Below are 227,614 nucleotides of genomic sequence, written 5' to 3'. Positions count from 1 at the left end.
GAGCCTGCGCACGACAGCCGAGTGTCGCTCATTCGCCTACTGGCACGCTGCTTGCCCCAGCTGCCAGACTCGATGAACTAAAAGGCGTCGCTCATCTTGGGCGAACTGTCATTGCGGGCAGCCGCTCATTGAACGTTCTTTTGCTTGGCATACCGCAGCGGCGGCATGCCGAAGCGTCTCTTGAAGAGCTCGCGAAAAGCGCGCTCCGACTGGTAGCCAACCTTCTCCGCGACGAGCGCTATGGGCATTCCGCCTCGGAGCGGCTTACAAAGTGCACCTGATTTCTCCAGCAATTCAGCCCATGTTGTACGGACATTTCATCCAACCAAATCGCTGATTTATGAGTGACTGAAGCACGGGAATTTGCCTAATAGGTCTTCAAGGCAATTCGTCGTTTTCTCAGACCGTCAACCCATAGCATCAGTGACGGTTGGATGACCATTTGCGCTTAAAGTCGAGCTGCTCGAAGTGCTGAACCAGAAAATCAATGAACACCCTCACCTTCATAGGCAGATGGAGGCGGCTTTGGTAAGCGATGTTGATGGTCAGCGACGGCAATTCCCAGTCATCAAGTATCGGGACTAAACGGCCTGCAACCACATCATCGAAAACAATGTACATCGGCAGGATCAAAATTCCGTGCCCAGCTAGCGCTGCCATACGCAGTACTTGGCCGTCATCGCTATCAAAAATGCTCGTCAGCGTGACAGATTGGCGCTCCTCTGCACATTCAAGATGCAGCTCGTACGGGTTGTTCGCCAAGGTGTAAACCAGGGTGTCATGCTGACTCAACTGCTCCGGAGTCGTCGGCCTGCCACGCCGCGCCAAGTAACCAGGTGAGGCACAGAAGATCCGCCTGGTAACGGCCAACGGCCGCATTGCAATGCCCGAGGCAGGTTCATGCTCGCGGGTACGAATGGCCACATCAATTCCTGCCTCAATAAAGTCAGGGTAACGATTGGCAACCACCACCTCAACTTTGAGCCTCGGAAAACGCTGCCTGAACAAGGGCATCATGGGCGCCAGATGCTGAACGGCGAATGACAGCGACGCGGTAACTCTCAACAACCCAGTAGGCGTGGCAGACACTTCGTTCACGGCGGCTTCGGCGTCGTGAAAGGCCGAAAGCATCGTCTGAGCGCCGCTCAAAAAATTCGCCCCCGCCTCGGTAATCCACAGTCGCCTAGTGGTCCGCTCAATCAGGCGCGCGCCAAGGTTTTCTTCCAGCGCAGCTAAATGGCGAGTCGCTGCAGCGTTGGACATACCCAGCCGGGTAGCAGCATGCGAAACGCTGCCTAACTCAGCGATCAGCGTAAACAACTCAATCTGCCTCAATCGATCCATGCTGCTGATTCTTCCACTAAACGGAAAAGTGATTTAGCAACTATACCCTTGCATCGCTGTGTCGACGAGATATTGTACGTACATATTTCGAAGGAGCTCGACAATGCGTCATATAGACGAAGAAACCATTACACAGGCTGTTGTCGAGTCGTTTTCGTCCTGTTCAAACGAACGCTTGCGCTTGGTAGTCACCAGCCTGGTTCAGCACTTACACGCCTTTGCGCGGGATGTGAGGCTTACAGAAAACGAGTGGGTCGCAGCCATTCAATTTCTGACCGAAGCCGGCCACATCACGGACAACAAGCGGCAAGAGTTCATCCTGCTTTCCGACACCCTTGGGCTGTCGATGCTGGTAACCGCACTTAACAATCGCAAACCCAAAGCGTGCACAGAGACAACGGTCCTGGGACCCTTCTACGTCGAAAATGCGCCCCTTTATGACAACGGCGCTGATATCAGCCAAGGGGCGAAGGGACATCCATGCTGGGTCAGAGGTCAGGTCCGCGATGTAGATGGAAATCCCATTGCCGGCGCCACCATGGACATCTGGCAATCGGATGAAGATGGTTTCTATGACGTGCAGTACGCGGAGGTTCACGGTTCACAAGCACGTGCACGCCTTCAAACCGAGCCTGACGGACACTTTCACTTCCGCTCGGTTCTTGCCACTGCCTACCCCATCCCACACAACGGCCCGGTAGGCAAGATGCTTAAAGCAACGGGGCGACATCCTTGGAGACCGGCGCACCTGCACTTTCTGATTGAGGCTGAAGGCTTCGAGCGCCTCATCACCCAAGTATTCCGCAGTGACGATCAATACCTGGATTCCGACGCCGTGTTCGGCGTGCGCCAAACACTGTTAGCCGACTGGGTCCACCACCCGCCAGGCATTGCCCCCGACGGCACCGAATGCAGCACTCCCTTTTATTCGCTCGACTACGACTTCGTACTCCACCGTACCCAATGAGGCCAGCGTGATCAGACATATTGTGATGTGGAAACTGAAGGGAGATACGCCCGAAGAAAGGCAAACAGCTCGGCTGCGCGTCAAGTCCGCCTTTGAGGGGCTAATAGGGCAAATTCCAGGGCTGCTTTCCCTTGAGGTAGGAAGCGATCAAAGCGGTGCCGACTATGCCTGTGATGTGGTGATGGTCTCGGAATTCAGTGACGCAGCAGCACTGGCCGCTTATGCCACCCATAAGGATCATTTACGGGTCAGGGATCAGTTGGGAGACCTGCGCACCCACCGCTATCAGGTGGACTACGCGGTTACAACATCCTCTTGCTCTCAACAACTCACCCAACGGGTCGACCGATGAAACTGATCCTTACGCTCTCCTGCCAAGATCGTCCTGGCATCGTGCATGCCGTCAGCGGCTTCCTGTTCTCCGAACGCGCCAACATCGTCGAAGCGTCTCAATTGAACGACGCTTCCACTGGCCTGTTCTTTATGCGAGTGAAGTTCGAAGGCCCGGCGGACACCCAACTCCATGAGGTCGAAGAACGCTTCGCCAGCATTGCCCATGACTTCACAATGCAAGCCAAATTCGCCATCGCGGATCGCGCTATGCCCACGGTGATTATGGTTTCTCAGATCGGGCACTGCCTGAACGATCTGCTGTTCCGCCATCGCTCTGGGCTTCTGCCAATCGACATCCGCGCCATCGTGTCCAACCACCGGGAGTTTTATCAGCTCGCGGCCAGCTACGACCTGCCCTTTCACTACATACCCGTGAACGCAACCAACAAACCAGAAGCCGAACAGAAGCTGCTGGACATCTTCCAGGCCGAAGGCGCCGAACTGTTGGTGCTTGCCCGCTACATGCAGGTACTTTCGGATGGGTTATGTCAGCGCCTGTCGGGCCAAGTGATCAATATCCATCACTCTTTCCTACCCAGCTTCAAGGGCGCGCGCCCCTACCAGCAGGCCTTTGATCGCGGTGTAAAACTGATTGGTGCCACCGCTCACTACGTTACCGCTGACTTGGACGAAGGGCCGATCATCGAACAGGGCGTCGAGCGCGCGGACCATGCAATGGACCCGTCCACCTTAACGGCTACCGGTCGCGACACCGAGAGCGTAGTGCTGGCCCGAGCAGTTAAATGGCATGCCGAACACCGCATCCTGCTTAACGGTTACAAAACAGTAGTATTCCAGTAATCCGCTTATTTATTTCCTTCGTATCAGGAGTCACGACCATGCAAAACAATAATCACACCCTTGCGTTGACACCTGCGGTTCCAGTCACTCAGGAAACCTTCACTTACACCCGCTTCGGTAGCTCATTCGAAGCCGCGGAGTTCACCGATTGGATCGACGAAAGCATGTCTTGGAAAAAGACCTGCTACATCGGTGATTGGTCGCCATTGGGCAAATTACGCGTCAAGGGTAAAGACGCTCTCAAATTCTTTTCCGACCTCAGCATCAATAGCTTTGCCAAGTTCGATATCGGCCAGGCCAAGCATGCCGTTTTCTGTAGCGAGGAAGGCAAGGTAATTGGGGACGGTATCCTGATGAAAGAGACCGAGGACGCGTTTATCTATACCAGCGGTCCGGGCATCCTCTGGGCGCTCTACAGGTTCCAACTGGGCAATTACGACGCCAGTCTGGAGAACCTCACCGAGGAACGCTTTATCCTCCAAGTCCAAGGCCCCAACGCCCTGTTTCTGATGGAAAAGGTCACCGGCGAAAGCCTTCGCGACATCGGTTTCATGCGCTTTCGCCCCACCCAAATTGGCAGCCGTGAATTTCTTGCACTTCGCCAGGGCATGGCGGGTGAAATTGGCTATGAATTACACGGCAACATTGAAGACGCAGAGGGTATTTACCAGGCGATTCTGGAAGCTGGGGAAGAGTTTGGCATTCGTCGCCTAGGCGGTCGCACGAAGATGGTCAACCATGTAGAAGCCTGCTTCCCCACACCCACTGTCGACTACATCCCCGCGGTATTCGGCGAAGCAGAACAAGGCTTTCTCGACTTTATGAAGCAGGCCGCTCCGGCCATTCTCAATTTACTGCGTCACTCGGGTACTTATCCCGCCGAAAACTTGAGCGTACTGCAACGTAGCCCCGTCGATCTGGGCTGGGGCAAGAGCATTAAGTTTGACCATGAGTTTGTCGGTCGCAACGCGCTCGAGGCAGAGCTGGTCGCGCCGAAACGCAAGATCGTCACGCTTGTTTGGAACAGTGAGGACGTCATCGACATTTACGCCTCGTTGTTTCGCGACGGTACGCCGCATGACTACATGGAACTGCCGCGGCAGGTTCTGGGCTGTATGGAGGCGGACCGCGTGGAGCATCAAGGCCGCCTGGTCGGAGCGACCTCATCACGATGCTACAGCTACTACTTCCGCGAAATGCTCTCTCTGTGTGTCATTGATATCGAGTTAGCCGAGCCCGGAACCGAGGTCACCGTGGTCTACGGTGGCGCGCGCGGTAGCGAGAAGCGCATTCGAGCGAAAGTAGCCCCAGCCCCGTACAAAACCGACAACCGCCGGGCTGACGTCAACTCCCTGCAACCTACGAGTGCGCTATGACGGCCCGAATAATTGATGGCAAAGTACACGCGGCCAAACTGTGTGCAGAAGTCCGGCGTCAAGCAGCTCAATTACACCAGGACTATGGGCTGCAGCCGAGCTTGGCCATCGTATTGGTAGGTAATGACCCTGCCAGCGATGTCTATGTCCGCAATAAAGTACGCCAGGCAATCGAGGCCGGTCTTTCAAGCCTTGAACATCGCCTGCCTGAAGAAACCACTGAGGCCGAGCTGCTCGCGCTAATCGAGCGGCTCAATGCGGATCCGGCGGTGCACGGCATCTTGGTGCAGCTCCCGCTGCCGGCGCACATTGATGAAGGCAAGGTGATTCACGCCATTGCGCCGAGCAAGGACGTTGACGGTTTTCATCCCGTCAACGTCGGTCAGCTGTCGGCCGGACAGGAGACGTTAATACCCTGCACGCCCTATGGCGTCTTGATGCTGTTGCGCCACAGTTTGCCCAGCCTTGAGGGACTACACGCCGTGATCATCGGACGCTCCAACATAGTCGGCAAACCGATGGCGCAATTGCTCCTTGCGGAACACTGCACCGTGACCCTTGCCCATTCGCGCACGCGAAACCTTGCCGACCTGGTACGTGGCGCCGATATCGTCATTGCGGCAGTTGGCAAGCCTCATTTGGTTCGAGGCGATTGGATCAAACCTGGTGCGTGTGTGATTGATGTGGGCATCAACCGGGTCGTTGAGAATGGTGAGAAGAGGCTGGTCGGCGACGTAGCATTCAGCGAGGCCGTTGAGATCGCTGGCGCTATTACCCCGGTGCCCGGCGGCGTCGGCCCAATGACAATTGCCTGCCTTCTGCGCAATACGCTTATTGCCGCTTGCGGCGCTCGTGGAATTGCTCTGCCCGATGCTCTTTAGCCCCACTTATGCGAAACCCAATAAAATGCCCAGATCTTTCGATCTGGGCATTTTTTACATCGCTGGAAAAGTCAAACTTATATCGCACCAGCAGCTTAATCGTACAGCGCGATAAAGCGACATTCCACACTGCCTCGCGGAATCGCCCCAACAGCAGACACATCTTCAAAAGCCGTGTGCATCGCATTCATCGCATCAGGTATTTCTGAGTCGAAGCCTTTAAATATCATCACTTCATCAGGGGTCATATTAGGAAAATAGTACCACTCATGACGCGAACTGAAACGGCAGCCACGAGAATGAAGCAACTCGTTGCGACTTCCCTTCGGACCGATGAAATCGAGTTGAATCATATCGTCGTTAGAGACACTCCGACCATCGCAGATGGCCAGTGGCACATCCTGAGGAGGAGGTGTAAGTACGCGCCACGCCTGCATCATTACATAACGTCGATAAGGCGCAACCTGGCGACCCGTTAATTCCAGCGTGTCACGCAACAATCGATCAATATCTGTCTTAGCAAAGTCCAAATGAGCAAACTGTGCAGTCGTCATCCAGCTTCGTTGCGCGGCGCGCTTGCTGAAGCGAACAGTCATCGTACCATACTGCGCGAAGACTTCACGCGCACCGCTCAACTCCAACATAAGCGCTTCCAGCTCAGCCAAATACGCGAGGTTGACCGGCCCCATCACTTCACTCGGCGCACTATTTTCCGCGACCAGCTCATCCAAACGCTCGCGCACGACATTGCTCGGCCAATTAACCAGTTGAAATCCCTGCTGATCAACGGATAAAGGCTCTTTCGCCACGCGGGCATTATTCATACGCACGCGGTGTTGTTCGACAACAAAACCGTCTAATGCTCGGTCTTCATATGAAATGACGACGCGTTCACGGCTGGTATTTACATAAGGCACATCGGCATACGTAAAATTATCGCTAGCTGATACTTGATCGCTCATCAAACACCTCGTCTATTGTTACTTATAATAAAAACCCGATTTCCTCCCAAACGAGGCCATGCTTCTGGACGCGTTAGAGCATCAGGCAATATTGATATCAATTTTTGCAAGTTATAGTTGCCGCACTGACATGCATAACTATTTCGGCTTCTCGCCGGGCGCTCATTTAGCCTTCAATGAACGCCCGGCTAGAGGAACGCCGACATACTCTGAGCCGTTCACGTAACCGCAGAGAGCCTGTTTTTATCTTGCTCAAGCGCTGTAACGGCGTGAGTACCCCGAGGGGACTTATCTCCGAATAAGAAACAAGCTAGTGCAGGCAGAAGAATCAGGGCACCCAACATGTTCCAAAGAAACATAAAGGAGAGCAGGATTCCCATATCCGCCTGAAACTTAATGGGCGAGAAACTCCACGTTGCCACACCCACTGAAAGCGTCACCCCGGATAGAAGCACTACACGACCAACTGACAAGAGTGACAAGTAGTACGCACGGGACAAGCTCGCCCCCTTGCGAAGTTCAGCCAACAGTACGCTGAGCAGATAAAGGGCATAGTCGACGCCAATTCCAACCCCCAACGCGATGACCGGAAGTGTCGCCACCTTGAAGCCGATACCCAACGCGGTCATCAATGCCTCGGCCAGCAGCGAGGTGAGCATGAGCGGCACCACCGCACAGATAACTGCGCGCCAGGAGCGAAAGGCGATCAAACAAATCACTACAACCGCGCTATACACCAACAACAGCATGGAAACACGCGCACCTTGAACAACTTGGTTGGTGGCTGTTTCGATGCCGGCGTTGCCGGCAGCCAGCTTGAAGGCACCCAACTCGCTATCGTTCTGCGCGGCAAACTGCTCAACTAGCTCGCTCACTTGGCGCAACGTCGCTGCCTTGTGGTCGGTCAGATAAACCTTCACCAACGATAGGCTGCAGGGCTGATTGACCAAGCTGCGTGGCGCGTATTTAACCTGGCTGTTGAGAAGCACTTGATTCGGTACCAAAGCGATCCAGCGCGGATTGCCCTCAGTAAATTGACTGGTGACCAGCGAAGTCATTGAGGCAAATGAGCTTGTCGCTACGACCGTTGGCAGCTGCCGTAACTGCCACTCAAGCATGCCGACCTTTTCTAACAACTGGTAATTCATGCACTGCCCCACTGGAGACTCAACCATCACCATGAAGAGGTCACTGCTATTGCTGTAATGCGAGGTGATGTAGGCATTGTCCTGGTTGTAAAGCGAGTCCTTACGTAGCTCCGGTGCGCCTGGGTCAAGGTCACCCACTTGCAGGTGATGACTACCTAGCAGCCCTAAGACACCAAATGCCAAACCAGCCAGGAGCGCAACACTGGCCCAACGACGTTTAGTGAAGAGGTCGAAAAAGCTCCATAAAGGATGCGGGTGCTCACTTCTGAGATCTTGCTCCTCAATCTGTAGCGCACGACCTGCCGCCTTGCGCCCGACCCCCACATAGCTCAATAGAATCGGCAGCAGTACGAGGTTAGTCAAAATTAGAAACGCGACACCCAAACTCGCGATGAGCGCCAATTGCTGAATGACACCTATGTCGATGATGAGCAGTACCGCGAAACCTATGGCATCAGCAACCAACGCCACAAAGCCGGCGAGAAACAGTCGGCGGAAGGTTTGCCGGGCAGCGAGCAATGGGGAACACCCCCTGCCGACGTCCTGCAAGATGCCGTTCATCTTTTGCGCGCCATGGGACACACCAATAGCAAAGACTAAGAAAGGCACCAGTACAGTGTACGGGTCCAGCTCCAAGCCCAGCAGAGGCAGACAGCCCATCAGCCAGAGCACCCCTACCAGTGAGCAGAGCAGAACATTGACGGTACTAATCACGCAGCGCGAGTACCAATAGACCAACGCGGCGACGATGCAGATAGAGATCAAGAAGAAGCTCAGAACCTTCGCAACACCATCGATCAAATCGCCGACCACCTTGGCAAATCCGACGATATGAATGTCGACCAAATCGCCTTGGTACTTTGCTCTCACTAACTCCAATTGCTGAGAGAACCTGCCGTAGTCCAGCGACTCCCCAGTCTCATTGTCAAAATCCATCAAAGGCACGAGCAAAATACTTGACTGGTAGTCCGGGGCAACAATCCGCCCTACCTCTCCCGAGCGTTCAATATTCAAACGCAGCTGATTCAATGCTGCCGGTGAACCGTCGTAGGTCGAGTCAATCACCGGCCCCCCATCAATGCCGGCCTCAGTAATTCCAAGCCAGCGCATGGTCGGCGTCCAGAGCGATACCATCCAAGGCCGGTCGACCCCATTGATCAGATAAACCTCGTCGCTAATTTGCTTCAACGTCTGAAGGTATTGATCATCGAGGATGTTGCCGCGCTTGCTAGTGACCGCGATCGCTACCAGATTGCTTTGGCCGGCAACATCCGCGCGATGCTTGAGGTAGTTCTCGATGTACGGATGAGCCGATGGAATCATCCGCTGGAAGTTGGCGTTGAAACGTAAATTCGGGAGCTGCAGTGCCGTCCCAACGGTTAGCACAAGACAGATCAACAAAATCAAAAGCCGATTGTTGAAGATCAATTGCTCCAGCCACGAACTTCTCCCAGCAACGCCGTCACTGGGCGGGAGATCTCGGTAAGAAGTCATTGGTTCATTCCCACATTCTGCACAAGCGGCGAGGTGAGCTCGCTCGCTGGAAGTCTGACGATGCCGCCCAAGCTGCTAAACACCAGGTCGCCGTTACTTGCCTGCACTGCACCAGTCAACGGGGCATGGGCTTGCCATTTGATCTTCTCGAACGAAGCACCCTCCCCTCGACTGACAAATACCTGACCTGCTTGATTCCCCAGCAACAACGCCCCGCTGCGAAGTTGAATGCCGCAGAAGAACGCTGCGTCCCCAGCTTGCTGGGACTGCCAATGCTCTCCCGCATCGGGACTTACGATGAGATGGCCTCTCAGCCCGTAGGCGATAACACGAGATGAACCGTCAGCGATAACACCAAATAAGCTGCCCTCATAGGGCGAAGCCAGTGCCCTGTTGCCATCCAGTAACAGGCCTTGCTCACCCACGACCAGGGTCTTCCCCGCAGTGCGCGCCACGCCATAAAGGTGCAAGCGCCCCTCGTTCTCCAAGGCCCCAAGCGGAGCCCAGCTCTTGCCCGCATCGTTTGATTGAAACGCCAGACCAAACGCACCCGCGACAACCAGCTGTTTGTCGTCGATGACGGACAACGTCAGCAATGGCTTCTCGGGGCCATCCGCCAGCACGTTCAGGGCATTCTCCAGCAAGGCCTCAGCATCCTTATTTCCTTCGGCCGCTTGTTGTGTCCAATAGTCCACAGCCTGCTGCGCAAGGGTAATTCCGTCGGCCTGCTTCACCCAATTTTCGCCCGCATCATCGGTGCGAAGTACCACCCCCTGATGCCCAATAGCCCAGCCAATTCCGGAAGAAGCAAACGCTATGTTTGTCAGGGTTACGCTCACCGGCACATGCTTAGCGCTGCGCCAGGTTAGGCCGTCATCGTCCGACAAGGCGACGGTACCGCTCTCACCCACGCTCACGAGTCGATCACCGGCGTAAGCGATTGCCATCAACATGACCCGATCGGGATGGGAAGGAGGCAGGGCCGCTGTTGTGAGCGCCAACGTGGGGGAAGGTTGAGCGGGCGCGGCAGCGTTTGCCTCCCCTCGCCCACCCAACGAGAGCACAACTGCCAACAGCGCGGCTGACACGTGATGCCAATTCATCTACATAACCTCTGAGAAAGCCGAGCAAGTCAAATCAGACGACTTGCTCGATACCACCCAAAACGGGTCCGAATACAATCGTTTACTCCGCAAGCTATCGGACGCCCGATGCCTCGAGATTCCTTGGAGAAAAAATCGTGGCAGGAACCTGCTGGTACGTGTAGCCGTCTTTCTCATCGCTCAAAACGTTGAACGCGGCGTAGGATTTCGACTGAAGGTTGTAGACGAAGTTGGTAGAAAGGATCATCCCGGGAAGGGTGGGATTCACGTAGGTCAGAACCTGTGTTGCCTTCCAAAAGGCCCCTTTTGCGTCCCACTCATCTGCCAACAGAATCTGCCAGCTGTCCTCATCCGCATAAACTCTGCGCTTGGGAACCACATGACGCTGTCCCGACTTAACAGTCCCCTCCAGCACCCAAGTGCGATGCAGTTCCCATCGCATCAGGGCGGTATTTGCCGACTGCTGTTTAAGTACCTGATCGAGGCCTACCGCATTGAGGAAATTGTTGTTGTTGTAAGGAACGTATAACTCCTTCTTGCCAACAATTTTCCAGTCGTAACGATCAATGGAACCCTGAAAGCCATTCTGCTCGTCATAGTTGGTGACTCCAGAGGTAAACGGCGAAGGCACGTCGTACTGAACATTTGGAGTACGACGAAGGCGGCGTTGTCCTGGAAGGTAAGTCCATGCCTGAGCTACCGCATTAAGCTGCTTGTCGATTAGGCCAAGGATCTTTTCGCCCGACTGATAGGCAGGCGCCTTGGTTTCAACAAGCACTCCATACCGCACCTGACCTTTGAATGGATCCTCACGCCCTGGCTGATAATCTCCCGGGTTGGTTTCCAGGACAAAGGTAGACGACGCCAATACGGGAGCAGCATTGCTGACTACATAAACGGACGAAGTGGTCTGTACATCAATGCCTCGGAAAGCGAACTGCGTATTGGCCATCGCTTCCGCACCAGACTTCGGAATCGGGAAAGGAATGCTTCCACCCCAATCACTGATCAACTGCTGATCTACCATTTTGGTAGTGGTAGCGTTCTTGAACACACGCTCATAGGTGTGCTCTGGCGCCAATGCCGACCGATAAGTCGGGTACACACTGATGGAATAACCCTGAACGTTCTTCAGCAGAGCTTGCTCACCTTCAGTAAGTTGCTCTTTGTGCTGATCGACGTTGCTGGCGTCAATCTTCAGAATTAGCTTTTCGTCAGGTTTGAACAACGGCGGTCGATTCGGTTTACCCGCAGGTAAAGCGGCTTTCTGACCGCCGTTCCATGCCGGGATACTGCCTGTGGCATTACCTGCTCGCTCGCCGCCTACAGGGGTTAGCTCTGATTTTAATTTTTGCGCTTCTTCAGGGGACACAGCGGCCTGCACAGCCGAGCACGATAAAACTCCGAAGGCCATTAAGAAGAGCAATTTGGATTTGTTGTTATTCATCTTTTACTCCAACCAGTTAGAACGACCGGGAAACCGTGAACATGAGGTTGTCGCGATCCGCGAACACATTGTTCGAATCGGCACCAGTGAACATTGTGTAAGTCACGCCACCACGCCAGGTGCGCTGGTAGTTGAAGCTCAATCCCGCGGACACGCTCCCGCCATTGCCAATCCATGTGGGGTCAATAGGTGAGTTGTCAGTGAAGTTGTGAGCCAGGGTGATCGGCATGCTCAGATCGAGACTAGGTCGTACTCCCAACCAGCTCGGCTCGAATACGGCTGTAACGCCATAGGCAGTCTTGTCGGTGTCAGCGGAGACGTTAAACGGGTCATCCTTGCTGTACAGGTGATGGATAGCCGCCTCCGCGAGGACCGAGGCGCTATCCCAAAAGCCGGTTCGCGGTGCCACCCAGATCATGGATACCTGAGCATGCGCGGTATCCCCGGTGGCATATTTGGTACGGCTGTCCGGGCTATAAAAGCCGGCTGAGACCAAAGGCATATTGTGCCGCACAGAAACTTCTGCACCCACGTTCGCGTCCAGCACAGTGGTCGAGAAGCTCATACCAACGATATCAATATTGGTCGGCGTGACGAATCGGTAGTCACCAATCTGGAACGGATCAGCAGCCGCGCCCGGAGCAATACGGGTCACAACCTGAGGAATCCGATCAGCGAACTTCACATAATAGAAACCAACATCCCAACCGGCCTCGAGATCGTAGTACTTAAGAGCCAGCCCCCAGTTCTCGCCAGAGGAATCTGCCTCGTCAGAACCGGAATACCTGAGATAAGTCCCACCACCAGTCAACAGACGCTCTCCCCCTCTGTAAGCCATATCAGCAGGAGACCAGTAGGTTCCAGGGACAGGAATGCGCGATTCCCGGGATTCAAACTGGTAGTACGCCTCAACGTTCCACTGATCATTTAGCGCAAATGAAGTGGACAGCTGATTGACGGGAAGGAAGAGCTCTTTGGCCTGGGTTCCGGGAACGGAAGCCGCCTTGATTATGTCGATGGGTGCCTGCCCGTAAGCGATGCCGTTACCTGCACGGAACAAGCTTTGGCCCCATAACAACGTGTGGCGCCCAAGCCGGAAGTTCAGGTCGTGACCCGCTACATCAAGGCCGCTGTGGACGAACGCATCAAGGATCTCTGCATCTTGTCCATGCAAACGCCTAGCTCGATCAACGTACTCGTTCGACTTGACGCTATCAGGGTTGTAGTTCTCGCTTACGTTTTTCGCGCCGCCGGCGTACACGTCGTCGTACCAGGCTGCGGCACTGACACGGAACCCGCTTTTGTACGCATCCTTCAAGGAGAAATCGAACTCAGACAGAAGGTCAAGGCGATTGGTGATCAAACTGCCGCTGTCAAACCGTGAGTCGCCATCATTCCCATTGGGATTATCCAGAAAAGTGTGCGACGGGCTTTCTGTGCGCACCCCGAGACTGTACTTAACAGTGTTATCGAACCGAACTGAATAGCTATCCGTATCAGCTAACGGCATGGCTTGGGCGGCTGGAGCGCCAAAAACCAGCAAGGAGCAAAAAGCCAATCCCCGCGCGGCGACTTGTTGGTTCTCAAAAAGAAACGGAGCAGCAGGGCGGAATGCCCCTTTGCGCTCATGATTAATCATCGTGACCCTCGCATCTTGTTTTTATTGGCGATCCGACGAAGACCTCGGGGTGGAGGCCGAAGCCCGAGCTGCAACGCTCATCACATGCTCGGTGACGCAAATCTAGCTTGCACTCGAACAACAGGTCAACACTTGTACGTACAAAAACACGACAAAAACAAAAAAACCATAACGATAAAAAAAAAAAACAGAATAAATAAACTTATCTACTTGTTTATATTGGATTTTTTAAAAGAACGTCTTTTTTCAAGCTTGACAGCACCAAAGGCCAAGGATAATTGTGCAAACAATTTCACAAGAAAAACACCGAAGATGGAGAACAAAAAATGAGTGAATTTCGTGAACTGCACGGCAAAGTGGTAGTGGTTACTGGGGGCGCCTCAGGCATCGGTAAGGGAATCGCCAAACGCTTCGTAGCACTTGGCGCACACGTGGTGATCGCGGACATTGAGGAGTCCAGTCTGCAAGCTACGGCGCGGGAAATTGGTGCGCACCCGGTTAAAACCGATGTGAGTGATAGCGCGAGTGTTGAGGCTCTCGCACAAGCGACCCTTAAGGAGTTCGGGCGCGTAGACATTGTCTGCAACAACGCTGGCGTCGGGCCGATGGCTCACATCAGCGAGATGTCACTCGACGACTGGCGCTGGCTAATCAATGTCAACCTTTGGGGCGTCATCCACGGCGTACACAGCTTTCTCCCCCTTCTCCAGGGCAATGCTGATGGGGGCCATATCGTTAACACCGCGTCTATTGGCGGTCTCGCGACCATGCCGAGTTTAGGTGGCTACTCGGCAACCAAATACGGGGTTGTCGCACTGACTGAAACCCTCGCCCAAGAGCTGCGAATGGCTGGCAGCAAGGTCGGGTGCACGCTATTGCTTCCCGGACCGGTGCACACAAACATTCAGAACAGCTCTCGAAATCGCCCGAGCGTCTTCCAGGATGCGCAACTTCAAGACGTCGATCTTACCGATATTCCAGCTATGGCACAGATGCGCTGGCTGGAACCAGAGGATGTCGGGGATCTCGTAATAGCGGCCATTCGGCGCCAGGATCTTTATTGCTTCACGCATCCAGAAATGTTCAGCCCGATTGAGGCCCGATTTGCACAGATCACAGAGGCCAATATCGCCTCGAAAACCTTGATCAGCTAACCCCCCTCCATTGCGGCACAGGCGGCCGCAACCCAAACAATATGTACGAACATATTATTGAGAATATCTACTCAAGGACTATATTCGCTCTAAAACACACATAAAACCGCGAAATTACACTTGACAAGATGTCAACTCAAAAATAATTTGTACGTACATTTAAAACAAAAGGCAGAACAATGCATAACTCACCCCGCCACCAGACACTAACATCTGCCGATGAAAAGCAGCTCCTGGACGCCATTGATCGCTGGGTGGAGCGGGAGGTACGACCGAAAGTCAAAGACTTCGACCATGCCGATCGCTACCCCCACGAACTGGTCGAACAGATGAAGGAGCTGGGTCTATTTGGCGCCACCATCAGTCAGCAGTACGGCGGACTGGGTCTTCCAGCGTCCACCTACGCGCAAATCGTCATGCGTATTTCCTCTGACTGGATGGCCCTGACAGGCATTTTTAACTCACACCTCATGCTGGCGCTGGCCATCGAGAAGTTCGGCACCGTGGAGCAAAAACAGCAATGGCTGCCACGCCTGGCCACCGGCGAGATACGAGGCGGGCTGGCCCTCACCGAACCGGATGCTGGAACCGACCTGCAGGGCATTCGCATGACGGCCCGTCGTGAGGGCAATGAATACGTGATCAACGGCAGCAAAACCTGGATCACCAACGGCATTGAAGGCAACTGCTTCGCACTGCTGGTCAAGACCGACCCGCAGGCACAGCCTCGCCACAAGGGCATGAGCCTGTTTATCGCCACCAAGGGCAACGGCTTCAGTGCGGGCCGCAAGCTCGACAAGCTGGGCTACAAAGCCATCGAAACCAGCGAACTGATCTTTGATGACTATCGAGTGTCGGCAGACAACCTAATCGGCGAAATCGAAGGTCAAGGCTTCTACCAAGCAACCGGGGGCCTCGAGCTGGGGCGCATCAATGTGGCAGCCCGGGGCGTGGGTATCGCCGAAGGAGCACTAAAACTCGCCATCAGCTATGCAGCCACCCGTAAGACCTTCGGCAAACCAATTTCTGAACACCAGGCGATCCAACTCAAACTGGGCGAAATGGCCACTCGTGCACGAGCTGCTCGCCTGTTGACCTTGGATGCAGCGCAAACTTTTGACCGCGGCGACCGCTGTGACATGGAAGCAGGGATGGCGAAGTACTTTTCATCCGAAGCCGCACTTGAAAACTCGATCGAGTCCATGCGGATTCACGGGGCATACGGCTACTCGAAAGAGTACGACATTGAGCGTCTTTACCGAGACGCCCCGCTCACTTGCATCGGCGAAGGCACCAACGAGATGCAGAGAATCATCATTGCCAAGCAGCTGATGAAACGGAGCGCAGGAGCATGACACCTGCCGATAAGCCGCTCCAAGGCTTGCGCATCCTCTCAGTGGAACAATTTGGTGCCGGCCCCTACGGCACCATGTTCCTTGCCGACCTAGGCGCGGAGGTCATCAAAATTGAAAACGCGTCTATTGGTGGTGACCCTGCAAGACATACAGGCCCTCACCTGCTTGGCGACGGAGACAGTCAGTACTTCCAGACGTGGAATATGAATAAACGCAGCATCACGCTGGACCTCAAGTCCGACTCGGGGAGAGCGCAGCTTCATAAACTCCTCATTGGCGCTGATGCGCTGGTCAACAACCTACGAGGTGACCTACCCGCCAAGCTTGGACTCGACTACAAGAGTCTCTCCTCCGAATATCCAGCCTTGGTCTGCTTACATATTTCCGCCTATGGTCGAGACAACGACCGAGCATCCTGGCCAGGCTATGACTACCTGATGCAGGCAGAAGCGGGGTTGATGGATCTGACCGGGGAGCCAGAAGGTCCACCCTCGCGATTCGGTGCTCCGTCGCTAGTGGATCATATGACCGGCATCACTGCCTCCATCGGGCTATTAGCTGCCCTTCATCGCGCCAAAAAAGCCGGGCAAGGCTGCGACGTAGATACCTCTCTGTTCGACGTAGCGCTGCATCAACTGGGTTACTCCGCTATTTGGTTCCTCAACGAACAGCATCAAGTCTCCCGCCAGACCCGCAGCGCACACCTATCACTTGCCCCCGTTCAGACGTTCCGCACTGCGGATGGCTGGATCTTCATCATGTGTATGACGGAGAAGTTTTGGCTGGCTTTAATCAGCATTCTTAAGTTAGACGAACTCAGGTCAGACGTGCGCTTCGCCAGCGCGGAACTGCGTAAGCAGAACCAACAAGCGCTTACCGAGCTACTGGACCGCACTTTTAGCCAAGCAACAACTGGCCACTGGCTAAGCAAGCTCACCGGACATTTACCAGTAGCTCCGGTGCTCACATTGAGTGAGGCAATGAATAATCCCTTCCTGACCACCAACTCGATGATTAACCAGGTGCCACACCCGCACGCACCGCAAGGGCTTAAGGTCCTGGCCAACCCCATCAAGATCAATGGTCAACGCCTGGCTCAGAAAGCCTGCTCAGCATTAGGTGCCGACAACGAACGGGTCTTGTCGAGCCCAGCAATAGCAGAAGCGGGAACTGCCAAATGAAGCTGGAGGGAGTGACAGTCCTGGATCTATCGACATTTCTTCCCGGGCCCTACCTGACCCTCGCCATGGCCGACCATGGCGCAACCGTCATCAAGGTGGAAAACCCCGATGGCGGTGATCCAGGTCGTTACATCGGCCCCTCCGAGTTCGGGCATACCGTTTTCTTTCGAAACCTAAATCGCGGCAAGCAAAGTGTCGCTCTGGACCTGAAGACGACAGAGGGGCGCGAAGCGCTATTAAAACTCTGCGGGTCTGCTGACGTTTTTGTCGAGTCGTTCAGGCCTGGTGTTATGGATCGCCTCGGGCTTGGTTATGAGCAGGTCAAGCAACGAAACCCAGCCATTATTTATTGCTCCATAAGCGCCTACGGCCAGGACGGCCCTTATCGAGACCGCCCCGCCCATGACTTGGGTGTCGAGGCGCAAGCCGGCTTACTTAGCATGACGCTCGGCGAGGACGACCGCCCAGCACTGCCTGGAGTGCCAATCGCCGACCTTCTCGCCGGGCTTCAGGGGCTGGCAGGCGTCTTGATGGCCCTGTACCGACGGCAAGCAACCGGACTAGGCGATTACCTGGATATCGGTATGCACGATGCAGCGTTGGCGGGCTGCTTGAACATTCTCGGCCCGGCAATTTCGGCGGAACGCCAGCCCAACCCCAAGCATGAACGAACGACTGGAGGCAGCGCGTTCTATCGCACCTATGAAACGCGCGACGGGAGGTTCATTGCCCTTGCCGGACAAGAGCCCAAGTTTGTCAGCGCTCTGCTCGAAGCCCTTGACCGCAAAGACCTGATACCGCTCTGCGCGCTCGGTCCAGGGCCTCATCAGCAACCGGTGATCAATGCACTGAGCGAGCGCTTCAAGCAGCTCGACCTAGCGTATTGGGATGAGTTTCTGCAGAAGCTGAACATTTGCTACGGCGTGGTGAAAAGCCTACCGGAAGCACTGATCGACCCCAATGTCATCGCACGTCGAATGGTCTGGCGCGATAGCTCAGGCATTCGCCACATCGGCAACCCCATCCGATTCCACAACGAGCCAGCCCAACTGCAGCCAGAAGCACCACGCCTGGGTGCGGACAACGAACGACTGGTTAAGTAGCTGTACCACCCAAAAAAATAAAGGAACAGAAATGGTAGGCATCGCAAAAGAAATAGCCCCACACAGATATCGCGAAAGCTATGGCCGCTACTTCGAGGACTTCGTAATCGGAGATTACTATGAGCACCGGCCAGGTCGCACCGTCACTGAGACCGATAATATTTGGTTCACCCTCCTCACCATGAACACCCACCCACTACATTTCGACAATGCTTTCGCTGAGAAATCTGAGTTCAAGAAGCCTCTGGTGAACAGCTGTCTCACGCTCTCGATCGTGGTGGGCATGAGCGTCAGCGACATTAGCCAGAAAGCCATTGGCAACCTGGGCTGGGACAAGATCAAGCTGATATCGCCTGTTTATGTTGGCGACACGCTTTACGCCGAATCCGAAGTGCTCGAAAAAAGAGAATCCGGCAGTCGCCCCACCCAAGGGATTGTGACGGTACGGACAACCGGCAAGAAAGCAGATGGCACCGTCTTCGTTACATTTGAACGGACGGTACTGGTTCCTAAACAAGGCCATGCGATCGACGATTAACAATGCTGCCCTAGGGAGGTATAACGCCTCCCAATGCGGCCTTCGCAGAGGCAGAGTGTTTTTCGCACACCCAAAAGTCCGTATCAATCACGAGCACTACCTCATTCGTGACGGATCCGAAACTCACGATAAAAACTATTCGGAACCCTCCACAGATATGCGTACAATTTCAATCGATACCTTCTTTTTAATAGGGCAAGAGAAACATGAGCTCATCCGCGGAAACCGACATCAAGTCATCCAACGGTCCGCTTTATAAGCAACTGGTGCAGAAGCTCAAGGGCGAGATCCTCTCCGGTACATATCCCGTCGGAACCCAGCTACCGACCGAGACCGAGCTGAGCGAACGCTTTGATGTCAGCCGCCACACGGTCAGAGCAGCACTACGCCAACTCCGCGATGACGGACTCGTCTCCTCCCGACAGGGAGCAGGGACCACGGTCGTTCGCCCTGGCTCCTCGCAAACGTATGTCCATGAGATCAACGCCATTAGCGACCTGATCAACTATGCCGCCGGCATGCGGTTTGAGATCGAAACGTTAGGCATGATCGAGTGCACTGAGGAACAAGCGGAGCGACTAGCCTGCCCAGAAGGTCAGCGCTGGCTCCATGTTGCAGGCTTCCGCTTCATGGAAGGAAACCCCTCTCCTATCTGCTGGACGGAGGTATTTATCCACGCCGATTACGCGGGCGTTTCCCGCCTTCTTGAGCGCAATCGAAGCCCCATTTATGAGCTTGTAGAGGATCTGTATGGCGAGCGCGTTGAAGAGGTGGAACAGATCGTTCAATCCGGTCATGCGTCCGCCAAAATAGCCCCGACCCTGCAAGTCGAATCCGGCATAACGGTAATGGAAGTTCAGCGTCGGTACCGACTTACATCAGGGAAACTCGCCATCATCGCATTCACCCTCCATAAACCGGATATGTTCCGCCTTTCCTTCACCCTGCGACGTAGTAAATCTTAAAGTAGTACGTACAATATAGCGAAAGAAGCCGACAACACTCTATACAGACCATTGCCAAACCAGCCTAACCTACAGCAAACCAAAATATTTGTACGAACAAATATTGACAATGTTCGCTCTGTTATCGAAAATCGGGTGAACGCGATGCCAGAAAGACAGAGCTGACGTGGAAGAGCATTCCAACTCAGAGCCAGTCTTGGCCGCTGCTCGACCAGGTGCCGCTTGCTAGCAACGGCACTTACTCCCCCCACAGCAGAGTGACAACACAATGAATAAGAAAAATGTCGTGATCGTTGGAGCGGGTCCTAGCGGGCTGCTCTGCGCACTGGGACTCGCCAAATCGGGTATCGAAGTTTGCGTAGTAGAGCGCGCCGACGCCATTCAGCACTCGCCGAGGGCGATGGTTTACCACTGGGCAGTCCTTGATGGATTAGAAAAACTGGGCGTACTGGATGATGCAAAAGCCGCCGGCTTCCTGAGCTCCGCCTTGCAGTTCTATGTTTTCAAAACAGGGGAGCGTATTCACATGGATACGCGCGAGCCTCTAAAAAACCTGAGCAAAACCCCATACAACCTTCATCTTGGTCAGAATAAGCTGGCTGAGATTGCCCTCAACCACCTTCTAAAACTGCCCAACTTCAGTATCCGCTGGGGCGTAGAAGTAACCGGCCTAGACCAGACTGACGATGAGGTGACGCTGCATTGCCAGCAGCAAGATCAGCAGGAAGAAATAAATGCCGCTTGGGTGATCGGGGCCGATGGCGCCAACAGCATAATTCGACGATCGCTTAACCTAAGCTTCGACGGGATTACATGGCCAGAGCGCTTTGTAGCAACAAACGTGCGCGGCGATTTTTCCAAGCTGGGCTTTTCAAATGCCACCATGATGCTTGATCCCGAAGTAGGTGCAATTGTTGCTCGGATCGACAATGAAAACCTTTGGCGTGTCACTTACTGTGAAAGCCTGGATCTTCCAGAAGAACAAGTCGCTGAGCGTATTCCAGCCTACTTCGCGAGGATTCTTCCAGAGGGCACCAAGTACGAAGTTGTCCAGCACTCTCCCTATCGAATGCACCAGCGAGCAGCCGAGAGTATGCGGGTTGGGCGCGTACTGCTGGCCGGGGACGCGGCGCATGTCACAAACCCGACCGGAGGCCTGGGACTGACATCCGGGCTTTTTGACATATTCGTCCTCTACGAGGCCTTAACCGCGGTAATTGAAGATAGGGCTGACTCTGAGGTCCTCGACCGATATTCGGAGTCGCGCCGCGCAGCCTTCCTCGAACACGCATCTCCCGCTGCCTCAGAGTTCAAGAAGCTGGTCTACCACTGCGCTGATAAAGAAGCCTTGGAGCATACCCTGACGGGACTTCGCCACTTGCAAGCCAACCCTGAGCTACAAGTGGCAATGTTTGGGGCTGCCAAGAGCGTTGAAACACCCTCACTAATTTCTCGGTAAACACGGCACCGAGCCACCACCTCTTGAGCGTCCTGCCAGGAGGTGGCGTAGGGGGGATGTAAGCGCTCTCAAGGTGCCCAACCGCCAATCACGCTTCAAGCCAGGACGGCCTGGAGCGACTAGGTAGAGGTAACTCAAATGAGCACAAAGCCCCCATGACGACGCCTGCCTCGACCACCGAAAAATTGAATCCAAATTAATCAACATCTGAACGGCAATAGTCGTCCGTCGACCGTAAGCTCTTATTTTTTCCCACGGGGTGAGCTATGAATCACACAGACAAGGTTGACGGGCAGTATGCAGAGAGACTGACGAAGATGAGCAAGTCCCATGGCCCCGACATCCAGAAGGCCTATTACCGTCCTATAGAAGCCGCGATTCGCTGGAGCGATCTATTAAAGTTCGAGACAAAGATTGTCCGAACGCTTGGAGATCGGAACCTACCCGGCCCGACTGAGCTCCCTCGGTGGCCAATGCTGAGGCTCAACTGTGAGCGCCTCCTCGACTCGCTTGTGAATGGAGATCTCCCTTATGTAATGGTCTATGACACCGGACACCCTTTTAGGCGGGAATGCTCGCAAGGTAGAGGCCTCTGATGACCAAACAACACCATTCCTTTTCCGATGAGTTCAAATAGGAAGTCGATTTGCCAACACATTGAACCGTTTTATGGAACAGTCACCGCATGGAAGCTCAGACCAGTACAAGCCTCTAAAACGTACCTAGCGGATCTGTTCCCTCAGACATGAGGCCGTTCCTATGTACACACCTCACAGCTGCAATCCGCTGGCAAAAGTGTTTTATCGTCCCATCGATGCCGCCATACGTTGGTGTAATCTTATGGCTCATGAATCTCAGATTCTTGAGTCCGCCAGGGATTGCCCCGCAATTCTGTCCACGACCTTCCCTCAATGGCCATGCCTCCACGCCAACACCGAAAAAATCTTCGATGCAGTGCGCAACCATGAGCTTCCATTTGGCTTTTTCGGCGTGACGGTCGCACCAGGAACACCCATCGACTGCCGGTTGCTCACGGTCAGGCATACAGACCTCAAATGGTGGATGTTTCATCATTATCCCGATCAGCGTCCGGCGTTCCTATTTGGGAAATTGTCCACTGAAAATGAGCAAATCAGCTTTGGTACTTACCTGACGTTGCGAGCTAACCGAGATGCGCTTGAGGTAGACCTCAAAGCGAGTGAGGCCGCCCTTCGTGAGCTCCTTGAAGAACTCAAGGCCATCGGTTTGGAACGGGAAAGTTTACGCGCTCTCGTTAAGACACAAGGCAAGCTCAGCGAGCGCAGCGAAACCGGATATCAGCATGTAATCGGCGCCTTACTCGAAACCCTGCTCGGTTCCTCACCGGCCGGAAAACCCAACTCCGTATTTGAAAGCCAAGCCGCTATAGTTGACTCAATAACTGCGCACTATGAAGGCACCCCAGGTTTAAGCAAACGCTCTCTCGATGAGAAATTCGCCGCCGCTCGGCGCAGCCTTTCCCGTGCTTAAGTCGGTGCATTGCACTGCAATAGGTACGATTGCAGTGCAATAGGTACGATTGCAGTGCAATAGGTACGATTGCAGTGCAATGACTGTCGGATTTTTCTGGTTTTGAATCCAGGTCACTTCCCACCATGCGCTAATCGACGCCAGGAGTGACCATCATGCCCAGCCAATCCTCACCTATCGTTGAAGCACCTCAACCGCAGGTCGAACGTCACATCATGCGGCGTGACGAGGTGGAGCGAAAAACCGGCTTCAAGCGTGCGCACATCTACAACCTGATGAAGGAAGGTCAATTCCCTCAGGCTAAGCGCATTGGACTGCGTGCAGTGGGCTGGGACTCGTTGGAGATCGAGCGGTGGGTCACCGAGCGCTTGGCGCAGCAGGGCTGACGTCATGCGTGTGGTATCGGTGGTTTCCACCAAAGGTGGAGTAGGCAAAACCACAGTAGCTGCCAATCTCGGCGGGCTGCTGGCGGACACTGGCCTACGCGTCCTGCTGCTCGATCTGGATAGCCAACCCACCCTCTCCAGCTATTACACCTTGAACCAGAAAGCTATTGCTGGGGCGTACGAGCTCATTGCACTCAATCTTATAACTCCTGCACAGATTGTTTCCAAGACAGTGATAGCAGGGCTCGACCTGATCCTCTCCAACGACGATCAAGGCCGACTCAGCACCTTGCTGTTGCATGCCCCTGACGGGCGATTACGGCTGCGCAATGTACTCGACAATTTCCGCCCCCGTTATGACCTGCTTTTAATCGACACCCAAGGCGCACGTAGCGTGCTGCTGGAGATGGCCATCCTCGCCTGCGATCTCGTTCTCTCGCCCATCACACCGGAAATGCTCGCCGCCCGCGAACTACGCCGCGGCACCTTGAAGCTGCTCAGTGAACTCGAACCGTTCCGCCACCTGGGCATTCCACCACCCCCCTTGCGATTGCTACTGAACCAGGTGAACGCCATTCGGATGGACACGCGGATGATCATCCGAGGCCTGCGCGAAACTTTCGTCGAGGCTACCAATGTCTCGGTTCTAGAAACCGTAGTTCCAGACCGAGTGGCTTATCTCAATGCCGCCTCCCTTGGCCTACCGGTCCACCGAATCGAAACGCGCCGGTCACGTCAACAACGCTCGCCCTCACCTTTGGAAACCATGCAGGCGTTGGCCATCGAGTTGTTTCCGGAATGGCGCGAAGCGATCTCTAGGGTGAGCAGATACGCGGAGGTTCAATGAGACGATTCGCCAAGCCAGCATTTCTCGTCAAGTCATGTTGTTTGATCGACCTTGAGGCCAACAGCGTTTGGCAGGGAGTCTTTTGATGTTGGATCAGCTTCCCATCATCGTTCAGCCACCCATTCGACCACATTATCCACCTTGCGAGGAGTACTGCACCGTGGTCTTTCGCCTGCAGGGCGGGCGCTCGGCCATGCGGTGGTTCCTAGCAGAACTTTCCCGACACTTCGAAGGTTCGGGCACTGCCGAGATCATCAAGTTCGAGGTCGGTGACCATTTGCACAACCGGCGTTAATTGAGGTTGTTCCGATGAAGAAGCTCAGTCAGGAGGAAATCACCGACAAGCTGCACCAGGACCACTTCCCTCGGGGTCCAGAGCTGGAGCGGCTGTCCGACCCACTCACTGATACGCCGATGCTGGTCACTCTGGAACAGTTGCGGCCTTACGAACACAACCCGCGCTTCATCCGTAATCCGCTGTATGACGATATCAAGGCCTCGATCCGTGAACGCGGGCTGGATCAACCACCGCCGATAACCCGCCGCCCGGGAGAAACCTATTTCATCATCCGCAACGGCGGTAATACGCGCTTGGCGATTCTCGGCGAGCTGTGGCAGGAAACCCGCGACGAGCGCTTCTTCCGAATTCATTGCCTGTTCCGACCTTGGAGCAATGAACTCACCGCCCTACTCGGCCATCTGGCCGAAAGCGATCTGCACGGCCAACTCACCTTCATCGAACGTGCGCTGGCGGTAGCCAAACTCAAAACCATGCTCGAACCAGATGGCGCTGTGCTCTCGCAACGTGAGTTGGCACGACGTCTTGCCGCTGGAGGCTACCCGATTTCGCAGTCGCACATCAGCCGGATGCTCGACACCCTTGAACACTTACTGCCCGCCATTCCACAAACCCTGTATGCCGGATTGGGTAAGCCCCAGATCGAACGCCTGATCAGTCTGCGTAGTCAAGCTGAACGAACCTGGAATCGTTATCCAACCGCCACCATTGCGTTCACCGAGTTTTGGCTCGACACCCTGGGCTCCTTCGATACCGACCCTGAATCCTTCGATCTTGAGCAGATCCAGGATGAACTGCTCGAGCGCATGAGCCGCTTACTCGGACAGTCCTACCGTATGCTGGCCCTGGAGCTGAGCGATACCCAACGGGTCATCTCGACGCCTGGCGATGTCGTCACCACGCCCTCGGAGAACAGCCCTCTGCCGAGCGTTGATGGAGCCGCGCCTGGACCTCCCTCCTCCGAGTCCCGTCTCCAATCAACTGAGACCAGGACCCAGATCGAAACAGCGCGAGAGGAACCGCTCACACCGCCTGAGACCAATGCCGTATTAGCGGTCAGCCCTCCGTCACGCGTTCAACAGATTCGCGAACAAATCGAGCGCGACACTGCCACTGAAGCCGCACCGACAGTCGAGGCCTGCGCGATCGACGACATCTGGACCATCGCACCCACACTGGATAGCCCCGAACAACTGCGTTCAACCATCGCCGGACTGGCGCGGGAAATGGAGGCCGATGCCGGACATCCCGAGAGCATCATCGATCAGTCGCATGGATTGGGTTTTGCCCTAGATATGGAGCGGGTAGATCTTGCGACACCTCGCTCGACCGGCGTTCACCTTCTGCTCCTGGCCCTGCTGCGCGCTCAAGACGAGGTGAACTGGGAGGATCGCAAGCAACTGCCCTCCGCCTTGTTCGGCCAGCTATTGCTAGGTGTCTACCAACTCCCACTGACAGATCGTCCTGCCGTGGACGTAGGACTGGAGCGACTGCCCGACGGTCTGTTACTCAAACTGTATCGCCTCATTCGCCTGGCCCGTCGCCTGATCGACTTAACGCTTACCCCTGAAGACAACTCACCGAAGGAGCTGCCATGAGCCTGTCCTTCAATGTGCTCAACCAAGCCATGCTGACCCAGGTGCTGCATGAGCTGCGCCTGGGTAATCTACAACGCTGTAAGGCACTCGGACTGAGTGAGGACGATATCTACCTATTGCAATCCTTACCACCCACCACGCTGTCACGCCTGGCCCATGCCACCGTCCCCTGGGTTGAGGTCAAGATTGACTCGCCGGTGCTGCATCGGTTGATCGAGCAAGCCGAACGCGACGAGCAGATCGAACGCTTGATCAACCGGGCGCTCAAGCTCGGTGCCAGCAGCACCATCATGTACCAATGCTTCGGCTTGGCGCATTCGGAAACCGCTCTGCGCCGACGTCTGCTCAAGATAGAAACCCGAAAGGGTCGCCCTCAGCATTTGAGCGAAGCGCAGGAACATGCGCTCTGGCAGCGATGGTGCCAGCTACGTACGCAGGACGGTACCGAGGATCAGCTCGATGCCATGATGATGCTGGCGGAGGAGCAACAGATCAGCTTGACCATCGTCTGGCAGCAGATTGACCAGTACAGCAACGGAACATGAACACTGCCCCTTCCAGCCGCTGGCAGCGTGTCCTGCAGCAATGCACCCAGCAGCTGAGTGAACGTTGGCCCGCACGCCCTACCACCGAACCACCCTCCAACCAGGCCCTACAGGCTGGCTTTCTGTTCAGTGGCCAATCACTCGAAGTCGTACCGCGTCGCCTGCTGTTGGATAGTCGGCTGACGCCGTTGGAACGGAATGCCTGGCAAGTGTTTCGGCTCATGCTGCAAGGCCAGGGTGTGGTCACGCCGCGCTATGAGGATCTGCAGCCTTACCTGTCGAGTGTGCCTTACGGTGCGTCAGCCTCCCGTGAAACCATCGCTCGCGTCTTGACCATGCTCAGACTGACGCGCTGGCTCAGTTTGGTGAGTCGCGGACGCGATTCACTCAGCGGACGTCTTCAAGGCTCTCTGTACGTCCTACACGATGAGCCGTTAACTCCCGCCGAAGCCATGGAGCTGGATCAGACTTACCTGGAACTGGTCGGACATACCCTCGGTCATGCGACCAAAGCTGTGCGGATTGTCGCCCAGCACGTTTTGGAAGAAATTCGCCAAGACACCCATATCGATCAGGGTCAGTTACCGACACGGTTCGACAGCTGGGGCGAACACTGGACGCAGCAGGGATTGGATCTGGCCACCGATGCCTCCGTGCACGATTCCGAACTGGGCAAAAATCACCGCGTTCGGAATCGTGTGGAACTTCGTTCGGATTCCGAACCGGGCTTGAACGCCCCTATTTCCGGCACCGTTCGGAATCCGAACGCCGCCTGTACTGTATTAAAAGAAAGTACTTGTACTGTACCGCGCGCGACCCCAGCGGTGGATAACCTGCACTGGCCCGATCCGCTGCACCTGAGCCCAAGCGAGCGTCAGGCCGTCGCCGTGGCGCTGAACAAGCTCAAACCCGCGGATCGTCAGGCGGTGCTCAACGAAGCGGGTGCACGCTGTACGGCAGGAGGTATCCGAAAACCCGCGGCCTATCTGATGGGCCTGATCCAGCGCGCACTGAACGGTGATTTTCGTCCTTGGGCAGGTCAGACAGAACACTCCCCCATTGCAGACCCGCCCCCAACAGCACCCGCACGCCCGTCCCGACAACAGGGCGAACCCGCCTCCGCCCTCGCCCAAGCGTGCCTGAATGAGCTGCGCCAACTGCGCGGCAAACGCCCTGGACGTCAGTAGATTTGATGCCAGTGGCATCAAATCTACTGAGTTCTACAGTGAGACCGCAAAGGGCCGAACCTGCGCAGTCCGACCGGTACGGCCAACGCCATCCCTGGAAATGATGCCACTGGCGTCACTCACGAACGTCTCCGAAATTAACCCTCTCAAACCAAACCGAACAGACCGCATTCAGCTTTTTGGCTGCCCTTGACCCTCATCTGTCGCAACGTTCCCGTCCAAGCCGATGCGAGGACAACACCGTGGCCGATCACTATCAACTCAACCTGGGTTCATTGCGCAGCAGCATCACCCTGACCCTGCACACTCACCACGCCGCCCGTATCTGGCAAGGTCGAACCGCGCGCGAAGGTGTCCACTCGATCATGGGCATGGCCGGTTACATCAGTGTCACCAACCTGATCAAACAAACAGCCGCCCAGGACGATCCCTATGCCGACTGGGCCATCGTGCAACTCGAAGAAAAACTGATGCAGGCCAAAGCTGGGATGCTGGAACTGACCCAGCAGCTGGATCGGATCAGACAGGACCTGCCGACACAGATTGACATGAGCGACAACCTCAACATCCACCCTGTCACTTTGCCGTTGTACATCGGCAGCCAGCTGGGTTTTCTGGCGGTCTACCTGTTGACCGACTACGACACCCTGGTGCGCCGAACACTGTTGGCCCATCACACCGCCTTGATCGGTCGCATCGACATGGAAGCCTGGATCGACGACGGCGCCCACCTACTGCGCAGCCTGTTCGGCCAGGCGCAACGCTATCGGCATGCCGGCGTCACCCGCGACGACATGGCGGCGAACAACGCCCGTGCCCTGGCGGCCATCGATAAATGGGGATTGCCCCCGATAGACATCCTTGAGGGTCATCGCCGCTCCCAGTTCGCACCGCCAATCATTCGTCGTGGTGCTGTGGCAGTGGATAACGCTGACGCGTTGGCAGAGGACGCGGGAGAGCTATCTACGACAGTGGATGAGCCGGAGGACGAAGCATGAATCCCATGATCCCGGCTCCACCAATGCCCGTCGAAGCATTGACACTCGATGCCTATCGACAGCTCGAACACGCTGCCTCCCTAAAAGGCCTTTTAAAACCTTTTAAGGGTAAGGGGGAGTTGGAGCACCTGGCGCAGGTGGCGAGGGAAATCGAAGCGCAATTATGCCACCTGATGGAGGCCGTGGTGCAGCAGGCCGGACAGCCCCCTTACTCACTGCTGGATATTCGATTGGTGCTGCAGAACACCAGCGCGGGCAGCACTTTTTTGCGTTGGCGCACCCGCGATTTTGCCCGTATGGGGGTTGCGGTCTGGGAGCGCCAGATCCGCAACAAAGCCCTGCCGCAGGTCGCACGCGAGGGATTGCACCTTTTCGAATGCGAGCGCATTGCACTGAACCTGCAGATGAGCGTGGTGCATTCGCTCTACCGCCAGGCCTCGACCTGCGCGATCAAAATGGCCAGTGCCGAACGGCTTCTGCGCCAGTTCACACCAGCAGTGGAGATATCTCGATGAGTACTTTTTTCGTCGGCGAAGGCAACATCGGCAGTGCGCCAGAGTTCCAGGAATTCCCATCAGGCAATGACGAGCCACGGCGTTTGCTACGGCTGAATGTGTACTTCGACAACCCTGTGCCACGCGATGGCAGCTATGAAGACCGAGGCGGCTATTGGGCGCCGGTTGAGCTCTGGCACCGCGAGGCTGAACACTGGAGCACGCTGTACCAGAAAGGTATGCGTGTGTTGGTCGAAGGCCGCACAGTGCGCGATGAGTGGGAGGACAGCGAAGATAACGCGCGGGTGACCTTCAAGATCGAGGCCCGTCGAGTCGGCATCCTGCCTCACCGGGTGCACGGCGTGCTCATGCGGGAGCGCTCCAGTGAACCGACGGCATCTCAAAATACAGAGCAGGCCGGTTCACCTGCGTCGAAACCCAAGAAACGCAGAGGGCAACCACCTATGGCCTGACAGACTTCAGGCATAAAAATTGCCCCTTTGCGCGAAGTTGCTGGCCAATTATTACTCGCTGCTCGTGAAGTCCCACCCTATTGCCCACGCTACAAAAAGGTAGTGGCCTCGGCCCATTCAAGGCTGCCCTCACCGACTAATATGAGGAACCTGCCATTCAGGTTTCTCATATCTCGCCACTGCTGTTTCCAACCACGCTGCTCCGAACTCAATCCGGAGCAGGTCTATGCGCCTCTTCCTCTGCGAGAAACCGTCCCAGGGTCGGGACATCGCCAAGGTACTTGGGGTCACTCGGCGTGGTGATGGTTGCCTGATCGGCACCGACTCAATCGTCACCTGGTGTATCGGCCATCTGCTGGAGACAGCACCGCCTGAAGCTTATGGTGAACTATTCAAGAGTTGGTCGTTGGATCATCTACCGATCATTCCCGCGCAGTGGCAGGTCGAGGTCAAACCCAAGACCGCGGCACAATTCAACGTCATCAAGCGCCTGCTCAATGAAGCCACCACCGTCGTCATTGCCACCGACGCCGACCGCGAAGGTGAAATGATTGCCCGCGAGTTACTGGAGCTTTGCCAGTATCGAGGCCCTGTTCAGCGCCTCTGGTTGTCCGCACTCAACGAGGCGTCGATTCGCAAAGCACTGTCCTCGCTGAAGCCCGGCCAGGAGACCTTCCCGCTCTACCACTCAGCCCTCGCCCGCAGCCGCGCCGACTGGCTGATCGGCATGAACCTGAGTCGCTTGTTTACCCTCCTCGGTCGGCGGGCGGGCTACGATGGCGTACTGTCGGTTGGACGCGTCCAGACACCCACTTTACGTCTGGTGGTCGATCGGGATCGTGCGATTGCCAGCTTCGTCTCGGTGCCCTACTGGGACGTGGAGGTGCACCTGTCCTCAATGGGACAACCATTCATCGCGTCGTGGCAACCATCACGCTCAGGACAAGATGAAGCCGGTCGTTGTCTGCAACAGGCGCTTGCCCGTCAGGTGGTCCAAACAATCACGGGCAGTAAGACCGCCACAGTACTCTCGCTGCAGACGGAGCATTTCCGAGAAGCGCCGCCCCTGCCCTTCGACCTGAGCACATTGCAGGAAGTCTGCTCGCGCAAGCTGGGGCTTGGCGCTCAGGAAGTCCTGAACATCGCCCAAGCCCTGTATGAAACTTACAAAGCCACCACCTACCCGCGCAGCGATTGCCGCTATTTGCCAGCGAGTATGTTCGATGAGGTACCCGCGGTACTCGATGCCCTGCTCAAAACGGATCCCGCGCTACAGCCCGAATTTGAAAAACTCGATCGGTCATTACGTTCCCGTGCATGGAACGATGCCAAGGTCACCGCGCACCACGCCATCATCCCCACCACCGAGCCAGCGAACCTTGTGCGAATGTCTGAGCAAGAGCGCCAAGTCTACGAACTGATTCGCAGCCATTACCTCGCGCAATTTCTGCCGCATCATGAGTTTGATCGGACCCAGGTTGAACTGCAGTGTGGTGAAGAGCGATTGACCGCTGTTGGCAAACAGATCCTGGTCCAAGGTTGGAAAGGCTTGCTCTACGAAAACACCGAGGACGATGAGCCCAGTCAAAAATCCCAAGTCTTACCCGTCTTACAACAGGGCACGCGATGCGCAGTGGACGACGTCGAACTCAAGTCCATGCGCACCGCCGCTCCCAAACCGCTCACCGAGGGCGATCTGATCAAGGCGATGAAAAACGTGGCCAAACTGGTCAACGACCCCCGCCTGAAACAGAAACTTCGGGACACCACCGGTATCGGTACCGAAGCCACGCGAGCCGGCATCATCAAGGGATTGATTGATCGCGGTTATTTGCTGAAGAAAAAACGCGCCTTGATGGCCTCCGCGGCGGCCCATACCCTGATCGAGGCGGTACCCGCTGCAATCGCAGATCCGGGTATGACCGCGATCTGGGAGCAGGCCCTGGACGAAATCGAAGCAGGACGTCTGACTCTGGATGAATTCGTCGCCAAGCAGGCGAGTTGGATTGCGCAATTAGTCGAACACTGCGGAACGCTCACCTTGGCGTTACCGGTCGAAACCGGTCCGACCTGCCCCATTTGCAACGCCTCAATGCTCAGGCGAAAGGGAAAATCAGGGCCATTCTGGTCGTGCTCTCACTACCCGGACTGCAAGGGCACTGTGCCGATCAGCAAAGGTACGCGTCGCCCCTGACACGCCATTGGAGATCAACATGAGTATGGGGGCGATGTACGGGTCAGTGCATCATCAGCGGCGGCTGATCCCTCTCCAAGTCGCTTAGCGGTTGTCCGATTTCACGAGCCAGGGCGATGCCTGTCGAAATCCATATCTGCCCCAGTTCGTTGAACGCTTTCAGGTGAGCAGGATTTTCGTTGAGCCAATGGACAAGGCTGTCGAAGTGCTCGGGGTTATCAGGGCAATCATGAATCCTGATAAACAGTTCCAGTGTTCGATCCCAGACCAGATCCATGACGTTCTTGCTCTCCTCTTCCATGCTCAACCTTTCCTCAGCTTGGCCCTATCAGACCGTACATTCACACTGGCCACCCTGGACTCTGATTCCAGGAGGAATAAAACCCACGTCGCGATACTTAGCGATTTCAGTCAATGTATCAACCTAACAAGGCGATACTCGACCGTTAAGGATGTTCATGTCAATGGGTCTTTGCTCAACCATTCGGGTTGAACTGGAGAACTCATCACTTGGCACATAAACATCCAACCCAAGCCCAAATCGGGCGCATGATCTCGAAGCACCGGACCGAGCGTAATCTGACCCAGGAAGAGGTGGCTGAACGCCTGGGGATCGGTAGCGAAGCCATCTCGCGCCTGGAACGCGGTGTGGTGGAGCTTTCCGTGGTCAAGCTGATGCAACTGGCGGACATTTTCGACTGTCGGATGGATGAACTGCTGACGGCGTCGAGCAATCGCCCCCATGACCAGGGTCAGATGATCGCGGGTCTGCTGAGTGGACTGAAAGAAAGCGACCGCGCCTTTATCCTGGCTACCGTCGAACAATTGGCCGCTCATCTCGCCAACAAGTAAGCTCATTCGCTCGCATTTGATATAAGGCCGCGGAGGGGGGCGCTCTCTGCCTTGACGCCGCCCCACCCGCTCTGCTGTAGTGCCTCAAGATCATCGCCAACGGCGACCCAAGACCGATTCGCTCCGGGCAGTTCGGTCGGACTCTTAGAGTTCGGAGCCTTCTCTTCTGCGGGATTTCGTTCCCGTTTTGTGCTCGACCAGATCGTGGTGGCGGATGACCACTGTTGCCTCTGCCAGGCAATAGCGGTCATCCGCTCCGGCGATCGTATTCAGCCCCGGAGCCCACCGGGGAAACATTGGGCACCCTTTGTGCGCGGATGCGTGCCAGCATGTTCCGACCCAGGCCACGACAAGGGTCGGTTGGCGAATCATGGCGCAGTTAAACCAAGTTTTGCGAGGAGCTTGTCGACTGCGTAAGACCGCCAAAGGTGGCTTTTCTCTTCCTCGCCTGGCACCCCGCCAGGCCCACTCTTCATGTTCTTCAGTCCAGTGACTGCCACTGTATTCCGGCCATAAAAAATCGGGTGGCAGCGCCTTGACGCCCCCCTGTGACAGGCTTATACAAAGGGCGTGGTTCGCTGTCGTTGACAGCCCAGGTAGCCAGAACCTTCAAGGCTACGCCACGTTCGTGGTGGTTCACCCAAGTGCGATCAGCGTTCGGAAGCTCGCACGGTTACCGCTTCAGCGGTGATGAATGCCCACTACCCCATGTTTGCGGACCACTCCCGCAGACGTTCCTCTGCTACACCGCTATTCCTCCAGACGCATCGTTCTACTCGTCATCGGCTTGCCGGTGGCGAGTCGTTCATCACTCGCCTTCACCTTACCCACCCTGACGGGGGCTCACTTCCCCGTCAGGGACTGTGCGTCGCCGTTTTTCCTTGAAACAGGAGAACTACCATGGCCCACGCCAACCACTCCCAAGAAGCGACCACTTACTTCAATCTGCACACCGTCGGTATCGGCTACCTCAACCGTGTTCGTGAAGTCCAAGTCCGCCGCGGCCAGCCGTTCATGGCCTGCGATATCGCCGCCCTGCACGGTGCCACCGATGCGGTCGAGTACACCCGCTTCGACTGCAAAGTCGCTGGGGGCGAAGCTGAACGTTTGATTCGTCTCTATATGGACGCCGTCAACGCCGAGAAAAAAGTCTTGCTGTCGTTCCGTATCGGCGACCTGTGGATCGATCCGTTTCTCTACGAGAAAGGTGATAAACAAGGTCAACCAGGCGCCAGTCTGAAAGGTCGTTTGCTGTTCATCGACTGGATCAAGGTCAACGGCACGTTCGAGTACAAAGCGCCCGCCAGGCAGGAAGCAACAGCACCTGTTGAGCAAGCGCCCACCAGTGAGCCATCCCCACCATCGGCTGATGCCGAAGCTGAGGAGACCGACAACCCAATAGAGACTCGGGTCGAACCTGAATCTCCACCCGCTCCTCGCACGGCCCGCCGTGATGCCACCCGTACCGTTCAGTCCGCCTGAACAGTCCACGATGTTCCACATCAAGGCGCTCCATCGAGCGCCTTTTCTTCAATCCGCACAGGAGAACCGACATGGAGTCCTTCTGGCTTTGCGACGACTGCCTGTTCGCTGCGGCTTATGAGGACCACAGCACGTTATCGCTCTACTACACGACGGATGAAATCGAGAAACGCATCGCCGGTATTCATCTTGCGCTGGTGCGGTTGATGCCCATCAGTGCCGACTTCGATCCCGAAGCCGGTTGGGGAATAAGAGCCTTTTCCCCATTGCCCTGCGACGGCTGTGGTTCCCCCCTGCACGGTCAGCGCCATCGATTCACTCGGCTGTAACGGTGCGCCATCTGATAACGCCCGCGACTTCACACCCACCTCGGGGACACCACTCCCCTCGGGCGTGTACCCCTGTTTGTTCCCTTCGGAGGTACCGCCATGAGCACCCAGCTCACACTGATCGAAACCTCGGATTTCGAGGCTGATCGCATTGTCCAAGAAAACCAGCTGATCGACGAAGCGCTGCAAATTCTAGATCGTCGGCTGTTCACCCGCGGCCCTATCCTGACCGCCCCTGACACCGTAGCGGTTTATCTAAAACTGCATCTTGCACAACAAGAGCATGAAGTTTTCGGTGTGATTTTTCTCGATACCAAGCACCGGGTGCTGGCGTTCGAAGTCCTCTTTCACGGCAGCATTGATGGCGCCAGCGTTTACCCCCGACAGGTCATTAAGAGATCCATGGCTCATAACGCGGGCGCTGTCATTTTGGTTCACAACCACCCCTCAGGGTGTACGGAACCCAGCCAGGCAGATCGCCTCTTGACCGCACGGTTAAAGGAGGCCTTGGCCTTGATCGAAGTGCGCGTACTGGACCACTTCATCGTCGGTGAAGGTCGTCCGCTTTCCCTGGCCGAACATGGCTGGCTTTAACCCTCACAGGCGTCTTCGGGCGCCTTGTTCATTTTCATTCTGGAGAACCCTCATGAACCCCACCACCCGCGCCCCAGCACTGCTGGCGGCATTCAACCCATTTGTTCGCGGCTACGACAACCTGCATATCGAACGACTGCTACTGATCACCTACGAAGACGACTGCCCTCCCTGCTTTCGCCCCGTACACGACTCACAGGCCCATCTGCCCGACGATGAGCTGCAGCTGTTCCCCTGCCTGTTCAATGACGATTTCGCCTTGATCAGCGAAGGCCAATTCATTCCGGATGATTTGGATGAACGCTGCCACTCCACCGGCCTGGTGCGCCAAGTGATTTACGCCGTGATGGGCGAAGTGCTCAACGAGCGGCATCACGTCGGCGACCTGCACTCCCTAGAAGAAGCCCAAGCCATGGTCCATAGTTTGAGCTTCGAAACGGGACACTACAGTCGAGCCTGGGAAATCAGTACCGCACACCTTCCTGAAGAAACGATGCTGTGTCTGGAGGAGTGGGTCAGTGACTCCGCGCTGAGGCAAACCGGCCTCTTGTTCGAGCTGTTCGCGTTGCCGGATTACAACGGGATCGGTTGCAAACTGATCGGCACGCCATGGACGGACGAGAACTTGCTGAACATTGAGGGCAATCGTTATTCGAACTTGAGACAAGAACAACTCGACGCAGGCACACCGGAAGCCTTGGTCAACGTACTGTATTTGGCGGCATTGGCGGATGTGCGATTGTTGATCTTCGACCCCGACGCTACCATCTTGGATGGGCTCGCCATTTTCGATGAATAGCAACGTGTTCAGCGTTAACACGACCCACCTTGAATCAACTTTCTCACTGAATCGCTCCTTCACCTCATGTCAGGTTCTGCACTGAATCTGACATGAGGTATTCTCCATGGAGCGTTTTTTCACGCCTGTCTGCCTGCTGGGTTTGTTGAACGCCTGCACCGCGCAAATCCCCAATACATTGCCGCCCCATCCAGCGATCGACAGTGGCTCCAATCGGGTCCAACGCTCGAGAAGCACAGTCGAAGGAAGCCATCCGGCAGAACTCCGCTATGGCCGTTATACGCTGGTCAGCACCGAACCCACCACGGAACAACGCGATCTTCTCGCCCAAATCATTGACGTGAGCATCCCGTCCAGCGTGAGTCCTTCGGTGCAGGATGCGTTGCACTACGTGCTGCTGCGCTCGGGCTATACGCTTTGCCCCGTTACCGCGTCAGTAAAGGTGCTCTTTACCCGGCCCCTGCCCGCAGCCCATTACCGGCTTGGCCCAATCCCTTTACACAGCGCACTACAACTGCTGGCTGGCCCCGCGTGGCAACTCACGACCGATGAAGTCAGCCGTTCGGTCTGCTTCGAACAGCAGAAAACGGATGCCGGCGTCGCGCTTATCACACCCGTCTCGCCCATTCAGTCGGAGGCACGCCCATGAAAGCCTCGACGTTTCAAACCCTCATTATCGGCTTACTTTTCCTAGCGGTCTCCGGGCTGAGCGGTGGTTTGTATAACCAGTATCAACGCATGGCTGAGCTACAGAGCACGAACACGCAATACCGACAAACCCTGGACACCCTGCAACGTGATTCAAGCGCCCTCAAGGATGCACAGGAAAAACTGCAGTACGCGCTGAAAGACCTGAAGCAGATGGTCGATTCCGGTGAGCAACAGGCCAATACCCTCGATCCGATGTTGGATCAATGGGCGCAAGAGATACAGGAACTGCGCGATGGTCTGGCAGCCCGTGCCACCGAGGTAGACATGACAGCGCTGCGCGCACGCCTTGAGCACGTCGAGCAGCAGCTCCTGGACCTCAAGACCAAGCCATCACCCCCACCGCCGACTTCATCCGCGACCAAGCCGAAAAAGACGGCTCGCCCAAAACCCGCCCCGATCTCGCCACCGTTCTCAGTGTTGAGTATCGAATCCCGCGGTGGTGAGCGCTTTCTGGCGGTCGCACCTCATGACAGTCGCTCCCTCATGGATGTTCGGCTGTTACATAGCGGCGAGCAGCTCGGAGCCTGGAGCCTGAAAGTGCTGGAGCCGAACTCAGCCATCTTCGCGGTGGCCGCTCAGCCAGACCAGACCGTGCAACTCCCTTGAGAAGCGATCATGAACAGAGCGCTACTGCCCGCCGTCGTCTGTCTCGTTTCGCTACTGACCACGGGCGCGGCGATTGGCACCCCCGTCACGACACAGTCACGGATCCAGGACACGCAATCCATTCCCCTGGGGCGCTCTGACTCTGAACAGGCTGCGATCTGGGGTCTGACTGAGCAGGAGTGGAGGCGCTTCGAACAGATCCAAGCCGGCCCGCGCGGTTTCTGGAGCCCGAACCTCGATCCGTTGACCGCACTCGGGGTCGAGGCCCAGACCGACCAGGAACGCCAGCGCTATGCCGAATTACAAGTAGCGCTGGAAGCCAAACGCGCCGAGCGCGAGTTGGCCTACCAAAACGCTTACACCGCGGCCTGGGCCAAGCTGTTTCCCGGGCTGCTGCCGATCCAGGGCATGACATCCCCGTCCCCCGTCAGCTCATCGGTCGTGCCGCGCCAAGCCCTGTTTGTGGAGGACCACTGCCCAGCGTGCACCGCCGAAGCACAGCGTCTGCAAAGCAGTGACACGGCGTTCGATATCTACCTGGTGGGCAGCCAAGGCGAGGATGAACGCGTCCGTAGCTGGGCTCGGCAAGCGGACATCGATCCGGTCATGGTTCAACGCCGGAAGATCACGCTGAACCATGACCGTGGCCGCTGGTTCAGTCTGGGGGCCCCGGCACCATTGCCCGCCACGTTCCAGCAGGTGAATGGACAATGGCAGCGCCAAGACTGAGCGGTATTGCGCTCCTGCTGACGGTGCTCGCCGTCCAGGCTGACGAACTTTCGCCTCCGGCCTACCAACTGGCGGCGCATGACGCCGACATCCCTTCTACAGTGCTGTTCGCGATTGCCCTGCAGGAGAGTGGTATCCGCGTCCGTGGTCGACTGCTGCCCTGGCCGTGGACCCTGAACATCGCCGGAACACCCTACCGCTTCGCCACTCGCCAGGCCGCCTGTCACGCCTTGCTTCAGGCCCTCGCCCGACATGACGCCAAGCGGGTCGATGCCGGACTCGGCCAAACCAACCTGGGTTATCACGGACAACGTTTTTCCAGCCCCTGCGAAGCCCTCGACCCCTACCGAAACCTCGCCGTGACCGCCACGCTGTTGCAGGAGCATCACGCCGCCACCGGTGATTGGGTGTCAGCTGCCGGACGCTATCACCGCCCGGCAGGAGGAACGCCGGCCGCGCGTTATCGCGCCGGTTTTTCCCGGCAACTCGAGCGGTTGCTGGTCTCCTTCGAACAGGGCACACCGCCATGAAACGAATACCCCTTACCTGCTATTTCATCCTGCTCTTGGCACCTTTCGCCCAGCCGAAACTGACCGAAGCCGGGGATCCGGCCGGCGACGTCACCCAACCCTGTTTCCAAGCCACGTGCCTGCCCATAAATAACAGAGTTCAGGCTGACCGGGCCGTGCCCGCTGACCTGTCCACGTTTGCCGATGAAACCTGGATACTGCCCGTCCGCAGCTCTCACTTAAGCCCCGGCCAGATCACGTCTCGCTCCCTGAGCATGCCGGGCTTGCGGCCATTTTTCCTGGTCGGTGAGGATCCCCAATCACTGGCTTGGCTGCGTCAACGTGCGGCTGAACTGGAGGAAATGGGCGCGGCTGGCCTCGCCGTCGAAGTGACCGATACTGAAGCCCTGGCCCGGATTCGAGCAGCCGTTCCGGGCATCACCATTTTGCCGGTCAACGGCAACGACATCGCCACCCGTCTGCAGATTGAGCACTACCCCGTCTTGATCACCGCCACCTCACTGGAACAGTGAGTCCAGGTCATGGCCGAGCATGCGATGGAATCCAAGCTCCGGCCAGCGGTGGAGCTGTACACCGTAGCGATCTGCATCGCGGCCGCGGTGCTGTGCGTGTACTCACCCTGGGCGGTGGCCCTGTCACCCGAGATCGGTCTGGTTGCCGCGCTGGCCTATTCCTTGTTCGGCCTGATCCGGCTGCGACAAGCCTGGGAGGTGCTGCGCTATCGGCGCAATATCCGTCGGCTGCCCCGCTACGAACTGACCAGCCGACAGATTCCGGTCAGCCGCAAACGTCTGTTCATGGGTCGCGGCTTTCGCTGGACCCGCCTGCACACCCAGCGCTTGGTCGAGGCTCAGGATCCGGCGGTCGCTCACTATGTCGACCAACCGACCCGTTACCGCCTGGCCCGTGGACTCGAACGGCGCTTGGAGCATGCACCGTTTCCGCTCTCTACATTGGCCCGTATCACCGCCTGGGACAGTGCCTTCAATCCGTTGCGCCCTTTGCCCCCGGTCGGTGGCTCGCCGCTGTTGCATGGGGTCGAGCCCGACGAAACGGAAGTCAGTCTGCCGCTGGGCGAACGGGTCGGACACACCCTGGTGCTCGGCACGACCCGTGTCGGCAAGACGCGACTTGCCGAGGTGTACATCACCCAGGACATTCACCGCGTCGAACATGAGGTGGTCATCGTCTTCGATCCGAAGGGCGATGCCGACTTGCTCAAACGGATGTACGTTGAAGCCAAACGCGCTGGTCGAGAAAAGGAGTTCTATGTTTTCCATCTGGGCTGGCCGGAGATCTCCGCTCGCTACAACGCCGTGGGACGTTTCGGACGTATTTCGGAAGTGGCGTCGCGCATCGCCGGACAGCTCAGTGGTGAAGGTAATTCTGCGGCCTTTCGTGAGTTCGCCTGGCGCTTCGTCAATATCATTGCCCGGGCTTTGATCGAGTTGGGCCGGCGCCCAGACTACCTGCAGATCCAGCGACATGTGGTCAACATCGACGCACTGTTTATCGAATACGCCCAGCAGTTTTTCGCCAAGACCGACCCGAAGGCGTGGGAAGTGATCGTCCAGCTTGAAGGCAAGCTCACCGAGAAGAACATTCCCCGGCATATGATCGGGCGCGAAAAGCGTGTGGTGGCCATCGAGCAGTACCTAGCGGTGAAGCGGGTATTTGATCCGGTAATGGACGGACTGCGTTCGGCGGTACGATATGACCGTACTTACTTCGACAAAATCGTTGCCTCGCTACTGCCGCTGCTGGAGAAACTCACCACCGGCAAGACCGCCCAACTGCTGGCCCCCAACTACACCGACCTGAATGACCCGCGGCCGATCTTCGACTGGATGCAGATCATCCGAAAACGCGGCATCGTCTACATCGGCCTGGATGCACTGACCGACGCCGAGGTGGCCGCCGCTGTGGGCAACTCCATGTTCGCCGATTTGGTCTCGGTCGCGGGGCACATCTACAAACATGGCATCGACCATGGCCTGCCCGCATCGGGCAGGAGCAGTGTCAAGTTACCGATCAACCTGCACGCCGACGAGTTCAACGAGTTGATGGGCGATGAATTCATCCCGCTGATCAATAAGGGGGGCGGTGCCGGTATCCAGGTAACCGCCTACACCCAGACCCTCAGCGATATCGAAGCACGTATCGGCAACCGCGCCAAAGCTGGCCAGGTTATTGGTAACTTCAACACCCTGCAGATGCTGCGGGTGCGCGAAACTGCGACCGCAGAACTGCTCACCCAGCAGTTGCCCAAGGTTAACGTGCTGACCAAAACCCTGGTCTCGGGCGCCACCGACACCTCCGATCCGGAGGCCAACACGGACTTCACGTCCTCCTCGCAGGACCGCATCAGTAGCACCAGCGTGCCGTTGATCGAACCGGCTCACATCGTCAGTTTGCCCAAGGGGCAAATGTTCTCCTTCCAGGCGGGGGGGCAGCTCTGGAAAGTTCGTATGCCTTTGCCAAAACCCTCCAATGACGATGCCATGCCCAAAGACCTGCAGGAGCTCACCGAGCGAATGCGGGCGGCCTATAACGCGCAGGCGGGGCAATGGTGGACTGCCAGCGGTGGCGGGCCAACAACTAACTTCGATCTGGATCAGGTCGGGTAGCCCGCCCCGCCACAGGTTTCGATTCAGTAAAAACCGATCCAGAAGGCGTCGTGCCCACATCAGCTCTGCAGCACGCAATGGAGTGAACTATGGCGACTACCGCCCAGAACACGCCGCCACAACCCATCCAGCGCCCAGGGCTGATCATCTCGGCGATCAGCCTGGTCCTGCGCATCATCGGTTTGCTGATTGCCTCGTTGTTGTTCTCGATCCTCATCGAGTTCGTCGGCCTGCTGCTGTTCTGGGGTGATCAGGGCTGGCGACATAGTCAGGCCATGCTAACCAAGGAGTTAGGCTGGCTCGGCGAGCACTTCAAATCTTCACTTCTCATCCAACAGCCTAGGCCAACGATTGTCCAGTGGCTGGATGTCCTCAATCAGTGGCTGCTGGTCAAGACTGGCTTTGCAGATTTTGCCCAGCAGTCGCGAGTGCCGAGCCAGCGCAACGGCTTCTGGAGCTGGACCAATCAGCTCTACGTGAGTATTGAGGATTTCATGCTGGCGGCGGTGTTTGTGACTTTTACCTTTGTGGTGCGCCTAACCGTTCTGATCCTGTCCACACCACTATTTTTGTTGGCTTCGTTCACCGGTTTTGTCGATGGCTTGATGCGCCGCGACCTACGCAAGTTTGGCGCTGGACGGGAAAGCAGCTTTGTTTATCACCGCGTCAAGCGAGCAGTGGTGCCACTGTTAGTCGTGCCCTGGATCATTTACTTATCTATCCCCTTTTCGCTTAACCCTATGGCTGTGTTTTTGCCTTGCGCCGTGTTACTTGGAGTGACAATGGCGATCACCGCAGCAACATTCAAAAAATATCTTTGACGGCTTCTAATCGGCATTCCAACGTATCGGTACTACGCAGTTTTTTACAAACTATCCGGGATTTTCCTGGCTATCTCTGCGCTCGAATAAAAGCTATGCCGATCACAAATCGTTGAGCTTAATCAGAGGAAGATTCTCGAAGGCTAATGGAGGGGCATAAAAAAACCGGAACCCTTATCAGATTCCGGCCTTCCCCGATGCGCAGGGATTAGTCAAATTTTCTAGCTAGACCACATAACGGACATTCATCGGGATTGAGTTTTCAAGTGGACAACTCATCGTTCAAGAAGATTTCCGCGCAACAACTCACCACGCTCAAGGCAAGGGATCGAACTTCAAGTCGCTAAGGCTCTGCACTTTGTCCTCACGCACCATTTTGTAGGCGGTGTTCGGGCCAATCCAGCGGTCCCAGATCGCATCGATCTCCCCGGCTTTTTCCATCGACGCCAGCGATTCGTTGACCTTGGCCAGAAACGCTGGCTCATCCCGGCGCATGCCCGCGCCAATCGGTTCCAGCGCCATCGGCTCCTTGGCCAGTGCCAGTTCGACACCACTTTCCTTGGCCTGACCGACCAGTTTCAACGCGGTCATGGTGTTGGTCACCAGGCCCACGACCTTGTTTTGCTGCAAGGCCATGTAGGCCGAGCCGGTGTCCTGGAATGTTACCGGCGTGGCCCCGGCGATACGGATCGACTGCTCGGACGTCGAGCCTTTGGTGGAGCTGATGCGTTTGTCCTTGAAGAAGCTTTTCGGTTGATCGGCGTTGACCGCGCGCACCACCAGGGTTTCCTTGGCGATGTAGTACGGATCGCTGAACTGGATCTGTTCGGCGCGGGTCTTGGTGTAGGCCAGGTTGGCGAAGATCACATCGACGCGCCCCATTTTCACCTCAGGAATCCGTGCTTCCACCGACAGCGGCTTGAGCTCCAGTTCAACGCCCATGGTCTTGGCCAGGGCCTTGCACAAATCGACGTCCATGCCCACCAGTTCGCGGGTTTTCGGATCAGGCGCCGAGAACGGCGGCACGTCGGCGTAGACACCGCAGCTCAATGACTTCTTGGCCATGATGTCGCTCAATTGATCGGCCTGGGCGACCGCAACAGCCAAAGGACCTAACGCCAGCGTGACTAACAGATGCTTCATACGCATGGAAAAACTCCGGGGATGGGAAAGTCGAATGGCAGAGCAAGCAAAACCGCTGCGGCTCAATGAGCCCGCAGGTCGGCGATAAAGCGTTGCGCGCGCGGGTGCGCGGGCTGATTGAAGAAGCTCTCGGGCGTGCTCTTTTCCAGAATCTGACCCGCGTCCATAAACCAGATGGTGTCGGCGACTTCACGGGCAAAGTTCATCTCGTGGGTCACGCACATCATGGTCATGCCCTCCTTGGCCAAGCCTTTCATCACACTCAGCACTTCGCCGACCATTTCCGGGTCCAGCGCACTGGTGGGTTCATCGAACAACATCACTGGCGGCTCCATCGCCAGCGCCCGGGCGATTGCCACCCGCTGCTGTTGACCGCCGGACAACTGCGCCGGATAGGCCCCGGCCTTGTGGGCCAGGCCGACCCGATCCAGCAATTGCATGGCCTGTTGTTTGGCAGCCGAACCTTTCAGGTTGCGGATTTTGCTCGGCGCCAGGGTGATGTTTTCCAGCACTGACAGGTGCGGAAACAGGTTGAAACTCTGGAACACAAAACCCACCCGGCTGCGCAGTCGGTTGATATGAGCATCGGTGCCGTGGACGTCCTGGCCGTCGAACAGGATCTGGCCTTTCTGAATGTCTTCCAGGCGATTGACCGTGCGGATCAACGTCGACTTGCCGGACCCTGACGGGCCGCACAACACCACCACTTCACCGGGTTTCACCTCGGCGGTGATGTCGGTCAGTGCGTGGTACTCGCCGTACCATTTGTTGATGTTAGAAAACATGATCATTGGATGCATGGACGCAACCCTCTTCAATTATCGATGGCCAGCAAGGGGTCGGCAGCCACGGCCGGACCGCCGTTGCCCAGACGCTTGCGAGCGATACGGCGCTCCACCCAGCCGGCCAGATGGGTCAGGCCAAAACAGAGCAGGTAGTAGATGATCGCCAGGATAAAAAACACCTGAAACGGCTTGGTCAGTAACTGGTTATTGACCTGGTTGGCAGCGAAGGTCACTTCCTGGACATTGATCACATAGCCCAGCGAGGTTTCCTTGATGATCGAGATGAACTGGCTGATCAGGCTGGGCATCGCGTTGTAGAGCGCTTGCGGCAAGATCACCCAGATCGTCGTGCGCAGGTAACCGAGGCCGAGTGCGCGGGACGCTTCGTACTGACCCGGCGGTAACGCCTGGATGCCGCCACGAATGATTTCGCACAGGTAGGCGCTCTGGTAGATCACCAATGTGCAGAGCATGGTGACGAACCCGGTGATGTTGTGGCCGATCAGCAATGGCACCAAGAAGTAGGTCCAGAAAATCACCATCAGCAGCGGAATACCCCGCAGCACGTACACCCAGACCGTGGCCGCCCAACGCAGGCCCTTCCACGGCGAAACCCGAGCCAGCGCCAGCAGCAAACCAAACGGGAATGCCAACAACAGCGACAGCGCCGCCAGAATCAAGGTGCTGGCCAAACCACCCAGCGGGCCGTGCGGGTACTGGCCGATCAGAAACAGCGTCCAGTTGTTTTGCACAATCGAGAAGAGATCGAACATGCTCGTCTACCTCGCCAGCGCTTTGTTGAAGCGTCGCGCCAACAGCGCGCCGAGCCCCATCAACAGCAGTGAAAAGACCAGGTAGAACACCGTGGCGACCAGGTAGGACTCGAACGTGCGGAAGGTGTAGTTCTCGACTTCGCGGGTGACGTAGGTCAGTTCCACCACCCCGATGGCCATGGCCAGGCTGGTGTTCTTGAACAACAGCACCGTGTGGTTAATCAGCGATGGCAGGCAATTACGCACGCCTTGCGGCAGGATCACGTAGCGCATCGAACGCACATAACCCAGCCCCAGCGCTCGGGACGCTTCGGTCTGCCCAGCCGGTATGGCGCGCAGGCCACTGCGGATGTCTTCACAAAAATACGCCGCCTGACACAAACCCAAGGCAATCACCGAGAACAGGTATTCAGTGCTGTAGTTCGCCAGCCACAGCTGAGTGGATTCGCTCAGCAGCGTCGGCACACCGAAGTACCAAAGCATCAATTGCACCAGCGTCGGCACGTTGCGGTGATAGGACACGTAACCCGCCACCAGACGATCGGCGAGCTTGTTGCCCGTCAGGCGCACGGTCACCAGCAACAGCGCGAGGGCCATCGCCAACAGCCAGGCGAACAGCGCCAGCTGCAGAGTTGTTTCGATGCCCTTGACGATCAGCTCGGCATATTCGCCTTGCAGAACCGCGGCCAAATCGAAGTCATGCTTCATGGTCAATCCCTACGGGCATTGGGCTAGGGCAGAAATAAAATGCGTCTGGCGAGCCATGACGTGGGTACCGCATGACGGATTGATCCGTTCTTCTGGGGGCGTCCGTTGCAGGGAAAATCTCAGCCCTGATAATCCTGCGGGCGAGCCGTGGAAAGACCGCCGGGCACTTGCAGGGTCGGGGTGATTTCCATGTGCCCGACGTTGACCGCAATCGGCGCGGCGATGGCAAACGCGATGGCGTCGGCGATGTCCTTGGCCTGTGGCAGCTCGAAACCTTCGACGAAGCGCTTGTAGGTCTCTTCGGAGTCGCCGTGAACGTGGGCGAAAATGTCGGTGGCGACGCGCCCCGGACAGATCTCGGTGACCCGAACCCGCTTGCCGAAGGCATCGATGCGCAATTGCCGAGACAGCATGCTCACGGCGGCTTTCGTCGCGTGGTACGTGGAGTTGCCGCCGAAGTTGTACGCGGCAGCAATCGAACTGATGTTGATGATGTGGCCGCAGTCGCGTTCAACCATCCCCGGCAACGCCAGGCGCGCCAGGTGCAGGACCGCCCGCAGGTTGACGTCGATCAGCAAGTCGATGCCTTCGGCGTCCGCCTTGAGAATCGAACCCGGTTTATCGACCCCGGCGTTGTTTACCAGAATGTCGAACTGCTGGGTTTCGAACAGACGGGTCAACCCGGCCAGGTCGGTGACATCGATGGCATGTGCGATACAGCCGGTTTTAGCCGCCAGTTCTTGCAGCTTGTCGGCGCTGCGAGCCAAGGCATGGACCTGCACGCCTTCCTGACACAGGCGCTCGACGACGGCGGCGCCAATCCCGGAAGAAGCGCCGGTCACCAGCGCGGTTTTGTAATCTGAAAATGGCATGGATCTGTCCTCGTATTACGTGTGCGGATCACTCGGTGATCGCGATGACTTCGACTCTATCCAGCCCTGAAGCCGTGGACCAAGACGGAATGACTGTGTGGCAATAAGCCCTGCTTATGACCGTGCAACCGTTACGCCAACAGCTGCGAAATTGGCGTGATACAGCCGCCCGCCAGCTCGATTTCTCGACGGATGGTGCGGGCCAGCTCCACCGCGCCAGGGGTATCGCCGTGCAACAGGATCGAATGCGCCGGCACCGCGATGTGCTTGCCGTTGAGAGTGGTCACGGTGCCCTCCTCCAGCAACTGTCGAACCCGTTGCAACACGGCCGCCGGTTCCTTGATCACCGAGCCCGGCACCTTGCGCGGCACCAGCAGGCAGTCGTCGTCGTAGGCGCGGTCGGCCAGAAACGTCGTGGCGACCCGCAACCCACATTTGTCAGCGGCGTTTTCGATGGCCCGACTGCTCGATGAGCTGATAATCAGCGTCGAATCGAACGCCGCCACCGCACAGACCAAGGGTTCGGCCAGCGCCGCGTCGGCTGCGACCATGTTGCCCAGCGCCCCGTGAAAACTCATGTGGGTCATGCGATGGCCATTGACCGCCGCCATACCGGCCAGCGCACCGAGCTGATACACCACGTAGGTCGCCAGTTCCTTGAGCTCGATGTTCATCTGTCGCCGGCCAAAACCCATCAAATCGGGGAAGCCCACATGGGCGCCCAGATCGATGCCGCCGGCCTTGGCCAGGCGCACGGTGTTATCCATGATCAGCGGATCACCGGCATGGAAACCGCACGCCACGTTGGCCGATGAGATCAGGCTCATCAACGCTTCATCTTCACCCATGCGCCAGGGACCGAAGCCCTCGCCCAGATCAGCGTTCAAATCAATCTTCATCACTTGCCCTCACTCGTCATGCCGCGTCCAGGCGCATGAACGCCTCGCCAAATCCCACCGTCGTGCCACACGCCGTCAACACCGCCGCCAGCCGTCCGGCCTTCTGGCTGCGAATCGGCAACAGCAGATCGCCGACTTGCAGCAACGCGACCAGTTGCCCTGGCTCCACCCGACTGCCGACCGATACCAGCACCTCGCTCTGTTGCGGGTGCGTCAGCAGCAATCGGCCCAGACCGGGGGTCTTCAACAGCTGTTCATCGGGCGCCTTCAAAGCCTCTGGCGCCGTGATCTGAACCGGTGCCGCGACCTCGTCGACACAGCGCTTGAGCACCAAATGCAGCCCCGGACGACGGATTTCCGCGCCAGCCAGGTGGGTCTCCTTGAGCCACACCGCCAACTGGCGGATTTCCTGATTTGTCATGTCTGAATGTCCTTAGCGCGAGGCTAGCCCGTGAAGGTTGACCAAGCGGCTGACCTCCGCGAGATAGCGCGAATTGTCTTCCCGGGCCGCGACGGCTTCGGCATAGCTGCATTCGATAAACCGCACTTTGCTGCCAATCGGCGCCTGGCCCAGACGCCACAGGTCGGCCTCGATCACGGTGCCGAATTTCGGATAACCGCCACTCGGTTGCGCGTCGCGCATCTGGATGATCGGCTGGCCACCGTGGGGCACCTGAATCACGCCGGGGACGATGCCGTGGGAACGGACTTCCATCGGCGCCTTGGGCAAGATCGGCGCGCCTTCGAGCCGGTAGCCGTAGCGGTTGCTCTGGGTCGTGACCTTCCACTCGCCAGCCCAGAACGCGGCACGGGATTCGTCCAGAAAGCACTCGTATTCAGCCGCAGGCAGTACGCGCATCGCCGGCAATCCATCGCGTTGCAACGACAGCGCCTGACTCGGGGACACGACCCCAAAATCCGTTGGCAGCGCACTCATGCCGGGACGCAACGCCGAGATCCGGTCGCCCTGCTGCAAGGCCCGCCCCTGCAAACCACCGAACTCACCGCGCAACTGAGTGCTGCGTGAGCCGAGCACCTGCGGCACGTCGACACCGCCGGCCAGACACAAGTAGGCGCGACTGCCGGAGGTGGGATAGCCGAGGCTCAGCACCTGGCCTTCCCGAGCCTGCGCCACCCAGAATGGCAACAATGGCTGACCGTCGAGGGTGGCTTCGCAAGCCGCACCGGTGAACGCGAACGCACAGTCCTGCGTAAACCGTACTTCGAATGGAAACAGCGGGATTTCGATCGCCGCCGCGTCCTCAGGATTACCCAGCAGCAGATTGCCCAACGCCAGCGCCAAATGGTCCATCGCGCCGGAAGTCCCGACGCCGTAACCGAGGCTGCCAAAGCGGCCGAAGTCCTGCACCGTGGCCAAAGCGGTGGCCGATAAAATCTCGATCATCGAATGATCCTCTCGATGCGCAAACGCAACATGTCGCCCGGCCTGAGCATCGCCGGAGGGTTTTGGGTCGGGTCAAAAAAAGACATTTCAGTGCGGCCGATGGTGTTCCAGCCGCTGGGGCCGGCCGAGGCGGAGACGCCGGTCTGCACCCCGCCAATCGACACCGAGCCGGCGGCAATGCTGATCACCGGCACTTGGCGTCGTGGCGTGGCCAGGCGCGAATCCATGCCACCGAGGTAGCAATAACCCGGGTGGCTGCCCAAGGCGTACACCGGGTACAACGGCTCGCAATGCAGGTTGGCGATGGTCTCGATGTCCAGCCCGGTGTGCGCCACCACATCATTGATGTGCGGGCCGAACTCGCCGCCGTAGACCACCGGCAATTCAACAATCCGACCTTCCAGTGGCAATGGCTGACTGACCTCCCACGCTTCCAGCAATCGCTCGCACAACCCATTGAGGTCACGCGGCGGCTTGATGAACGTCAGCATCAGGTTGTTCATGCCCGGGACCGCTTCGTGGATCTCGGCCCACTCCCCGGCCTGCAAGGCCAGGCTCCAAATGCGTTGTTGCGGTGCCAGATCGAGCTCGCCCGGCGCTTCGAATAACAAAGCCGTGGACCCCAGCAAGCTGATGTGCGGACGCGGCGAAACAGATGCTGTGTTCATGTCGGACTCCGTTGTTGCAGCCAGCGCTCCAGGTGATGAATGTCCACGCCACCGGCACAGAACGCCGGGTCTTCGAGAATGTCGCGGTGCAAGGGGATATTGGTCGAGATGCCTTCCACGACCAGCTCACTCAGGGCGAGGCGCATCCGCGCCATCGCCTCATCGCGCGTCGCGCCGTGGGTGATGACCTTGGCCACCATTGAGTCGTAGTAAGGCGGCACTCGGTAACCGGTGGTGACGTGGGAATCGACCCGCACACCAAAACCACCGGGGACTTCCCAGCGTTGAATCAGCCCCGGCGTCGGCATAAAGGTGATCGGGTCTTCGGCGTTGATCCGGCATTCCAGCGAGTGGCCATTGAGCTGCACGTCCTGCTGACGCAGCTCCAGCACTTCGCCGCGGGCCATGCGCAATTGCTGTTGGACGATATCGATGCCGGTGGTCATCTCCGTCACCGGGTGTTCGACTTGCAGGCGGGTGTTCATTTCGATGAAGAAAAACTCACCGTCCTCGTACAAAAATTCGAAGGTGCCGACGCCGCGATAGCCGATCTGCCGGCACGCGGCGGCACAGCGTTCACCGACCTTGGCGATCAGTTCCGGATCAATGCCCGGCGCCGGCGCTTCCTCGAGGACTTTCTGGTGCCGACGCTGCAACGAGCAATCGCGGCAACCCAGCCAGATCGCGTGGCCATGGGCATCGCATAACACCTGGATTTCGACATGCCGTGGATGGCCGAGAAACTTCTCGATGTAGAGTTCCGGATTGCCGAAAGCCAACCGCGCTTCTTCACGGGTCAGGGCGATGGCGTCGAGCAATTCGCTCTCTTCCTTCACCACGCGCATGCCACGACCACCACCGCCGCCGGCGGCTTTGACGATCACCGGGTAACCGATTTCACGGGCAATCGCCTGGATGCTGGCATCGTCAGTCGGCATTACCGAATCCGGCCCTGGCACGCAGGGCACGCCGGCTTCGCGCATCGCCCGTTTGGCCGCGACCTTGTCGCCCATGGTGCGAATACAGGCCGCGCTCGGCCCGATGAAGGTCAGCCCCGCATTTTCGATACGTTCAGCAAACCCGGCGTTCTCCGACAGAAAACCGTAACCCGGATGAATCGCTTGCGCGCCACTGACCTTGGCCGCGAACAGCAGCGCTGCCTGGTTCAAGTAACTCTGGCTGGGTGACGCCGGCCCGATGCACAGGGCCTGATCGGCGTTTTGCACATACTGTGCGTGGCGATCGGCCTCGGAGTGCACGACCACGGTTTGTATCCCAAGGCCGCGGCAGGCACGCTGAATGCGCAGGGCGATTTCGCCACGGTTGGCGATCAGCACTTTGTCGAACATTGAATTCACCTGAAAGAGGATGGGCTTTGGATCAGCCGAGACGGAACAGCGACTGTCCGGCTTCGACTTCGGCGCCACTCTGGGCAAGGATCGCGGTGACCTGACCGGCGATTTTGGCCTTGACCGGGTGGAACATTTTCATCGCCTCGAGGACCGCCAGGGTTTGCCCTGCTTCGACCTGATCGCCGACAGCAACAAACGGTGCTTCCCCTGCGGCGGGCGTCAGATGCAGGACGCCATACAGGCTGGCCTTTATCTCGGTAGCGGCCATCGCCGGGGTGCCTGACGTGGGCAAATCCGCGGTCGGTGTCGGCGAAGGCTCAGCCATCGACTCGGTCGTCACGACCTTCCCGGCCTGCTTGAAAAGGCGAATCGTACTGTCGCCTTCGGTCAGACTCAGTTCGAGCAGATCGGATTCGGCGAGCAAATCGATCAACCCCTTGATGCGTTCTGAATCCATGCGTGGGCCCCTGCCTGTCGAGCGTGTCTGAGTGGATAGGGTCAATGTAGCGACCCCGTCCAACGGCTACCAAGACGCTTTGGCTTTGGGGTGATAAGCCGTCCTTATGACCGTTCAGATCAAGCTGCCGCGCATCTCCGCGACCAGTTCCAGCAGGATCGCCTTGACCGCTTGAGCCGGCACCGACAACGGCAGGTGACCGGACAGACACAGTGCCAGGGGCGCCTCGATTTCGGGCTCGACAATTCGGCACATGTGCACCGAAGTGCCGGCGACCATCACCCGCGCCGAGGATTCGGGCAGGATCGTCGAGCCAAAGTGCTCGGCGACGGCGGCGGTCAGGGTGATCGACGATTCGATTTCCGCCACCACCCGCGCGCTCATGCCAATGCGCTGGAAGGCTTCATCCGCCAGCCGCCGCATGACGTTGTAGGGGCGCGGCAGGAGCATGTCCATGTCGGCGAGTTCAGCCAGGGGGATCTCGTCGAGCGCACTGACTGAAGGGTCGGCACTCACCAGGTACAGGTTCTCTCGCAGCAGCGAAACGAAGCTCAAGCCATGCACTTCGCGCCCTCCATACAGCACCGCCATGTCCATCCGGCCGTTCATGATCAACTCGCTCAATGTGGTGCCGAAGTTTTCATTGAGGTACAGCAAAATACCCGGATGACGCTCGCGCACCCTGCGCAACAGCGGCAAGGACAGCGTCGATGCGGCGGTGCCCGGCGCCAAGCCGACCGACACCTGCCCGGACAAGGCATGCCCCGTGGCATTGATGTCGCTCTGAGCCTGCTCACACTGGCGCAAAATGATCTGCGCATGACCGTAGAGCACCTTCCCAGCCTCAGTCGGGGTGACGCCGCGTTTGGTCCGAATCAGTAACTGCTGTTGCAACTCAGCTTCCAGCGTGGCCAGTTGCTGACTGAGTGCCGGTTGCGCGACATGCAGCACATCGGCGGCCTGGGTCATGCTGCCGATATCGACGAGTTTCACGAAATACTTCAAACGGCGCAGATTCACGTTGGCGGTGCTCTTGCTCGAAAAAGGGAGACAGCCCTCAGGCTTTAGCAAGAGCCAGGCCAGCCCGAAACCTCGCGCGCGTGGTTAATGCCAAGGCTCAACCATAAGCCTTTGCTATGGCTGGATCGTAGTTACGTTGATCGACACCCGCCACGGGCACACAGGGCTGAACGCACCGTCTTGGTGCGATGACTGTTCAGTTCCAGCCATAAGCGATTCCTATCCGACCAGAACGATCTCATCTTATGGCTGCCTGGTTAGCGGCTCGTACTGTAGGACCTCGTCAACGTCATCAACGAGGAACGACACGTGACCGCCTCCCGCATCGCCGCCCGTGTGCAACGCATCAAGCCGTCCCCAAGCAGCGCCGCTTCCGACCGTGCGAACGAACTTCGCCGGCAGGGCAAATCCATCATCAATCTGGTCGTCGGCGAGCCGGACTTCGATACCCCGGTGCACATTCGGCAAGCGGCCAACGCCGCCATCGAACGTGGCGAGACGCGTTACACGCAAAATGCCGGCACCCCGGAATTACGTCAGGCGATTATCGACAAGCTGGCACGGGAAAATAGCCTGACTTATGGTGCGAATCAGATCCTGGTCACCAGCGGCGCGAAGAGTGCGATTTTCAATGCCTTCGCTGCCACGCTCGGCGCGGGCGATGAAGTCCTGATTCCGGCGCCGTACTGGGTGTCGTACCCCGACATGGTGCTGGCTTGTGAAGGGGAACCCGTCACCCTCGCCTGCCCGGAAGAAAACGCTTTCAAGCTGACCCCGGATCAGCTGCGCGGCGCGATCACCAAACGCACTCGCTGGCTGCTGCTCAATTCCCCCAGCAACCCGACCGGCGCCAGCTACAGCGCTGCCGAACTGCGCGCCCTGGCCGATGTGCTGCTCGACCATCCGCACGTATTGCTGATGACTGACGACATCTACGAACACATCCGCTATGAAGGCCTGGACAACCCGCACATCCTAGCCATCGAACCGGCGCTGACCGCGCGCACCGTGGTGGTCAACGGGGTGTCCAAGACTTACGCCATGACCGGCTGGCGAATCGGTTATGCCGCCGGCCCAACCGATTTGATCGGGGCGATGGCGACCCTGCAATCCCAATCAACCAGCAATGCCTGCTCGGTCAGCCAGGCCGCAGCGGTCGAAGCGCTCAACGGTGACCAGACTTTCGTCAAGGACAGCGTGGCGGTTTACCAGCAACGTCGGGATCGCTGCCTGGACTTGCTCAATGCCATCGATGGCTTGAGTTGCCGCAAACCCGATGGGGCGTTCTATCTCTATGTGAACTGCTCGGGCTTGTTGGGCAAATCGACCACTCATGGCAAGCGCCTGGACACCGATTACGACGTGGTCATGTACCTGCTGGAAAACCAGGGTGTGGCCGTGGTAGCCGGGACCGCGTATGGATTGGCGCCGTTCTTCCGGATGTCGATCGCCACCGACATCAAGACCCTCGACGAAGGTTGTTCGCGGATTGCCGCTGCCGTTGCGGCGCTGGGCTGAGGACCGATAATGACCGCGGCCCCCCACTCTCCCCTGAGCTTCAAGCAGGCTCTGCTGGCAATGCTCGGCATCTCGCTGGTGCTGATGCTTTCGGCGCTTGATCAGACAGTGATCGGCAACGCCTTGCCGAGCATCGTCGCCGAGCTAAAGGGTTTTGAGCTCTACGCCTGGGTGGCCACGGGGTACATGCTGGCGTCGATTGTCACCATCCCGATCTTCGGCCGACTGGGCGACTACTACGGGCGCAAGCCCTTCGTGATCGCCGCCACATTGATCTTCACCCTGGCTTCGCTGGCCTGCGCCGTGGCCAACGACATGCTGTGGCTGGTGATCGGCCGCACCTTGCAGGGCGTCGGCGGCGGTATGTTGATCGGCACGGCGTTCGCCTGCATCCCGGAACTGTTTCCCGACACCCGCCAACGCCTGCGCTGGCAGATGTTGCTCAGTGCCCTGTTCAGCGTGGTCAACGCCATTGGACCTGGGTTGGGCGGCTATTTGACGGGGGCCTATGGTTGGCGCTCGGTGTTCTACATCAATCTGCCGCTGGGCTGCCTGGCGTTGTTTTTTGCCTGGCGCTACCTGCCTTATTACCACCCGCAGCAACGGGCAAAAATTAGCCTCGACTGGCCGGGCGCATTACTGATCGCCTTGGTGCTGGGTAGCTTGCAATTGTTCGTTGAATGGTTGGGCCATTCCAGTCTGATACTGAGCGCGGCGCTGGGACTGAGCTGCATCGCGGCGACCCTTGCCCTATGGCACTGGGAACGACGCTGCCAGCACGCGCTGCTGCCGGCGGCGTTACTCGGATTACCGAGCATGCGCCTGTTGTTTCTGCTGTCGGTGGCCGCCGGGGCGATCATGTTTTCGTTGTTGTTCTATCTGCCGCTGTTACTGCAAGGCAGCTACGGCTACTCGCCGCAGGATGCCGGCCTGCTGATTACGCCACTGGCCCTGAGCATCACCCTGGGCGCCATCGTCAACAGCCGCATCGTCACCCGTTTGCGCAATCCAAACCTGTTGCCGCTGGGTGGTTTTGTCGCGCTACTGCTGGCATGCCTCGGGCTGGCCATCGCCGGACGCAGTGCTTCGTTTAATGCGCTACTCGGCTTGATCCTGCTGGCGGGGCTTGGCCTGGGCTTCATCCTGCTGAACCTGACGGTCTTCACCCAGACCCTCGCCGATCGCCAGTTCCTCGGCATCGCTACCGCGCTGACCCAATCGCTGCGCCTGGTCGGTGGCTTGCTGGGAACAGCCGGAATGGGTGTGTTGGTCAACCTGCTGTACAGCGCCAACCTGCAACGACTTTTTATCGCCCAAGCGCACATGGACGGATTGGCCTTGTACGCAGACCCGCAGGTACTTCTGCGTCCCGATGCCGCCCAGCTCGAACACCCGCAATGGCTGAACCTGGCCCGCGATGCCCTGGCCCAGTCGGTGGGCGTCGGCCTGCTGCTGTGCGCCGGGCTCGGCGTGTTGGCGCTGTTCATCCTGTACCGCTTGCCGCCCGTAAGACTGAACGTCTTGCCGGCCACCGTTGCTCCTGAAAAACAATAAAAACCTTACTGCCGCTTTTGACTGCCTCTCACAACACTCAACAACTCATGGGGATGACTCCGATGGAGCTTTTCAATCGCGCACCTAAAGTAATGGCCGGCATTTGCGGCTTGATCATCGCTCAACAGGGTTACGCCGCAGGCCTGGTAGAAGACAGCAAGCTCAGCGTGCTGGCCCGCAACTTTTTCAGTAATGCCGACAACCGCAGCGGTGCGGCCGCCCCCAACTACACCCAGGAGTGGGGCCAGGGTTTCATCGCCAACTTTCAGTCCGGTTTTACTCAAGGCACCGTCGGTTTCGGCGTGGATGCCATCGGCATGTTCGGGGTGCGGCTGGACTCCGGCAAAGGTCGGCACTACAACCCTGAAAGCAAGGCCTTCAACGGCAACATCTTCCCGACCGACAGTGATGGGCGTGCCGTGGATGAGTTCGGCAGCCTGGGCCTGACCGCCAAGGCGAAGTTCTCCAACACCGAACTGAAATACGGCACGCTGGTGCCGATGTTGCCGGTGGTGATGTCCACCGACCGCATGCTGCAACAGACTTTCAATGGCGGGCAGATTCAGTCCAAGGACCTGGAGAATTTCACCTTCACCCTCGGCCAGTTGGAGCATGTCAAAGGTCGCGGTTCGAGCAACCAGATGGGCATGTCGATTCCCGGCGCGAACAACGCGCAGACCGGCGAGTTCGTGAACAAGTTCTACTACGGCGGCGTGGATTACAAAGCGACCAAAGACCTGACATTGCAGTACTACTACGGCAACCTGCAGGACTTCTACAAACAGAACTTCCTCGGGCTCAAATACGATATGCAGGTCGGCCCGGGCACCCTGCGTACCGATTTGCGTCACTTCGACAACCGCTCTGATGGCGCCAACGGCCATGACCCCGCGTTCTACACCTTCGGTTACTACGGCAACGGCGTCACCAAGGGCAAGGTCGACAGTCGCCTGGACAGCGCGCAATTCACTTACCTGGTGAACGGCCACACCTTCGCCGCCGGCCTGCAACAAGTCAGCGGCGACAGCGATGCGGTCTGGTTGAATCAGGGTGACGGTTCCACCGCCTATTTCATGACGGAGTCGATGATCGGCAAGTTCCAGCGCGCCGGGGAAACCACTTGGCAGGTTCGCTACGGTTATGATTTCGCCAGGGTCGGGGTTCCGGGTTTGAGTTTCCTAGGCATGTACGAAAGCGGTTCGAACATCCGTACCCCGACAGGCGACAAAAGCGAGTGGGAACGCAACCTGACGGTGAGCTATGTCATTCAGCAAGGGCCGCTGAAGGACCTGAGCATTGCACTGCGCCATGCGTCATTGCGCACTGAAGTGTCGACACAACGCGATAGCGACGAGCATCGGGTGATCGTCAGCTACCCGCTGAACATTCTGTAAGGCAATGAAACCCGGCGTAAACGCCGGGTTTCGGCTCCTTCTTTATGCTCATCGCTCCGACAAACTCTCATTTGAGGAACACCTGAGCATCATCGTCAACCCGTATTTATCTGGTTCAATTCAACTGAGCACGAATAGAGGTTGCCCAAAAACACAATGCCAGATAACAACAATTTTCAACTCCTGCAGTGAACTGACCGAAGAAAAGCGATTCCTCACGTCTCGCTTTTCTTACTGCTATCCCCACCCTTTAACTTGATTCTGACTCCATATCACTATGGGCCAGCATCATGCCGACTTCCGCCTTTCGCTGCTCGTTGCTACTTTCGCTAGCTATCGTCCATGGCAGTAGCTATGCCGCATCGGCTGATGAGCAAGTACAGCTAAGCCTGGTCCAACAGCAACTCGACACTATCGAACGCCTTACGACGCGAGCCGAGTTAGCCAGTACCCCTGAATCAAACGAACGCTATCGCTTCGACTACCCCCAATTGCTCCAAGACATCCAACGTATCCGTCACGGTGTGCAGAGCTACCTGTCCCCCTCCCGCGCTCAACCCCGCGATCCCAGTGAACTGTTAGGCGATTACAGCCTCGACACTCCGTCCGCGGAGCCCTCGCCATGAGCATGACCGACGCCCAGACCGCTGCCTTCCAAAACGCCTCCGGCTTTTCGGCGCAGAGCAGTTCAACTTTGTGGCTTTCCCTGGTCCTCGTACTGACCTTGCTCTGGTGTACCTGGGTGATGTGGACGGCTTACCGAGGGTGGGCAGCCGGTAGCGTGCGCTTCGGTGCCTTCGGTGGCAGCGCCGCTCGCGTGCTGCTCGCCCTACTCGTTCTGATGTTCTTCACCCTGTCCTAATCCAGGAGATCGCCGTCATGCTCAAGTGCCTAGTCCCCCTTAAAAACAACCTGCGTGATCGTGCGAGCCAGCGCTTGATCGGTCTGCTACTGGTGCTCGGTCCAAGCTTGGCTTTTGCCGAATTACCGACCATGGAAGCACCCTCCCGTGGCGAAGGATCCGGCTTGATCGAGACGATCAAAAACTACGCCTACGACGGCGGCATCCTGCTTGGTCTACTGATCGCCCTGCTCGCTTTTCTCGGTGTGGCTTGGCATTCCCTGACTGTCTATGCCGACGTACAGAACCAACGCAAGACCTGGAAAGACTTGGGTGCGGTGGTCGGTATCGGTGCTCTGTTGGTGGTGATCATCATCTGGTTCCTGACCAAGGCCGCCGCGATTCTGTGAGGTCGACATGAACGACACGATTGAACGCCTTCCTGACGGCACCCTTGTCTTTCTGCCGGAGCGACTCAATCGCGATCCTGCCGTACTGCGAGGTTTGACCAATGATGAGATGTGGGTGGCGCTCGGTGTCGGCGCACTCGTCGGCCTGTTGATGGGTGTTCCTCTGGCGCTCGCCACCGCCTCCATTGCCATGGCGCCGACCGGCATGATCGCAGGCATGGCGCTGGTGTTATTTGCCGGTGGCACACTACTGCGTCGGGCAAAACGGGCCCGCCCCGAGACCTGGTTGTACCGCAAGCTCGAATGGGTACTGGCCAGTCGTTGGCACCTGGGTCGCGGAAGTTTGATCCTCCACTCCGGCGCCTGGACCGTTCGCCGCTCGCGTCGACTGCGCCCTGCCCTGTCTCGGTGGCAACCATGAGCCGTTTTCGAAACAAGGTGGATGCCCAACAGGCGCATATCTTCAGCCTGCGTCTGGCGGTAATGATCCTCGCCCTGGTCTGTGCCGGTCTCTGGTATGGCTGGCGCTCGGCACCGACCGATCTGACCGTGCATGTCCCCCCGGATCTGCGCTCGGGCAGCACTCGCAAATGGTGGGATATTCCCTCAGAGAATGTCTATGCCTTTGCCCTGTACATCTTTGGCCAACTCAACCGCTGGCCCTCGGATGGCGAGCAGGATTATCGCCGCGCCATCCATGGCTTGCAGTCCTACCTGACCCCCGCCTGCAAGGCCTTCCTCGACGGCGACTACGAGTACCGCAAGGCCGCCGGCGAACTACGCCAGCGGGTGCGTGGTGTCTACGAAATTCTGGGCCGAGGCTACAGCGAAGATCCGGAACTCAGGGTCAAGCAACTCGACCGCGACAGTTGGCTGGTCAAGCTCGACCTCAATGCCGATGAGTATTACGCCGCTGAACCGGTGAAACGGGTGGTCGTGCGCTATCCATTGCGCGTGGTGCGTTTTGACCTGGATCCCGAGCGCAATAAGTGGGGGCTGGCATTGGATTGTTATCAGGGCACTCCGCAAAAAATCTCCCTGCCTGGAGGTGAGCCATGAAGTGGATTGCTACCCTGGGACTCACCGTCGCACTGATGCTATGGGGAGTTGCGGCGCAGGCCGTCGAGCTGATGCGCTGGGAACGCCTACCCCTCGCGATCCCACTGGTGATCAATCAGGAGCGGGTGGTCTTTGTCGATGAAGATGTTCGAGTCGGCGTGCCCTCGACCCTAACGGACAAGCTACGCGTGCAATCAACTGGCGGCACGCTGTACCTGCGCGCGTCGGAAGCCATTGCCCCAACCCGACTGCAACTGCAATCGGTCGCGACGGGCGAGATCATCCTGCTGGATATCGCGGCCACGCCTGGTGATCAACCGCTGGAGCCCGTGCGTATCCTCAAGAACGCTCAGGCGCAGTCTGCCGAGGCTGAATCTAGCACTGTCCCTGTTCCAGCACGCACGCCGATCCCGGTCGCTTTAACGCGCTATGCCGCACAGAGCCTGTACGCGCCGCTGCGCACCGTAGAATCCCTACCCGGCGTACGCCGCGTACCGCTCAAGCTGCGCACCGAACTGCCGACCCTGCTGCCGACCGAAAACGTCTCCAGCACGCCCATTGCCACCTGGCGACTCGGTGATTACTGGGTGACGGCGGTGAAGTTGCGCAATCGTGGTTCAGAGACGGTGCAACTCGATCCACGTCGGCTTCAGGCCACGCTGTTCGCCGCGACCTTCCAGCATGCTTTCCTAGGACCTGTCGGCAGTGCTGAAGACACCACGATCGCTTACCTCGTCACTCGCGGTGCTGGCCTCGAACACGCCGTGCTGCTTCCGCCCGTTGCGCGAGGTGCTGACGATGAAAGCTAACGCCTTGCTCAAATGGCTGGTGCCGGCTGCGCTACTGGCCGTGGTGTTGATCATCCTGAAAAGCTGGGTCGCGGGTAGTAGCACCTCCTCTCCAGAGCACCCTGTTGATCAGGGTAATATTCAGTTATCCGCCGAGCAAGCCAAGTCGCTCGGCATTGCTGGCGATACCCCCCGCGACACGGTCGCCACTCTGGTCGGCCAGGTGAAGGCCATGCGCAGCGACATGCTCGGGTTGAAGAAACACAACGATTCGCTGCAGACGGAGAACAACCGCCTGCGCGAGCGGGAAAACAGTGTCGACTCGCGTATCCAGACGGCGCTTGGAAGCGTGACCCAGCAGGTCGACGAAGGCCGCCGACAAGCCAACGAAGCCCGACTCAAGGCGGAACAAGACAGTCGTCAGGCTCGCGGCCTGCTGACGCAATTGCAGGAACAGTTGTCGGGGCTGACCGGCAAAGGCAAGGACATGCCGATCGGATTGGGGCTAGAGCCGGGCGATGGGGCTCAGTTCGAAGGGCGACACTCTGCCACTGATACGCTGCTGTGGATTGAACCCTCGGATGCTTCGTCCACCAACGCCAGAGGCAAAACCACGACTTCCTCCGCACTGAGCCTGCCTACCGCTTTCAACTCTCTGGAAGGCTTGAAAGACAACGCGATTGATCGCAGCCAGAAACAGCTACGTGCAGTTACCCAGGGTGAGCGCGACCTGACGCGATCCGTTGATCGTACCGAAGGCGCGAAGCCGGTCTACACGATCCCCGAAAACGCCACGCTGATGGGCTCGGTCGCCATGACCGCGCTGATCGGCCGAGTCCCGGTGGACGGCACCGTGAATGACCCCTATCCCTTCAAGGTGCTGGTCGGTCCGGAGAACCTGACCGCCAACGGCATCGACCTGCCGGACGTCGCAGGTGCCGTGATGAGTGGCACGGCGTCCGGGGACTGGACCCTGTCCTGCGTACGCGGACAGGTCGAGTCAATCACCTTTGTGTTTACCGATGGCACCATCCGCACGGTGCCTCAGCCGAAGGCGGTAGCCAGCCGCACTGCCTCCACCACCCAGAGCTCGAACACCGACAAGATCCGTGGCGGGCTCGGTTACCTGTCCGATCCGTATGGCATTCCTTGCATCGCTGGCGAGCGCCGCTCGAACGCCCAGCAGTACCTCGGTAGCCAGAGCCTGATCACGGCGGCCGGTGCCGGTGTCGCCGCCTTACTCGGGGATGAGCGGAACAACAGCAGTGTGATCAGTTCGGGCGGCAGTACGCTCGGAGTCACCAGCAGCAGTGGCAATAGCGCACTGAATTCAATTCTCAGTGGTGGGGTCAGCGATATCCGCGAGTGGGTCAACAAGCTCTATGGCGAGGCCTTTGCTGTCGTGTACGTGCCACCGGCCGCACAGGTCGCGCTGCACCTCGACCATGAGATCACCATCGACTACGAGCCCAAGGGCCGGAGCGTTCGCCATGAAAAAGACCATGCCTCTCTGCCTGACCTGGATTAGCGTGCTCTGCTGGGTTCTGGCGGGGTGTTCCACCGACAAGGACACGCTGCTGCCCCATGGCGAGCAAACCATGCTGGACATCTGGAACGGCGCCGGTTCGCAAGGCACTCAGCAGCAACTGCTGGAGGCTCGACAGCAGTTACGCCGCCCGTTGGCTCAAGCAGATTTCTCCGTTGGTCTCCAGGAACCGTACACGCGCACAGCGGCGAACGAGATCCGCAACCTGTTCCCTCGTTTGCCCAATCCCGATCTGGTGCTGTATGTATATCCGCATTTGAGTGGTACCGAGCAGGCACCGGTCCCGGGCTACTCGACCGTCTTTCCGTTCTACCAACGGGTGCAGTACGCATTACCCGGTGAACGTCAGGAGGACTTGTAGTGCGTACCGGCGATTCAGGCAACCGCACTCCCGCGTGGAAAGCTTGGCGCAACCCATTACGCCCGCGCGCCACAGTGGCCGATGAAGCCGCAATGTACGCGCGCAACCCCAGCTTCACCGATCACCTGCCGTGGGTCGAGTACCTCGACACCGAGCAGTGTTTTCTGCTCGATGACAATCGCTCGGTGGGCGCGGTGTTCGAGTTACTGCCCGTCGGCACTGAAGGGCGCGAACCCGATTGGCTGATGGCGGCCCGCGATGCCCTTGAAGATGCCCTGCAGGATAGCTTTGACGAGCTTGATCAAGCGCCTTGGGTGGCACAGTTTTTCTGCCAGGATGACAACGACTTCTCCCCCTACCTGAACCGGCTCACTGGCTATATTCAGGACAGCGCGCGAGGCACCATCTTCACCGAGGCGTATTTGGAACTTAGCCGCCGTCATCTGAAGGTCATCGCCAAGCCCGGTGGTTTGTTTGAGGATAAGGTGGTGACGCGCCTGCCCTGGCGTGGCAATAACCGACGGGTGCGCCTGGTGGTCTATCGCTGGCTTGAGTCTGACGCTGAGGAGACGGGACTCACCCCAGTGCAATCCCTGCAACAGACTTGCGAACGTATCGCGGCTTCGTTGCAGGCGTGCGGGGTGCGATCGGCGCGAGTCGATGGCCGAGGTCTGTATGCCTGGTTAGTGCCCTGGTTCAATCCAGCCCCCAAGCTCACCGATGAATCGCCCGAGGCGTTCTACCGCCGCGTGGCCTACCCGGAGTCGGGCAACGGTGAGTCCCTGGAACTGCCCTTCGATCATGACTTTGCCGAGCGATTGTTCTTCAATGAGCCGCGTTCGGATGTGCAGCACGGGCTCTGGTACTTCGACGGCCAACCGCATCGGGTCATGGTGGTGGACAAGCTACGGCGGGCGCCACTGATTGGCCAACTCACTGGCGAAACCCGCAAGGGTGACGCGGTGAATGCCCTGTTCGACCAGTTACCCGAAGGTACGGTGATGAGCCTGACCTTGGTGGTCAAACCCCAGGATGTACTTGAGGATCAGTTGAACCGCCTGGCTCGCAAAGCCATCGGTGAAAACCTGGCCTCGACCCAGACCCGCCAGGATGTCGAAGAGGCTCGCGCAATCATCGGGCGCCAGCACAAGCTGTACCACGGCACGCTGGCGTTCTACGTGCGCGGTCACGATGAGCAGCAGTTGCACCAGCGCTCGGTCAGCCTTGCCAACGCGCTGCTGGGTGCGGGCCTACAACCAGTGCGGGAAGGCGATGAAGTCGCCGCCTGCAACAGCTACCTGCGTTGGTTACCGATGGCTTACAACCCATCCCGCGACACACGTAACTGGTACACCCGTCTGATGTTCGCCCAGCACCTGGCGAACCTCGTTCCAGTCTGGGGCCGCAGCACGGGCACCGGCCATCCGGGTATCACTCTGTTCAATCGTGGTGGCTCGCCGTTGAGCTTTGATCCGTTGTCACGACTAGACCGGGCCATGAACGGCCATCTGCTATTGTTCGGCCCAACAGGCGCCGGCAAGTCGGCCACCCTAGTCACCCTGCTGATGCAGGTCATGGCCGTGTATCGTCCACGGCTGGTTATTGTCGAGGCCGGCAATTCGTTTGGTTTGCAGGGCGACTACTTCGCGACACAGGGCCTGTCGGTCAACAAGGTCCAGTTAAAACCTGGCGCCTCGGTTAGTCTTGCGCCCTTCGCCGATGCCTGGCGCCTGGTCGAGCAACCGGATCAGGTGGCAAATGTATCGATCGATGAGTGGGATGATGAAGCCGTAGCGAGTCGCGAAGACCAGCGCGATATTCTCGGCGAACTGGAAATCACCGCCCGCCTGATGATCACTGGCGGCGAGGCCAAGGAAGAAGCACGCCTGAGCCGGGCCGATCGCAGTCTGATTCGCGAATGTATTCTGGATGCGGCGCAGGCGTGTGTCGCAGCGTGCCGCCAGGTACTGACCCGCGACGTGCGCGACGCTTTACTGCGCGTCGCCGCCGATACGCACTTACCGGAGAAGCGTCGTGAGCGTGCCCAGGAAATGGGCGAGTCCATCGACCTGTTTTGCCAGGGTTTCGAGGGCGAACTATTCGATCGCGAGGGCACGCCTTGGCCCGAGAACGATGTGACCATTGTCGATCTGGCCACTTACGCTCGCGAAGGCTATGAGGCACAGATGTCCATTAGCTACATCAGCCTGATGAACACCGTGAACAACCTTGCCGAGCGCGACCAGTACCTGGGCCGACCGATCATCATGGTCACCGACGAGGGCCATATCATCACTAAAAACCCGCTACTGGCGCCATTCGTGGTCAAGGGGACGAAGATGTGGCGCAAGCTCGGCGCTTGGTTCTGGATGGCGACGCAAAATCTTGCTGACTTTCCGACTGTCGCACAGACCATGCTCAATATGATCGAATGGTGGATTTGTTTGAACATGCCGCCGGCGGAAATCGAAGAGATCGCCCGCTTCAAGAAGCTCACACCAGCGCAAAAAAACCTGTTGCTGTCCGCCAGCAAGGAACCAGGTAAATACACCGAAGGGGTCGTACTGTCGAAGAAGCTCGAGACGCTGTTTCGGGCCGTGCCACCCAGCCTCTATCTCGCCCTGGCTATGACGGAGCCCGAGGAAAAAGCCGAGCGCTGGACACTGATGCAGGAGAATAGTTGCTCAGAGTTGGAAGCGGCTTACCGGGTAGCTGAACGGATCGATAGAGTGCGAGGAATAGAACCTGCATAGGGAAATCTATTCAGGTATCGCGCTCTAAAGCGAGCGACGGGTTACTGTGATACGCCTCGAAGCCGCTGCTGGATTCTCAACAGGAATCCGGCTTCAAAAGCATCTTGGCAGTTACCAACAGGAAAGGTCTTGCGTGTTTGCGCCAGCTCCCACCACAGTGGAATCTCGCCGGGCGTATCAAGCCAAGCCTGAGCGCATTGCACCCCACGTTCGATCATCGGCGCAAACTCGCTGCCCCAAGGTGTCAGAAGACTTGAGCAACCATCCGCCGCAGGTATTGAAATGTAGTTTTCGTTCATACACATCCTAAAACACCCTAGATTTCTGATTTATTGTCGGACGCGGAATCCAGCCTCGAAAATCGTAACGAAACCAAATGAACGCTCGATAACAGGCATGAACACAAAATGGCCTAGTTCAACGCAAATGTAGACTATATCCCGTGGATTGAGAGTCCCTCAAGGCGCAATTTGCGCGCATGACTCAAGACTACGAACAGCTTCGTCTGCATCTGGCGGAAAACATCCGCTTGATGCGACGCGTGAAAAACCTTACCCAAGAGCAACTGGCGCTCATGGCCGAGGTGGATCGCACCTACGTCAGTCAAATCGAACGATGTACGGGTAATCCGTCGCTGTTGGTCCTGTGTAAGCTCGCCAATATTTTCGAAATTACCGCAGATCAACTACTTACAGAGCCAGACATCCTGCGCAGCTCCCTTCACGTCAAATAATAGTCTCACGTCTCGCAAATCCGATACATCCACCTTCATTTTTTCCACTGACAGTCTTCAGTCCGTAACCGAACCTGCCCAGGCCATACACCAAGAGCCTGGATCATGCCTGTTGCCTGCTCGTCAATCCCGCCCACAAAGCTACGGCCTTTGGCGCTATGCATCCTGCTAGCGTGCGGCCCAAGCATGGCGCTGGACACGGGCAGTATCACGTCCTCCGTGCTTTCTCCAAACTGTCTCGAATACAGGGTCGTCGGCATTTGTTTCTGGCTCCTCTGCACGCCCTTCGGCTGCAAGGTCAAAACCTCGACCAAGGTTCGTCATTTCATTCCTGAACTGGTGGTCTCGAGCTACGCCACCACCGGCAACAATCCCTGGGCCGAGATGGCCACCCTCTCTTTCCCCATCAGCGGTGCGGAAGGTGGCGGCCACCTGATCACACCGAACACCCGCCGCGACAACCTGCCCCGCTTCAAGAACGTCGACGGTATCGGCCACCCCGGTGGCTGGGCCGCAACGCAACTGGCTTCTCAAGCCGGCTATGCCTGCGCCAGCGGTGCAACTGCGTTCATTCCCTACTACTTGAGCACCCTGGACTCACTGGCCTGGCGTCATGGCATTCCGGAAAGTCTCTATCCCGAGTCGCTCATGCCGGGGATCCGTGAAATTGGTCGTCAGGCTTCGGGAAATATGTGGGGCAACGTCTATCCCCGGCAGGGCTTTCTAGTACAGCCCGACGACTTCAAAGCCGCCGCAGTCATGGCGCAACGGGCCGGTGATGTGATTACCCGCAGCTGGCAACCGCATGTGTACTTACCGCTCACGCCCGCCAAACGCGACGGCTACTGGCCGCCTGGTCCTATCGTTGAAAACGATGCATCAACCCACAAATGGCAATTGCTCTACCCCCAGGTTCAACCGACGTGCGCCGTCTTCCCCAGCGATCCGGTACAGAGCGCGGATGGCGGCTACGCCTGGTCGTTGTGGCGGCCCTATAGCTGTTGCAAGCGTGAGGGGCAGACCTTTCTGTTCAGCATCGACTTCGAAGGCGGTGCGTCATGAGCCGGCCTCGCGCGCGACCATGGTTGGGCATGGTGAGTCTGTTGCTCTACGGACTGCTCGCCATTGTCACGCATGCCCACGCCGCCGAAGGCGATTACCGCCTGGGCACTCAAGGCGAAGTGCTCGACGACCGGGTGATGTACACCATCGGTGGCGGCTCGGCAGCGGGCTCGCCGAGCTCACTCTACCGACCCAGCGGTCTCGGCGTCGGCGGGTCCTGGCGAGCAAACATGATGTGCGGAAACATGAGCCTTACCAATACCCTGCAAAACCAGCTGAACGGTGTCACCGAAGGTTTCCAGCAGATCATGGGCAGCATCGTGCAGAACGCGACCCAAGCGGTGATGTCGTTGCCGGCGTTGATCATCCAGCGCGCCAATCCCGGCCTCTATGAGTTGTTGAGCAACGGGGTGATGCAGGGTCGTATCGACTTCGATCGCTCCAAGCTGACCTGCCAAGCCATGGCCGAGAAAATGGCGGACAAAGTCGGTCAAGCCGGCTGGGGTGCGCTGGCCAAGAACCAGGAGATGCAGGGCAATCTGGAGCAAACCGGCGGTGATGCGGTGGCCGCGGTGAAAAACACCGAGGCCCATAACGGCAACAATGGGGTGTCCTGGGTCGGTGGCTCGAAGGCTGGTGGTAATGGGCAGACGCCCATTCGGGTGACCTCCGACGTAGTGCGCGCGGGCTACAACCTGCTGCATAACCGTCCGGTGGATGACAGTACCTCAGTCAGTAGCAGCGACTGTTTGGGTGGAGCCATTTGCCAAACATGGGCCTCGCCCCAGGAGGAGTCCGAATGGGCCGTTCGCGTGTTGGGCGAGAGCGAAGTCTCGACCTGCGATACCTGCGAAACCCTGCGTGCTACCGCTGGCAGCGGATTGACGCCGCTGATTCAGGAGGCCTACAGCGAACGCCTCAAGGCCCTGCAAGGGCTGCTGTCGGGTTCATTGCCGCCTACCCCTGACAACCTGGCTAAAGCCTCCAGTTCAATGCTGCCGGTGACCCGTGGCGTGATCGAAGCCCTGCGCGACGATCCCGACCAGGATCTGCTGGCGCGACGCCTGGCCAGCGAGACAGCCTTGTCCAGCGTGTTAGACAAGGCGCTCCTGCTACTGCATACCCTACTGGCGGGCAGTCACGAACCGAACATCGCCTCAGCCGAGCCGGCTCAGGCCGCCTTGACAAAAAACATCGACGCCTTGGAGCGCGAAATACGCCTGCTGCAGACCGAGCTGCAGGTCCGGCAGACGCTCGCCACCAATACCGCCAGCCTGGTGCTCGATCGGCATGCCGGTGGTGCTGATGCTTCGCGTACCGTCGAGCAAGGCGACCCCGAGCCCGGCCGACTCAATGATGCTGACGCCAGGCGTAAGTGAGCCATGAAACACTCACGGCTATTCACTTTGCTTTCGAGTCTGGGGATTGCCGCGGTGATGATCCTGACCGCCGCACTGGCCGCCTGGATCGGCCGCGCTGCGTTGGGAAGTTTCGAGGCCTTGCAGCAGGCATTCGAATCCGTACGACCCTATCTGCGGTGGTGGCGTGCCCTGCTCTACGGCGCCCTCTTTGCGCTCTGGTGGGATCTGCTTCGGCGCAACCGACATCGACCACAGGATCGACTGCGCGTGAAACGCATCGGGACTTTAGGCCTCGTGCTCTTTACCTGCATCGAACTCACACGACTGTGAGGTCACCACCATGCTCATGAGCACCAACAGCTACCTGGAGTTTTACCTCTCCCTGCTGGCCTGGATCATCAACAACGGCCTCTGGAGTGTACTGTCCGATACCGGGCTGTTTGCCGCGCCCTTTGGCGCGATCATCTTGCAAGAATGGTTATCGGCCCGTCAGCAAGGCGCAGATGAAGGTAACAAGGGACTGCTCTCGGTACCGCGGATCGAGAACCGTTTATGGCTGGCCTACATCGTTGTGTTGTTCGGCTGCGCGCCCGTCTTTCCGCTGAGCCTCGCATCAATGGCGTTCGATGATGCGTCGAGCCAGCGCTGCGGCGTTAGTGTGGCCAAGCCAGCAGAAACAGCCTGGGGAACCACCTTCAACACCATTGGCGAGCAATCTGCCAACGTGCCGATCTGGTGGTTTCTGGTGCATGCCTTGAGCAAAGGTGTGACCGCGGCGGCCACCGCCTCCATCCCCTGCGCGCCGGATATCCGGCAGATGCGCATGGAGATCGACAGCTCGCGCATCGACAGCCAGGTACTGCTGCAGGAGATCGCCGATTTCACCCGCGACTGCTACGGCTATTCCCGTTCTCGGCTGTTTACCAACCGCCCGCAGTTGGACAAGTCTCAAAGTCACGACGCGTCCTGGATTGGCTCAAGCTATTTTCTCGACACGCCCGGCTACTACGACACCGATCGCTCACGTACACCGCGAGTCAGTTGGCCGTATGACGACAACCGCGATGTTTCCTTGCCGCGGCTGGAAAATGGCGCGGGCTACCCCACCTGCAAGCAGTGGTGGAGCGATAGCGATGTCGGGTTACGCGAGCGCTTGATCCAGCAGGTCGACCCTTCGCTGCTGACTCAGCTGAAAGGTTGGTTGACTGGCCGCTCGAGCAACGAGATCGAGGATGCCACACTGCGTGAGCTGGTCAGCCCGCGCCAGCAATCGATGTCCATGTCGCCCGGGCAGGTGTACCAGGACTATGGCTCCAGCGCCCGTGGTGGGTCGATCAATCAGGGTCTCAACAACCTGGCCACCAATACCGGGCTGGCCCTCGGTTCCTTTAGCAACTTCCCGGCGATGAACGCGCTACGCGCCGCCCTACCGATGGTGCAGGCCTTTCTGATCATGGGCATCATCATCAGCTTGCCGCTGATTCTGTTTGTCAGTACCTACCAGTTGAAGACCGTCATGACGGTCACGTTCGCACTATTCACCTTGCACATCCTGACCTTCTGGTGGGAGCTGGCCCGCTGGGTCGACTCCAGCATGCTCGATACCCTGTACAAACAGGTTTCGGCTTCCAATCAGGTTCTGTTGTCGCTGCCCACATCCGGACTTATGGATGGGACGGTCACCGCGCAGGTAATTGAGTATGTGATGGGGGCGATGTTCATCGTGCTGCCGATGGTCTTTCTAGCCGCAATGAGTTGGGCTGGGTATAGCGTAGGTTCAGGTGTAGAAGGAATGCTCGGCCGGGGAACCCAGGCTGCGCAGACAGCGAGCTCTAGCGGGACCTCTCAGTTGATAAGCGGAGCAAGAATTATTTCAGGTAAATCGGGCTCAAAATAACCATAAGGTTACTTCAGTGAACCCCATTTATCGTACCGCTCAGGCCAAGACGTCCTATGTATTGGATCATCGAGATCATCAATATCTGGAGTGTCTGAATCTTGAACTGGGATAGCTGCTAATGCGACGAATGTGCACATCAGAACAAACAACCAGAAGCTAACAAAAAGAAATGCGCCGAGCAGGGCCAACTGGGCAATCCAAAAACTCCCGCGAACAAGTAATTTACCTGCGGGCATACCTGCCGTCACAGCACGCTCAGCTACGCGGGACTCAAACATTTTCAACTTACGGTAACCACGCTTTACCGACATGCCACATACGTACGCCCAGCGGTGGGCACGTGAATTCTGAACAGGTTGCTGAGTCGGCATGGTCTCGCCCTCTTCTGAGCGTTTTCATGGTTGAGACAGGAATAACAGCCTACTACTGAAAACGGTCCGTGCCTGACCGTTTATCAGTTTACCCAGCCGAATAATCTTCACTGGAAGACAGAAGACTAGCCGCGTGAAACAGCTTCTCTACAGCGATTGACCCATATAAATCGTCCGGCTAAATACAAGGTACGGATCGCTGTTATCGACAGCATCTTCCCAGGTAGCCAGAGCCTTCAAGACTACGTCACTTCGGTGATGGTTCTCCCCAAGTGCGATTAGCGTTCGGTAGCTCGCACGGTCACCGTTTCTACGGTGATGAACGCCTACTGCTCTCCTGAGCGCCTTTCGAGCTCTGCTCGCCAGGCAAATCCTCTTGTTTTTCTTCAACCCACCGCGGGGAGATCCTTTCCCCCAACGGGACAGGTTTCTTCGCGTCTTCAACGGAGGCACACCATGTCCGACTCACTTACACCGGAAATACTGAACACCCTTCGGTTGCCCATTGTGTTCACTCCTGGCGCGTGGCAACGCGCAGTACTGCTCGAGCGCTCAGGTCATCCTGAGAGGCTGCAGGTCGATCGGCTGAGCAACGTATTGCGCGCAGCCTTCGAGGCTCACCTGGCCTATCCACACGAACCCTATGTGGTGTTCGAGGTAGCCCACATCGCGCCAATGGGTCATCCACACGATGACCCGTTGCTGCAACTGAGCCTTAGCCTGCTCCTTGAGCCAAACCAACCTGGCGCCTTGCTGATAGCTCTCGCAGGAGAACACCAACGCTAAACGCATACGACCGTACTCGGCATCCAGATCCACACTCAGATGGCATGCAGGTCCTGCATCAATCCAACCCATCACCCACCGGGGAACCCTCCCCGACGGGTAAGGCGTTCCTCCGTTTTCTCTCGAGGAAAATGCCATGCGCGATATCTACCAAGATGTGACTGACAAGATCGTTACCGCTTTGGACCAAGGCGTTACCCCCTGGATTAAACCCTGGTCTCCAAGTGGCTCAGCTTACGTCAATCATCACCAACCCTACCCCATCAACGCAATCACGCGTCGCCCCTACTCGGGCATCAATTTACCTTTGCTCTGGGCCGAGGCCAGGTTGCAGGGATTCACTCAAGATCGTTGGCTGACCTTCAACCAAGCCAAAAAAGCCGGTGGGCACATCCGTAAGGGTGAGCAAAGTGCCCTAGCTGTGCTCTACAAGCCGATGGAGCGCGAGGAACAGACCGAGTCAGGCCAACCCGTACTCGATGAAAACGGTCAGCCCAAGGTCGCTCACTTCGGTATTCTCAGGACGCATTTTCTGTTCAACATCGAGCAAACGGAGGGGCTCGAAATGCTCAATGAAACCCTGCTCGAGACGGAACCGAGTGATCCCTTCCAGCCCAACAGCGTTGCGGAAAACCTGCTGTTAAGTTCGGGTGCACACATCGTTCATCGATCTGCCGACGAAGCCTTTTACCACCCGATCAGGGATCTCATCCAACTACCGAAAAAAGGACAATTTCACGATGAAGGTGGGTACTACGCCACCGCACTTCACGAGCTGACGCACTGGACTGGGCATCACTCTCGGTTGCAGCGCGAAGGGGTGACTTCATCCTGTCCGTTCGGCTCGCCAGGCTACGCTTTTGAGGAGTTGATCGCCGAAATGGGCGCTGCGTTTTTATGTGCCTACACCGGTATACAGGGAGAGTTGCGGCACGAGGGCTACATCGATTCCTGGCTCAGTCTGCTCAAGGCTGACAAGCGTGCGATTTTTCGCGCCAGTGGTCACGCCCGCAGTGCCTCGGAGTATGTGCTCAACCTGGAGCAGCAACCGAAGCAAGTGGCCCTAGTCGACTCGCCATGCATGAACAATGGAGCTTAATCGTTACCTCACCGCTGCAAACGCTTCATAGGGCCCAACGCGAGTTGGGCCCTTTTTTCTGTGTCCAGAAAACAAACGGCATCACGCTGCGGGCCCCTCACGTAAATGACAATAGATGCCCACACGCCAACGGCGAGTTGTCACTCATCCAGGTTCTGCGCCAGAAAATCCACCAGCTCGAGTGGACTCCGGCTATCGATCACCTTGTAGATCAGATCGCGTTTACTGCGCGGTAACTTCTTGACTACGCTCTTCGCCGAGGCCCTGACGGCTTCGTCTGTCTCATGGATACGTGCCGCGAGCAGCAGCACCAGCGTGGCGTCAGTAAGATTCATGGCAAGACCCGAGAAAATTCGCACCGCAGTGTACCGACTCTCCCCTTTTCCGTACTAGCACGCGCCTCAAACAAAACGGCATCAGGAGAAATCGATATTCCGATTGCCGCACAAAGGGACACGCGCCAAAAGGACGGGTAAGGGTTGGAAGGGAATGGGGACTCAAAGGTAAGAGCTCTATCCGAAAAGGCTAAAAGGCCACTGACCCAGCCACTTCCCGGAGGTCACGATGCTCAGTCTGTTTCGCCACAAAAGGCAAAAGCTTCCTCCGCCCCCGACCGTGAGCGTCGCCGAAGGTTACCTGCCCATCGAGTCAGCCCATAGCTTGCTAGCAGCGGAGCACCGCCGCCAGTTGCTCGATCGCATCTGGCAGTACACCGCCCTCTCTCACGCACAGTTCATCCAGCTCTATTTAAATCCAATCCATCGCTACGCTGAACAGGTCCAGCAACTCCCGGCCAGTGAGTCGCACCACCATGCGTATCTCGGCGGCATGCTCGACCATGGACTGGAACTGATCGCTTGCAGTTTGAAACTGCGTCAGTCGTATCTGCTGCCCACCGGCGCTGCGCCCGAAGACCAAGCCGCCCAGACTGACGCTTGGTCGGCCGGCATCGCCTACGGCGCCCTGCTGCATGACATCGGTAAGATTGCGGTGGACCTGGTGATCGAACGCCAGGATGGCCGCCTTTGGCATCCGTGGCAGGGGCCGCTGGATCAGCCCTACCGTTTTCGCTACCTCAAAGGTCGCGACTACCACCTGCACGGCGCCGCCGCTGGCTTGCTCTACACCCAGATTCTCGATCGCCCGATCTTCGATTGGCTCAGTGGATTTCCGTCGCTGTGGGCCAGCCTGCTGTATGTCCTGGCCGGTCAGTACGAACGTGCCGGCGTGCTGGGTGAGTTGGTGATTCAAGCCGACCGCGTCTCCACAGCACAGAACATTGGCGGTAACCCAAGTAAGGCGCTGCAAGCGCCGATTCATTCGCTGCAACACCACTTGATCAGTGGAATACGTCATCTGGTTCAACACGAGCTGAAACTCAACCAGCCAGGTGCCGCGGGTTGGTTGACTCAAGACGCACTTTGGTTGGTCAGCAAGGCGGTCACCGACAAGCTGCGAGCCTATCTGCTGTCCCAGTCGATTGAAGGAATCCCCTCGTCCAATATCGCCATGTTCGACGAGCTCCAGTCCCATGGGTTGGTTGAGTCCACCCCGGAAGGCAAAGCCATCTGGACCGCACTCGTGGCACAGGGAAACTGGCAGCAGAGCTTTACCTTTCTGCGCCTTCAACCGGCGTTGATCTGGGGGAACGAAGACCGACCTGAGGCTTTCAGCGGAACGGTGAGCGTTACAGCCGATGGCCACTCGAATGACGCTTCGGCATCACCACCAGCGCCAAAAACTGTCAGTACAGGATCGCGTCAGAGCTCTTCGCAGCCAGATACCATGGCGATGGAGGATGCTGACTACCTCGGCACTCTGCTGGATATGTTCGAGCTGGAAGAGTCTGAGGTCAGTGACGCATCGTCACCAAGCACTTCCGAAAGCTCAAATCCCTCGTCGGAAGACCCTGGTCAGGCATTTCTGAATTGGGTCAAGGAAGGTATCCAGAGTCACAAGCTAATCATCAATGACAGCAAGGCCAAAATCCACACGGTGAGTGGCAGCGTATTTCTGGTCACGCCTGGTATTTTTCAGCGCTATGCCCAGGAGTTTCCGAGCATCTCAATGGGTGCCGATCACGAAGGTGAAGAATGGCGATGGGTGCAGAAACAGTTCGAGAGGCTGAAAACCCACAAAAAGCGCGACGATGGTTTGAATATCTGGCTCTGTCAGGTGGAAGGCCCCCGGAAGAAGGCAAAACTCAAAGGCTATCTGCTAGAAAACCCAGCATTATTTTTCGAAGCTGGGTCCATGCCTGCCGACAACCCGTTTCTAAAACTCGAAAAATAGTAGATTTCCATAGCTTCGAGTCGATGCTCCGGTGGCGGGAAGCCAGCTCCATCTGCAGCACAATGGCATACTCTGGCCTGCAACGTATTGCACTCCAAAATGACAACTACCCACACTAGGGCAACCATAAATTTACTGAAAACAGCCCTCGCTCATCTCATTCGGCACACTCACTCTGAAATGCCCCACGGAATAGGCCCTTTCTCCCAGGCCAATTGCGAACTCTGCCCGCCCCAACCGGTGAGCAAACCATTCGCAGCTTCGATTGCCTTTCATCCAGCCCAACTTCCAAAAGCCAGGCCAGCAGTGATCACCGCTCCTAACATGGTGAAAGACCACGTCGGTCTGCGCACAATATCATTTTGCTTTTAGTCTCCCTATCGCCCGCATCAAGCCAAACGATATGATGAGACGTGGGTGTGTCCAAGCCAGGAGCCTGGTTCAGCACTCGGAACGATGGACTGTCAGAGGTGCTGATGAAGATCACCAGAAACCTGAACACCTATGATATCGAAGACATGTACCCCCTTTGCCACACGGATGCTTTCCTCCGCCTTCCCGTGAGCATGAGTCATGGGGGGCTACTCGGAGTTGATGCCTCGCTCGCCCAACTGGTAATCAGTTGGGCTCGCGCGCAAGAGCAAAGCGTATTGCATCTTTTCGCAGACGCGGACAACGCAACCGAGCAAATTTCACAATTGGGCAGGACGGCCGCAGGGCTCGCCGCGCTGATCATGTGCTCCAGCATTGAAACGGAAGCACATGAGCCAATCGACAAACGAGCGGCACTCACCGTCATAAAGCCGCTCATTGAAGCGATGTATGACGGTGATCTGAAGAACACCTCGAATGAGCGAGGTGCACGCCCCAAAACGATCAATCTCTTCAGCATCAATTTCGCCAAGATGGAGTACATCAAGCCGTTCTATTACGGCGAACGGAACCCGCAGATCCATCCCCGGGCTTCGTTCTCGAGCCTCATCGAGACGTCGTCCGCATTGATGCACACGAAGCACGAGAAGAATGCGCTGAATCGAGGCGGGTTGCCGGCATTAGGAAGCGTGCTGGCCGAACTCATTTCAAACGCTGATCAGCATTCCGTTACGGATGTGCACGGCGTCAAGTACAAGAAGGGCCTGCGAGGCACCTCCGTGAAGGCCAGCCGGATCAAGAAGCAGGATGTTCACCTTCATTCGGACAGGGAACCAGAATTCGCCAGATTCATCGTCAAGAACATGGTCAAGGGCGAAGATTACCTCGACTTTCTCGAAATCTCTGTGATCGATAGCGGGCCTGGGCTCGCACGGCGGTGGCTTTCCGCAAGGCAAGGTGTGCCGATTGAAGACTTGGGAAATCTCCCCATGGATGAGGAGCTACAAGCCACCCTGGACTGCTTCAAAAAGCATGTTACGACCAAAGATTCTGTCACATCAGGCATGGGGCTGCACAATGCCGTCCAGGCGCTCAACAAGCTCAAGGCATTTGTACGTCTACGCACAGGAAGACTCTGTCTCTATCAGACATTCCAAGGCCATGAGCAAGTCGTTGAGTACAACCCCAAAAACTGGAGCGGTGACCGTGAGCTGGCGGCAGCTGAAGGCACTGTATTCACCATCTGCATTCCGGTGAATTGACATGCCTGATTTGTTCGATTTCGAGGTTTCTCTCACCCCCTCCCCTGACGCCGAACCGGCTCATGTTGTCGTGTTCTTCACCGGCCCTGAAAGGATCGATGACGCTCATATCACCGAGGCGCTGCAGAAACGGCTGAACGAGTACATTCTTCCTGACCATGTCACGTTCCTGGTACCTGAGTGCTATCAAGATTGGATCAAGGATCAGTGCACTGACAAAAAAACATCTATCGCAATCGCGCTCCAGCGTCGCGGCGCCGGCACTGCTCCATCCTATGGCTTCTCCTTCTTCAACGAGCATGGCGACATTACCAAGCATGTGATCGTCGCAGGCGCTGCCAAAGGGGTTGGTCGGCTCATCACCGGTGGGTCAGACAAAATCATCCAGGCTGGGATGAAAAAGCTGGTGAAGTGCACCTCTGTCCTCACCAAGGCTCCTGCAGGCTTCCTGTTCTCGAAGCCATCGTCCAGGTCATCCAATTATTTTATTCGAGCCGAGAATTTGCTGTCCGAAACCCTTCACTCTCACTTTCTGGCATTTTCGTGCCTGCGGGTCCTTAAGGAGGCGTCCAAGGATGGCATGCGTGAGCCCGATACCATCTATCTCGATACGATGGCTTTCCTGCCCATCGCGCTTTCGATCCAGCTATTCCAAGCCAAGTTCGATAAGCAAACGATCCTAAGCATCAAGTCATTCCACTCCCACGATGGTTTGAAAGATGGGCCACTCCCAAACGGAGCATCCTCGCTCTGTTTGATCTCCGCCTCGACCAATTGCGGACTCGCCAAGGAGTGGGTGAAGGTCAATGGAGCGCCGCCGAACCGCGTGGCGACCTTCCTCTCGTTCTTGTCTGAATCCGAATGGTGCACCGTTCTTCACACCATCGAAAAACCAGAAGATTTCGAATCACTAGTCGAAGCAGAGTCCAGCGAAGCCAAGCAGATGATTCGCATCCATGGGGAACGCTTTGCCGCGCAGCACACCGAGACGAGGTTGCTTAACATCAGCATGGATCACTTGCCAGGTGACCTACAGACCAAGTTTTACTCGTTCATGGGCAAGGGGCTCTTCAAGTGCTTCAGCCAGGTTCCCCAGCGGGAGAGGCAGCGTACCGTCCACATCGATAAGGAAAAGCTTGTCGCCACCGACGATTTCAAGATTTGGTTCAACAAAGCCCTGCTTGAAGAATCCCCAGCATCAACATCACTCATCATCCACGACGATGATGCAGCCAGCCAGAAAATGGCTAACGATGCCCTGGACTTCCTCAAGGCCAGAGGACTGAATTGCGATGTAGTCAGCGCGTCAAAATTCGATCCACAGGAGAAGTTCGATGGCTCGGTGATCATCGTTGCAGCTGCAGCCGAGCGAGGTTCTCTTCTCCTAAGCATTAGTCGCCGGCTCCGCTCAGCTCAAAACTCAGGCACGCGTGTATACATGGTGGGTGCGCTGTTCGGCCGTTCCTACGAACTGATGAAGGAGCTGACTGCCAACCTTACTCAGCCGCCTAAAGGCAGTCGAAGATATGTGTTCAAGACGTACCTCGAAATCCCAGCTGCCAGCCTGGCTTGCAACAGCCATTGGCATCAGGAACACCAGCTGTTGAGCAGGCTGATCACCTTCGATGGCAACGACGTATCGTCCTTGGTACAGACTCGCGTCGACGCTTTTGACAATGCAGGTGCCAACGGCCTCACCGATCACGCCTTCTGGCAGAGTAGTTATCAAGAAGGAGAAATGCGGCTGACAAAGGGTTTTGCCTTCGTAAGCGGTACTAAAGATGTCACGGTTGCTACCTGTGTAGACATTTTCCTAACCATCTTGTGGATCCTTCAGAACGCCCGGGAAAACGCCAAGATCAAGGATGCGAAACGACTTGAATCTGGCGAGCTCCAGCAGGTGCTGCTGACGCCTGAAGTCTTCTCTCGTTACGACGACGGCATCATACAAGGTGCATTCCTCAGAGCTGCCTTACCTACAGAGCTCGACTATAGCGCCCATGAAACATACAGCGCGTCCATGGCAGATATCATCTTGCGTGTCGTCCAGGGCTACGGGTTCGAACGCGGTGACGCTGCTATGGAATTCATCACTTCACTGGCGATTGGAAAGATTCGTTTGCACAAGGAGGTCGACGAAAAACTTCGAGCTAGCATCAAGCTAGCCCTTGAAAACAAGGTCGGCGACATAAGGCTTCTGCTGGGCGAGGAAGCTGCGCCGTTCTAGTTCAGCCCCTATACGTGACACCGACCGCCTTGTTGATAGCTATTCGGTCAGAAACACGCCTCGCATAGCTGCCAGAGCCGCGGTACAGGAACATCCATGGAGGAAGCATGCAGATCAAATTACAAGGTGAGGACGACCTGGAACAGGCGCTTCGCGAGATTCATCGACGAGCCTGCGCGTATGAGGGGCCATTGATGCACCAGTTCGTGGAGCTGGCCAAGCTCAGCGCACCAGTCGAGCCTGATGAGCACCTTGGAGAGGAGCTCCAGGATAATAGGTTAGGCAGTGGCAACGCGGAACCCGCGAGGCGCAGCGAGACCAAAGAGCGATTTGAAGAAGCCCTGTCGTTGCTGATGGTGCTCGCTTTTCCGGTGAACAGCGGAACCGAGCAAGCAGTTCGCCGCGAACTCAACGAGGTGCTCGCGCGCGATCAGCAGGTCGAGTCAATGCAGATGCGCGTCGGCAACCGAAAAACCAGCCTGCGACGTAACCTTGGACGGCGCCCGACGAAGCAGCAAATTGCGTTGCGGGGAGCGTTGCTCAAATTTCTCCCACGTGAGACCAAGGAGGATTTATGAGTACGACTCCATCCATCGCGGCAGGCGTCAAGAAGAAAAAGAAGAACCAACCGGCACCACCGGACTTGGTCAAAGCTGTGGGCGCGCTCTTCGACATTGCCGCGAAAGCACCTCCCCCCCTTCAACTACAAGCGATGGCTCGCGACAAGCTGTACGAAATGCTGGTTCTTGCTCGTTTGCTGCGGGTATTTCGGCGAGCGCACCCTAAAGGGTCGATCATTCATCGACCACCATCCAAGGGAGGTAAGGCGTCAGAGGTCGTCGTGGCGAGTAAACCAGCTCTGGCCGATCGCAAAAGGTTCTCGCACTTTGATCTGCTCGATGCCGCTGGACAGCCAGTGGGGGAAGCTTGGACCTCGGTCGAGTTTGAGTCGCTAAGCTGGGCGCATAACGGCGGAGCTCCGGGCAAGGCCCCCCGCCAGGCCCGACACGAGCTTGACGTCTGTGTACTTGAGCCAGGCGCAGGTGAGCGTCCGTCCCACTCGCAGATCTTTGCGGGCATCAGTTGCAAAGACGTGCGCAGTTCCTCGAAGGAGAACGTACGTGAGGCACTGGGGCTGCGGCGCGAGACGGCGTTCCTGCAACCGCCTTTGCAAAGCCTCGCTCCTTGGTTGGTCACTGAGGTCCCCGCGGAACCGAGTGCACCGATCCTTCTCATCAGCTCCGATGTCGGTGTAAGGAAATACTCGTCACCAGTTGACGCCCTGGGCGTCTATGTCCGATTCGTGCGCCGACCGTGGGAAGCAGAGGTTTAAGTCTGGATTGATCAAGCCGCTAAGCCTGGAAATTTCAGCGGCATGCTCCCACTTTCGCCGCCACCAACTTTACGGTGGCGAGTAGCCGCCCCTTTCAACCCCCGGTACCTGCATGGTTTGCTCAGGGCCAACATAAACCCTGAACAGCTGCATTGGGCTATTGCTCCTCAAGGAGAGGATTTTCAGCCTGCATCTGCTGGTCTTCTGGGACTTGATTCCGTTGAGCCACGCTTGCAAGGCAACGGTCGATAAATTCAAGCTCTTGGACAAGGTCGGCTGCACGCTTTTCGAGCGCGCTCAATCTCGTCTGTTGTTCCTGCTGGATATGGTCCGGCGCCCGAGCAAGCGACGCCATTTTTCTCTTGCCCCACTCGATTTTTCCATTGATGTCCGCAAGGAATTTTTCTCCGGAATCTTTTTTCCTCGCGGTGAATAACTGACACTCCAGCAAGCGGATTGCATCATAAATCCTGACGACCTCCTTGCTGGTTTTGGAGTGCACGAAATTCAGACTACCTTCATCGAAAGCATGATGTTCCTGGTTCTGCCCACCCCAATTCACGAGATCATTCTTGATAACGTTAAAATTCGTAAGATCGTAATCAATATAGGGCTCAACGAGTGAAAACGTCGCTTCAAGACTGACTTGAAGATACATACTCTTTTTAAGCTGAGACTTATTAAAGTGAGCAGTGACACTTACGCCCTTTTCAATGCAGTACTCCAGCACCATTGACTCAAACCAGATGCGACAATATATTAAGGCCTGTCTGATATCGTAGACAGCTAACGCACGGTACACCTTCTCTTGAAAGCCTCCCGCGTGATCAATGACCACGATGCCCTTATTCGTATAGATCAACACGTTGCTGGTGTGTTGATCGCATTGGGTATGACGCTCCGCAATGATGCAAAACCTTTCCCAGAAAAGTCGATCGTGCGTGGTAACCACCATTTGGATTTGGCGGAGATAGGGGTCAGAGAATAAAAGATCGATGATATTCGAGCGGTGATCGCTATCGATGGCATTGACCACGTCGTCGAAGACTATCAAGGGAAACTTATTCTTTTGAGCCATCGCGAGCAATAATGACAACCCGAGCGTTCTTAGATGCCCTTCGCTCAGTATTGAGAACGCATCTAACGAAGATCCGTCTGCATTTGATATCTTAATCCTGTAGCTATCAGCTACCTTGTCAAAGCTCAACGAATCGATTTGCTCATGCTCATCGTCGTGATTATTGATGGCTCGATAGTACTCTGCCGCTTTAGCTTCGATCCCGGAGATGCGGGACTTTTCCAATGTCAGTTTGTAAGCCAGCAAATCGCGATAAAGGTTGCCGTACTCAATCTCAAGATTTTGTAGCAGCAGGTTAAAGTGACTATTGTCAGTTGCATCATTCATCAGCTCAGCTTTTTGCGCTGATATATCGGCCATCTTATTGCTAACGATCTTTAATTCGCTCTCGGCGGTTCTTTTCTCGTCAAATAGCCGCCGTAGCGACTCGCCAAGCTGACTCAGTTCCTTGGCCTGACGTTCGAGACGTACTGCCTGAGCTTCAGCCTGAGCCACTTCATTGCGCTTGCGTTGGCAGGCTTGGAGATACGCTTCAAGCTCGCTGGTGTGTTCAGAGTGGAGCTTCAGGAACAGGCGGAGAACGCTCGACGCTACTTCAGCACGATCCGTCGCTGCATGAAAGTCAGAAAGTGCCGCTTGAAGATCATCTGTAGGCAGAATGCATGGAGCGCCAGCTTGCTCATTGGCTTTCACGATGGTCAACCCTGTAGCAACCCTAGACGCCAAGAGCACGATTCGTTCGTCATTTCGTCGTTTCGAATGCTTCAATTGCTCTAAAGCACTTAACGCCTGAAGCTCATGTCGTGCCCTGTCGAAAGGGTTCACAACAACTCTATTCAATGGTGTCAAACAAGCCGGGCAAATGTTGCCTGTTTCCGAATTTTCGATTGCCTCAAGGGCTTGGTAAATCGCGCGGTAGTTCACGTCCGAGGCTCGTCGAAGAAATTCTGCTTCGATTGATGCCTTGCGCCGGAGCAGGCGATTGGCGATGGCGCATGCGCGACTCACTTGCTTCGGGGGGATGACGCTCGGGCCTTGCGCTACTCGTAGGCGCTCTGCTTTACGAATCCTCAGCTCGATTAATTTAGGCAGCCTCTGGTATCTGAGACGAACCTCGTAATCTTGATCATCTCGCAGCCCCAGAAGCTCACAGACTTTTGAAATAGAGGCTCCCACTACAGCAGCATGAGTTCGCCGCGTCTTCCCGAAAGCAACCCGATCGAGCTCCAAAGCTGCCAGGGCATCAGCCTGGTCAGGGCGCATGAAGGGCTTGAGGACAAAACTCTCAGGCCTGACAAATCGAGAAATGACTTCCTGAAACTCTTCCAATCCAAACAAGGTTGCCAAGACGTCGCCCTCGGCGCTTCCCGTGTCCTTCGAGCCCAGCAGCGAAAATTCTTGAAGACGGTTGCGGTCGATAAAGCAACTCGACCAACTGAGGCTCTGCGTCACCGGCGCCTTGTTTGTGTCGATCAGGCTGAGCTGAGGTCTGGATGCTCCACGGGCAACGTATTGTTTGACCTTGGTCTTGCGGCGGCCGGCCTCCTTAATGCTCCCGGTAGTGCCGATTTCCAATGCCTCACACAGTGATGATTTGCCGCCACCATTAGGAGCGTAGAAGATGTTCTTTAGAGGGCTGAAGTGAAGGAGAGTGCCTTTATCATCGGAGCCAAACTCTCCGAACCCTCGAAAATTCTTTACTCGCAGATGAGCCAGCGGATTCAGACCTGATGGTGCCACCCAATCCAATTCAGGTCTGCTATCGAGAACCTTTTTGAAGCGTGCAGCAGCCCGCTGGTAGTTACGGCCCAGCAGCTCATCAGCCGTTGTGGTGATGTGCGACTTGATGTGGTCGGAGTAGCGCCCTTTGCTCTGATTGGCCTTGTACATACACCAGAGGAGCATGAGGTAAGCATCAGACCTTCCTTCAAGGTTCTGCCTTGCGAAACTCAAAAGGTACTGGCTCATTACACCTCCTTATTGGTGTGCACCAGCCTAGCCGTGCCGAAATCAGAAAGCCATCACTGCTACTCCTTTGTACGCTTCAACTGGGTTCGATGTCAGGCAATACTAAGTCTGGCTATCCGCTGGCGCGGTTCGCGTCCGAAGAATTGGCGCCCATTACACGCTATCGACTACAGGGTAGTTTTACAGAAGGGGGGCATGCTCTCGGACTGAATCTGCCACCAAGCTGATTGATGACCGAAGGCTGGTTTACCCGCAACCGCGAGTGCCGTCTACACCTGCGAGCCCACAGAACCACCCGTTGTTCCTAGGCAGGATGGCTAGCTACTGAGGGAAGTTTTCGGCTGTACGTAACAGGCAGAAATCGGCCAGAAGCGGTCGTTCAACGTTGCATGAAGTTGACCGTCAGACCTTCAGATTGCAGGCAGTACCTCCTTCGCGATAAAGCCGAACTGTGTCATGTTGGCCTCATATCGGTGAAGGATCTGCAACATGACACTGCAACAACTCCACTACTTTCTCGCTGCAATCGAACACGGTACGTTTTCCAAGGCCGCGGAGAGCCTGCACATTTCACAACCCTCTCTCTCCGAACAGATCCTGCGCCTGGAAGAGCACCTGGGTACGCATGTATTCATCCGCACAAACCGCAGGCTGATGCTCACCGAGGCGGGACGACGTTTGCAGCCGTTTGCGCAAGGGATGGTGACGTCGGCACGCCAGGGTTATGAAGCAGTACAGGCTGTGCGGGAACTGTCCGGGGGCGTGGCCAGTTTTGGCACCTTCGGCACGGCGCACCACTATTTTCTCACCGACCTGATCGAACAGTTCCGCACCCAGCACCCGAACATGCGTATCAAGATCGTCGGCTACAACTCTTCGGAAATTGCTGAGTTGGTGAGCCAGGGTGAAATTGAAGCAGGTTTGGTCATGCTGCCCATCAAACAGCAGAATCTTGCAGTGAGCGAACCGGTATGGTCGGCCCAGGTGGGATACATCAGCGCCAACCCTGAGCACCTTAAGGAGCCAAAGACCATCAGAGACCTGGCGGTAGCACCGTTGATCCTGACGGAGGCGCGCTGGAGTACCGGTGATCCCATCCGCCGATTGCTCGCACAGCTGGCGGCCAAGGGTGGCGAGGTGCTGGACCCGATCATCGAAGTCGAGCACCAGATCACCGGCTTTGAACTGGCGGCGCGTGGGTTGGGGGATGTTATTGCCACGCGCCCCATCCTGCATCAGCTGGGCTTCAATGACCGCCTTGGCTGGGTACCGATCAACCCGCCGATCTTCGAAGTGTTTGGTTTCATCCACCGCCACGACACCCCCATCTCGCCGCCGACGCGGGTGCTGATCAACCTGATGCGCAGCCACTTGAGCCGTATCCAGAGCTTGTATGCCCATCTGGAGTCCATCTAGCCATAGGCAACACCTATAGGACACACATGGCTTAGCCCATTCATCCGTCCATTGCCGGGACGGATACTCAATCCACGGACGCCAACAACAGGCGCTTCCAACGTTCGAGGAATGGGGAGTCATAATGTCCAATCACTATTGCATCATTGGCGCCGGGGCCGCAGGCCTCGCCGCACTGAAGACCATGACCGACGCCGGTTTCCACGTGGACTGCTTTGAAAAGTCCGGGAACATCGGCGGTCATTGGAACACCGACTACGATGCTCTGCATCTGATCACGCCGAAAAGCAGTTCCTGCTTCGATGGCTTCCCAATGCCGGCGGACTACCCGGTGTACCCGAGCCGAGACCAGGTCAAGGCGTACATGAACGCCTACTCCGACACCTTCGGCCTGCGCGAAAAAATCACCTTCAACACTGAAGTACGCAGCGCCGTGCCCCTGGGCGATAACGGCGAAGCCGGCTGGCAAGTCACCCTGGGCGATGGCACTACCAAACGCTATGCAGGTGTGCTGGTCGCCAACGGCCACCTGTGGGATTGCAAGATTCCGGAAGTGGGCAAGCGCTTCACTGGCGTGTCGATCCACTCCGGCGAATACCGCAACGTGCAACAGGTCAAGGGCAAGGTGTTGGTTGTCGGCTTCGGCAACTCCGGCTGTGACCTCGCGGTAGATGCTGCCCAGGCCCGCCTGGACACGACCATCGTTATCCGTCGCGGCCAACTGTTCCAGCCCAAGACCATTTTTGGCGTACCCCGCGGTGAGCTGCCATTCCTCGGGCAACTGCCACCCGAGCAGCAGAACATGGTCATGAACATGCTGATCATGGCCAGTGTTGGCACCCACAAGAACTACCCTGGCATGCCGGCCCCTGAAACCTACGACCTGGATGCGCAGCCACCGGTGGTCAATACCCTGCTGCTGTACTGGATCCAGCACGGTCGCATCAAGGTTGCTCCCGGGATCGAAAACATCGAAGGCAAGACAGTGACCTTCTCCGATGGCACTTCGGCCGATTACGACACCATCGTCTGGGCCACCGGTTTCAACACCCGCTTGCCGTTCCTCGATGAAAGCTTGCTGCACTGGCGTAACGGCGCCCCCTTGCGCACTGCGGCCATGACCTTGCCCACAAACCTGGAGGGTCTGTTCTACATCGGCCTGGGCGCACCGCGCGGCCCACAATGGCCGGTGTATTGCGAGCAGACCAAGCTGGTCATGCGTTTCCTCAAGCTCCGCGCCGCCGGCATGAAAGGCCTGGCCGCCAAATTCGCCAAGCTGCAACCGGCCGAGTCGCGCATCGATATCGTCAAGCGCGAATGGCTGAGCAACTACCAGGACACCCAAAGCCAACTGGATGTCATGGAACTGTCCTTGCCTACCAGCGCACCTCTCCCTCAACTGGCCTGATCGGATAACCACCATGAACAATGCACCTCACTCCAGCGTCATCGTCACCGGTACCTCTTCGGGCATGGGACAGGCCGTCGCTCAACGCTTTCAGGATGAAGGCTGGCATGTCGTTGCCGTTGACGTAACACCGAGCAAGCAAGCCGCCAGCGCCCTCTTCTCTCCGGTCGTCGGTGACATTACCCGCGAAGAGGCACTGACCAGTGCGGTCGACGCGGCGCTCGATGGCAAGGCTCCGTTGCGCGCCATTGTCAACGCGGCCGGGATCTTCCCGACGTCGTCGCTGGAAAGCTACAGCGAGTCGCTCTACCGCAAGATTTTCGACATCAACGTACTAGGCTCATTGAACATCGCCCGTATCGGTACCCGTCACCTGAAGGCGGCTGGCGGTGGCTCGATCGTGTTCTTCGCTTCGGTTGATGCGTTCACCGTTTCGAAGAATCAGCTGCTGTACAGCGCCTCCAAGGCCGCGGTCGTTGCGATGACCCGTTCACTGGCCATCGAACTGGCCGATCACAACATCGTAGTGAACGCTTTGGCGCCGGGCTGGGTCGACACTGAAGGGACCCGTGCCGGCGGTCGAATCGAAGCCGCCATCGAGTCCATTCCGCTCAAACGCGCCGCGCGCGTTGAAGAGATCGCCGATTGGGTCTGGCAACTGAGCGCCAAACCCTCCTACATCACGGGCGAATCGCTGTGCATCGCCGGTGGTGTGTTCATGCGCTGACCCAAGCGCAGGCCCCACGCGCCAGACGTGGGCCTGCTCCCCAATTGACTGCTGCCTCACTACAACTACAAAGAGGGCAATATCATGGGCGAAGCACACGCTACCGCGATCCCTGGGTTTTCCAGCAACCGCGCCCCTGCTGAGCAATCGCGTAAACGCCTGTCCAAAGCCGTTGTCGGCGTGACCCTTGGCAACATGGTCGAATGGTTCGACTTTGCACTGTATTCATCGTTGGCGGGCATCATCGGCAAAACCTTTTTCCATGATGACAACCCGACGACACAGTTGATGGCGATCTACGCCACCTTTGCCGCAGGCTTCCTGATTCGCCCGCTGGGCAGTCTGGTCTTTGGCCCTATCGGTGACAAATACGGCCGTCGCACGGCGTTGTCCCTGAGCATTTCATTGATGGCCATCGCGACCTTCGCCATCGCCGTCATCCCCAGCTATGCCAGCATCGGCGTGTTTGCGCCCATTTTGCTGATTCTCATGCGCCTGCTTCAGGGCCTTTCCACCGGTGGCGAATACGGCGGTTCCTGCACCTTCATCGCCGAACACGCTCCGGATAAACGTCGCAGCTATTTCACCAGTTGGCTTGAGTTCGGCAATATCTCCGGCTTCCTGCTGGGCGGTGCCGTGGTCAGCCTGTTTACTCTCACCCTCGGCGAACAAGCCATGACGGAATGGGGTTGGCGCGTGCCGTTCGCCATTGGCGGCGTACTCGGCTTGATCGCGCTCTACCTGCGACTTGGCCTGGAAGAAACGCCGGTGTTCAAGGAAATCCAGAAGAATGAAGCGCTGCAGAAATCGAGCACCGGTGAAAAAACCAGCCGTTTCAGCCTGCTGATCAACGAGTGGCCGCAACTGCTCAAGTGCATGGGCCTGGTGACCGTATTCAACGTCACCTACTACATCGTCCTGGGCTACATCCCCGGCTATCTCGAAAACGTACTCGGCTACAGCAACAGCTTTGCGTTGTCCCTGGGCCTGGCGGCCACCTTGTTCATGCTCGTGCTGATCCCGGTGTCGGGCCACCTGGCTGATCGGATTGGCCGTAACCGGATGATCATCTGTGGCTGTGTGCTGCTGATCGTGATGGCGTTCCCCTGCTTCATGCTGCTGCACACCGGACAAGTCGGCTTCCTGTTCGCCGCCTTGTTGACCCTGACCCTCGCCCAGCTGTTTTTTGAAGGCGCGATGCCGGCGACCCTGACTTCACTGTTCGGTGCCCGCGTGCGCTACAGCGCCCTGGCCATCAGCTACAACATCGCCGTTTCGCTGTTCGGCGGCACCGCGCCCTTGATCAACACCTGGCTGATCTCCACCACCGGCAACCAAATGATTCCTGCCTGGTACCTGATCGCCGGTGCTGTGGTCGGCCTGATTTCGATCCTGTTCGTCAAAGACTCCACCGGTAAACCCCTCCCAAAATGAGACATGACATGACCAGCAAAACAGCAACGCGGCAAAACATTTCTTCGGGCGGCCAGTATGAGTCCGTGTTCGGTTACTCCCGCGCTGTACGGGTAGGCAACCACCTGCACATCTCCGGTACCTGTGCCTCACCCGATTACGAACACAGCAATGCCTATGAACAGGCGCAGGCGATTCTCGGCACCGTGAAAAAGGTCCTGGCCGAAGCCCAAATGAGCGTTGAAGACGTTGTCCGCACCGTGGTCTACCTGCGCGACATCAACGATGCCGCCATCGTGGCCAAGGCCCACAGCGAAGTGTTCGACGGCATTCGTCCGGCCAGCAGCCTGATCCAGGTGGATTCGATGCTGCGCCCTTGGCAGAAAATCGAAATCGAAACCTACGCCATCGTCGCCGACTGATCGTTCGCGCAGCACCACAGAGGCCGCGTCCCCCTGTCGCGGCCTTTTTTTGACCTCAAGAAAGCTGAGTCCATCATGATCAAAGCCGCTGAATTAGTTGTGAAGTGTCTGGAAAACGAAGGGGTGGAGTACATATTCGGTATTCCCGGTGAAGAAAACCTCGACCTGCTGGACTCCCTTTCTCGCTCTTCCATCAAGCTGGTCCTGACCCGCCACGAGCAATCTGCTGGCTTCATGGCTGCCACCTATGGTCGCCTGACCGGCAAAACCGGTGTGTGCCTGTCGACCCTCGGCCCGGGCGCGACCAACCTGGTGACTGCCAGTGCCTATGCCTATCTGGGTGGCATGCCGATGATGATGATCACCGGGCAGAAGCCGATCAAGAAATCCAAGCAGGGCCGTTTCCAGATTCTCGACGTGTGCGCAATGATGGCGCCGCTGACCAAGTACACCCACCAGTTGGCATCGGCCGACAACATCCCGTCGCGCATCCGTGAAGCGATTCGCCTGGCCGAAGAAGAGAAGCCGGGATCGGTGCACCTGGAATTGCCCGAGGACATCGCCGCCGAATTGACTGAAAGCACGCCCATCGCCCCAAGCCTGAGCCGTCGTCCGGTGGCCGAACACAAGGCCATCCAGGCCGCAGTGGCCAAGCTCGAAGCCGCGCGCAGCCCGGTGCTGGTGATCGGCGCCGGCGCCAACCGCAAGATGACGGCACGGGTGTTGCGCCAACTGATCGAGAAAACCGGCATCCCGTTCATCACCACGCAAATGGGCAAGGGCGTGGTCGATGAGCGTCACCCGCGCTTCTTGGGTAACGCGGCGCTGTCGGCGGGCGACTTCGTCCATCGCGCGCTGGAGTCCGCCGACCTGATCGTCAACATCGGCCACGACGTTATCGAGAAGCCGCCCTTTTTCATGGCGCGCGGTGGGACCGAAGTGGTGCACATCAGCTTCCGCTCCGCCGAGGTTGATCCGGTGTACTTCCCGCAGATCGAAGTCGTTGGTGATATCGCCAACGCGGTCTGGCAAATCAAGGAAAGCATCGAGGTACAACCCACCTGGGATTTCGAACGCCTGCTGACCATCCGCGAAGCCAATGAAGGCCACGTTGCCGAGGGCAGCGACGACGCGCGCTTCCCGGTGTACCCGCAGAGACTGGTGGCGGACCTGCGTTCGGTGCTGCCGTCCGATGGCATCGTTGCCCTGGATAACGGCATCTACAAGATCTGGTTCGCCCGCAACTACAAGGCCTACATGCCGAACACCGTGTTGCTGGACAACGCATTGGCGACCATGGGAGCCGGCCTGCCTTCGGCGATGGCTGCACGTCTGGTCTATCCCGATACGCCGATTGTGGCGGTCTGCGGTGACGGCGGCTTCATGATGAACAGCCAGGAAATCGAAACCGCCGTGCGGCTGAACATGAACCTGGTGGTCATCATCTTGCGCGATGACGGTTACGGAATGATCCGCTGGAAGCAGCAGCAGATGGGTTTCGATGACTTTGGCCTGGACTACGGCAACCCGGATTTCGTGCGCTACGCGCAGAGCCACGGAGCCTACGGCCACCGGGTGGAAAGCGCAGAGAGCTTCGCCCCGCTGGTCGCGGAATGCCTGTTGACCCCCGGTGTACACGTGATCGACTGCCCCGTGGACTACTCGGATAACGAGCGCATTTTGCTCCATGACATCAAGACACTCAGCGCCAACATCTGATTCTCAGCCTGGCGCGCCATGCGTGCCGGGCATGGACCTTCGATGACAAAAAAGGAGATTTACAATGACAACTCCCTCCACCCTTGCGAGTGACAACAACGACTGGCTCGGTCTGGCCGGCAAAGTGTGCGTGGTAAACGGCGCCGCCAGCGGGATTGGCGCCGCGATCGCCACCGCACTGGCGGAACTCGGCGCGAATGTCGCCCTGCTCGACCGCAATGTTCAAGGTTGTGAGGCCTTGCAACAGACGCTTGCCTATCTTCCCGGACGCCGGCTCAGCATAGGTTGCGACATTGCCGATGAGGCTCAGGTCAAGGCAGCGGCTGAAGCCGTCGCCCGCGAGTTCGGTGCCTGTGATGCGTTGGTCAACGCCGCCGGCATATTGCGTTCAGTGAACCTGGCGGATATCGAACTCGCCGACTGGAACGCGCTGCTTTCGGTCAACCTCAACGGTTACTTGCTGTGCGCCCGCGAGTTCGGTCGGCAGATGCGTAATGCGGGTACCGGCAGCATCGTGCACATCAGCTCGATCGCCGCGCACAATCCCCAGCCGTACAGCGGCGCCTATACGCCAAGCAAGGCCGCAGTATCGGCATTGTCCCAGCAACTGGCCGTGGAATGGGGCCCGCATGGCGTGCGCAGCAACTGCGTGGCGCCAGGCATGATCCGCACCGCCTTGACCGCCGCTTACTACGACCACCCCGGCATCACCGAAGCTCGCGAAGGCTTTACCGCCACCCGCCGCATCGGCACGCCCGAGGACATTGCCAACGCGGTACTGTTCCTGCTCAGTGAACGGTCTTCCTATATCACCGGCAGCGAAGTCGAAGTGAACGGTGGTTTGTCGTGCATGTTGATGGGCAAGATCCCACGGCCGGGTTTTTCCGCTAATCCTCAGTAACCTGTAGGAGCGAGCTTGCTCGCGATGGGCGATAACGATAACGATAACGCTGGCAGCCTGACACCCCGCGGTGTTCTCGGGTTTTTCGCGAGCAGGCTCGCTCCTACAGTTCCAGTTCCAGCCCCAAAGCCCTGCGTGCCTGGGCAATCGAAGCCGGTGAAATCCCGGCGAACAGATTCGCCGCACTTTTCACCATCCCTGTGCACTGCGCGATGCCCACCATGGCCTCCAGATATTTGAGCGCCACCGTCGATGAATCCACCACCGGAACTTCCGTCCCCTTCACCAGCCGATAACCGGCACGGCGCAACAACGGGCCGTAATAGGCACATCCCACCAGAATCACGTCCGCACCTTCGCTGATGCATTGATGCGCTACCGCTTCCAGCCTTGGAATGAAGTGCTCGACCGGCGAATGTGTGGCTTCCAGCAGCAACGAGGCATCCGAGAACGGCTGGATCGAACGCACCGGTCGGCGGATGCAACGCTCGGTCAGACCATAGCCGATGATGTCGCGCTCTATCGCAACAGCCGTTTTCTCCGACACCGTGATCACCGCAAACCGTTGTCCCATGGCGAGCGCTGCCAACATCGACTGCTCGCCCACCGAGGCCACCGGAATGTCGAGCATTTCCCGGGCTTCCCAGAGTGGATCATTCCAGCAGCCGAGAAAGACACCGTCGTAACCGTCAGCCTGGGCCTTGATCGCGGCCTCCACCATCAACACCGAGTTCAGGTGTTCGGCGTAGAGCGAACGGGTAAAGCCACCGCTGTTGTCGAGGAAGCGAAAGTCGAGTTGCGTGCCCTGCGCCAGAGCGCCGCCAAGCGAGTCATGAATGGTGTTCCACAAGGGTTCCAGAACCGCATTACGGCCCGTGGGATGAATCCAGCAAAGTTTCATGGGGAGGCATTTCCTGTCGGACAGAAAAAACCGGCGACAGGGGTCGCCGGTTGGGAGGGAGACGGAAGAAGCTCAGGGCATCGGTTTGCCGGTGCGGTCCTCGGTCATCAGGATCGCAATCAGTCCCACGACGGCGGCGGCAATCAGGTAGTAAGCGGGGATCATTGTGTTGCCGGTTTCACCGATCAGCCAGGTATTGATCAGCGGCGCGGTGCCGCCGAATGCCGACACCGAGATGTTGTAGCTCAGGGCCAGGGCACTGAAGCGTACCGGCGCCTTGAACAGCGACACCAAGGTCGCTCCCATTGCCCCTTCGAACAGCAATTGGGCGATCAACAGACCGAGTACCGCGACATACACCAGCACCACGTTATGGGTTTGCAACATTGTGAAAGCGGGGATCGAGAAGACGATCAGCAGGATGCAACCCAGGGCAACCAGACGATTGCGGCCAACCTTGTCGGCGAGCAAACCGGAGAATGGCACCAGCAACAGCATGCTGAGTGTACCGACCATACCCAGCACGCTGCCGAAGCTGCTGGAGTAGCCCAGTTCGTTAGTCAGGTAGCCCGGGATGTAACCGAGTACGACGTAGTAGCAGACGTTGTAAATGGCGACCAGGCCCATGCTCTTGAGCAGTTGCGGCCACTCTTCGATCAGCATGGAGGTGATGCTGCGCTTGGTGGCTGCGAGTTTGCGTTCGTTCTCTTGAAGCTCCTTGAAGATCGGGGTTTCTTCCAGGTTCAAGCGCAGGTACAGGGCGATCATGCCCAGCAGCCCGCCGATCACGAAAGGAATCCTCCAGCCCCAGGCACGCATGGTTTCTTCACCCAGCGCGAGCATCAACACACTGACCACCGCCCCGCCGAGCAGGAACCCCGAGAGGATCCCCACTTCCAGCCAACTGGTGAGAAAGCTTCGGCGGTTGTCTGGTGCGTGTTCGGCGATGAAAATCACCGAGCCGCCGTATTCGCCGCCGGTGGACAGCCCCTGAAGCATGCGCATGGCAACCAGTAGTATCGGCGCCATGATGCCAATGCTTTCATACGACGGGATCAGTGCAATGCAGAAGGTCGCGATCGCCATCAGGGCGATGCTCAGGGTCAGTGCTGCACGACGGCCGAACCGGTCGCCGATGGGGCCGAAGACCAAACTGCCGAGGGGCCGCATCAAGAAGCCTGCGGCGAAGGTGGCGTAGATGGCGATGAGTTGGGTGGTGTGACTTTCACTGTGAAAGAAGATGTCGCCGATCATCACTGCCATCGACGAATACAGGGCGAAGTCGAACCACTCCACCATGTTGCCCAGGGTCACTCCCAGTACGGCCTTGTTCAGTGGCTTGCTCTTTGCCTTGGCTGCTGTTGTCGCCTGCGGGTCGCTGCCCGCGTGCCCATCGATAATGCCGGGTACTGCTGTTGAAATACCGTTCATGATGCACGCCTCTGAGGTTATTGTAATTCGTGGCAGAGAGTTGGATGGGCGGTCGGAACGGCAGGATCAAGTCTTGGCTGCAATCTTCTGCTGAGTGTTCCGGCCCCTTGTAACAAGAGCGATCGGGACCCGTGGGCGCATTGTTGCGCTCTTTTTGCAGGGGGATGAACAGGACGATTCCAGTGTGTGGCATAGGCGATGCCTATACCTGACAGGCAGGTCAGCCCGTGGGAACAGCGTGGCATTGAAGTGCGGGCCGGTAAGTCAAACTCGAAGTGTCGCGATCCAGACCACGATCAACTGATCGCGGTCAAAGCTCACCGGCATAAAGGGTCGGTTTCAGCCGGTCGCGATGGGCAGAAAACGGCCGAGGCTGTGTAAAAACGTTTTTCAGCGTGACAGGTACTCATAACCGGACTGGAAATCGCGCTTCTATGCGAAATCCACATCTGCTGACGGGCCAATAAATTTCAGATTTAACGTAGACGCGCACACTTCAATTTTGGCGAAGCGTTTTTACACACTCTGGGCCAATAGCGGACGTTTCGGACCTAACAACGCGAGGGCCAAGCCAAAAATACGCCTCGCCCGACATAAAGCATAAGTTGTACATGTGCCAAAACGCTTCCGCTGAGACTCCTCGTCTGCAAAGATCTTGCTCGAGGGGCTCAGCCCTGTTGTTGCATCAATTTTTCGATTCGCGCTCTCAGGCGTTCACCGTATTTGTCATCACGCACCAAACTATGGGCTGTCATTGCGCTCGTGATCGCCTCTGGCATCTTGCCCAACGCTTCCAGGCATTGACTTACCTGATCGTGATAAATGGACAGCCTGCTCTGGGCCTTGGTGTCCCTCGAAGCCAATTCAAGGGCCCGCTCCGCGGTCATCAGCGCCTCATCACGATAGTCGAGCGCCAACTCCGCCTTTGCCTGCTGATACAGCAGCCAATGGTCCCTAGACTGCTCAGGGATCCGGTTTACCGCAGCCAGTGCTTCCTCGGCATTTCCAGCCGCAAGGAATGTTTTAGTGATCACACGTGCCGCAAAAGACTGGTTGCCCGAAGAACGGCTAAGCTCCTGCGCGAATGCACTAGCTGTACCGTACAACTTCCGCGCGAAGTCGTGTTTTCCCTCTTCCGACGCGACGGTAGCGACATTGGTTAACGCCTCGCACGCATTGACCCATTGGCGCTCATCTACAGCGTTGGGGAAGATAGCCAGCATGTCCGGGAAGACTTCAGCTACGGCTACGCAAACCTCCCCGTGACGGTAGCCAAACAGGGAAGTCAGGGCGAGAAACGCCTCGTAAAACTGATCGAATCCTTCCAGCGCGGACATCGCGACAACGTCGGCAAGCTGCTTAATATCTGCCGGATTTGCCGCCAGTTCCTCTCTCACGCCCGGATAGGAGCGAAGTCGGCTCAGAGCCGCCAGGGACACGCGAAGTGGCACCGCGTACAGATCTTTCAGAATATCCTTGATAAGGCTGCGAATCGCCTTTTCGCCTTCCGACTTCACTTCGTCGCTCGCACCCCTTTGGGTTCCCATGTGTGCGATCTGCCCATAGGTGGCGTGCCATCCGGGCCTGTCGGTCAGCAGCCGCTGGAAGCTCACCCAGGCCGCTTCGAGTTGGTCGCACCGACGAAGGGCCTTGCCCTGGTGGTGCAGCATCTCGGCACGGATATCGGGTTCCATCGTTTCCTCGGCAATCTTCCCGTACTCTTCGGCGCAGGCCTCGTAGTGGCCAGGCCGATCGTTCTTAGGCAGGAAATACGAATACGCCTCCTTGCTGTCGACGACGCATAGCAGTTCGGCGATCGGCATGTCTGTGCGCAATGCCGAGCCATGCAGGTGACCTATCAGTTCCGCCTTGGCACTGTGCTCCATCTGCAGCAGTGCATACGTCAACCAATCCGGGCGACGCTCGCCGCGACCCTCGTGCGCGGCTAACAACTGGTCTGCGGACAAATGAATCTGCCTTAGCACGCTGGGCACCATCTCGCCTCCATGGCGCTCAACATACCGCTCCACCGCATCGGCCAGCTCGCGTCCGTCTAGTGCTCCCGCTCGTACGGCGCGGCAGATCAAATCGTGGACCGACAACGTGGACGATGTGGCAGTGCGATTGAGTATCGCCAGTCGCTGCAACGAAGCGCGCGCATTGGCACCAATGAAGGACGTCAGGAAATGGGAGTCGTAGGTCGTACACCCGCTATTGGCGATCTTGACCAAAGCCTGCCGATTCATCTCGCTCAGTCGCTTCAAGATCCGCGCCATAATGGGGCCGCCATCGTCCCCATGCGCAGCTTGAGGCATCGCGAGGACTTCGCGATAGAGGTCATCCTTGTCGATGCCGTCCATCTCGGCCACTTCTCGCGTGACCGCGAGAATCAACGGGCAGAACCGGCAGGCTCCGACGAATTGCCGAGTGGTGTCATTGGCCGTGGCTTCGTCCTCGCCCAGGATCCGAAAAGCGGTTACGAGCGACAAGCGAGGCATCGACAGATGAATCGGACTGTTTGGTTCACCCTGCTGGGAGGTCAAGAGAACCCGCCCGCCAAGCGCGAAACCTGGCGCCAATTCGGAAAAAGACTCTACCGTCACGCGCCGCGACAGGTCATCCACAATCAGGAGCGTTCTCGTGGAATTGAATACTCCGGCCACATTGATCGCGACGCCACCGCGCGATCGCTTGATCGCAGTGAGCGGCACCCCATCTTTCCAGTCCTCGCCGGAAATCCAAAGATAGTTCCCAAACTCATGGAGCGCGGCGCGCACGTAATCGATGGCAGCCTGCGTTTTGCCTGAGCCGCTGAGACCGTGCAGCACGCAGATCTCAGTGCCGGCAGCAAAATGGTGCCTGATCGAATCGAGGAACAGCGGTTCGGACTGGTGGTTCGTACAGGCCGGAGAAACCCGTCCGTAATACTCGTAGTTGTCCAGGTTCTGCGCGAAGTCGGGAAGGTAGTAGCGATAGAGGTCGGCGGCCTGCGAGTTGTCCTGCGACGACTGGAAGATGGTCTTGGCCAGTTCCCGTGCGTCCAAGAAGTTCACCCGTGCTGCATGCTCCTTCGCGAGGTCAGACTTGTTGAATTTCCCCCTGAACGATGCCGGCTCTTCGTCACTCGAAATCAAGTAGATCTTCGATGGCGGCGTGTCTCCGCTCTTCGCCACCGCGTGCAGGATGTCTTTTGCGATCTTGTCAAACCGGTTCTCGTTCTTCCCGCCAGAGGAATCCTCGAAGTATTTATCCTCGGTGCTGTACTCGCCAACGATCGTGAAATCTTGGGAAAACGTATCGACCGTGTAACCCACCGGTTTATAGTCCTTGTTGATGCCGTGGTGCACTAGTTTCTTGGACTCGAGGGTTTCGATGACCTTGTGGCCGATGATCTCGAGCGAGGTGGAATCGATATCGGCGAGCTCATCAATCAAATTCTTGATGATTCGCTTCTTGATGAACTCGGACATTAACTTCCCCTGGAGATCGTGTTTGCGCCAAGCGCGACCGTTGATCATACCGCACCGACCGCTGCCAGAAACTTGGGCTGAGTTAGTCAACAGCGTTAAAAGCGACCGCTTAGGGTCGAAAGGACCCTGTAGGGCAAGCCCCTTTCGGCCCCATCCCGGAAGTCCAAAGCTGGACTTAAACGCACGGATAGTGCTGGATTTCGTGGTTCCCGCTGGAACGAAAAAAGGACCCGAAGGTCCTGATTTCAATCACTTACAGAATTCAGTGGAACTCCGCAGCGCAATATTTGGAGCGGGAAACGAGACTCGAACTGGTGAGCCTATACACAGATTTGCATCGCGACAAACGGTCAAATTTTTCCGTGGGGGTAAATGTGGGGGTATTTTTCAGACATGAAAAAGCCCAACCTTTTCAGATTGGGCTAAGTCATTGAAAAATATGGTCGGGACGGAGTGATTCGAACACTCGACCCCTAGCACCCCATGCTAGTGCGCTACCGGACTGCGCTACGCCCCGACTAGGCGTGAAACCCGTTCCTCTTCTCGAAGAACGCTCAAGAATATATCGCAAGCTTTTGAAAACTGGAAGTATTTAAAAGCAGGAATTTATTTCTTGAGCACAACCAGTACATCTTCCAATTCAGCGATCATCTGCCGAATCATTTGCTTGTATTGAGTGGTGTCGTCTTTGGCTTCATCGCCGGACAAACGCAGGCGTGCGCCGCCGATGGTGAACCCCTGATCGTAAAGAAGCGCGCGGATCTGCCGGATCATCAGCACGTCTTGTCGCTGATAATACCGGCGGTTTCCGCGGCGTTTGACGGGGTTGAGTTGAGGAAACTCCTGCTCCCAGTAACGCAGCACGTGTGGTTTTACCGCACACAGCTCGCTAACTTCACCAATGGTGAAGTAGCGTTTGCCTGGGATGACGGGTAGCTCGTCGTTATGACTTGGTTCCAGCATAAGCCTCAACTCGGGCCTTCAACTTCTGCCCTGGACGAAAGGTGACCACACGGCGAGCCGTGATCGGGATTTCTTCACCCGTTTTCGGATTGCGGCCAGGCCGCTGGCGTTTGTCCCGAAGGTCGAAATTGCCGAAACCGGACAATTTGACTTGTTCGTTGTCTTCAAGAGCGTGCCTGATTTCTTCAAAAAACAGTTCGACCAATTCCTTGGCTTCCCGTTTATTCAGGCCCAGCTCTTCATACAGACGTTCCGCCATCTCAGCTTTCGTCAGAGCCCCCATACGTCACTTCCTTAACGTGGCGTTCAACCTTTGTTCGAGCGAGGTGAGGATGTTTTGCGTCGTGGTATTCACCTCATCGTCATTAAGAGTGCGCGATGGATGCTGCCAGGTCAAGCCGACTGCAAGGCTTTTTCTATCAGGATCAATGCCTTTACCCTGATACACGTCAAATAGCCTGAGGTCTGTCAGCCATTCGCCTGCATTTTCACGGATTACGTCCAGTACGGCACTGGCCGCGACGTCCGTGGCCGCAATCAGTGCCAGATCACGACGCACTTCAGGAAAGCGCGATAACTCCTGGAATTTAGGCATTTTGCCCAACGCTACTTCGGCCAAAACCAGCTCGAATACGAAGACTGGACGGTCGAGACCGAGAGTTTTCGACAACTCAGGGTGGATAGCACCGACGAAACCGACCAAGCGACCTTCACGTTCGATGCGCGCGGTTTGACCCGGGTGCAACGCAGGGTGTTTACCCGGTACGAAAGTGAATGAATCCAGTGCACCGGCAAAGCCCAGCACCGCTTCTACGTCGGCTTTGACGTCGAAGAAGTCCACCACATCGCGACCTTGTGCCCAGCCTTCCGGCAGACGGCTACCGCAAACAACACCCGCCAGCATCGGCTCTTGCTTCAGGCCTTCCAGCTGACCGACGAAACGCAGGCCGCTTTCGAACAGACGCACGCGATCCTGTTGACGGTTCAGGTTGTGCTGAAGCGCCTTCACCAGACCCGGCCACAAGGACGAGCGCATGGCGGCCATGTCGTTCGAAATCGGGTTGGCCAACAACAGCGGTTCGACACCTGGATTAAACAGCTCAAACTGTTTCGGATCGATGAAGCTGTAGGTGATCGCTTCCTGATAGCCACGAGCCACTAGCAGACGGCGCAGCTCAGGCAGATCGCTCCGCGCCTCAGCCTTGGCTTGCGGCGCCAGACGAGCTTGCGGGTAGCGAACCGGCAGACGGTTGTAACCATACAGACGAGCCAGTTCTTCGATCAGATCGACTTCCAGGCTGATGTCGAAGCGATGGCTTGGTACTTCAACGCGCCACTGCCCTGCCCCATCGGCAGAAATCTTCAGACCCAGGCCGCTGAGCAGTTGCTCGACTTCGGCCGACTCCATTTCCATACCCAGCATCTGAGTGATGCGTTGCGCACGCAGAGTAACTGGCGCAATCGACGGCAGGTGTTGTTCGCTGACGGTTTCGATGATCGGGCCAGCTTCGCCGCCAGTGATTTCCAGCAGCAGGCCAGTGGCGCGCTCCATGGCTTCACGGGCCAACTGCCAGTCCACACCACGCTCGTAGCGGTGCGAGGCGTCGGTGTGCAGGCCATAGGAACGGGCCTTGCCAGCGACAGCAATCTGATCGAAAAACGCGCTTTCCAGGAACACGTCGCGAGTGGTCGCGGTGTTGACGCCGCTGTGCTCGCCACCCATAACGCCGGCAATGGCCAGGGCGCGGGTGTGGTCGGCAATCACCAGCGTATCGCTACGCAGGCTGACTTCCTGACCGTCGAGCAGTACCAGCTTCTCGCCTTCTTCAGCCATGCGCACGCGGATGCCGCCATTGATTTCGGCGAGATCGAAGGCATGCAGCGGTTGACCCAGCTCCAGCATCACGTAGTTGGTGATGTCGACGGCAGCGTCGATGCTGCGCACGTCGCCACGACGCAAGCGCTCAACCATCCACAGTGGCGTCGGCTTGGACAGGTCAACGTTACGGATCACACGCCCCAGGTAACGTGGGCAAGCGGCTGGCGCCAGCACTTCGATCGAACGCACTTCGTCGTGCACGGCTGGCACGACAGCAACCACCGGACGGGTGACTTCAGCAGCGTACAACGCGCCGACTTCACGGGCCAGACCGGCCAGGGACAGGCAGTCGCCGCGGTTCGGGGTCAGGTCGACCTCGATGCTGGCGTCATCCAGGCTCAGGTACTCACGAATGTCCTGACCGACCGGCGCATCGGCCGGCAATTCCATCAGGCCATCGTTACCTTCGCCGACTTGCAGCTCGGCTTGCGAGCACAGCATGCCGTTGGACTCAACGCCACGCAGCTTGGCTTTCTTGATTTTGAAGTCGCCCGGCAGTTCGGCACCGATCATGGCGAACGGGATCTTCAGGCCCGGGCGCACGTTGGGTGCACCGCAAACGACCTGGAAGGTCTCCGAGCCATTGCTGACCTGGCAAACGCGCAGCTTGTCGGCGTCCGGGTGCTGCTCGGTGCTCAGCACCTCGCCCACCACCACACCGGTGAATTCGCCGGCGGCCAGCGTAACGCTATCGACCTCAAGACCGGCCATCGACAGACGAGCAACCAGCTCGTCACGACTTACCTGCGGGCTTACCCAGCCACGCAGCCATTGTTCACTGAATTTCATCCTGCTCTCCTAAGAATTCGTTACGACTAGCGAAATTGCGCGAGGAACCGCAAGTCGTTGTCGAAGAACAGACGCAAGTCGTTTACGCCGTAACGCAGCATGGCCAGACGCTCAACACCCATGCCGAAGGCAAAGCCCGAGAACTCTTCCGGGTCGATCCCGGACATACGCAACACGTTCGGGTGAACCATGCCGCAGCCCATGACTTCCAGCCAGCCAGTCTGCTTGCAGACACGGCAGCCTTTACCGCTGCACATCACGCATTCCATGTCGACTTCGGCGGATGGCTCGGTGAACGGGAAATACGAAGGGCGGAAACGCACGGCCAGTTCTTTTTCGAAGAACACGCGCAGGAACTCTTCGATGGTCCCTTTCAGGTCGGCGAAGTTGATATCGCGGTCGACCAGCAGGCCTTCGACCTGGTGGAACATCGGCGAGTGAGTGATATCGGAGTCGCTACGGTACACACGGCCTGGGCAGACGATGCGGATCGGCGGTTGTTTCGATTCCATGGTGCGGACCTGTACCGGTGAGGTATGGGTGCGCAGCAACATGTTGGCATTGAAATAGAAGGTGTCATGCATCGACCGGGCCGGGTGATGGCCTGGGATGTTGAGCGCTTCGAAGTTGTGGTAGTCGTCTTCGACCTCAGGGCCTTCGGCGATGCCGTAGCCGATGTGGGTGAAGAACTGCTCGATACGTTCCAGAGTGCGAGTGACCGGATGCAGACCACCCGAGGTCTGACCGCGGCCAGGCAGGGTCACGTCAATGGACTCGGCGGACAGTTTGGCGGCCAGGTCGGCCTCTTCAAACTGTGCCTTGCGCGCATTGAGAACCTCTGTGACACGCTCCTTGGCAACGTTGATCAGGGCGCCGACTTGCGGACGCTCTTCTGCCGGCAAATTCCCCAGGGTCTTCATCACCTGAGTCAATTCACCCTTTTTGCCAAGGTAGTGAACCCGGATTTGCTCCAGGGCATTGATATCTTCAGCGCTTTGCACAGCCTCTAGTGCTTGAGAGACGAGCGCATCCAGGTTTTCCATGTACAGACTCCAGATACAAAATAGGGGAAGAGCTTGAAGGCTCTTCCCCTATTTATGACGTTTAACACCTGGCCCCACAGAGGTGAGGCCGGGTGACTGTCGGGGGTACTTAAGCCAAGGTGGCTTTAGCTTTCTCGACAATCGCAGCAAACGCCGCTTTTTCGTTCACTGCCAGATCAGCCAGAACCTTACGGTCGATCTCGATGGACGCTTTTTTCAGGCCGGCGATGAAACGGCTGTAGGACAGACCGTTGATACGTGCACCAGCGTTGATACGAGCGATCCACAGAGCGCGGAACTGACGTTTTTTCTGACGACGGTCACGGTAGGCGTATTGGCCTGCCTTGATTACCGCTTGCTTGGCAACACGGAATACGCGCGAGCGAGCGCCGTAGTAGCCTTTAGCAAGTTTCAGAATTTTTTTGTGACGTTTACGGGCAATGACGCCACGCTTTACACGAGCCATGAGTTACTTCCTCTATTCTTGACTAAATTAACGAAGGCGCAGCATGCGCTCGACTTTTGCCACGTCACACGGTGCCAGCAAGCTGCTACCGCGCAGTTGACGCTTACGCTTGGTCGACATTTTAGTCAGGATGTGGCTCTTGAAAGCGTGCTTGTGCTTGATACCGTTAGCAGTTTTCAGAAACCGCTTAGCAGCACCACTTTTAGTTTTCATTTTTGGCATGTTCGGATACTCCGCATTCAGTTGATAAACATAATCAGAAGGCCTGCCGTGCCCTATTGATTACTTCTTCTTTTTCGGGGCGATGACCATGATCAGTTGGCGTCCTTCCATCTTAGGATGCTGTTCGACCGAACCGTACTCGAGCAAGTCACCTTCAACTCGCTTGAGGAGTTCCATCCCCAGCTCCTGGTGGGCCATCTCACGGCCGCGGAATCGCAAGGATACCTTGGCCCTGTCCCCATCACTCAGGAAACGTACCAGGTTGCGCAGTTTTACCTGGTAATCCCCTTCCTCCGTCCCTGGACGAAACTTGATTTCTTTAACCTGAATCTGCTTCTGGTTTTTCTTGGCCGCGGCAATCTGCTTCTTCTTTTCGAAGATCGATTTGCCGTAGTCCATCAGTTTGCAAACAGGGGGTACTGCATCGGCGGAAATCTCCACCAGATCCAGTTTGGCCTCTTCAGCCTTAAGAAGCGCGTCTTCAATTGACACAATCCCAAGCTGTTCACCTTCAGCCCCAATTAACCGAACCTCGCGTGCCGAGATATTCTCGTTGATCGGGGCCTTCGGTGCAGCTCGTTTATCTTGTCTCATTTCACGCTTAATAGTAATTACTCCGAATCTGGGCGACCACGCCGGGAAACCGCTTGAGCGAGGAACTCGGCGAACTGGGCGACGGGCATCGAGCCCAGGTCAGCACCTTCACGAGTACGCACAGCGACAGTCTGCATCTCGACTTCCCGATCTCCGATAACCAAGAGATAAGGAACCTTGAGCAAAGTATGCTCGCGGATTTTAAAGCCGATCTTTTCATTTCTCAAGTCAGACTTGGCACGAAATCCGCTTTCGTTGAGAGTTTTTTCAACCTCAGCGGCGAAATCAGCCTGTTTATCAGTGATATTCATGATCACTGCCTGGGTCGGAGCCAGCCACGCGGGGAATGCACCCTCGTAGTGCTCGATCAGGATTCCAACGAAACGTTCGAAGGAGCCAAGGATCGCCCGGTGCAACATAACCGGGTGCTTGCGACTGTTGTCTTCAGAGACGTATTCGGCTCCCAGACGGACAGGCAGGTTAAAATCGAGCTGAAGGGTACCACACTGCCAGACGCGACCAAGGCAATCTTTCAGCGAGAACTCGATCTTCGGACCGTAGAACGCACCCTCGCCCGGCTGCAGATCGTACGGCAGGCCAGCACTATCAAGGGCTGCAGCCAGAGCCGCTTCGGCGCGATCCCATAGTTCGTCGGAACCGACGCGTTTTTCCGGACGAGTGGACAGCTTCATCTCGACGTCTTTGAAGCCGAAGTCGGCATAAACGTCCATGGTCAGCTTGATGAACGCAGCGGATTCGGCCTGCATCTGCTCTTCAGTGCAGAAGATGTGGGCGTCGTCCTGAGTGAACGCACGCACACGCATGATGCCGTGCAGCGCACCCGATGGCTCATTACGGTGGCAAGCACCGAATTCGGCCAGACGCATCGGCAACTCACGGTAGCTTTTCAGGCCCTGATTGAACACTTGCACGTGGCAAGGGCAGTTCATCGGCTTGATGGCGTAGTCGCGGTTTTCCGACTGAGTGGTGAACATGTTGTCGGCGTAGTTGGCCCAGTGCCCGGATTTCTCCCACAGGCTGCGGTCAACGACTTGCGGAGTTTTGATCTCCAGGTAACCGTTGTCGCGCTGAACCTTGCGCATGTATTGCTCGAGCACCTGGTACAGAGTCCAGCCGTTCGGGTGCCAGAACACCATGCCCGGCGACTCTTCCTGGGTGTGGAACAGGCCCAGACGCTTGCCGATCTTGCGGTGATCGCGTTTCTCAGCTTCTTCGATGCGCTGGATGTAAGCCGCAAGCTGCTTCTTGTCTGCCCACGCCGTGCCGTAAACGCGCTGCAATTGCTCGTTCTTGGCATCGCCACGCCAGTAGGCGCCGGACAACTTGGTCAGTTTGAAGGATTTCAGGAAGCGCGTGTTCGGCACGTGCGGACCGCGGCACATGTCGACGTATTCTTCGTGATAGTACAGGCCCATGGCCTGCTCGTTCGGCATGTCTTCGACCAGGCGCAGTTTGTAGTCTTCGCCGCGGGCCTTGAACACTTCGATCACTTCGGCGCGCGGAGTGACTTTCTTGATCACGTCGTAATCTTTTTCGATCAGCTGCTGCATGCGCTGTTCGATGGCGGCCAGGTCGTCCGGAGTGAAGGGACGCTCAAAGGCGATATCGTAATAGAAGCCTTCGTCGATGACCGGACCGATGACCATCTTGGCCGTCGGGTACAGCTGCTTGACCGCATGGCCAACCAGGTGGGCGCAAGAGTGGCGAATGATCTCCAGCCCCTCTTCATCCTTTGGCGTAATGATTTGCAGCGTAGCGTCGCTGCCGATGATGTCGCTGGCGTCGACCAGCTTGCCATCGACCTTGCCGGCCACGGTGGCTTTGGCCAGACCTGCACCAATGGATGCGGCGACCTCGGCTACGGATACCGGGTGATCGAATGAACGTTGACTGCCGTCGGGAAGAGTAATAGTTGGCATGGCGCCTCCTCTCCTAGTGGTGACCCCTACCAAAGGTCACGTGGGTTGGGATGAGCCAGTACAAGATCCGATCCAGGCCATTCAATGACGAACGCCTGCCTTACAGCGGCAGGAGCCTTGCGGCCAACCGGAAAACCGAACCAGAGTGACTGGGATTCAAATCAGGGTTATTCGCACATTTGCCGCTACCGGGACTGAAGGTCATCCGGAGCCTGCAAACGCCCGAGTCAGGCATGCTAGCACAGATGAACGGTCGTCGATGCACCGAGGCTTTGTCTTGGGGCAAATCGAGCAATTTTATGCCAGAGTGCTGAACTAGAACCCTGCTTTACCCCTCAGATAACAAGACATTGACCCACAAGGAGCATCCCAGCATGCATCTGAAACGTTTATTCGCAGTAGTCGCCCCCATCGTTTTGCTGCTGCCACTGGCCGCCCATGCCGATTGGCCGAAGGGCGAACGCGAGAAATACATGGCTCAGTGCACAGAAGCGGCCACTCCGCAGATCGGTGCTGCAGCAGCAAAGGCTCACTGCGCTTGCGGCGCCGACGCCATCAAATCGTACCCGGCCAAAGACATCCAGTCCCTGATGGACAACACCGCCAGTGACGCCCTGAAGCAAAAGGCACTGACGCAAATTGGCGCGTGCAAAGCCGCTGACAAGGCCAAAAAATAAGCCCGACAGAGCGCTTTTTGCGCCTGCAATGACAGTAAAAAGCCTCTGAAAACCGCTTTTTCGTACAATTTATTCAGGTTTTACAGGTTTTTTTATTGTCTTTACTTTTGGCTGAAAGCCTTTTAAAACGGGGCTTGCAGCCAAACAAAGCAGCAAACAGAACGCGACTGCAGGGCAAACAGCACGTCCGGGGGGCTCCCAAAGCGAACATTTCGACTATGATACCCCGGTGTGCCCAGTTGGCCTGAGCAGCACAGCACTACTGAAAATATATGTTTCTTGGAGATACACCATGTCTAATCGCCAAACCGGCACCGTTAAATGGTTCAACGATGAAAAAGGCTTCGGCTTCATCACTCCTCAAGGTGGCGGTGACGACCTGTTCGTACACTTCAAAGCTATCGAAAGCGACGGTTTCAAAAGCCTGAAAGAAGGCCAGACCGTTTCCTTCGTGGCTGAGAAAGGCCAAAAGGGTATGCAAGCTGCACAAGTCCGCGCTGAGTAATTTTCAGCCGCACTAAAAAAACCCCGTCCACGTGACGGGGTTTTTTATGGGCGAAACAAAAACCTGAAGCGATCAGCCGCAGTTGACGCGGGTGACGACCCGATTGGCATCGGTATTCAGGTTCAGGCGATCAGAGCGGTACTCCAGGGTCACCATGTCGGTGGGCAAGAGGAACCGTGCATTCTGCGCGCCTGCGCGAGTACGCGCCTGCTCCAGCAGTTCAGGCGAAGCCTTTTTGCCAATGGTGAATTCCGCAGCCTTTGCCTCACAACGGCTGTGACCCGTGTCAGTCGTCGTGACAGGATCTGTTGTCGACTCGGTGGAGGTAGTGCTGCAACCGGCCAGCATGGCAACGGCCAACAAAGTACCCAATGACGCGAGCTTCCAAGGCATGAAGCCTCCTTTTTTCAATAGTTAAGCTGAGATCGTGCGACCGCCAATCTGGCGTTTGGTTTCACAAGGAGCACTAGCACCCTGCCCTCTATTCGGACACGCGGCGAGTTTGCCTGAGCATCGCCCTGCCGTTTACCACTCAATCGTGACTGAATATGAACAGCGTTCAATAGACGTCAATGTAGTCGAACGGCGGATTCGGCCAGTTCTCTTTCAGCGCATTGAAAATCTGCATGACCCAGACCTCGTCACTGGCCGCGACCATTCCGACATAACCGGAACCCTTGGCCCACGTCTCCAGACGAAACAACAGTCCGCTGATATCAGTGCCGCCCACAATGCCTGACGAAATGTAGGCGATGCCGCCCTTGGTGACTCGCAATTGAGTGTGCTCATCGTCGCTGGCCGAGGCCAGCAACTGACGCACCGCCTCAAGGGTCAAGCCGTCAGGAGTGTTCAAATCGATCTGCACAGCACAGTCCTTGAAAATTCGTCAAAGACCAAGTGTCGCATAGCCCTCCCCTCATGCCTAAGTCGGAGTGCCAAAAGCCGCGCAAAATGGTTAACTCGACACTCAGACTTTCCCGACTTCACGAGCGCCATCATGACCACCGTAAGTATCGACGCCGACATCAAAGCCAAGTGGCCACAGGGCCACAGCTCTTACAGCCCGGGCAGCCCGGAAGAGTTGGCAATCATTGGTATCGATCTATTGGTCAAGGAGCTGGGGACTGAAGCGGCGCAATCCTTCATCGCGCAAGTATTCGAGAAATACCCGGCCGACTACAAGGGCGCTGAATATAACGAAAGGGAGTGAAACCCGCAGGGCGGCACCTGCGGGTCTATGGCTTACTTCAGACGAGCCAGACGCTCGGTCAGCAGGTCAAAGAAGCCCTGGGCGTCGCCGCTTTCTACCCAGAAAGCGTTCTTCGGCGCTTTCAGGCCGTCATACCAGTCGACGATAGTTTGGCCGAACGTCGGGCCTTCGCGGCTATCAACGACTACGTTGACTGAACGACCGGTGAACAACTCAGGCTTGAGCAGGTAGGCGATGACCGTCGCGTCATGCACCGGGCCACCCGGAATACCGTAGTGCTCCATGTCGCCTTTGACGTATTCATTGAGAATATCGCCCACCAGCTTGCTGGCATTGTTGTTGATCGCTGCGATTTGCTTCAGGCGCGCTTCGCTGGTGAGGATCTTGTGGGTCACGTCCAGCGGCAGGTAGGTCAGCTTCACACCGCTTTTCAATACCACTTCCGCAGCCTGCGGGTCGGCGAACAGGTTGAACTCCGCCACCGGGGTAATGTTGCCACCGTTGAAGTGCGCCCCGCCCATGATCACCACCTCCTTGATGCCCTGAACGATCTCAGGTTCCTGGATCAGCGCCAAGGCCAGGTTGGTCTGTGGACCGAGCATGGCGATGGTGATGCTGTGGGGCTTGGCGGCTTTCAACGTATCAACCAGGTAATTGACCGCATTGCCCTGGGCCAGGCCTTTTTTCGGCTCGTGTACGGTGACGCCCGACAGGCCTTCCTTGCCATGGATGTCCTCGGCATAGATCGGCGTGCGCATCAGCGGCTTCGGAGCGCCCGCGTAGACCGGCACCTCTTCGCGCCCTGCCCACTCGCGGGCCAGCCGCGCATTACGCGACGTCTTGTCCAGACGCACATTGCCGGCGACGGTGGTCAGCGCACGAATGTTCAGCTCTTGCGGCGATGCCAGGGCAAACAGCAAGGCAACCACGTCGTCGGCACCCGGATCGGTGTCGATGATCAAGTCGATCTTTTCCGCCGCCTGGGCGCTTGTTGCAGTAATCAGGGACAAAAGCAGCAGACTCCGGAGCAGATGGTGCAGTTTCTGAGCATAGCGGTGCATAGCGCACTCCTTGTGCAGGGGACAGCAGAAAGACAACAGCGAGTTAGAACGTAACCCCCGCCACCAGCACGATGTTGCAGTACGGCTGACATTCACCCGTACGAACAATCGCCCGTGCCTGTCGGCTGAGGACTTTGAATTGGTCATGACTGAGCAGCTCACGATGACCCAGCGCACCTTCGGTATTCAGCTCATCGAGCGTCGCCAACGCCGAAGGCTTTTTGTCCAGGATCTCCTGGGCCAATACATGGCTCTCGACCTGCATTTCGCTGAGCACAACCTTCAACGTGCTGACGAAATCCGGGATTCCGTGGGTCAGGGCCAGGTCGATCAGTTCAACGCCAGGCGGCACCGGCAAACCTGCATCGCCGATCACCACGATGTCGCCATGACCCAGGGAAGCGATCAGCCGCGACAGCGCGACGTTGAGCAAAGGTGTTTTTTTCATGGTGCTTTAAAGGCCTGTACGTCGGACAAGGTGGGAATCGAGGGTTGCGCGCCAGCGCGGGTCACCGACAGCGCCGCGGCGACTTGGCCGAAACGGATCGCGTCAGCTTCGCTTTTGCCGGCCGCCAGTGCGGCGGCGAAACCACCGACGAAGGTGTCGCCAGCCGCCGTGGTATCGACAGCCTTCACCTTCGTCGCAGGGAAATGCTCGAAGCCTTTGCCGTTCGCGAACAGCGAACCTTGAGCACCAAGGGTGATGATGACCTTGCCGGCACCCATGGCGATCAACCGGGTCGCAGCGGTTTCGGCGGAGGCCAGAGAATCCACTGGCAAACCACTCAGCGCCGAGGCCTCGCTTTCGTTGGGAATCAGATAATCGATGGACGCGTACCAGTCCGCCGGCAGTGGGCGGCTGGCCGGCGCCGGGTTGAGGATCACGGTCTTACCCAATTCACGACCACGCTTGAGCGCATGACCGACAGTGGCATCCGGCACTTCCAGCTGACAGATGATCACGTCTGCGGCCTGTAATACTGCATCGAAGCGGTCGATCACCGCTGGCGTCAGCGCACCATTGGCACCGGCAACGATCACGATTGCGTTCTGGCTGTTGTCATCGACCACGATCAACGCTACGCCGCTGGAGTCGTCGACGGTGCTGACCGCCTGGCAATCGATCTGCTCGGCCAACAGCGCCCCGCGCAGTTCTTCGCCGTAGGCATCACTGCCCACGCAACCGACCATCGATACCTGCGCCCCCAGCCTCGCCGCGGCGACTGCCTGATTCGCGCCCTTGCCACCGGAAACCGTGGCAAACGACTCGCCGATCAGCGTTTCACCGCCACGGGGCAACCGTGGCGCCCGGGTGACCAGGTCCATGTTCAGGCTGCCTATAACCACTACTTTTGCTGGCATACGTCACTACTCATCAATTCTGTTTCAGCGGTGCTTTCGATTCAGCGGGTTTCTATTTTCAACGGAACTGGGCGAACACGCCGGCCAGCGGCGCAGTCGACTCCCGCAGGACAATACTGGGCGTCACGATCCGTTGATCGGTGGCCATATCCGGTGTAGCGATTCTTCTTAAAAGCACTTCGGCCGCCATCTCGCCGAGTTGCAGGATCGACTGCCCCACGGTGGTCAGCGCCGGGTACACATAGCGGCTCATCTGAATATCGTCGAAGCCGATCACCGACAGTTCTGTCGGTACACGAATGTTGCGCTCGGCCGCCGCTCGCAGCACACCGATGCCAATCATGTCGTTACCGGCGAAGATCGCGCTCGGCGGGTTCTTTTCCAACAGGATCGCGGCGGCGTTGTAACCACCGGTGCTGGTGAAGTCGCTTTCCAGCATGCGCTCGCTGGATACTTCGACACCCGCCTCTTTCAGGGCACGGCAATAACCGGCCAGACGCATCTGCGCCACGCTGGTACTCGCCGGGCCGCCAATAGTGGCGATGTCCCGGTGCCCCAATTCCAGAAGGTGGCGGGTCGCCAGATAAGCGCCGTATTCGTGATCGATTCGCACCAGGTCGGCATTCACACCTTCCAGTCCACGGTCGACGATCACCATCGGCGTACGCACACCTGCCAGGCCCTCCGCCAGCCCCTCGTCACCGCCAGCGGAAGCAACGATCAGCCCGTCGATGCGCTTTTCCAGCAGTACGCGCAGGTAACTGCGTTGCTTGTCCGGGTTGTCATCGGAGTTACAGAGAATCACGCAGTAGCCATTACGCTCGCAGTAATCCTCGATGCCGCGCGCCAGTTCGGCGAAGTACGGGTTGAGGCTGTTAGGCACCAGCAACCCAATGGTCGCTGTGGTTTTGGCTTTGAGAGACCGGGCCACGGCACTGGGCACGTAGTCGAGGGTTTTGATCGCCGCCTCGACCTTGACCCGCACCTCTTCGCTCACCGGCCGGGTCTTGTTCACGACGTGGGAAACCGTGGTGTAGGAAATTCCCGCGAGCGCTGCCACATCCTTGATTGTTGCCATGACTCAGGTCCGCCGGCTTGCGCGCTGACTGCGATAAGTATCAAGCACCACCGCCACCACGATCACTGCGCCGGTGATGATGCGTTTGGTGGGTTCAGTCGCACCGATCTGCGCGAGACCGGCCGCCAATACGGAAATGATCAGAACCCCGAAGAACGTACTGATGACTGAACCGCGGCCACCCATCAAACTGGTGCCGCCGATCACGACCGCGGCGATCACTTGCAACTCCAACCCGGAGCCGGCATTCGGATCCGCCGCTTCCAGGCGAGAAATCTGAAACAGCGCAGCGATACCGGCCAACAGCCCCATCAGACTGAATACCAGGATCTTGTAGGGCTTCGGATTGATCCCCGCCAGACGCACCGCCTCTTCGTTGGTGCCGATGCCGATCAGGTAACGACCGAACACGGTACGCGTCAGCACGGCCTGGGCAATGAAGATGATCAACAAGGCAATGATGAACGATGGCGAGATGCCGAAGGCGATCGGGTTGGACAACCAGGCGAAGGCGTCGCCGATGTAGGCCGTGCGCGACCCAGTCATTTGATAGGCCACGCCGCGGGCCATTTCCAGCACGCCGAGGGACACGATGAACGACGGAATCCGCCAGGCCACCGTGATCGAACCGGTGATGGTGCCGGCCAGTGCTGCCGCCGCCATTCCGAGCAGCGCCGCAGGCAACACGCTCCAGCCCCAACCGAGAATGGCCACGCTGACCGTTGACGCCGCGAGCGCGAGCACCGAGCCTACCGACAGGTCGATGCCGCCGATGATCAACACGAACGTCATGCCGACCGCCAGCACCATCAAGTCCGGAATCTGGTTGGCCAAGGTGCTGAAGGTGTCATAGGACAGGAAATGGCTGCTCAGAACCGAGAACAGCGCGACCATTGCCAGCAAGGCACCGGCCAGCCCCAGATAGGTACCGAGGCCGTAGAAGTTGCCACTACGTTTGCCGACAGTCACTGCAGTATTCATGCGAGATCCCTAGGCGCTGCTTCATTGAGCAACGCATCACGTTTTTGGTAGCCGGCGAACGCGGCGGCAAGCAAATCATCCTGGGTCCAGCTGTCACGCTCAAAGGTGTCGATCAGACGTCCTGCCGAGAGCACGCCGATGCGGTCGCAGATCAACATCAGTTCACGCAAATCGCTGGACACCACCACGAGCGCTTTGCCTTGACGGGTCAGCTCACCGAGCAAGGCATAGATGTCAAACTTGGCGCCGACGTCGATACCACGCGTTGGCTCGTCGAACAACATCACCGAGCAATCGCGCTCAAGCCACCGGCCGATCACGACTTTCTGCTGGTTGCCGCCGGACAGTTCCGACACAAGTTGCGTCGGGCTGGAGCTGCGGATGCGCATGGCGTCGATCTGACGCTGGGCCAGGGCCATCTCGTCACCGTTGTTGACGAAGCCGCCGCTGGAAATTACCGGCATATTGCCCAAGGCAATATTCGCGCTGATCGATTGAGTCAGCAGCAGGCCTTCGCCCTTGCGGTCTTCGGTGATCAGGGCGATGCCATGACCGACCGCGTCAGCCGGTGACCGGATACTGACAACCTGTGCTGGCGAACCGAGCGCGACCGTGCCGCTGTCCGCTGTATCAGCACCGAAGATCAAGCGCAGCAACTCGGTGCGCCCTGCCCCGATCAAGCCGGAAATTCCGTAGATCTCTCCGGCACGCACCTCGAAGGACACATCGCGAACCTTGTCGGAACGGGTCAGCCCTTTGACCGTCAAGGCTGGAGCGCCGATCTTGCGCGGGCCCATGTCGATATGTTCGCCGAGTTCACGACCGACCATCAGCGTCACCAGTTGCTCGCTGTTGTAATTGGCCATCGGCTCGACGCAAACCAGGTTGCCATCGCGCAGTACCGCAATACGCTGGGCGACCCGCGCCAGCTCTTCGAGACGGTGCGAGATATAGATGATCGACACGCCGCGAGCTTGCAGTCGAGTGATCTGCTCGAACAGCATCTCGACTTCACGGTTCGTCAACATTGCGGTCGGTTCGTCGAGGATCAGCACGTGGCAATCGCCGATCAGGTTGCGGGCGATCTCCACCATTTGCTGGTGGCCGATGCCCAATTCGCCCACCAGCGTGTCCGGGTCAATCGCGTCGAGGCCAACCTGGGCCATGGCTTCGATCGCAGCCTTGCGCAATTGCCTGCGACTGATCCAGCCGCCCTTGCTGGGCAGGTTATCGAGAAACAGGTTTTCCGCCACCGACAGGGTCGGCAACAGATTGAGTTCTTGCATCACCATGCGGATGCCGAGGTCTTCGGCCTGGGTGCGGCTTGCGGGGCGGTAATCCTGCCCCTGGAATTGCATGCGGCCTGTGGTCGGCGTGACCAGCCCGCCGATGATCTTCGACAGCGTGCTTTTTCCCGCGCCGTTTTCGCCGGTCAGCGCCAGCACTTCACCGCGCATCAGCGTCAGGTCGATGCCGGTCAGGACCGGTTGGGCGTAGGTCTTACCGATACCGCTGACCGAGAGGACAGCGTTCGGGGCGGAAACTGACATAAAAACTCTCCATGCGCTCGCCCCGACGGGCGAGCACCATTGTGTCGCCAGAAGGACTACTTGGTGACCAGCTCTACCGGAGTTTCGATCACGCCATTGGCGCCACTGTCGACTTTCTCACCCTTGATGATCTTCAGCGCAGTCTCGATGCCAAACACCGCTTGCCTGGCTGCAAACTGGTCAGCGGTGGCCAGAACTCGGCCATCCTTGAGCATTGGCTTGATGGCGTTGATGTTGTCGTAACCGACTACTTGCACCTTGCCGGCCTTGCCCGCTGCACGCACCGCGGATACTGCGCCGACGGCCATGCTGTCGTTGCCGGCCAACAGGGCTTTGACTTGCGGGTATTCGCTGAGGATCGAGGCAGCAACCTTGTTGCCTTTGTCGATTTCCCAGTCACCGGACTGCAAAGAGACAACCTTGATCTGCGCCGCTTCCATTGCATCCTTGAAGCCTGCGGTTCTTTGCTGTGCGTTGGTGGTGGTTGAAACGCCTTCGATGATGCCGACTTCGTCTCCGGCCTTCAGTTGCTTGGCCAGGTACTCGCCCACCAGACGCGCGCCTTTGCGGTTATCCGGGCCTACGAACGGTACGGTGATGTTTTTGCTTTTGACCACAGCCGGGTCCAGCTGGTTGTCGATGTTGATCACGGTGATACCGGCATCGATGGCTTTCTTGATTACGGGAACCATGGCCTTGGAGTCGGCCGGCGCGATGACCAGCGCATTGACCTTGGCCAGAATCATTTGCTCGACGATGCGCGTCTGGCCAGCCGTGTCGGTTTCATCTTTGATGCCGTTGGAGATCAGCTCGAAATCGCCGGAGTGGTCTTTCTGATAGGCCTTGGCGCCGTCTTCCATGGTCAGGAAGAATTCATTGGCCAAGGATTTCATGACCAGCGCGACTTTGGGTTTTTCAGTCTCGGCGAAGGCCGAAGAGACGGGCAACGCGACGGATGCGGCAGCCAGCATAGCGACAGCGAGAAGACGTCCAGCGAATGGCAGCTTCATGGGTTCACTCCGATCTTATGATTATTGTGAGCAACGCTTGCGCTGGCGTAGGCTTCATTGCGCTCGCTGATGGAAACCACCGGGAGCACCGCGCAAACGTTTGCGGAGACCGAACTATGCGAACCCTGCCGTGATTTGTCAACGGCCGGGAAAGACGTTTTGCGGGGTAACCGGCAAACACCGGGTATTTACGTCAGGCCGTCGTGTTAACCACCGATCCGTCACCCGATCGCTTGGCCATTTCCTTGTAAAGGCTGTTGGCCGTTTCCATTATTGCAGCAGTGGTATCGGCCATTTGCCCCTGAATCGCCATCACTACGGTGGTCTTGGCTTCAGGCGTCGGGTAAGACGCCGATTGGGCCGCTGCCAATTGTTGCTGTTGCTGACGCAGTTGCTCTTGCAGTTCTTTCAGGCGCTTGAGCAAAATCTTTTCCGCCACCGAAGCGTTGTCGGCGCCATCCGTTTCAGTCGACGCCTGCGCACTTTTTTCCAAGCCGACAGCGCCGGTTCTGACTTGCTTGCTGTCGCTTTCCTTCGTACCCAACGCTTGATCCGCGGCATCGGCCGTCTGATCGCTCAACGCTTGAATCGTAGCGGCGGACTTGCCGCCGATGGTGACGCCTGCGGCGTATGGAATACCAATGGATAACGACATGTGAACTCCTGAGTAGAAAGATCCTTTAAAGGAACATCGACCGAAGCGCGGGTTTCTTTAGCACTGATTCGCAATCTCGCAAGGCGATTTTTTCTACAGAGGTCGTAGTACTTTTCGGAGAGCCGAACACAAACGCTCAACGCGTTCGGAAACCCGGACAACAGACTGTGTAACCATTCTGGCCAATAAAATAAATACTGATACGAATCATCAAGTTAAAAATTTTTCTGATTCAAAGTACGACTGGTACAGATCCTGCTCATCTCATTCACCCCAAGCGTTCAGATCCGCTTGGGGCGCATCTAGATGAACCTGCATCAGCACCGTCTCACTACTAGAGAGAAAAATAATGACATCTGCTTTCAAGACCTTTGTTCCGGGCGCTTTAGCCCTCTTGCTGCTCCTGCCTACTGCCCTTCAGGCAAAAGAAGTCGAAACCCAACAGAAACTGGCGAACGTGGTGATCCTGGCCACCGGCGGCACCATTGCCGGCGCAGGCGCCAGCGCCGCTAACAGCGCTACCTATCAAGCGGCAAAAGTCGGCATCGAACAATTGATCGCCGGGGTTCCGGAACTCAGCCAGCTGGCAAACGTTCGTGGCGAACAGGTCATGCAGATCGCGTCCGAAAGCATCACCAACGACAACCTGCTGCAACTGGGTCGTCGCGTGGCTGAACTGGCCGACAGCAAAGACGTCGACGGCATCGTTATCACCCACGGCACCGACACCCTGGAAGAAACTGCCTACTTCCTGAACCTGGTGGAAAAAACCGACAAGCCAATCATCGTTGTCGGCTCCATGCGCCCAGGCACCGCGATGTCGGCCGATGGCATGCTGAACCTGTACAACGCAGTGGCCGTGGCCAGCAGCAAAGAGGCACGCGGCAAAGGCGTACTGGTGACCATGAACGACGAAATCCAGTCGGGTCGCGATGTCAGCAAAATGATCAACATCAAGACCGAGGCGTTTAAAAGTGCCTGGGGTCCACTCGGTATGGTGGTCGAAGGTAAATCTTACTGGTTCCGTCTGCCGGCCAAGCGTCACACCATGGACTCGGAATTCGACATCAAAACCATCAAGAGCCTGCCTGACGTCGAAATCGCCTATTCCTATGGCAATGTCAGCGATACCGCTTACAAAGCGTTGGCTCAGTCTGGCGCCAAAGCCATCATTCACGCCGGTACCGGCAATGGCTCTGTCTCGGCCCGTGTAGTCCCGTCGCTGCAAGCCCTGCGCAAGGACGGCGTGCAAATCATTCGCTCGTCCCACGTCAACGCCGGCGGTTTCGTACTGCGTAACGCCGAACAGCCAGACGACAAGTACGACTGGGTTGTGGCGCATGACTTGAACCCGCAAAAGGCCCGCATCCTGGCCATGGTCGCACTGACCAAGACCAACGACAGCAAAGAGCTGCAACGGATGTTCTGGGAATACTGATTCGCCCTCGCCTGACCGGTTCCGGTCGGGCACTGCTTTCACCACTCGCCTACCCAGGCGAGTGGCTCACACTCCCTTCCGATATTTCGATAAAAATCTTCCATTCGTCCTACACCAAACGGAAAAAATTGCTGTCAGAGGATTTTCTTGAATTTTAAGCAGTTGCGAAAATGCTTACAGTTAAATACTGTATGCACGTACAGCTTAATAAGGATAATTCCGTGGCCACCACCTCTGCCTCTCCTGACTCCTATACACGCATGGGTATGCGCGTTCAAAAAATCATCAATTCCCCTACCGCCCAAAAAGCCAAAGCAGCCTTGATCTTCCGTCTACCGGACGAACCCGTGGATGAGTGGGAACAATTGCTCGAAGAAATCGACGAGAACGACAACGTCACCCTCGCCTATCGCGACGATGGCGGCGTGCAGATTTTTTGGGTTGTGCCGAAGGAAGATTGAGTCAATGAGTGTCCGCTGGTTTGCTTTGCTGTTTTTGTTCATAACCGTCGGCGCCCAGGCTGCCGCCCCACGCACTTTCAACGAAGCCAAGAAAGTTGCCTGGAAGCTCTACGCACCGCAATCCACAGAGTTCTATTGCGGGTGCAAATACACCGGCAACAAGGTCAACCTCGCAGCCTGCGGTTATGTACCGCGTAAAAACGCCAAGCGCGCTTCCCGCATCGAGTGGGAGCACATTGTTCCGGCCTGGCAGATCGGCCATCAGCGTCAGTGCTGGCAAGAAGGTGGGCGCAAGAACTGCACGCGTTACGATCCGACCTACCAGAAGGCCGAAGCCGACCTGCACAACCTGGTGCCGAGCATTGGCGAAGTGAATGGCGATCGCAGCAACTTCAGCTTCGGCTGGTTGCCGGTGCAGTCGGGCCAATATGGCTCGTGCCTGACCCAGGTCGATTTCAAGGCGAAGAAGGTCATGCCCCGCCCGTCCATACGCGGCATGATCGCCCGAACGTATTTCTACATGAGCAAGCAGTACGGTTTGCGCCTGTCGAAACAGGATCGACAGCTCTACGAAGCCTGGAACAAAACCTATCCGGTAGAGGCCTGGGAACGCCAGCGCAACCAAAGCGTGGCGTGCGTCATGGGCCGCGGCAACGAGTTTGTCGGCCCGGTCGACATGAAAACCTGCGGCTAAGCGCTCGCTGAAAACACAAAGGCCTCGGGTTTGATACCCGAGGCCTTTGTCGTTTCTAACCGTCCACTTTGTTGTAGCGCCAGTAGCCCATCAGGTTGAGTGATTCCTTGGCAAGGCCGCATTCCTTGATCAAGTACTTACGCAGACTCATCACGGCAACCGTCTCCCCGGCGATCCAGCCGTAGAAGCCATCACGGGCAGAGTCGGACGTTTCCCAGAGCATGTCTTCGTCGACATCGACTTCTGCCAGTTCCACCGTTTCGAATGCTTTCGAAGCGGATGACGGCAGAATGGCCCGACAGACCGCGTCGACCATCAGCGAACCCGCGCCAGTCGCGGTGGCGTGATCTCGAATCAGCCATTCCACCGAAAGCCCGGGCCAGTCAGGAACCGGCAACGCATCGTCCACGCTGTCTACTTCAAAAAACACCTGGGTTATCGGTGGCACGGCAAGCACTGCCAGCTCATCCAGAATGCCAAGCGCCGCGGGTAAAGCCGTGGCGTCGGCGACCAGTAACAGATGCTTGAGCTGTTGAGGCGGCTTCCATTCGAAACCGCCCGCGTCTTGTGCCGAAAACTGGCGATCAGGTGCGACGATCTGGATCGGTTCACCCGCCACCGCATGAATTGCCCAACGGGATGCAGGGCCGGTTTCGCCGTGCAACACGAAGTCGATATCCACTTCGCCCTGCTCGGCACGCAAATGCCGGATGGTGTAAGTGCGCATTGCCGGGCGCTGGGCAACCGGCATCGAGCGGTAACGTGCGTACCATCCATCGCCATGAGCGAGCCTGGCAGGCGAACCGTCCACAGCCGGAAAGAACAGCTTCACGCGCTGGTCGGGGGCCCAGGTCGTCATTTCGGTAACCATCGGACCGGCCAGAGTGACGCGCATCAAATGCGGACTCAGCGTCTTTTTGCGCCGCAGGACTGCGTCGAATATTTTGTAAGGGGTGGCGGAGGCCATGGGGGGGGGAACTCCTACAGGGAATCGACAGTGACTACGTCTAGAAACGAGTCAATGTGGATCCCCTTTAAGGCGTTCCGTCGAAAGCAGCCTGGAAAAGGACTACTACTGGGTCACTGAATGTTCGACGACCAGCAATTCGATGTTCTGTTTCTTCGCCCGGGTGAGAGACGCGCGCACTTCTGTCTGTTTGGCCTCGGCCTCGGCTTTCGAACTGAATGGCCCGAGCAAAATCCGGGTTTTTCCATTTTCCTTGACGATATTGGAAACGAAACTGTGCTCAATCAGCCAGCCGCTCAAATCGCTGACCGCCTGAGGTGTTTCGCCTCGAACTTCGAGATCCCATTGTGGTGCGGATGCCACCGAAGGTGCAGCCGCAGCTGCCGATTGCGGCTTTTGCGCCTCAACACTCTTGCCCTCATCGCATCCCGCCAGCGCCAGTACCGCGATTACCAAGACCATTTTGCGCACAACGCTTCCCTCAGAATGCTTAAAGCGGCGATTTTAGCATCCATGAATACTTCCCGAGTGCCGCAAAATGGGCTCAAAACAACGAGAATGATGGTTGCGGCCTCTGTATAGTTACGCCTTGGGAATTAATGCAGCATCTGCGCGTCAGAAAGAGGCACCCAAACCGCGAGACTTCGCACTAATCTATACATACCACCGACCTCTGCACTGTCCGAATCAGGTGCCCTACAAAGCAATCAAGGAGAAGACCATGCTGATACTCACCCGCAAAGTCGGTGAAAGCATAAATATTGGTGATGACATTACGATCACCATTCTGGGCGTTAGCGGCCAGCAAGTCAGAATTGGCATCAATGCCCCGAAAGACGTTGCGGTTCATCGCGAAGAAATCTATCAGCGCATTCAGGCTGGCCTCACCGCTCCAGACAAACCGCAGACTCCCTGAATCCTGCTGCAGTCAGTAGCCAGCCCGTTCGTGACAGCGCAATGGCTGGCTAAAGATTCATGCTCGGCATTTTGCTGAGCACTCGCCTCCTCCCCCCATTACGTGAAGCCGATGCTACCGGCTTCGGCCACGCCGTGGCTGTCAGATTATTCGCTTTAACCCTGACGAATCACGCCGTTATTAGCCGAAGGTCACACCGCGCGCCATGCCGGTGGCTGCAATCACCATCAACATCAACAACAGCGCTTCGATATGGCTGATGCGTGCAAACAGCCTGGCTCGACCCTGGTCAATCGAAGCGCCCCTGCCCAAGGCGATCCGCCACTTGATCAAGGTGATCATGGGTGCCACTTCAAGCAGCAGAATGATCACGAACAGCGTCATCTTCAGATGGAACAACGGCTGATGAAGGTAATAGTCGGTGCCTTTTTCGTACCCACCGAAGGCCCGCATCAAACCTGTGATCAGCAAAATACCCGCACAGATGCCCCATACGTTATCGGCAATCAGCACGCTGCGAACCTGCGCCGTACCGGCGATCAGGCGGCTTAACGCCGTCCCTCGGGTGAGCACCGCCCAGAGGCCCAAGGCAACAGCCAAGAGGTGGATCGCCGCAAGAAACCAGTGAAACAGCATAGGGATGCTCCTGACAGGGAGAAGGAAATGGGCTTGTCAGTAGTAGTCCAAAACCTGGAAATTTGCCTGCCAGGCACCCACAGGCTGACGGCGATTTTTTCGAAGCCTGCCTGCTCAGGGCGACATGACTGGCGAACAGCCAGCTATCTCCCTATCATGCCGCCCACTGGCCCTTGCGTAAGGAGCCAGAGGATAAACATTCAAAAGGGAATAGACGTGAAAGAGTTCGTAATTGGCGTAAACAACGTAGTTCTGTACGTCGCACTGGCCGTTATCTGGATCGCCGCAGTGGTCATGATCTTCGTTCAGGGCTTCTGGTCCGGGGCAGGCGTTTTCATTATCGGCACCCTGACGTGGTGCATCATCTCCGGCTTCTGGTTTGTACAGTCGGCGACTTATGAAGAACTGAAGAAGTTGAACGCCAGGTAAGATTGGTTTTAGTGGGTTGGACCTACCACGCAAGTCCGGCGTTGTTGAGATGAAACCACGCCAGTAGTGATTCATGCTCTTCATGCAATATTTGTAACGAGGGGCAATCCCCTCGTTACAGTGCCGTCTTGCGCTGCGGACCTTCCATCAGGCCGGCGATATCACTGGTCATAACGCTGGTCGACGCCAACGATTCGCAGGCAATGACGGAACACATGAATCGATCAACTCCCACACTGGTTCTACTACCTGGAATGGACGGGACAGGTGAATTGTTCGCAGCCTTTGCATCCACCATGGAGCGCGAACTCGATACGCTAATCATCACCTATCCCCCCAATATCCCGCTGAGCTACACAGCGCTGGAGTCGCTGGTCCGAGAGTCGCTGCCGACCGACCGCCCATTCGTACTGCTGGGTGAATCCTTCTCGGGACCGATCGCTATTTCCCTGAGCGCCAGGCAACTCCCCCGGCAAGTGGGACTCGTGCTATGCAGCACATTCGCACGCAATCCAAGACCCATATTCAGTCACTTGAGTTTTTTGCTCGGCGCACTGCCGTTCAGCCTTGCACCTGTCGGATGGATCAGCAAAGTATTGCTCGGCCGGTTTTCCACGAGCGCCTTGCGCGCAGCGCTACGTCAGGCCATCACTCAAGTGAGCCCTTCGGTAATGCGTTCACGACTACGATCGGTTCTTGCCGTTGACGTATCCGCCAAGCTCGCCCAAGTCAGCGTACCGACTATTTACCTTCGCGCTACGCATGATTCGGTGGTTCCAGGGACAGCGTCTGCACTGCTCTCTTCAATGAACTGTGCTACACGAATCATTGAAATCGAAGCACCACACTGCCTGCTTCAGGTTGCGCCTGAAGAGGCGGCCGGACACATCCGGGAGTTTTTGAAAACGCTGGAAGGTATTTAAGGCAGCAAGCCCTGAGCAACATAACGTTACATCCCGTCTAGACTCCAACCACAAGTGCCGAAGGTCCCTGGAAGCACTTGCCCCCAACAGCAAGTCATTCCCATCAACCGACCCGAGTACACAAGATCATGTGTAAATCATGTGATTCAAACCCTATTCAAAAGGCGAGTGATCGTCGTAGATTTCTTCAGTTTGCCGGACTAGGAGCAGGCGCTCTGCTACTTGCCGGTGCACTGCCCGACACATTCGTTCAGGCTGCCGAGAAAACCGCTGCTCCGCCAAAACCACAAAACTCCATCACTCCTGACATGGCACTTCAAAGGCTTATGGAGGGAAATGAACGGTATGTTTCCGGCAACTCCAAGACACACGACTTCAAGTCAGAGCGGGAAGCTCTGGTCTCCGGTCAGAACCCGTTCGTGTCGGTACTCGGTTGCTCTGACTCCCGTATTGCCCCTGAGTATGCTTTTGACACTGCACGAGGCGATCTTTTCGCCATACGGGTCGCGGGCAATTTCGTTACCGATGAGGGTTTGGCAAGCCTTGAATACTCTGTCGCGGTGCTCGGCGCACCACTGATCCTCGTACTGGGGCATGAGAGCTGCGGCGCGATCAGTGCAGGTATAAAGGCAGTAAAAGATCACACTGTTTTCCCTGGCCACATCCCAAAATTGACTGACGCACTTAAACCTTCTATCGAGAAAGTGCTCAATCAACCCGGAAGCCTTATCGACAACGCTACAGCGCAGAATGTCAAAGACTCGGTTAACCGCCTTAAAAATGCCTCACCACTGCTGACTGATGCGCTCAGCAAGGGCACGTTGAAGATAGTGGGTGGCGTCTATCGCCTCGCTAGCGGCAAAGTAGACTTGATTGCCTGATTCATTAGCGCTGCATCAATGCCGAGATCCAGATGTGAGGAGCCCAGCGCGATGGCTGGGCTCTGGTTATTTTCTGTTTTCCATCATCTTGTCGGCGAGAGCTTTGGCCCTTTCAATCAACAGGTTCTGCCTGTCTTCATGAGTAGCCCCTCCGACAACCGGTGCCGTCAGATTGCTTTCCGCAATCAACGCAGCACAGAAGTATTGATCCCAAACAGTTCTGTCCTCAGATACCTGCTTGTTCACTTGGTCGGCGATCATATGCGGCTCCTTTTGATGAGGTAGCACCGCTATCTTACGCCTGAATCACTGGCAACCCGTGCCGCTGAAGCTAATCGGCAAACCGGGTGATCATTGACCAGCCCGATGACCAGCGCCTTCAGTCGTCTCTATCATCACGATCACGATCACGATCACGACCGTGATTGCGATCATCCCCCTGATCATTGTCACGACGATCATATCGGCGGTCATACCCTCGATCGTCGTCATAACCTCGGTCGTATCCACGACGGTAATCATGACCTCGATCACGATCTCGACCGTACCTTTCTCCGTCGTCCCAGTGAGGCCCACAGCCCCCCAGCAGGAGAGAGCCCGAAATGGCCATGAACATTATTACTGCACGCTTCATTTGAACGTCCTGAATGCAAAGGTCAGCGATATGACCGTGAAGCCGCTCAATGATTCACTGGCCAGATACAGCGAAGTCCAGAACGCCGTAGCGCAAAAAATGGTGGACATAGGCGAGGAGATGCCAGGGCCGATGACCCCGGCTAGCACTGCCGAGCTGAGGGGGAAGTTTGACGCGGGCTTTTCGTATCTGCCCTGTCACGCCTTCGTCACAACCACCCTGCACAATGCAGCCAGCCAAAAGGATTTGGCCCCATCTACAGAGAGCCCGGCCAAGTGCCGGGTTTTTTCGTTCCATCGACATGCTTTTCACGAAACACTCACAGAACGCAGCGCAGATTGAGCAGACAAAAGGATTTGACCCCATACAGAGAGCCCGCCATGCGCGGGCTTTTTGTTGTCAGCCATTCCAGTTGCAAAGCTCCCCACTCACTCGAATGGTTTACATGAAGGTGTAAACCTTATTCAGGACGGGACATTGGGTGTCAGGGTGCGCAAAGTGCAACGAAAGCGGTGAGAAATACAGCTACTCGGTTTGCGATAAACACAACGTTTGTCGCCTGTGCAGCACTCACCGTTGAAAACTGACGGAAATGCCATGGGGTCACCCGGACGGCTTTACCTGCAAGCCCTGCCAATACGCAGAAGATGCGAAGGCCAAAGCCGAGGCGCTGGCAAAGGTCGCCGAGAGCGACTACGACAAATGGGACTATCGCGGCCAGGACGAATGCAAATACCCGAACTGCGCCACTGTCATGCACCTTGAGTCGGAGGACTACGGCGACAAGAGCATGGACTGCGATACATGCGGCGGCCAATTCGAATTGACCACCGAGCATTCCGTCATCTTCACCAACAAGGTGATCGGCGAACGCATCACCGCCTGACCCATCCTCACCTATTGCGCTGAGTACTGTTTTCAAGCCGAAAGATCAGGCCCAAGAGTCAAATCGATGTCTAGCCTCGCCAATGCTTTACCGCGGGCTAACGCCTCATTGAAGCTGTTGTACTTGGCATTTTCACGGATTGCTTCAACCTGCCTTTCTTTGATCTCAACAGCGATTCTAAGTCCTGTTGGCACAGAATCACTGTCGCTATCCCATTCGAAATCAATCTTCGCTTTAACGCCTCGATGCTCATAGACAACTGGGTACGGCCTATCCACTAACACCATTTCGATCTCCTTGATCCGGCTCCATGCCGGGCTGAACACAAATACCTCACTTCAACGAATCACGCCAGCCGGCGAGGATCCTCTATGTCCGTACAACAGAAGAAACACCCCTTCGATTTCAAAACTCAATACAGACTCGGCTTCAGCACTCAGGACGATGAGATCGTTGTCGACTTCTTCTGTGGTGGTGGCGGAGCCGGTACCGGCTTGGAAATGGGCTTGGGTCGGGCTGTGAACGTAGCCAAGAATCACAGCCCTCAGGCGATCAGCATGCACACCGTCAATCACCCGGGCGCCGTGCATTACACCACGGACGTATTCGATGGTGATCCGGACACCGAATGCGGCGGCAAGGCCGTTGGCTGGTTCCACATGTCGCCGGACTACACGCACCACAGCCAGGCAGCCGGTGGCCAACCGCGCAAGCGCGAGATTCGTAACCTGTCGTGGATCGGCCTGAAGTGGGCAGGCAAGAAGAAGCCCAGAGTCATCAGCCTGGAAAACGTCAAACAGACCCCGGACTATCTGACCAAGGAGTTCAGCAAAGCCAGGGATGCCGCGCACGCCTACGACAATGTGCCGGCCGGCGAGCGACCCACTTTTCACGAGATCCGCGCTTTAGGGGCATGGCTGTATGAGCAGCAGAAATTCCCACAGGAATACATCCAGGCTTTGATGGGGCATGCGGACGAGAAGATGACGAAGCACTATCAGGAGGGGCACGCCGAAAAGAAGATCGAGTACTTGGAGGTGGGCTCCGAATTGGCGTTCTGAGGTGGGAGTTTTGCAAAAGCTTTGCAAATCGCAGGCAACAAAAAAAGGCCCACCTTTCGGTGAGCCCTTCTAGACCGCCCAGCAGAGCGGATTTTGTTTGGTAGGCGCGATTGGACTCGAACCAACGACCCCCACCATGTCAAGGTGGTGCTCTAACCAACTGAGCTACGTGCCTGCTGTGAGGCGGCATTCTACGGAATTCCGGAGGGGTGTCAACACCTTTTTTCGAGCTAACCCTATGAATATGCAAAATATTTAATTTTGCCGCTGCAAAGAAGATTTTGCGGTGGCTGGCGGTCGATTTTTATCTCGGGTAGGATCGATGCACTCGTAAAATATATTAAACAGAGGCTGCAGGATGGCGAACACCCCCTACCCGGAATCCTATTACGCCGCATCGGCCAATGCGGTTCCGCCGCGCCCGGCCTTGCAGAATGACGTAGAGACTGATGTCTGTGTAATCGGTGCCGGTTACACCGGTCTGTCCTCTGCCCTGTTTCTGCTGGAAAACGGTTTCCGGGTCACGGTGCTTGAAGCGGCGAAGGTAGGTTTTGGTGCGTCGGGGCGTAACGGTGGCCAGATCGTCAACAGTTATAGCCGCGACATCGATGTGATCGAGCGCAGTGTCGGTCCCAAGCAGGCTCAGTTGCTGGGGCAGATGGCGTTCGAAGGTGGGCGGATCATTCGTGAGCGGGTTGCCAAATATAATATCCAGTGCGACTTGAAGGACGGTGGCGTGTTCGCCGCCATTACCGCCAAGCAGATGGGTCATCTGGAATCTCAGAAGCGTCTATGGGAGCGCTTCGGTCACACGCAGCTTGAACTGATGGATCAGCGTCGCATCCGTGAAGTGGTCGCTTGCGATCAGTACATCGGCGGCATGCTCGACATGAGCGGCGGGCACATTCATCCGCTGAACCTGGTGTTGGGCGAAGCGGCAGCTGTCGAGTCGCTGGGCGGCACCATTTATGAGCAATCGCCAGCGGTGCGCATCGAGCGCGGCGCGAATCCGGTGGTGCATACGCCTCAGGGCAAGGTCAGGGCCAAGTTCATCATCGTTGCGGGCAATGCGTATCTCGGTAATCTGGTGCCGGAACTGGCCGCCAAATCGATGCCCTGCGGGACTCAGGTAATCACCACTGAACCCTTGGGCGAAGCATTGGCCAAGAGCCTGTTGCCGCAGGATTACTGCGTCGAGGACTGCAACTACCTGCTCGACTACTACCGTTTGACCGGCGACAAGCGCCTGGTCTTCGGCGGTGGCGTGGTGTATGGCGCGCGGGATCCGGCGAACATCGAGGCGATTATTCGGCCGAAGATGCTCAAGGCTTTCCCGCAGCTCAAGGACGTGAAGATCGATTACGCCTGGACCGGCAATTTCCTGCTGACCTTGTCGCGTCTTCCTCAGGTCGGACGCCTGGGCGACAACATCTACTATTCCCAGGGTTGCAGCGGCCATGGCGTGACGTATACGCACCTGGCGGGCAAGGTGTTGGCCGAAGCGTTGCGTGGCCAGGCTGAACGTTTCGACGCATTTGCCGACCTGCCCCACTACCCGTTCCCCGGTGGACAACTGCTGCGTACACCGTTCGCTGCGTTGGGCGCCTGGTATTACGGATTGCGCGACAAATTCGGCTTCTGACCGATAGACGCAAAAAAGGGGCAACTGCACAGTTGCCCCTTTTCATTTCAGCTCAGGAAGTCAGCCCCTTCGCTGATTGAGCCTCTGCAAGAATTCAGCCCGGCGCTGCTGGTCCATTTCCTCTTTGGCCAAGAGTTCGGGAAGCAGCTCGGCCGCACGCAGGGCATCGAGGATGAAGACACCGTCATCATCACCAATGGCCAGGCTCCCCGGCTGCACCTGAACCTCGCCCACACTGATCGACTGATTGACTTCCCCATGGGCGCCAATGCCGCGAGTCGTGTACGCACTGACGTCCCGGCAAAAGATCGGCAACCCATGGCGACGCAATGCGCTGACATCCGTGACGGCACCCGACACCACCACCCCGGCCAACCCTTTGATCAGTGCGGCCAGGGTGCGCAGTTCGCCCCAGCAACCACACTCCTCGTCGCCCACACATTCGATCACCAGCACGTCGCCCGGCTCACTCAGCAATAGCGCTTCACGCAAAATGCTGCCATCCGGCGGGAAGACTTTGACGGTGACGACAGTGCCGACCATGCGGATATTGTTGAACAGCGGCTTGATCCCCCGCAGGAAACCCCGATCGGAAAAATGGCCGAGGGTTGACGAAGGGATCGACCGGTAGGCGTTGAGCAACTCCGGGGTGACGAGCTGCTGGCGAGGGTTGATCTGATAACTCATCGGCATTTCCCCGGACGCAGCAGTGGGCAGGTCGAACAATATTCAGCGGGCTCAGTAGCCAGGTAGTAGAAGCAACAGGTTCGCCGAAAGCGAATGCTGCGCTGCCCCTCGTCGAGCAGTGTCGGCGGACGACGGAAGTGGCTCAACGGGTTGTAATCGAGGCCGAACAGCGCAGGTTCTGCCTGAGTCAGCAACCACACGAAGTCGGCTTCATAGCGCTCGCGTACCGACGGGTCATCGATTTTCGCCATGCGTTTTTCATACAACGAATACACGCGCACGGCGGTGTTCTCCCACAAGATGCGCCGTGAAACGCCACTCACACGGTTGAAGGTTTGCCACAGCGGCTTCAACAGTCCGGCAAACAGAGCCTGCACCACGGCCTCCCGCCAGGCCTCGCGCTCACCTGCCCCGTACGTCAGCGGCAGGGAATGAGCCAGCGGCATCGAAGACGTCCAAAGCCCTTCATCATGGCCGTATTCGATCACCGTGTTGTCCAGGGACAGCAGCAGTCCTTTGTCGTACACCGACATGGCGTACAAACAGGCGCCGGTGGCCAGGAACGACAAGCGCTTGCCCAGCAGCGAGGCGGTGATCGCCCGCGACGGTGAGCCAATGACCGGGCTCAATGCGTCCAGCAACCGCTCGCACACCTCTTCCTGCAACAGGTCACGCGCCATCAGCGAGCGTAATGAGTCACGTTCGGCGCAGTCCTTCAACCGCAACCCACCGCCCAGCACGTTCCATTCTTGCGCAGTGAAGTGGTGAGCCAGATTCATTGCGGCAATTCCCGACCAAACGGGATGCACATCGGCGTACCAAAGAACGGGTCAGGAATAATCCTGCAGTTGAGGTCGAACACGGTTTTGACCAGCGCCTGAGTCAAGACGTCCTCAGGCCGGCCCTGGGCAAATGCCGTACGCTCGTGCACCGCAACCATATGATCCGCATAACGACAGGCCAGGTTGAGGTCGTGAAGCACCATGATGATGGTTTTGTTTTCGAGCCGGTTGAGGTCGCGCAGCAGGTCCAGCACTTCAATCTGGTGAGCCAGATCGAGGAAGGTCGTCGGCTCGTCCAGCAGCACAATGCCGGTGTCCTGGGCCAGGGTCATGGCGATCCACGCACGCTGACGCTGCCCACCGGACAAGGCATCCACCGGCCGATCCGCCAGCGCCTGCAAACTGGTCTGCGTCAGCGCGCGATTGACCATGGCTTCATCCTCGGCCGACCACTGCTGCATCCAGCTCTGATAAGGGTATCGGCCCAAGGCCACGAGTTGGCGAACGGTGATGCCCTCCGGTGCCGTCGGTGTCTGAGGCAGGATGGCCAACTCACGCGCTACCGCAGCCGTGGATTTTTGCTGGATATCCACGCCGTTGAGAATCACCGAACCTTGCTGTGGTTTCAGCAGTCGGGCAAAAGATTTGAGCAAGGTACTTTTACCGCAACCGTTACTGCCAATCAGCACCGAGATCTTGCCCTTGGGCAGTTGCATGTCCAGCGCGTCAATAATCACCTGGCGCTGATAACTCAGGGTCAGGCCGCGACTTGCAATCGACGTCATACGTTGAATTCCTTAATGACGCTGTTTAATCAATAAATAGAGAAAAAAGGGTGTGCCCAGCACCGCGACAAAGATCCCGGCCGGCAAATCCAGGGGCAAAAACAGCGTGCGCCCGACCAGGTCCGCCAGCATCACCAGGTTTGCGCCAATCAGGGCCGCCATTACGGCCTGGCCAGCGAAACCAGGTGCCACCAGGCGTTTGGCAATATGCGGCGCGATCAGCCCGACAAACGCGATCGCCCCACCCCAGGCAATGGCCGCACCGGCCAACGCCACACTCACCAGCAACAAACCGGCCCGCAGCCATTGCACGCGCACGCCGATGCCCTGGGCCAGGTTGTCATCCAGCTGTTGCACCATCACCTGACGGGCCAGCAGCACCAGCAGCGGACAAATGCCCAACAACCAGCTCCCAAGCGCCAGCGGTTCGGGCCAACTGGCGCCGTACACGCTGCCGGTCAGCCAAACATAGGCCGACAGCGTGGTGGTCAGCGGGCTGAAAACCAGAATGAAGGTGGTCGCGGCCGTCAACATCGCCGAGACGCCCACGCCGATCAGCACCAGTCGCAGCGGTGAGGTCCCCTGCTTCCAGGCCAGCAGGTAAATGGCCAATGTTGCCAGAGCCGCACCGAGCATCGCGGCCAGGGGCAAAAATTGTTGCCCCAGCGTCGCGGACAGGAACGACAGGTAAAGCACGGCGGCGGCGCTGGCACCGCTGGTGATGCCCAGCAGGTCCGGCGATGCCAGCGGGTTGCGGATGATGCTTTGCAGGATCAGCCCGGACACCGACAACGCAGCCCCCACCAGTGCCGCCAGCACAATGCGTGGAAAACGCAGTTGTTCGACGATCAACGTCAGGCTGGGGTCCTGGCTGGAAAACAGAATTCGCATCACCTCGAGGGGCGAAAGGATGACCTTCCCCAGCGACAACGAGCCGAGCATCACCAGCACCGTCAGCACCAGCGCCGCCGCCAACCGCAGCCACGTGGAAAGGTTCACCTGCCGGGAATACCCGCCCCGGCGCCAGGTCACCGCCTTATCCATAACGACCTCCACGCCGGGCCAACATAATGAAAAACGGCGCGCCGAACAGCGCCGTCATCACCCCCACCGGCACCTCCTGAGGCAGGATCAAAACCCGCGACAGCGTATCCGCCAACAGCAGGAGAATCGCACCGAGCAGCGCACAACCGGGCAGCAACCAGCGATGGTCGATGGACAACCCCTTGCGCACCATGTGCGGCACCAGAAGACCGATGAAACCAATGCTGCCAGCCAACGCCACCGCGCTGCCTGCGAGACAGATCACCAGCACGCTCATCAGCAGCCGGATCAGGCCGGTTCGCTGCCCCAGCCCCGTAGCAATTTCTTCCCCGGCGTTCAGCACATTGAGCTGCCCGGCCAGCAACAGCGCCCCCGACACCCCGAGTACACCGCACAGCAACAACGGCGCAGCGGTCGACAGGCTGCGTTCGGTCAGTGAACCGGCCATCCAGAACAGCACCGTGTCCAAGCCATCCTGATTCACCACCAGCAGCGCCTGGCTGAAGGCGGAGAACAACGCGGCGATCGCCGCGCCCGCCAACACAATACGCAGCGGACTGAGACTGCCTTGCCCCATATTGCCGATCAGCCACACCAGACAACCCGCCACGGCCGCGCCAATGAACGCCGACCATAACCAGGCATCCGGGGATGACAGCGAGAAGATCGAGGAAAACAGGATGATAAAAAAAGTCGCACCGGCGTTGATCCCGAACAATCCGGGGGACGCCAGTGGATTGCGCGTCAGTGCCTGCATCAGTGCGCCCGCGACCGCCAGACTGGCGCCTACGGAAATCGCCATCAGGGTCCGCGACAGGCGCGTGGTGGTCACCAGCACATGATTGATGCTCAACGGGTCGGGATCGACAAACGCCGCGACTATCTGTGGCAGTGGAATCCAGGTCGCACCGACCGCCAGGCTCAACACGCAGCACAGCAGCAACACGACACCCGCGCTGCACAGCTTTACTCCCGGGCTCATGAGGCCACCTGCGCGGCGGCCACGCGGGCCACGTCGTCGAGCATCAGGTTGGCCCCCAACATCCCGCCCGACAGACTCCACGCGACGCCATCGACCTGCCACACCTGTCCTTGCTGCGGGGCACGCATCTGCTTCCACAGCGGGTGTTGCACCAGGCTCTCGTAGTTGCGCTGCACCGCCGCGTTCTGCGCGCGCAGGAACACAAAAAAGATGTCGGCATTCACCACGGCAAGGCTTTCCTTGCTGGTGAGTTTGATCGATACCCCGCTCGCCTCCCGACTGCTGTCACTCCAGTTGAATCCCAGCTCGGTGAGCACCGAGCCCGGAAAACTCGCCGGCAGGTAACTGCGGATGTGGTCTTCGCGGATGTCCAGAATCGACACCGTCGGTGGCCAGCGTCCGGCAAATGTCTGCCGCAATTGCTGACACAGCTGCGCCACGCGTTGCTGCCATCGGTTCAGAATCTCGTCGGCCCTCTGTTGCTGGTGTAATGCAGCGCCCATCAGCATCAGAGTCTTTTTGAATTCAAACACTTCCTCCAACATCAGCACCGGGGCGATCTGCTTGAGTAACGGTGCAATGCGCTCATGGCGAAAGCGTGAGGCAACGATCAAGTCCGGTTTGAGCAGCGCGATGTCTTCAAGGCTGGGCTGGGTCTCCAGCCCGACATGGGGCACCTGGTCCAGTGCCGTGCGCAAATAGCGATAGGTCGGTTTTTCGCTCCAGGAATCGACCACGCCACACGGGGTAATGCCCAACACCACGGCGCAGTCGGTGGCGCCCTGAAACAGGGTGACCACCCGCAACGGCGCGGTGTCGGCCGCGGCCCACGCCGGCGCGGAAAACCTGAGGGCGAGCGCCCCCAGGGACAGGCGCAACAGCGTGCGCCTGGAAGGTTCACGTCGGGGTTCAGGCATTACGATCGAGCCTGTGAAACGGGTTGACCACCTGCCCTTTGCCAAACGGCATGCTGCCAGGGCCACCCGCGCGTTCGATCATCGGGGTGAGCAGCAATTTCTGCGGCCAGTGCGGCGCTTCGAACAACTGGTGCTTGATCATGATCCGCGCCTCGGCGTCAAACTCGATGGTGTCGATCAACTCGTTGAGCACCTCGCCCATCGCCTTCCACAACCCGGTCGCCGGCAATGCGTAGACCTCAGCCAGCGTATCGATGATGGCGCGGAGGTTGACCTGAATGCCCAGGGTCTGCAACCAGAACAGCAGGTCCTCAGGACGCTCGTGGTACAGCGTGTTGGCGTGCCCCTTCTTCAACCGGTAAGCCGGGTCGGCCAGACCGTTGCGTTCCAGCCACGGCACGAAAATGCGCAACGAATCGTGATCGCGCAACAGCAAGCCCTGCGCGTAACCGGCCTTCCACACCAGCACCGCGTTCTGCCCGTGAATTTCACCGAGCATGCCGATGCGGAACATCCGCAGGTTGATATCGAAGAAGCTGTGGCACAACTCGCGGAACAGCGTCATCACCGACGCGGCATTGGTCGGCAGTTGGCGGTAGCCCATCCAGTCATCGAAGAAGTGCTGATTGCTGCCCGGCAGCGGTGTGCCCAACGCAGCCATGGGCACCAGTCGGGTGTCCGGGTCTTCGAGCAGCGCGGGCGGATAGCCGCGCACCATGGCCGACAGGTGACGCGGCGCTTCGTCGAACAGCGTGGCGTCCGGTGGCATGAACGCCCACCATTTGGTTTCGTCGCATAGGTGCAGGGACTGTTGTAGGGTTTGATCTTTGCCGAGCGCCTGGCGCAACAGCGCTTCACTCAAGCCGCCGTTGATCATTTTTACTGCGGGCAGATAACGCGAAGCACCCAGCGAATAGATCGCCATCGGCAACTTGAGGTAATCGGCGCTGTTGAAGCACGGCGTCATCGAGCGCAATGACGAGGTGGCGAAGAAATCACCGTCGGTGAAGTCCAGTCGATGGCAATCACCCTTGGCGAACGCGTCGCCGAGTTGCGCCTCCAGCACGTGTTCGAACTGCCACGGGTGAACCGGCAACGCGATGTGGCTCTGGGCAATGCCCCGCTGCTGCAGCTCTTGTTGCAAGCTGGCTTGCAGCAGCGGCGGCAACAGGTATTGAGCGGGATAACTCTGCGCCAAGTCCGTCACGCCGTCGCCGCATTGCAGCAACGTGCGGTCGACCGCGACCCAATTAAGCGCCACCGGACGGGCAAATTCCGCCTGATACTGCTGATATTCCGCATCGTCCAAACCCTGTTTGGCTTTGGCCAGCGGGTGGTAGGGACGATCACGCAGCGAAGCCCACTGCTCCATCGCCAGGAAGAAGTCCGCGTTGCTCTTTTCCAGCAAACGTTCGCTGTCGACCCGATGGGCCAGGGACAACTCGGTTTGCCGAACGCTGGTGCGCAGCACATCCAGAAACAGGGCGAAGCCTTTTTCATTGTCCGGGTAGCGATCGGTCATTCCTGCCAACACCTGGGTCGTGAAGGCCTCGGGTGACAGCGCAATCAGCTGGTCATTCTGTCGCGCCCATACCGGCGTGCCCGGTACTTTTTCCCATTGCTGGGTAATGCCGGGACGCAGGGCAATGACGATGCAACCTTGGGGATCGCTGGGCCATTCCCAGATCCGTTGTTCGGCGCTCAACCCGGTAAACGGTTGATCGGCCGATGACGATGGCGCCACCAGGTTCAGCGGCTCGGTACCGAAAAAATGTTCGGCCAGTAAACAATCGACCAGATCCTGCATCACCTTGTCGGCGGCCATTGTGGTGAAGTTCATCCGATTATTTTCCTTCTGCTGAAGTGGCGGCCAATTTGGCCTGGAGGGCACGAAAAGCGATGCCACGCTCGTCACCCAAAACAAAGCTTTTTACGCCCCGGCTCAACCACCGTTCGTGGTCGCCCGGCTGACGTGGAATCGCGCAATACGGCACACCCGCGGCGCTGACTGCCTGCCAACTGGAGAGCAGCGCTTGCTGCACCTCGGGCCGGTCGATCTGCCAGGGCATGCCCATCGATTGCGACAAGTCGGCGGCCCCTTCGAGGATCATGTCGAGGCCGGGCACGGCGGCAATTTCCGCCGTCCGCCGCACACCTTCGGCACTCTCGATCATCGCCACGACCATGATTTGCTCGTTGGCCAGCGCGACGTACTCCGCCAGGCTGTGTTTGCCAAAGGCGCCGGGGCGACCGGCATTCAGGCTGCGGGTGCCCTGCGGGTGGTATTTGCAGGCTCGAATGCTTTCGGCCAAGGGCTCGGGGCCTTCGATCATCGGCAACACAATGCCCTGGGCGCCGCCATCGAGCAGGCGCAGCAGGGTTTTCGGGTTGAGGTCCGCCACCCGCACCAGCGGGGTCAGCGCGTAACTCTCGGCGGTGCGGATCATGTTCTCCACGGTCTCGGGATTGATCAGCACGTGTTCCATATCGATGATCACAAAATCAAAACCCGCCTCGGCAATCAGCTCGATGGCCGCTGGCGACGGAATCGAGCTGATCAGCCCGTAGACCGGCTCACCTGTTCTGAGCTTCTGCTTAAGCAGATTGGTCCTCAGCATGATTGCGGCCGGAACGCGTGCAGCGGATTGGGAACCGATTTGAAACGACGTTCACCGTCGCCCAGCAGGCGGCGCTTGGTCAGCTCTTCCACTTCATAGAACGGCGCGAAGACATCAAACGCTGCATAACGCGGACGATGTTGCGGATGCTCGGCCTGGTAAGCGGTGATCACCTCGGCAGTCATCTGCCAGAACAAGGCTTCTTCCAGCTGATAGTGCTGATGCAGGAAGATCGCCATCTCGGCCAGGGCGATGAAAAAGAACGAATCACAGGAAAAATCCCGGACCGCATCCAGGTCGTCGGTGAGGATGAACGAATTGCGATTGAGCTTGGCGTGGCTGGCGGGCAGCGGCACCAGGGTCGGGCACAGATCAGGGCGCCCCAGGTGTTGCGGTGAATAGCGCACGCCGTCGTGGAAGTCTTTCAGGGCGATACGTTGCGGCCAGCCCTGCTTCACGATCAGGACGATGTTCTGCCCATGGGATTCCATGCCGATGCCTTCGGCGTACAGCATGTGAATGATCGGCGACACCGCCACCTGCAGCAGTTGGCGGGTCCAGGCGTGCAGGCCGTATTGCTTGATCCAGGCATCGATAAACGGCTTCTGTTCACCGCTGCCGTAGCGATTGTCCACGGAACTCAAACCATTGAACGGCACCGCTTGCTCGTCGTCTTGCAGGTACTGGTGAATGCTCTCGCGCCACAGGGTGCCCATCGTGCCGTAGGCCTGGGACATCCGCGTGATGGGCAGGTGATCGTAGTCAAAACTGACGCCAACTACCTCACCGAGAATCACAAAGCCAAGGTCGCGGGCGGTGCTGTCGCTGCCGATCAACTGCTGCAACCAGTCGGTGATGATCGGGCCGTTCATCACCGTGTGCCGGGCCAAAATTCGCGTGCTGGAGGTATTGGTCATGCTCAGTGCGAGCTTGACGTAAGGCCGCTTTTTCTCAGTGACGTTGGCCAGGGTGCGGATCGACTGTTGCGCCTGATAACGGTCATCCGTTGTGCCCAGATAGATCACCTCACCGCTGACCAGTTCTGGATAGAACACAGGAACGATGATGTTTTCCCACTGCCACGGGTGCACCGGCATCAGCCAGTAATCGCCCATCGCCTTGCCTTGGTCGGTGAGGCTTTCAGCCAGCTGCTGCCAGCGCTGAAGTCCGAATTCCTGCTGGATAAATCCGTCGTAATCCAGGTGCCGCGAGATGTTCATCGCCCCACAGGATTTGGCCACGGCCAGCCAGACAATCGCGATGGGCGCGGCAAATTCCGGCCCGTAGCTGGCGTTGTCCTTGAGCGAGAAACCGATGCGCGATTTGTAGCAAGGGTGATAGCTGTGGGCGTCCATGAAGTGCTGTTCCAGCGCATCGACATCCAGTTGATGGCTTGGCTGGGCGGCTTGATAACCCTGGCTGCGCGATTGCAGATCCTTGAGCATCGTTTGTTCAAGCTCATGGGTGAAGCGTGGCAGGTGCGGGCTGTCCTGAAGTTCGCTGAGCAGCTCCGCCAATGCTTGATGAAGGTGCGGCCGGCTGCGTGCGCCCAACGCATTTACGCGTTCGAGACTGGCATAGTCGAGGCGGATCAGCTCGAAGCTTTCGCTGAGCAATCCGCTGCAGTGGTACTCCACCGGTTGTTGCTGCGCATCGATGCCGCTGACGACAAAACGGTACTGGCCGCCATCGAGGGGCGAATGGCGATACGGCAGGACGTTTTCATACAGCAGCGTTTGCAGCAGCTGGCCCACCACGCGCTGTTCCACTTGCTGATAGTGGCGGGGATCGGCCGTCGCCAGCCAGACGCCTGGCGCAGAGTCCGCAGCCTGATGTGTTGCCTGTGAAGAAGTCGCCATAGTCATAACCTTGTCCGTGAAAGAATTAACGGTGTTCGAGGGCTGAGGGCAGTGCCTCGGCCGGCTCGTCGGATGCGTGAACGGGAAAACGCCAGGCACAGGGCAATGCCAGCAGGATGAGGATGCCGGTGGCCATGAAGACCTCGCTGATCGCCCCCGAGCTGGCCATCGAAACCACCCCGCCCCCGGTCTCGGCAGTCAGGCGGAATTCCAGCCACAGGGAAGCAATCACGATGGCCAGTGACGAGACGAGACGACGGGAAATGTTGTTCATCGCCGCGCCCTGAGTGACCATCGGTTCAGGCAGCGCATCGAGCCCGGCAGTGGTGATGGGGATATAGGACAGGCCCAGCCCGGCGCCGCGGACCATCATCAGAAAAAACACCACACCGATTGAAGCGCCAGCCCCCAGCACGCCCAATCCCAGCGTGGCGCCCCCGGTCAGCAGCAGCCCCCAGAGCACCACGCCACGCGGGCCGTGACGGTCCAGCCACTGGCCGCCGAGATGCCCGAACAGGCTGGCGAACAGCGCCGTGCAGAGCAGCGACAGGCCGGTCCAGATAGCGCTGTAGCCCATCACCACTTGCACCAGCAGCGGCAGCAGGACCAGGCATTCGAACATACCGACCGACTGCACCACGGCGATGATCACGCTCAAGCGATAACCGCGCAGGGCAAAGATTCGCAGGTTGAGCAGCGGCGAAGTCCGGTTCAGTTCCAGTCGCACGAACGCCACCAGACACAGGATCGCCGCCAGCAGCATGCCGAGGTTGAGCGGATCAGTGAGGGCTTCGGCGTGACGCAGGCGGCCAACGGCGATCATTAGCAGACCGATGCCCGTCGCGATCAACAGGTAACCCGCCAGGTCGAAAGGTTTGCGTTCCGATGCTTCAGAAGCCGGCAGCACGCCGACGCCAAGAATCAGCGCCAGCAGGCCAATCGGTACATTCATCAGGAACAGCGAGCGCCAACTGAACCACTCCAGCATCAGGCTCCCGCACAAGGGCCCCAATGCCGGCGCCAGCATGACCGCCGCGCCCCACAGGCCGGTGACCCTGCCCCGCTCGCCCTTGGCGTACACCGAAAAGATGATCGCCAGCGACAGCGGAATCATCAGTCCGCTGGCGATGCCTTGCACCACGCGCGCGGTAATCACCAGCGCGATGGAGTTGGCCAGCGCACCCAACAGTGAACCGCAGACAAACAACGCCACGCCCCACAAATACAGGGATTTGCGCCCCATCCGCTGGCTGAGAAAACTGGTGAGTGGCATGGTCATGCCCATGCTCACCATGAACGCGGCCACAATCCAGGTGGCCAGCAGCGGACCGATATCGAAGGCCTCCATGAACGCCGGCAACGCCGGATTCAGCGAGCTGTTGTTCAGGCTGACCGTCAGCGTGCCCAACAACACATTGACCACCACCAACCAGCGCGGAACGGCAAACGTCAGTCCCACAGGTTGACTCCGGCCTGTTGCACAAACACCTGCGGCGGTCGCGGATGGCAGAGGAAGTCGGCATGGGAGATGTTGTAGCCATAGGCACCCGCCAGCGGCAGCACCAGCATGTCGCCGATCACCACGTCCGTGAGCGGGTAATCGCGGCTCAGCACATCCTTGGGCGTGCAGAGCTGTCCCACGACGGTCCACTCCTGTTGTGGCGCCGTTGGCGTTACGCGATGCCGGGGCAAATGAATGATCGGGTGATCATGCCCCTGGGCAACCGGCAAACGGAACTGATGGGTGCCGCCCCGACAGACCAGGAAGTGCTTGCCGTGACTGGTTTTCTTGTCCAGCACTTCAATCGCGTAATAGCCGCAGAAGGCGCTGATGAAACGACCGGGTTCAAAGCGCACGATGGGCGCATCGGCACAGGCTGCAAGGCTCTGCCCCAAATGCGTACACAAGCGCTGCCAGTCGAACTGCTGAGGCCCGAGGTAATTAACGCCGATGCCACCGCCCACATTGAGGTGAGTGATCGCCGCGGGATCGGCCGACAACGCTTTCCATTGCGGCCAGCGCTGCAGGTACAGATCGAGCAATTGTTCATGGCGCTCCACCAGCGACTGATGGGACATCGCATGCACATGGAAGCCCTTGAGCCGCAGGTGGCTGGCGTTATCGACCCAACTCACCGCCTGAGCCAGTTCCGACTCATCGATCCCGAACGGTGTGGCCGTGCCGGCCATCGCCAGTTTGCTCGAGAGCGGCGACGGCAGTTCGGGGTTGATCCGCAGCAAGACGTCTTGCACGTGCCCCGCTTCCAGTGCCAGCCGTTGCAGGCGGACGATTTCATTCAGGCTTTCGATGTGAATCGCTTCGACCTGATGTTGCAGCGCCGAACGCAGATCGGAGTCCAGTTTTCCTGGGCCAGAGAAGATGAATGGCTTGCGCGTCGGGCAGGCCTGGAGACGATCGATCTCGCCGCCGGAGGAAATCTCGAACCCGTGCACCAACGGCGCGACGGTGGAGAGGATCTGCGGTTCACTGTTGGCCTTGATCGCGTAGTAAAGCTCTACGCCTTCGGGGAGGGCCGCCATCACCTGCGTCACGTGCTGTTTCAGCGCGTCCAGGTCGTAGATGAACAGCGCCAGCGGATCTTCGTGTTGTGTGCGGGCGTCGTCGATCGCGGCCAAAACCGCTGCGGGCAGCTTACCCATGCTTGGCCTCCTTGCCCCACGGGGACACCAGACTGACATAGCTGGCCTGGCGATCTGCCTTGGCTGCCAGACGGACTTTCAGGTTGGTTTTGCAGGCAATCGGTTGACCGGCGATCAGTGCGTCCAGCTCCGGCGCAGCGCGGGTCAATTCGGCGCGGATGCTGATCAACTGTTGCTCCACCCGTTGCCACATCAGCGGCGCCAGGTGCGGACGCTCCCAACTCAGGGCCAGTACCGCCTCGGACAAGTTGTTGACGAATAGGCAATAGACGATGCGATTCCAGCCTTGCTGGCGGGAATAGAGCAGCGACTCACGCACCCGTGGATGAGCGTCTGCATCGATCCGGGAAGCACCCAGTTCGTCAGTCAGTTTGACCCCTTCGAAATCCCGCAGCAGCAAGCGTTGTGGACGACCGTTATCATGCACCAGCACGCTGTTCTGCAAGTGCGGTTCCATCACGATGCCGTGATTGAAGAACAGCGCCAGCACCGGCCGCAGCAGCAGCGCCTGATAGTCGTCGAACCAGCTCAACAGCGTTTGATCGTCGATGTCATTGCCGTTGAACCGGCTCAGGAACTCATGCACCAACGGCGGTAAATGCAGGCCACGAGCGAACAACGTACCGGCCATGATGCTGCAGTCGGTGCCGGTGTCGAGGCAGAAGTTCTCCCGCAGGATCGCCCCGGTCTGTTCGCGGAACCAGTGGTTATCGGCTTCGTTGGCCTGTTGCGGCGCCCAGCTCAGATTGCCCGGCTCGGCCACCACCGAGAGCCCGCCAAGGGTTTCCGGCCGGGTCAGTTGGAGGTTACGAAAGACTCGGTCGATCATCAGCGCGCTTTCCAATTCGTACCAGGCGTTTTTCCTGACGCAGTTGGTGATGCGCACGTTCAGCGAGCCCTTGATGAAGAACTCATGGCCCTCGATGTACCAGGTTCGGATGGACGCCGTGGGGTTGGCCATCAGCCCTGTGGCGCCAAGGTCGACGATGGCCGCGGATTTCAACAAACGCTGAACCCGACCATCCTGCATGAACAGCTGCGCCTGAACCGGGTGCATGCAGATAACGGCGTGCCCTGGCCGCGCCTGCGCTTGATCGGCAAAACCGGCCAGCACCTGGGCTTTGCTCAGGCCGTTGGCCCCGACGTTCAATCCTTCCAGCGGCACCTCGAACAAGTGCAATGGCGTGCGGGCCTGGAATTCCGGGGCATAGGTTTCCTGGGCCAGATGAGCTGGCCACAGGCGCGCCTTGGGTGCCGGGTGATTCGGATGACCGAACCACAAGCCCTGCTCGCTGGCGAGGTAACCGCTGAGCGGTGCCGGGTGCTGGCCGTCCATGTTGTGGCCGACGATGGCCGCGGTCAGCAACTGGCTTTGCAACACCTGATCCAGCAACTCGTCGTTGCTGGCGCGGGTCATGTGTTCGCACGCCGCGAGCAACTGCTCGACGAACTCGGCAAACCTCAGGCACGACCAGTCGCCCTCGCCACGCCGGGCATAAACGTCCGACAGGTAACGGTGACTGCCCAGACCATCACGGCGGTCCACCATCACAAAGAATTGCTGCTGGTTGGGCAGGCTGATGGTCAGGGGAATGCCCTTCCATTCCAGACCCTCGAGGTAACTGCCCGGGGCGATACCTTGCATCTGCGTCGGCCAACTGTAACTGAGGCAGTTTTCCGGCAAGGCGAACTCTTTGATCAAACAATTAAGCAACGCACGCGTCGTCGCCAACTCACTGACCATATTCGATAAAACACTGCGATCTGGATGATTCATGGGTGCTCCACAGTAGCCCGCGAGGCCACTGGACACGTTATATGGCGAAAAAATTAGTTGCTGATCGACCTGTTTAACGGCCGACGAAACCCCACGTAACGACATCACTTCACTGAACCTTTTTAAACAATCAGTCGACCATCAAAGTTACTTGCAGTACCGTCATCAAACTGCAATTCAGCGGACTGCTAACGCAACTTCGATTGATTCATTCAAGGGCGCAACTGTAATAAAGCGGCAGCCATCGCGTTATCAAAACGCTGGATGACTTGCTGGCATTGTTCATCGTCGATAATCAAGGGTGGCAACAAGCGGATGACATTGCCCTTACGCCCGCCGCGTTCCAGCAACAGGCCTTGTTTGAAGCACTGTTGCTGGATGGCCACGGCCAGCGCCGGGTCCATCGGGAAATGTCCGTGACGATCCGCCGGCTGGCGCTCGTCGACGATCTCGATGCCCAGCATCAGACCGCGACCGCGCACCTGGCCAAGGGCCGGATAATGCGCCTGCAACTCGACCAGTCGGTCCTTGAGCCACTGGCCACGACGCTCGGCCTGGGCGGCGAGGTTTTGCTGTTGCAGTACCTGCAGCGTAGCCAGCCCGGCGGCCATGGCCATCTGGTTGCCGCGGAAGGTGCCGGCGTGGTTGCCTGGCTCCCAGGCGTCGAACTCACGACGGATGCCCAGCACCGCCATGGGCAAACCGCCACCGACCGCTTTGGACATGACGATCAGGTCCGGCTCGATGTCGGCGTGTTCGAAGGCAAACATCTTGCCGGTGCGACCGAAACCGGTCTGCACTTCGTCGAGAATCAGCAGGATGCCGTGCTTGCGCGTCACCTCGCGGATCGCCCGCAGCCAGCTCGCCGGGGCACAGTTGACCCCGCCCTCACCCTGCACCGCTTCAAGGATCACCGCCGCCGGCAGTGACACACCGCTTTCGACGTCTTCGATGAACTGGGTGAAATAGTGGGTCAAGGCCTCGACCCCCGCCTCGCCGCCAATGCCCAGCGGGCAACGGTATTCGTGGGGGTACGGCATGAACTGCACCCCGGGCATCAGGCTGGCGATGGCATTTTTCGGCGCGGTGTTGCCGGTCAGGGCCAGGGCGCCGTGGGTCATGCCATGGTAGGCCCCGGAGAAACTGATGATGTTGTTGCGCCCGGTGTAGGTCTTGGCCAGTTTCAGCGCGGCCTCCACTGCATCCGCCCCGGACGGCCCGCAAAATTGCAGGCAGTAATCACGGCCCTGGTTCGGCAACAGGCTGAGCAAGGTTTCGCTGAAAGCGTCCTTGACCGCGGTGGTCAGGTCCAGAGTGTGCATCGGCAGGCCTGAGGCGAGGAAGCCGTCGAGGCTGGCCATGACGGCCGGATGATTGTGCCCCAGGGCCAAAGTACCGGCGCCGGCCAGACAGTCGAGGTAAGTATTACCCTCGACATCGGTCACCCAGAGCCCGTGCGCCTTGGCGATGGCCAGCGGCAACTTGCGTGGATAACTGCGTACATTAGATTCGAACTTGCTTTGTCGAGCCAAATAGTCGGCATTGGTTTTTTGCAAAGGATTAGAGTGCAATACGCCATCATTCAACATCGCTTCACCCTCGTTAAATTCGATATGCAACTTATTCTCATTACCAAGTTGTTGCAACTAATTCTTACAACCTATTTGGAAATTTACATAGAGCGATTTGAACTACTTTAAAAATAATCAGGCACGCAAAAAACCAAGTTAATAAACCTGGTATATATTCCGGAAGTGCCATGATCTAGCCATGATCTTTTAATGCAACTGACAACTTCGGTATAGGCTAACGACAGATAGCGACTTATACGCAAGTGTCTTGATTGTTCATTAACTGATGGTGTGCATATGTCCTTTCTCTATATGAATCAGGTCATGGTCCAACGATGGCGCCCCGCTCCCGGGGGCGCATGACACGGGTGAATCAGAAGTCGACGGTCGCCGAAAGGAGGTAAGTGCGCGGGGTCGACAGCGTCAAGCCAGGCTCGCTGTCATCCGAGGCCCCGGCCGAACTCCAGTAGCGCTTGTCCGCCACGTTCTCGACATTGGCACGCACAGTGACGTTCGTTTCGTCGACCTTGAACGCGTAGCGTGCGCCCACGTCGAAACGCTCCCAGGAGTCGATTTCCTTGTTGTTGGACTGGTCCAGGTACTGCGAGCTGGAGTAAATGCCGCGGCTGGTCAGGGTCAGGCCCTGTACAGTCGGCACGTCCCACTCGGCGCCCAGGTTGACGTTGTATTTCGGCGTGGCCGGCGCCCGGTTGCCGTCGAAGGTGCCATTGGTGGTGTCCTTCAACTCGCTGTCGATGTACATGACACCGCCGAGCAGACGGAAACCATCGAGCGGTTCACCGAACACACTCAGTTCCACACCGGTGTTCTCACGCTTGCCGTTCGGGCCGAAGACGCGCGTCGTGGCATTGGTCTCGTAAGCCGGCTGCTTGATCCGGAACACGGCGGCGGTGACGGCGAACGCACCGGCGTCATACTTGGCACCGACCTCGACCTGGCGGCTGATGAACGGCGGGAAGATCTCGTCCTCGTTCACCGAAGTCGACGGTGCGATCTTGCCCTGGCTCAGGCCTTCCATGTAGTTGGCATACAGCGACAGCTTATCGGTGGCCTTGAACAGGATGCCGCCCGATGGCGAGACCTTTTCCTCGTCGTAGCCGGTGTCGCCTCTGACGTTATCGGTCCAGTCGTCAACCTTCACGCGCTGCCAGCGGGCGCCGAGGGTCAGCAGCAGCCGGTCATCGAAGAAACCCAGGGTGTCGGACAACGCCACACCGGTGGAACGGTTCTCGGTATAGACCTCCGAATCCTGTCGCGTGGGCCTGACCGGCGTTGGTGTTACCACAGGGTTATAGATGTTGCTGTTGGCCGAGGCATAACGGGCGCCGCCGTTTTCAAAGTCCATGTAGTAATAGCTGGCGGCCAGGTTGACTTCATGGCTTACCGGGCCGGTATGGAACCAGTTGCGCACACCCGCTGTGGCCGTCCGGACATTTTCATCACGGGTGAAGTCACGCGGTTGAACGCTGAAATTACCGGCGTCGTTGATGACCGAAACGGCATGACGGAGGAAGTCATGGTTACTTTTGCGCGCGCCCACGCCGCCGTACAACATGACGGAATCGTTGACATCGTATTCAGCGTTCACCGTGCCGAACGTGTCGTTGGTACTCGCCTTGCTCCAGGGCTGCGCATAGTTGCGGCGCACATCGCTGGCATGCGGAACCTGAGCGTTAGGGCCAACCTGTACGCGCTCCTGCGGTGCGTCGGTATCACGTTCAGTGCGCCCGATGTCCGTCGAGAGCCGCAGGCGTTCACCGCGGAAATCCAGGCCCAGCACGGCCATCTCGCGGTCGACATTCTGGTGATCCCATTCGGTATCGCCGGACTGCTTCACGCCGTTGAAACGAAGACCGAACTTGTTGTCTTCACCAAAGCGCCGGCCGACATCCACGGCACCGCCGACCTGGCTGTCGGAAGCGTAACTACCGGTGAATGAAGTGATGGGCTTGTCGGTCGCGCGCTTGGGTACCACGTTGATCCCGCCACCCACGCTGCCCCGCGGCGAGATGCCGTTGATGAGCTGACTAGGGCCTTTGAGGACGTCGACGCGGTCGGCCATCTCCATGTCGATCGTGTAGGTCGGCAGGACGCCGTAGAGGCCGTTGTAAGAAACATCACTGTTGAACAGGCTCAACCCTCGAATGGTGAACTGCTCATAGCGCCCACCCGCCGGGTTGGTGGCGCGAACCGAAGGATCGTTGGCGATCAGGTCGCCCAAGGTACGCGCCTGCTGATTTTTGACCACCTCACTGGTGTAGGTGGTCATGCTGAACGGCGTTTCCATAAAGTCTTTCGAGCCCAGCAAGCCTTGCGACCCGCGACGCGCGACCTGGCCGCCGACATACGGATCGCCGTGCTCCGAGTCAGTGGCACCGACAATCGAGGTGGCGCCCAGTTGCAGGCTGCTGCCTTCTGGCACCGGGGTCAGGATGTACGCCTCTTCGCCCACCGGCTGCAGTTGCAGACCGGAACCCTGCAACAGTCGGGCAAAGCCCTCCTCGACCGCGTATTCGCCGGAAAGTCCAGGGCTGGTGCGACTGCCCACCAGTGCCGGGTCCACTGACAGGTTGACCCCGGCCAGCCCGGCGAAACGGGTCAGCGCTGCGCTGAGGCTTCCTGCCGGCACCTGGTAACTGCGTCGAGGCGCGTCTTCGGCCCAACCGGCAGTGATGAACAACGGACAGGCACTCAGGCTCAACAACAGACTCAAGTGCAACAACGGGCGCAGCCTGGAAGAACCCAGACGCGTACTGCAGGGCATCACAACGGGCATTGAGAATCTCTCTGATTTCGTTTCACTTGCCTTGAATGACAAGCGACGCGAAAAAAGGGGACACACCTCAAACACTATTTTTGCGCGGCAGCAACGTGACCCAGTAGCGGGTTCGCCTATGCACCTCCAGCGGCAAGCTGGCCGCCAGCAACGTGAGGATGCGATCGGTGTCTTCCAGACGGAAACTGCCGGTGACGCGCAGGGATTCGAGCTCCGGTTCCCAGCGCAACAATCCCGGGCGATAGGTGCTGAGTTCACGCAGAAAATCGCCTAGGGGCTGGTTCTGTGCCATCAACACGCCGTCGCGCCAGCCTGGCGCAAGCACATCGAAAGGTTCGACGCGTCCGGCACCCATCGCCTGAAGGCTGACTTGCTGGCCTGCGCGCAATGAAAAGACCGGCCCGCGCAAAGGCTGCAACTGCACGGCACCTTTAAGCACTGACACCTTGCACCCCGTCTGCCCCTGACGAACGCACACTTCGCTCTGACTGACGACCACTTGCCCGAAGTGCGTCTGGATCGTCAGCGGCGAGGTGCCGGGCACATTCAGCGCTATTTCGCCTTCCACGAGTCTCAGCCGGCGGTTCTTCAGGTCGATATCGACGGCACTCGCAGTGCTCAATTGCAGAGAGCTGCCATCGGCCAACTGGACTTTTTTGCCCTCCCCGGTCGCGGTTCGCAGATCAGCGCGCCAGACGTCCAGCGGTAGCTGCCGGCTGATCAGCCAGGCGGTGGGCACCAACGCCACCGCCCCGACGGCGCGCTTGAGAACCGTGCGCCGACTCGTCTGCGGCCGATCCAGGCTGGCCATGGCCAGTGCCGACGGCAGGTCGGCAAAGCGTTGGCGCAAGAGTTGGGCTTTCTGCCAGGCCTGTTCGTGACTGGGATGGCTGTCACGCCAGTGTTGCAGATTGGCACGATCGCGATCATTGGCGGCGCCTGACTCCATGAGTGCCAACCATTGAGCGGCAGCCCGCACGACTTGCCGGGCTTCGGCCGAAGGGGTCGAACCGATCACAATTCCACCAACAGGCAATGTTCATAGGCTTGCGCCATGTAGCGCTTGATCGTGCGCTCCGAGACTTGCAGGCGTTCGGCAATTTCGTGATAACCCAAGCCTTCCAGCTGGCTCCAGAGAAACGCCCGTCGCACCGCGGTCGGCAATCCATCGAGCAGTTCGTCCAGGGCTTGCAGGGTTTCCAGGAGCAACCAACGTTGCTCGGGCGACGGCACGCAATCCTCAGGCAGCAGCGCCAGCGCACTGAGGTAGGCCTGCTCCAGGCTGCGGCGCTTATAGAAGTTGGTGAGCAGTCGCTTGCCGACCGTCGCCAGATAGGCGCGGGGTTCTTGCAGGTCAGCGATGTGCTGGGAGCTGGCGAGTAAACGCACGAACGTATCCTGGCTCAAGTCCGCCGCATCATGGCCATTGCTCATGCGCCGCCTCAACCAGCTTTCGAGCCAGCCACGATGGTCGCGGTACAGGTCGTGGAAGGTTTGCGCCGCCGGCATCGCTGCATCACTCATCTAAAGGAACCCTGCGCGAAGAAATATTTTAAATGCGACTCATTCTAATTAGTGTTGATACTTCAAACCAAGCGCTTTATACGTTTTGCCCCCAGGAAAAATTTGAATACGCGAATGAAAGATAGGTGTTTTTGCCACGCAGCCACCGGTTGATCAGGGCTGAGCGTTATTGAGGGAAATCGTCGAGAGGAGTAACAATTCGACACACGGCCGCATTGGGCTGGCAGATGCGAATACCCATGGTTGCGGGAAGCAGGAGAGAAAAGCCAAATCGCAGACACAAAAAACCCCGGTCTTTCGACCAGGGTCTTTGCTATCGACTCGAAGTAGACACTGGCTTTACCAGCGGCTTTCTTCGTAGCTCCAAGGCGTTCAGCGGGCCTTGAGGCAGATATGGCGCAGCGGACGGGACTCGAACCCGCGACCCCCGGCGTGACAGGCCGGTATTCTAACCGACTGAACTACCGCTGCGTATCGCTTTGGACTTGCGTCCAAGTAACTCGTCTGACTGAAAGCTTCGAGGCTTTCAATCTCGAACCAGAATAAACTCTGACTCGGAAAATATGGCGCAGCGGACGGGACTCGAACCCGCGACCCCCGGCGTGACAGGCCGGTATTCTAACCGACTGAACTACCGCTGCGCGTCGGTGGAGGCTTTTAAAAGCTTCCATCTTGCTTTCGCAAGACTCTCGGAAGTGGTGGGTGATGACGGGATCGAACCGCCGACATTCTGCTTGTAAGGCAGACGCTCTCCCAGCTGAGCTAATCACCCGTTTGCATCTCCGAGGCCGCGAAATTTACGCAGGTACCGATGCTAAGTCAATACCCCGCTTGAAGTTTTTCTGAAAAAGACAAAATCATGTCATTTCCCGCAGCGTTGCCAACGGCCGTCTGCAACCTCAAGCCGCCGCTGTCGCGGCCCCTGCTCGAATTACTCGCTGTAAATCATCTTCTTGGTCATGCCGCCATCGACCACGAACTCCTGGCCCGTGACAAAACCGGCGTTCTTCGACAACAGCCAGGCGACCATCGCCGCCACGTCCTCGACCGTCCCTACCCTGCCCGCCGGATGCTGGGCATGGTCGGCATCGGTCAGCGGTTCAGCACGACGTGCGGAGGGATCCCGCGCATCGATCCAGCCCGGGCTGACTGCATTGACGCGGATTTCCGGTCCGAGGCTGATCGCCAAGGCATGAGTCAGGGCCAACAGGCCGCCCTTGCTCGCCGCATAAGCCTCGGTGTCGGGTTCTGACTGCCCGGCGCGGGTCGAGGCCAGGTTGACGATCGCACCGCTGTGAGCGCGCAGGTACGGCGCGCAGTGCTTGGCCAACAGCATCGGCCCACTGAGATTCACCGCCAGCACCCGATTCCAGTACGCCAGATCAAGACTTTCAAGGGTGATGTTGTGCGGATCGGCAACCGCCGCGTTGCACACCAGCGCATCCAGACGCCCGAACTGCCCCAGCACCTCGGCGACGCCCAACGCCACCTGCCCTTCGTTCGAGACGTCCATGGCGATGAACCAGGCGTTGTCGCCGAGCACCTTCGCCACTTTCGAACCGCGCACCCGATCAAGATCAGTCAGCACCACCTGCCAGCCTTCACTGATCAGCCAGGCCGAGATCCCCAGACCAATGCCCCGCGCAGCACCCGTGACCAGTGCGACGCGGCCATTGGTGCCAGTGGTCGGCGTGGACAACTCGATCACAAGGCAGCCAACCCGCGCGCCAGATCGGCTTGCAGGTCGGCCACGTCTTCCAGACCGACCGCGATGCGGATCAGGCTGTCACGAATGCCCGCTGCCTCACGCTCTTGCGGCGCCAGACGGCCGTGAGAGGTGGTGCTTGGGTGCGTAATGGTGGTTTTGCTGTCACCGAGGTTGGCGGTGATGGAAATCAGACGGGTCGCATCGATAAAGCGCCAGGCGCCCTCTTTGCCGCCCTTGACCTCGAAACTCACGACCGCACCAAAGCCTTTCTGCTGACGCAGGGCCAACGCGTGCTGCGGATGGCTTTTGAGACCGGCGTAATGGACTTTCTCGATGCCTTCCTGCTGCTCCAGCCATTCGGCCAGTTGCTGGGCATTGGCACAGTGCGCCTTCATGCGCAGGCTCAGAGTTTCCAGGCCTTTGAGGAAGATCCAGGCATTGAACGGGCTCAGGGTCGGCCCGGCAGTCCGCAGGAAACCGACGACTTCTTTCATCTGTTCGCTGCGACCGGCCACAACACCGCCCATGCAACGGCCCTGGCCGTCGATGAACTTGGTCGCCGAGTGCACGACGATGTCCGCGCCCATCTTCAGCGGCTGTTGCAACGCAGGGGTGCAGAAGCAGTTGTCGACCACCAGCATCGCGCCTTTGGCGTGAGCGATTTTCGACAACTCGGCGATGTCCACCAGCTCGGCCAGAGGATTAGATGGCGATTCGACGAAGAGCAGTTTGGTGTTGGCCTTGATCGCCGCATCCCAACCGGACAAGTCCGCCAGAGGCACGTAATCGACTTCAATGCCGAAGCGTTTGAAGTACTTCTCGAACAGACTGATGGTCGAACCGAATACGCTGCGCGATACCAGCACGTGATCGCCGGCGCTGCACAGGCTCATCACCACCGCCATGATCGCGGCCATGCCGGTGGCCGTGGCCACGGCTTGCTCGGCGCTTTCCAGCGCGGCAATGCGCTCTTCGAATGCGCGCACAGTCGGGTTGGTGTAGCGAGAGTAAACGTTGCCCGGCACTTCACCGGCAAAGCGTGCCGCCGCATCGGCAGCGGTACGGAATACGTAGCTGGAAGTGAAGAACATCGGATCACCGTGTTCGCCTTCCGGCGTGCGGTGCTGACCGGCGCGTACGGCCAGGGTGTCGAACGCTACGCCTTCGAGGTCGCTGTCCAGCCGACCGGCATCCCAATCCTGACTCATGCTGTCACTCCTTGCCTTGCTCTTTTAGTAGATACAAAACCGGCCCCTCAGGGCCGGTAGTTACTCAGTTGTTATACAGATCAATGATCGCACTGACTGCCTGCGTCTTGACCTTGGAGGCATCGTTACGTGCCTGCTCGATCTTGTTCAGGTAAGCCTCGTCGACGTCGCCGGTGACGTACTGGCCGTCGAACACCGCGCAATCGAACTTCTCGATCTTGATCTTGCCGCCACCGACCGCTTCGATCAAGTCAGGCAAGTCCTGATAGATCAACCAGTCAGCGCCGATCAGATCAGCCACGTCCTGGGTCGAACGATTGTGCGCGATCAACTCGTGAGCGCTCGGCATGTCGATGCCGTAGACGTTCGGGTAACGAACGGCCGGTGCCGCGGAGCAGAAGTAGACGTTTTTGGCGCCGGCCTCGCGGGCCATCTGGATGATCTGCTTGCAGGTGGTGCCGCGAACGATGGAGTCGTCCACCAGCATCACGTTTTTGCCGCGGAACTCCAGCTCGATGGCGTTGAGCTTCTGGCGTACGGATTTTTTCCGTGCAGCCTGGCCCGGCATGATGAAGGTCCGGCCGATGTAGCGGTTCTTCACGAAACCTTCGCGGAACTTGACGCCCAAGTGGTTCGCCAACTCCAGGGCCGCGGTGCGGCTGGTGTCCGGAATCGGGATGACCACGTCGATGTCGTGTTCTGGACGCTCGCGCAGGATCTTCTCAGCGAGTTTCTCGCCCATGCGCAGGCGTGCCTTATAGACCGACACGCCATCGATGATCGAGTCCGGACGCGCCAGGTAGACGTGTTCGAAGATGCACGGGGTCAGGGACGGGTTGGTCGCACACTGACGGGTGTGCAGCTTGCCGTCTTCAGTGATGTAGACCGCTTCGCCCGGTGCCAAATCGCGAATCAGGGTGAAACCGAGCACGTCCAGGGAAACGCTTTCGGAGGCGATCATGTACTCGACGCCTTCGTCGGTGTGACGCTGACCGAAGACGATCGGACGGATGCCGTGTGGGTCGCGGAAACCGACGATGCCGTAACCGGTCACCATCGCCACGACCGCGTAACCACCGACGCAACGGTTGTGCACGTCAGTAACGGCCGCGAACACGTCTTCTTCGGTTGGCTGCAACTTGCCGCGCTGGGCCAGTTCGTGAGCGAACACGTTGAGCAGCACTTCCGAATCGGAATTGGTGTTGACGTGGCGCAGGTCAGATTCGTAAATCTCCTTGGCCAACTGTTCAACGTTGGTCAGGTTACCGTTGTGCGCCAGGGTGATGCCGTAAGGCGAGTTGACGTAAAACGGTTGGGCTTCGGCCGAAGTCGAACTGCCCGCGGTCGGGTAACGCACATGGCCAATACCCATGTGGCCGACCAGGCGCTGCATGTGACGTTGATGAAACACGTCACGTACCAGGCCATTGTCCTTGCGCAGGAATAACCGGCCATCATGGCTGGTCACGATACCGGCAGCGTCCTGGCCGCGGTGCTGGAGGACGGTTAGCGCGTCATACAGCGCCTGATTGACGTTCGACTTACCGACGATACCGACGATGCCACACATGCGACGCAACCCCTACTTAATGGATCTGAACTGAACACAACTCACTGAGGCATTTTGGCCATCGGCAAGAGGTGCTCCTTGAACGGTATATCAGCGGGTACGCTGATACCGCTGGCAAGCCACTGACTGCTCCACCCGAGAATCAGGTTTTTGGACCAGTCTGCAACCAATAGAAATTTTGGCACGAGCTGTGACTCTTGCCACCACCCGTCCTGCTGTACCGGCCCCAGGCTCAACAGCCCGACCGCCACGACCACCAGCAACACGCCACGCGCGGCGCCGAAGGCCATGCCGAGGAATCGATCGGTCCCGGACAGCCCGGTGACGCGAACCAATTCGCCGATAAGATAATTGATCATTGCGCCTACGATTAACGTGGCGACAAACATGATGGCACAGCCCGTGATCACACGGGCCGACGGCGTCTGGATGTATCCGGCGAGGTACTCGGACAATGAACCACCGAACATCCAGGCGACGACTCCTGCGATGATCCAGGTCACCAGCGACAGTGCTTCTTTGACGAAGCCGCGGCTCAGACTGATCAATGCGGAGATGGCGACGATTGCAACGATCGCCCAGTCAACCCAGGTAAATGGCACAGTGCAGCCTACAGACGGATAAGGCGGCGCATTTTAGCAGAGCGCATGGCTATCGGTAAGCTGCGATTGTCAGTGCATTTCAAATCGGGGAGATAGTTTTAGCCCCTATCGAAGCTGCACTCGCCCCTGTAGCAGCTGGCGAAGCCTGCGTCCGGCTGCGCAGCAGCCGTAAAATCAGGCAATTCGGTCTATCCGGCACACCGTGCAAGCAGGGTTTACGACTGCTTCGCAGCCGGACGCAGCCTCGCGGGCTCGGCAGCTGCTACATAGAGCCAATTGACGATTCGTTAGCCACGCTCAGGCTGGAAACGCACCACAAAACCCTTGAGGTTCTGCTGGCGACCCAACAAGTCACGCAGACGATCGGCTTCTGCACGCTCGATCAGCGGTCCGACAAACACCCGATTCTTGCCGTCGGCAGTACGAATGTAGGCGTTGTAGCCTTGGCTGCGCAGGGATTTCTGCAGGCTTTCTGCACTTGCACGGCTCGACAGGCTGGCCAGTTGCACCGACCAACTGACCGACAGGCCATTGGCATCGACGCGGCTTTGAGTCGTGTCCGGCTTGCCCGGCGCAGCCGTGATGGGCTGGCTAGGTGCAACCGTTGGTTTGTTGACCGGCGCCGGAGCTGGTGCGACCGGTTTGGCGGCAGGCGCAGGCGTCACCGGCACACTCGGGGCAATCGCTGTCGACGGTGCTTCTTGCTGAGCGATTTCATCATCACTCGGCACAGGTTCCTGAGGCAGGGCTTGCGGCTCAGGTACTGCCACCGGTTCAACCTGAACTTGCGGCACCGCAGGCGCTTGTGGCGCAGCCGGGGCTTCAACCGTCACTTGACGCTGTTCATCCTGACGGGAAAACAGCATCGGCAGGAAAATCACCGCCAGCGCCACCAGAACCAGGGCGCCAACCATGCGCTGTTTGTATGCCTTATCCAGCAATGCCATTTGCCGCTTCCTCCGTGGAGCGCCGGGCCAGCCATTCAAGGGCCTCGGCGACACAATAAAATGATCCGAACAACAGAATCTCGTCGTCGCTCGTCGCCAGCGCGCACTGCCCATCCAGGGCGGCGGCCACGCTGTCATAGGATGTTACCGAGGCGCCAAGGTTCTGCAATGCTGCGTGCAAATCGGCAACCGGGCGCGCTCGCGGTGAATCCAGCGGCGCGACAGCCCATTGCTGGACACTAGCATTCAATTCACCGACAACACCATCCAGATCCTTGTCCGCCAACAGTCCGAACACCGCCAGACGCTTGCCAACCGGTGGACGGCTGGCCAGACGGCGAGCCAGGTACTCGGCCGCATGCGGGTTATGCCCCACGTCCAGCAACAGGTTCAGGCGCTTGCCCTGCCAGTTGAACTGACGGCGATCGAGGCGACCGACCACCCGAGTGGCTTTCAGCGCAGCAATAATTTGTGCATCCACCCAAGGCAGCCCGAGCAACAGGTAAGCCTGCAACGCCAGCGCGGCGTTTTCCATTGGCAGATCGAGCAACGGCAGATCGTGCAGCTCGACCACACGCCCTTGTGCGTCAAGACCGCGCCATTGCCAGTTGTGATCGGTGATGCCGAGGTCGAAATCGCGCCCACGCAGGAAAAACGGGCAATTGAGCTCGCGCGCTTTATCCAGCAGGGGTTGTGGAGGATTCAGGTCGCCACACAGCGCAGGCGCGCCCTGGCGGAAGATGCCGGCCTTTTCGAACGCTACGGATTCACGGGTATCACCCAGATAATCCGCGTGATCGACACCGATGCTGGTGACCAGCGCCATATCGGCATCGACCACGTTGACCGTGTCCAGACGCCCGCCCAGCCCGACTTCCAGCACCACTGCATCGAGACTGGCGTGTTGAAACAGCCAGAACGCTGCCAGGGTGCCCATTTCGAAGTACGTCAGGGATGTGTCGCCACGGCCCGCCTCGACCGCTGCAAAGGCTTCGCACAGCTCGGCGTCAGTGGCTTCGACGCCATTGACCTGCACCCGCTCGTTGTAACGCAGCAGGTGCGGAGAATTGTAGACACCGACGCTCAGGCCCTGCGCCCGCAGCAACGAAGCCACGAATGCGCAGGTAGAACCTTTGCCGTTGGTGCCGGTGACCGTGATCACCCGAGGCGCCGGCTTGCCCAGTCCCATGCGGGACGCTACCTGTTGCGAGCGCTCCAGGCCCATGTCGATGGCCGAAGGGTGCAACTGCTCAAGGTAGGCGAGCCACTCGCCAAGGGTACGTTCGATCATATGTTGGCGGGCACCGGTGGAACCACGATTGGTTCGATTGGCGCGGCGACGAATTTCGGCGTCGGCAGGCCCATCATTTGTGCCAGCAGATTGCCCAGACGCGGACGCAGTTCCTGACGGTGAATGATCATGTCGATCGCACCGTGTTCCAGCAGGAATTCGCTGCGCTGGAAGCCTTCCGGCAGTTTTTCACGCACGGTTTGTTCAATGACGCGCGGGCCAGCGAAGCCGATCAGGGCTTTCGGCTCACCGACGATCACGTCGCCAAGCATCGCCAGACTGGCGGAAACACCACCGTAGACCGGGTCGGTCAAGACGGAGATGAACGGAATGCCTTCTTCACGCAGACGCGCCAGCACCGCAGAGGTCTTGGCCATTTGCATCAGGGAGATCAGGGCTTCCTGCATCCGCGCACCACCGGAAGCAGCGAAGCAGATCATCGGGCAACGGTTTTCCAGCGCGTAGTTGGCAGCGCGAACAAAACGCTCACCAACGATGGCGCCCATCGAACCACCCATGAAGGAGAATTCGAACGCCGACACCACAACCGGCATGCCCAGCAACGTGCCGCTCATGGAGATCAGTGCGTCTTTTTCGCCGGTCTGCTTCTGGGCAGCGGTCAGGCGATCCTTGTACTTCTTGCCGTCGCGGAACTTCAGACGGTCAACCGGCTCAAGGTCCGCGCCCAGTTCGGCACGGCCTTCAGCGTCGAGGAAGATGTCGATACGGGCGCGTGCGCCGATACGCATGTGGTGGTTGCACTTGGGGCAAACGTCCAGGGTCTTTTCCAGCTCCGGACGATACAGCACAGCCTCGCAAGACGGGCATTTGTGCCACAGACCTTCAGGCACCGAGCTCTTCTTGACCTCGGAACGCATGATCGAAGGGATCAGTTTGTCTACTAACCAGTTGCTCATGCTTTCTTTCTCCAGTACCGGCGGCCCGAACGCTCTGGTTCGCAGCCCCGCGTATGCCCTTGAGCTAAATTCATGTGTGTGGCGATGATCGATGGGTTGCCGGATCAGCTAAACGTGACCTGCGTACACCCCAAAAACCCTCAGCCATGCCTGTGGACGGCGGCAGTGTGCCAGCCGTCACATCAGCTACTGCGTACCGCTTTAATGAATGCCTGAATCTTTGCGTGATCCTTGATGCCCTTGCTCGCCTCCACCCCACCGCTGACGTCCACGGCATAAGGCCGAACCCTTGTAATCGCCTCGGAGACGTTGTCCGGCGTCAAGCCACCCGCCAGGATGATCGGTTTGCTCAAGCCTTGCGGTATCAGAGACCAGTCAAACGCTTCACCGGTTCCACCGGGTACACCTTCAACGTAGGCGTCGAGCAGGATACCGCTGGCACTTGGAAACGCATCGCACGCAGCCGCGATATCGTCACCGGCCTTGACCCGCAGCGCCTTGATGTACGGACGATTCCATTCTTCGCACTCGGCTGCGGTTTCGTCGCCATGGAACTGCAACAGGTCCAGCGGCACGGCGTCGAGGATTTCTCCCAACTCGCAGCGGCTGGCGTTGACGAACAACCCTACGGTGGTCACGAACGGCGGCAACGCCTTGATGATCGAGCGCGCCTGCTGAAACGTCACGGCCCGCGGGCTTTTGGCGTAGAACACAAATCCGATCGCATCAGCCCCGGCCTCAACCGCCGCCAACGCATCTTCTATGCGGGTAATCCCACAAATCTTGCTGCGAACGGCCGACATGTCGATAGAACCCCAAGGTAAATCCGAGAAAGTCCCGGATGGTAACAAAAGCGTTCGAGGGCGTCAGCCGTCAAGTTCCGAGAAACCGGTCAGGAAGTGCGGCCCGATGTAACGCTCGGGCAATTCGAACTCGTCGCGGTACTCGACCTGCACCAGGTACAGGCCGTACGGATGCGCCGTCACCCCGCCGGAACGGCGAATTCGGCTCTCAAGCACCTCTTTCATCCACTCCACCGGGCGCTCGCCGGCACCGATGGTCATCAGCACGCCAGCAATGTTGCGCACCATGTGGTGCAGGAAGGCGCTGGCGCGGATGTCCAGCACGATCATCTTGCCGTGGCGCGTGACGCGCAGGTGATGCAGCTCCTTGATCGGCGACTTGGCCTGACACTGACCGGCACGGAAAGCGCTGAAGTCGTGAGTGCCGACCAGGTACTGCGCCGCCTCGGCCATGCGCTCGACGTCCAGCGGACGGTGGTTCCAGGTGATTTCTTCGTTCAGGTGCGCCGGGCGGATCTGATCGTTGTAGATCACGTAGCGATAGCGCCGGGCAATCGCCTTGAACCGCGCATGAAAATGCGCCGGCATGACCTTGGCCCAGCTGACACTGACGTCGTGAGGCAAATTGATATTGGCGCCCATGACCCAGGCTTTCATCGAACGCTCGACCTGAGTATCGAAATGCACCACCTGACCGCACGCATGCACACCGGCATCCGTACGCCCGGCGCAGAGCAGCGACACCGGTGAGTCGGCGACTTTGGACAAGGCCTTTTCGAGGGTTTCCTGCACGGTGAGTACGCCGGAGGCCTGGCGCTGCCAGCCGCGATAGCGCGAGCCTTTGTATTCAACGCCCAACGCGATCCGGAAAAAGCCGTCGGCCACCATTTCGGCGGCCGGATTATCTATATTTGCCAAGGAGTGACAGCCTGCTGATGTACGCAAAGGCGGGCATTATAAGGCCGCCGGACGGGGACGCCAGTGCAACAGGTGGTACTGCGTTGAATGTGATGCCCTCATCGCGAGCAAGCTCGCTCCCACAGGGATCGGCGTTGCTCAAACTATTTGTGTTCGACGCCAATCCCTGTGGGAGCGAGCCTGCTCGCGAAGACGGCCCGACAGACACCAACGCGCTACCGGCTGAAACAAAAACGGCAGCCTCAATGGCTGCCGTTTTGTTTACGCCTTACCGATCAATCAAGCCAGACGCGAAAGCATTTCCTTGGCTTCGCTCTTCTGACCTGCATCACCCTCGGTCACCACCTCATTGAGGATGTCCCGAGCGCCGTCGGCGTCGCCCATGTCGATGTAGGCCTGGGCCAGATCGAGTTTGGTCGCGACTTCGTCAGTGCCGGATAGGAAATCGAATTCCGGCTCGTCAGCTGCGGAGGCCATGGCGTCTTCCGCCGTGAAGCTCGGCTCGCCAAGACTCTGGGACAGACGATCCAGTTCGGCGTTGACGTCATCCAGTTCGGCGGCAAACGCATCCGGAGCCTCTGGCGCGTCCATTTCGGACGCCAGCGACAAGTCGAAATCGGCTGGCAGCTCCAGATCGTCCAGCGCAACTTCGGGAACAGCCGGCGCTTCAGCGGTAGGTAAATCCAGGTCCTTGACGCCTTCATCCAGACTCAACAGGAAGTCGTCTTCGGCCAGGGTCGCTGGCGAGGCATCCCCACCAAGATCCATATCCAGGTCGAAGTCCGACAGGTCATCGAGGTTTTCCTTGATATCGGTCTGCTGCTGCAACACCGACTCGAAGCTCAAGTCGTCGTCCAGCGGGAACTCGTCCAGCTCAGCCGCAGACACTGGTTCTGCTTCTGGTACTGGTTCTGGTGTAACCACTGCCGGAGAGGCAGCTTCCAGATCATCCAGGCTTAAATCGAAAGCACTGTCGAGGTCATCGGACTTTGCCTCTGCTTCTGGTGCAACCACCGCCGGAGAGGCAGCTTCCAGATCATCCAGGCTCAAATCGAAGGCACTGTCGAAGTCATCGGGCGCTGCCTCTGCCTCTGGTGCAACCACTGCCGGAGTGGCAGATTCCAGATCATCCAGGCTCAAATCGAAGGCACTTTCGAAGTCATCGGGCACTGCCGGTGCCGGCGCTTCAGGCTCGTCCAGCAGCAGGTCCTTGACGTATTGCGCGTCCAGTTCGGCAGCGATCGCAGCGGCTGCGATACCACCGGCTGCCGCAATGACCATGCCTGGGAAGCGGCTCTTGAGTTTTTCGACCTGAGCAAAGTTGTCACCGTTGGCCACCAATTGGCGTTCCTGGGCAACGAATGCATCGCGGTCGCCTTGCTGACCGTAGACTTCCATCAGTTTGAGCCGCAGGTCACTGCGTTGCGGCTCTTGCTTGATCCCGTCTTCCAGCAAGGCAGCCGCCTGATTCAGACGACCGGCAGCGATGTGCGACTGAGCCTTGCTCAGTACGTCGTCGTCGCGTTCGCCAGCAGGCGATACCAGTGGCGCGGCGATCGGCGGCGTTACCACAACCGGAGCAATTACCGGCGCCGGGGCTGGTGCAGGCGGTGGTGTTGGTGTTGGGGTTGGCGCGGTAGCGAGCTTCACGCTTGGCGGCGGCACTTCCAGGTCATCGAAGATGCCTTTTGGCAGGTCGAGTTCAGCGGAGAACGCCTGCTCCTCGGCCAAGTCACGGGCCATGCGCAAATGCTTCTCGGCTTCTTGCTGGGCTTTGCGGCGACGCGCCAGCAACAACAGCAGGAACAGCGCCACTACTGCCCCGCCACCTGCCAGACCCAGTAGCCACGGATTGGTCAGCAGTTCTTTAAATTGCTGATCGTCGGATGCTGCCGGCGTCGGCTCGACTGGCTTCTCGGCCGGAGCTGGAGTGGCCTCGGGCGCAGCAGCCTCAGGTGCAGCCGGAGCCGCGTCCGCAGGCGCTGTTGCGGCAGGGTTGGCCGCCAGTTCGGCTGACATGGCCGGAGTGGTCGCACCGGGTGCCGGCGCATCCGCCGCGCCTTCAGCCTGCAACTTGGCCAGTTGATTGTTCTTCAGCTCGATCAGGCGTTGCAGCTTGTCCATCTGACTTTGCAGATCGGTCACGCGGCTTTTCAGTTCAGCGTTGTCACGACGGCTCGTGTCGAGGCTTTCCTTGGTCACGGCCAGCTTGTTGCTCAAGTTCTTGGCGTCACCCGCAGCGCCTTTGCCACCGGCCTTGCCGGATTCGGCAGAAACCAGACTCAGCTTGTCTGTCGCCGCTTGCGACGAAGGGCCTTCACCGCGAGCGCGTTTGGTGGCATCGAGCTGCTGCTGTCCGGTCCCGGGCTTCGCCACATAGCGACGACCCTGACGCCACGCGGTGTTCTGCGCGGAGACTACAGCAATGGCTTTCGGTTGCGGCAGGCTGGTGCTCTGCGCCTGATCCGGCAGACGCAGCACCTGACCAGCCTTCAACCGGTTGATGTTGCCGTCGATAAAGGCATCCGGGTTCAACGCCTGGATGGCCAGCATGGTTTGCTGGACCGAGCCGCCATTGCGCGCCTTCTCAGCGATTTCCCACAGGGTATCGCGCGGCGCGGTGGTGTATTGGGTTGGTTTGGTGCCACCGGTCACCGGTGCGGTGACGGTTTGCGTCGGTGCAGGCTGCGCAGCCGCATCAGCGGTTTGCGGCGAGAATTTGGACGGATCGAGCAGCACGCTGTAATCGCGCAGCAGGCGACCGTTAGGCCACATCACCTGGACCAGGAATTTCACCATCGGTTCGGAGAGTGGTTTGCTGGATGTCACACGCAGGATGCTTTTACCGCTGGCGTTGAGCACCGGGGTAAAGGTCAGGTCATTGAGAAACGCCTGGCGGTCGACACCGGCCTTGGCGAAATCTTCGGGCGAAGCCAGGCTCGGCACCAATTCGGCAGCGGTGAGGTCCTTGACGTCGAGCAACTCGATTTCCGCCACCAAGGGCTGGTTCAGCGTCGACTTCAGGGTCAATTCCCCAAGCCCGAGGGCATGCGCCATACCGGAGGACAGCGCCGAGGCGGCCGCTATTGCTAACACCAGTTTGCGAACTTGAACCATAGCCTCATCCTTTGTTTGAACATTCCTCGGCCAGCGAGAAGGTGTTGATAGTCGCTGCCGTAAGGCATTGCGCGCGGCGGCGAAGAGTCGTCGCGCGCGATCATTTCATTCATGCCACGCAAAGCCCCGGAGGGAGCCCGCCTTCAGCAGTCCGGCCAAGCATAGCGCCCGGCTGGATTCATTCGACAAATTGTTGCCAAGTATCTTTTACAGCAGGTCTTTTATCAACAATTCAGCCACCTGCACAGCATTGAGCGCTGCGCCTTTGCGTACGTTATCTGACGTCAGCCACAAATTAAGTTCCGACAGGTCGTCGATCCCGCTGCGAACCCGACCAACGTAGACCACGTCCTGCCCTACCGCATCGCCTACCGGTGTCGGGTAATCGCCGGCTTCCACCAGCTCGATACCGGGCGCGTCTTCCAGGGCGGCGTTGACTTTTCCCAGGTCGATGTCGCTCGATGACTGCAAGGTCACGTTAAAGCTATCGCCAAAAAACACCGGGGCTTGAATGCAAGTGACGGAAATCTTTAATAAAGGCAGCGCCATGACCTGACGCAGCTCGCGTACCAGGCGTTTTTCCAGCAGCGTGTGACCCTGCTCATCAGGCTTGCCCACTTGCGCCAGCAGGTTGAAGGCCATCTGCCGATCGAAGAAGGTCGGCTCCAGCGGACGCACGTTGAGCAACTCGGCCGTTTGCCGTGCCAGCTCGGTGACGGCTTCGCGGCCCTGGGCAGACACGGCCAGACTGGCGGTCAAATTGATGCGTTGCAGGTCGAGCAAACCGAGCAACGGCGCGAGCACTACCGCCAGTGTGGTGGCCGAAGGGCTTGGACTGCTGACCTGGAACGGCTTTTTCAAACCGACCAGCACCTGCGCGTTGGCTTCAGGCACGATTTGTGGCGCCTGATCAGCCGGCAAGGCGCCGGACAAGTCGATCAGCGAGCAACCGGCGGCCGTGGCACGCGAAGCGAAACTCAGGGTTACCGCTGGGCCGGCCGCGAAGAACACCAGCTGGACTTTACTGAAGTCGAACTCATCGACCTCCCGCACCCGCACGTTCTTGCCGCGAAACGGCACCGAATGCCCGGCCGATTCGCTGCTGGCGAGCAGGTGCAGATTGCCGACAGGGAAGTCGCGCTCTTCGAGAATCTGCACGAGCGTTTCGCCGACAGTACCGGTGGCGCCGATCACGGCAATATCAAAGGACTGGCTCATGGTTCTACCTCTGGCGAAACGGGGGGAGCGGCACTTTACCGGGTGGTTGGCGCACAGGCAATTCGGCTGGGATCTGCGCAGGCAGACCCGGCCCCTTCGCGAGCAGGCTCGCTCCCACATTAGACCGCGATCAACTGTGGGAGCGAGCCTGCTCGCGAAGGGGCCGGTACAGACAACTTATCGACATCAGACTGTTGGGTATAAAAAAACCCGCACCTCTTTCAAGGCACGGGTTCGTTCATTGCTTCAATCGATCAACGCTCAAGCAGGATCCGCAGCATGCGACGCAGCGGTTCAGCCGCGCCCCACAGCAGTTGGTCGCCGACGGTGAACGCGCCGACGTACTGCGTGCCCATGTTCAGCTTGCGCAGACGGCCAACCGGTACGTTCAGGGTGCCGGTGACTTTCGTCGGGCTCAGTTCCTGAATGCTGGCTTCGCGGCTGTTCGGCACCAGTTTGACCCAAGGGTTGTGCTGGCTGATCAGCCCTTCGATGTCGGCGATCGGCACATCTTTGTTCAGTTTGATGGTCAGCGCCTGGCTGTGGCAGCGCATGGCACCGATACGCACGCAGATGCCATCGACCGGGATCGGGCTCTTGAAGCGACCGAGGATCTTGTTGGTCTCGGCCTGAGCTTTCCACTCTTCGCGGCTCTGACCGTTCGGCAGTTCCTTGTCGATCCACGGGATCAGGCTGCCGGCCAGCGGTACGCCAAAGTTTTCGGTCGGGTACGCGTCGCTGCGCATGGCTTCGGCCACACGGCGATCGATGTCGAGGATCGCGCTGGCCGGGTCGGCCAGTTGATCGGCGACAGCGGCGTGGGTCGCGCCCATTTGCTTGATCAGTTCGCGCATGTTCTGCGCACCGGCACCGGAGGCCGCCTGATAGGTCATGGCACTCATCCACTCGACCAGACCGGCTTCAAACAGACCGCCCAGCCCCATCAGCATGAGGCTGACGGTGCAGTTGCCGCCGATGTAGTTCTTGGTGCCCGCGTCGAGCTGCTGGTCGATGACCTTGCGGTTCACCGGGTCCAGCACGATCACCGCGTCATCCTGCATGCGCAGACTGGAAGCGGCGTCGATCCAGTAACCCTGCCAGCCGGCTTCGCGCAGTTTCGGGAAAACTTCGCTGGTGTAGTCGCCACCCTGGCAGGTCAGAATCACGTCGAGGGTTTTCAGCTCATCAATGCTGTAAGCGTCCTTGAGCGGAGCAATGTCCTTGCCCACGGACGGGCCTTGGCCACCGACATTGGAAGTGGTGAAAAACACCGGCTCAATAAGATCGAAATCCTGCTCTTCCAGCATCCGCTGCATGAGCACGGAACCGACCATACCGCGCCAACCGATCAGACCTACACGTTTCATCGCAACTACACCTTCTTTAAAAAGTGGGCCGCTGCTTTCAAGAGTGAAAGTTGCAGCGGGCCCGAGAGATTACAGATTCCGCAGCGCGGCGACTACTGCGTCGCCCATTTCCTGCGTACCGACTTTAGTGCAACCGGCCGACCAGATGTCGCCAGTGCGCAGGCCTTGGTCCAATACCAGACTGACGGCCTTCTCGATCGCATCGGCCGCATCCTGCAGATTGAAGCTGTAACGCAGCATCATCGACACCGACAAAATGGTCGCCAACGGGTTGGCAATGCCTTTGCCAGCGATGTCCGGCGCCGAACCGTGGCACGGCTCGTACATGCCTTTGTTGTTGGTATCCAACGACGCCGACGGCAGCATGCCGATGGAACCGGTGAGCATCGACGCTTGGTCGGAAAGAATGTCGCCGAACAGGTTGTCGGTGACGATCACGTCGAATTGCTTCGGTGCACGCACCAGCTGCATGGCGGCGTTGTCGACGTACATGTGGCTCAGTTCGACTTCAGGGTAATCCTTGGCCACTTGTTCGACGATTTCACGCCACAGTTGGCTGGAGGCCAGTACGTTGGCCTTGTCCACCGAGCACAGCTTCTTGCCGCGCACCATGGCCATGTCGAAACCGACACGGGCGATACGGCGGATTTCGCTTTCGCTGTACGGCAGGGTGTCGTAAGCCTGACGCTCGCCGTTTTCCAGGGTGCGGGTACCGCGTGGTGCGCCGAAGTAGATACCGCCGGTCAGTTCACGGACGATCAGGATGTCCAGGCCAGCAACGATTTCAGGCTTCAGGCTCGAAGCCTCGGCCAATTGCGGGTACAGGATCGCCGGACGCAGGTTGCCGAACAGGCCCAGTTGCGCACGGATTTTCAGCAGGCCGCGCTCAGGGCGAATGTCACGCTCGATGGTGTCCCATTTCGGGCCGCCCACGGCGCCGAGCAGTACAGCGTCGGCCGCGCGTGCACGGTCCAGGGTTTCGTCAGCCAGCGGCACGCCGTGTTTGTCGATGGCAGCGCCACCGATCACGTCATGGCTCAGCTCGAAGCCCAGGCTGTACTTGGTGTTGGCCAGTTCCAGCACCTTGACCGCTTCGGCCATGATTTCCGGGCCAATACCGTCGCCTGGGAGAATCAGAATCTGCTTGCTCATGCTTTCCTCATGTCATCAGTCGGTGCGCCCGTGGGTCACGGGCTAGCCGGGAAAAATTCTATCGTTCAGCGCTTATCGTTCAGCCATCAGCACCAGCACATCGGTACTGAACGAACCATCGGCCTCAATCTCAAAATATTCGCGTACTTCATTGCCCATCGATTGCTGCAACTCGAGGATTGCCGCGCGCATTACCTCTGGTGTGCGCATGCGCTCGACCCAGGAGGTGTACTCCAGACGCAGGCGTTGGCGCGTAGTGCTACGGGTATGCAACCCCGCTTCGCTGACCTGACGCAACCACTCGCCGGCGGAATAATCGCGCACATGGCTGGTGTCGCGCAGCACTTCGACGCTTTGCAGGTAAGTGTCGAACAACGGACTGCCCGGTGACAACACGTCGACGAACGCCGCCACGCCGCCCGGCTTCAGCACCCGGCGAACCTCTCGCAGGGCCAGGCCAAGATCGCTCCAATGGTGCGCCGAATAACGGCTGAAGACGAAATCGAACTCACCGTCGGCAAACGGCAGGCGCTCGGCGGCGCCCAGCACGGTAGACACGTTGGTCAGACCGCGATCGACGGCGGCACCGGCCACCACGTCGAGCATCTGCTGCGACAGGTCGTAGGCCACCACTTCTTTCACCAGTGAGGCCACGTGAAAACTCACGTGACCGGCGCCGCAGCCCAGGTCCAGCACACGGGCATCGCCCTGCCCTGCCAGTTCAGCCTGTAGCAGCGCAAATTCGGTGCCCTGAGCGTGTACGGCGCTGCTCAGATAGGCTGAGGCTTGTTCACCGAATTGCTTTTGTACGACTTGGCTGTGCTGGGCGTTGCTGGTCATATGGACTTCCTTTTTGGGGTTTAGCCTTGTGGTGCCTATCCAGGCCTCATCGCGAGCAAGCTCGCTCCCACAGGGTTTTGTGTACGCCGCAAAATCCCTGTGGGAGCGAGCTTGCTCGCGATGGCGTCATGTCGCCTTACGCAAAATCAAACGTCGCGAAACAACCACGGCTGGCTCGCACGGTGTTTGGCTTCAAACGCCGCAATCGCTTCATGGTCCTGCAAAGTCAGGCCGATGTCGTCCAGGCCGTTGACCAGGCAATGCTTGCGGAACTCGTCAAGCTCAAAGCTGTAGACCTTGCCATCAGGCCGGGTCACGGTCTGGGCTTGCAGATCAACCGTCAACTCATAGCCAGGATTCGCCTCGACCTGCTGGAACAATTCATCCACTTCAGCGTCGGTCAAGATGATCGGCAGCAAGCCGTTCTTGAAGCTGTTGTTGTAGAAGATGTCGGCGTAGCTCGGCGCGATGATGCTGCGAAAACCGTACTCTTCCAGCGCCCACGGCGCGTGTTCACGGCTGGAGCCGCAACCGAAGTTCTCGCGGGCCAGCAGCACGCTGGCGCCTTGATAACGCTCGGCGTTGAGCACGAAATCCTTGTTCAGCGGACGCTTGGAGTTGTCCTGGTAGGCGTAGCCCACGTCCAGGTAACGCCATTCGTCGAACAGGTTCGGACCAAAACCGGTGCGCTTGATCGACTTCAAGAACTGCTTCGGAATGATCTGGTCGGTGTCGACGTTGGCACGGTCCAATGGCGCGACCAAACCGGTGTGTTGGGTAAAAGCTCTCATGTGCGGTTCCTCAGATCAGTTCGCGAACGTCGATGAAACGACCGTGGACGGCAGCCGCCGCGGCCATGGCCGGGCTGACCAGGTGCGTACGGCCACCGGCGCCCTGACGCCCTTCGAAGTTGCGGTTGGAAGTCGAAGCGCAATGCTCGCCCGACTCCAAACGGTCCGGGTTCATCGCCAGGCACATCGAGCAACCCGGTTCACGCCACTCGAAACCGGCCTCGAGGAAAATCTTGTCCAGGCCTTCGGCCTCGGCTTGCGCCTTCACCAGGCCCGAGCCCGGCACCACGATGGCTTGCTTGATGGTCGAAGCGACTTTACGGCCCTTGGCGATCACCGCCGCAGCGCGCAAGTCTTCGATCCGCGAGTTGGTGCAGGAACCAATGAAGACGCGGTCCAGTTGAATGTCGGTGATCGCCTGATTGGCGCTCAAACCCATGTATTTCAAGGCGCGTTCGATGGAACCGCGTTTGACCAGGTCCATTTCTTTCGCCGGGTCCGGCACGTTCTGATCAACCGCCAGGACCATCTCGGGCGAAGTGCCCCAGCTGACTTGCGGCTTGATCTGAGTGGCGTCGAGCTCGACGACGGTGTCGAACACCGCATCGGCGTCGGACACCAGGTCTTTCCAGGCTTCGACCGCCATGTCCCATTCCGCGCCTTTCGGAGCAAATGGACGGCCCTTGACGTAAGCCACGGTTTTTTCGTCAGCAGCCACCAGGCCAACACGGGCGCCGGCTTCGATGGACATGTTGCAGATGGTCATGCGGCCTTCGACGGACAAGTCGCGAATGGCACTGCCGGCGAACTCGATGGCGTGGCCGTTACCGCCGGCGGTGCCGATCTTGCCGATCACCGCGAGAACGATGTCCTTGGCGGTCACGCCGAACGGCAATTTGCCCTCGACCGACACCAGCATGTTTTTCATTTTCTTCGCCACCAGACACTGCGTGGCGAACACGTGCTCGACCTCGGAAGTCCCGATGCCGTGGGCCAATGCGCCAAACGCGCCGTGGGTCGAGGTGTGCGAGTCGCCGCAGACCACGGTCATGCCCGGCAAGGTGGCACCCTGCTCCGGACCGATCACGTGAACGATGCCCTGACGCACGTCATTCATTTTGAATTCGGTGATGCCATATTCATCGCAGTAGTCATCGAGGGTCTGAACCTGCAAACGCGAGACCTGGTCGGTAATCGCTTCGATGCCGCCCTTGCGATCAGGAGTGGTCGGTACGTTGTGGTCCGGGGTGGCGATGATCGAGTCGACGCGCCAAGGCTTGCGCCCGGCCAGTCGCAGGCCTTCGAAAGCTTGGGGCGAAGTCACTTCATGGATGATGTGGCGGTCGATATAGATCAGCGACGACCCATCGTCGCGCCGTTTCACTTCATGGGAATCCCAAAGCTTGTCGTAAAGCGTTTTGCCGGCCATCAGACGGTCCTCATCAGCGTGTTTCTATGCCCTGGATCTTGAGAAATTCAATAACCCCTTGGCTTGTGAGGTCGATCCTAGGGGGTTACATTAAATAACTCAAATTCATATTTTTCATGCTTTGGATAACCAACTGGAATACTGCAATGGACCTCGCCAACCTCAATGCATTTATCGCGATTGCCGAGACCGGGAGCTTCTCCGGCGCAGGCGAACGGCTGCACCTGACGCAACCGGCCATCAGCAAGCGCATTGCCGGACTGGAGCAGCAATTGAAGGTGCGCCTGTTCGATCGCCTGGGCCGTGAAGTCAGTCTGACCGAGGCCGGACGCGCCTTGCTGCCGCGGGCCTATCAGATTCTGAATGTGCTGGACGACACCCGTCGCGCCCTGACCAACCTGACCGGTGAAGTGACGGGCCGCCTGACCCTGGCCACCAGCCACCACATCGGCCTGCACCGCTTGCCCCCCTTATTAAGGGAGTTCACCCGACGTTACCCGCAAGTGGCGCTGGATATTCAGTTCCTCGATTCGGAAGTGGCCTACGAAGAAATCCTCCATGGCCGCGCCGAACTGGCGGTCATTACCCTGGCGCCGGAGCCCCACGCACTGGTCAAGGCCACGCCGGTGTGGGACGACCCGCTGGACTTCGTGGTCGCGCCGGAGCACTCACTGATCAGTCACGGCCCGGTCAGCCTGGCGGACATTGCCCTGCACCCGGCGGTTTTCCCCGGCGGCAACACCTTTACTCACCACATCGTCCGGCGTCTGTTCGAAGCTCAAGGCCTGACGCCGAACATCGCCATGAGCACGAATTATCTGGAAACCATCAAGATGATGGTCTCGATCGGCCTGGCCTGGAGCGTGTTGCCGCGCACTATGCTTGATGATCAGGTTGCGCGAATACCTTTACCAGGCATACAACTCACTCGCCAGCTAGGCTATATCCTGCACACAGAAAGGACGCTGTCGAATGCGGCGCGAGCCTTCATGGCCTTGCTGGATGCACAAATCGATCTGCCAGGGACTCTCGGCTAAGCTGTGCTACGTCTATAGAGCCTCGAGTCACTGATCCTGACACCCCACTCAGCCAAGGCTTGCCAATGCCGAAATCTGTTGACCGTATTCCGACGATGCCGCGTATACAGGCGCTTGACCCAAAACGGTCCGAGCAGAGCTGGGAAAGCGCCCCACAATTGCTGGCCGCCCTCAACGGTGCACGTTTGGGCGCCTGGTATTGGGACATCGAACGCGGGCAGATCAGTTGGTCGCGGGGTACCCAGGCGCTGTTCGGCTTCGATCCCCGGCAACCGCTGCCGGCGGATCTGGAATACCTCGACTTGCTGCCGCCAGAGGATCGGGCGAAAACCATTCGCGCCTTCGACGCGGTGATCGCCGGCGCCCCGCTGGAACAGGCGATGCATCACCGCATCCGCTGGCCCGACGGCAGCCTGCACTGGCTGGAGATCAACGGCAGCCTGCTGCCGGACAAGCACGGTCGGCCACGCATGATTGGCGTCATCCGCGAAATAACCCACCAGCGCCAGCGCGAACAGGCGTTGAGCAGCTCGGAAAAACGCTTTGCCACGCTGTTCCACCTGTGTCCGAACATGGTGCTGCTGACTCGCCAGGAAGACGGCCTGATCAGCGAAGCCAACCAGTATTTCGAAAGCCTGTTTGGCTGGCCGGTACAGAACGCTATTGGTCGCACTACTCTGGAACTGGGCCTCTGGGTGCATCCGGAGCAACGGGCGCAACTCGTCACAGCCACCAAGGCCAAGGGCGAACTGGTCAGCATGGAGGTGCAATTTCGTGCCAGCAACGGCCAGATCCACGACGGCATCCTCAGCGCGCAAAAGGTCGAGCTCGAAGGTCAGCCTTATCTGCTGAGTACGTTCCTTGACACCACCGAACGCAAAGCCGCCGAACATGCCCTGAAAGACAGCCAGGAGCGCCTCGACCTGGCGCTGGATTCAGCGCAACTCGGCACCTGGGACTGGCACATTCCCAGTGGCATGCTGTACGGCTCGGCTCGCGCCGCCCAGTTGCATGGGCTGGACCCCATACCTTTCCATGAATCCTTCGACGATTTTTTCGAAGGCGTGCCCGGCGAAGAGCGCGACACCATGCGCGACGCCTATCGCAGCCTGCGAGAAGGCCCTGCCGGCAATTATCAACTGACCTACCGCGTGCAACTGCCGGACGGTAGCTCGCGCTTCCTGGAAAGCCGCGCCCGACTCTATCGCGATGAAAACGGTGTCCCGCTGCGCATGGCCGGTACCCTGCTCGACATCACCGATCAGGTAGAGCGGGAGCAACTGCTGGTAGCGTCCGAAGAGAAGTTCGCCACCCTGTTCCAGGTCAGTCCGGACCCGATTTGCGTGACCCGTCAGGACACCGGCCAATTTATCGAGATCAACTCCAGCTTCACCCAGACCTTCGGCTGGAGCGCCGCCGACGTGATTGGCCGCAGCGCCGACGAAATCGGTCTATGGGACGCATCGGCGCAAAGCCTGCGACGCATCGAGCAGGTCATCCGTGAACAGGGTCTGAACAACGTGGCGATCCTCGTTCAGCACAAAGACGGGCAAGCCCTGACCTGCGTGATTTCCAGCCGCCAGATCAGCGTCGGCGAGCAGCCATGCATCGTCACCACCCTGCGCGATATCACTCAGCAACAACGCTCGGAAGCCGCGCTCAAGGCCAGCGAAGAGAAGTTCGCCAAGGCGTTCCACTCAAGCCCCGATGCGATCACCATCACCGAGCGCGACACCGGGCGTTATCTGGAGGTTAACGATGGCTTCTGCCGCCTGACCGGCTACCGCGCCGAAGAAGTGGTCGGTCGCACGGTGTATCAGGTCGGCATCTGGGCCGAGGAAAAACAACGTTCGGCGCTGCTCGCCGAACTCCAGATCAAGGGTCGGGTGCACCACCAGGAAATGCTCGGGCGCAATAAACGCGGCGAGTTGCTGACCGTCGAAGTCTCGGTAGAACCGATCACCCTCAACGAAACCGCCTGCCTGCTGCTGACCGCGCGGGACGTCAGCCTGCTGAAAAACGCCGAAGCGCAGATCCGTCACCTGGCCTACCACGACCCGCTGACCAACCTGCCCAACCGCGCCCTGCTGATGGATCGCCTGAGTCAGCAAATTGCCCTGCTCAAGCGCCACAACCTGCGCGGCGCCCTGATGTTTCTCGACCTTGATCACTTCAAGCACATCAATGATTCGCTCGGTCATCCGGTGGGCGATACCGTTCTGAAAATCATCACCGCGCGCCTCGAAGCCAGCGTGCGCATGGAAGACACCGTCGCGCGTTTGGGCGGTGACGAATTCGTGGTGCTGCTCAGCGGGCTCGAAGGCTCGCGCAACGACGTCAGCGAGCAAGTCCTGCAACTGGCGGACACCTTGCGTGAACTGCTGTCGGAGCCGATGTTCCTCGACGGACAACGCCTGCAAGTAACCCCGAGCATCGGCATCGCGCTGATTCCCGATCACGGTTCGACCCCGACTGACCTGCTCAAGCGCGCCGACATCGCCCTCTACCGGGCCAAGGATTCGGGCCGCAACACCGCGCAGATGTACCACAACACCATGCAGAAGGCGGCGAGCGAACGCTTGCGCATGGAAACCGACCTGCGCCTGGCCCTTTCCCGGGGTGAGTTCCGCGTGCACTACCAGCCTCAGGTGGACGCCCGGAACGACCGCATCGTCGGTGCCGAGGCGCTGGTGCGCTGGAACCATCCGGACCTCGGCGCGCAATCGCCCACCGAGTTCATCAAGGTACTGGAGGACAGCGGACTGATACTGGAAGTGGGTACCTGGATTGTCGACGAAGCCTGCAGCGCTTTCAAACAACTGATCGCCAAGGGCCTGGTCGATCCGCTGGACTTCAGCCTGTGCGTGAACATCAGCCCGCGGCAATTTCGTCAGAATGACTTTGTCGAACGCATCGAACACAGCCTCGCCAGCCACGGTCTGCCCTGCTCGCTGCTGAAACTGGAAATCACCGAAGGCATCGTGATCCAGAACCTGGAAGACACCATCAACAAAATGCGTAGCCTGAAAAAACTCGGCGTGAGTTTTGCCATGGACGACTTCGGCACCGGTTATTCCTCGCTGACCTACCTCAAGCGTCTGCCGGTCGACACCCTGAAAATCGACCAATCGTTCATCCGCGACGCCACCACCGACCCCAACGACGCCGAGATCATCCGCGCCATCGTTGCCATGGCCCGCAGCCTGGAATTGAAAGTGATTGCCGAAGGGGTAGAGACGCCGGAGCAGCTGGAATTCTTGCAGGGGCTGGGCTGCCATTTTTATCAGGGGTATTTGCACAGCCCGCCGCTGCCGGTGGAGGAATTCCAAAAGCTCCTCAAATAACGCCGAAGCGCATGAAACTCTTGTAGCAGCTGCCGAGCAGCGCGAGGCTGCGTCCGGCTGCGAAGCAGTCGTAAAACCTGCAAGCGAGTTTTAACTGAAACACCGCGTCGTCTGAACCCACGACTGCTTCGCAGCCGGACGCAGCCTCGCGCTGCTCGGCAGCTGCTACGGAACGTGCGTTAAGTTCGAGATGACGGCGTCTAGTCCTGAAATAGGTTTACACCTGTTTCACCCGCAACAGGTCGATGCTCAACAAACCGTTGCTCAGGGCGGCTTCGCTTTTCAAGAGATTACTTACAGATTTTTTCAGGCTGCTTCGGACACCTGAAGACCCAGTAAACGCGAGACCTGATCCAGCTCTGTCTCGCGACGCAGCACGGTGAACAGCTCGACCGCTTCGGGATAATTGCGGGTCAGCATCGCCAGCCACTGCTTCAGGCGACCCGGCGATTGGCGTGGCGTCATTTGCGCCTTGGCTTGCAGCCAGAAGTCCTGAATCAATGGCAGCAGCTCGGCCCAGCTCATCTCGACGACGTCCTCACCGGCCCGCGCCATTGCGATTTGCCGTGCCAGGTCCGGGCGCGACACCAGGCCGCGACCGAGCATGATGTCCTCGACACCGCTGATTTCGCGGCAACGACGCCAGTCTTCGACGCTCCAGATGTCGCCATTGGCGAACACCGGCACCTTGACCACATCCTGCACCCGGGGGATCCACTCCCAGTGGGCTGGCGGCTTGTAGCCGTCGGTTTTGGTCCGCGCGTGAACCACGATATGCGCCGCGCCACCTTCGGCCAGGGCCGTGGCACACACCAGCGCACCGTCGGGGCTGTCGAAACCGAGGCGCATCTTGGCAGTCACCGGAATGTGCGCCGGAACGGCACGACGGACATGTTCGACGATCTGGTTCAGCAGTTCAGGCTCTTTGAGCAGCACCGCACCGCCACGGGACTTGTTCACGGTTTTGGCCGGGCAGCCGAAGTTCAGGTCGATGACCTCGGAACCCAGTTCGCAGGCCAACGCGGCGTTTTCCGCCAGGCATACCGGATCGGAACCGAGCAGCTGCACCCGCAGCGGCACACCGGATGCGGTGCGGGCGCCGGTCAACAGCTCCGGGCCGAACTTGTGGTAATAGGCAGGCGTAAGCAGTTGATCGTTGATCCGAATGAACTCGGTCACGCACCAATCGATACCGCCCACACGGGTCAGCACGTCCCGCAGGATGTTGTCGACCAACCCCTCCATGGGCGCCAAAGCAATTTGCATGAAAAACACACTCAACGAAAAACGTGCGGCAGTTTACTGGATTGCGCGGAAAATCTGCAGAACATCGCAGATTCCCCTGTGGGAGTGAGCCTGCTCGCGATAGCGGTGCATCAGCAGCATCACTGTTGGCTGACACAACGCTATCGCGAGCAGGTCGAATCGTCGCACCGTCGCTCCCACATTAGATTTTGGATGCTTCGAGATTTTGCGACAACAACGCCGGGCCATAGCCCTCGATGAACTCCACGGGCATGCGCTTGGGCTTGCCGGTCGACAGTTCGATGCAAACGAAGGTGGTTTGGGCTCGCAGCAATGTGGTGTTGTCGCTGGGGCGCTTCAACTGGAAGTGTCGGGTCATTTTCAGGCGCTGATCCCAATCGACGATCCAGGTCGCCAATTGCAACTCATCGCCTTCATAGGCGGCCGCCAGGTAATCGATCTCGTGCCGCACCACCGCCATCGCCCGATCCAGTCGACGATATTCGACCAGGTCCAGGCCAAGGCGCTGGGAGTGGCGCCAGGCACAGCGTTCGAGCCAGGTCACGTACACCGCGTTGTTCGCGTGACCCAGCCCATCGATGTCCTCTGCGCCGACTTCCAGATCAATGATAAATGGCGTTGCCCGATCCCAGCCCATGCCCCACTCCCGGTCAGAAAATTTTCACCGGGGCAGTGTAACGGATGCTCAGGCCGATTGGCGCGATTGCAGACTGCGACCGGCCAGCAACGAGAGAACGCCTTCGATCACCCGAGGGTCAGCCAGCACCCGTTGATGACCACCCGTTTCCAGGCGCAGTAAACGGCTGTCGAACCAGGCCTCGTTGATCAGCTGCGATTCCTTGACCGGAACGTAGCAGTCATCTTCGGCGTGAACGATCAGGCCGGGCATGTCGAGTTGATAGTGCGCGACATCCAGCGCCGCAGCGCGCATGCCGACGTCTCTTTCGACCTGACGAATGAACGCCGAGCGGGCCTTCGGTGGCAGCCGCACATAGCGTGCGAAACCGCGCAACACGCCGAGAATTCGCGCCGGGGCAGCGATAGTGACCAGGGTTTCGGTACGCAAGCCCAACTGAACGGCAAGCATGGCACTGGCGCCGCCCATGGAGTGGCCGATGACGGCTTGCAGCGGCGGCAACTCGGCAGCGGCTTCAAGCATGGCCCGGGCGAACAGCACCACATTGGCTTCGCGACCCGGCGAGCGACCGTGAGCCGGACCGTCCAGCGCAACCACGGTGTAACCGGCATCGACCAACGCGGTGATGAGGCTGGCAAACTGCGTCGGCCGGCCTTCCCAACCGTGCATCAGCAACACCGCGGGGCCTTGCCCCCAACGCAGCGCCGAGAGGCCGAAGCGCAGGGTGATTCGCTCGGACTTCGCCAGCAGCGGCAATTCCCAATCACGCGGCGGCAGTTCCCGCGGCGTCATGAATGCCAGTCGCATTTTGCTCGCGACCAGTTTCGGTGCGAACCAGCCCAAGGTGCCATTAACGCTACGAACCCACTTCAACGTGCTCATCGCTCTCACTCCTCAGGCTAATGCTTTTAGGTCACAGCACCGCAGACTTGGCGGCGCGCAGCAATCGATCGGACAATTCTCCTGGCCCCAACGCGCGAGCCAAAGCCAAACCACCGACCATCAAGGCCATGTCGGCCAAAGCTTTGTCGGTGTCTTCCGGGCTGGCCGCCAACTGCGCGACCATCATTTCCACATGTTCATTCAACGCCACGCGAAACGCGTCCGGCAGGCGGCCCAGCTCACCGACCGAAGCCGGAATCGGGCACGCCGAATCAGAGGAATCACGGTGTTTGCGTGACAGATAAAACGCAGCAACCAACGCGCGACGCTCTTCGCCGGTCAATTCGGCGTCCATGTCGGCGATCAAGCCACGGCGATGACCGAGCAGTTGCTTGAACGCTTCCAGCATCATCGCGTCCTTGCTTTCGAAGTGCGCGTAGAAGCCGCCGACAGTCAGGCCGGCCGCGCCCATCACTTCGCCCACGCTCGGTTCGGCCGGGCCGCGCTGAATCAGCGCTGCGCTGGCAGCCTTGAGGATGCGTTCGCGGGTTTGAGCTTTTTTATCGTTCATCGTTGCCTCCGAATATTACGACTAGAATATTATTCTCATAATAATTTTACGCAAGTCGTGGATGTGACCGCTGGTCTGAAGAACAGTTTGAAAGAAATGAGGGATTTGGCCAAACGCCAGACAAACAAAAGGGCCATTCAATAATTGAATGACCCTTATAAAATCCCGCAGAGCGGGTAATCGTGGCGTCCCCTAGGGGACTCGAACCCCTGTTACCGCCGTGAAAGGGCGGTGTCCTAGGCCACTAGACGAAGGGGACGCAAAACCTTCTATACAACTGATCAGTGCTGAGAGCTGATCGATTCAAGGCCGGTGTGGCCAGACCTTGAACTGTAAAATTGGTGGAGCTTAGCGGGATCGAACCGCTGACCTCCTGCATGCCATGCAGGCGCTCTCCCAGCTGAGCTAAAGCCCCGGATTTTTCGCCTCGCGGCGGAGCGACATCTTGCAACATCGCTTCTGTAAAACTGGCGTCCCCTAGGGGACTCGAACCCCTGTTACCGCCGTGAAAGGGCGGTGTCCTAGGCCACTAGACGAAGGGGACGCAAACCCTTCTATACAACAGATCACCGCTGAGTGGTGATCGCTTCAAAGCCGGTGTGGCCAGACCTTGAAGTGTAAATTGGTGGAGCTAGACGGGATCGAACCGTCGACCTCTTGCATGCCATGCAAGCGCTCTCCCAGCTGAGCTATAGCCCCTCATCGCTGAGGACGGGGCGAATCTTAATGGCGCATCGGAAGGCTGTCAAACTTATTTTTAAAATATTTCAAAGTTTTTTGCCGACATAACAATCACTTACCGCCGAACCCCGTAAATCCGAGGCCAGATCCGTCCCTGTAGCAGCTGCCGCAGGCTGCGTTCGAGTGCGCAGCACTCGCGATTCGGCCACCCTGCCCTTTCAGACAGAATGTGTAGCGGCCACAAAGGGCCGCTGCGCAGCCCAACGCAGCCTTCGGCAGCTGCTACACGGGAACGGAGTGGATCAGGCGATGTTGCCCAACAGTTTTTCCCACTCCTTGTTTTCCTTCTTCGACACGCCGCCCAGCAGGTCGATCGCCTGGCGCAGACGGAAACGGGTCAGGTCCGGGCCAAGAATCTCCATCGCATCGAGCACCGATACCGAACTGGCCTGGCCAGTGATCGCGGCAAACATCAGCGGCATGGCGTCACGCAACTTCAGCTCCAGGGATTCGACCACCGCTTGAATCGTTGCGGTGATGCTGTCTTTCTCCCACTGACGCAGGCTTTCCAGCTTCCACAGGATTAACTGCATCAACTGACGCACCTGATCGCCCGACAGCTTCTTGGATTCAAACAGCTTGGCGTCCGGGTTCACGCCACCGGCGAAGAAGAAACCGGCCAGCGGTGCGACCTGGCTGAAGGTTTCAACCCGACCCTGCACGTGCGGCGCTATCTTCATCATGTATTCCGGGTTCAGCGCCCATGTTTGCAGGCGCGAAGCGAACTCTTCCACCGGCAGGTCACGCAGCCATTGGCCGTTGAGCCACGACAGCTTCTCGACGTCAAAAATCGGCCCGCCGAGGGAGACGCGGCTCAGGTCGAAGTTGTCGACCATTTCCTGCAGCGAGAACTTCTCGCGCTCGTCCGGCATCGACCAGCCCATGCGACCGAGGTAGTTGAGCATCGCTTCCGGCATGAAGCCCATGCGCTCGTAGAACGTCACCGAGGTCGGGTTCTTGCGTTTGGACAGCTTGCTCTTGTCAGGGTTACGCAGCAGCGGCATGTAGCACAGCTCGGGTTGTTCCCAGCCGAAGTACTCGTACAGCAGAATCAGTTTCGGCGCCGATGGCAGCCACTCTTCGCCACGCAGAACGTGGGTGATACCCATCAGGTGATCATCGACCACGTTGGCCAGGAAGTACGTCGGCAGGCCGTCTGTCTTCATCAGCACTTGCATGTCCATACGATCCCATGGGATCTCGACGTCGCCACGCAGCATGTCTGGAACGACGCAAACGCCTTCGCTCGGCACTTTCATGCGGATCACGTGCGGCTCGCCGGCGGCCAGACGACGATCGACTTCTTCCTTGGACAGCAACAGCGCACGGCCGTCGTAACGCGGGGTTTCGCCGCGGGCCATTTGCTCGGCGCGCATCTGGTCCAGCTCTTCGGCGGTACAGAAGCACGGGAAAGCGTGGCCCATCTCGACCAGTTGCTGGCAATACTTCTGATAAATGTCGCCACGCTCGCTCTGACGGTAAGGACCGTGCGGGCCGCCAACATCCGGGCCTTCGCTCCAGTCGATACCCAACCAGCGCAGGGCGTCGAAAATCTGTTGTTCGGACTCGCGGGTCGAACGCAATTGGTCGGTGTCTTCGATCCGCAGGATGAACTCACCGCCGTGCTGCTTGGCAAAGCAGTAGTTGAACAAAGCGATGTAAGCGGTACCTACGTGGGGGTCCCCGGTAGGCGATGGCGCGATGCGAGTGCGGACGGTGGTCATGGCAAGTCTCGAAATGAAGATAAAACAAAGGGCGAATGGTAACAGGCGTTGCCCGCCCGGCTCCAGTGAGCAGGGCATTTAAGCCAAGGTTGCGTCTACAACGCGCTCTAGCCTTGGTGAATGGCCGATTATCAGCCGATGGCATTTACCCATCATTCGCTGTATGCCAGATTTGACCGCTGATAACTTCCCTTACAATTTCTCGACTACAGTCTGCCCATGCCTGCCCAACTCAAGCGTCGCCTGTTTATTTTCCTATTGATCGTCCTGCTGGTTGCCGGGGGCTTTTTTGCCCAGTGGTTCTTCAAGGGGCGATTCTATGAAAGCACCGACAACGCTTACGTCCAGGGCGAGATCACCCGTGTGTCGAGTCAATTGGGCGCGCGCATCGAACAGGTGCTGGTGCAGGACAATCAGCACGTCGAGAAAGGCCAGTTGCTGATCAAGCTCGAAGGCGATGACTTCCACCTCGCCGTCGACCGCGCCAACGCTACCCTCGCGACCCGCCAGGCAGAACGCCTGCAAGCCCAGAGCAAACTCACCCAGCAAGCCAGCCTGATTGCCGCCAGCGACGCGCAAGTCGCGTCCAGCCAGGCCAGCCTCGGTCGTTCGCAGATCGACTTGTCTCGCGCGCAAACCCTGCGCAAACCCGGCTATGTCTCAGAAGAACGGGTGACCACCCTCTCCGCCGACAACCACATCGCCCGCTCGCAAGTGACCAAGGCCCAGGCGGACGCCCAAAGTCAGCGCCAACAAATCAACTCCCTGGCCGCCGAGATCAAACGCCTCGACGCCATGATCGCCAACGCCAAAACCGATCTGGCCCAGGCCGAACTGAACCTGACCCGCAGCGAAATCCACGCGCCCATCAGCGGCCTGATCGGCCAGCGCGCCGCCCGCGAAGGCCAGTATGTGCAGGCAGGTGCTTACCTGATGTCGATCGTCCCGGATCAGGACATCTGGATTCAGGCCAACTTCAAGGAAACCCAGATTGGTCACATGCAGCCCGGCCAAAAAGCCGAACTGACATTCGATGCCTACAGCGACATGCCAATCGATGCGCGAGTCGACAGCCTGTTTGCCGCCTCGGGCGCGCAGTTCAGCCTGTTGCCGCCGGACAATGCCACCGGCAACTTCACCAAAGTCGTACAACGGATTCCGGTAAAACTGACCTTCGCCGCGAACAATCCGCTGCAAGGCAAGATTCGTCCGGGCATGTCGGTCACCGCCAAAGTGAACATTAAAGACGCCCCTGACGATGGCCGGTGATCAACTGATCCGCCCGGTCGGCGAGCCGACCCGGCGGGACTGGATCGCGGTCATGAGCGTGATGCTCGGCGCCTTCATGGCGGTGCTCGACATCCAGATCACCAACTCGTCGCTCAAGGATATTCAAGGCGCGCTGTCAGCCACCTTGGAAGAAGGCTCGTGGATTTCCACCTCGTACCTGGTGGCGGAAATCATCATGATTCCGCTGACGGCGTGGCTGGTGCAGTTGCTCTCGGCGCGGCGGCTGGCGGTGTGGGTGTCCCTCGGGTTTCTTGCCGCGTCCCTGCTCTGCTCCATGGCGTGGAGCCTGGAAAGCATGATCGTCTTCCGTGCCTTGCAGGGCTTCACCGGCGGCGCGCTGATCCCGCTGGCATTTACCCTCACCCTGATCAAACTCCCCGAACACCACCGTGCCAAAGGCATGGCGATGTTTGCCATGACCGCAACGTTCGCGCCCTCCATCGGCCCGACCCTCGGCGGTTGGTTGACCGAGAATTGGGGCTGGGAATACATCTTCTACATCAACATTCCGCCGGGGCTGATCATGATCGCCGGCCTGATGTACGGCCTGGAGAAGAAAGAAGCTCACTGGGAACTGCTGAAAAGCACCGACTACCTGGGCATTCTCACGCTGGGCGTCGGCCTCGGTTGTTTGCAGGTGTTTTTGGAAGAAGGCCATCGCAAGGACTGGCTGGAATCGAGCCTGATCGTCACCCTGGGCAGCATTGCGCTCGTCAGCCTGATCACCTTTGTGATCGTGCAGACGTCCAAGCCCAATCCGCTGATCAACCTCGGCATCCTGCGCAATCGAAACTTTGGTTTATCGAGTATTTCCAGTGTCGGGATGGGTGTCGGATTGTACGGCTCGATCTACCTGTTGCCGCTGTACCTGGCGCAGATCCAGAACTACAACGCCTTGCAGATCGGCGAAGTGATCATGTGGATGGGCGTGCCGCAGCTGTTTCTGATTCCGCTGGTGCCGAAGCTGATGAAATACGTCTCGCCGAAATGGCTGTGCACGTTGGGTTTCGGGCTGTTTGGTTTGGCGAGTTTTTCATCGGGGGTGTTGAACCCGGACTTCGCCGGGCCGCAGTTCAATCAAATCCAGATCATCCGCGCGCTGGGCCAGCCGCTGATCATGGTGACCATCTCGCTGATCGCCACGGCGTACATTCTGCCGCAGGACGCGGGGTCGGCATCGAGCCTGTTCAACATCCTGCGCAACCTCGGCGGCGCGATCGGCATCGCCCTCCTCGCCACGTTGCTGGATGCGCGAACCAAGACTTACTTTGATTATTTGCGTGAAGCGATTGTGCCGACCAACCCGCAGGTGGCCGAGCGCATGACCTCGCTGACGGATCGGTTTGGCAGTGAGACGGCAGCGTTGGGCAAGCTCAGTGAAATTGCGCATCAGCAGGCGTCGATCATGGCTTACAACGATGCGTTTCACTTTGTCGGGATTGCGCTGGGGATCAGCATGCTGGCGGTGTTGTTGACCAAAGCGTTACCGGAGGGATTGAAGGCTGGGGAAGCACATTGAGACCGCGGCGCCCCCATCGCGAGCAAGCTCGCTCCCACAAGGTTCAGCGTGATCCCTGTGGGAGCGAGCTTGCTCGCGATGGGGGCCTGACAGGCACCACAAATCTCAAACAGTGATCAACCGCTCCCGCAACTTGCCAATCTCGTCGCGCATCTGCGCCGCTGCTTCGAACTCCAGGTCGCGGGCGAGTTGGTACATTTTCTCTTCCAGCGCCTTGATACGCTTGGCGATCTCGCCCGGCGAGCGCAATTCCGCTTCGTACTTGGCGTTCTCCTCGGCGGCCTTGGCCATGCCTTTGCGCTTCTTGCTGCGCGAACCCGGCACGGTGGCGCCTTCCATGATGTCGGCAACGTCCTTGAACACGCCCTTGGGCGTGATGCCATTGGCCAGGTTGAAGGCGATCTGTTTGTCGCGACGACGCTCGGTTTCGCCGATCGCCCGCTCCATGGAACCGGTGATGCGGTCCGCGTAGAGAATCGCCCGACCATTGAGGTTGCGCGCCGCCCGGCCGATGGTCTGGATCAGCGAGCGCTCGGAACGCAGGAAGCCTTCCTTGTCTGCATCGAGGATCGCCACCAGCGAGACTTCCGGCATGTCCAGACCTTCACGCAGCAGGTTGATCCCCACCAGCACATCGAAGGTACCCAGACGCAAATCGCGGATGATTTCGACCCGCTCCACGGTGTCGATGTCCGAGTGCAGATAACGCACCCGTACGCCGTGGTCCGCCAGGTAATCGGTCAAGTCTTCGGACATGCGCTTGGTCAGCGTGGTAACCAGCACCCGCTCTTCCAGCGCCACGCGCTTGCCGATCTCCGAAAGCAAATCGTCGACCTGGGTCAACGCCGGACGGATTTCGATTTGCGGGTCTACAAGGCCTGTTGGACGGACCAGTTGCTCGACCACGCGACCGGCGTGTTCTGCCTCGTAATTGCCCGGCGTGGCCGAGACGAAAATCGTCTGCGGGCTGATGTTTTCGAACTCGTCGAAGCGCATCGGCCGGTTATCCAGGGCTGACGGCAGACGGAAACCGTATTCCACCAGCGTCTCTTTACGCGAACGGTCGCCCTTATACATGGCGCCGACCTGCGGCACGCTGACGTGGGATTCGTCGATCACCAGCAAGGCGTCAGCCGGCAGGTAGTCAAACAAAGTTGGCGGCGCCTGGCCGGATTCGCGGCCCGACAGGTAGCGCGAGTAGTTTTCGATGCCGTTGCAGTAACCCAGTTCAAGGATCATCTCCAGGTCGAAACGGGTGCGCTGCTCCAGGCGCTGGGCCTCAACGAGTTTATTGTTGGAGCGCAGGTAGTCCAGGCGCTCCTGCAACTCGACTTTGATCCCTTCGACGGCACCCAGCAGGGTTTCTCGTGGGGTCACGTAGTGGCTTTTCGGATAGAACGTGAACCGCGGCAGCTTGCGGATCACTTCGCCGGTCAGCGGATCGAAGGCCGACAGGCTCTCGACTTCGTCATCGAACAGCTCGATGCGGATCGCTTCGAAATCGGATTCCGCCGGGTGGATATCAATTACATCGCCGCGGACCCGGAAGGTCGCACGGGCAAACTCCATGTCGTTGCGGGTGTATTGCAGGTCTGCCAAGCGACGCAGCAACGCACGCTGATCGAGCTTGTCGCCGCGATCCACATGCAGAACCATCTTCAAATAGGTTTCCGGACTGCCCAGACCGTAGATGCACGACACCGTGGTGACGATGATCGCGTCTTTGCGCTCCAGCAGCGCCTTGGTCGCCGACAATCGCATCTGCTCGATGTGATCATTGATCGAGGCGTCTTTCTCGATGAACGTATCCGATGACGGCACGTAGGCTTCGGGCTGGTAGTAGTCGTAGTAGGAAACGAAGTATTCGACCGCGTTGTTCGGGAAGAACGCTTTGAACTCACCGTACAACTGCGCGGCCAGGGTCTTGTTCGGCGCCAGCACCAGGGTTGGACGTTGAACCTGGGCGATCACATTGGCGATGCTGAAGGTCTTGCCCGAGCCGGTCACACCGAGCAACGTCTGGTGCGCCAGCCCGGCTTCGATGCCCTCGACCATCAGGCGGATGGCTTCCGGCTGATCGCCGGCGGGCTCGAAGCGGGTGACTAGCTGGAATTCAGACATGAAAAACCTCTGGGTTCGCGCCTGTCCGGGCGAACCGGGCAGCAACGGGAAAGACCGCAAACGACCGATGTCGCCCGAGGAAAAAACTGGATTGTGCTCAATGTGGAGCCGATTGCCCGCGCTTTCAAGGCAAACGTCCTACATCGGGTAAAACCTTTGACGATGCCAATCGACTAACGGTCGAGAAATAATCGGAAAAACTTACCGTAAAAGCCGAATCGTCTGTCGCCATCAATCGCAGATGGCCTCTATACTAGCTCCCCGTTTGTGCACCGCTCTAGTGCATTCGGCTGGAGCGCGACACGTCCCTCCACTTTCCATTCAGAGCCGCCGCAAAATGAGCCTGTTCTCCGCTGTCGAAATGGCACCACGTGATCCAATCCTGGGCCTCAACGAAGCATTCAACGCCGACACCCGTACCAACAAGGTCAACCTGGGGGTCGGTGTTTACTGCAACGAGGAGGGGCGAATTCCACTCCTGCGCGCCGTTGTCGAAGCCGAGACGATTCGCGTCGCTCAACACGCTTCCCGTGGCTACTTGCCAATCGACGGCATCGCCGCCTACGACCAGGCCGTGCAGAAATTGCTGTTTGGCAACGACTCGCCGCTGATCGCTGCTGGCCGCGTCATCACCACCCAAGCCGTTGGCGGTACTGGCGCGCTGAAAATCGGTGCCGACTTCCTCAAGCAACTGCTGCCGAACGCCGTCGTGGCGATCAGCGACCCGAGCTGGGAAAACCACCGCGCACTGTTCGAAACGGCCGGTTTCCCGGTGCAGAACTATCGCTACTACGACGCCGCGACCCACGACGTGAACCGTGCTGGCTTGCTGGAAGACTTGAACGCCCTGCCGTCCGGCTCCATCGTTGTCCTGCACGCTTGCTGCCATAACCCGACCGGAGTGGACCTGAGCCCGGCGGACTGGAACAACGTCCTGGACGTGGTGAAAGCCAAAGGTCACGTACCGTTCCTCGACATGGCCTACCAGGGCTTTGGCGATGGCATCGACGAAGACGCCGCGGCTGTACGTCTGTTCGCTGAATCGGGCCTGACCTTCTTCGTCTCCAGCTCGTTCTCCAAATCCTTCTCGCTGTACGGCGAACGCGTGGGCGCCCTGTCGATCGTCAGCGAATCGAAAGAAGAAAGCGCGCGCGTGCTGTCGCAAGTCAAACGCGTGATCCGCACCAACTACTCCAACCCGCCGACCCACGGTGCAAGCATCGTCGCCGCTGTACTGAACAGCCCGGAACTGCGTGCTCAGTGGGAAGAAGAACTGGCTGAAATGCGCCTGCGGATTCGCGGCATGCGCATTCAGATGGTTGAGCAGTTGGCGAAGCAAGCTCCACAGCGTGACTTCAGCTTCGTCGGTCGTCAGCGCGGCATGTTCTCCTACTCCGGCCTGACGGTTGAGCAAGTGACCCGCCTGCGCAGCGAGTTCGGCATCTACGCCCTGGACACCGGCCGCATCTGCGTGGCCGCGTTGAACCAGAGCAACATCGACGTCGTGACCAAGGCCATCGTTGCGGTGATCTGAGTCGTCCGATGATATGAAAAACGGGAAGCCAAATGGCTTCCCGTTTTTTGTTTGTCAGAGATAATTCTCAAAGCAACGACCGAGGGCTCTAGACTGCACACAGTTCAAATGTGGGAGCGACGGTGCGGCGATCCGACCTGCTCGCGAAAGGCGTCGTGTCAGCCAACATCATTGTTGAATGTTGTACCGCATTTGCGAGCAGGCTCGCTCCCACAGGTTTTGAGTACACCCCGAATTCTTACGAGAACCCACATGAAAAACGATGACCTACGCGCCGACCGCGATGAGCTGGACCACTTCGTGCCTCGCACCCCGGCCAAACGCAGCAGTAACCTGGTGATGCAAGTCGCTGCCGGTGTGTTTCTCGGTGGTTTAGCCTTGTGGCTGGTGCAGCTGGCCGCAACGATGTTGTACGCCAAACTGATGCTCGCCACCGTCACCTTCGGCGGTTAGGCCAGTTCGGTTGCGCGCTGGCTGGCAGCGTCGTCATAGGCGACGTAGAGCGATTCGGCGACCTGGCTTTTGATGGCCTTGGCGCTTTCCAGGCCCAATACAAAACCTTCCGCCTTGCCACCGGCACGGTTCAAATCGTCAGCGGTGCTGGCCTGAGTGATTGCGTCGAACAGTTTTTCGGCGTGCGGGCCGACGCCTTTGGGCAGGCTGATCTGAGCGATGCTCATGCGAACACCCCGTTGTGGCGAGGTGTGTTGGTTGGGTGATTCATGGCGCGTACCTTTTCGGCGAATGGCCGGCAGCGCGTGTAACCACTTCCGGGCGGCCATGGTAGACCTCTGAGGCGATTCTGGTAACCGCCCACGGTCGATAAACCACCGTCCGTCCTCACGAACCCGCCAAGTTGTTAACAGGTGCTTGACTTCTCTTTTTGAATCAGTAACATACACGTCATTCCGCGATAGCTCAGTTGGTAGAGCAAGTGACTGTTAATCACTGGGTCCCTGGTTCGAGTCCAGGTCGTGGAGCCATACAAGGTTTCAGAGTAAATCTTTGAAACCCAAAAAAACCCGCCTTATGGCGGGTTTTTTCGTTTCTGGTGTTCCGTCGGATTCCTGGATACAGCGTTGGAGAGCAAGGCCCCGGCCGAACCGGGGCCGGGACTTACTGCTGCAAGATGAACGTGCTCAGGGTATGCAGATCGTCCGGGCTTAACTGCGCGAAAGGCGGCATCGGAATATCCCCCCATTTGCCGGTACCGCCGTGCTGAATGCTCGACGTGACCTTGGCCAGCGCCTGCGGATCGTTGGCGTACTTGGCCGCCACCTCGTGATAGGCCGGACCTACGATCTTGTGATTGATGGCGTGGCAGGACAGACAAGAGTTGCCCTGCAGCAAAGCCATGGCATCGACTTTGGCCACGGGCGCTGCCGGAGGCTGGCTTGCCGATGGGTTCGAGGCTGCCTGCACCTCGGCATCGTTCGCATGAGCACTGCCGTAAGTTACCGCCAGGTAAGCGCCGATCACGCTCACATCCTGATCGCTGATCGGCGCCCCGTACACGTGCTGCATCTTGCTCGCCTCTCCAGTCCACTGCGCCAGGCTCATGCCGGGGGGCTGGAAGTTGATGTAATCGGCAGAATGGCAGGTGGAACATTTCTGCTGGGCCAGTTGATAGCCTGGCAGTGCACTGGGTTTGAACACAGCCGTTTCAGGCGGCAGCGTGATCGAGAGTGGCGCTGCGCCAGCCAGGCCAATCCAACAAACCTGAGCCGCGCACAGCAAGGTGGTCATGCGTTTCATGAGTTTCATGCGGGCCCCTCAGGCGACAGTCACGTGGCTGGTTTCTACGACGTGACGGCGGTAGCCGGCAGGGTTCCAGTCGGCTTGCAGCGGCTGTGTCTCGCCCGCACTGTTACTGGCTCGCACCATCAACTGCGTGGCACCCTTACTGGTAAAGGTGATCGGCAGCGTCCACTCACGGAAAGAGAAACGACCGAGGTCCTGACCCAGCCTGGCTTCGCGCCAGTTCTTCCCGCCGTCGATGGAAATTTCCACCTTGTAGACGCCTGCTCCACCGTCGAACGCGATACCCTTGAGCACCACGCTTTTTTTCAGCGGCAACACATCGCCATGTTTAACGCTGGTGATGAAGCTGCGAACCGGCAGTTTGGAAATCGGCCGGGTTTGCGCCGCCGTGGTGCCGGGGGCGATGCAGAAACAATCGTTGTCCGGCACGCGGTAACCTTTAGCCATGAAAAAACCGTCGTAGGTGTGGTCGACGACTTCGATCTCGCTCAGGTGCTTGACCCAGTACGTGCCGAAATACCCCGGCACCACCAGACGTATCGGGTAACCGTTGAGGAATGGCAGATCAGTGCCGTTCATCGACCAGGCGATCATCGGCTCACCGTCCACGGCATGGCTGATGTCCAGAGCCTTGATGAACTCCGGCGTGCTTGGCAGCACGGGCTTATCGAGCCCACGGAAGGTCACTTGCCTGGCGTCGGCTTTCACACCGGCCTTTTCCAATACCGCCTTGAGTGGCACGCCCACCCAGCGGGCATTGCCCATTGAACCATTGCCCAATTGAGCGCCAAACACCCGCGGCATCGAGAAGCCACGGCTGTTACCCGAACACTGATTGACGGCCACCACTTCTACCGGCTCGGCGAGGGCTTTCAGCTCCGCCAGGGAAAGGGACAGCGGCGTGTTGACCGAGCCCTTGATCGTCAGACGGTAGGTGTCCGGATCAATGCTGGTAGGGAAATTGGCCAGGTGGTAACGCACGAAAAAGGCGTCATTGGGCGTGATAGGCCCTTCATTGAAAACAGGGAACGGCGTCTCAAGGTGCGGCGGCCGGGTGGTCACCAGGGTCAACGGGCGCTTTTGCGGGTATTGCACCAACGGCCGTGGGCCCGCAGCAAAGGTCACTTCTTCGGCGGTTTCGTCAGCCGAGCTGGTTTCCTCGGCAGCCTTGGCGAGGCTCGCCAATGGAGAAGCCGCCAACGCCAGGGTGAAGGCATCGCGTAGAACGCGCCGGCGGCTCGGCTTGCTGTTGTCTATAAAACTGAACTTCATTCTGCGCTCTCTATAATTGTTTTACTGAGATGCAACTGACAGCTCTCCCCCCGCCAGGCTTGATGTGAAAACGGGGTTTCGCAGGGAAAACCAGTATCGTCACGAGCACGTCGACTGCTTTTCATTTGACGTCAGGGACTTCACATTTGACGACAATGGCAGCGCAAGCCCGGTTGGTCAGCACCGTCGCCAGAGCGTAGTTCAGGCAATAAAAAAGGCGTCCCTAAGGACGCCTTTTTCATATTTCCATGCCTTGAGTGTTGTCAGACATGCTCACTGCTCTTTGCATGCGCTGCACGCGGCTCTCCATGTCCATGCTCCGCCTCCACCACCGGAATCTCATTCCCGTCGCAGTCACGCAGTTTGCCTTCGCTGAAATAATCCCCTTCGCGCAACGCTGCCAGATCCTGATAACGCAGAACGCGTTCAGTACCGGCCGCGAACACCGACTGCTGATCCGAGTTACCGGCAGTAAGGTGGTTGAAGGTCAGGTTCAGCACGATCGCCATGATCGCCGACGAGCTGATGCCCGAGTGGAAGATCGTGGCGAACCAGCTTGGGAAGTGGTCGTAGAAGTTCGGCGCAGCGATGGGGATCATGCCGAAGCCGATGGAGGTGGCGACGATGATCAGGTTGACGTTGTTGCGGTAGTCGACCTTGGACAGCGTACGAATACCGCTGGCCGCCACGGTGCCGAACAGCACGATACCGGCGCCGCCGAGAACCGAAGTCGGTACAGCGGCGATGACCCGGCCCATAAACGGCAGCAAACCGAGGATCACCAGAAACAAACCGCCGGTAGCCACCACGAAGCGGCTCTTGATCCCGGTCACCGCCACCAGCCCGACGTTCTGGGCGAACGCGCTTTGGGTGAAGGAGCCAAAGATTGGCGCGATCATGCTCGACAACATATCGGCGCGCAGGCCGTTGCCCAGGCGTTTGGAGTCGACCTTGGTGCCGATGATTTCACCGACGGCGAGGATGTCGGCCGAAGTTTCCACCAGGGTCACCATGACCACGATGCACATCGACAGGATCGCGGCGAAGTGGAAGGTCGGCATGCCGAAGTGGAATGGCGTCGGGAAGCCGAACATCGGGCCTTGAGTGACGGACGAGAAGTCTGCCATGCCAAGGAACACCGCGATCACCGTGCCGATAACCATCGCCAACAGGATCGACAAACGCGAGATGGTCGCGCTGCCGATCTTGCTCAACAGCAGCACCAGCACCAGCGTCACCGCCGCCAGTCCGATGTTCGCCATGCTGCCGAAGTCCGGGGCATGGCTGTTGCCACCCATGGCCCAGCGTGCGGCCACTGGCATCAGCGTCAGGCCGATGGTGGTGATCACAATGCCCGTGACCAGCGGCGGGAAAAACCTGGTGATTCGCGAGAACACCGGCGTGATCAGCAGACCGATCAACGACGCAGCAATCACCGCCCCGAGAATCGATTGAAACCCGCCCTCCCCGCCGCTGCTGACAATCGCCACCATGGTCGCGACACCAGAGAACGACACGCCCTGTACCAGCGGCAATTGGCAACCGAAAAACGGTAAGCCCAGGGTTTGCAGCAATGTCGCCAGCCCCCCTGCAAACAATGAAGCAGCAATCAACAAACCGATGTCCGCTGGCGAGAGCCCAGCCGCCTGGCCGATGATCAAAGGCACCGCAACGATGCCGCCGTACATGGTCAGAACGTGTTGCAGGCCGTAAGCCATATTCGCGCCGACCCCGAGATTTTCATCCTCAGGCCGTTGGTGTGAAACATGGGGCGTTTTCATGGTTTGGGGGGTTCCCTGGTTTTTGTTGTGCGCACACTGTATTCAATACTCAGGACAAATGTCTATAGAGTTGTATACAACTAATCAGTCAGATTATGGACACATGGCCATTCCACACCTGAGACTTGCGCCGCACCTTCCCTGATAAACTCTGCCGCTCCGCACCTTGGCGGACAATTACGGACATGGAAGCCGCCACCTTGAATAATCGCTCAGCACTCGAACACCTTGCCCAGATCCTGCCCCTGACCTTTGGCGCGTTTTGCACCGTGGTCGCCGTGCAAGCCCTGGCCATTGCCCTGCCCTATGCCATGGATTCCCCTGACCTGGAGGTTGGCCTCTGGGTTGGCGTCGGCGTCTTCGTGTCTTTTTTGGTCGGTGGCGTGTTCTTCGGCGTGGTGCCCGTGCTTGTGGGTTTCACGCCGCTGTACGCCTGGCTCAGCGCCAAGAGTTACGCCAACTGGGTGACTGGCGTGTTGGCTGGGGTGGCGATCGCCGGTCTGGTCTGTCTTCACCCTAAATGGCGGTTGCTGTGGATGTTCTGGCTGATCGATGGCGCGGCAGTCGGGCTGATCACCCACTGGGCGTGGTGCCGAGTCCAGAAGATCCAACGTGACGCAAAATCACGGACGCTCTCACGACCATGAATCCCCTGGAGCGATTCGCTCTGTGGCAGTCTGAAGACCCTGACGCCCCGAGCCCTGGAACATCCCAAGTGATCATCGACGGCCACCGCTCAGCGCTGGTCATTTCTGGTCGCACGCTACTGCGTCAATACGAGACCGCATCCGGTTATCTGTTGGTGACGGACTTCGATTGTCCCTTTGATGAAGCCGTGTGTTTTGTGCTGATCAGTAAAGACCTTCAACGCGTACTGGGCGAACACATGGTCGGATACGTGTACAGCTCGTACGATCTGGACGAGCTGATCTGGCTGGATGAGGCGCATTTTTTCGCGACCTTCATGGACCTGGCCGATTACCGGTTTTACTTCACGATTCGCCGGTTCGGCATTCCCTGGATTTACCCGAGACTGGGTGTGGCGTGCAGGCGCTTTCATCCCAAGAGCGGAACGTGGCGGCGGGATATTCGTTAAAACGCGAGCCAGCGAGACTCTTAGTCGGCGAAACCAAAACCTCCCGGCAACATGACGCAAGGCAAGACGTGCACTACCTTGATAGAGGTACGCTCTCACTGAGACCACGATAGGACATCGACATGAGCAAGGCTGACCAACTCGCCGCGAAACTGAAGCAAACCCAGCAGTCCAGCGCCGACGAGACACTCTGTGCAGATCACCAGATAGACAGCTGGCCTGCGCAGGTTTACGAGCTGTACCACCTCATCGAAGCCTGGCTGGCGCCGCTCAGCGAAGCCGGGCTGAACATCCGGCGAGTGCCGACGCACGTCTTCGAACGTCATGCCGACGGGGCGACCTACGACTACGCCATCGACCAGTTACTGATTGAAGGCAACCACCACAGCATTACCTTCGACCCCGTCGCTCGTTTCACTGAGGACGGTGCCGGGCGGGTCGAGATCCGCACTCAGGCAAAGGCACTTTCGATGCTGCGAACCGTGAGCGAACACGGCGAGACGCAGTGGTGGCTGCAGGCGATCGATCAATCCGGGCAACAACCGGATGCGATCGCCATGACCGAAGACAATCTGCTGTCGGTGGTGCAGGAGGGGCTGCAGCTGTGAGGCTCAGGGCTGTTGAATCAGCCCTTCAATAACCCGGCGCAACGCCGCCTCCCGTGGCACCCGAATGTCGAATTCGCTGCGCAACAAACCCAGCAATTCATCCACATCCGTCACTTGCCGCCGTTCAGTCTCACTGCCGATCCGATGAATCGCATAACTGCCGTTGTTCAGCGTGCGGCGCCACCCTTCGCCGGTGCGCGCCACCATCAGCTGCCTGGCGAACGACGATTCGGGGTGGGTCGAGACGTACCAGTTGCCGACGGCGTAATCGATGTCTTCTTGGCGCTGCAAATCGAAAATGTACATCGCCCGCCATTCGCCGGCGACGTTGGCGCGCAGGGTGTAGCCATCCTCGTGCGGATCGATGCGATAGGGTTCGTGAGGGGTGAGCTGTTCAGCCGGGGTATCGAGCATCAGCGGTGCGGTGGGCACCATGCCGCCGAAGCCGACGTCGGTGATGTAGCGCACGCCGTCCAGGGTTACCAGGCTCAAGCGGTGTGTACGGGCGGTCCATGCGCCTTCGGGCTGGCCCATGACCACTCGGCCGGAGATACCGCGAGCGTCGAAGCCCAGCTCTTGAAGCAGGGCCAGGAACAGGTTGTTGAGTTCGTAGCAGTAGCCGCCGCGACCGTCGTGCAGCACCTTTTGCTCGATGGACGGCAGGTCGATGAGCACCGGCTGACCCGAAAGCGTGGTGAGGTTTTCGAACACGAAGGCGCCGGTGTGGCGCAGTTGAAGTTGGCGCAGGGTTTCCAGGGTCGGCGCCGGCGGCGCGTCGAAGCCCAGGCGTTGCAAGTACAACGCAAGATTGCTCAGGTGTGGCTCGCTCATTGCTCGGTCCTTATGCATGGCGCCGGATTTCTCCGCCGATGGGCGCCATGTATAAGGGAAAAAGCGGTTCGACTGACAATTGATTTAACCAATCGCCGCACACGCCAATATCAACGTAGTTTGCGCGAACTCAATCGAATCCACGTCGGTGCATGATCACTCGCGTGGGGCTCGTTGCGAACCCAGGCATCGACTCCGGCCTCCTGCAGATAAGGACTCAGCGCCGGGTTAAGCAACAGATGATCGATGCGCAACCCTGAGTTCTTTTGCCAGTGCTGGCGAAAATAATCCCAGAAAGTGTAGAGCCGATCCTCCGGATACAGATGGCGCAAGGAATCGGTCCAGCCCTGGGTCAGCAGGCGCTGATAACACTCGCGGCTTTCAGGTTGCAGCAACGCATCCTTCAGCCAGGATCGCGGGTTGTAGATGTCGAGGTCGGTGGGCACCACGTTGTAGTCACCGGCCAACACCACGGGATGCTCACTGACCTGAAGCGTCTGCGCGTAATGGATCAGCCGTTCAAACCACGCCAGCTTGTAATCGAACTTCGGCCCCGGCTGCGGGTTGCCGTTGGGCAGGTACAGGCAGCCCACCAGAATCCCGTGCACGGCGGCCTCCAAATACCGGCTATGGGTGTCGCTGTCATCACCCGGCAGGCCTCGACGACTCTCCAGCGGCTGAGCATCCCGCGCCAGAATCGCCACGCCGTTCCACGAAGACTGACCTTGCCAGATCGCGCCGTAGCCAGCGGCCTCAAGCTCGGCGGCCGGAAATGCACTGTCGACTGACTTGAGCTCTTGCAAACAGGCGATGTCTGGCTGCTCTCGCTCTAGCCAGGCCAGCAAGTTCGGCAGTCGGGCGCGCATGCCGTTGACGTTGAATGTCGCAATTTTCAAATTCTTCATGGGCCAACGCTCGCAATGGAGGGTCGATATCCAGTTGTGACCGGGGGGCGCCCCGGCAGTTGCCACCATGAACGAGACAGGCGACTAAAGGCACGCCCTTACACTGGAAACTCGTCATGCGATGCCTTGAGCAATGGCAGCAACGCCTGCTTTTCCATAGGCCGACTCAAGTAGAAACCCTGCACCTCATGGCACTGGTCCGAGACCAGGAAGTCCAGTTGCTCCAGGGTCTCGACGCCCTCTGCCGTCACGGTCAGGCCCATGGCTTTGCCCAGGTTGATGATCGCCTGCACCACCGCGCGGTCATTGCCGCCGCCGCTCATGGACGAGATGAAACGCTTGTCGATCTTGATCCCGTCGAACGGGTACGTGCGCAAGTAACCCAGGGACGAGTAGCCGGTACCGAAGTCGTCCATGTTCAACCGCACGCCCAGTTCCTTGAGCGCATTCATGGTCGCCAAAGCGCCCTCCACATCGATGAGCATCACGTTTTCGGTGATTTCCAGCTCCAGACGACTGGCTGGCAAACGGGTCTGGATCAACGCCTCCCTGACATCCTCCACCACATCGCTGCGGGCAAATTGAACAGGCGACAAATTGACCGACACCATCAATGCACCGGGCCAGGTCAGGGCCGTTTCACAGGCTTCGCGCAACACCCAACGCCCCAAAGGCACGATCAGGTCAGTCTGCTCGGCCAAAGGGATAAACTCGTCGGGGCTCAGCAGCCCCTGTTCCGGATGCTGCCAGCGCAGCAACGCTTCCACCGAGACCACCTGCTTGCCGCCCATGTTGTAGCGCGGCTGGTAATGCATCACGAATTCGTTGTTCTTGATCGCCCGACGCAGGTCGTTTTCCAGTTGCCGACGGTGCTGGATCTGATCGTTCATGTGCGGCGCAAAGTAGCACCAGGTCTTCTTGCCGTCGGATTTAGCCTGGTACAGCGCAATGTCGGCACACCGGATCAGTTCATTGGGAATGTGCCCCTGACGCCGACTCAAGGCGACACCGATGCTCGCGCCGATGTGCAGCGTGTGATGCTCGTAATGAATCGGCTGCTGCAGGCTCTCGAGCAAACGTTCACAGAACCGGTCGATTTCGGCGTGGCTGTCCATGCCATTGAGCACCAGCACGAACTCATCACCACCGAGCCGGGCGACCAGATCGATGTCCCGCGTACACTCGCGCAATCGGGTGGCCACTTCCAGCAGCACAGCGTCGCCGGCCGGGTGACCGAGGGAATCGTTGATCGGCTTGAAGTTATCCAGATCGATCATCAACAGCACCAGCGCCGCCGAATGCTCTTTCTGCGCCAGGGCCTCGTCGAGAAAACGCGCCAGTTTGTTGCGATTCGGCAGCCCCGTCAGGGCATCGTGCAACGACAGATGCTGGATCTGGGCATGAGCGGCGACTTCATCGGTGATGTCGCTGGCCGTTCCGCGATAGCCCAGCACCTCGCCCTTGCGATGGATCGGTCGGGCCGAAACCCGGCAAATACGCTGTTGCCCCGATTGATCGCGATAGGAGCATCGCAAATGGCTGACGGGCTGTTCTTCATTGAGCTTATGCAGCCACAGCGACAAGGGCAGCGTATCGCAATTGAGCAGTTGCCCAATGTCCTGCCCTATCCATTGCTGATCGGAAAAACCGGTGACGGTGGCGAAACGTCCTGACAGATAAGAGATGCAATGCTTGTCGTCGATTTCCCAGATCCAGTCGGAAGCGGCCTCAGCTACGGCACGAAAACGCTCTTCACTGGCCTCCAGCGCCTGGTTCGATAAATCGAGGCTGGTATAGCTAGCATCCACGTGCCCCGACGTGCGCAAGACATACCGGAAGAAATAAGCCGTTAACAACGCCAGCACCAACAGTGCGCCGCCCAATGGCGGCAGCAGCGACCAGAGCAACTGATGACCCGGTTGCTCAAGTCGGGAAACCAGGCTGTAGCCAGTGCCTGCCAGTGCCACGGCTGGCCTGCCGGGCGAGATGGCGTTATCAGGCGCCAGGTTTAAATCATGCAGACCATAATCGGCGCTCAGGGCGCTGAGTTTGTCAGGGCTTAACTGGTCGACGAACACCAGCACCGAGGTGCTTTGGGGATCGACCGCCGGCCTTTCGTCATTGGGGACGATCGCGGCAGCCGTCAGCAATGCCGGTTTGCCCTCGAACAGCGTGAACTGGCTGATCGGATCAATGAGGCTTTCCTGACTCTGGACTGCCTGTATCAGCGTCGCCATTGATGCCGAAAGATAGGTGGTCGCCGCCTCTTGCACCTGAAGCCCGCGCACCACGGCGTATTTGGTTTGCTGATGATCGACCACGAAGACGCCATCGTAGTGATCGATGCTGAACAAGGTTTTGCCCACGTTCTGCTCGACGTAAGCCCATTGCGCATCGACCTTGCCGTTCAAATGGTCGTAGGCGGTCGTCCAGTTTGCATAACTGGCGACGTAGCTTTTCGAGGCGGTGATGCGGTTTTCCAGCGCACGCTGGGTGTAGAACGTGGTCTTGGCCAGGTCCTGGGCGTCCAGACGCCCGGCAATGTTGAACAAGGCCAACAGGGCAATCAGCACACCCAGAACAAACAGCAGGCCGACGACCAACACCAGGTTGCGGGTTATCGGCGTATGACGGGGCGCGGCGACGGTGGTAACGGCGGTCATATCCATGCACTTATCCTGTCAATCGATTGCCTGATCGGGATGCGACGCTCGCAATGCTTTTTTACCGGGGCACTCGCCGAACGTATCACTGAACATAGCAGCCATGCTGGGCCCTGGCCCCTGGATAACGCAAGCCATTGCCGCAATTGAAGAACCGTTAATACAACCATTGCCAATCGACGGCCGCTGCCCTGTAATTGCACGCATCGCTCGCGTACCTTTTGATGCCGAGAATGCCTCATCCTGGGAGACGCACCATGATGATGATCAAAATGACCTCGCTGTTACTGACGGGAGTGCTGTCCGCCATGTCCGTCGGCACTTTTGCAGCCTCAGGCGATGGCGCTGATGCGACCGGTACCAAGTCAGGATCAACCGGCGGCTCGACAATGGCGCCCAACAATAACCCTGGCCAACCCTCGAGCGACCATAACGCTAACGGCGGCGATAGCGGATCGGGCTCGTCGGGTGGCGGAAATGGTGGCAATGCCGGGAACAGCGGCTCTGGCGCGGGGGGTGGCACGGGCGCGGCGGGCGGTGGAACGGGCGGTGCCGGCGGCGGGACGGGCAGCTGGACGCGTAAAAGCAGCCGATGATCGTCGGCTGCTTTTTGGCCTGAAACGTGGGACTAGGCTGGTTTGACCGGCGGCGGGCTCCATTTGCCGTTCAAAACCTCGGGCTTGGGCCCATACAAACGCATGGTCAGGTTGAACCCGCCCTTCGGTGCCGGCAGCCAATTGGCTTCAAGGTCCTTACCGGGGTTTTCGTGCTGGAAGTAGATGTCCAGCGAACCGTCGGCGTTCGTCTTGAACGGCATCCAGCTACTGAACGCAAACCGGTTGAGCGCATTGCCGACCTGGAATCCTTCAGGGTCGTACAAGGTGATCGACCAGAAAGCGTTTACCGGCGGCATTTCACCCTTGTCGAAATGCAGCACGTACTTGTTCGTTCCATCGAGTGGCTTGCCTTCGACATCGCCGATGTTCAGCGGATAAATCGCATCCTCGGGCAAGTTGGCGCCGAGCCCCATCTGCGCAACGATCGCGCGTTTGAGGTAGTAGTTTCCGTAGACGCCCATGGTGTCGGTGTTCATCGACCAGCCGTTGACCACGCGAGCGAGGGTTGGAACCTTCCACGTCATCAGCGTCTGCGCGTCTTCGGGCACGGTCTGCAGCGCTGCTTTGATTTCAGGGTCCAGTGCATCCATGTTGAAGGATTTTCCGGGCTCGATACCGATACGCTTCATCTGCGCCAGGATCGGTTGATCGGTGATGTGCGCAGGGTGCATTTTGAGCAATTCGGCGGCGTAGGCGAAGTAGTCGGCCGCCGACATTGAGTCGACCTGAATCTTGGGCGGGGTCTTCATGTCCACGGCCGGGTCAATGTTCACGCTGACCGGCTCGGGGCTTTTACCCAACCGGGACAACGGTGTCACGGTATAGCCAGCCTGAATTTTGTGCACGGCCGCGTAGTCCGCAGCGCCGTCGGTCTTGGTGCGGCCAATGACCCAGACAAAGGGCGTAGGCGCCGGCAGATGGTTCAGTCCGGCAGGCACCGTCCCGGTCCAGCCCGGCGGCGTCACCAGAAACTGCCCCGCTTGGGTGCCCGTGGTGCGCCAGCCCGGTGAGGCGAACACATCGGTCCACATGTCGAGCATCGGCAACAGGTAAAAACGCCCGGCCGTATCGGGCGCTGCGATCACCAGCGGTTCTTGGGTCAAATCCAGCCAGGCAATGGAATACAAGGTGTCGAAGTTCGAGCGCACCACCCCTTTGAAATTGGCAGGTGGATACTGCGGCACGCTGATAAACATATTCATCGGACCTTTACCGAATTCCTTGCCCGGTTCGATGTTGGTGAATTGCTTGCGGGTGATGTCCATGGTCAACAGCGGGTAAAAATAAAGGTAGGCATCCACGCCGATGGCGTGCGCTTCTTCGGCTGTGACTTTCGATTGAGCCTGGCTCGCGAGCGGAAAGATGGCGCAGGCTGCAACGGTTAGAGCAACGGCTGCCAATGCTTGAGTAATCAACATTTTGACGATCATCCGTGCGGTGGGGGGACCTGCCGGGATCGGCAGCGTTACCGCAACTCTAGACGATCAATTGAAGGGGATCTGACAGGCAGACAGCCGGCTGGCCGGGGTGTTGCGCGGGTGAAACACCGTCGAGAGACACCTCAACGATCCGAACGCAGCAGTGCCTCGACACCGCCCTCCATCGACAGCACCGCCGAGCGGTTTCGCCCCGAATGCTTGGCTTGATACAGCGCCGCATCCGCACGTTCGATGAACACTTCCATGCTGTCCCGCCCCGTCGGCACAAACGAATAGCAACCCAGACTGACCGTCACGAAGCCCGAGGGTGAACCGCTGTGGATGATGTTCTTGTCCATGACGCTGCGGCGGATCTGCTCGGCAATCACCATCGCGCCGTGAATGTCGGTGTCGGGCAGCAATACCGCAAATTCCTCACCGCCGTAGCGCACGGCCAAATCGGCTTTTCGATGGCAACACCCCTTCACCGCCCGCGCCACTTCAGCCAGGCAATGGTCCCCCGCCACGTGGCCGTAAGCGTCGTTGTAGCGTTTGAAGTAATCGATATCGAGCATGATCAGGCTCAGCGAACTCGACTGCCGGGCGCCTCGGCCGAACTCGATGTCCAGCGCTCCCTCGAACAGCCGGCGATTGCCCAGGCCGGTCAGGCTGTCGTGAGTTGCGATCAGCTTCAGCGCTTCCTTCGCCGTGCGCAAATCCGCCTCGACCCGTTCGCCGACACGCACCTGATAAAGGAACATCCAGCCGAACAGCCCCACACCCAGCACCACCAGGGCAACGATGACTGTGGAGCGAAACGCCGTGTCGTTCCAATCCTTGAGAATAGAATCCCTGGACGAGGCGGCAGACACGACCAGCGGATAAGCGTCGAGCTGACGGTAGCCATACAACCGCACAACACCATCGACCAGCGAGCGGAACATCGCGTTGCCGGAGGGTGCGTTGGGCAGCAATTTCTCGAAGATCTCGCTCTTGGCCAGTGATGTGCCAATCAGCGATTCCACAAACGGCCGTCGCGCCAGCAGCGTTCCGTCGGTCAAGCCCAAAAACATCGAACCGTTGTCATCAATGCTGAAGCTTTTGAAGAACTGATCGAAGTACGCCATCTTGATGCCGGCCAACAAGACGCCCTGGAAATTGCCATTCTTGTCGTTCACACGCTTGGATATCGGAATGATCCACTCACCATTTTCCCGACTGCGAATCGCCGGCCCGATGTGCGCCAGGGAGGAGACGTTCTGCTGGTGGAACTTGAAATAATCGCGATCCCCCACACCGGGTCCGCGTGGCAGTTCGTCGAAAGAGGTAACGACCCACTGCCCCTTTTGGTCGAACAGAAATATCCCGTGCAATTGACTCAGCGCCTGCACCCGCCGGGCGAACGTTTTCTGCAAGCGTGCCTTTTGGGGCGCGCCGAAACCGTCAGCCTGAATCCAGTCGGCCAGACTGGTCAGCACCAGATCGGCTTGCATGAAGGTGTCTTCGGCCTGCTGCGCCATGGCCCGCGTCAGGTTTGATGACGCCACTTGCGCCAACGCCAGGTCATGCCGGCGCGATTGCTCCAGTTGCAGGTAAAGCAAACCGCACAGGCTCAGGCACACGACCGCAATAAACAGTACCGCTGCTTTGCGCAGAGGTAACCGTTTCAACGTGACGCCGGTGGCGTTGTGCGGATCGTGAAGAGGGATAGGCAAAAGCTCGTCCTGTAAGGGTAAGGCATAGGTAACACCCCAAAACCCTTATTTTTTGTGAGCTTAGTCTACGGGGGGGTATGGGGCAAATGTCCTTTGGCTAGTCGTCGCATCGCGCTATGCAAATGCGCCCGAGCACTTTCTGCATCCCCCAGGCGCATTTGCTCGTATGCCCGCTGGGCAATCTCATGGGGCACCGGCTTGAGTTCACGCTGGGTCGCCATTGCATTCCTTCACGAGCATCACCATCAAGGCGCGAGCTTCAGATGCGCGTTGACTCTCCCACTCTTCGGATCGACAAACCAATACTCATTATTGGCGACCTTCACTTGGCTGCACTCGGTTGGGTACTTGTTAGGTATGACGCAAACAACACCGTCTTTGAGAGTCCACCGTTCTTTCTCCGGCGCGTCAGGCGCCATCTCGAACACATCGATACCATCGGCTAAAAACCTGATCGAGTAGGGGTGACTGCCCTGCCGGGTGGTTCCATAAAACTGCTTACCCACTAACGTGCTATGAATTTGCCCATCGTCTAGCGTCATCGCTGATGCCGGAACCGGTGGAGGTTCATAACGACTGCTGGTTGCGCAGCCTGCCAAACAGACCATCAGGATCGACGCGCCGAATTTTAACAAAGTCATGCCACACCTTCCTTGTAAGTACCGGAAGAATGTCCGGATAAATCAAAGCTTAGGCGACGCTTATTGGCAGATCCGACGCAAGTGCCGAACGGTTGACGGTCGATAAATTACAAACAAAAAAAATGGGCGCTCCGAGGGCGCCCATTTCAATAAAACACGAACAACGTTTAGATCAACTTGTCGATCTCATCCAGCGTCACTCGAGGAATGAGCTCGCCCGGAATCCTTGAATTACTGGACAGGTTGTAGACCTTAAAATCTTCACTCACGACGTACTTCGACAAGATCTCGAACGACGGCAGAATTCTCGTATGAAAATGCTGATCGAGCAGGCATGGCGACGCTAACGTGTCGGCCTCTTCGTAAAAACGGCTCACAGACTGATTCAAGTCGACGCCGACCAAAAACACCTTGGTAAAGCCCACGTGATAGGCAATCTGCAAAGCCAGATAAGCCACGGTACGGGCATCAAAAAAACCGCGTTTAAGGTTCTTGCTGAAACCAAGGGTTCTGTTGCGGCCAGTCCCGAGTTTGCGACTTCTGACGAGCTCTTTATCGGCCCTGAAAACCAGGTCCGTCCAGGAGAGCTTGGGGGCTCGGCCGAGTAAATACAGTTCGCCCTCAGGCGCTACCGTCGTGTTCCAGATGTGCTCTTGCCACAGTGCAACCCGCTGACTGATGCGCATCGCCTCTGAAAACAGTTCGGGTTGCTCTCGGGAAAAGCCTTGATCCGTACAGGCATAAAAGAACGGCTTGGTACCTGTCCCGGAGAACATGGAGATGGCGCCATTCATCGTAATCATCGGAATGTCGGCAAACTTTTCCAGCGGAAAATCTTTAGCGGACGCCCCCGAGGCAATGATAAACACGGCACCTTTTTGAATGTTGCGGCACTCATCGAGGTCATGCACATCAAGCATACCTGTGTTGAGTGACGGTTTTTTTTGCGCAACATCCATCTTCAATTCCCTATTCCTTCACATCGATGATCGGTGACTATTTTGTATTGTGATAGTTTTCAACGGGTCAGCCAACCTTTTGGCTTCACCAACTCTGGAATCTGCGACGGAGCGCAAAGGTTGACGCAGAGCGCTTGCATCGTTGGTGCATCGATGACCGGCCCTTTCCATACGGGTGACAAGTCCCAACTCCTTCATGGCTACTGCTGGTTTTGCTCCGTTGCCACAGAGGAAGTTCCTGCTCGTCGCACATCCAGAACGGGCAATTCCGAAGGCAGATTCAACCCTCGCAGTACCGCGGAATCGTACCCGTACACATCGGGTTTAAACATCACTCGACCATCGTTGCTCAGGTCCACCGTCCAGTAAGCCAACAGCACCGGCACCTTGACGGGAAGCCTGATATTTTCGGTCTTGCCGTTCGCCAGTTGAGCCTGTATCCCGGCGCTGTTCCAACGAACCGGGTCGTTGAATAACAGCTCTACCAACTGCAGCGGGTTCTCCACCCGTATGCAGCCTGAACTGGTGGCACGGCGCGATTGCGCAAACAACTCGCGATGCGGCGTGTCGTGGAGATAAATCGAATACTCATTGGGAAACCGAATGACCACCTGCCCCAGCGAATTGTCCGGCCCGGCATCTTGTCGCAGCGTAATACCGCGCGCGTTATCCCAGTCGACGGTCGACGGATCGAGCACATTCCCCTCTCGATCAAGGGCTCTTATACGGCTGGCGGCAAGGTAGCCAGGATCTCGTTGAATCTTCGGCAGCATGTCTTTGACGAGGATCGTCGGTGGCACAGTCCAGGTGGGGTTGAACGTTACGTAAGTAATCTCGGCTTGAAACACCGGCGTACTGCGGAACGGCTTACCGACCTGAACCCGGGAACGCCATATCGCCTTACCGTCGCGATAAAGCGCCACCTTGTAACCCGCAATATCAACGATGACAAAAGTGCCCTGAAGTTTGTACAACAACCAACGCGCGCGCTCCATGTTCACCCGAACCTGGTCTATCCGCGCCTCTACGGGCACATTCAACGCAGCCAGTGTCGCGGCCCCCGCCACGCCATCCGCCCCCAGGTATTGCTCGGTCTGATACTTTTTCACCGCCGCGGTGACGCTGTCGTCGTAATCAGTGCGTGGCTTCTTTGATGGGGCCAGATAACCACCCACCACCAAACGTGCTCGCAACTGCGCGACAGAGGCGTCATCCATGCCTGGCTTGAGCGATTGGCCTTCGGCAATCTTCGGCCAGCCACCCGCGTCCCGAACCTTGCGCAGTTGCGCCAGGCCCACGCGCAGGCTGCGGTAAACCGCCTCTTGTGGCGGCGCCTGTGCAAAGGCGCGTGCAACGTCATGAGCATCGAGCGCGGCGAACAAGTTATTCATGTCTCCACGAGGATCGGCGCCGACAGGGTCGAAATTCCAATGGATGTCCAGACGCGATGGGTCAACCTTGCCGCGCCGCAATTGCAGCAGCGCCGTGATAAAGGTCCGGGTCGCCGCGATATCGAACGCCGCCCGTTGCGCCACCGTCGGCTCTGCTGCCTGCATCGACGCTCTGGCGTTCGCCAACTCATCAATATGAAAGTCCGCAGGATCCAGCCCGTCGGCCCGGGTCTCGCTCAGGCTTTTCAATAACTGAATGACATCGCTGTCGTTCGCCCAGGCCGAGCGATAACTCCGATGCATGTAAAAATCCATGACCACGCGACTCGGGTCCACCCGTTGATGGCCACGGGAAGTGAGCAAGGGGGGAAACGATGAACTCAATGGCTCAAGTGCCGCCTGAATCGTTTGAGCGACGTAATCGTCAGGTGCTGCGCCAGTTCTGCTGATGACGGGAGATACCGCCTCAATCGGCGAAGTTTCTGCAATCGCTGCGCCGCTGATCAGAAAGCCCATAAAAAAGATGCGGCTTATGACGAATAACCTTGTTAACTGCCCCATGGATAATCCTTAATCGCCCCGTATTCAACGGCTAGCATCCTGCACACTGCTAGACTCGAAACATTAATGTGAGACTTACATATGGCACTAGACCGCTTTGGCTTCTTATTCACGGCCTTGCTGCTGACGTTAGTTTCGGTACCGGCAGCCTACGCCGATTCGCTTGAAGCCGCGCTGCTCAAAGCAGCACCTGGCGCCAACGCCAAAGTCATCGGGCTGGCCGTACGCGCTACCCAATGCAGCTTGGCCCAAGGTAAAGCACCTGTCCAAAGACTTGCTGTCATCGACTACTCATTGCCTTCGACCGAACAACGGTTGTGGGTGTTCGATCTGAAGAAACGTAAATTACTGTTCCACGAACTGGTCGCCCACGGTCGCAACAGCGGCGAGAACATGGCGGTCAAGTTCTCCAACCAGAATGAAAGCTTTGCCACCAGCCTCGGTTTGTACCGCACCCAGTCGAGCTATGTCGGCCAGAACGGTTACTCCTTGCGCATGGAAGGATTGGAGCCGGGTTTCAACGACAACGCATTTGAGCGGGCGATCGTTATCCATGGGGCGCCCTATGTCAGTCCGGTTCTTGCCCGAGCGAATGGCCGGATCGGTAGAAGCCTGGGGTGTCCGGCTGTACGGCCGGCAATTGCGCATAAGTTGATTGATTCGATGAAAGATGGGCAGTTGTTGTTTTCTTACTATCCGGATCAGCGTTGGTTGAAGTCGTCTTCGTATATCAATTGCGGTAGCGGCACTGTGGCCGCAGCGTCAACGCCCGATACACGCCAATAATTACGGCATGAACCTGACAAAACTGTAATCCCCGCCTCAGCCTGCTGAAAGGCATCGCCCGTTAGCCTCGTCGTCAAGCTCTCTCCACGCTGACGGACCGGGAACACGGCATGCACTCCAACACATCAAGACGCACCTTCGTGAAGGGCCTGGCCGTGGGCGGGCTCCTCGGCGGCCTCGGGTTATGGCGCACGCCTGTCTGGGCGGTCACCAGTCCCGGCGAACCTCAGGTGCTGGCGGGCACCGATTTCGACCTGCTCATCGGCGAAACCCCGGTCAACATCACCGGCAACCCGCGCACCGCGATGACCATCAACGGCGGCATTCCCGGCCCCCTGCTGCGTTGGCGCGAAGGCGACACGGTGACGCTGCGAGTGAAAAACAAACTCAACGCCGACACCTCCATTCACTGGCACGGCATCTTGCTGCCGGCCAACATGGACGGCGTGCCGGGTTTGAGCTTTCACGGCATCGAGCCGGGTGGGATGTACGTCTATCAATTCAAGGTTCGACAGAACGGCACGTACTGGTACCACAGCCATTCAGGCTTACAGGAACAGTCCGGTGTTTACGGGCCGTTGGTGATTGATGCGAAGGAGCCGGAGCCGTTCCAGTACGACCGCGATTACGTGGTGATGCTGACCGACTGGACCGACGAAGACGCCGTCGACCTGATGAAGACGCTGAAAAAACAGTCCGATTACTACAACTACAACAAGCCCACCGTGGGTGATTTCATCCATGACGTCAGCGAGAAAGGTTGGGGTTCCACGGTCGCCGATCGAAAGATGTGGGCCGAAATGAAGATGAACCCCACCGACCTGGCCGACGTCAGCGGCGCAACTTACACCTACTTGATGAACGGCCAGGCGCCGAACTCGAACTGGACGGGCGTGTTCCGACCGGGCGAGAAGTTGCGCCTGCGCTTCATCAATGGCTCCGCCATGACGTACTTCGACGTGCGCATTCCCGGGCTGAAAATGACGGTGGTCGCTGCGGATGGGCTGCACGTCAAACCGGTGATCGTCGACGAGTTTCGCATTGCGGTGGCGGAGACCTTCGACGTGATTGTCGAGCCGACCGAAGCGGCTTACACCTTGTTCGCCCAGTCGATGGATCGGACTGGCTTTGCACGCGGCACACTTGCAGCGAAGGCTGGTTTATCCGCGCCGGTACCGCCGCTGGACCCTCGACCGCGGGTGACCATGGATGACATGGGCATGGGCGGGATGGATCACGGCAGCATGGCGGGCATGGATCACAGCGCCATGGCCATGCCCGGCATGCAGTCCCACCCTGCGACGGAAAACAACAACCCGCTGGTGGACATGCAAGCAATGACCACCGCCCCCAAACTCGACGATCCCGGCCTGGGCCTGCGCAACAACGGCCGCCGCGTCCTGACCTATTCCGACCTGCGCAGCACCTTCGAAGACCCGGACGGCCGCGAGCCGAGCCGTACCATCGAACTGCACCTCACCGGCCACATGGAGAAATTCGCCTGGTCGTTCAACGGTGTGAAGTTCTCCGATGCCGAACCCGTGCGCCTCAAATACGGCGAGCGGGTTCGGGTGGTGCTGGTCAACGACACGATGATGACCCACCCCATTCACCTGCATGGCATGTGGAGCGACCTCGAAGACGAAAACGGCGAGTTCATGGTGCGCAAACACACCATCGACATGCCGCCCGGCTCCCGGCGCAGCTATCGGGTCACCGCCGATGCGCTCGGCCGTTGGGCCTATCACTGCCATCTCCTGTACCACATGGAAATGGGCATGTTCCGTGAAGTTCGCGTGGAAGAATGAGGCGCCTACCGATGACCAGACTCACTCCCATTTCATTGGCACTCGTGACCGCGAGCATGACCCTCTCTTCGGCGATGGCCGCCACCGACGACATGCAGAACATGGATCACAGCCAAATGCAGGGCATGGACCCTAGCCAAATGCAAAGCATGGACGACGGCCAGATGCAGCCCGCTGCGCCGACCGAAAGCCGCACGCCGATCCCGGCGCTGACCGATGCCGACCGCGCCGCTGTGTACGCCAGCCCAACCGGCCACGGCGTACATGACACCGCGCTCAACCATTACTTCCTCGCCGATAAACTCGAATGGCAGGACGCTGACGACGGCAGCACCCTGGCCTGGGATCTCTCCGGCTGGATTGGCGGCGACATCGATCGCCTGTGGCTGCGATCCGAAGGCGAACGCACCAACGGCAAAACCGAAGACGCCGAAATCCAGGCACTGTGGGGGCACGCGATCTCCCCGTGGTGGGACGTGGTGACCGGCATTCGCCAGGATTTCAAACCCGGCGACCCGCAAACCTGGGCCGCGTTTGGCGTGCAAGGGATGGCGCTGTACAACTTCGAAACCGAAGCCACCGCCTTCATCGGCGAAGGCGGCCAAACCGCCGCGCGACTGGAAGGCGACTACGACATCCTGCTGACCAACCGGCTGATCCTGCAACCGACCGCCGAACTCAACTTCTACGGCAAAAACGATCCGCAACGAGGTATCGGTCCCGGGTTATCCAACACCGAAGCCGGCCTGCGACTGCGCTATGAAATCCGCCGGGAAATCGCGCCCTACATCGGCGTGACCTGGAACCGCACCTACGGCAAAACCGCCGACTACGCCAACGATGAAGGCGAGGATCGCAGCGAAGCACGCCTGGTTCTTGGCGTTCGCCTGTGGTTCTAAACGCATTAACTCAACAACCAAAAAAACAACCGCTTAAAGCGGTAAGAGGCCTTGCATGCGCATGATTAAAACTACCGCTGTTGCCATTGGGCTGCTCATGAGCGCGCTCGCTCAAGCGCACCCGAAACTGCTCTCCTCCACTCCGGCGGAAGGTGCGGATGGCGCGACACCCGGCAAAATCGAACTGCACTTTTCCGAAAGCCTCATGACCCAGTTCTCCGGCGCAAAATTGGTCATGACGGAAATGCCTGGCATGGCGCACTCCCCCATGCCCATGAAAGCCAAAGTCTCGGGTGGTAGCGATCCGAAAACCATGGTCATCACGCCGCTCTCGCCACTGCCTGCCGGCACCTACAAAGTCGAATGGCGCGCCGTGTCTTCGGACACTCACCCGATCACCGGCAACGTCACGTTCAAAGTGAAGTGATTGATGAGCGACTCAGTCAGCATTGCACTGCGCTTTGGGTTGTATGTGGATTTGATGCTGCTGTTTGGGCTGGCGCTGTTTGGGCTGTACAGCCTGAAAGAACAGGAGCGGGTGTCAGGGGTGGCGCTGCCGCTTCGGTCGATGTTGACGGGGGCGGCGTTGCTGGGCGTGCTGCTTTCTGTCGCCAGCATGGTGATGATGGCGAGCGCCATGAGCGGTGAGTCAGACTTTGCCGAGCTGCGTCCGCACATGGAGATGATGGTGTTTGAGACGGATGTCGGGTTGGCCTGGGTCGTGCGCATCATCGCGCTGGTTATCGCCAGTCTGGCGGTGATGCTCAATCACCGTGCGCCCGGATTCAGCCTGCTGATCGCCTCTTTTGCCGGCGCTATCGCCCTGGCCAGCCTGGCCTGGAGCGGTCATGGGGCGATGGATGAAGGCAGCCGTCGTTATTGGCATTTCATCACTGACATTTTGCATCTGCTGGCTTCAGGAGCCTGGCTCGGCGCGCTGGTTGCGCTTGCCTTGATGGCAAAGCTCAACGAGCTGCAAACCGAGGAACGCATCAGATTGCTGGCTCGGGCTGTCCGCCGATTTGAATGGGTGGGTGCAGTGATCGTGGCCGTCATCACGGTCACGGGTGTCGTGAATTACCTGTTCATCGTCGGCCCAACGCTCGACGATGTCTTGCTCAGTACCTACGGGATTTTGCTGTCCATCAAAATCGCGCTGTTTGCCGGGATGCTGGTACTCGCCGCGTTGAACCGGTTTCACCTGGGGCCGTTTTTGCAGCGCTCGTTGCGTGAGGGTCAGTATCGGGTGGCAGCGAACACGTTACGGCGCAGCGTGGTGGTTGAATTGGCGGCGGCGGTGTTGATTGTGGGGTTGGTGGCCTGGTTGGGGACGTTGAGTCCGGAAATGGAGATGGCGGGGCAATAGCTGTAGCGAGTAATGGTCAGGCTGCAGCAAATCAAGTTCTACAACATCCACGCCAATGTTGAGCGGGGCAGCAGAAAGTAAGTACTCTCAGCCCCCACTCCATCATGGAAGCCGGATAACAATGAACAACCTGAAAAGCACAATGATGCTCGGTGGCCTGCTCGCTCTATCGTTTGCTGCTCAAGCCGAGCAATCGCATCTGGACAGCGTCATCCAACAAGGCCAACTGCGCGTGTGCACAACAGGCGACTACAAACCCTATACCGTCAAAGCCGAGGACGGCGAATACTCGGGCATCGACATCGCCATGGCCCGCTCGCTGGCCGACAGCCTCGGCGTCAAAGTCGAGTGGGTACAGACCACCTGGAAAACCCTGATGCCCGACATGCTCGCGGGCAAATGCGACATCGGCGTCGGCGGCATCTCCGTCACGTTGGAGCGCCAGAAAAAAGCCTTCTTCAGCGCCACGCTGGACGTCGACGGCAAGATCCCGCTGGTGCGCTGCGAAGATCAGGCGCTGTACCAGACCGTCGAGCAAATCAACCAGCCTTCGGTTCGTTTGGTCGAACCGGCCGGCGGCACCAACGAAGCCTTTGTTCACGCCTTTCTACCCAAGGCGCAATTGCGGCTTCACGACAACGTGACCATCTTCCAGGAGCTGCTGGACAAGAAGGCTGACGTGATGATTACCGATGCTTCGGAAGCGCTCTATCAGCAGAAACTCAAACCCGGCCTGTGCGCGGTGAACCCGAAGCAATTCATGCAGTACGGCGAGAAGGCTTACTTGCTGCCGCGTGATGACATGACCTGGAAGTTGTACGTCGATCAGTGGCTGCACCTGGCCAAAGTCACAGGCAACTACCAAAAAGTTCTGGGCCAATGGATAGCAACACCCGAGCCCAAATAACCGCCACCTACACAATCCCTGTAGCAACTGGCGAAGCCTGCGTCCGACTGCGCAGCAGTCGCCAACCCAAAGCACACGGCACATCAGGCAAAACGCAAAACGGCGGAAACACTTCCGCCGTTAATCGTCGTGCAACAACCCCGAACCGTACTCGCCGAAGCTGTTGCCGAGCGCACTGCCATGGAAATTCATCTTATTGGGGTTGTTGGTAGGCCCCGGACCAAAACCGGCAGACGGCAGGGTGGCTTCCGAAAATTCGCTATGGGTGCTTGCACCTGAACAGGCGCTCAATAGCAATGCGCCGGCGATCAGAGCGACTTTGAAGAGGTTCGAGATCATTTTTCAGTTTCCTTTGGGTTGGAAGCGCGGTGACCTTAGGTGGTTATCTTATGCCGCAAGACCGCAAGGAATTATGAAACTTTGCTGGGCGACAGCGTTGGTTCAGGTAGTGATTGCTTGAGGCCAAAAAGGGCGCTCCTCAGACAAACTGTCAAAAGAGTAACGTCCTACACGACTCTGGGAATTGTCCGTACACTTGCGCATTGCTGTGCCTTTGTCACGAGGCCTATAGTCCACCCAACGCCAAAATGGCGTGTCGGGTTTGGCGACTCGATGGCAATTGAACTGAATCCTTCGACTATTTTCGAAGCGTTTCGGAACGCACTTAGCTGCCTGTTTTATGGTGGCTGTGCGCGGGAGACCTTAGGGTCTGCCGGTTTCTCCATTGCCCGGTTCGCCAACCCGCGTACGGCTACCACCCATTCGTTTGGCGACGATTGAGTAGTAGTTCTTCTCAAATTAATGGAGCTTCAAATGAAAGAATTTATGGCTTTAACCAGCAACGCCGACGACCTTCCCTCGCTGTATGTAAACACCACCCAACCGCTGCACTCACTGCTTAGCACCGCACGCTACCGAATTGGCGCGGTAACGCAGATCCTGGAAAACCTCGCGATGCGCGGCGACATCACCACGGATTCGGTGATACTCAGCGACTTCGCAATGCTTTGCTGCATACCCTTGCGCGATGGCTGTGATGTGCTGGATGTCATTGCGCGACGTATGGATGCTGAACCGTCCTGACGTCACAACGGGGCGCCCTCCTCGGACGCCCCGTTGGCCCATTTCTCTGAATCCTCGACTTACTTCACTCACGCGCTAAAAAGCTGCTGCAAGACCCAAGACCCAAGACCCAAGACCCAAGACCCACCGAAGCCTCGATGATGGATTGGACCATCTAGTTCTGAAGACCAAGAAAACAAAGGCTTTGAGAGGATGAGTTTTTTTCACGTACCTCTTTCGTACCACCGCCCGCGCATTTCAAGCCGCCGCTAGCAAATCCCATCTGCAGTGACTGTCGCTCCAATCCAGAGAGCACCGACACGACATTCGCTCTCGGACTCAAGCACTAAAAGCTCCGGCGCCGGCGGTTAAGGCGACGGAGCTTTGATGGGCGTGACTAAATCTGCCCAGAATTCAGAAATATCTGAAGCCGGATTACCTTTGCTTTCCTCTGAGGCCAGATGCTCCTCCTACGAACGATCCGCTTCGTGTTCTTGATTCACGCTGAAGAGGATAATTTTCAACGATGATCTACACCCTCCATGAGCAAAGCACTATTGACCTAGCCTTAGGCGATGGGCCAGCATCGGTTGGGGAACAACAGTCACCAAGGAGATATAAATTGTCTATTTTCAACGACGTAATAAAAACTCACGATCAAGAGCAGCAAGCTATTGACACTCGTTTAGCCGAGGCGGCCGCGATAAATGCAGCGGAGATCGAGCTGTTCGTTGCTAAAGTCAAGTTGGGATATTCGGCGGTTGTTATTCCACTGTTCGAAGAGTTTGTTCGAGATGCGGCAGCTTATGGATTCGCCGCAAAACTGGGGGAGTACGAGCAAAGACCTGAGCACCACTATATTTCGTTGAGAATTATTCCAGTGAAAGGATCTTCGTTTGGCCCAAACAATTCACTCGAATCAGTTTTTGCAGTGAAGGCAATCCTCAATACGAAAAAAGTGCACTACCGCTCGTACCATGACCAACGTCCAGGAGTGCAGAATGGCGTAACTGGTACTGAAGACGGCTGGCAATCTCTCAACCGCGAATATCTAGAAACGCAGTTGAAAAATTTTCTGACCCTCTCGGTAAAGTCAAGAGCCTAAGTGCTGCAGGCCCACACGCCGATTGTGTTGGAGTACTAAAGCAAAAAGCCCTACAACCCCGAATTACGTGGGTCGTAGGGCTAACTTGACAAGTGAGGAATCACGTCGCGTTGCGTTAAATGGCATTGATAGGGATTCGAACCCCTTCTCAAATCTCTGAGGACCGCTCCAAGCCCGCAAAAACGGCCAATTTGCTATCTTCAAAAGGTGTGCTGCGGCCTAGGGCGGCCTGAAAAAATGGGGACAGATTTATTTACCCGTAGCGATCCAGTCGACTACCTCTTATGCCGTTGTTCAGATGCCCTGAACAACGGCAACAAGACTCGCCTCAGCCCCGCAACCCCAATCCTGATAAACTCCTCACCTCCCAGTCTCACCCATCTCAGAACCGCCAATGCCCCCAATCACCGCCACACCCGCCCCGCTCTCCCGCCGCTTCTCCGTCGCCCCGATGATGGATTGGACCGACTATTCGCAGCAAGCCTGAAAACAAAGGCCTACAGGCCTACCCAATTATCCACGTACCAGTTTCGTACCAGCACCATTCGTGCACCACCAAATTCGACCCCCTCCCTCATCTGCAGTAGCAAATTTTAAGCAACCGTTTTCGGCTTCAATCACGAGCACTGTCGCTACTGTCAAATTCGTTGGTGCATTGGCGCCCAACCTCCATGAATCCACCCGATCCATGAAGTGTTCAAGCTGCTACGCTTTCCTTTTCACGGAGGAATCGCGATGCCAAATACAGACCTACTCCCTTCCCTGCTGTACAAAATCAATGAAAACCAGCTCGCCCTAGAAGCAGCCATCATGGAGCTTTCCAATTGGGTCGAGGCCCGAGGCTCGGCCGACGTCGCCGACAACGTACGCGGCGCCCTGGACACGATCGACAAAAATGAGGAGTTCATCAAGCTGACGCTCGCAGTCCTAATGACGCCTGAGTGACAGTTATCGGCCGATTGTGTTGAAAAAGTCGGGTTCGGTTTCCACGGTAGAAAAGTGCGTGTCTGAGATTGAAATCTGAGTTTTGCGCAGAAGGTTCAGGACTCGGATTTGACGTAGCGGCGGGCAAAAAAGGCGCTTTCACCGCTCAAAGCATGGGTAGCCAGGCCGGGTCGACTTTTTCAACACAATCGGCCAGTAGAAGCCATTCAGGCACCCCACCCGCCGCTCAGGAACGATTTGATTGGGCTGCGAGTGGCGAGACAATTATCGCTCCTGCTTCTTACCCCCGGATGAGGCCAACGGGCTATTGAGCACCCGCTGCATTCGCTTGTGTGCCTCGCGCTCTCGCTCAATGGCGGCGTCCCACCGCTCCCCGAAGGCCCTCCCCGCTCTAACGAAAGCCATAACGTCCGCAGTCGCAGCAGCCAGTTCCGTACGAGCCAGAGCCAAGTCTTCTTCGAATTTTTCTATAGTCATCTTTACTCTCGGGAGCCGTGCTTAAGCGTCCCTAAGCAAAATTCGTGTGTCTGACGGCCATCTCACTCCGTAACTCACTTATGAGTTCCGCTATCGCTCGGCTGGACGTCAGCTTCTCTGTCGTGACGGCAGTGACCAACAGTTCAACCTGTCCGGACGATGGATCGAACACTTTGATCATCAACGATCCATCCGGATTTGCCGTGCAAATGCAGGAAAACGGAAGAAAGCCGCATTCGATGATATGGCGTAGCTCAAGCATCGAGATCATGACTTACGTCCTCAGAGTTCCAGTGGATTGTTCACCCTCAAATAATAGTAGGCAGCGTGCGGCCATGCTTAAGGCAAAACGGTACCAACAACTGCCTTTCGTCGACGTTCCGCTATGGATCGGAACGGATCATTGGGCATGACCTTGAGTGGGGTGTGGATACGGATTCGAACCCCTTCATGCATCACTGAGGACGCGCTCCAGCCCATAAATATGGTGTTTTCGCCCTCTGACTGTGGCGCACTGCGGCCTATAGTGGTCCTGAAATACGCCCTAATTTTGCCCTAACCTTTTCAGCATTGCCGCCCTGCTATGCTTGGGTTTTCTCGAAAGGAGTTGAACCATGCCAATTCCGATAAGCCAACAAATCAGAAGCCTGAGGACCGTGCCACGGGCCAGCCTGGAAAGTCAGGGAGAGGCGATCAAGGCGCGGATTGAGCAGCAACGACAAGCGGGAGGTGTCAGTGAGGTGGATGCTGCGCAACTGGTGGCCGACGTGAACAATGAGAAGGCGCGCATTCGAACGGGGGGCAGTAAGCCAGACGGCGTGATGTCTCATGTTTGCGACAAAACGGGACGTGTGCTGTCCAGTCGTATCGAGTACCCCAATGGTCGTGTTCAGACTCGCGCGAGGAATGAGGCAGGCAAACTGACGGACTGGACTGAGATCACCCCCGCCGAGCCCGATCCCTACCCCCTCTAGTTCACGGTCACGCTAGGTAAGCCTAACGATTGCCAATATGAATTTTCTCAATAAACCGCTTTAGCCAATAGCTGCCGGTGGCGACCGGCAGAAAACGGCCAAGAGCGGACTGCCCCCCCTCTCTTCGAATGACCGCTTCAGATAGACTGGAGGTGATTGCCTGCTTCGAAAGTCACTACTAAGCGCCAGAATGAGAGAGTCTAACCATGCTTACTGATGTCTTCTTTCGCAGGTATGCGAACCGTCCAATATTCGAAAGTGTCGGGCAAAAGGAATCTGCGTTCTTTGTTCAGGCGTACAGGATTGTCGACGAGCAGATTTGGAAGTACTACGGGTACGACCAGAAGGTCGACGAGAGCATCAAGACGATCTGGACTGATATTCATGACCGCCTGGCAATGGAGATCGGGGCCAAGGAACTGTCTCCGAAGTACTACTCTTATCAAACAGAGCGTATGGGTAAGCCTTACACGAACTCGGGTTGGAACAACATGAACCACGTGGTCGAGCAGTGGCTCAACCTCAAATTTGCTGATGGTATGGACCCTGACATATTCGTCAAGCGTCGCCTAAGCTTCGTTGAATTGGCCTTCCGCACGCGAGAGGAGCAAGTAGTTCAAGCGAATTCCGATTTTCCGCGACGGTTGGCCGAGGCCGAACTGCAAGAAAAGATGCCCCAGAGACCTATGACAATTCCTGGCAAGCGATCCAACGGCGTTCGAGCCATCAACAAGGATCTGAACAGTACGTTCGCAGCCAATGTGCATGAGCTGAACGAGCGCCTAAAGCAAGCTGGTATGCCACTGCACTATCACAACGGGTACTTGCAGGTTACTCAGGACGAGCAGCTTCAAGAACAAGTCGAGCAGCCATTCTGGCTATTGGTGAAGGACGCCCAATGGAAAAACGTCAGCACTGACATGGCCGAGGCGATCGATCGCAGAGACACCGGCGGGCGAGACCCATCGCTCTATGCCGCCAAGGCACTGGAAAGCACGATCAAGATTATTTGCGAACTTAAAAAGTGGGCAACCGGCAATGAGAAAGGCGTGTCTGACTTCCTGAATCATCTTGAGAGCAAGGTGAATGGCCCATTCATAGAAATCTGGGAACGCCAATCAATACAGAGATTTTACAGCGACGTGCGAAACGATTTGGGGCATGGACCCGGCGCCAAAGACATGCCCAGCTTCACTCCGCAGCAGATAGATCAAACCATCGAGTTCTGCATGTCTTGGGTCAAGAGCTTGATCAAGCGGTTGTAGTCACCTATGAGCGTTGCAGACCTAGGTAGTCTTCCTACCGGCACTGTCATACGCGGCAATAGGTTTGTCTGCATAGCAGTCAATTGAGAGTGATCAGCCGAACGGCCGCAACGGGTCCAGGTTGTGTGAAAACGGGCTGGATGCAGTTAACTGAACGCTATGCAAACAGATTCAATCTCTACCAACGCATTTTCACAAGCACCTACGAGATCTCGCACGCAGTAAAGTCTCCATCCCTTACCCGATCCCCACTTGGCAGCGACCGTTTCAAGCGAAAACTCTTCCTCCTGCGTTGCCCGAGCCCAATCATCGTGCCCGATCTCAGCGATCAGTTGCGCCTGGTAGACCCGTAAAAATGGAAGCAAGCTTTTCGCTTGTTCTACATCTATGAGGACAAAGTCTGCTGTATCGAGTTGCTGTTTAACATTCTCGACCAGTTCGTGAGCCTGCAATGGGAGTGCATCTAACACTGCCTCCAAGGCTGATCCCGATTTGTCGGCACTTTGGAACGTACCGCAAATGATGTTCCCTCCTGCCATATCCTTTTCCCTGTCGTGACTTCGAAGCCTAGATTAGGCACCTCGCGATCAAGTGTCTATCGTCAACTCTTCGCTGATTTATGCCCGTCGTGAGCGACCAATTGGTCCCAGGCTTGGTGAAAAACTCCCCAGATTGTCTAACCTTCTGATCGTCGAGATCGTATCGGGGGCGATCATGAAGCGATTCATTGAGGGTAAGACTCGGACGCAGGTGACGCTGCTGCCAGAGTGCCTGGACGATTACGTAGTCGAAGAAAATCCAGTCCGCGTGGTCGATGTTTTCGTCGATGAACTCGACCTGGGCGCACTTGGTTTTGAGGGCGTCGATCCTGCCGCTACGGGTCGTCCTGCCTACCACCCAGCGGTGTTGTTGAAGATCTATATCTACGGCTACCTCAATCGGATTCAGTCCAGCCGCCGGCTTGAACGCGAGGCCCAGCGTAACGTCGAGTTGATGTGGCTAACGGGGCGTTTGGCTCCAGACTTCAAAACTATTGCCGACTTTCGCAAAGACAATGGCAAAGCCATTCGCAGCGTATGCCGTCAGTTCGTAGTTCTTTGCCGCAACCTCAATCTCTTCTCTCAGTCGATCATCGCCATCGACGGCAGCAAATTCAAAGCCGTCAACAATCGTGACCGTAACTTCACCCAGGGCAAAGTGAAGGCACGCATGCAGCAGATCGAACAGAGCATTGATCGATATCTGGCGGCGATGGATTCGGCGGATCGGGCAACGCCCGAAGTGGCCGAGGCCAAAGCAGAGCGGCTTAAAGAAAAGATAGAAACACTGAAAAAGCAGATGCAGAAACTCAAGGAAATCGAGGCACAGCTCCACGAAAGTCCAGACCAGCAGATTTCCCTCACAGACCCAGATGCACGCTCAATGGCTACGAGCGGCCGAGGCACCGGAACGGTTGGCTACAACGTACAAACAGCTGTCGACGACAAACACCATCTGATCGTTGCCCATGAGGTGACCAACGTTGGTAATGATCGTGGGCAACTGAGCAATATGGCGAACCAAGCGCGTGAAGAAATCGAGGCTGAATCGCTAACGGTGGTTGCCGACCGAGGCTATTACAAAGGTCTGGAAATCCTTGCTTGCGAGCAAGCCGGCATCACTACCTTCGTACCGAAACCCCTCACATCTGGCAGCAAAGCCGAAGGCAGATTCGGCAAACAGGATTTCATCTATCTTATTGCGTCGGACGAGTATCGATGCCCTGCGGGGCAGTTACTAACCAGGCGGTACTCGTCGATGGAAGACGGCATGTTATTGCATTGTTACTACTTCTCGGGCTGCCAGTCCTGCGCAATGCAAAAGCAATGTACGACGGGTAAGGAACGCCGTGTGAAGCGCTGGGAACATGAGGCTGTAGTCGACGCGATGCAGGTTCGACTAGAACATGATCCAGCGATGATGAGGGTTCGTCGCCAGACCGTTGAACATCCTTTTGGAACGCTCAAGTACTGGATGGGAAGTACCCACTTCCTGACCAAAACCCTGCCGAGGGTGAGCACTGAGATGAGCCTTCATGTGCTCGCCTACAACCTCAAACGAATGATGAGCATCTTCGGCATCGCAGGACTGCTTGAGGCGATCAGGGCGTGAACCCAGCCGCTTGGCTCGCCAGTTAGAAGCCGTTTGGGCCGCTGACGCGGCCCAAACGGCATTACGAACATCTATGTCACTGACTAAGCTAATTCGTGCTTTCGCCCGCTGATTCCATAGGCAACCCTCGCGACTCTCAGTTTTCGAGGTATTTAGCGCGTTTTCACACAGCCTGGGTCGAAAGTGACCACCCAGACTGGTGTGCCCACTAGCCCGGGGAGAGTTCAAGCGAGGTCCCAGGAACCCTTGCGATAGTAAATAAAAACCGAGCTAGTCCATCGTGACACTAGCGATAGCAATGTGTCACCATCACTCAAGCCGATGATGGTTTTCACTCGTTAGGTTTAGGTGCATTGATTATGGATGACGTTTTAATTGAGAAATTGCTGTATATGGGAGAAGGAGCGAGCCTAGATTATAAACAGCAACAATATGTGGTTAATGGTAAGGACAGCAAGGCTAAATCTGAGTTGCTCAAGGATATACTAGCCTTTGCAAACGCTTGGCGTTCGGAGGATGCGCACATTTTAATAGGCGTTAGTAACTCCGGCGAACTAGTAGGCTTAGATCATGATCCAGACGACTCACGACTACAGCAATTTATTAACAGCAAAACCAGTCACCCCATTGACTTTTCATATAGATCCATCACCTACAAAGAAACAAAATTAGGTCTTTTTACTATTCCTCAACAATTGCGCCCTGTTTATTCAAAAGGCGACTATGGCGTCGTGATTGCTCATACGGTATATGTTCGTCGCGGTTCATCGACTGCAATTGCAGATCCTACTGAGATTGCCCGAATGGGTGTCGCACAGTTAAATTCCGCGAACACTTTAGAGCACATGCCAGAACTAGACGTAAAGCTTGTTTCGGATGATGATGAAAATATTGAATCATTGAATTTCAAGTACTTAAAACTTAAACTGTTGGACTATCCAGATTACAGAACCCCTCCGGAACGGCCTAGCGCTTACGCGATACCATCACTTAATTTCGATAATAAAAATTATTACAGGGAACTCGCATCTTATTTTAGAAAAAAGCTTGGCTTACTTAAACTTCAACTATGCATAACCAACTCCGGCAATAGTTACGCCGATGACGTTCGCATTTATGCAGAACTGCCAGGCTTAAAAAAAGGTGATGTATTATTTGATAAATATTCAAACAGCCGCCCAAGGAAGTCACATTTACCAGGAGAGCACATCCACCAAGAGATTACCGCAATCAATCCTTCGGTTGACATAATTTCAAAAAAAGATAAAACAATTATCATCTTTCATGTCGGAAAGATACACAGCGGTGAAAGCGTATCAACTTCAGCTGTGTTTCTTGACTCTCCTTCTGCTGAGATGGAGTGTATTTTCGTGAAAATATTATCGGATCAGTTGCGCGCCCCGAAAGAAGTGATTTTTCCGACAATTATTGCATTCAATGAAGTTGAGCTAACTTTTGAGACGCTACAAAAAGAATTAAAGTGAGACCACGCGACTAGTTCGCGACAGGCGACAATCGGCCAAATGCTGCCCATCAATCTGGATCATGTTAAATTACTATCAGATGCAATCGCCCAAGCGATACAGCTGGTAGGCTCAAATAAAAAGGAATTATTTCAATGCTGGGATATAGCAAGTTTGAGTGGATTTTTGCGGGGGTTTTGGGGATTGTACTCTTCAGTTGGATTTTATGGCCGGCTGAGAAAAAAACCACCGAACCAAAGCCCGAAAGAGCTAGCTCATCGGAAATAATGAAATGCTCTGAGCTGATCAAAATCTCTACAACAAACCCATCGACAGTAGTCCTCCACGAGCTGGTAGGCACATCAAGTGACCGAAAAGGCCCAGGAGGAACTTCTAGAGTCAAAATGGATTTCGAAGCCAAGAACGCTTTTGGTTTACAACTGGAATATCAGGCCGTCTGCCAATTCGTTAAAGGAGTGCCGTCGATTCAAATTTTCAACCGATAGCACGCAAGGTTTCGGCGCGAACCCATCAGGGTCTGGGCAAGCCTCACGACCCTAGGCAATTCAGCCGACCACCTCGCCATCAAGGGTTTCGCCGTCAAGCTGTGAGCCGCTTAGACGCTCAGGGCTGGCGCCGCCTGGCCCACGGCTTCGGCGACCCGACAACTCGGAATGACTTACAGCGACTGCTCGTCGCCTCCCCCTCGCCATGACCGTCACGCCTCGACTACTGTATATAACACCAGTACTTGTAAAGCGAACCCGTTTTCATGAATTTCGACCAGGCTAAAGCGCTGAGACTTCAGCAGTGGCACTCGACCCTCGACGACCACGACTTTCGAATGCAGAACCCCGAGGCCCACCGACAGACCCTTCACGAAATGAGTTCTGTCCTTGTCACCGAGGGGTTGATCGATGAGCTCCAGTGTTTCGACCTGAACGAGATGGCGAACGCTGCCTACTGGCACGCCGTGGAGGAATTGCAGACCGCGTCGGGCCGCTACTGCGGCGCCTCTGCCTATGATGTCATGCGGCACGGAAGCACCGAGCTGTTCGGCAAGATTGGGCGTTCGATTTTCTATGCTGCGAGTATGCTTACCGCCAGTGCGCGATCCTCCTATGACGGGAAGATTTACCGCGATGCCACTGGAGCGAACCTGGTGTTCACCCCGTCCGGGACTGTGGCGAGAATCATCGGGCTTACCTTGACCCTGCCGGATGGGCAGCAGTACGACCTCATAGAAACTGGAAGAACAGTCGAGGGCGTCACCTACGAGCCGATCGAGGATTCGGACCTCTACCGTGCACTGGTGGACGTCGCCCAAGTTGCCCAGGAGTGCCGCGATCTGCGCACCTTCGAAAGAGTGCGGCCACTTATCGACCTGGCCAGGTACTGCATCTGCCCGACTTGCCTTGATCGTTTTGACCGTTTTGAAGACTGCCCGACCTGCGCCGGCCGAGGGTTTGTAACGAAGCCGGCGGCCACTGGTCTACCCTGAATACACAGCCGGAGGGTGCAATCATGTGCGGACGCCTTTCCCAGTACCGAGGCATACACGACTTCGTCGCAGCACTGAGTATGCCCACCCCTCTGGTCAACACAACCGGCGACCAGCCGTTCGGACGCTACAACGCTGCGCCATCGACTCAACTCGCCCTCATCCACCAGGAAGGCAACGTCCTACACGCTGACATGGTTCGCTGGGGTTGGCGGCCACGCTGGGCGAAGGACCGCGCCGCACCGATTAACGCTAGGGTTGAGAAAGTCGCGCACGGCCCGTTCTTCCGTGCAATCTGGCCGCACCGGGCAATCATCGCCATCGACAACTGGTTTGAGTGGGTTTATGAGGGTGGCCCGAAGAAACAGCCCTACCTCATTCGCCGGAAGGATCGCGCACCGATCCTGTGCGCTGCGATTGGTCAGTATCCAAGATACGAACATGAACCGGATGAGCATGACGGCTTCGTCATCATCACTGCTGACAGCGAAGGCGGAATGGTGGACATTCACGATCGACGGCCGGTGGTTCTTTCCCCTTCGTCGGCTCGTGAATGGCTCGATCCGACCACACCAAAAGACCACGCTGAACAGATAGTGCTATTGCAGGGTGAGCCAACTGAAGCCTTTGAGTGGTATAGAGTAGACAACGCCGTGGGTAACGTGAGGAACCTAGGAGCAGAGCTAATTTTTCCAATCGGTTGAATAGCCCACTTATTCACACACTACCGAAAGTCAACCAGTCTTCTACACACTTGAGTCTTTATTACTAAGCTGCATGCTCTTCAATGGATGGAAGAGCCTGACGGCAAAGAATTTACCAGGCTTGGTTTTTACTTAGTTCTATCCTCTCCAACTCAACCAGGTCTGTTAGTACCTGTAGCTCCTTCGATAAGTTGGCGTGATCCTTTGTCGCCGGATACTCTATAAAATTAATTTTTAAGGATTCACTTAACACAGCTTTCACTTCCGGGCAGAAACTTTTGGAAGCGGTGACAAAATAATGACTTTGCCCATACGGATGTCTATACCTATAGTTCTCTAACAACGATCTGATATCTGGATCGTTCACCCCACACCCAACAAAAATAAACGTATGAGTGCGAAGAAGCGCATCTAAAAGCTCATAAAACTGACTATTTGCATTTCGAGCCCTAGCATAATCAGTTCTTGTAAAAATTAACTTATTTGGGGAAGCGATCGTGCCATGGCTTTTTATCAAAACCCTTTCATGCCGTCGTAAACAGTCTGCAATATCATCATCATGATAAATCTTTGTGGTGATTGCTCCTGCTCCACGTTCGCCAGCAGCAGTTTCGTAGATACTGTCAAAATTTGGTGTAATTGCTATGCGCAAGTCCAGATTAAAAAGAGTCTTATGAATGGGTGCCGCCTTGAAGTCTGGAGTATGAAATCGCGCCTTCACCAAATTTGTAAATTTTTCTTGCTTAATTTCATTTCTAATCACTTCAGCAGCGGTTAAAAAATCCCCAGCCTTAATTAAGGCAGTAATTTCTTTTACTATCTTTTTCCCAGGAGCTCCGATCTGCCGTGTTGCCTCCAATAGAAAATCGGCCCAACTCGGAGGTCTAACGCCATCGTTTCCTACAGAGTTCATCGAAACACCCGCACCAAAGAAAAGCACGCAGCGTCTACACGCGATAGAATGAATCAGTTCCATCGGCCATATCGACATTATAAAATCTCATCCATATTAACGCGAAGATTGGCGGCAATGTCTGCGATCACCTTTTCAAATTGTTTTACTTTATCGAAGTGCGCCCCTACGACTCCATCTGCAGACTTGAGCATAAATATAGGTTTTGTTGAGGTTTGGGCCATTGGAACAAGACTACTAAAATACGGAATCTCACCAAGCTTATAAGTCAATGTCTGCCCTTGATTTATCTTTTCTATCAAGCTTTTCTTAATGGCAGGCCCAATTCGCTTTATGATCTTTTCATAAGCATCAACCGGTTGCTTTTTTCCAGCTACCGTTTTTGCAGTGTATTGCTGAGTCACATAACCAAGAAATTTTATTCCGAGAGGGTTTCTTTGATGCAGACCATCGAACAAGAAATCCTCATCGTTATCCTCTCTATAGCTAGTCAGGCCTCGCTCCAAGCCTTTAGTCCAACTGGTAATTGCCACTTCAATATTCTGAAGACCTCGCAAACTGAAAATATCCGAGGACATCGGCAAAATAAAATAATCACACGACAACAATACAGTGCGATTTATCGCACCAAGTGACGGACCAATATCAAAGAAAACATAGTCATATTTCTTTTTTGAGGCCCACTCCAATAGCGCCCTAAAGAGAAACGTTGTTTTCAAACCACGCTCTTGCCCGCTTGTAGCATCCACCCAGTCTTTAGCCAAAAAATCCTCGGCCAAAGAAAATCTAGGATCACCAGGTACGACATCTACTCCAAAGGTCTCACTACGTCTAGTCGGAATATCAGAATAACCCTTCGACTTTTTCAAAGAAGTGACAAGCTGATTAATTGTCTCACCATCCTTAGATGATGAGTACAAATCATCAAGAATTTTTTCCTTAAACATGTAAGCCGTAGCATTGCATTGGGGATCAGCATCCACCACAAGCACCTTCTTATTACCTCTTAAAGCATAATAAGCGGCCAGATTACATAAAAGAGTCGTTTTACCCACACCACCCTTGTTATTAAATACACAAAACGCCTTCATACAAACTCCTTGTGACAGGCATAAACAACTGCAAAAAACTATATATCAGATCAAATTGATTTTGCTATGTGTCATCAATTGATCACCCAAAAAAATTACTTGTTTTACCTCGAAAGCCGTTGGAGGTCAAAGCGAATCAACTTTTCATCGGACACAACAATCTGAAAGAGAAATTTTTCGTAAAATTTAATCTTGGCCTTGCAGTCAGAACAAGCCGCCTAGCTCTGCCGGCTCCCAATTCATGATCACCAACTCACCGCTCAGCTCGGACTTCCCCTGCCGTTGGTTGGTGTTGCAGTAGCGGATGTCTAGCGTCTCGAAATGGAAGCCCTCGAATACGCGTCGGATGTCTGGATGGTCATTGATGCTGACCATCACCTTGCCCTTGCAGCGCCGCATGAAGTCGGCCATGCGCTCGTAGTTCTCAAATGGGAAATCGACGCCATAGCCGGCGGTCTGCCAGTAAGGCGGGTCCATGTAGTGAAAGGTATGGGGCCGGTCGTAGCGTTCGGCGCATTCAAGCCAGGGCAGGTGCTCGACGTAGGTACCAGACAGGCGCTGCCAGGCGGCCGAGAGGTTTTCCTCGATCCGCAGCAGGTTAATCGCCGGGCCGGTGGTCGCGGTGCCGAAGGTCTGCCCGGTGACCTTGCCGGCGAAGGCATGGTGCTGCAGGTAGAAGAATCGGGCCGCGCGCTGGATGTCGGTGAGGGTTTCGGGGCGGGTCATCTTCTGCCACTCGAACACCTGGCGTGAACTGAGCGCCCATTTGAACTGGCGCACGAATTCTTCCAGATGGTTCTGCACGACGCGGTACAGCGTGACCAGGTCGCCGTTGATGTCGTTGAGGACTTCAACCGGTGCGGCCTGAGGTCGCATGAAGTACAGCGCGGCACCGCCGGCAAAGACTTCGACGTAGCATTCGTGCGGCGGGAAGAGCGGGATGAGGCGGTCGGCCAGGCGGCGTTTGCCGCCCATCCAAGGGATGATGGGTGTAGACATTGAGAGCAAGACCTTTACTGTATGGATAAACAGGTGCTAGGCTCGCCGCGCTTCGTGCACGGAGTAAGAGCCTTGGCTGGACTTGCAGGGACAATCTGCAGGGACGGCGGCCGGGTTGGATGTTGACGCATCCACTCCGGTCGCTCTTTTTCACTTCGGTGTTGAGACTTCTTTGGCGTAGGCCTGACAGGCCGCCAGGGCGATCAGTCCTTGGTCGCCGGCATCGGTGATGCCGATAATTCGTTGAGCATGCGCTGGGTCAAGTTGGGCTCGTGTTCCGCCATGAACCACGCCGCCGGTTGGGGTGGCGGCTGACACTGTGTCGCCACTGGCTGCATCGGAGGCGTCGAGTATGACTGACAGGCGCAGATCAGCAGTGGCAAGGCGATCACGCAGGCGAGTCTGGTTGCGTTGAGCATCACTCAGTTCCTTGTAGTGGGTTTGTTCGCTGGCCGACAGCCGCTGTTCAAGGGCCAGGCGCTTGTCCTGTGCCGTGCGTACCTGGTCAGCGGCGGCGTTGCTGATGGCGATCAGATCGGCCTTGTGCAGGCCGTCCTGTTCGGCGAGTTGTTTGCCGTAGCGCCAGTCTTGAACCTTCCAGGCCGACGCGGCAGATCCGCCGACAAATGCGGCCAGCAGCAAACCTTTGGCCAGCAGCCGATATGGCGCGGGGATCAGGTCGACGACACTCATAGCACTGCCCTCGCCCGATTCCACAGTTGCAGCCGATCTGCCAGACCGTTCAGACCACCGTTGATCTTGCGGGTGATCGCTTCGAACTCATCCCGATCCGCCAGGGCATTCAGTTCGCGCACCCACCAGAACCACGCGGCCGACTCGGCAGCCCACTGCGGCTGCTCGAGCAGCTCAGGGGTGCGCAGCAAACGTTCGTCACCGAACAGCGCCAGGCTGCAGCGCAGATAATTGCTATGGCCGGTCACCTGGATCAGGCCGCGACCGCGATAGCGCTGGCCATCGCCGTCGACTTCCGGGGTGTTGCCCAGTTTCACGGCCAGAGTGCCGGTATCGTATTTGCTCAGGTACTGATCGCCACCCAGCTCGCGGACGTACTGCAGCTGACCCGACTCGTGGCCAACTTGGGCCAGGAACGCCGCCTGACGTTTCGGCGTATTGATTTGCCGATGCGCCATGGCCGCGTTTAGGGCGGATACAAAAACGCCCGCTTGGCGGCGGGCGTTGGGCATGATGCGTTGTAGCTGTTGCTCCGTAATGGACATACACACTCCTGACATAAAAAAACCGCACTCAGGCGGCGATGGGATGCGTTATTGCTTCTCGACGCTCACAACCTTGAGCGGCGGCTTAGCTTTCTTTTTCTTACCCTTGGATTTGCCCTGCTTGCCGGCATTGCACTCGACCGTGGTCGACCAGCCGGATTGGGTAAACACCTGCTCGACCGAATCCGCCAAGTACTCGCCATCAAGGCCGACCTTGAAGCCCTGGGCGTTAATCGGGCGCTCGGCAAAGATGTCGGTCCGACCGGGCATCTCGAAACGCACGTCAGCGGTCGAGCGATTGAACGCCGCCAAACGCGCCTTGGCGGCCGACTCGGCGGCGGTCTTGTTCGGGTAGATATGCCGATCGGTATGCACCGCCGGCAAGCCATCCGGGGCGTCGTCGTTATCCACTGAGACGATGGCGAGCTTGCCGGTCTTCTTGTCTTGGTGCTTGGTCGCCACGGCCTTGTGCGAGTTGCGATCGCCGAGGCTGAACTGCCAGCGACTGACGTCGCTACGCGTCAGGGTGATCGCGCCGAACGCCTTGCCGCTGGCCGTCTGGCCCGCTTGACGCGGCATCACCAACAGCTTGCCGTCAGCCACCTTGGCCGTGCAGTCGTATTGCTTGGCCAGACGCGTGATGAAGTTAAAATCCGACTCGTTGAGCTGATCGACCCGGGCAACTTTCGTGGTCACCGGACACACCGGCTGCCAGCTGTTGCGCGCGGCGATATCGGCCACGATCTTCGACAGCGGCACGTCTTCCCAGCTGCCGCTGCGGATGGTCTTGCCACTGCCACGCATGTCGCTGGCCTTGCCCTTGATCACGATCGTATCCGGCGGACCCGACACCTCGACCGTATCCACCGCGTAACGCCCCAAGCGCGCCAAGGATGTTTCGGCATAGCCCAGGTAGATCTCGATAGAGCTGCCACGCCGAGGCAGCGCCACTTGGCCGTCGCGGTCATCAATGCGCAACTCAAACTCGTCGGACTCCATCCCGGGTTTGTCAGAGGTGCGCAGCAACAACAACCGATCATTGATCTTCGCCGTTACATCCGCGCCATCGGCCACGATTCGAAACATGGGGGTCATGGATTTTGCTCAAAAAAAAACCCGCACAAGGCGGGTAAAAAAAGAAAGGAGCTTGAGGAATCAAGCGGCACGAGTGTAGACCATCAATCCCACAAGCTGACCCCCTCCCCGGTCGGGCTGGGCAGATCCGGCAGATAAATCACCACGCCGGTGCGGTAGGGCTGCGGCTCATCCGCCAACCCCTGATTGGCATCCAGCACCGCTTCGGTGCTGCCGTTCAGATGGCCATAAACGTTGTGGCAAATGACATCGAGCATGTCCCCATCAGACGTTCTGCATGTCGTCGCCATAGCGCACAAACTCCAGAGTGAACCCTTGTTTACGCGGAATCCCGCCGTGCAAAAACGCGCCCTGTTCCTCGGTGATGTTCTTCAGGCACCAGGTCCCAATCACCTCGCCATAGCCCGTGGTCAGGGTCAGCGGCTGAAGCCTGGCCCCGATGGTGCGCAACGTGTCGAGCTGCTTGATCCCACCCTTGAAGCCCGGGTAGATCGTGCCCTTGAGCGTGAGCTTTTCCTCACCCATCCCGATGGCCTGCTGCGCCGGGCGGCGCGACAGGCGCTCCTGGGAAGCCCAGCGGAATTCGGTCGAACGACTCAGCTCGTCGAAAGCCGCCGTGTCCAGGTTGAAGAAATACGGCTGAAGCTTCGGGTCACGCGGCTGAATGATCAGTAGGTGCGGGAACGGCTTCACCGCTTCCGGCGCCGGCGTGGCATCCACGGCAAAGGAACTGGTGGGTACGATGTTGGCCAACGACGGGCTGACCTTGCCGGCGATGTTGTTGATCGCCGTCGCCGTCTTGCCCGCCTGCTCCTTCAGCGTCCCCATCCGTTCCTGTACTTCGGCGGCCGCCCGAGTCGCCCGGCCGTACACCGCCACCACCTGGCCGACCTTGGCCTGGGCTGCGTCCACGCCGCGCATCACCCGCTGAAGCTTGGCGCCGATCGCCGGCCCCACGAACGGGATGTTTTCCAGCTCGGACGCCGCGCCAGTGATTTCACTGATCGCGCCGTTGACCGGACCCAGCATGCCGTCCGCACTGCGCCGCCCAGCCTCACCGGCTTCGACCAAGTACTTCAGCCCCGCTTGCAACTGTTCCATATACGCCATGCGGCCTCCTTACAGGTGGGGTTCGTCATACAGCTTCGCTGCGTTCTGTTTCGCCGCGTCCGCCATCATCCGCTGCATGTGCGGCATCAGCTCCTGAGCCATGCGTTGCGGGTCTTTGACATCCCCCTGCACCGTGACCGGCATGTTCAGCGAGTACTGAAACTGCTGATCCACTTTGGTAGGTGCCGGCTTCTCCGGCTCCTTGGGCTGAATGGCCACGGCCGCCTTGGTCGGCACCTGTACGGCCATGGCGCGAGCGACGTCGCCCAGCGCCGGCCCTTGCGGGGTTGCCCCCGAGGCCATCAGCAACGCACCCGAACCCTTCGCGCCATTGAACGACTGGCCCATGCTGGCCAAGCTGGGAATAGCCGGACCAGGGCGTGGCGCCATCAACAACGGCGTGGCCGGTGGGGCGGGTTTTTCCTTGTCGCCACCAAACACCGACTTACCTACGGCGCCGCCCAACATCTGGCCGCCCTGGCTGCCGAGGTAGGCACCAATCAAGCCACCAATGGCGGTCCCGATAATCGGCACCACCGAACCAATGGCCGCCCCCGCCGCAGCGCCGGCCATGGTGCCCGCCAGCGAACCGGCGGCCGCGCCGTAACCTTCGGCCTTTTCGTCCTGGGTCTTGGCATTCTCATAGGTGTCGAAAGCCATGGCGCCGGCTTCCATCAGCGAGCCGCCGGGAATCATCTTGGCGGCTTTGCCGACCTTGCCGATCGCCTGCACCACCCCGCCCAGCCGGGCCATCGACCCGGCCGGGACCGGTACCGGTGGAATCGGCGGACGCGGCACAGGGACCGGCGGACGCACCCCGGGAATTGGCAAGCGCGAAGAACTACCCGGCCGAGGCAACGGCCGACGCCGCGAAGCATTGCGCCTTGACCCGCGTCCACGCCGGCGCGTTTCCCCAGGGCCTACAGCGCCGCCGCCCAGGGATCCCGCGTTGACCACGAAAACCTTCTTGACGCCGTCGTCAGCCGATCCCGACTCGCTGCTCTCGTCGCCGCCTGAGGCGACGTCCTTCGCCATCGAAACCACTTTGAGACCGGTCGCGATCACATCGAATTTACCGGGCTTTTTGTCGTCCTTGCCGTCCGCTTCATCGTCGGCGCCCTCTGCCCCCTTGCCCGTGAAAGCAGCCACCGCCTTGAGCCCGGTTTCCACCAGCGACAACGCTTTGCCGGCCTTGCCCTTGGCCCCCGCGCTTTCGCCATCACCGCCGTCCTCGGGGTTGGTGACAAAGACCTTTTGCACCGCGCCGGCCTTACCGCCACCCAGCGATCCGCGCGCCAGGTTGAACAGCCCTTTACCCATCTTGAACGAACTGAACAGGCCCGTGAGCGTGACCAATCCACCACCGACCAACGCGATCCCCGTGACCACCCCGGGCGCGCTGTCCGACATTGAGGTAATGCTTTTGGTGACCTTGGTCAGCGCCTCGGCCACCGTGTCCGTGACCGGGCGCAGGGCGTCCCCCACGCTGCGCATGGCGTCATCCATCGACTGAGCCATTTCGGCCCACTTCTGCGACGACGCCTCACGCCGCTCGCTGAGGTTTTTGTCGAGGATGCCTGTTGCATCGCGCGAATCATTTTTAAGCTGGCTGTACAGCGCTTTGTTCTGCATGAACGCCGACAGCGCGGCCTTGACCTGCATGTCAGCGAACAGGTCGCCGGTTTTCAGGGATTCTTCCAGCGAGGCCATCATGGCCTTGGCCTTCTCCGGATCGGCTTGCTGGCTGATCTTGGACGTCGCTTCAGCCATCGCCGCCGCGCGCTTCGGATCGGTGGCCTGGATGTATTTCTGCGCCAACGCCATGCTGGTTTCCAGCGTCGACATGCCGTTTTGCAAACCGGTTTGCATCGAGCCCTTGTAGTCGATACCGGCCTTTTCATACGCCTTGACGGTGTCGCCGGAGCCGATTTTGCCCATCCAGTTCTTGAGGTTGTTGGCCGCCTCATCGGCGCCGCCGGCCGACTTCATCTGCACTTGCAGCATGGCGCCCAACTGCGTCACCGCGTCCATGCCGGTGATGCCCAGGCTGCCCATGTTGGCCAACAGCTCAGGGAACCATTTCGCCATGTCGGCCGCTTCAAAGCTGCCCGCCTGCCCTTGATAGGCAATCGCTTCAAGCGCTTGCTGCATCTGTTTGGGGTCGGTGATCTTGGCGTTTTGCCCCAAGGCGTTGATCATCTTCGCCGTGTCGACACCGCTGGACCCCTGCCCCACGACAAACTTGGCCGCGACCGGCGCATATTCCAGCGCCTTGCTCAACTCCATACCGGCGCCAACCAACTGGTTGACCACGTCGGCCACGTCGTTGCGCGCCATCCCGGTGTCACGCGAGGTGGCAATGATCTTTTGCGACATCTCCTTTTCTTGCGGCTTGTTGGCAATCCCGGCCTTGATCGCGATGTCACGCACAATGGCGCCGAAGTCCGCGCTGACCTTGGTCGGTACCGCCAGAGCACCGACACCGACAACGGCCGCGCCGACCGCTTTTTTCATGCCGGACTTGCCGGCATCCAGCTGCTGATGCCCCTTGGCCTTCAGCTCGGCTTTATTGGCCGCCTGCCCCATGGCCCGATAGGACTTCTCCAAACGCCCGACTTCGACGCCCTGCTTTTTCAAGCTGTCCAGATTCGAGTTCAGCCGACTCAACAACTTGGAGGCTCCAGCGGCGCCGCTGTCGTGGGCCTTTTTCCATTCATCGCGCAGGCGAATGGTGTCGCCAATCGTGCGCTGCAGCACACGCGCCTTGTTGCCTTCTGCCTCGAGGCGCTTGATCCGTCCCGTCACGTCTTTGAACGCAGCACCGACCGTCGAACTGACGGCGCCGCCGATGACCAGCCCGAGGGCGATCTTGTTCGCCATATCATGGCCCCCATTTGCACAGCCTTACCGAAGGCGGCTCAATCCGTGAGCCACCACACCATCTCAGCAAACGGCATCGACAGAATCTCAGCGGCGGAAAATCCGGTTTCCGCCGCCAGACGTTTCGCGGCCATCTTTATGACGCCAGGGTCAAACCCCGTTGTCTTGGTCCATACGAAAATAGCCGGCCTGCAGGCGGTTGAAATCCACCAGCTTCAGGCCCTCCAGATCCGCGACAGGCGCACCGGCCAACTCGGCAAACAACACCAGCTCGCGCTGCTCGTCATCGCCGCCCGCCTCACGATTCGCCGAACGAACGTCGCGCACGGTCGGGGAACGCAAGGCCAACTTATCGACGGTGACGCCGTTGATTTGGCTCGGGCACGACAGCGTGACCAGCACGTTATCGGTGGTGATCGACAACCACGACGGCACCGACGTCGAGTAATCGGTATCGGGTGCCAAGCGCGCATAGGCCGCCTGGACACGGCGATAGTCCACCAGCTTGAGGCCTTCCAGATCCTTGAGGCCGACCTCGGCCAAGCCCGCGAACAACATCAGCTCGCGCTGTTCGTCATCGCCGTTAGAGGCACGGTCGGCCGCCCGCACTTCGCGCACGGCCGGAGCGCGCAAGGTCAACGTCTCGACCTTGATCCCGTTGGCATCGCTGGGACGCGA

The 227,614-nt window shown here is 57.9% G+C and carries 220 protein-coding genes, 10 tRNA genes and 3 pseudogenes (1 of these 233 running past the window's edge); 108 read left to right on the top strand and 125 right to left on the bottom strand.

The annotated features are described in order from the left end of the window. Nucleotides 1-125: 125 nt before the first annotated feature. Nucleotides 126-248, bottom strand: coding sequence for a helix-turn-helix domain-containing protein (locus tag AC3IUE_RS11565; protein ID WP_489267465.1), 123 nt, complete (start codon nt 246-248; stop codon nt 126-128). Between the two features lie 172 nt (nt 249-420). Next, nucleotides 421-1,344: a LysR family transcriptional regulator gene (locus tag AC3IUE_RS11560; protein ID WP_489267463.1), complete on the bottom strand. Its 924-nt coding sequence runs from the start codon at nt 1,342-1,344 to the stop codon at nt 421-423. A gap of 103 nt (nt 1,345-1,447) precedes the next feature. Between AC3IUE_RS11560 and AC3IUE_RS11555 the strand changes: the two genes are divergently transcribed. The 5 genes from AC3IUE_RS11555 to folD are packed head-to-tail and all read left to right on the top strand — an operon-like array spanning nt 1,448 to nt 5,762. Further along, nucleotides 1,448-2,311 (top strand): intradiol ring-cleavage dioxygenase, encoded by an 864-nt coding sequence (locus AC3IUE_RS11555; RefSeq protein WP_489267461.1) that lies wholly within the window; start codon nt 1,448-1,450, stop codon nt 2,309-2,311. A 7-nt stretch (nt 2,312-2,318) separates the two neighbouring features. Then, complete coding sequence (locus AC3IUE_RS11550) at nt 2,319-2,663, top strand: Dabb family protein (protein ID WP_489267459.1); 345 nt, start codon at nt 2,319-2,321, stop codon at nt 2,661-2,663. After that, nucleotides 2,660-3,505 carry a formyltetrahydrofolate deformylase gene (purU, locus tag AC3IUE_RS11545; protein WP_489267457.1) on the top strand — a complete coding sequence of 282 codons (846 nt, stop codon included), beginning with the start codon at nt 2,660-2,662 and terminating at the stop codon, nt 3,503-3,505. Before AC3IUE_RS11550 ends, purU begins: the two co-directional genes overlap by 4 nt. Before the next feature lie 38 nt (nt 3,506-3,543). Next, on the top strand, nt 3,544-4,881 hold the full coding sequence (locus AC3IUE_RS11540; protein ID WP_489267455.1) for a glycine cleavage T C-terminal barrel domain-containing protein: 1,338 nt from the start codon (nt 3,544-3,546) through the stop codon (nt 4,879-4,881). Next, nucleotides 4,878-5,762, top strand: a complete 885-nt coding sequence (folD, locus tag AC3IUE_RS11535) for a bifunctional methylenetetrahydrofolate dehydrogenase/methenyltetrahydrofolate cyclohydrolase FolD (RefSeq protein WP_489267453.1) — start codon at nt 4,878-4,880, stop codon at nt 5,760-5,762. Before AC3IUE_RS11540 ends, folD begins: the two co-directional genes overlap by 4 nt. Before the next feature lie 95 nt (nt 5,763-5,857). Here the strand turns inward: folD and AC3IUE_RS11530 are convergent, their stop codons facing one another. From AC3IUE_RS11530 to AC3IUE_RS11510, 5 genes are all read right to left on the bottom strand, one after another. Then, the gene (locus AC3IUE_RS11530) at nt 5,858-6,724 is read right to left on the bottom strand and encodes a CmcJ/NvfI family oxidoreductase (protein WP_489267451.1); all 867 of its coding nucleotides are present in this window, start codon (nt 6,722-6,724) and stop codon (nt 5,858-5,860) included. A 218-nt stretch (nt 6,725-6,942) separates the two neighbouring features. After that, nucleotides 6,943-9,366, bottom strand: a complete 2,424-nt coding sequence (locus AC3IUE_RS11525; RefSeq protein ID WP_489267449.1) for an efflux RND transporter permease subunit — start codon at nt 9,364-9,366, stop codon at nt 6,943-6,945. Beyond that, nucleotides 9,363-10,319, bottom strand: a complete 957-nt coding sequence (locus AC3IUE_RS11520) for a WD40/YVTN/BNR-like repeat-containing protein (protein WP_489267447.1) — start codon at nt 10,317-10,319, stop codon at nt 9,363-9,365. Before AC3IUE_RS11520 ends, AC3IUE_RS11525 begins: the two co-directional genes overlap by 4 nt. 244 nt (nt 10,320-10,563) lie before the next feature. After that, nucleotides 10,564-11,916, bottom strand: a complete 1,353-nt coding sequence (locus AC3IUE_RS11515) for a DUF1329 domain-containing protein (RefSeq protein ID WP_489267445.1) — start codon at nt 11,914-11,916, stop codon at nt 10,564-10,566. Nucleotides 11,917-11,932: 16 nt separating this feature from the next. Then, nucleotides 11,933-13,555, bottom strand: a complete 1,623-nt coding sequence (locus AC3IUE_RS11510; protein ID WP_489267443.1) for a DUF1302 domain-containing protein — start codon at nt 13,553-13,555, stop codon at nt 11,933-11,935. Nucleotides 13,556-13,881: 326 nt separating this feature from the next. Between AC3IUE_RS11510 and AC3IUE_RS11505 the strand changes: the two genes are divergently transcribed. From AC3IUE_RS11505 to AC3IUE_RS11420, 18 genes are all read left to right on the top strand, one after another. Beyond that, nucleotides 13,882-14,709: an SDR family NAD(P)-dependent oxidoreductase gene (locus AC3IUE_RS11505; RefSeq protein ID WP_489267441.1), complete on the top strand. Its 828-nt coding sequence runs from the start codon at nt 13,882-13,884 to the stop codon at nt 14,707-14,709. Between the two features lie 179 nt (nt 14,710-14,888). Then, complete coding sequence (locus AC3IUE_RS11500; protein ID WP_489267439.1) at nt 14,889-16,064, top strand: acyl-CoA dehydrogenase family protein; 1,176 nt, start codon at nt 14,889-14,891, stop codon at nt 16,062-16,064. Next, entirely contained in the window at nt 16,061-17,245 is a 1,185-nt protein-coding gene (locus AC3IUE_RS11495) for a CaiB/BaiF CoA transferase family protein (RefSeq protein WP_489267437.1), read from the top strand. The genes AC3IUE_RS11500 and AC3IUE_RS11495 overlap by 4 nt, the downstream gene beginning before the upstream one ends. Further along, on the top strand, nt 17,242-18,348 hold the full coding sequence (locus AC3IUE_RS11490) for a CaiB/BaiF CoA transferase family protein (RefSeq protein WP_489267435.1): 1,107 nt from the start codon (nt 17,242-17,244) through the stop codon (nt 18,346-18,348). Before AC3IUE_RS11495 ends, AC3IUE_RS11490 begins: the two co-directional genes overlap by 4 nt. A 31-nt stretch (nt 18,349-18,379) precedes the next feature. Further along, the gene (locus AC3IUE_RS11485) at nt 18,380-18,886 is read left to right on the top strand and encodes a MaoC family dehydratase (protein ID WP_489267433.1); all 507 of its coding nucleotides are present in this window, start codon (nt 18,380-18,382) and stop codon (nt 18,884-18,886) included. 206 nt (nt 18,887-19,092) lie between these two features. Next, complete coding sequence (locus AC3IUE_RS11480) at nt 19,093-19,851, top strand: GntR family transcriptional regulator (RefSeq protein WP_489267431.1); 759 nt, start codon at nt 19,093-19,095, stop codon at nt 19,849-19,851. Nucleotides 19,852-20,119: 268 nt separating this feature from the next. Next, complete coding sequence (locus tag AC3IUE_RS11475) at nt 20,120-21,310, top strand: FAD-dependent oxidoreductase (RefSeq protein ID WP_489267429.1); 1,191 nt, start codon at nt 20,120-20,122, stop codon at nt 21,308-21,310. A gap of 759 nt (nt 21,311-22,069) precedes the next feature. Then, nucleotides 22,070-22,819, top strand: a complete 750-nt coding sequence (locus AC3IUE_RS11470; protein WP_489267427.1) for a hypothetical protein — start codon at nt 22,070-22,072, stop codon at nt 22,817-22,819. A 155-nt stretch (nt 22,820-22,974) separates the two neighbouring features. Next, nucleotides 22,975-23,205, top strand: coding sequence for an AlpA family phage regulatory protein (locus AC3IUE_RS11465; protein ID WP_193862384.1), 231 nt, complete (start codon nt 22,975-22,977; stop codon nt 23,203-23,205). A 4-nt stretch (nt 23,206-23,209) separates the two neighbouring features. Then, complete coding sequence (locus AC3IUE_RS11460; RefSeq protein ID WP_193862385.1) at nt 23,210-24,052, top strand: ParA family protein; 843 nt, start codon at nt 23,210-23,212, stop codon at nt 24,050-24,052. Nucleotides 24,053-24,137: 85 nt separating this feature from the next. Beyond that, nucleotides 24,138-24,347, top strand: coding sequence for a hypothetical protein (locus AC3IUE_RS11455; protein WP_193862386.1), 210 nt, complete (start codon nt 24,138-24,140; stop codon nt 24,345-24,347). Between the two features lie 14 nt (nt 24,348-24,361). Beyond that, on the top strand, nt 24,362-25,948 hold the full coding sequence (locus tag AC3IUE_RS11450) for a ParB family protein (protein ID WP_193862387.1): 1,587 nt from the start codon (nt 24,362-24,364) through the stop codon (nt 25,946-25,948). Continuing rightward, nucleotides 25,945-26,493, top strand: coding sequence for a DUF2857 domain-containing protein (locus tag AC3IUE_RS11445; protein WP_193862388.1), 549 nt, complete (start codon nt 25,945-25,947; stop codon nt 26,491-26,493). The genes AC3IUE_RS11450 and AC3IUE_RS11445 overlap by 4 nt, the downstream gene beginning before the upstream one ends. Further along, nucleotides 26,490-27,680 (top strand): STY4528 family pathogenicity island replication protein, encoded by a 1,191-nt coding sequence (locus tag AC3IUE_RS11440; protein WP_193862389.1) that lies wholly within the window; start codon nt 26,490-26,492, stop codon nt 27,678-27,680. The genes AC3IUE_RS11445 and AC3IUE_RS11440 overlap by 4 nt, the downstream gene beginning before the upstream one ends. A gap of 242 nt (nt 27,681-27,922) precedes the next feature. Then, entirely contained in the window at nt 27,923-28,678 is a 756-nt protein-coding gene (locus AC3IUE_RS11435; protein ID WP_489267423.1) for a PFL_4669 family integrating conjugative element protein, read from the top strand. Beyond that, nucleotides 28,675-29,193, top strand: a complete 519-nt coding sequence (locus AC3IUE_RS11430) for a DUF3158 family protein (protein WP_489267421.1) — start codon at nt 28,675-28,677, stop codon at nt 29,191-29,193. The genes AC3IUE_RS11435 and AC3IUE_RS11430 overlap by 4 nt, the downstream gene beginning before the upstream one ends. Beyond that, on the top strand, nt 29,190-29,645 hold the full coding sequence (locus AC3IUE_RS11425; protein WP_489267419.1) for a single-stranded DNA-binding protein: 456 nt from the start codon (nt 29,190-29,192) through the stop codon (nt 29,643-29,645). The genes AC3IUE_RS11430 and AC3IUE_RS11425 overlap by 4 nt, the downstream gene beginning before the upstream one ends. A 226-nt stretch (nt 29,646-29,871) precedes the next feature. After that, the gene (locus AC3IUE_RS11420; RefSeq protein ID WP_193862393.1) at nt 29,872-31,839 is read left to right on the top strand and encodes a DNA topoisomerase III; all 1,968 of its coding nucleotides are present in this window, start codon (nt 29,872-29,874) and stop codon (nt 31,837-31,839) included. A 43-nt stretch (nt 31,840-31,882) separates the two neighbouring features. On the opposite strand, the gene AC3IUE_RS11415 is transcribed toward AC3IUE_RS11420, so the two are convergent. Further along, nucleotides 31,883-32,140 (bottom strand): hypothetical protein, encoded by a 258-nt coding sequence (locus AC3IUE_RS11415; protein ID WP_193862394.1) that lies wholly within the window; start codon nt 32,138-32,140, stop codon nt 31,883-31,885. Between the two features lie 209 nt (nt 32,141-32,349). Between AC3IUE_RS11415 and AC3IUE_RS11410 the strand changes: the two genes are divergently transcribed. The 12 genes from AC3IUE_RS11410 to AC3IUE_RS11355 all read left to right on the top strand — a co-directional run bounded on the left by AC3IUE_RS11410 (nt 32,350) and on the right by AC3IUE_RS11355 (nt 41,919). Continuing rightward, nucleotides 32,350-32,691 carry a helix-turn-helix domain-containing protein gene (locus AC3IUE_RS11410; protein WP_193862395.1) on the top strand — a complete coding sequence of 114 codons (342 nt, stop codon included), beginning with the start codon at nt 32,350-32,352 and terminating at the stop codon, nt 32,689-32,691. A gap of 900 nt (nt 32,692-33,591) precedes the next feature. Continuing rightward, nucleotides 33,592-34,173, top strand: coding sequence for an STY4534 family ICE replication protein (locus AC3IUE_RS11405; RefSeq protein ID WP_489267416.1), 582 nt, complete (start codon nt 33,592-33,594; stop codon nt 34,171-34,173). 71 nt (nt 34,174-34,244) lie between these two features. Then, the gene (locus AC3IUE_RS11400) at nt 34,245-34,502 is read left to right on the top strand and encodes a hypothetical protein (protein ID WP_454838154.1); all 258 of its coding nucleotides are present in this window, start codon (nt 34,245-34,247) and stop codon (nt 34,500-34,502) included. 99 nt (nt 34,503-34,601) lie between these two features. After that, entirely contained in the window at nt 34,602-35,096 is a 495-nt protein-coding gene (gene radC, locus AC3IUE_RS11395; RefSeq protein ID WP_489267414.1) for a RadC family protein, read from the top strand. A gap of 52 nt (nt 35,097-35,148) precedes the next feature. Beyond that, complete coding sequence (locus AC3IUE_RS11390; RefSeq protein WP_489267412.1) at nt 35,149-35,895, top strand: DUF5983 family protein; 747 nt, start codon at nt 35,149-35,151, stop codon at nt 35,893-35,895. A gap of 106 nt (nt 35,896-36,001) precedes the next feature. Continuing rightward, on the top strand, nt 36,002-36,544 hold the full coding sequence (gene pilL2, locus AC3IUE_RS11385) for a PFGI-1 class ICE element type IV pilus protein PilL2 (RefSeq protein WP_489267410.1): 543 nt from the start codon (nt 36,002-36,004) through the stop codon (nt 36,542-36,544). Continuing rightward, the gene (locus tag AC3IUE_RS11380; RefSeq protein ID WP_489267408.1) at nt 36,541-37,212 is read left to right on the top strand and encodes a chemotaxis protein; all 672 of its coding nucleotides are present in this window, start codon (nt 36,541-36,543) and stop codon (nt 37,210-37,212) included. The genes pilL2 and AC3IUE_RS11380 overlap by 4 nt, the downstream gene beginning before the upstream one ends. Nucleotides 37,213-37,221: 9 nt before the next feature. Further along, entirely contained in the window at nt 37,222-37,941 is a 720-nt protein-coding gene (locus AC3IUE_RS11375) for a TIGR03759 family integrating conjugative element protein (protein ID WP_489267406.1), read from the top strand. Beyond that, complete coding sequence (locus AC3IUE_RS11370) at nt 37,923-38,471, top strand: lysozyme family protein (RefSeq protein ID WP_489267405.1); 549 nt, start codon at nt 37,923-37,925, stop codon at nt 38,469-38,471. The genes AC3IUE_RS11375 and AC3IUE_RS11370 overlap by 19 nt, the downstream gene beginning before the upstream one ends. Further along, nucleotides 38,468-38,983, top strand: a complete 516-nt coding sequence (locus AC3IUE_RS11365; RefSeq protein WP_193862402.1) for an integrating conjugative element protein — start codon at nt 38,468-38,470, stop codon at nt 38,981-38,983. The genes AC3IUE_RS11370 and AC3IUE_RS11365 overlap by 4 nt, the downstream gene beginning before the upstream one ends. Nucleotides 38,984-38,992: 9 nt before the next feature. Next, nucleotides 38,993-41,098, top strand: coding sequence for a type IV conjugative transfer system coupling protein TraD (gene traD / locus AC3IUE_RS11360; protein ID WP_489267403.1), 2,106 nt, complete (start codon nt 38,993-38,995; stop codon nt 41,096-41,098). 89 nt (nt 41,099-41,187) lie between these two features. Continuing rightward, nucleotides 41,188-41,919 carry a TIGR03747 family integrating conjugative element membrane protein gene (locus AC3IUE_RS11355; protein ID WP_489267401.1) on the top strand — a complete coding sequence of 244 codons (732 nt, stop codon included), beginning with the start codon at nt 41,188-41,190 and terminating at the stop codon, nt 41,917-41,919. Between the two features lie 315 nt (nt 41,920-42,234). On the opposite strand, the gene AC3IUE_RS11350 is transcribed toward AC3IUE_RS11355, so the two are convergent. The 12 genes from AC3IUE_RS11350 to nac form a co-directional block, all read right to left on the bottom strand. After that, nucleotides 42,235-43,068, bottom strand: a complete 834-nt coding sequence (locus AC3IUE_RS11350) for an ABC transporter substrate-binding protein (protein WP_223569805.1) — start codon at nt 43,066-43,068, stop codon at nt 42,235-42,237. Nucleotides 43,069-43,124: 56 nt separating this feature from the next. Next, nucleotides 43,125-43,853 carry an amino acid ABC transporter ATP-binding protein gene (locus AC3IUE_RS11345; protein WP_193901681.1) on the bottom strand — a complete coding sequence of 243 codons (729 nt, stop codon included), beginning with the start codon at nt 43,851-43,853 and terminating at the stop codon, nt 43,125-43,127. A 23-nt stretch (nt 43,854-43,876) separates the two neighbouring features. Continuing rightward, nucleotides 43,877-44,620 carry an amino acid ABC transporter permease gene (locus tag AC3IUE_RS11340; RefSeq protein ID WP_489267399.1) on the bottom strand — a complete coding sequence of 248 codons (744 nt, stop codon included), beginning with the start codon at nt 44,618-44,620 and terminating at the stop codon, nt 43,877-43,879. Nucleotides 44,621-44,626: 6 nt separating this feature from the next. Then, nucleotides 44,627-45,328, bottom strand: a complete 702-nt coding sequence (locus AC3IUE_RS11335; protein WP_193864040.1) for an amino acid ABC transporter permease — start codon at nt 45,326-45,328, stop codon at nt 44,627-44,629. Between the two features lie 119 nt (nt 45,329-45,447). Continuing rightward, the gene (locus AC3IUE_RS11330) at nt 45,448-46,200 is read right to left on the bottom strand and encodes an SDR family oxidoreductase (RefSeq protein ID WP_265044614.1); all 753 of its coding nucleotides are present in this window, start codon (nt 46,198-46,200) and stop codon (nt 45,448-45,450) included. 131 nt (nt 46,201-46,331) lie between these two features. Then, entirely contained in the window at nt 46,332-47,099 is a 768-nt protein-coding gene (locus tag AC3IUE_RS11325; protein WP_193901675.1) for a LamB/YcsF family protein, read from the bottom strand. Nucleotides 47,100-47,115: 16 nt separating this feature from the next. After that, nucleotides 47,116-47,520 (bottom strand): acetyl-CoA carboxylase biotin carboxyl carrier protein, encoded by a 405-nt coding sequence (locus AC3IUE_RS11320; protein ID WP_489267396.1) that lies wholly within the window; start codon nt 47,518-47,520, stop codon nt 47,116-47,118. Nucleotides 47,521-47,532: 12 nt separating this feature from the next. Continuing rightward, complete coding sequence (locus tag AC3IUE_RS11315) at nt 47,533-48,504, bottom strand: 5-oxoprolinase subunit C family protein (protein ID WP_193864041.1); 972 nt, start codon at nt 48,502-48,504, stop codon at nt 47,533-47,535. Then, nucleotides 48,501-49,172: a 5-oxoprolinase subunit PxpB gene (gene pxpB / locus AC3IUE_RS11310; protein WP_193864042.1), complete on the bottom strand. Its 672-nt coding sequence runs from the start codon at nt 49,170-49,172 to the stop codon at nt 48,501-48,503. The genes AC3IUE_RS11315 and pxpB overlap by 4 nt, the downstream gene beginning before the upstream one ends. Further along, the gene (accC, locus tag AC3IUE_RS11305; protein ID WP_489267395.1) at nt 49,169-50,521 is read right to left on the bottom strand and encodes an acetyl-CoA carboxylase biotin carboxylase subunit; all 1,353 of its coding nucleotides are present in this window, start codon (nt 50,519-50,521) and stop codon (nt 49,169-49,171) included. Before accC ends, pxpB begins: the two co-directional genes overlap by 4 nt. 31 nt (nt 50,522-50,552) lie before the next feature. Next, nucleotides 50,553-50,981 (bottom strand): acetyl-CoA carboxylase biotin carboxyl carrier protein, encoded by a 429-nt coding sequence (locus AC3IUE_RS11300; protein ID WP_193864044.1) that lies wholly within the window; start codon nt 50,979-50,981, stop codon nt 50,553-50,555. A gap of 114 nt (nt 50,982-51,095) precedes the next feature. Next, the gene (gene nac, locus AC3IUE_RS11295) at nt 51,096-52,001 is read right to left on the bottom strand and encodes a nitrogen assimilation transcriptional regulator NAC (protein WP_193864045.1); all 906 of its coding nucleotides are present in this window, start codon (nt 51,999-52,001) and stop codon (nt 51,096-51,098) included. Nucleotides 52,002-52,310: 309 nt separating this feature from the next. On the opposite strand from nac, the gene AC3IUE_RS11290 reads away from it, so the two are divergent. From AC3IUE_RS11290 to AC3IUE_RS11235, 12 genes are all read left to right on the top strand, one after another. After that, on the top strand, nt 52,311-53,519 hold the full coding sequence (locus AC3IUE_RS11290) for an aspartate transaminase (protein WP_193864046.1): 1,209 nt from the start codon (nt 52,311-52,313) through the stop codon (nt 53,517-53,519). A 9-nt stretch (nt 53,520-53,528) separates the two neighbouring features. Beyond that, complete coding sequence (locus tag AC3IUE_RS11285) at nt 53,529-55,073, top strand: MFS transporter (RefSeq protein ID WP_193864047.1); 1,545 nt, start codon at nt 53,529-53,531, stop codon at nt 55,071-55,073. A gap of 62 nt (nt 55,074-55,135) precedes the next feature. Beyond that, nucleotides 55,136-56,467 carry an OprD family porin gene (locus AC3IUE_RS11280; protein ID WP_489267394.1) on the top strand — a complete coding sequence of 444 codons (1,332 nt, stop codon included), beginning with the start codon at nt 55,136-55,138 and terminating at the stop codon, nt 56,465-56,467. Between the two features lie 290 nt (nt 56,468-56,757). Next, nucleotides 56,758-57,093: an integrative conjugative element protein, RAQPRD family gene (locus AC3IUE_RS11275; RefSeq protein WP_193864049.1), complete on the top strand. Its 336-nt coding sequence runs from the start codon at nt 56,758-56,760 to the stop codon at nt 57,091-57,093. After that, on the top strand, nt 57,090-57,329 hold the full coding sequence (locus tag AC3IUE_RS11270; RefSeq protein WP_193864050.1) for a TIGR03758 family integrating conjugative element protein: 240 nt from the start codon (nt 57,090-57,092) through the stop codon (nt 57,327-57,329). Before AC3IUE_RS11275 ends, AC3IUE_RS11270 begins: the two co-directional genes overlap by 4 nt. 17 nt (nt 57,330-57,346) lie before the next feature. Further along, nucleotides 57,347-57,718 (top strand): TIGR03745 family integrating conjugative element membrane protein, encoded by a 372-nt coding sequence (locus AC3IUE_RS11265; RefSeq protein WP_003174125.1) that lies wholly within the window; start codon nt 57,347-57,349, stop codon nt 57,716-57,718. A gap of 7 nt (nt 57,719-57,725) precedes the next feature. Then, nucleotides 57,726-58,139 carry a TIGR03750 family conjugal transfer protein gene (locus AC3IUE_RS11260; protein WP_489267390.1) on the top strand — a complete coding sequence of 138 codons (414 nt, stop codon included), beginning with the start codon at nt 57,726-57,728 and terminating at the stop codon, nt 58,137-58,139. Beyond that, nucleotides 58,136-58,777 carry a PFL_4703 family integrating conjugative element protein gene (locus tag AC3IUE_RS11255; protein WP_489267388.1) on the top strand — a complete coding sequence of 214 codons (642 nt, stop codon included), beginning with the start codon at nt 58,136-58,138 and terminating at the stop codon, nt 58,775-58,777. Before AC3IUE_RS11260 ends, AC3IUE_RS11255 begins: the two co-directional genes overlap by 4 nt. Beyond that, a complete protein-coding gene (locus AC3IUE_RS11250; RefSeq protein WP_489267386.1) occupies nt 58,774-59,586 on the top strand; it encodes a TIGR03749 family integrating conjugative element protein in 813 nt (270 codons plus the stop codon). The genes AC3IUE_RS11255 and AC3IUE_RS11250 overlap by 4 nt, the downstream gene beginning before the upstream one ends. Next, nucleotides 59,576-61,093 (top strand): TIGR03752 family integrating conjugative element protein, encoded by a 1,518-nt coding sequence (locus tag AC3IUE_RS11245; RefSeq protein ID WP_489267384.1) that lies wholly within the window; start codon nt 59,576-59,578, stop codon nt 61,091-61,093. Before AC3IUE_RS11250 ends, AC3IUE_RS11245 begins: the two co-directional genes overlap by 11 nt. Next, entirely contained in the window at nt 61,056-61,472 is a 417-nt protein-coding gene (locus tag AC3IUE_RS11240; RefSeq protein ID WP_133076178.1) for a TIGR03751 family conjugal transfer lipoprotein, read from the top strand. Before AC3IUE_RS11245 ends, AC3IUE_RS11240 begins: the two co-directional genes overlap by 38 nt. Beyond that, nucleotides 61,472-64,225 (top strand): conjugative transfer ATPase, encoded by a 2,754-nt coding sequence (locus tag AC3IUE_RS11235; protein ID WP_489267382.1) that lies wholly within the window; start codon nt 61,472-61,474, stop codon nt 64,223-64,225. The genes AC3IUE_RS11240 and AC3IUE_RS11235 overlap by 1 nt, the downstream gene beginning before the upstream one ends. A 41-nt stretch (nt 64,226-64,266) precedes the next feature. On the opposite strand, the gene AC3IUE_RS11230 is transcribed toward AC3IUE_RS11235, so the two are convergent. After that, nucleotides 64,267-64,524 (bottom strand): LasR-specific antiactivator QslA, encoded by a 258-nt coding sequence (locus AC3IUE_RS11230; RefSeq protein WP_489267380.1) that lies wholly within the window; start codon nt 64,522-64,524, stop codon nt 64,267-64,269. A 179-nt stretch (nt 64,525-64,703) separates the two neighbouring features. Here AC3IUE_RS11230 and AC3IUE_RS11225 point away from each other — a divergent pair, with 179 nt between their 5' ends. From AC3IUE_RS11225 to AC3IUE_RS11205, 5 genes are all read left to right on the top strand, one after another. Beyond that, a complete protein-coding gene (locus AC3IUE_RS11225) occupies nt 64,704-64,958 on the top strand; it encodes a helix-turn-helix domain-containing protein (RefSeq protein ID WP_401117622.1) in 255 nt (84 codons plus the stop codon). Between the two features lie 105 nt (nt 64,959-65,063). Further along, nucleotides 65,064-66,020, top strand: coding sequence for a TIGR03756 family integrating conjugative element protein (locus tag AC3IUE_RS11220; protein WP_489267377.1), 957 nt, complete (start codon nt 65,064-65,066; stop codon nt 66,018-66,020). Next, nucleotides 66,017-67,399 (top strand): integrating conjugative element protein, encoded by a 1,383-nt coding sequence (locus AC3IUE_RS11215; RefSeq protein ID WP_489267375.1) that lies wholly within the window; start codon nt 66,017-66,019, stop codon nt 67,397-67,399. Before AC3IUE_RS11220 ends, AC3IUE_RS11215 begins: the two co-directional genes overlap by 4 nt. 3 nt (nt 67,400-67,402) lie before the next feature. Continuing rightward, nucleotides 67,403-67,711, top strand: coding sequence for a hypothetical protein (locus tag AC3IUE_RS11210; RefSeq protein ID WP_489267373.1), 309 nt, complete (start codon nt 67,403-67,405; stop codon nt 67,709-67,711). A 10-nt stretch (nt 67,712-67,721) separates the two neighbouring features. Continuing rightward, nucleotides 67,722-69,278, top strand: coding sequence for a conjugal transfer protein TraG N-terminal domain-containing protein (locus AC3IUE_RS11205; protein WP_489267371.1), 1,557 nt, complete (start codon nt 67,722-67,724; stop codon nt 69,276-69,278). Nucleotides 69,279-69,286: 8 nt separating this feature from the next. On the opposite strand, the gene AC3IUE_RS11200 is transcribed toward AC3IUE_RS11205, so the two are convergent. Then, on the bottom strand, nt 69,287-69,652 hold the full coding sequence (locus tag AC3IUE_RS11200; protein WP_489267369.1) for a DUF3742 family protein: 366 nt from the start codon (nt 69,650-69,652) through the stop codon (nt 69,287-69,289). A gap of 456 nt (nt 69,653-70,108) precedes the next feature. On the opposite strand from AC3IUE_RS11200, the gene AC3IUE_RS11195 reads away from it, so the two are divergent. Together AC3IUE_RS11195 and AC3IUE_RS11190 are read left to right on the top strand one after the other, a co-directional pair. Next, the gene (locus AC3IUE_RS11195; protein ID WP_489267367.1) at nt 70,109-70,438 is read left to right on the top strand and encodes a hypothetical protein; all 330 of its coding nucleotides are present in this window, start codon (nt 70,109-70,111) and stop codon (nt 70,436-70,438) included. A gap of 136 nt (nt 70,439-70,574) precedes the next feature. Beyond that, a complete protein-coding gene (locus AC3IUE_RS11190) occupies nt 70,575-71,537 on the top strand; it encodes an ArdC family protein (RefSeq protein WP_489267365.1) in 963 nt (320 codons plus the stop codon). A gap of 140 nt (nt 71,538-71,677) precedes the next feature. Here the strand turns inward: AC3IUE_RS11190 and AC3IUE_RS11185 are convergent, their stop codons facing one another. Beyond that, the gene (locus tag AC3IUE_RS11185; RefSeq protein WP_489267363.1) at nt 71,678-71,872 is read right to left on the bottom strand and encodes a DUF7740 domain-containing protein; all 195 of its coding nucleotides are present in this window, start codon (nt 71,870-71,872) and stop codon (nt 71,678-71,680) included. Nucleotides 71,873-72,101: 229 nt separating this feature from the next. On the opposite strand from AC3IUE_RS11185, the gene mobH reads away from it, so the two are divergent. The 5 genes from mobH to AC3IUE_RS11160 all read left to right on the top strand — a co-directional run bounded on the left by mobH (nt 72,102) and on the right by AC3IUE_RS11160 (nt 79,023). Then, nucleotides 72,102-73,829, top strand: a complete 1,728-nt coding sequence (gene mobH / locus AC3IUE_RS11180; protein ID WP_489267361.1) for a MobH family relaxase — start codon at nt 72,102-72,104, stop codon at nt 73,827-73,829. A 476-nt stretch (nt 73,830-74,305) separates the two neighbouring features. Beyond that, nucleotides 74,306-75,463: an ATP-binding protein gene (locus tag AC3IUE_RS11175; protein WP_489267359.1), complete on the top strand. Its 1,158-nt coding sequence runs from the start codon at nt 74,306-74,308 to the stop codon at nt 75,461-75,463. 1 nt (nt 75,464) lies between these two features. Further along, complete coding sequence (locus tag AC3IUE_RS11170; protein ID WP_489267357.1) at nt 75,465-77,690, top strand: hypothetical protein; 2,226 nt, start codon at nt 75,465-75,467, stop codon at nt 77,688-77,690. A gap of 107 nt (nt 77,691-77,797) precedes the next feature. After that, nucleotides 77,798-78,268: a hypothetical protein gene (locus tag AC3IUE_RS11165; protein WP_489267355.1), complete on the top strand. Its 471-nt coding sequence runs from the start codon at nt 77,798-77,800 to the stop codon at nt 78,266-78,268. Beyond that, a complete protein-coding gene (locus AC3IUE_RS11160; RefSeq protein WP_489267353.1) occupies nt 78,265-79,023 on the top strand; it encodes a hypothetical protein in 759 nt (252 codons plus the stop codon). Before AC3IUE_RS11165 ends, AC3IUE_RS11160 begins: the two co-directional genes overlap by 4 nt. Before the next feature lie 157 nt (nt 79,024-79,180). Here the strand turns inward: AC3IUE_RS11160 and AC3IUE_RS11155 are convergent, their stop codons facing one another. Next, complete coding sequence (locus AC3IUE_RS11155) at nt 79,181-82,069, bottom strand: AAA family ATPase (RefSeq protein ID WP_489267351.1); 2,889 nt, start codon at nt 82,067-82,069, stop codon at nt 79,181-79,183. 489 nt (nt 82,070-82,558) lie between these two features. Here AC3IUE_RS11155 and AC3IUE_RS11150 point away from each other — a divergent pair, with 489 nt between their 5' ends. The 7 genes from AC3IUE_RS11150 to AC3IUE_RS11120 all read left to right on the top strand — a co-directional run bounded on the left by AC3IUE_RS11150 (nt 82,559) and on the right by AC3IUE_RS11120 (nt 90,075). Continuing rightward, the gene (locus tag AC3IUE_RS11150) at nt 82,559-83,485 is read left to right on the top strand and encodes a LysR family transcriptional regulator (RefSeq protein WP_489267349.1); all 927 of its coding nucleotides are present in this window, start codon (nt 82,559-82,561) and stop codon (nt 83,483-83,485) included. Between the two features lie 124 nt (nt 83,486-83,609). After that, on the top strand, nt 83,610-84,893 hold the full coding sequence (locus AC3IUE_RS11145; RefSeq protein ID WP_489267347.1) for a flavin-containing monooxygenase: 1,284 nt from the start codon (nt 83,610-83,612) through the stop codon (nt 84,891-84,893). 13 nt (nt 84,894-84,906) lie between these two features. Next, nucleotides 84,907-85,620, top strand: coding sequence for an SDR family NAD(P)-dependent oxidoreductase (locus AC3IUE_RS11140; protein WP_489267345.1), 714 nt, complete (start codon nt 84,907-84,909; stop codon nt 85,618-85,620). 84 nt (nt 85,621-85,704) lie between these two features. Beyond that, nucleotides 85,705-87,054 carry an MFS transporter gene (locus tag AC3IUE_RS11135; protein ID WP_489267343.1) on the top strand — a complete coding sequence of 450 codons (1,350 nt, stop codon included), beginning with the start codon at nt 85,705-85,707 and terminating at the stop codon, nt 87,052-87,054. 8 nt (nt 87,055-87,062) lie between these two features. After that, entirely contained in the window at nt 87,063-87,455 is a 393-nt protein-coding gene (locus tag AC3IUE_RS11130) for a Rid family hydrolase (RefSeq protein ID WP_489267341.1), read from the top strand. 75 nt (nt 87,456-87,530) lie between these two features. Next, nucleotides 87,531-89,174, top strand: coding sequence for an acetolactate synthase large subunit (locus tag AC3IUE_RS11125; RefSeq protein ID WP_489267339.1), 1,644 nt, complete (start codon nt 87,531-87,533; stop codon nt 89,172-89,174). A gap of 64 nt (nt 89,175-89,238) precedes the next feature. Continuing rightward, the gene (locus AC3IUE_RS11120; protein WP_489267337.1) at nt 89,239-90,075 is read left to right on the top strand and encodes an SDR family NAD(P)-dependent oxidoreductase; all 837 of its coding nucleotides are present in this window, start codon (nt 89,239-89,241) and stop codon (nt 90,073-90,075) included. A gap of 103 nt (nt 90,076-90,178) precedes the next feature. Here the strand turns inward: AC3IUE_RS11120 and AC3IUE_RS11115 are convergent, their stop codons facing one another. The 12 genes from AC3IUE_RS11115 to thrS all read right to left on the bottom strand — a co-directional run bounded on the left by AC3IUE_RS11115 (nt 90,179) and on the right by thrS (nt 103,773). Then, nucleotides 90,179-90,976, bottom strand: a complete 798-nt coding sequence (locus tag AC3IUE_RS11115; RefSeq protein WP_489267335.1) for an aspartate/glutamate racemase family protein — start codon at nt 90,974-90,976, stop codon at nt 90,179-90,181. A 72-nt stretch (nt 90,977-91,048) separates the two neighbouring features. Further along, nucleotides 91,049-92,407, bottom strand: a complete 1,359-nt coding sequence (locus AC3IUE_RS11110; RefSeq protein ID WP_489267333.1) for an MFS transporter — start codon at nt 92,405-92,407, stop codon at nt 91,049-91,051. Nucleotides 92,408-93,075: 668 nt separating this feature from the next. Next, a complete protein-coding gene (locus tag AC3IUE_RS11105) occupies nt 93,076-95,877 on the bottom strand; it encodes a tetratricopeptide repeat protein (RefSeq protein WP_489267331.1) in 2,802 nt (933 codons plus the stop codon). 440 nt (nt 95,878-96,317) lie between these two features. Continuing rightward, a tRNA-Pro gene (locus AC3IUE_RS11100) sits at nt 96,318-96,394 on the bottom strand. Between the two features lie 89 nt (nt 96,395-96,483). Next, complete coding sequence (locus AC3IUE_RS11095) at nt 96,484-96,840, bottom strand: MerR family transcriptional regulator (RefSeq protein ID WP_003179985.1); 357 nt, start codon at nt 96,838-96,840, stop codon at nt 96,484-96,486. Beyond that, nucleotides 96,821-97,123 (bottom strand): integration host factor subunit alpha, encoded by a 303-nt coding sequence (gene ihfA, locus AC3IUE_RS11090; protein ID WP_002553164.1) that lies wholly within the window; start codon nt 97,121-97,123, stop codon nt 96,821-96,823. Before ihfA ends, AC3IUE_RS11095 begins: the two co-directional genes overlap by 20 nt. A gap of 3 nt (nt 97,124-97,126) precedes the next feature. Further along, nucleotides 97,127-99,508, bottom strand: coding sequence for a phenylalanine--tRNA ligase subunit beta (pheT, locus tag AC3IUE_RS11085; protein WP_489267326.1), 2,382 nt, complete (start codon nt 99,506-99,508; stop codon nt 97,127-97,129). Between the two features lie 26 nt (nt 99,509-99,534). After that, nucleotides 99,535-100,551 carry a phenylalanine--tRNA ligase subunit alpha gene (gene pheS / locus AC3IUE_RS11080; RefSeq protein WP_461997695.1) on the bottom strand — a complete coding sequence of 339 codons (1,017 nt, stop codon included), beginning with the start codon at nt 100,549-100,551 and terminating at the stop codon, nt 99,535-99,537. 109 nt (nt 100,552-100,660) lie between these two features. Continuing rightward, nucleotides 100,661-101,017 (bottom strand): 50S ribosomal protein L20, encoded by a 357-nt coding sequence (rplT, locus tag AC3IUE_RS11075; protein ID WP_007905879.1) that lies wholly within the window; start codon nt 101,015-101,017, stop codon nt 100,661-100,663. A 27-nt stretch (nt 101,018-101,044) separates the two neighbouring features. Beyond that, nucleotides 101,045-101,239: a 50S ribosomal protein L35 gene (gene rpmI / locus AC3IUE_RS11070; RefSeq protein WP_008145659.1), complete on the bottom strand. Its 195-nt coding sequence runs from the start codon at nt 101,237-101,239 to the stop codon at nt 101,045-101,047. Nucleotides 101,240-101,299: 60 nt separating this feature from the next. Then, the gene (infC, locus tag AC3IUE_RS11065; protein ID WP_169857083.1) at nt 101,300-101,851 is read right to left on the bottom strand and encodes a translation initiation factor IF-3; all 552 of its coding nucleotides are present in this window, start codon (nt 101,849-101,851) and stop codon (nt 101,300-101,302) included. Further along, nucleotides 101,851-103,773 carry a threonine--tRNA ligase gene (gene thrS / locus AC3IUE_RS11060; RefSeq protein ID WP_008145656.1) on the bottom strand — a complete coding sequence of 641 codons (1,923 nt, stop codon included), beginning with the start codon at nt 103,771-103,773 and terminating at the stop codon, nt 101,851-101,853. The genes infC and thrS overlap by 1 nt, the downstream gene beginning before the upstream one ends. A gap of 374 nt (nt 103,774-104,147) precedes the next feature. Between thrS and AC3IUE_RS11055 the strand changes: the two genes are divergently transcribed. Then, nucleotides 104,148-104,450, top strand: coding sequence for a hypothetical protein (locus AC3IUE_RS11055; RefSeq protein WP_056744489.1), 303 nt, complete (start codon nt 104,148-104,150; stop codon nt 104,448-104,450). A gap of 292 nt (nt 104,451-104,742) precedes the next feature. Then, the gene (locus AC3IUE_RS11050) at nt 104,743-104,955 is read left to right on the top strand and encodes a cold-shock protein (RefSeq protein WP_007905882.1); all 213 of its coding nucleotides are present in this window, start codon (nt 104,743-104,745) and stop codon (nt 104,953-104,955) included. 72 nt (nt 104,956-105,027) lie between these two features. On the opposite strand, the gene AC3IUE_RS11045 is transcribed toward AC3IUE_RS11050, so the two are convergent. Together AC3IUE_RS11045 and AC3IUE_RS11040 are read right to left on the bottom strand one after the other, a co-directional pair. Continuing rightward, nucleotides 105,028-105,348: an I78 family peptidase inhibitor gene (locus AC3IUE_RS11045; RefSeq protein ID WP_033061805.1), complete on the bottom strand. Its 321-nt coding sequence runs from the start codon at nt 105,346-105,348 to the stop codon at nt 105,028-105,030. Nucleotides 105,349-105,514: 166 nt separating this feature from the next. Further along, nucleotides 105,515-105,820 (bottom strand): hypothetical protein, encoded by a 306-nt coding sequence (locus AC3IUE_RS11040; protein WP_056744487.1) that lies wholly within the window; start codon nt 105,818-105,820, stop codon nt 105,515-105,517. Nucleotides 105,821-105,952: 132 nt separating this feature from the next. On the opposite strand from AC3IUE_RS11040, the gene AC3IUE_RS11035 reads away from it, so the two are divergent. After that, nucleotides 105,953-106,165 (top strand): hypothetical protein, encoded by a 213-nt coding sequence (locus tag AC3IUE_RS11035; protein WP_033061806.1) that lies wholly within the window; start codon nt 105,953-105,955, stop codon nt 106,163-106,165. Nucleotides 106,166-106,197: 32 nt separating this feature from the next. Here the strand turns inward: AC3IUE_RS11035 and AC3IUE_RS11030 are convergent, their stop codons facing one another. From AC3IUE_RS11030 to AC3IUE_RS10995, 8 genes are all read right to left on the bottom strand, one after another. Continuing rightward, nucleotides 106,198-107,226 (bottom strand): nucleoside hydrolase, encoded by a 1,029-nt coding sequence (locus AC3IUE_RS11030; RefSeq protein WP_056744485.1) that lies wholly within the window; start codon nt 107,224-107,226, stop codon nt 106,198-106,200. 43 nt (nt 107,227-107,269) lie between these two features. Continuing rightward, nucleotides 107,270-107,674 (bottom strand): D-ribose pyranase, encoded by a 405-nt coding sequence (rbsD, locus tag AC3IUE_RS11025; RefSeq protein ID WP_489267320.1) that lies wholly within the window; start codon nt 107,672-107,674, stop codon nt 107,270-107,272. Continuing rightward, nucleotides 107,671-108,588 carry a ribokinase gene (rbsK, locus tag AC3IUE_RS11020; protein WP_489267318.1) on the bottom strand — a complete coding sequence of 306 codons (918 nt, stop codon included), beginning with the start codon at nt 108,586-108,588 and terminating at the stop codon, nt 107,671-107,673. The genes rbsD and rbsK overlap by 4 nt, the downstream gene beginning before the upstream one ends. Nucleotides 108,589-108,646: 58 nt before the next feature. Continuing rightward, nucleotides 108,647-109,666, bottom strand: coding sequence for a LacI family DNA-binding transcriptional regulator (locus tag AC3IUE_RS11015; protein WP_056744478.1), 1,020 nt, complete (start codon nt 109,664-109,666; stop codon nt 108,647-108,649). A gap of 3 nt (nt 109,667-109,669) precedes the next feature. Beyond that, the gene (locus tag AC3IUE_RS11010; RefSeq protein WP_056744476.1) at nt 109,670-110,647 is read right to left on the bottom strand and encodes an ABC transporter permease; all 978 of its coding nucleotides are present in this window, start codon (nt 110,645-110,647) and stop codon (nt 109,670-109,672) included. Beyond that, a complete protein-coding gene (locus tag AC3IUE_RS11005) occupies nt 110,644-112,197 on the bottom strand; it encodes a sugar ABC transporter ATP-binding protein (protein ID WP_489267315.1) in 1,554 nt (517 codons plus the stop codon). Before AC3IUE_RS11005 ends, AC3IUE_RS11010 begins: the two co-directional genes overlap by 4 nt. 56 nt (nt 112,198-112,253) lie before the next feature. Beyond that, nucleotides 112,254-113,207 carry a sugar ABC transporter substrate-binding protein gene (locus tag AC3IUE_RS11000; RefSeq protein ID WP_033061812.1) on the bottom strand — a complete coding sequence of 318 codons (954 nt, stop codon included), beginning with the start codon at nt 113,205-113,207 and terminating at the stop codon, nt 112,254-112,256. A 193-nt stretch (nt 113,208-113,400) separates the two neighbouring features. Beyond that, the gene (locus AC3IUE_RS10995) at nt 113,401-113,862 is read right to left on the bottom strand and encodes a hypothetical protein (protein ID WP_056744469.1); all 462 of its coding nucleotides are present in this window, start codon (nt 113,860-113,862) and stop codon (nt 113,401-113,403) included. A gap of 349 nt (nt 113,863-114,211) precedes the next feature. Here AC3IUE_RS10995 and AC3IUE_RS10990 point away from each other — a divergent pair, with 349 nt between their 5' ends. From AC3IUE_RS10990 to AC3IUE_RS10980, 3 genes are all read left to right on the top strand, one after another. Continuing rightward, a complete protein-coding gene (locus AC3IUE_RS10990; RefSeq protein WP_056744467.1) occupies nt 114,212-115,300 on the top strand; it encodes an asparaginase in 1,089 nt (362 codons plus the stop codon). A gap of 170 nt (nt 115,301-115,470) precedes the next feature. After that, nucleotides 115,471-115,761 (top strand): DUF1654 domain-containing protein, encoded by a 291-nt coding sequence (locus tag AC3IUE_RS10985; protein WP_489267311.1) that lies wholly within the window; start codon nt 115,471-115,473, stop codon nt 115,759-115,761. A 4-nt stretch (nt 115,762-115,765) separates the two neighbouring features. Further along, nucleotides 115,766-116,455: an endonuclease gene (locus tag AC3IUE_RS10980; RefSeq protein ID WP_489267309.1), complete on the top strand. Its 690-nt coding sequence runs from the start codon at nt 115,766-115,768 to the stop codon at nt 116,453-116,455. Between the two features lie 55 nt (nt 116,456-116,510). Here the strand turns inward: AC3IUE_RS10980 and AC3IUE_RS10975 are convergent, their stop codons facing one another. Both AC3IUE_RS10975 and AC3IUE_RS10970 read right to left on the bottom strand, forming a co-directional pair. Beyond that, nucleotides 116,511-117,422, bottom strand: coding sequence for a siderophore-interacting protein (locus AC3IUE_RS10975; RefSeq protein ID WP_489267307.1), 912 nt, complete (start codon nt 117,420-117,422; stop codon nt 116,511-116,513). Nucleotides 117,423-117,527: 105 nt separating this feature from the next. Then, complete coding sequence (locus AC3IUE_RS10970; RefSeq protein ID WP_489267305.1) at nt 117,528-117,893, bottom strand: SPOR domain-containing protein; 366 nt, start codon at nt 117,891-117,893, stop codon at nt 117,528-117,530. A 250-nt stretch (nt 117,894-118,143) separates the two neighbouring features. Here AC3IUE_RS10970 and csrA point away from each other — a divergent pair, with 250 nt between their 5' ends. After that, a complete protein-coding gene (csrA, locus tag AC3IUE_RS10965) occupies nt 118,144-118,338 on the top strand; it encodes a carbon storage regulator CsrA (RefSeq protein ID WP_007938114.1) in 195 nt (64 codons plus the stop codon). Nucleotides 118,339-118,518: 180 nt separating this feature from the next. Here the strand turns inward: csrA and AC3IUE_RS10960 are convergent, their stop codons facing one another. Continuing rightward, complete coding sequence (locus AC3IUE_RS10960; RefSeq protein WP_489267302.1) at nt 118,519-118,974, bottom strand: DUF2214 family protein; 456 nt, start codon at nt 118,972-118,974, stop codon at nt 118,519-118,521. A gap of 216 nt (nt 118,975-119,190) precedes the next feature. Between AC3IUE_RS10960 and AC3IUE_RS10955 the strand changes: the two genes are divergently transcribed. The 3 genes from AC3IUE_RS10955 (at nt 119,191) to AC3IUE_RS10945 (ending at nt 121,207) form a co-directional block, all read left to right on the top strand. Next, nucleotides 119,191-119,403 (top strand): hypothetical protein, encoded by a 213-nt coding sequence (locus AC3IUE_RS10955; RefSeq protein WP_056744692.1) that lies wholly within the window; start codon nt 119,191-119,193, stop codon nt 119,401-119,403. A gap of 215 nt (nt 119,404-119,618) precedes the next feature. Continuing rightward, nucleotides 119,619-120,326: an alpha/beta fold hydrolase gene (locus AC3IUE_RS10950; RefSeq protein ID WP_489267299.1), complete on the top strand. Its 708-nt coding sequence runs from the start codon at nt 119,619-119,621 to the stop codon at nt 120,324-120,326. 128 nt (nt 120,327-120,454) lie between these two features. After that, on the top strand, nt 120,455-121,207 hold the full coding sequence (locus tag AC3IUE_RS10945; protein ID WP_489267297.1) for a carbonic anhydrase: 753 nt from the start codon (nt 120,455-120,457) through the stop codon (nt 121,205-121,207). 66 nt (nt 121,208-121,273) lie between these two features. Here the strand turns inward: AC3IUE_RS10945 and AC3IUE_RS10940 are convergent, their stop codons facing one another. Continuing rightward, entirely contained in the window at nt 121,274-121,468 is a 195-nt protein-coding gene (locus AC3IUE_RS10940; RefSeq protein WP_056744453.1) for a hypothetical protein, read from the bottom strand. A gap of 118 nt (nt 121,469-121,586) precedes the next feature. Further along, entirely contained in the window at nt 121,587-121,841 is a 255-nt protein-coding gene (locus AC3IUE_RS10935; RefSeq protein ID WP_489267295.1) for a hypothetical protein, read from the bottom strand. Here AC3IUE_RS10935 and AC3IUE_RS10930 point away from each other — a divergent pair. Together AC3IUE_RS10930 and AC3IUE_RS10925 are read left to right on the top strand one after the other, a co-directional pair. Beyond that, nucleotides 121,728-122,183 carry a hypothetical protein gene (locus AC3IUE_RS10930; protein ID WP_489269013.1) on the top strand — a complete coding sequence of 152 codons (456 nt, stop codon included), beginning with the start codon at nt 121,728-121,730 and terminating at the stop codon, nt 122,181-122,183. The two genes, AC3IUE_RS10935 and AC3IUE_RS10930, sit on opposite strands and share 114 nt — an antisense overlap. A 250-nt stretch (nt 122,184-122,433) precedes the next feature. Continuing rightward, on the top strand, nt 122,434-122,727 hold the full coding sequence (locus AC3IUE_RS10925) for a hypothetical protein (RefSeq protein WP_489267293.1): 294 nt from the start codon (nt 122,434-122,436) through the stop codon (nt 122,725-122,727). Between the two features lie 32 nt (nt 122,728-122,759). On the opposite strand, the gene AC3IUE_RS10920 is transcribed toward AC3IUE_RS10925, so the two are convergent. Further along, nucleotides 122,760-123,014, bottom strand: a complete 255-nt coding sequence (locus AC3IUE_RS10920) for a hypothetical protein (RefSeq protein WP_056744446.1) — start codon at nt 123,012-123,014, stop codon at nt 122,760-122,762. A gap of 84 nt (nt 123,015-123,098) precedes the next feature. Between AC3IUE_RS10920 and AC3IUE_RS10915 the strand changes: the two are divergent. Both AC3IUE_RS10915 and AC3IUE_RS10910 read left to right on the top strand, forming a co-directional pair. Next, nucleotides 123,099-123,527: pseudogene (locus AC3IUE_RS10915) on the top strand (DNA cytosine methyltransferase); the annotation flags it as partial. Beyond that, complete coding sequence (locus tag AC3IUE_RS10910) at nt 123,504-123,788, top strand: tyrosine-type recombinase/integrase (protein ID WP_489268796.1); 285 nt, start codon at nt 123,504-123,506, stop codon at nt 123,786-123,788. The pseudogene AC3IUE_RS10915 and the gene AC3IUE_RS10910, both read left to right, overlap by 24 nt. 98 nt (nt 123,789-123,886) lie before the next feature. Here AC3IUE_RS10910 and AC3IUE_RS10905 read toward each other — a convergent pair. Next, a tRNA-Val gene (locus tag AC3IUE_RS10905) sits at nt 123,887-123,963 on the bottom strand. 183 nt (nt 123,964-124,146) lie between these two features. On the opposite strand from AC3IUE_RS10905, the gene AC3IUE_RS10900 reads away from it, so the two are divergent. Continuing rightward, on the top strand, nt 124,147-125,430 hold the full coding sequence (locus AC3IUE_RS10900) for an NAD(P)/FAD-dependent oxidoreductase (protein WP_489267290.1): 1,284 nt from the start codon (nt 124,147-124,149) through the stop codon (nt 125,428-125,430). Nucleotides 125,431-125,490: 60 nt separating this feature from the next. Here the strand turns inward: AC3IUE_RS10900 and AC3IUE_RS10895 are convergent, their stop codons facing one another. The 35 genes from AC3IUE_RS10895 to leuC form a co-directional block, all read right to left on the bottom strand. Continuing rightward, entirely contained in the window at nt 125,491-126,123 is a 633-nt protein-coding gene (locus tag AC3IUE_RS10895) for an RraA family protein (protein ID WP_489267288.1), read from the bottom strand. After that, nucleotides 126,114-126,896 carry an IucA/IucC family C-terminal-domain containing protein gene (locus AC3IUE_RS10890; RefSeq protein WP_489267286.1) on the bottom strand — a complete coding sequence of 261 codons (783 nt, stop codon included), beginning with the start codon at nt 126,894-126,896 and terminating at the stop codon, nt 126,114-126,116. The genes AC3IUE_RS10895 and AC3IUE_RS10890 overlap by 10 nt, the downstream gene beginning before the upstream one ends. Continuing rightward, nucleotides 126,893-127,684 (bottom strand): ABC transporter ATP-binding protein, encoded by a 792-nt coding sequence (locus AC3IUE_RS10885; RefSeq protein ID WP_046054203.1) that lies wholly within the window; start codon nt 127,682-127,684, stop codon nt 126,893-126,895. Before AC3IUE_RS10885 ends, AC3IUE_RS10890 begins: the two co-directional genes overlap by 4 nt. Nucleotides 127,685-127,696: 12 nt before the next feature. Next, entirely contained in the window at nt 127,697-128,728 is a 1,032-nt protein-coding gene (locus AC3IUE_RS10880; protein WP_489267284.1) for a FecCD family ABC transporter permease, read from the bottom strand. Then, nucleotides 128,721-129,710 (bottom strand): FecCD family ABC transporter permease, encoded by a 990-nt coding sequence (locus tag AC3IUE_RS10875; protein ID WP_489267282.1) that lies wholly within the window; start codon nt 129,708-129,710, stop codon nt 128,721-128,723. Before AC3IUE_RS10875 ends, AC3IUE_RS10880 begins: the two co-directional genes overlap by 8 nt. Next, on the bottom strand, nt 129,707-130,627 hold the full coding sequence (locus AC3IUE_RS10870) for an ABC transporter substrate-binding protein (RefSeq protein ID WP_489267280.1): 921 nt from the start codon (nt 130,625-130,627) through the stop codon (nt 129,707-129,709). Before AC3IUE_RS10870 ends, AC3IUE_RS10875 begins: the two co-directional genes overlap by 4 nt. Beyond that, a complete protein-coding gene (locus tag AC3IUE_RS10865; RefSeq protein WP_489267278.1) occupies nt 130,620-132,467 on the bottom strand; it encodes an IucA/IucC family protein in 1,848 nt (615 codons plus the stop codon). The genes AC3IUE_RS10870 and AC3IUE_RS10865 overlap by 8 nt, the downstream gene beginning before the upstream one ends. 4 nt (nt 132,468-132,471) lie before the next feature. Then, nucleotides 132,472-133,245, bottom strand: coding sequence for an HpcH/HpaI aldolase family protein (locus AC3IUE_RS10860; protein ID WP_489267276.1), 774 nt, complete (start codon nt 133,243-133,245; stop codon nt 132,472-132,474). Continuing rightward, complete coding sequence (locus tag AC3IUE_RS10855) at nt 133,239-135,110, bottom strand: IucA/IucC family protein (RefSeq protein ID WP_489267274.1); 1,872 nt, start codon at nt 135,108-135,110, stop codon at nt 133,239-133,241. Before AC3IUE_RS10855 ends, AC3IUE_RS10860 begins: the two co-directional genes overlap by 7 nt. Nucleotides 135,111-135,129: 19 nt before the next feature. After that, nucleotides 135,130-136,557 (bottom strand): DHA2 family efflux MFS transporter permease subunit, encoded by a 1,428-nt coding sequence (locus AC3IUE_RS10850; protein WP_489268794.1) that lies wholly within the window; start codon nt 136,555-136,557, stop codon nt 135,130-135,132. Beyond that, nucleotides 136,554-137,765 (bottom strand): type III PLP-dependent enzyme, encoded by a 1,212-nt coding sequence (locus AC3IUE_RS10845; RefSeq protein ID WP_489267272.1) that lies wholly within the window; start codon nt 137,763-137,765, stop codon nt 136,554-136,556. Before AC3IUE_RS10845 ends, AC3IUE_RS10850 begins: the two co-directional genes overlap by 4 nt. Continuing rightward, nucleotides 137,758-139,542 (bottom strand): IucA/IucC family protein, encoded by a 1,785-nt coding sequence (locus AC3IUE_RS10840; RefSeq protein WP_489267270.1) that lies wholly within the window; start codon nt 139,540-139,542, stop codon nt 137,758-137,760. Before AC3IUE_RS10840 ends, AC3IUE_RS10845 begins: the two co-directional genes overlap by 8 nt. A gap of 212 nt (nt 139,543-139,754) precedes the next feature. Next, entirely contained in the window at nt 139,755-141,131 is a 1,377-nt protein-coding gene (locus AC3IUE_RS10835; protein WP_489268792.1) for a diaminobutyrate--2-oxoglutarate transaminase, read from the bottom strand. A gap of 355 nt (nt 141,132-141,486) precedes the next feature. Further along, entirely contained in the window at nt 141,487-143,910 is a 2,424-nt protein-coding gene (locus tag AC3IUE_RS10830; RefSeq protein ID WP_489267268.1) for a TonB-dependent siderophore receptor, read from the bottom strand. A gap of 67 nt (nt 143,911-143,977) precedes the next feature. Continuing rightward, a complete protein-coding gene (locus AC3IUE_RS10825) occupies nt 143,978-144,928 on the bottom strand; it encodes a FecR domain-containing protein (protein ID WP_489267266.1) in 951 nt (316 codons plus the stop codon). Further along, on the bottom strand, nt 144,925-145,434 hold the full coding sequence (locus AC3IUE_RS10820) for a sigma-70 family RNA polymerase sigma factor (protein ID WP_008145604.1): 510 nt from the start codon (nt 145,432-145,434) through the stop codon (nt 144,925-144,927). The genes AC3IUE_RS10825 and AC3IUE_RS10820 overlap by 4 nt, the downstream gene beginning before the upstream one ends. Nucleotides 145,435-145,828: 394 nt before the next feature. Continuing rightward, nucleotides 145,829-145,905, bottom strand: a tRNA-Asp gene (locus tag AC3IUE_RS10815). 93 nt (nt 145,906-145,998) lie between these two features. Further along, nucleotides 145,999-146,075, bottom strand: a tRNA-Asp gene (locus AC3IUE_RS10810). Between the two features lie 55 nt (nt 146,076-146,130). Then, a tRNA-Val gene (locus tag AC3IUE_RS10805) sits at nt 146,131-146,206 on the bottom strand. A gap of 159 nt (nt 146,207-146,365) precedes the next feature. Continuing rightward, nucleotides 146,366-147,142, bottom strand: a complete 777-nt coding sequence (locus tag AC3IUE_RS10800; RefSeq protein WP_056744412.1) for an SDR family oxidoreductase — start codon at nt 147,140-147,142, stop codon at nt 146,366-146,368. After that, nucleotides 147,139-148,350, bottom strand: coding sequence for an O-succinylhomoserine sulfhydrylase (locus AC3IUE_RS10795; RefSeq protein WP_056744410.1), 1,212 nt, complete (start codon nt 148,348-148,350; stop codon nt 147,139-147,141). The genes AC3IUE_RS10800 and AC3IUE_RS10795 overlap by 4 nt, the downstream gene beginning before the upstream one ends. 64 nt (nt 148,351-148,414) lie before the next feature. Then, a complete protein-coding gene (purF, locus tag AC3IUE_RS10790; RefSeq protein WP_010456022.1) occupies nt 148,415-149,920 on the bottom strand; it encodes an amidophosphoribosyltransferase in 1,506 nt (501 codons plus the stop codon). A gap of 41 nt (nt 149,921-149,961) precedes the next feature. After that, complete coding sequence (locus tag AC3IUE_RS10785; protein WP_046047730.1) at nt 149,962-150,522, bottom strand: CvpA family protein; 561 nt, start codon at nt 150,520-150,522, stop codon at nt 149,962-149,964. Between the two features lie 287 nt (nt 150,523-150,809). Continuing rightward, complete coding sequence (locus AC3IUE_RS10780) at nt 150,810-151,469, bottom strand: SPOR domain-containing protein (protein WP_489267262.1); 660 nt, start codon at nt 151,467-151,469, stop codon at nt 150,810-150,812. After that, entirely contained in the window at nt 151,453-152,760 is a 1,308-nt protein-coding gene (gene folC / locus AC3IUE_RS10775) for a bifunctional tetrahydrofolate synthase/dihydrofolate synthase (RefSeq protein WP_489267260.1), read from the bottom strand. Before folC ends, AC3IUE_RS10780 begins: the two co-directional genes overlap by 17 nt. Beyond that, entirely contained in the window at nt 152,757-153,677 is a 921-nt protein-coding gene (gene accD / locus AC3IUE_RS10770) for an acetyl-CoA carboxylase, carboxyltransferase subunit beta (RefSeq protein WP_056744405.1), read from the bottom strand. The genes folC and accD overlap by 4 nt, the downstream gene beginning before the upstream one ends. Nucleotides 153,678-153,859: 182 nt before the next feature. Further along, nucleotides 153,860-154,480, bottom strand: a complete 621-nt coding sequence (locus AC3IUE_RS10765; protein WP_489267258.1) for a phosphoribosylanthranilate isomerase — start codon at nt 154,478-154,480, stop codon at nt 153,860-153,862. A 63-nt stretch (nt 154,481-154,543) separates the two neighbouring features. After that, a complete protein-coding gene (gene truA / locus AC3IUE_RS10760) occupies nt 154,544-155,368 on the bottom strand; it encodes a tRNA pseudouridine(38-40) synthase TruA (protein ID WP_046047735.1) in 825 nt (274 codons plus the stop codon). Between the two features lie 309 nt (nt 155,369-155,677). Beyond that, nucleotides 155,678-158,515: a FimV/HubP family polar landmark protein gene (locus AC3IUE_RS10755; RefSeq protein WP_489267256.1), complete on the bottom strand. Its 2,838-nt coding sequence runs from the start codon at nt 158,513-158,515 to the stop codon at nt 155,678-155,680. 207 nt (nt 158,516-158,722) lie between these two features. After that, entirely contained in the window at nt 158,723-159,733 is a 1,011-nt protein-coding gene (locus AC3IUE_RS10750) for an aspartate-semialdehyde dehydrogenase (RefSeq protein WP_489267255.1), read from the bottom strand. Between the two features lie 254 nt (nt 159,734-159,987). Further along, nucleotides 159,988-161,100 carry an aspartate-semialdehyde dehydrogenase gene (gene asd, locus AC3IUE_RS10745; protein WP_033061853.1) on the bottom strand — a complete coding sequence of 371 codons (1,113 nt, stop codon included), beginning with the start codon at nt 161,098-161,100 and terminating at the stop codon, nt 159,988-159,990. Between the two features lie 69 nt (nt 161,101-161,169). Beyond that, complete coding sequence (gene leuB, locus AC3IUE_RS10740) at nt 161,170-162,252, bottom strand: 3-isopropylmalate dehydrogenase (protein WP_056744397.1); 1,083 nt, start codon at nt 162,250-162,252, stop codon at nt 161,170-161,172. Nucleotides 162,253-162,324: 72 nt separating this feature from the next. After that, nucleotides 162,325-163,092, bottom strand: coding sequence for a class I SAM-dependent methyltransferase (locus tag AC3IUE_RS10735; protein ID WP_461997660.1), 768 nt, complete (start codon nt 163,090-163,092; stop codon nt 162,325-162,327). A gap of 146 nt (nt 163,093-163,238) precedes the next feature. Continuing rightward, complete coding sequence (gene leuD, locus AC3IUE_RS10730; protein WP_024164598.1) at nt 163,239-163,883, bottom strand: 3-isopropylmalate dehydratase small subunit; 645 nt, start codon at nt 163,881-163,883, stop codon at nt 163,239-163,241. A gap of 10 nt (nt 163,884-163,893) precedes the next feature. Then, on the bottom strand, nt 163,894-165,312 hold the full coding sequence (gene leuC, locus AC3IUE_RS10725; protein WP_008151269.1) for a 3-isopropylmalate dehydratase large subunit: 1,419 nt from the start codon (nt 165,310-165,312) through the stop codon (nt 163,894-163,896). A gap of 146 nt (nt 165,313-165,458) precedes the next feature. Here leuC and AC3IUE_RS10720 point away from each other — a divergent pair, with 146 nt between their 5' ends. Further along, nucleotides 165,459-166,349, top strand: coding sequence for a LysR family transcriptional regulator (locus AC3IUE_RS10720; protein WP_008151271.1), 891 nt, complete (start codon nt 165,459-165,461; stop codon nt 166,347-166,349). A gap of 65 nt (nt 166,350-166,414) precedes the next feature. Next, the gene (locus tag AC3IUE_RS10715; protein WP_489267250.1) at nt 166,415-169,693 is read left to right on the top strand and encodes an EAL domain-containing protein; all 3,279 of its coding nucleotides are present in this window, start codon (nt 166,415-166,417) and stop codon (nt 169,691-169,693) included. Between the two features lie 306 nt (nt 169,694-169,999). On the opposite strand, the gene AC3IUE_RS10710 is transcribed toward AC3IUE_RS10715, so the two are convergent. From AC3IUE_RS10710 to gltX, 9 genes are all read right to left on the bottom strand, one after another. Continuing rightward, nucleotides 170,000-170,959 (bottom strand): tRNA dihydrouridine synthase, encoded by a 960-nt coding sequence (locus AC3IUE_RS10710; RefSeq protein WP_489267248.1) that lies wholly within the window; start codon nt 170,957-170,959, stop codon nt 170,000-170,002. Between the two features lie 181 nt (nt 170,960-171,140). Next, the gene (locus AC3IUE_RS10705) at nt 171,141-171,596 is read right to left on the bottom strand and encodes an acyl-CoA thioesterase (RefSeq protein WP_489267246.1); all 456 of its coding nucleotides are present in this window, start codon (nt 171,594-171,596) and stop codon (nt 171,141-171,143) included. Nucleotides 171,597-171,644: 48 nt separating this feature from the next. Further along, complete coding sequence (locus tag AC3IUE_RS10700; protein ID WP_489267244.1) at nt 171,645-172,478, bottom strand: alpha/beta fold hydrolase; 834 nt, start codon at nt 172,476-172,478, stop codon at nt 171,645-171,647. A gap of 31 nt (nt 172,479-172,509) precedes the next feature. Further along, the gene (locus tag AC3IUE_RS10695; protein ID WP_008151286.1) at nt 172,510-173,049 is read right to left on the bottom strand and encodes a TetR/AcrR family transcriptional regulator; all 540 of its coding nucleotides are present in this window, start codon (nt 173,047-173,049) and stop codon (nt 172,510-172,512) included. Nucleotides 173,050-173,232: 183 nt separating this feature from the next. Continuing rightward, nucleotides 173,233-173,308, bottom strand: a tRNA-Glu gene (locus tag AC3IUE_RS10690). Nucleotides 173,309-173,388: 80 nt separating this feature from the next. Then, a tRNA-Ala gene (locus AC3IUE_RS10685) sits at nt 173,389-173,464 on the bottom strand. 53 nt (nt 173,465-173,517) lie between these two features. After that, nucleotides 173,518-173,593, bottom strand: a tRNA-Glu gene (locus tag AC3IUE_RS10680). A 79-nt stretch (nt 173,594-173,672) separates the two neighbouring features. Continuing rightward, nucleotides 173,673-173,748 (bottom strand) — tRNA-Ala (locus AC3IUE_RS10675). A gap of 284 nt (nt 173,749-174,032) precedes the next feature. Then, the gene (gene gltX / locus AC3IUE_RS10670; RefSeq protein ID WP_046047745.1) at nt 174,033-175,514 is read right to left on the bottom strand and encodes a glutamate--tRNA ligase; all 1,482 of its coding nucleotides are present in this window, start codon (nt 175,512-175,514) and stop codon (nt 174,033-174,035) included. Between the two features lie 219 nt (nt 175,515-175,733). Here gltX and AC3IUE_RS10665 point away from each other — a divergent pair, with 219 nt between their 5' ends. Together AC3IUE_RS10665 and AC3IUE_RS10660 are read left to right on the top strand one after the other, a co-directional pair. Beyond that, nucleotides 175,734-176,783: an HlyD family secretion protein gene (locus tag AC3IUE_RS10665; RefSeq protein ID WP_489267242.1), complete on the top strand. Its 1,050-nt coding sequence runs from the start codon at nt 175,734-175,736 to the stop codon at nt 176,781-176,783. Next, the gene (locus AC3IUE_RS10660; protein WP_489267240.1) at nt 176,773-178,323 is read left to right on the top strand and encodes an MDR family MFS transporter; all 1,551 of its coding nucleotides are present in this window, start codon (nt 176,773-176,775) and stop codon (nt 178,321-178,323) included. Before AC3IUE_RS10665 ends, AC3IUE_RS10660 begins: the two co-directional genes overlap by 11 nt. Before the next feature lie 105 nt (nt 178,324-178,428). On the opposite strand, the gene uvrB is transcribed toward AC3IUE_RS10660, so the two are convergent. Continuing rightward, a complete protein-coding gene (gene uvrB, locus AC3IUE_RS10655; protein ID WP_489267238.1) occupies nt 178,429-180,444 on the bottom strand; it encodes an excinuclease ABC subunit UvrB in 2,016 nt (671 codons plus the stop codon). A 337-nt stretch (nt 180,445-180,781) separates the two neighbouring features. Here uvrB and AC3IUE_RS10650 point away from each other — a divergent pair, with 337 nt between their 5' ends. Both AC3IUE_RS10650 and AC3IUE_RS10645 read left to right on the top strand, forming a co-directional pair. Next, entirely contained in the window at nt 180,782-181,978 is a 1,197-nt protein-coding gene (locus tag AC3IUE_RS10650; protein ID WP_033061869.1) for an amino acid aminotransferase, read from the top strand. A gap of 252 nt (nt 181,979-182,230) precedes the next feature. Continuing rightward, entirely contained in the window at nt 182,231-182,431 is a 201-nt protein-coding gene (locus tag AC3IUE_RS10645; RefSeq protein WP_046047750.1) for a hypothetical protein, read from the top strand. Here the strand turns inward: AC3IUE_RS10645 and AC3IUE_RS10640 are convergent. After that, entirely contained in the window at nt 182,428-182,658 is a 231-nt protein-coding gene (locus tag AC3IUE_RS10640) for a hypothetical protein (protein ID WP_010456061.1), read from the bottom strand. The two genes, AC3IUE_RS10645 and AC3IUE_RS10640, sit on opposite strands and share 4 nt — an antisense overlap. Before the next feature lie 227 nt (nt 182,659-182,885). Here AC3IUE_RS10640 and AC3IUE_RS10635 point away from each other — a divergent pair. Next, nucleotides 182,886-182,961: transfer RNA gene (locus tag AC3IUE_RS10635), tRNA-Asn, on the top strand. 133 nt (nt 182,962-183,094) lie between these two features. Here the strand turns inward: AC3IUE_RS10635 and sorB are convergent. From sorB to AC3IUE_RS10620, 3 genes are all read right to left on the bottom strand, one after another. Further along, a complete protein-coding gene (gene sorB / locus AC3IUE_RS10630) occupies nt 183,095-183,742 on the bottom strand; it encodes a SorB family sulfite dehydrogenase c-type cytochrome subunit (protein ID WP_489267235.1) in 648 nt (215 codons plus the stop codon). A gap of 9 nt (nt 183,743-183,751) precedes the next feature. Continuing rightward, nucleotides 183,752-185,011, bottom strand: coding sequence for a SorA family sulfite dehydrogenase catalytic subunit (sorA, locus tag AC3IUE_RS10625; protein WP_489267233.1), 1,260 nt, complete (start codon nt 185,009-185,011; stop codon nt 183,752-183,754). A 263-nt stretch (nt 185,012-185,274) separates the two neighbouring features. Further along, nucleotides 185,275-186,792, bottom strand: a complete 1,518-nt coding sequence (locus AC3IUE_RS10620) for a nucleobase:cation symporter-2 family protein (RefSeq protein ID WP_489267231.1) — start codon at nt 186,790-186,792, stop codon at nt 185,275-185,277. Between the two features lie 200 nt (nt 186,793-186,992). Here AC3IUE_RS10620 and AC3IUE_RS10615 point away from each other — a divergent pair, with 200 nt between their 5' ends. The 3 genes from AC3IUE_RS10615 (at nt 186,993) to AC3IUE_RS10605 (ending at nt 188,496) form a co-directional block, all read left to right on the top strand. Further along, complete coding sequence (locus AC3IUE_RS10615; protein WP_489267229.1) at nt 186,993-187,439, top strand: hypothetical protein; 447 nt, start codon at nt 186,993-186,995, stop codon at nt 187,437-187,439. Nucleotides 187,440-187,507: 68 nt separating this feature from the next. Next, nucleotides 187,508-187,888 carry a hypothetical protein gene (locus AC3IUE_RS10610; protein WP_489267227.1) on the top strand — a complete coding sequence of 127 codons (381 nt, stop codon included), beginning with the start codon at nt 187,508-187,510 and terminating at the stop codon, nt 187,886-187,888. Between the two features lie 122 nt (nt 187,889-188,010). Continuing rightward, the gene (locus tag AC3IUE_RS10605) at nt 188,011-188,496 is read left to right on the top strand and encodes a hypothetical protein (protein ID WP_489267225.1); all 486 of its coding nucleotides are present in this window, start codon (nt 188,011-188,013) and stop codon (nt 188,494-188,496) included. Nucleotides 188,497-188,499: 3 nt separating this feature from the next. On the opposite strand, the gene AC3IUE_RS10600 is transcribed toward AC3IUE_RS10605, so the two are convergent. From AC3IUE_RS10600 to AC3IUE_RS10590, 3 genes are all read right to left on the bottom strand, one after another. Next, entirely contained in the window at nt 188,500-189,327 is an 828-nt protein-coding gene (locus AC3IUE_RS10600; protein ID WP_489267223.1) for an arylamine N-acetyltransferase family protein, read from the bottom strand. Nucleotides 189,328-189,437: 110 nt separating this feature from the next. Beyond that, the gene (locus AC3IUE_RS10595) at nt 189,438-190,232 is read right to left on the bottom strand and encodes an exodeoxyribonuclease III (RefSeq protein WP_056744373.1); all 795 of its coding nucleotides are present in this window, start codon (nt 190,230-190,232) and stop codon (nt 189,438-189,440) included. 98 nt (nt 190,233-190,330) lie between these two features. Then, a complete protein-coding gene (locus AC3IUE_RS10590) occupies nt 190,331-192,901 on the bottom strand; it encodes a bifunctional diguanylate cyclase/phosphodiesterase (protein WP_489267222.1) in 2,571 nt (856 codons plus the stop codon). Nucleotides 192,902-193,152: 251 nt separating this feature from the next. Here AC3IUE_RS10590 and AC3IUE_RS10585 point away from each other — a divergent pair, with 251 nt between their 5' ends. Continuing rightward, nucleotides 193,153-193,491: a hypothetical protein gene (locus AC3IUE_RS10585; protein WP_489267221.1), complete on the top strand. Its 339-nt coding sequence runs from the start codon at nt 193,153-193,155 to the stop codon at nt 193,489-193,491. Nucleotides 193,492-193,523: 32 nt separating this feature from the next. Here AC3IUE_RS10585 and AC3IUE_RS10580 read toward each other — a convergent pair whose 3' ends face one another. The 6 genes and pseudogenes from AC3IUE_RS10580 to AC3IUE_RS10555 form a co-directional block, all read right to left on the bottom strand. Further along, entirely contained in the window at nt 193,524-194,930 is a 1,407-nt protein-coding gene (locus AC3IUE_RS10580; RefSeq protein ID WP_056744369.1) for a DUF1254 domain-containing protein, read from the bottom strand. 143 nt (nt 194,931-195,073) lie between these two features. Then, nucleotides 195,074-196,645 carry a sensor domain-containing diguanylate cyclase gene (locus AC3IUE_RS10575; RefSeq protein ID WP_489267220.1) on the bottom strand — a complete coding sequence of 524 codons (1,572 nt, stop codon included), beginning with the start codon at nt 196,643-196,645 and terminating at the stop codon, nt 195,074-195,076. Nucleotides 196,646-196,710: 65 nt separating this feature from the next. Then, nucleotides 196,711-196,869: pseudogene (locus AC3IUE_RS10570) on the bottom strand (aldolase); the annotation flags it as partial. Nucleotides 196,870-196,890: 21 nt separating this feature from the next. Continuing rightward, nucleotides 196,891-197,286: a hypothetical protein gene (locus tag AC3IUE_RS10565; RefSeq protein WP_489267219.1), complete on the bottom strand. Its 396-nt coding sequence runs from the start codon at nt 197,284-197,286 to the stop codon at nt 196,891-196,893. 167 nt (nt 197,287-197,453) lie between these two features. After that, the gene (locus AC3IUE_RS10560) at nt 197,454-198,245 is read right to left on the bottom strand and encodes a lipopolysaccharide biosynthesis protein (RefSeq protein WP_489267218.1); all 792 of its coding nucleotides are present in this window, start codon (nt 198,243-198,245) and stop codon (nt 197,454-197,456) included. Nucleotides 198,246-198,445: 200 nt separating this feature from the next. Continuing rightward, nucleotides 198,446-200,197 (bottom strand): L,D-transpeptidase family protein, encoded by a 1,752-nt coding sequence (locus tag AC3IUE_RS10555; protein ID WP_489267217.1) that lies wholly within the window; start codon nt 200,195-200,197, stop codon nt 198,446-198,448. Nucleotides 200,198-200,278: 81 nt separating this feature from the next. Here AC3IUE_RS10555 and AC3IUE_RS10550 point away from each other — a divergent pair, with 81 nt between their 5' ends. The 6 genes from AC3IUE_RS10550 to AC3IUE_RS10525 all read left to right on the top strand — a co-directional run bounded on the left by AC3IUE_RS10550 (nt 200,279) and on the right by AC3IUE_RS10525 (nt 205,963). After that, nucleotides 200,279-200,983 carry a murein L,D-transpeptidase catalytic domain family protein gene (locus tag AC3IUE_RS10550; protein WP_056744362.1) on the top strand — a complete coding sequence of 235 codons (705 nt, stop codon included), beginning with the start codon at nt 200,279-200,281 and terminating at the stop codon, nt 200,981-200,983. A 110-nt stretch (nt 200,984-201,093) separates the two neighbouring features. Then, on the top strand, nt 201,094-202,791 hold the full coding sequence (locus tag AC3IUE_RS10545; RefSeq protein WP_489267216.1) for a copper resistance system multicopper oxidase: 1,698 nt from the start codon (nt 201,094-201,096) through the stop codon (nt 202,789-202,791). An 11-nt stretch (nt 202,792-202,802) separates the two neighbouring features. Beyond that, a complete protein-coding gene (locus AC3IUE_RS10540; protein ID WP_489267215.1) occupies nt 202,803-203,690 on the top strand; it encodes a copper resistance protein B in 888 nt (295 codons plus the stop codon). A gap of 55 nt (nt 203,691-203,745) precedes the next feature. Next, nucleotides 203,746-204,117, top strand: coding sequence for a copper homeostasis periplasmic binding protein CopC (gene copC, locus AC3IUE_RS10535; protein WP_046047766.1), 372 nt, complete (start codon nt 203,746-203,748; stop codon nt 204,115-204,117). A gap of 3 nt (nt 204,118-204,120) precedes the next feature. Beyond that, nucleotides 204,121-205,056: a copper homeostasis membrane protein CopD gene (gene copD / locus AC3IUE_RS10530; protein ID WP_489267214.1), complete on the top strand. Its 936-nt coding sequence runs from the start codon at nt 204,121-204,123 to the stop codon at nt 205,054-205,056. Nucleotides 205,057-205,177: 121 nt separating this feature from the next. Then, nucleotides 205,178-205,963 carry a transporter substrate-binding domain-containing protein gene (locus tag AC3IUE_RS10525; RefSeq protein ID WP_489267213.1) on the top strand — a complete coding sequence of 262 codons (786 nt, stop codon included), beginning with the start codon at nt 205,178-205,180 and terminating at the stop codon, nt 205,961-205,963. Nucleotides 205,964-206,083: 120 nt separating this feature from the next. Here the strand turns inward: AC3IUE_RS10525 and AC3IUE_RS10520 are convergent, their stop codons facing one another. Next, entirely contained in the window at nt 206,084-206,302 is a 219-nt protein-coding gene (locus tag AC3IUE_RS10520; protein WP_489267211.1) for a hypothetical protein, read from the bottom strand. Nucleotides 206,303-206,776: 474 nt separating this feature from the next. Here AC3IUE_RS10520 and AC3IUE_RS10515 point away from each other — a divergent pair, with 474 nt between their 5' ends. From AC3IUE_RS10515 to AC3IUE_RS10505, 3 genes are all read left to right on the top strand, one after another. Continuing rightward, a complete protein-coding gene (locus AC3IUE_RS10515) occupies nt 206,777-207,046 on the top strand; it encodes a short-chain dehydrogenase (RefSeq protein ID WP_150655358.1) in 270 nt (89 codons plus the stop codon). Nucleotides 207,047-207,551: 505 nt separating this feature from the next. Then, nucleotides 207,552-208,130, top strand: coding sequence for a hypothetical protein (locus AC3IUE_RS10510; RefSeq protein WP_489267208.1), 579 nt, complete (start codon nt 207,552-207,554; stop codon nt 208,128-208,130). Between the two features lie 735 nt (nt 208,131-208,865). Further along, nucleotides 208,866-209,075 (top strand): hypothetical protein, encoded by a 210-nt coding sequence (locus tag AC3IUE_RS10505; protein ID WP_489267206.1) that lies wholly within the window; start codon nt 208,866-208,868, stop codon nt 209,073-209,075. Between the two features lie 508 nt (nt 209,076-209,583). On the opposite strand, the gene AC3IUE_RS10500 is transcribed toward AC3IUE_RS10505, so the two are convergent. Beyond that, on the bottom strand, nt 209,584-209,814 hold the full coding sequence (locus AC3IUE_RS10500) for a DUF1652 domain-containing protein (protein ID WP_489268790.1): 231 nt from the start codon (nt 209,812-209,814) through the stop codon (nt 209,584-209,586). Nucleotides 209,815-210,166: 352 nt separating this feature from the next. On the opposite strand from AC3IUE_RS10500, the gene AC3IUE_RS10495 reads away from it, so the two are divergent. Next, nucleotides 210,167-210,526 (top strand): hypothetical protein, encoded by a 360-nt coding sequence (locus AC3IUE_RS10495; RefSeq protein ID WP_489267204.1) that lies wholly within the window; start codon nt 210,167-210,169, stop codon nt 210,524-210,526. Between the two features lie 206 nt (nt 210,527-210,732). Further along, the gene (locus AC3IUE_RS10490) at nt 210,733-211,791 is read left to right on the top strand and encodes an AbiJ-NTD4 domain-containing protein (protein ID WP_489267202.1); all 1,059 of its coding nucleotides are present in this window, start codon (nt 210,733-210,735) and stop codon (nt 211,789-211,791) included. 146 nt (nt 211,792-211,937) lie between these two features. Here the strand turns inward: AC3IUE_RS10490 and AC3IUE_RS10485 are convergent, their stop codons facing one another. Continuing rightward, the gene (locus tag AC3IUE_RS10485) at nt 211,938-212,330 is read right to left on the bottom strand and encodes a hypothetical protein (RefSeq protein ID WP_489267200.1); all 393 of its coding nucleotides are present in this window, start codon (nt 212,328-212,330) and stop codon (nt 211,938-211,940) included. A 175-nt stretch (nt 212,331-212,505) separates the two neighbouring features. On the opposite strand from AC3IUE_RS10485, the gene AC3IUE_RS10480 reads away from it, so the two are divergent. From AC3IUE_RS10480 to AC3IUE_RS10460, 5 genes are all read left to right on the top strand, one after another. After that, complete coding sequence (locus AC3IUE_RS10480) at nt 212,506-213,942, top strand: IS1182 family transposase (protein WP_489268788.1); 1,437 nt, start codon at nt 212,506-212,508, stop codon at nt 213,940-213,942. Nucleotides 213,943-214,301: 359 nt separating this feature from the next. Next, nucleotides 214,302-215,426, top strand: a complete 1,125-nt coding sequence (locus AC3IUE_RS10475) for an AlbA family DNA-binding domain-containing protein (protein ID WP_489267198.1) — start codon at nt 214,302-214,304, stop codon at nt 215,424-215,426. 134 nt (nt 215,427-215,560) lie between these two features. Next, on the top strand, nt 215,561-215,911 hold the full coding sequence (locus tag AC3IUE_RS10470) for a hypothetical protein (protein WP_489267196.1): 351 nt from the start codon (nt 215,561-215,563) through the stop codon (nt 215,909-215,911). 266 nt (nt 215,912-216,177) lie between these two features. After that, entirely contained in the window at nt 216,178-216,906 is a 729-nt protein-coding gene (locus tag AC3IUE_RS10465; RefSeq protein ID WP_489267194.1) for a hypothetical protein, read from the top strand. 23 nt (nt 216,907-216,929) lie between these two features. Beyond that, nucleotides 216,930-217,610, top strand: coding sequence for an SOS response-associated peptidase family protein (locus tag AC3IUE_RS10460; RefSeq protein WP_489267192.1), 681 nt, complete (start codon nt 216,930-216,932; stop codon nt 217,608-217,610). Nucleotides 217,611-217,722: 112 nt separating this feature from the next. Here AC3IUE_RS10460 and AC3IUE_RS10455 read toward each other — a convergent pair whose 3' ends face one another. From AC3IUE_RS10455 to AC3IUE_RS10405, 11 genes and pseudogenes are all read right to left on the bottom strand, one after another. Next, nucleotides 217,723-218,586 carry an SIR2 family protein gene (locus AC3IUE_RS10455; protein WP_489267189.1) on the bottom strand — a complete coding sequence of 288 codons (864 nt, stop codon included), beginning with the start codon at nt 218,584-218,586 and terminating at the stop codon, nt 217,723-217,725. 14 nt (nt 218,587-218,600) lie between these two features. Further along, on the bottom strand, nt 218,601-219,614 hold the full coding sequence (locus AC3IUE_RS10450) for a ParA family protein (RefSeq protein WP_489267187.1): 1,014 nt from the start codon (nt 219,612-219,614) through the stop codon (nt 218,601-218,603). A 204-nt stretch (nt 219,615-219,818) separates the two neighbouring features. After that, the gene (locus AC3IUE_RS10445) at nt 219,819-220,613 is read right to left on the bottom strand and encodes a DNA adenine methylase (protein WP_489267185.1); all 795 of its coding nucleotides are present in this window, start codon (nt 220,611-220,613) and stop codon (nt 219,819-219,821) included. 150 nt (nt 220,614-220,763) lie between these two features. Then, the gene (locus AC3IUE_RS10440) at nt 220,764-221,306 is read right to left on the bottom strand and encodes a lysis system spanin subunit (protein WP_489267183.1); all 543 of its coding nucleotides are present in this window, start codon (nt 221,304-221,306) and stop codon (nt 220,764-220,766) included. Further along, nucleotides 221,303-221,851: a glycoside hydrolase family 19 protein gene (locus AC3IUE_RS10435; RefSeq protein WP_489267181.1), complete on the bottom strand. Its 549-nt coding sequence runs from the start codon at nt 221,849-221,851 to the stop codon at nt 221,303-221,305. The genes AC3IUE_RS10440 and AC3IUE_RS10435 overlap by 4 nt, the downstream gene beginning before the upstream one ends. Before the next feature lie 48 nt (nt 221,852-221,899). Next, complete coding sequence (locus AC3IUE_RS10430; protein WP_489267179.1) at nt 221,900-222,946, bottom strand: phage late control D family protein; 1,047 nt, start codon at nt 222,944-222,946, stop codon at nt 221,900-221,902. A gap of 83 nt (nt 222,947-223,029) precedes the next feature. Beyond that, a complete protein-coding gene (locus AC3IUE_RS10425; protein ID WP_149417768.1) occupies nt 223,030-223,236 on the bottom strand; it encodes a tail protein X in 207 nt (68 codons plus the stop codon). After that, nucleotides 223,211-224,056 (bottom strand): phage tail protein, encoded by an 846-nt coding sequence (locus tag AC3IUE_RS10420; protein ID WP_489267176.1) that lies wholly within the window; start codon nt 224,054-224,056, stop codon nt 223,211-223,213. The genes AC3IUE_RS10425 and AC3IUE_RS10420 overlap by 26 nt, the downstream gene beginning before the upstream one ends. Before the next feature lie 9 nt (nt 224,057-224,065). Continuing rightward, nucleotides 224,066-226,936: a phage tail tape measure protein gene (locus AC3IUE_RS10415; RefSeq protein WP_489267174.1), complete on the bottom strand. Its 2,871-nt coding sequence runs from the start codon at nt 226,934-226,936 to the stop codon at nt 224,066-224,068. A 150-nt stretch (nt 226,937-227,086) separates the two neighbouring features. Continuing rightward, nucleotides 227,087-227,371 (bottom strand): phage tail assembly protein, encoded by a 285-nt coding sequence (locus tag AC3IUE_RS10410; RefSeq protein WP_489268786.1) that lies wholly within the window; start codon nt 227,369-227,371, stop codon nt 227,087-227,089. 39 nt (nt 227,372-227,410) lie between these two features. Beyond that, nucleotides 227,411-227,614 (bottom strand): annotated as a pseudogene (locus AC3IUE_RS10405) (phage tail assembly protein); its annotated part runs 69 nt beyond the window's last position; the annotation flags it as partial.

It is taken from the genome of Pseudomonas sp. GL_093 (assembly GCF_057837605.1).
Note: the sequence above shows the minus strand (reverse complement) of the source record. Positions and strands in the feature narration are given on the sequence as shown.

Coding starts and splice junctions, on each gene's coding strand:
- AC3IUE_RS11565 (WP_489267465.1), bottom strand. CDS start 248: ATGCCCATAGCGCTCGTCGCGGAGAAGGTTGGCTACCAGTCGGAGCGC.
- AC3IUE_RS11560 (WP_489267463.1), bottom strand. CDS start 1,344: ATGGATCGATTGAGGCAGATTGAGTTGTTTACGCTGATCGCTGAGTTA.
- AC3IUE_RS11555 (WP_489267461.1), top strand. CDS start 1,448: ATGCGTCATATAGACGAAGAAACCATTACACAGGCTGTTGTCGAGTCG.
- purU (WP_489267457.1), top strand. CDS start 2,660: ATGAAACTGATCCTTACGCTCTCCTGCCAAGATCGTCCTGGCATCGTG.
- AC3IUE_RS11540 (WP_489267455.1), top strand. CDS start 3,544: ATGCAAAACAATAATCACACCCTTGCGTTGACACCTGCGGTTCCAGTC.
- folD (WP_489267453.1), top strand. CDS start 4,878: ATGACGGCCCGAATAATTGATGGCAAAGTACACGCGGCCAAACTGTGT.
- AC3IUE_RS11530 (WP_489267451.1), bottom strand. CDS start 6,724: ATGAGCGATCAAGTATCAGCTAGCGATAATTTTACGTATGCCGATGTG.
- AC3IUE_RS11525 (WP_489267449.1), bottom strand. CDS start 9,366: ATGACTTCTTACCGAGATCTCCCGCCCAGTGACGGCGTTGCTGGGAGA.
- AC3IUE_RS11520 (WP_489267447.1), bottom strand. CDS start 10,319: ATGTTGATGGCAATCGCTTACGCCGGTGATCGACTCGTGAGCGTGGGT.
- AC3IUE_RS11515 (WP_489267445.1), bottom strand. CDS start 11,916: ATGAATAACAACAAATCCAAATTGCTCTTCTTAATGGCCTTCGGAGTT.
- AC3IUE_RS11510 (WP_489267443.1), bottom strand. CDS start 13,555: ATGATTAATCATGAGCGCAAAGGGGCATTCCGCCCTGCTGCTCCGTTT.
- AC3IUE_RS11505 (WP_489267441.1), top strand. CDS start 13,882: ATGAGTGAATTTCGTGAACTGCACGGCAAAGTGGTAGTGGTTACTGGG.
- AC3IUE_RS11500 (WP_489267439.1), top strand. CDS start 14,889: ATGCATAACTCACCCCGCCACCAGACACTAACATCTGCCGATGAAAAG.
- AC3IUE_RS11495 (WP_489267437.1), top strand. CDS start 16,061: ATGACACCTGCCGATAAGCCGCTCCAAGGCTTGCGCATCCTCTCAGTG.
- AC3IUE_RS11490 (WP_489267435.1), top strand. CDS start 17,242: ATGAAGCTGGAGGGAGTGACAGTCCTGGATCTATCGACATTTCTTCCC.
- AC3IUE_RS11485 (WP_489267433.1), top strand. CDS start 18,380: ATGGTAGGCATCGCAAAAGAAATAGCCCCACACAGATATCGCGAAAGC.
- AC3IUE_RS11480 (WP_489267431.1), top strand. CDS start 19,093: ATGAGCTCATCCGCGGAAACCGACATCAAGTCATCCAACGGTCCGCTT.
- AC3IUE_RS11475 (WP_489267429.1), top strand. CDS start 20,120: ATGAATAAGAAAAATGTCGTGATCGTTGGAGCGGGTCCTAGCGGGCTG.
- AC3IUE_RS11470 (WP_489267427.1), top strand. CDS start 22,070: ATGTACACACCTCACAGCTGCAATCCGCTGGCAAAAGTGTTTTATCGT.
- AC3IUE_RS11465 (WP_193862384.1), top strand. CDS start 22,975: ATGCCCAGCCAATCCTCACCTATCGTTGAAGCACCTCAACCGCAGGTC.
- AC3IUE_RS11460 (WP_193862385.1), top strand. CDS start 23,210: ATGCGTGTGGTATCGGTGGTTTCCACCAAAGGTGGAGTAGGCAAAACC.
- AC3IUE_RS11455 (WP_193862386.1), top strand. CDS start 24,138: ATGTTGGATCAGCTTCCCATCATCGTTCAGCCACCCATTCGACCACAT.
- AC3IUE_RS11450 (WP_193862387.1), top strand. CDS start 24,362: ATGAAGAAGCTCAGTCAGGAGGAAATCACCGACAAGCTGCACCAGGAC.
- AC3IUE_RS11445 (WP_193862388.1), top strand. CDS start 25,945: ATGAGCCTGTCCTTCAATGTGCTCAACCAAGCCATGCTGACCCAGGTG.
- AC3IUE_RS11440 (WP_193862389.1), top strand. CDS start 26,490: ATGAACACTGCCCCTTCCAGCCGCTGGCAGCGTGTCCTGCAGCAATGC.
- AC3IUE_RS11430 (WP_489267421.1), top strand. CDS start 28,675: ATGAATCCCATGATCCCGGCTCCACCAATGCCCGTCGAAGCATTGACA.
- AC3IUE_RS11425 (WP_489267419.1), top strand. CDS start 29,190: ATGAGTACTTTTTTCGTCGGCGAAGGCAACATCGGCAGTGCGCCAGAG.
- AC3IUE_RS11420 (WP_193862393.1), top strand. CDS start 29,872: ATGCGCCTCTTCCTCTGCGAGAAACCGTCCCAGGGTCGGGACATCGCC.
- AC3IUE_RS11415 (WP_193862394.1), bottom strand. CDS start 32,140: ATGGAAGAGGAGAGCAAGAACGTCATGGATCTGGTCTGGGATCGAACA.
- AC3IUE_RS11405 (WP_489267416.1), top strand. CDS start 33,592: ATGGCCCACGCCAACCACTCCCAAGAAGCGACCACTTACTTCAATCTG.
- AC3IUE_RS11400 (WP_454838154.1), top strand. CDS start 34,245: ATGGAGTCCTTCTGGCTTTGCGACGACTGCCTGTTCGCTGCGGCTTAT.
- radC (WP_489267414.1), top strand. CDS start 34,602: ATGAGCACCCAGCTCACACTGATCGAAACCTCGGATTTCGAGGCTGAT.
- AC3IUE_RS11390 (WP_489267412.1), top strand. CDS start 35,149: ATGAACCCCACCACCCGCGCCCCAGCACTGCTGGCGGCATTCAACCCA.
- pilL2 (WP_489267410.1), top strand. CDS start 36,002: ATGGAGCGTTTTTTCACGCCTGTCTGCCTGCTGGGTTTGTTGAACGCC.
- AC3IUE_RS11380 (WP_489267408.1), top strand. CDS start 36,541: ATGAAAGCCTCGACGTTTCAAACCCTCATTATCGGCTTACTTTTCCTA.
- AC3IUE_RS11375 (WP_489267406.1), top strand. CDS start 37,222: ATGAACAGAGCGCTACTGCCCGCCGTCGTCTGTCTCGTTTCGCTACTG.
- AC3IUE_RS11370 (WP_489267405.1), top strand. CDS start 37,923: ATGGCAGCGCCAAGACTGAGCGGTATTGCGCTCCTGCTGACGGTGCTC.
- AC3IUE_RS11365 (WP_193862402.1), top strand. CDS start 38,468: ATGAAACGAATACCCCTTACCTGCTATTTCATCCTGCTCTTGGCACCT.
- traD (WP_489267403.1), top strand. CDS start 38,993: ATGGCCGAGCATGCGATGGAATCCAAGCTCCGGCCAGCGGTGGAGCTG.
- AC3IUE_RS11355 (WP_489267401.1), top strand. CDS start 41,188: ATGGCGACTACCGCCCAGAACACGCCGCCACAACCCATCCAGCGCCCA.
- AC3IUE_RS11350 (WP_223569805.1), bottom strand. CDS start 43,068: ATGCGTATGAAGCATCTGTTAGTCACGCTGGCGTTAGGTCCTTTGGCT.
- AC3IUE_RS11345 (WP_193901681.1), bottom strand. CDS start 43,853: ATGATCATGTTTTCTAACATCAACAAATGGTACGGCGAGTACCACGCA.
- AC3IUE_RS11340 (WP_489267399.1), bottom strand. CDS start 44,620: ATGTTCGATCTCTTCTCGATTGTGCAAAACAACTGGACGCTGTTTCTG.
- AC3IUE_RS11335 (WP_193864040.1), bottom strand. CDS start 45,328: ATGAAGCATGACTTCGATTTGGCCGCGGTTCTGCAAGGCGAATATGCC.
- AC3IUE_RS11330 (WP_265044614.1), bottom strand. CDS start 46,200: ATGCCATTTTCAGATTACAAAACCGCGCTGGTGACCGGCGCTTCTTCC.
- AC3IUE_RS11325 (WP_193901675.1), bottom strand. CDS start 47,099: ATGAAGATTGATTTGAACGCTGATCTGGGCGAGGGCTTCGGTCCCTGG.
- AC3IUE_RS11320 (WP_489267396.1), bottom strand. CDS start 47,520: ATGACAAATCAGGAAATCCGCCAGTTGGCGGTGTGGCTCAAGGAGACC.
- AC3IUE_RS11315 (WP_193864041.1), bottom strand. CDS start 48,504: ATGATCGAGATTTTATCGGCCACCGCTTTGGCCACGGTGCAGGACTTC.
- pxpB (WP_193864042.1), bottom strand. CDS start 49,172: ATGAACACAGCATCTGTTTCGCCGCGTCCGCACATCAGCTTGCTGGGG.
- accC (WP_489267395.1), bottom strand. CDS start 50,521: ATGTTCGACAAAGTGCTGATCGCCAACCGTGGCGAAATCGCCCTGCGC.
- AC3IUE_RS11300 (WP_193864044.1), bottom strand. CDS start 50,981: ATGGATTCAGAACGCATCAAGGGGTTGATCGATTTGCTCGCCGAATCC.
- AC3IUE_RS11285 (WP_193864047.1), top strand. CDS start 53,529: ATGACCGCGGCCCCCCACTCTCCCCTGAGCTTCAAGCAGGCTCTGCTG.
- AC3IUE_RS11280 (WP_489267394.1), top strand. CDS start 55,136: ATGGAGCTTTTCAATCGCGCACCTAAAGTAATGGCCGGCATTTGCGGC.
- AC3IUE_RS11275 (WP_193864049.1), top strand. CDS start 56,758: ATGCCGACTTCCGCCTTTCGCTGCTCGTTGCTACTTTCGCTAGCTATC.
- AC3IUE_RS11270 (WP_193864050.1), top strand. CDS start 57,090: ATGAGCATGACCGACGCCCAGACCGCTGCCTTCCAAAACGCCTCCGGC.
- AC3IUE_RS11265 (WP_003174125.1), top strand. CDS start 57,347: ATGCTCAAGTGCCTAGTCCCCCTTAAAAACAACCTGCGTGATCGTGCG.
- AC3IUE_RS11260 (WP_489267390.1), top strand. CDS start 57,726: ATGAACGACACGATTGAACGCCTTCCTGACGGCACCCTTGTCTTTCTG.
- AC3IUE_RS11255 (WP_489267388.1), top strand. CDS start 58,136: ATGAGCCGTTTTCGAAACAAGGTGGATGCCCAACAGGCGCATATCTTC.
- AC3IUE_RS11250 (WP_489267386.1), top strand. CDS start 58,774: ATGAAGTGGATTGCTACCCTGGGACTCACCGTCGCACTGATGCTATGG.
- AC3IUE_RS11245 (WP_489267384.1), top strand. CDS start 59,576: ATGAAAGCTAACGCCTTGCTCAAATGGCTGGTGCCGGCTGCGCTACTG.
- AC3IUE_RS11240 (WP_133076178.1), top strand. CDS start 61,056: ATGAAAAAGACCATGCCTCTCTGCCTGACCTGGATTAGCGTGCTCTGC.
- AC3IUE_RS11230 (WP_489267380.1), bottom strand. CDS start 64,524: ATGAACGAAAACTACATTTCAATACCTGCGGCGGATGGTTGCTCAAGT.
- AC3IUE_RS11225 (WP_401117622.1), top strand. CDS start 64,704: ATGACTCAAGACTACGAACAGCTTCGTCTGCATCTGGCGGAAAACATC.
- AC3IUE_RS11220 (WP_489267377.1), top strand. CDS start 65,064: ATGCCTGTTGCCTGCTCGTCAATCCCGCCCACAAAGCTACGGCCTTTG.
- AC3IUE_RS11215 (WP_489267375.1), top strand. CDS start 66,017: ATGAGCCGGCCTCGCGCGCGACCATGGTTGGGCATGGTGAGTCTGTTG.
- AC3IUE_RS11210 (WP_489267373.1), top strand. CDS start 67,403: ATGAAACACTCACGGCTATTCACTTTGCTTTCGAGTCTGGGGATTGCC.
- AC3IUE_RS11205 (WP_489267371.1), top strand. CDS start 67,722: ATGCTCATGAGCACCAACAGCTACCTGGAGTTTTACCTCTCCCTGCTG.
- AC3IUE_RS11200 (WP_489267369.1), bottom strand. CDS start 69,652: ATGCCGACTCAGCAACCTGTTCAGAATTCACGTGCCCACCGCTGGGCG.
- AC3IUE_RS11195 (WP_489267367.1), top strand. CDS start 70,109: ATGTCCGACTCACTTACACCGGAAATACTGAACACCCTTCGGTTGCCC.
- AC3IUE_RS11190 (WP_489267365.1), top strand. CDS start 70,575: ATGCGCGATATCTACCAAGATGTGACTGACAAGATCGTTACCGCTTTG.
- AC3IUE_RS11185 (WP_489267363.1), bottom strand. CDS start 71,872: ATGAATCTTACTGACGCCACGCTGGTGCTGCTGCTCGCGGCACGTATC.
- mobH (WP_489267361.1), top strand. CDS start 72,102: ATGCTCAGTCTGTTTCGCCACAAAAGGCAAAAGCTTCCTCCGCCCCCG.
- AC3IUE_RS11175 (WP_489267359.1), top strand. CDS start 74,306: ATGAAGATCACCAGAAACCTGAACACCTATGATATCGAAGACATGTAC.
- AC3IUE_RS11170 (WP_489267357.1), top strand. CDS start 75,465: ATGCCTGATTTGTTCGATTTCGAGGTTTCTCTCACCCCCTCCCCTGAC.
- AC3IUE_RS11165 (WP_489267355.1), top strand. CDS start 77,798: ATGCAGATCAAATTACAAGGTGAGGACGACCTGGAACAGGCGCTTCGC.
- AC3IUE_RS11160 (WP_489267353.1), top strand. CDS start 78,265: ATGAGTACGACTCCATCCATCGCGGCAGGCGTCAAGAAGAAAAAGAAG.
- AC3IUE_RS11155 (WP_489267351.1), bottom strand. CDS start 82,069: ATGAGCCAGTACCTTTTGAGTTTCGCAAGGCAGAACCTTGAAGGAAGG.
- AC3IUE_RS11150 (WP_489267349.1), top strand. CDS start 82,559: ATGACACTGCAACAACTCCACTACTTTCTCGCTGCAATCGAACACGGT.
- AC3IUE_RS11145 (WP_489267347.1), top strand. CDS start 83,610: ATGTCCAATCACTATTGCATCATTGGCGCCGGGGCCGCAGGCCTCGCC.
- AC3IUE_RS11140 (WP_489267345.1), top strand. CDS start 84,907: ATGAACAATGCACCTCACTCCAGCGTCATCGTCACCGGTACCTCTTCG.
- AC3IUE_RS11135 (WP_489267343.1), top strand. CDS start 85,705: ATGGGCGAAGCACACGCTACCGCGATCCCTGGGTTTTCCAGCAACCGC.
- AC3IUE_RS11130 (WP_489267341.1), top strand. CDS start 87,063: ATGACCAGCAAAACAGCAACGCGGCAAAACATTTCTTCGGGCGGCCAG.
- AC3IUE_RS11125 (WP_489267339.1), top strand. CDS start 87,531: ATGATCAAAGCCGCTGAATTAGTTGTGAAGTGTCTGGAAAACGAAGGG.
- AC3IUE_RS11120 (WP_489267337.1), top strand. CDS start 89,239: ATGACAACTCCCTCCACCCTTGCGAGTGACAACAACGACTGGCTCGGT.
- AC3IUE_RS11115 (WP_489267335.1), bottom strand. CDS start 90,976: ATGAAACTTTGCTGGATTCATCCCACGGGCCGTAATGCGGTTCTGGAA.
- AC3IUE_RS11110 (WP_489267333.1), bottom strand. CDS start 92,407: ATGAACGGTATTTCAACAGCAGTACCCGGCATTATCGATGGGCACGCG.
- AC3IUE_RS11105 (WP_489267331.1), bottom strand. CDS start 95,877: ATGTCCGAGTTCATCAAGAAGCGAATCATCAAGAATTTGATTGATGAG.
- AC3IUE_RS11095 (WP_003179985.1), bottom strand. CDS start 96,840: ATGCTGGAACCAAGTCATAACGACGAGCTACCCGTCATCCCAGGCAAA.
- ihfA (WP_002553164.1), bottom strand. CDS start 97,123: ATGGGGGCTCTGACGAAAGCTGAGATGGCGGAACGTCTGTATGAAGAG.
- pheT (WP_489267326.1), bottom strand. CDS start 99,508: ATGAAATTCAGTGAACAATGGCTGCGTGGCTGGGTAAGCCCGCAGGTA.
- pheS (WP_461997695.1), bottom strand. CDS start 100,551: ATGGAAAACCTGGATGCGCTCGTCTCTCAAGCACTAGAGGCTGTGCAA.
- rplT (WP_007905879.1), bottom strand. CDS start 101,017: ATGGCTCGTGTAAAGCGTGGCGTCATTGCCCGTAAACGTCACAAAAAA.
- rpmI (WP_008145659.1), bottom strand. CDS start 101,239: ATGCCAAAAATGAAAACTAAAAGTGGTGCTGCTAAGCGGTTTCTGAAA.
- thrS (WP_008145656.1), bottom strand. CDS start 103,773: ATGCCAACTATTACTCTTCCCGACGGCAGTCAACGTTCATTCGATCAC.
- AC3IUE_RS11055 (WP_056744489.1), top strand. CDS start 104,148: ATGCATCTGAAACGTTTATTCGCAGTAGTCGCCCCCATCGTTTTGCTG.
- AC3IUE_RS11050 (WP_007905882.1), top strand. CDS start 104,743: ATGTCTAATCGCCAAACCGGCACCGTTAAATGGTTCAACGATGAAAAA.
- AC3IUE_RS11045 (WP_033061805.1), bottom strand. CDS start 105,348: ATGCCTTGGAAGCTCGCGTCATTGGGTACTTTGTTGGCCGTTGCCATG.
- AC3IUE_RS11035 (WP_033061806.1), top strand. CDS start 105,953: ATGACCACCGTAAGTATCGACGCCGACATCAAAGCCAAGTGGCCACAG.
- AC3IUE_RS11030 (WP_056744485.1), bottom strand. CDS start 107,226: ATGCACCGCTATGCTCAGAAACTGCACCATCTGCTCCGGAGTCTGCTG.
- rbsD (WP_489267320.1), bottom strand. CDS start 107,674: ATGAAAAAAACACCTTTGCTCAACGTCGCGCTGTCGCGGCTGATCGCT.
- rbsK (WP_489267318.1), bottom strand. CDS start 108,588: ATGCCAGCAAAAGTAGTGGTTATAGGCAGCCTGAACATGGACCTGGTC.
- AC3IUE_RS11015 (WP_056744478.1), bottom strand. CDS start 109,666: ATGGCAACAATCAAGGATGTGGCAGCGCTCGCGGGAATTTCCTACACC.
- AC3IUE_RS11010 (WP_056744476.1), bottom strand. CDS start 110,647: ATGAATACTGCAGTGACTGTCGGCAAACGTAGTGGCAACTTCTACGGC.
- AC3IUE_RS11005 (WP_489267315.1), bottom strand. CDS start 112,197: ATGTCAGTTTCCGCCCCGAACGCTGTCCTCTCGGTCAGCGGTATCGGT.
- AC3IUE_RS11000 (WP_033061812.1), bottom strand. CDS start 113,207: ATGAAGCTGCCATTCGCTGGACGTCTTCTCGCTGTCGCTATGCTGGCT.
- AC3IUE_RS10995 (WP_056744469.1), bottom strand. CDS start 113,862: ATGTCGTTATCCATTGGTATTCCATACGCCGCAGGCGTCACCATCGGC.
- AC3IUE_RS10990 (WP_056744467.1), top strand. CDS start 114,212: ATGACATCTGCTTTCAAGACCTTTGTTCCGGGCGCTTTAGCCCTCTTG.
- AC3IUE_RS10985 (WP_489267311.1), top strand. CDS start 115,471: ATGCTTACAGTTAAATACTGTATGCACGTACAGCTTAATAAGGATAAT.
- AC3IUE_RS10980 (WP_489267309.1), top strand. CDS start 115,766: ATGAGTGTCCGCTGGTTTGCTTTGCTGTTTTTGTTCATAACCGTCGGC.
- AC3IUE_RS10975 (WP_489267307.1), bottom strand. CDS start 117,422: ATGGCCTCCGCCACCCCTTACAAAATATTCGACGCAGTCCTGCGGCGC.
- csrA (WP_007938114.1), top strand. CDS start 118,144: ATGCTGATACTCACCCGCAAAGTCGGTGAAAGCATAAATATTGGTGAT.
- AC3IUE_RS10960 (WP_489267302.1), bottom strand. CDS start 118,974: ATGCTGTTTCACTGGTTTCTTGCGGCGATCCACCTCTTGGCTGTTGCC.
- AC3IUE_RS10950 (WP_489267299.1), top strand. CDS start 119,619: ATGAATCGATCAACTCCCACACTGGTTCTACTACCTGGAATGGACGGG.
- AC3IUE_RS10945 (WP_489267297.1), top strand. CDS start 120,455: ATGTGTAAATCATGTGATTCAAACCCTATTCAAAAGGCGAGTGATCGT.
- AC3IUE_RS10940 (WP_056744453.1), bottom strand. CDS start 121,468: ATGATCGCCGACCAAGTGAACAAGCAGGTATCTGAGGACAGAACTGTT.
- AC3IUE_RS10930 (WP_489269013.1), top strand. CDS start 121,728: ATGACCTCGATCACGATCTCGACCGTACCTTTCTCCGTCGTCCCAGTG.
- AC3IUE_RS10935 (WP_489267295.1), bottom strand. CDS start 121,841: ATGAAGCGTGCAGTAATAATGTTCATGGCCATTTCGGGCTCTCTCCTG.
- AC3IUE_RS10925 (WP_489267293.1), top strand. CDS start 122,434: ATGCCATGGGGTCACCCGGACGGCTTTACCTGCAAGCCCTGCCAATAC.
- AC3IUE_RS10920 (WP_056744446.1), bottom strand. CDS start 123,014: ATGGTGTTAGTGGATAGGCCGTACCCAGTTGTCTATGAGCATCGAGGC.
- AC3IUE_RS10900 (WP_489267290.1), top strand. CDS start 124,147: ATGGCGAACACCCCCTACCCGGAATCCTATTACGCCGCATCGGCCAAT.
- AC3IUE_RS10895 (WP_489267288.1), bottom strand. CDS start 126,123: ATGCCGATGAGTTATCAGATCAACCCTCGCCAGCAGCTCGTCACCCCG.
- AC3IUE_RS10890 (WP_489267286.1), bottom strand. CDS start 126,896: ATGAATCTGGCTCACCACTTCACTGCGCAAGAATGGAACGTGCTGGGC.
- AC3IUE_RS10885 (WP_046054203.1), bottom strand. CDS start 127,684: ATGACGTCGATTGCAAGTCGCGGCCTGACCCTGAGTTATCAGCGCCAG.
- AC3IUE_RS10880 (WP_489267284.1), bottom strand. CDS start 128,728: ATGGATAAGGCGGTGACCTGGCGCCGGGGCGGGTATTCCCGGCAGGTG.
- AC3IUE_RS10875 (WP_489267282.1), bottom strand. CDS start 129,710: ATGAGCCCGGGAGTAAAGCTGTGCAGCGCGGGTGTCGTGTTGCTGCTG.
- AC3IUE_RS10870 (WP_489267280.1), bottom strand. CDS start 130,627: ATGCCTGAACCCCGACGTGAACCTTCCAGGCGCACGCTGTTGCGCCTG.
- AC3IUE_RS10865 (WP_489267278.1), bottom strand. CDS start 132,467: ATGAACTTCACCACAATGGCCGCCGACAAGGTGATGCAGGATCTGGTC.
- AC3IUE_RS10860 (WP_489267276.1), bottom strand. CDS start 133,245: ATGCTGAGGACCAATCTGCTTAAGCAGAAGCTCAGAACAGGTGAGCCG.
- AC3IUE_RS10855 (WP_489267274.1), bottom strand. CDS start 135,110: ATGACTATGGCGACTTCTTCACAGGCAACACATCAGGCTGCGGACTCT.
- AC3IUE_RS10845 (WP_489267272.1), bottom strand. CDS start 137,765: ATGGGTAAGCTGCCCGCAGCGGTTTTGGCCGCGATCGACGACGCCCGC.
- AC3IUE_RS10840 (WP_489267270.1), bottom strand. CDS start 139,542: ATGAATCATCCAGATCGCAGTGTTTTATCGAATATGGTCAGTGAGTTG.
- AC3IUE_RS10835 (WP_489268792.1), bottom strand. CDS start 141,131: ATGTTGAATGATGGCGTATTGCACTCTAATCCTTTGCAAAAAACCAAT.
- AC3IUE_RS10830 (WP_489267268.1), bottom strand. CDS start 143,910: ATGCCCGTTGTGATGCCCTGCAGTACGCGTCTGGGTTCTTCCAGGCTG.
- AC3IUE_RS10820 (WP_008145604.1), bottom strand. CDS start 145,434: ATGAGTGATGCAGCGATGCCGGCGGCGCAAACCTTCCACGACCTGTAC.
- AC3IUE_RS10795 (WP_056744410.1), bottom strand. CDS start 148,350: ATGAGTCAGGATTGGGATGCCGGTCGGCTGGACAGCGACCTCGAAGGC.
- purF (WP_010456022.1), bottom strand. CDS start 149,920: ATGTGTGGCATCGTCGGTATCGTCGGTAAGTCGAACGTCAATCAGGCG.
- AC3IUE_RS10780 (WP_489267262.1), bottom strand. CDS start 151,469: ATGGCATTGCTGGATAAGGCATACAAACAGCGCATGGTTGGCGCCCTG.
- folC (WP_489267260.1), bottom strand. CDS start 152,760: ATGATCGAACGTACCCTTGGCGAGTGGCTCGCCTACCTTGAGCAGTTG.
- accD (WP_056744405.1), bottom strand. CDS start 153,677: ATGAGCAACTGGTTAGTAGACAAACTGATCCCTTCGATCATGCGTTCC.
- AC3IUE_RS10765 (WP_489267258.1), bottom strand. CDS start 154,480: ATGTCGGCCGTTCGCAGCAAGATTTGTGGGATTACCCGCATAGAAGAT.
- truA (WP_046047735.1), bottom strand. CDS start 155,368: ATGGTGGCCGACGGCTTTTTCCGGATCGCGTTGGGCGTTGAATACAAA.
- AC3IUE_RS10755 (WP_489267256.1), bottom strand. CDS start 158,515: ATGGTTCAAGTTCGCAAACTGGTGTTAGCAATAGCGGCCGCCTCGGCG.
- AC3IUE_RS10750 (WP_489267255.1), bottom strand. CDS start 159,733: ATGAGCCAGTCCTTTGATATTGCCGTGATCGGCGCCACCGGTACTGTC.
- asd (WP_033061853.1), bottom strand. CDS start 161,100: ATGAAACGTGTAGGTCTGATCGGTTGGCGCGGTATGGTCGGTTCCGTG.
- leuB (WP_056744397.1), bottom strand. CDS start 162,252: ATGAGCAAGCAGATTCTGATTCTCCCAGGCGACGGTATTGGCCCGGAA.
- AC3IUE_RS10735 (WP_461997660.1), bottom strand. CDS start 163,092: ATGACCAGCAACGCCCAGCACAGCCAAGTCGTACAAAAGCAATTCGGT.
- leuD (WP_024164598.1), bottom strand. CDS start 163,883: ATGAGAGCTTTTACCCAACACACCGGTTTGGTCGCGCCATTGGACCGT.
- leuC (WP_008151269.1), bottom strand. CDS start 165,312: ATGGCCGGCAAAACGCTTTACGACAAGCTTTGGGATTCCCATGAAGTG.
- AC3IUE_RS10720 (WP_008151271.1), top strand. CDS start 165,459: ATGGACCTCGCCAACCTCAATGCATTTATCGCGATTGCCGAGACCGGG.
- AC3IUE_RS10715 (WP_489267250.1), top strand. CDS start 166,415: ATGCCGAAATCTGTTGACCGTATTCCGACGATGCCGCGTATACAGGCG.
- AC3IUE_RS10710 (WP_489267248.1), bottom strand. CDS start 170,959: ATGCAAATTGCTTTGGCGCCCATGGAGGGGTTGGTCGACAACATCCTG.
- AC3IUE_RS10705 (WP_489267246.1), bottom strand. CDS start 171,596: ATGGGCTGGGATCGGGCAACGCCATTTATCATTGATCTGGAAGTCGGC.
- AC3IUE_RS10700 (WP_489267244.1), bottom strand. CDS start 172,478: ATGAGCACGTTGAAGTGGGTTCGTAGCGTTAATGGCACCTTGGGCTGG.
- AC3IUE_RS10695 (WP_008151286.1), bottom strand. CDS start 173,049: ATGAACGATAAAAAAGCTCAAACCCGCGAACGCATCCTCAAGGCTGCC.
- gltX (WP_046047745.1), bottom strand. CDS start 175,514: ATGACCACCGTCCGCACTCGCATCGCGCCATCGCCTACCGGGGACCCC.
- AC3IUE_RS10665 (WP_489267242.1), top strand. CDS start 175,734: ATGCCTGCCCAACTCAAGCGTCGCCTGTTTATTTTCCTATTGATCGTC.
- AC3IUE_RS10660 (WP_489267240.1), top strand. CDS start 176,773: ATGGCCGGTGATCAACTGATCCGCCCGGTCGGCGAGCCGACCCGGCGG.
- uvrB (WP_489267238.1), bottom strand. CDS start 180,444: ATGTCTGAATTCCAGCTAGTCACCCGCTTCGAGCCCGCCGGCGATCAG.
- AC3IUE_RS10650 (WP_033061869.1), top strand. CDS start 180,782: ATGAGCCTGTTCTCCGCTGTCGAAATGGCACCACGTGATCCAATCCTG.
- AC3IUE_RS10645 (WP_046047750.1), top strand. CDS start 182,231: ATGAAAAACGATGACCTACGCGCCGACCGCGATGAGCTGGACCACTTC.
- AC3IUE_RS10640 (WP_010456061.1), bottom strand. CDS start 182,658: ATGAGCATCGCTCAGATCAGCCTGCCCAAAGGCGTCGGCCCGCACGCC.
- sorB (WP_489267235.1), bottom strand. CDS start 183,742: ATGAAACTCATGAAACGCATGACCACCTTGCTGTGCGCGGCTCAGGTT.
- sorA (WP_489267233.1), bottom strand. CDS start 185,011: ATGAAGTTCAGTTTTATAGACAACAGCAAGCCGAGCCGCCGGCGCGTT.
- AC3IUE_RS10620 (WP_489267231.1), bottom strand. CDS start 186,792: ATGAAAACGCCCCATGTTTCACACCAACGGCCTGAGGATGAAAATCTC.
- AC3IUE_RS10605 (WP_489267225.1), top strand. CDS start 188,011: ATGAGCAAGGCTGACCAACTCGCCGCGAAACTGAAGCAAACCCAGCAG.
- AC3IUE_RS10600 (WP_489267223.1), bottom strand. CDS start 189,327: ATGAGCGAGCCACACCTGAGCAATCTTGCGTTGTACTTGCAACGCCTG.
- AC3IUE_RS10595 (WP_056744373.1), bottom strand. CDS start 190,232: ATGAAGAATTTGAAAATTGCGACATTCAACGTCAACGGCATGCGCGCC.
- AC3IUE_RS10590 (WP_489267222.1), bottom strand. CDS start 192,901: ATGGATATGACCGCCGTTACCACCGTCGCCGCGCCCCGTCATACGCCG.
- AC3IUE_RS10585 (WP_489267221.1), top strand. CDS start 193,153: ATGATGATGATCAAAATGACCTCGCTGTTACTGACGGGAGTGCTGTCC.
- AC3IUE_RS10580 (WP_056744369.1), bottom strand. CDS start 194,930: ATGTTGATTACTCAAGCATTGGCAGCCGTTGCTCTAACCGTTGCAGCC.
- AC3IUE_RS10565 (WP_489267219.1), bottom strand. CDS start 197,286: ATGACTTTGTTAAAATTCGGCGCGTCGATCCTGATGGTCTGTTTGGCA.
- AC3IUE_RS10560 (WP_489267218.1), bottom strand. CDS start 198,245: ATGGATGTTGCGCAAAAAAAACCGTCACTCAACACAGGTATGCTTGAT.
- AC3IUE_RS10555 (WP_489267217.1), bottom strand. CDS start 200,197: ATGGGGCAGTTAACAAGGTTATTCGTCATAAGCCGCATCTTTTTTATG.
- AC3IUE_RS10550 (WP_056744362.1), top strand. CDS start 200,279: ATGGCACTAGACCGCTTTGGCTTCTTATTCACGGCCTTGCTGCTGACG.
- AC3IUE_RS10545 (WP_489267216.1), top strand. CDS start 201,094: ATGCACTCCAACACATCAAGACGCACCTTCGTGAAGGGCCTGGCCGTG.
- AC3IUE_RS10540 (WP_489267215.1), top strand. CDS start 202,803: ATGACCAGACTCACTCCCATTTCATTGGCACTCGTGACCGCGAGCATG.
- copC (WP_046047766.1), top strand. CDS start 203,746: ATGCGCATGATTAAAACTACCGCTGTTGCCATTGGGCTGCTCATGAGC.
- copD (WP_489267214.1), top strand. CDS start 204,121: ATGAGCGACTCAGTCAGCATTGCACTGCGCTTTGGGTTGTATGTGGAT.
- AC3IUE_RS10525 (WP_489267213.1), top strand. CDS start 205,178: ATGAACAACCTGAAAAGCACAATGATGCTCGGTGGCCTGCTCGCTCTA.
- AC3IUE_RS10520 (WP_489267211.1), bottom strand. CDS start 206,302: ATGATCTCGAACCTCTTCAAAGTCGCTCTGATCGCCGGCGCATTGCTA.
- AC3IUE_RS10515 (WP_150655358.1), top strand. CDS start 206,777: ATGAAAGAATTTATGGCTTTAACCAGCAACGCCGACGACCTTCCCTCG.
- AC3IUE_RS10510 (WP_489267208.1), top strand. CDS start 207,552: ATGATCTACACCCTCCATGAGCAAAGCACTATTGACCTAGCCTTAGGC.
- AC3IUE_RS10505 (WP_489267206.1), top strand. CDS start 208,866: ATGCCAAATACAGACCTACTCCCTTCCCTGCTGTACAAAATCAATGAA.
- AC3IUE_RS10500 (WP_489268790.1), bottom strand. CDS start 209,814: ATGCTTGAGCTACGCCATATCATCGAATGCGGCTTTCTTCCGTTTTCC.
- AC3IUE_RS10495 (WP_489267204.1), top strand. CDS start 210,167: ATGCCAATTCCGATAAGCCAACAAATCAGAAGCCTGAGGACCGTGCCA.
- AC3IUE_RS10490 (WP_489267202.1), top strand. CDS start 210,733: ATGCTTACTGATGTCTTCTTTCGCAGGTATGCGAACCGTCCAATATTC.
- AC3IUE_RS10485 (WP_489267200.1), bottom strand. CDS start 212,330: ATGGCAGGAGGGAACATCATTTGCGGTACGTTCCAAAGTGCCGACAAA.
- AC3IUE_RS10480 (WP_489268788.1), top strand. CDS start 212,506: ATGAAGCGATTCATTGAGGGTAAGACTCGGACGCAGGTGACGCTGCTG.
- AC3IUE_RS10475 (WP_489267198.1), top strand. CDS start 214,302: ATGGATGACGTTTTAATTGAGAAATTGCTGTATATGGGAGAAGGAGCG.
- AC3IUE_RS10470 (WP_489267196.1), top strand. CDS start 215,561: ATGCTGGGATATAGCAAGTTTGAGTGGATTTTTGCGGGGGTTTTGGGG.
- AC3IUE_RS10465 (WP_489267194.1), top strand. CDS start 216,178: ATGAATTTCGACCAGGCTAAAGCGCTGAGACTTCAGCAGTGGCACTCG.
- AC3IUE_RS10460 (WP_489267192.1), top strand. CDS start 216,930: ATGTGCGGACGCCTTTCCCAGTACCGAGGCATACACGACTTCGTCGCA.
- AC3IUE_RS10455 (WP_489267189.1), bottom strand. CDS start 218,586: ATGGAACTGATTCATTCTATCGCGTGTAGACGCTGCGTGCTTTTCTTT.
- AC3IUE_RS10450 (WP_489267187.1), bottom strand. CDS start 219,614: ATGAAGGCGTTTTGTGTATTTAATAACAAGGGTGGTGTGGGTAAAACG.
- AC3IUE_RS10445 (WP_489267185.1), bottom strand. CDS start 220,613: ATGTCTACACCCATCATCCCTTGGATGGGCGGCAAACGCCGCCTGGCC.
- AC3IUE_RS10440 (WP_489267183.1), bottom strand. CDS start 221,306: ATGAGTGTCGTCGACCTGATCCCCGCGCCATATCGGCTGCTGGCCAAA.
- AC3IUE_RS10435 (WP_489267181.1), bottom strand. CDS start 221,851: ATGTCCATTACGGAGCAACAGCTACAACGCATCATGCCCAACGCCCGC.
- AC3IUE_RS10430 (WP_489267179.1), bottom strand. CDS start 222,946: ATGACCCCCATGTTTCGAATCGTGGCCGATGGCGCGGATGTAACGGCG.
- AC3IUE_RS10425 (WP_149417768.1), bottom strand. CDS start 223,236: ATGGCGACGACATGCAGAACGTCTGATGGGGACATGCTCGATGTCATT.
- AC3IUE_RS10420 (WP_489267176.1), bottom strand. CDS start 224,056: ATGGCGTATATGGAACAGTTGCAAGCGGGGCTGAAGTACTTGGTCGAA.
- AC3IUE_RS10415 (WP_489267174.1), bottom strand. CDS start 226,936: ATGGCGAACAAGATCGCCCTCGGGCTGGTCATCGGCGGCGCCGTCAGT.